The organism is Xanthomonas euroxanthea (genome assembly GCF_900476395.1).
GTDB classification, from domain to species: Bacteria; Pseudomonadota; Gammaproteobacteria; order Xanthomonadales; family Xanthomonadaceae; genus Xanthomonas; species Xanthomonas euroxanthea.
The window spans coordinates 514,991-712,812 of sequence record NZ_UIHB01000005.1 but is presented as its reverse complement, the minus strand read 5'-3'; the positions used below and the strand labels follow the sequence as shown (position 1 = coordinate 712,812).

Annotated in this window: 163 protein-coding genes, 1 pseudogene and 1 riboswitch (1 of these 165 cut by a window edge); of the genes and pseudogenes, 69 read left to right on the top strand and 95 right to left on the bottom strand. The window is 66.6% G+C overall.

Annotation, left to right across the window (positions count from 1 at the left end; genetic code table 11):
- Nucleotides 1-346: 346 nt before the first annotated feature.
- The gene (locus CPBF1521_RS21520) at nucleotides 347-1,861 is read left to right on the top strand and encodes a hypothetical protein (protein ID WP_164739173.1); all 1,515 of its coding nucleotides are present in this window, start codon (nucleotides 347-349) and stop codon (nucleotides 1,859-1,861) included.
- A gap of 60 nt (nucleotides 1,862-1,921) precedes the next feature.
- Here CPBF1521_RS21520 and CPBF1521_RS17260 read toward each other — a convergent pair whose 3' ends face one another.
- The gene (locus CPBF1521_RS17260) at nucleotides 1,922-4,024 is read right to left on the bottom strand and encodes a glycosyltransferase (RefSeq protein ID WP_181901269.1); all 2,103 of its coding nucleotides are present in this window, start codon (nucleotides 4,022-4,024) and stop codon (nucleotides 1,922-1,924) included.
- Between the two features lie 241 nt (nucleotides 4,025-4,265).
- Between CPBF1521_RS17260 and mrcB the strand changes: the two genes are divergently transcribed.
- From mrcB to CPBF1521_RS17235, 5 genes are all read left to right on the top strand, one after another.
- Nucleotides 4,266-6,710 carry a penicillin-binding protein 1B gene (mrcB, locus tag CPBF1521_RS17255; RefSeq protein ID WP_115677717.1) on the top strand — a complete coding sequence of 815 codons (2,445 nt, stop codon included), beginning with the start codon at nucleotides 4,266-4,268 and terminating at the stop codon, nucleotides 6,708-6,710.
- Nucleotides 6,711-6,723: 13 nt separating this feature from the next.
- A complete protein-coding gene (locus tag CPBF1521_RS17250; protein WP_104584642.1) occupies nucleotides 6,724-7,248 on the top strand; it encodes a hypothetical protein in 525 nt (174 codons plus the stop codon).
- A gap of 246 nt (nucleotides 7,249-7,494) precedes the next feature.
- Nucleotides 7,495-9,501, top strand: a complete 2,007-nt coding sequence (locus CPBF1521_RS17245) for a DNA repair helicase YoaA (protein ID WP_115677716.1) — start codon at nucleotides 7,495-7,497, stop codon at nucleotides 9,499-9,501.
- A gap of 28 nt (nucleotides 9,502-9,529) precedes the next feature.
- On the top strand, nucleotides 9,530-10,249 hold the full coding sequence (gene tsaB, locus CPBF1521_RS17240) for a tRNA (adenosine(37)-N6)-threonylcarbamoyltransferase complex dimerization subunit type 1 TsaB (RefSeq protein ID WP_115677715.1): 720 nt from the start codon (nucleotides 9,530-9,532) through the stop codon (nucleotides 10,247-10,249).
- Nucleotides 10,246-11,160: an ADP-ribosylglycohydrolase family protein gene (locus tag CPBF1521_RS17235; RefSeq protein ID WP_115677714.1), complete on the top strand. Its 915-nt coding sequence runs from the start codon at nucleotides 10,246-10,248 to the stop codon at nucleotides 11,158-11,160. Before tsaB ends, CPBF1521_RS17235 begins: the two co-directional genes overlap by 4 nt.
- 83 nt (nucleotides 11,161-11,243) lie before the next feature.
- On the opposite strand, the gene CPBF1521_RS17230 is transcribed toward CPBF1521_RS17235, so the two are convergent.
- Both CPBF1521_RS17230 and gshB read right to left on the bottom strand, forming a co-directional pair.
- Nucleotides 11,244-12,119: an energy transducer TonB family protein gene (locus CPBF1521_RS17230; RefSeq protein ID WP_115677713.1), complete on the bottom strand. Its 876-nt coding sequence runs from the start codon at nucleotides 12,117-12,119 to the stop codon at nucleotides 11,244-11,246.
- The gene (gshB, locus tag CPBF1521_RS17225; protein ID WP_115677712.1) at nucleotides 12,116-13,066 is read right to left on the bottom strand and encodes a glutathione synthase; all 951 of its coding nucleotides are present in this window, start codon (nucleotides 13,064-13,066) and stop codon (nucleotides 12,116-12,118) included. The genes CPBF1521_RS17230 and gshB overlap by 4 nt, the downstream gene beginning before the upstream one ends.
- 239 nt (nucleotides 13,067-13,305) lie before the next feature.
- On the opposite strand from gshB, the gene pilG reads away from it, so the two are divergent.
- The 10 genes from pilG (at nucleotide 13,306) to CPBF1521_RS17175 (ending at nucleotide 28,617) form a co-directional block, all read left to right on the top strand.
- Nucleotides 13,306-13,707: a twitching motility response regulator PilG gene (pilG, locus tag CPBF1521_RS17220; protein ID WP_104562659.1), complete on the top strand. Its 402-nt coding sequence runs from the start codon at nucleotides 13,306-13,308 to the stop codon at nucleotides 13,705-13,707.
- 17 nt (nucleotides 13,708-13,724) lie between these two features.
- Nucleotides 13,725-14,087 carry a response regulator gene (locus tag CPBF1521_RS17215; protein ID WP_024940328.1) on the top strand — a complete coding sequence of 121 codons (363 nt, stop codon included), beginning with the start codon at nucleotides 13,725-13,727 and terminating at the stop codon, nucleotides 14,085-14,087.
- Nucleotides 14,087-14,617, top strand: a complete 531-nt coding sequence (locus CPBF1521_RS17210) for a chemotaxis protein CheW (protein WP_014508568.1) — start codon at nucleotides 14,087-14,089, stop codon at nucleotides 14,615-14,617. Before CPBF1521_RS17215 ends, CPBF1521_RS17210 begins: the two co-directional genes overlap by 1 nt.
- Before the next feature lie 39 nt (nucleotides 14,618-14,656).
- A complete protein-coding gene (locus tag CPBF1521_RS17205; protein ID WP_104584630.1) occupies nucleotides 14,657-16,693 on the top strand; it encodes a methyl-accepting chemotaxis protein in 2,037 nt (678 codons plus the stop codon).
- A gap of 113 nt (nucleotides 16,694-16,806) precedes the next feature.
- Nucleotides 16,807-24,111, top strand: coding sequence for an Hpt domain-containing protein (locus CPBF1521_RS17200; RefSeq protein WP_115677711.1), 7,305 nt, complete (start codon nucleotides 16,807-16,809; stop codon nucleotides 24,109-24,111).
- Between the two features lie 7 nt (nucleotides 24,112-24,118).
- Nucleotides 24,119-25,306, top strand: coding sequence for a chemotaxis protein CheB (locus tag CPBF1521_RS17195; RefSeq protein WP_115677710.1), 1,188 nt, complete (start codon nucleotides 24,119-24,121; stop codon nucleotides 25,304-25,306).
- A 35-nt stretch (nucleotides 25,307-25,341) separates the two neighbouring features.
- The gene (locus CPBF1521_RS17190; protein ID WP_104584626.1) at nucleotides 25,342-25,818 is read left to right on the top strand and encodes a chemotaxis protein CheW; all 477 of its coding nucleotides are present in this window, start codon (nucleotides 25,342-25,344) and stop codon (nucleotides 25,816-25,818) included.
- 282 nt (nucleotides 25,819-26,100) lie between these two features.
- A complete protein-coding gene (locus tag CPBF1521_RS17185) occupies nucleotides 26,101-26,628 on the top strand; it encodes a GNAT family N-acetyltransferase (RefSeq protein ID WP_115677709.1) in 528 nt (175 codons plus the stop codon).
- Nucleotides 26,629-26,824: 196 nt separating this feature from the next.
- Nucleotides 26,825-27,889: a glycosylasparaginase gene (locus CPBF1521_RS17180; protein ID WP_115677769.1), complete on the top strand. Its 1,065-nt coding sequence runs from the start codon at nucleotides 26,825-26,827 to the stop codon at nucleotides 27,887-27,889.
- Nucleotides 27,886-28,617, top strand: coding sequence for a copper homeostasis protein CutC (locus CPBF1521_RS17175; RefSeq protein WP_104584622.1), 732 nt, complete (start codon nucleotides 27,886-27,888; stop codon nucleotides 28,615-28,617). The genes CPBF1521_RS17180 and CPBF1521_RS17175 overlap by 4 nt, the downstream gene beginning before the upstream one ends.
- A 900-nt stretch (nucleotides 28,618-29,517) precedes the next feature.
- Here the strand turns inward: CPBF1521_RS17175 and CPBF1521_RS17160 are convergent.
- Nucleotides 29,518-30,630 carry a sialidase family protein gene (locus tag CPBF1521_RS17160; RefSeq protein WP_115677708.1) on the bottom strand — a complete coding sequence of 371 codons (1,113 nt, stop codon included), beginning with the start codon at nucleotides 30,628-30,630 and terminating at the stop codon, nucleotides 29,518-29,520.
- 111 nt (nucleotides 30,631-30,741) lie between these two features.
- Between CPBF1521_RS17160 and CPBF1521_RS17155 the strand changes: the two genes are divergently transcribed.
- Nucleotides 30,742-32,121 (top strand): alpha-L-fucosidase, encoded by a 1,380-nt coding sequence (locus CPBF1521_RS17155; protein ID WP_115677707.1) that lies wholly within the window; start codon nucleotides 30,742-30,744, stop codon nucleotides 32,119-32,121.
- 300 nt (nucleotides 32,122-32,421) lie between these two features.
- Here CPBF1521_RS17155 and CPBF1521_RS17150 read toward each other — a convergent pair whose 3' ends face one another.
- From CPBF1521_RS17150 to CPBF1521_RS17105, 10 genes are all read right to left on the bottom strand, one after another.
- Nucleotides 32,422-32,637 carry a hypothetical protein gene (locus CPBF1521_RS17150; protein ID WP_104648211.1) on the bottom strand — a complete coding sequence of 72 codons (216 nt, stop codon included), beginning with the start codon at nucleotides 32,635-32,637 and terminating at the stop codon, nucleotides 32,422-32,424.
- Between the two features lie 320 nt (nucleotides 32,638-32,957).
- Nucleotides 32,958-34,805, bottom strand: coding sequence for a glycoside hydrolase family 35 protein (locus tag CPBF1521_RS17145; RefSeq protein ID WP_115677706.1), 1,848 nt, complete (start codon nucleotides 34,803-34,805; stop codon nucleotides 32,958-32,960).
- Nucleotides 34,806-35,062: 257 nt separating this feature from the next.
- Nucleotides 35,063-37,405 carry a GH92 family glycosyl hydrolase gene (locus tag CPBF1521_RS17140; protein WP_115677705.1) on the bottom strand — a complete coding sequence of 781 codons (2,343 nt, stop codon included), beginning with the start codon at nucleotides 37,403-37,405 and terminating at the stop codon, nucleotides 35,063-35,065.
- A 136-nt stretch (nucleotides 37,406-37,541) separates the two neighbouring features.
- The gene (locus tag CPBF1521_RS17135; protein WP_115677704.1) at nucleotides 37,542-38,993 is read right to left on the bottom strand and encodes a glycoside hydrolase family 125 protein; all 1,452 of its coding nucleotides are present in this window, start codon (nucleotides 38,991-38,993) and stop codon (nucleotides 37,542-37,544) included.
- Nucleotides 38,994-39,430: 437 nt separating this feature from the next.
- Complete coding sequence (locus tag CPBF1521_RS17130; protein ID WP_115677768.1) at nucleotides 39,431-42,097, bottom strand: glycoside hydrolase family 3 C-terminal domain-containing protein; 2,667 nt, start codon at nucleotides 42,095-42,097, stop codon at nucleotides 39,431-39,433.
- A gap of 689 nt (nucleotides 42,098-42,786) precedes the next feature.
- On the bottom strand, nucleotides 42,787-45,477 hold the full coding sequence (locus CPBF1521_RS17125; RefSeq protein WP_181901268.1) for a beta-mannosidase: 2,691 nt from the start codon (nucleotides 45,475-45,477) through the stop codon (nucleotides 42,787-42,789).
- A 21-nt stretch (nucleotides 45,478-45,498) separates the two neighbouring features.
- Entirely contained in the window at nucleotides 45,499-47,937 is a 2,439-nt protein-coding gene (locus CPBF1521_RS17120; RefSeq protein ID WP_181901280.1) for a family 20 glycosylhydrolase, read from the bottom strand.
- Between the two features lie 294 nt (nucleotides 47,938-48,231).
- Nucleotides 48,232-49,287, bottom strand: a complete 1,056-nt coding sequence (locus CPBF1521_RS17115) for a glycosyl hydrolase family 18 protein (RefSeq protein WP_115677703.1) — start codon at nucleotides 49,285-49,287, stop codon at nucleotides 48,232-48,234.
- Nucleotides 49,288-49,301: 14 nt separating this feature from the next.
- Nucleotides 49,302-50,987 (bottom strand): alpha-L-fucosidase, encoded by a 1,686-nt coding sequence (locus CPBF1521_RS17110; protein WP_115677702.1) that lies wholly within the window; start codon nucleotides 50,985-50,987, stop codon nucleotides 49,302-49,304.
- Nucleotides 50,988-51,196: 209 nt separating this feature from the next.
- Complete coding sequence (locus CPBF1521_RS17105) at nucleotides 51,197-53,875, bottom strand: TonB-dependent receptor (RefSeq protein WP_115677701.1); 2,679 nt, start codon at nucleotides 53,873-53,875, stop codon at nucleotides 51,197-51,199.
- Nucleotides 53,876-54,590: 715 nt separating this feature from the next.
- Between CPBF1521_RS17105 and CPBF1521_RS17100 the strand changes: the two genes are divergently transcribed.
- On the top strand, nucleotides 54,591-55,589 hold the full coding sequence (locus CPBF1521_RS17100) for a glucokinase family protein (protein WP_181116100.1): 999 nt from the start codon (nucleotides 54,591-54,593) through the stop codon (nucleotides 55,587-55,589).
- Nucleotides 55,590-56,034: 445 nt separating this feature from the next.
- Here CPBF1521_RS17100 and CPBF1521_RS17095 read toward each other — a convergent pair whose 3' ends face one another.
- Together CPBF1521_RS17095 and bioA are read right to left on the bottom strand one after the other, a co-directional pair.
- The gene (locus CPBF1521_RS17095) at nucleotides 56,035-56,769 is read right to left on the bottom strand and encodes a 16S rRNA (uracil(1498)-N(3))-methyltransferase (RefSeq protein WP_115677700.1); all 735 of its coding nucleotides are present in this window, start codon (nucleotides 56,767-56,769) and stop codon (nucleotides 56,035-56,037) included.
- Complete coding sequence (gene bioA / locus CPBF1521_RS17090; protein WP_104582983.1) at nucleotides 56,760-58,178, bottom strand: adenosylmethionine--8-amino-7-oxononanoate transaminase; 1,419 nt, start codon at nucleotides 58,176-58,178, stop codon at nucleotides 56,760-56,762. Before bioA ends, CPBF1521_RS17095 begins: the two co-directional genes overlap by 10 nt.
- Before the next feature lie 41 nt (nucleotides 58,179-58,219).
- Between bioA and nudE the strand changes: the two genes are divergently transcribed.
- The 7 genes from nudE to CPBF1521_RS17050 all read left to right on the top strand — a co-directional run bounded on the left by nudE (nucleotide 58,220) and on the right by CPBF1521_RS17050 (nucleotide 64,502).
- Nucleotides 58,220-58,768: an ADP compounds hydrolase NudE gene (gene nudE, locus CPBF1521_RS17085; protein WP_164739160.1), complete on the top strand. Its 549-nt coding sequence runs from the start codon at nucleotides 58,220-58,222 to the stop codon at nucleotides 58,766-58,768.
- Nucleotides 58,765-59,565 carry a 3'(2'),5'-bisphosphate nucleotidase CysQ gene (gene cysQ, locus CPBF1521_RS17080; RefSeq protein WP_104582985.1) on the top strand — a complete coding sequence of 267 codons (801 nt, stop codon included), beginning with the start codon at nucleotides 58,765-58,767 and terminating at the stop codon, nucleotides 59,563-59,565. Before nudE ends, cysQ begins: the two co-directional genes overlap by 4 nt.
- Nucleotides 59,566-59,739: 174 nt before the next feature.
- Complete coding sequence (gene mazG, locus CPBF1521_RS17075; RefSeq protein ID WP_328589317.1) at nucleotides 59,740-60,699, top strand: nucleoside triphosphate pyrophosphohydrolase; 960 nt, start codon at nucleotides 59,740-59,742, stop codon at nucleotides 60,697-60,699.
- Nucleotides 60,696-61,031, top strand: coding sequence for a YnfA family protein (locus tag CPBF1521_RS17070; RefSeq protein ID WP_115677699.1), 336 nt, complete (start codon nucleotides 60,696-60,698; stop codon nucleotides 61,029-61,031). Before mazG ends, CPBF1521_RS17070 begins: the two co-directional genes overlap by 4 nt.
- A 322-nt stretch (nucleotides 61,032-61,353) precedes the next feature.
- On the top strand, nucleotides 61,354-62,463 hold the full coding sequence (gene gcvT, locus CPBF1521_RS17065) for a glycine cleavage system aminomethyltransferase GcvT (protein WP_115677698.1): 1,110 nt from the start codon (nucleotides 61,354-61,356) through the stop codon (nucleotides 62,461-62,463).
- A 144-nt stretch (nucleotides 62,464-62,607) separates the two neighbouring features.
- Nucleotides 62,608-63,003 carry a glycine cleavage system protein GcvH gene (gene gcvH / locus CPBF1521_RS17060; RefSeq protein WP_104533961.1) on the top strand — a complete coding sequence of 132 codons (396 nt, stop codon included), beginning with the start codon at nucleotides 62,608-62,610 and terminating at the stop codon, nucleotides 63,001-63,003.
- Between the two features lie 1,019 nt (nucleotides 63,004-64,022).
- On the top strand, nucleotides 64,023-64,502 hold the full coding sequence (locus tag CPBF1521_RS17050; protein ID WP_115677696.1) for a histidine biosynthesis protein HisIE: 480 nt from the start codon (nucleotides 64,023-64,025) through the stop codon (nucleotides 64,500-64,502).
- A 77-nt stretch (nucleotides 64,503-64,579) separates the two neighbouring features.
- Here CPBF1521_RS17050 and CPBF1521_RS17045 read toward each other — a convergent pair.
- Nucleotides 64,580-64,729 (bottom strand): annotated as a pseudogene (locus CPBF1521_RS17045) (pyridoxine 5'-phosphate synthase); the annotation flags it as partial.
- 473 nt (nucleotides 64,730-65,202) lie between these two features.
- Nucleotides 65,203-66,582, bottom strand: coding sequence for a serine hydrolase domain-containing protein (locus CPBF1521_RS17040; RefSeq protein ID WP_104582989.1), 1,380 nt, complete (start codon nucleotides 66,580-66,582; stop codon nucleotides 65,203-65,205).
- A 334-nt stretch (nucleotides 66,583-66,916) separates the two neighbouring features.
- Here CPBF1521_RS17040 and CPBF1521_RS17035 point away from each other — a divergent pair, with 334 nt between their 5' ends.
- Nucleotides 66,917-68,278 carry an NTP/NDP exchange transporter gene (locus CPBF1521_RS17035; RefSeq protein ID WP_115677695.1) on the top strand — a complete coding sequence of 454 codons (1,362 nt, stop codon included), beginning with the start codon at nucleotides 66,917-66,919 and terminating at the stop codon, nucleotides 68,276-68,278.
- A 539-nt stretch (nucleotides 68,279-68,817) separates the two neighbouring features.
- Nucleotides 68,818-69,171, top strand: a complete 354-nt coding sequence (locus CPBF1521_RS17030) for a DUF1304 domain-containing protein (RefSeq protein WP_115677694.1) — start codon at nucleotides 68,818-68,820, stop codon at nucleotides 69,169-69,171.
- Nucleotides 69,172-69,418: 247 nt separating this feature from the next.
- Here CPBF1521_RS17030 and CPBF1521_RS17025 read toward each other — a convergent pair whose 3' ends face one another.
- Both CPBF1521_RS17025 and CPBF1521_RS17020 read right to left on the bottom strand, forming a co-directional pair.
- On the bottom strand, nucleotides 69,419-71,893 hold the full coding sequence (locus CPBF1521_RS17025) for an acyl-CoA dehydrogenase (protein WP_104582992.1): 2,475 nt from the start codon (nucleotides 71,891-71,893) through the stop codon (nucleotides 69,419-69,421).
- Complete coding sequence (locus CPBF1521_RS17020; protein ID WP_181901267.1) at nucleotides 71,890-72,813, bottom strand: alpha/beta fold hydrolase; 924 nt, start codon at nucleotides 72,811-72,813, stop codon at nucleotides 71,890-71,892. The genes CPBF1521_RS17025 and CPBF1521_RS17020 overlap by 4 nt, the downstream gene beginning before the upstream one ends.
- Nucleotides 72,814-72,950: 137 nt before the next feature.
- Here CPBF1521_RS17020 and CPBF1521_RS17015 point away from each other — a divergent pair, with 137 nt between their 5' ends.
- A complete protein-coding gene (locus tag CPBF1521_RS17015) occupies nucleotides 72,951-73,559 on the top strand; it encodes a TetR/AcrR family transcriptional regulator (RefSeq protein ID WP_104582993.1) in 609 nt (202 codons plus the stop codon).
- Between the two features lie 98 nt (nucleotides 73,560-73,657).
- On the opposite strand, the gene CPBF1521_RS17010 is transcribed toward CPBF1521_RS17015, so the two are convergent.
- The 3 genes from CPBF1521_RS17010 to hslO all read right to left on the bottom strand — a co-directional run bounded on the left by CPBF1521_RS17010 (nucleotide 73,658) and on the right by hslO (nucleotide 78,552).
- The gene (locus CPBF1521_RS17010) at nucleotides 73,658-76,432 is read right to left on the bottom strand and encodes a TonB-dependent receptor (protein ID WP_166767504.1); all 2,775 of its coding nucleotides are present in this window, start codon (nucleotides 76,430-76,432) and stop codon (nucleotides 73,658-73,660) included.
- Between the two features lie 240 nt (nucleotides 76,433-76,672).
- The gene (locus tag CPBF1521_RS17005; protein WP_180497030.1) at nucleotides 76,673-77,509 is read right to left on the bottom strand and encodes an XOO1806 family protein; all 837 of its coding nucleotides are present in this window, start codon (nucleotides 77,507-77,509) and stop codon (nucleotides 76,673-76,675) included.
- Nucleotides 77,510-77,661: 152 nt separating this feature from the next.
- Nucleotides 77,662-78,552, bottom strand: a complete 891-nt coding sequence (gene hslO, locus CPBF1521_RS17000) for an Hsp33 family molecular chaperone HslO (RefSeq protein ID WP_115677693.1) — start codon at nucleotides 78,550-78,552, stop codon at nucleotides 77,662-77,664.
- A 74-nt stretch (nucleotides 78,553-78,626) separates the two neighbouring features.
- On the opposite strand from hslO, the gene mtgA reads away from it, so the two are divergent.
- The 3 genes from mtgA to CPBF1521_RS16985 are packed head-to-tail and all read left to right on the top strand — an operon-like array spanning nucleotide 78,627 to nucleotide 80,804.
- Complete coding sequence (mtgA, locus tag CPBF1521_RS16995; RefSeq protein ID WP_115677692.1) at nucleotides 78,627-79,367, top strand: monofunctional biosynthetic peptidoglycan transglycosylase; 741 nt, start codon at nucleotides 78,627-78,629, stop codon at nucleotides 79,365-79,367.
- Nucleotides 79,368-79,369: 2 nt separating this feature from the next.
- A complete protein-coding gene (locus CPBF1521_RS16990; protein WP_104582998.1) occupies nucleotides 79,370-80,416 on the top strand; it encodes a glycosyltransferase family 2 protein in 1,047 nt (348 codons plus the stop codon).
- Nucleotides 80,376-80,804, top strand: a complete 429-nt coding sequence (locus CPBF1521_RS16985; protein WP_115677691.1) for a CBS domain-containing protein — start codon at nucleotides 80,376-80,378, stop codon at nucleotides 80,802-80,804. The genes CPBF1521_RS16990 and CPBF1521_RS16985 overlap by 41 nt, the downstream gene beginning before the upstream one ends.
- Before the next feature lie 645 nt (nucleotides 80,805-81,449).
- On the opposite strand, the gene CPBF1521_RS16970 is transcribed toward CPBF1521_RS16985, so the two are convergent.
- From CPBF1521_RS16970 to CPBF1521_RS16955, 4 genes are all read right to left on the bottom strand, one after another.
- Nucleotides 81,450-83,414 (bottom strand): AsmA family protein, encoded by a 1,965-nt coding sequence (locus CPBF1521_RS16970; protein ID WP_370659383.1) that lies wholly within the window; start codon nucleotides 83,412-83,414, stop codon nucleotides 81,450-81,452.
- A gap of 49 nt (nucleotides 83,415-83,463) precedes the next feature.
- Nucleotides 83,464-84,108: a PAQR family membrane homeostasis protein TrhA gene (gene trhA, locus CPBF1521_RS16965; RefSeq protein ID WP_115677689.1), complete on the bottom strand. Its 645-nt coding sequence runs from the start codon at nucleotides 84,106-84,108 to the stop codon at nucleotides 83,464-83,466.
- 75 nt (nucleotides 84,109-84,183) lie between these two features.
- Entirely contained in the window at nucleotides 84,184-85,788 is a 1,605-nt protein-coding gene (locus CPBF1521_RS16960) for a peptide chain release factor 3 (protein WP_115677688.1), read from the bottom strand.
- A 136-nt stretch (nucleotides 85,789-85,924) separates the two neighbouring features.
- Nucleotides 85,925-86,845, bottom strand: a complete 921-nt coding sequence (locus CPBF1521_RS16955; protein WP_115677687.1) for a M23 family metallopeptidase — start codon at nucleotides 86,843-86,845, stop codon at nucleotides 85,925-85,927.
- A 128-nt stretch (nucleotides 86,846-86,973) separates the two neighbouring features.
- Nucleotides 86,974-87,094, top strand: a riboswitch (SAM riboswitch).
- Nucleotides 87,095-87,165: 71 nt separating this feature from the next.
- Here CPBF1521_RS16955 and metX point away from each other — a divergent pair.
- The 3 genes from metX to CPBF1521_RS16940 are packed head-to-tail and all read left to right on the top strand — an operon-like array spanning nucleotide 87,166 to nucleotide 90,496.
- Nucleotides 87,166-88,197: a homoserine O-succinyltransferase MetX gene (metX, locus tag CPBF1521_RS16950; protein WP_115677686.1), complete on the top strand. Its 1,032-nt coding sequence runs from the start codon at nucleotides 87,166-87,168 to the stop codon at nucleotides 88,195-88,197.
- Entirely contained in the window at nucleotides 88,194-89,411 is a 1,218-nt protein-coding gene (locus CPBF1521_RS16945; RefSeq protein WP_115677685.1) for an O-succinylhomoserine (thiol)-lyase, read from the top strand. Before metX ends, CPBF1521_RS16945 begins: the two co-directional genes overlap by 4 nt.
- Nucleotides 89,408-90,496, top strand: coding sequence for a homoserine dehydrogenase family protein (locus CPBF1521_RS16940; RefSeq protein WP_164740202.1), 1,089 nt, complete (start codon nucleotides 89,408-89,410; stop codon nucleotides 90,494-90,496). The genes CPBF1521_RS16945 and CPBF1521_RS16940 overlap by 4 nt, the downstream gene beginning before the upstream one ends.
- 202 nt (nucleotides 90,497-90,698) lie before the next feature.
- On the opposite strand, the gene CPBF1521_RS16935 is transcribed toward CPBF1521_RS16940, so the two are convergent.
- A complete protein-coding gene (locus tag CPBF1521_RS16935) occupies nucleotides 90,699-91,694 on the bottom strand; it encodes an alpha/beta fold hydrolase (RefSeq protein WP_104583005.1) in 996 nt (331 codons plus the stop codon).
- 113 nt (nucleotides 91,695-91,807) lie between these two features.
- Nucleotides 91,808-93,190: an L-serine ammonia-lyase gene (locus tag CPBF1521_RS16930; protein WP_115677684.1), complete on the bottom strand. Its 1,383-nt coding sequence runs from the start codon at nucleotides 93,188-93,190 to the stop codon at nucleotides 91,808-91,810.
- Nucleotides 93,191-93,275: 85 nt separating this feature from the next.
- On the opposite strand from CPBF1521_RS16930, the gene CPBF1521_RS16925 reads away from it, so the two are divergent.
- On the top strand, nucleotides 93,276-93,509 hold the full coding sequence (locus CPBF1521_RS16925) for a glutaredoxin family protein (RefSeq protein ID WP_115677683.1): 234 nt from the start codon (nucleotides 93,276-93,278) through the stop codon (nucleotides 93,507-93,509).
- Between the two features lie 676 nt (nucleotides 93,510-94,185).
- Here the strand turns inward: CPBF1521_RS16925 and CPBF1521_RS16920 are convergent.
- Genes CPBF1521_RS16920 through CPBF1521_RS16910 form a run of 3 tightly spaced genes read right to left on the bottom strand, consistent with a single transcriptional unit; the run spans nucleotide 94,186 to nucleotide 95,992 of the window.
- Nucleotides 94,186-94,755, bottom strand: a complete 570-nt coding sequence (locus CPBF1521_RS16920) for a YceI family protein (RefSeq protein ID WP_115677682.1) — start codon at nucleotides 94,753-94,755, stop codon at nucleotides 94,186-94,188.
- A gap of 11 nt (nucleotides 94,756-94,766) precedes the next feature.
- Nucleotides 94,767-95,330 (bottom strand): cytochrome b, encoded by a 564-nt coding sequence (locus CPBF1521_RS16915; protein WP_115677681.1) that lies wholly within the window; start codon nucleotides 95,328-95,330, stop codon nucleotides 94,767-94,769.
- Nucleotides 95,331-95,332: 2 nt separating this feature from the next.
- A complete protein-coding gene (locus tag CPBF1521_RS16910; protein ID WP_115677680.1) occupies nucleotides 95,333-95,992 on the bottom strand; it encodes a YceI family protein in 660 nt (219 codons plus the stop codon).
- A 96-nt stretch (nucleotides 95,993-96,088) separates the two neighbouring features.
- Here CPBF1521_RS16910 and CPBF1521_RS16905 point away from each other — a divergent pair, with 96 nt between their 5' ends.
- Both CPBF1521_RS16905 and CPBF1521_RS16900 read left to right on the top strand, forming a co-directional pair.
- The gene (locus CPBF1521_RS16905) at nucleotides 96,089-99,652 is read left to right on the top strand and encodes a hybrid sensor histidine kinase/response regulator (protein ID WP_115677679.1); all 3,564 of its coding nucleotides are present in this window, start codon (nucleotides 96,089-96,091) and stop codon (nucleotides 99,650-99,652) included.
- Nucleotides 99,653-100,097: 445 nt separating this feature from the next.
- Nucleotides 100,098-103,670, top strand: coding sequence for a hybrid sensor histidine kinase/response regulator (locus CPBF1521_RS16900; protein WP_370659382.1), 3,573 nt, complete (start codon nucleotides 100,098-100,100; stop codon nucleotides 103,668-103,670).
- A gap of 72 nt (nucleotides 103,671-103,742) precedes the next feature.
- On the opposite strand, the gene mdtD is transcribed toward CPBF1521_RS16900, so the two are convergent.
- Nucleotides 103,743-105,164: a multidrug transporter subunit MdtD gene (mdtD, locus tag CPBF1521_RS16895; protein ID WP_104583133.1), complete on the bottom strand. Its 1,422-nt coding sequence runs from the start codon at nucleotides 105,162-105,164 to the stop codon at nucleotides 103,743-103,745.
- Nucleotides 105,165-105,609: 445 nt separating this feature from the next.
- Here mdtD and CPBF1521_RS16890 point away from each other — a divergent pair, with 445 nt between their 5' ends.
- Nucleotides 105,610-107,148, top strand: coding sequence for a helix-turn-helix domain-containing protein (locus CPBF1521_RS16890; RefSeq protein ID WP_115677677.1), 1,539 nt, complete (start codon nucleotides 105,610-105,612; stop codon nucleotides 107,146-107,148).
- Here the strand turns inward: CPBF1521_RS16890 and CPBF1521_RS16885 are convergent.
- From CPBF1521_RS16885 to CPBF1521_RS16805, 17 genes are all read right to left on the bottom strand, one after another.
- Nucleotides 107,145-108,929, bottom strand: a complete 1,785-nt coding sequence (locus CPBF1521_RS16885; protein ID WP_115677676.1) for a hypothetical protein — start codon at nucleotides 108,927-108,929, stop codon at nucleotides 107,145-107,147. The two genes, CPBF1521_RS16890 and CPBF1521_RS16885, sit on opposite strands and share 4 nt — an antisense overlap.
- A gap of 39 nt (nucleotides 108,930-108,968) precedes the next feature.
- Entirely contained in the window at nucleotides 108,969-109,655 is a 687-nt protein-coding gene (locus tag CPBF1521_RS16880; protein ID WP_115677675.1) for a glycoside hydrolase domain-containing protein, read from the bottom strand.
- A 41-nt stretch (nucleotides 109,656-109,696) separates the two neighbouring features.
- Nucleotides 109,697-110,743: an NUDIX hydrolase gene (locus CPBF1521_RS16875; protein ID WP_201798637.1), complete on the bottom strand. Its 1,047-nt coding sequence runs from the start codon at nucleotides 110,741-110,743 to the stop codon at nucleotides 109,697-109,699.
- A 4-nt stretch (nucleotides 110,744-110,747) separates the two neighbouring features.
- On the bottom strand, nucleotides 110,748-111,383 hold the full coding sequence (locus CPBF1521_RS16870) for a hypothetical protein (protein ID WP_104648181.1): 636 nt from the start codon (nucleotides 111,381-111,383) through the stop codon (nucleotides 110,748-110,750).
- Nucleotides 111,380-112,450 (bottom strand): hypothetical protein, encoded by a 1,071-nt coding sequence (locus CPBF1521_RS16865; protein ID WP_115677674.1) that lies wholly within the window; start codon nucleotides 112,448-112,450, stop codon nucleotides 111,380-111,382. Before CPBF1521_RS16865 ends, CPBF1521_RS16870 begins: the two co-directional genes overlap by 4 nt.
- A gap of 19 nt (nucleotides 112,451-112,469) precedes the next feature.
- Nucleotides 112,470-112,817, bottom strand: coding sequence for a hypothetical protein (locus CPBF1521_RS16860; protein WP_011051981.1), 348 nt, complete (start codon nucleotides 112,815-112,817; stop codon nucleotides 112,470-112,472).
- A gap of 79 nt (nucleotides 112,818-112,896) precedes the next feature.
- Nucleotides 112,897-113,559, bottom strand: a complete 663-nt coding sequence (locus tag CPBF1521_RS16855; protein ID WP_115677673.1) for a RebB family R body protein — start codon at nucleotides 113,557-113,559, stop codon at nucleotides 112,897-112,899.
- A complete protein-coding gene (locus CPBF1521_RS16850) occupies nucleotides 113,556-113,801 on the bottom strand; it encodes a RebB family R body protein (RefSeq protein ID WP_011051980.1) in 246 nt (81 codons plus the stop codon). Before CPBF1521_RS16850 ends, CPBF1521_RS16855 begins: the two co-directional genes overlap by 4 nt.
- 23 nt (nucleotides 113,802-113,824) lie before the next feature.
- The gene (locus CPBF1521_RS16845) at nucleotides 113,825-114,160 is read right to left on the bottom strand and encodes a hypothetical protein (RefSeq protein WP_011051979.1); all 336 of its coding nucleotides are present in this window, start codon (nucleotides 114,158-114,160) and stop codon (nucleotides 113,825-113,827) included.
- Between the two features lie 106 nt (nucleotides 114,161-114,266).
- Nucleotides 114,267-114,545, bottom strand: a complete 279-nt coding sequence (locus CPBF1521_RS16840; protein WP_011051978.1) for a RebB family R body protein — start codon at nucleotides 114,543-114,545, stop codon at nucleotides 114,267-114,269.
- Between the two features lie 52 nt (nucleotides 114,546-114,597).
- Complete coding sequence (locus tag CPBF1521_RS16835) at nucleotides 114,598-114,864, bottom strand: RebB family R body protein (RefSeq protein WP_011051977.1); 267 nt, start codon at nucleotides 114,862-114,864, stop codon at nucleotides 114,598-114,600.
- A gap of 30 nt (nucleotides 114,865-114,894) precedes the next feature.
- Complete coding sequence (locus tag CPBF1521_RS16830; protein WP_011051976.1) at nucleotides 114,895-115,164, bottom strand: RebB family R body protein; 270 nt, start codon at nucleotides 115,162-115,164, stop codon at nucleotides 114,895-114,897.
- 22 nt (nucleotides 115,165-115,186) lie between these two features.
- On the bottom strand, nucleotides 115,187-115,480 hold the full coding sequence (locus CPBF1521_RS16825) for a RebB family R body protein (protein ID WP_011051975.1): 294 nt from the start codon (nucleotides 115,478-115,480) through the stop codon (nucleotides 115,187-115,189).
- A gap of 795 nt (nucleotides 115,481-116,275) precedes the next feature.
- Complete coding sequence (gene hemE, locus CPBF1521_RS16820) at nucleotides 116,276-117,340, bottom strand: uroporphyrinogen decarboxylase (protein WP_104583020.1); 1,065 nt, start codon at nucleotides 117,338-117,340, stop codon at nucleotides 116,276-116,278.
- Between the two features lie 14 nt (nucleotides 117,341-117,354).
- On the bottom strand, nucleotides 117,355-117,606 hold the full coding sequence (locus CPBF1521_RS16815) for a WGR domain-containing protein (RefSeq protein WP_104533988.1): 252 nt from the start codon (nucleotides 117,604-117,606) through the stop codon (nucleotides 117,355-117,357).
- Nucleotides 117,607-118,132: 526 nt separating this feature from the next.
- Nucleotides 118,133-119,245, bottom strand: coding sequence for a 3-dehydroquinate synthase (aroB, locus tag CPBF1521_RS16810; RefSeq protein WP_115677762.1), 1,113 nt, complete (start codon nucleotides 119,243-119,245; stop codon nucleotides 118,133-118,135).
- Nucleotides 119,242-119,784 carry a shikimate kinase gene (locus tag CPBF1521_RS16805; RefSeq protein WP_047129095.1) on the bottom strand — a complete coding sequence of 181 codons (543 nt, stop codon included), beginning with the start codon at nucleotides 119,782-119,784 and terminating at the stop codon, nucleotides 119,242-119,244. Before CPBF1521_RS16805 ends, aroB begins: the two co-directional genes overlap by 4 nt.
- Nucleotides 119,785-120,126: 342 nt before the next feature.
- Between CPBF1521_RS16805 and pdxH the strand changes: the two genes are divergently transcribed.
- The 9 genes from pdxH (at nucleotide 120,127) to CPBF1521_RS16760 (ending at nucleotide 126,513) form a co-directional block, all read left to right on the top strand.
- Nucleotides 120,127-120,726, top strand: a complete 600-nt coding sequence (pdxH, locus tag CPBF1521_RS16800; RefSeq protein ID WP_104583021.1) for a pyridoxamine 5'-phosphate oxidase — start codon at nucleotides 120,127-120,129, stop codon at nucleotides 120,724-120,726.
- Nucleotides 120,723-121,193 carry an aminoglycoside 6'-N-acetyltransferase gene (gene aac(6') / locus CPBF1521_RS16795; RefSeq protein WP_115677672.1) on the top strand — a complete coding sequence of 157 codons (471 nt, stop codon included), beginning with the start codon at nucleotides 120,723-120,725 and terminating at the stop codon, nucleotides 121,191-121,193. The genes pdxH and aac(6') overlap by 4 nt, the downstream gene beginning before the upstream one ends.
- Before the next feature lie 140 nt (nucleotides 121,194-121,333).
- Complete coding sequence (locus CPBF1521_RS16790; RefSeq protein WP_005995044.1) at nucleotides 121,334-121,750, top strand: YjfI family protein; 417 nt, start codon at nucleotides 121,334-121,336, stop codon at nucleotides 121,748-121,750.
- A 12-nt stretch (nucleotides 121,751-121,762) separates the two neighbouring features.
- Entirely contained in the window at nucleotides 121,763-122,533 is a 771-nt protein-coding gene (locus tag CPBF1521_RS16785; RefSeq protein ID WP_104583023.1) for a PspA/IM30 family protein, read from the top strand.
- Between the two features lie 25 nt (nucleotides 122,534-122,558).
- Nucleotides 122,559-123,641, top strand: coding sequence for a potassium channel family protein (locus tag CPBF1521_RS16780; RefSeq protein WP_115677671.1), 1,083 nt, complete (start codon nucleotides 122,559-122,561; stop codon nucleotides 123,639-123,641).
- Nucleotides 123,638-124,315, top strand: coding sequence for a YjfK family protein (locus tag CPBF1521_RS16775; protein WP_164739157.1), 678 nt, complete (start codon nucleotides 123,638-123,640; stop codon nucleotides 124,313-124,315). The genes CPBF1521_RS16780 and CPBF1521_RS16775 overlap by 4 nt, the downstream gene beginning before the upstream one ends.
- Before the next feature lie 37 nt (nucleotides 124,316-124,352).
- Nucleotides 124,353-124,757, top strand: a complete 405-nt coding sequence (locus CPBF1521_RS16770; protein WP_047126964.1) for a DUF350 domain-containing protein — start codon at nucleotides 124,353-124,355, stop codon at nucleotides 124,755-124,757.
- A 12-nt stretch (nucleotides 124,758-124,769) separates the two neighbouring features.
- The gene (locus CPBF1521_RS16765) at nucleotides 124,770-125,345 is read left to right on the top strand and encodes a DUF1190 domain-containing protein (RefSeq protein WP_104583026.1); all 576 of its coding nucleotides are present in this window, start codon (nucleotides 124,770-124,772) and stop codon (nucleotides 125,343-125,345) included.
- 1 nt (nucleotide 125,346) lies between these two features.
- Nucleotides 125,347-126,513, top strand: coding sequence for a glutathionylspermidine synthase family protein (locus tag CPBF1521_RS16760; RefSeq protein WP_104583027.1), 1,167 nt, complete (start codon nucleotides 125,347-125,349; stop codon nucleotides 126,511-126,513).
- A gap of 562 nt (nucleotides 126,514-127,075) precedes the next feature.
- Here CPBF1521_RS16760 and CPBF1521_RS16750 read toward each other — a convergent pair.
- On the bottom strand, nucleotides 127,076-128,446 hold the full coding sequence (locus CPBF1521_RS16750; RefSeq protein ID WP_115677669.1) for an MFS transporter: 1,371 nt from the start codon (nucleotides 128,444-128,446) through the stop codon (nucleotides 127,076-127,078).
- A gap of 99 nt (nucleotides 128,447-128,545) precedes the next feature.
- Between CPBF1521_RS16750 and soxR the strand changes: the two genes are divergently transcribed.
- The 6 genes from soxR to CPBF1521_RS16720 all read left to right on the top strand — a co-directional run bounded on the left by soxR (nucleotide 128,546) and on the right by CPBF1521_RS16720 (nucleotide 138,832).
- Nucleotides 128,546-128,992 (top strand): redox-sensitive transcriptional activator SoxR, encoded by a 447-nt coding sequence (soxR, locus tag CPBF1521_RS16745; RefSeq protein WP_115677761.1) that lies wholly within the window; start codon nucleotides 128,546-128,548, stop codon nucleotides 128,990-128,992.
- Between the two features lie 197 nt (nucleotides 128,993-129,189).
- Nucleotides 129,190-131,181, top strand: a complete 1,992-nt coding sequence (locus CPBF1521_RS16740) for a M1 family metallopeptidase (protein ID WP_181901266.1) — start codon at nucleotides 129,190-129,192, stop codon at nucleotides 131,179-131,181.
- 787 nt (nucleotides 131,182-131,968) lie between these two features.
- On the top strand, nucleotides 131,969-135,127 hold the full coding sequence (locus tag CPBF1521_RS16735) for a TonB-dependent receptor (protein ID WP_181901265.1): 3,159 nt from the start codon (nucleotides 131,969-131,971) through the stop codon (nucleotides 135,125-135,127).
- Nucleotides 135,128-135,326: 199 nt separating this feature from the next.
- Nucleotides 135,327-136,088 (top strand): SapC family protein, encoded by a 762-nt coding sequence (locus CPBF1521_RS16730; RefSeq protein ID WP_115677667.1) that lies wholly within the window; start codon nucleotides 135,327-135,329, stop codon nucleotides 136,086-136,088.
- A gap of 4 nt (nucleotides 136,089-136,092) precedes the next feature.
- Complete coding sequence (locus CPBF1521_RS16725; RefSeq protein WP_115677666.1) at nucleotides 136,093-137,130, top strand: cupin-like domain-containing protein; 1,038 nt, start codon at nucleotides 136,093-136,095, stop codon at nucleotides 137,128-137,130.
- A 184-nt stretch (nucleotides 137,131-137,314) separates the two neighbouring features.
- Entirely contained in the window at nucleotides 137,315-138,832 is a 1,518-nt protein-coding gene (locus CPBF1521_RS16720; RefSeq protein ID WP_115677665.1) for a tryptophan halogenase family protein, read from the top strand.
- Between the two features lie 169 nt (nucleotides 138,833-139,001).
- Here the strand turns inward: CPBF1521_RS16720 and CPBF1521_RS16715 are convergent, their stop codons facing one another.
- From CPBF1521_RS16715 to CPBF1521_RS16700, 4 genes are all read right to left on the bottom strand, one after another.
- Nucleotides 139,002-140,009: an MBL fold metallo-hydrolase gene (locus CPBF1521_RS16715; protein ID WP_115677664.1), complete on the bottom strand. Its 1,008-nt coding sequence runs from the start codon at nucleotides 140,007-140,009 to the stop codon at nucleotides 139,002-139,004.
- A 235-nt stretch (nucleotides 140,010-140,244) separates the two neighbouring features.
- Nucleotides 140,245-140,649 carry a hypothetical protein gene (locus tag CPBF1521_RS16710; RefSeq protein WP_104583037.1) on the bottom strand — a complete coding sequence of 135 codons (405 nt, stop codon included), beginning with the start codon at nucleotides 140,647-140,649 and terminating at the stop codon, nucleotides 140,245-140,247.
- 244 nt (nucleotides 140,650-140,893) lie between these two features.
- Entirely contained in the window at nucleotides 140,894-142,291 is a 1,398-nt protein-coding gene (locus CPBF1521_RS16705) for a trypsin-like serine peptidase (RefSeq protein ID WP_115677663.1), read from the bottom strand.
- A 436-nt stretch (nucleotides 142,292-142,727) separates the two neighbouring features.
- The gene (locus tag CPBF1521_RS16700) at nucleotides 142,728-144,113 is read right to left on the bottom strand and encodes an APC family permease (protein WP_115677662.1); all 1,386 of its coding nucleotides are present in this window, start codon (nucleotides 144,111-144,113) and stop codon (nucleotides 142,728-142,730) included.
- A 194-nt stretch (nucleotides 144,114-144,307) separates the two neighbouring features.
- Here CPBF1521_RS16700 and CPBF1521_RS16695 point away from each other — a divergent pair, with 194 nt between their 5' ends.
- The 6 genes from CPBF1521_RS16695 (at nucleotide 144,308) to cydB (ending at nucleotide 152,433) form a co-directional block, all read left to right on the top strand.
- Nucleotides 144,308-145,072 (top strand): LuxR family transcriptional regulator, encoded by a 765-nt coding sequence (locus CPBF1521_RS16695; protein ID WP_115677661.1) that lies wholly within the window; start codon nucleotides 144,308-144,310, stop codon nucleotides 145,070-145,072.
- 270 nt (nucleotides 145,073-145,342) lie between these two features.
- Nucleotides 145,343-146,284, top strand: a complete 942-nt coding sequence (locus CPBF1521_RS16690; RefSeq protein ID WP_104583041.1) for a proline iminopeptidase-family hydrolase — start codon at nucleotides 145,343-145,345, stop codon at nucleotides 146,282-146,284.
- An 808-nt stretch (nucleotides 146,285-147,092) separates the two neighbouring features.
- Nucleotides 147,093-148,154, top strand: a complete 1,062-nt coding sequence (locus CPBF1521_RS16685) for a pectate lyase family protein (RefSeq protein WP_104648161.1) — start codon at nucleotides 147,093-147,095, stop codon at nucleotides 148,152-148,154.
- Nucleotides 148,155-148,417: 263 nt separating this feature from the next.
- Nucleotides 148,418-149,806: an amino acid permease gene (locus CPBF1521_RS16680; protein WP_115677660.1), complete on the top strand. Its 1,389-nt coding sequence runs from the start codon at nucleotides 148,418-148,420 to the stop codon at nucleotides 149,804-149,806.
- 213 nt (nucleotides 149,807-150,019) lie between these two features.
- Nucleotides 150,020-151,417, top strand: a complete 1,398-nt coding sequence (locus tag CPBF1521_RS16675; protein WP_115049343.1) for a cytochrome ubiquinol oxidase subunit I — start codon at nucleotides 150,020-150,022, stop codon at nucleotides 151,415-151,417.
- On the top strand, nucleotides 151,417-152,433 hold the full coding sequence (cydB, locus tag CPBF1521_RS16670; protein WP_115677659.1) for a cytochrome d ubiquinol oxidase subunit II: 1,017 nt from the start codon (nucleotides 151,417-151,419) through the stop codon (nucleotides 152,431-152,433). Before CPBF1521_RS16675 ends, cydB begins: the two co-directional genes overlap by 1 nt.
- A gap of 37 nt (nucleotides 152,434-152,470) precedes the next feature.
- Here cydB and CPBF1521_RS16665 read toward each other — a convergent pair whose 3' ends face one another.
- The 15 genes from CPBF1521_RS16665 to CPBF1521_RS16595 form a co-directional block, all read right to left on the bottom strand.
- On the bottom strand, nucleotides 152,471-153,310 hold the full coding sequence (locus CPBF1521_RS16665; RefSeq protein WP_181901264.1) for a carboxylesterase family protein: 840 nt from the start codon (nucleotides 153,308-153,310) through the stop codon (nucleotides 152,471-152,473).
- A 107-nt stretch (nucleotides 153,311-153,417) separates the two neighbouring features.
- Nucleotides 153,418-154,779: a magnesium transporter gene (gene mgtE / locus CPBF1521_RS16660; RefSeq protein ID WP_104583046.1), complete on the bottom strand. Its 1,362-nt coding sequence runs from the start codon at nucleotides 154,777-154,779 to the stop codon at nucleotides 153,418-153,420.
- A 142-nt stretch (nucleotides 154,780-154,921) separates the two neighbouring features.
- Nucleotides 154,922-156,652, bottom strand: a complete 1,731-nt coding sequence (ptsP, locus tag CPBF1521_RS16655) for a phosphoenolpyruvate--protein phosphotransferase (protein ID WP_115677658.1) — start codon at nucleotides 156,650-156,652, stop codon at nucleotides 154,922-154,924.
- Between the two features lie 58 nt (nucleotides 156,653-156,710).
- Nucleotides 156,711-156,980, bottom strand: coding sequence for an HPr family phosphocarrier protein (locus CPBF1521_RS16650; protein WP_016904613.1), 270 nt, complete (start codon nucleotides 156,978-156,980; stop codon nucleotides 156,711-156,713).
- Entirely contained in the window at nucleotides 156,973-157,365 is a 393-nt protein-coding gene (locus tag CPBF1521_RS16645; protein ID WP_016904612.1) for a PTS sugar transporter subunit IIA, read from the bottom strand. The genes CPBF1521_RS16650 and CPBF1521_RS16645 overlap by 8 nt, the downstream gene beginning before the upstream one ends.
- Before the next feature lie 314 nt (nucleotides 157,366-157,679).
- Nucleotides 157,680-158,552: an RNase adapter RapZ gene (rapZ, locus tag CPBF1521_RS16640; protein WP_164739153.1), complete on the bottom strand. Its 873-nt coding sequence runs from the start codon at nucleotides 158,550-158,552 to the stop codon at nucleotides 157,680-157,682.
- On the bottom strand, nucleotides 158,549-159,499 hold the full coding sequence (hprK, locus tag CPBF1521_RS16635) for an HPr(Ser) kinase/phosphatase (RefSeq protein WP_016904610.1): 951 nt from the start codon (nucleotides 159,497-159,499) through the stop codon (nucleotides 158,549-158,551). The genes rapZ and hprK overlap by 4 nt, the downstream gene beginning before the upstream one ends.
- On the bottom strand, nucleotides 159,496-159,954 hold the full coding sequence (locus CPBF1521_RS16630) for a PTS sugar transporter subunit IIA (protein WP_104648158.1): 459 nt from the start codon (nucleotides 159,952-159,954) through the stop codon (nucleotides 159,496-159,498). Before CPBF1521_RS16630 ends, hprK begins: the two co-directional genes overlap by 4 nt.
- A gap of 21 nt (nucleotides 159,955-159,975) precedes the next feature.
- The gene (gene hpf, locus CPBF1521_RS16625) at nucleotides 159,976-160,293 is read right to left on the bottom strand and encodes a ribosome hibernation-promoting factor, HPF/YfiA family (protein ID WP_005913379.1); all 318 of its coding nucleotides are present in this window, start codon (nucleotides 160,291-160,293) and stop codon (nucleotides 159,976-159,978) included.
- Between the two features lie 88 nt (nucleotides 160,294-160,381).
- Nucleotides 160,382-161,821, bottom strand: a complete 1,440-nt coding sequence (locus CPBF1521_RS16620) for an RNA polymerase factor sigma-54 (protein ID WP_115677657.1) — start codon at nucleotides 161,819-161,821, stop codon at nucleotides 160,382-160,384.
- Between the two features lie 40 nt (nucleotides 161,822-161,861).
- On the bottom strand, nucleotides 161,862-162,581 hold the full coding sequence (gene lptB / locus CPBF1521_RS16615; RefSeq protein WP_016904606.1) for an LPS export ABC transporter ATP-binding protein: 720 nt from the start codon (nucleotides 162,579-162,581) through the stop codon (nucleotides 161,862-161,864).
- The gene (gene lptA, locus CPBF1521_RS16610) at nucleotides 162,581-163,129 is read right to left on the bottom strand and encodes a lipopolysaccharide transport periplasmic protein LptA (protein ID WP_104583050.1); all 549 of its coding nucleotides are present in this window, start codon (nucleotides 163,127-163,129) and stop codon (nucleotides 162,581-162,583) included. Before lptA ends, lptB begins: the two co-directional genes overlap by 1 nt.
- Complete coding sequence (gene lptC, locus CPBF1521_RS16605; RefSeq protein WP_104583051.1) at nucleotides 163,107-163,682, bottom strand: LPS export ABC transporter periplasmic protein LptC; 576 nt, start codon at nucleotides 163,680-163,682, stop codon at nucleotides 163,107-163,109. The genes lptA and lptC overlap by 23 nt, the downstream gene beginning before the upstream one ends.
- Entirely contained in the window at nucleotides 163,679-164,227 is a 549-nt protein-coding gene (locus tag CPBF1521_RS16600) for a KdsC family phosphatase (RefSeq protein ID WP_104583052.1), read from the bottom strand. The genes lptC and CPBF1521_RS16600 overlap by 4 nt, the downstream gene beginning before the upstream one ends.
- A 49-nt stretch (nucleotides 164,228-164,276) precedes the next feature.
- Nucleotides 164,277-165,278 (bottom strand): KpsF/GutQ family sugar-phosphate isomerase, encoded by a 1,002-nt coding sequence (locus CPBF1521_RS16595; RefSeq protein ID WP_104648157.1) that lies wholly within the window; start codon nucleotides 165,276-165,278, stop codon nucleotides 164,277-164,279.
- A gap of 53 nt (nucleotides 165,279-165,331) precedes the next feature.
- Between CPBF1521_RS16595 and CPBF1521_RS16590 the strand changes: the two genes are divergently transcribed.
- From CPBF1521_RS16590 to CPBF1521_RS16580, 3 genes are all read left to right on the top strand, one after another.
- Nucleotides 165,332-165,559, top strand: a complete 228-nt coding sequence (locus CPBF1521_RS16590; RefSeq protein WP_104543115.1) for a BolA family protein — start codon at nucleotides 165,332-165,334, stop codon at nucleotides 165,557-165,559.
- A 117-nt stretch (nucleotides 165,560-165,676) separates the two neighbouring features.
- Nucleotides 165,677-166,951, top strand: a complete 1,275-nt coding sequence (gene murA, locus CPBF1521_RS16585) for a UDP-N-acetylglucosamine 1-carboxyvinyltransferase (RefSeq protein ID WP_104583054.1) — start codon at nucleotides 165,677-165,679, stop codon at nucleotides 166,949-166,951.
- Nucleotides 166,948-167,271 (top strand): hypothetical protein, encoded by a 324-nt coding sequence (locus tag CPBF1521_RS16580; RefSeq protein WP_104583055.1) that lies wholly within the window; start codon nucleotides 166,948-166,950, stop codon nucleotides 167,269-167,271. The genes murA and CPBF1521_RS16580 overlap by 4 nt, the downstream gene beginning before the upstream one ends.
- 210 nt (nucleotides 167,272-167,481) lie before the next feature.
- On the opposite strand, the gene CPBF1521_RS16575 is transcribed toward CPBF1521_RS16580, so the two are convergent.
- The 5 genes from CPBF1521_RS16575 to purM form a co-directional block, all read right to left on the bottom strand.
- A complete protein-coding gene (locus tag CPBF1521_RS16575) occupies nucleotides 167,482-168,165 on the bottom strand; it encodes a DUF3108 domain-containing protein (RefSeq protein ID WP_115677656.1) in 684 nt (227 codons plus the stop codon).
- A 3-nt stretch (nucleotides 168,166-168,168) separates the two neighbouring features.
- Nucleotides 168,169-168,996 (bottom strand): DUF3108 domain-containing protein, encoded by an 828-nt coding sequence (locus CPBF1521_RS16570; protein WP_104648155.1) that lies wholly within the window; start codon nucleotides 168,994-168,996, stop codon nucleotides 168,169-168,171.
- Between the two features lie 65 nt (nucleotides 168,997-169,061).
- Complete coding sequence (gene purN / locus CPBF1521_RS16565; RefSeq protein WP_115677655.1) at nucleotides 169,062-169,715, bottom strand: phosphoribosylglycinamide formyltransferase; 654 nt, start codon at nucleotides 169,713-169,715, stop codon at nucleotides 169,062-169,064.
- 36 nt (nucleotides 169,716-169,751) lie between these two features.
- Complete coding sequence (locus CPBF1521_RS16560) at nucleotides 169,752-170,210, bottom strand: hypothetical protein (protein ID WP_115677758.1); 459 nt, start codon at nucleotides 170,208-170,210, stop codon at nucleotides 169,752-169,754.
- Nucleotides 170,211-170,224: 14 nt separating this feature from the next.
- Nucleotides 170,225-171,358: a phosphoribosylformylglycinamidine cyclo-ligase gene (gene purM, locus CPBF1521_RS16555; protein ID WP_180496706.1), complete on the bottom strand. Its 1,134-nt coding sequence runs from the start codon at nucleotides 171,356-171,358 to the stop codon at nucleotides 170,225-170,227.
- 22 nt (nucleotides 171,359-171,380) lie between these two features.
- Here purM and CPBF1521_RS16550 point away from each other — a divergent pair, with 22 nt between their 5' ends.
- From CPBF1521_RS16550 to hda, 3 genes are read left to right on the top strand one after another with little or no spacing between them, the layout of a single operon-like run.
- Entirely contained in the window at nucleotides 171,381-172,493 is a 1,113-nt protein-coding gene (locus CPBF1521_RS16550) for a DUF2066 domain-containing protein (RefSeq protein WP_166767501.1), read from the top strand.
- Complete coding sequence (locus tag CPBF1521_RS16545) at nucleotides 172,490-173,656, top strand: AI-2E family transporter (RefSeq protein ID WP_104583061.1); 1,167 nt, start codon at nucleotides 172,490-172,492, stop codon at nucleotides 173,654-173,656. Before CPBF1521_RS16550 ends, CPBF1521_RS16545 begins: the two co-directional genes overlap by 4 nt.
- A complete protein-coding gene (gene hda, locus CPBF1521_RS16540; RefSeq protein ID WP_115677653.1) occupies nucleotides 173,653-174,354 on the top strand; it encodes a DnaA regulatory inactivator Hda in 702 nt (233 codons plus the stop codon). Before CPBF1521_RS16545 ends, hda begins: the two co-directional genes overlap by 4 nt.
- 597 nt (nucleotides 174,355-174,951) lie before the next feature.
- Here the strand turns inward: hda and murU are convergent.
- From murU to CPBF1521_RS16515, 4 genes are all read right to left on the bottom strand, one after another.
- On the bottom strand, nucleotides 174,952-175,662 hold the full coding sequence (gene murU, locus CPBF1521_RS16530) for an N-acetylmuramate alpha-1-phosphate uridylyltransferase MurU (protein ID WP_104583063.1): 711 nt from the start codon (nucleotides 175,660-175,662) through the stop codon (nucleotides 174,952-174,954).
- Entirely contained in the window at nucleotides 175,659-176,681 is a 1,023-nt protein-coding gene (locus tag CPBF1521_RS16525; RefSeq protein WP_115677651.1) for an aminoglycoside phosphotransferase family protein, read from the bottom strand. Before CPBF1521_RS16525 ends, murU begins: the two co-directional genes overlap by 4 nt.
- 58 nt (nucleotides 176,682-176,739) lie before the next feature.
- Nucleotides 176,740-177,012 carry a GlsB/YeaQ/YmgE family stress response membrane protein gene (locus CPBF1521_RS16520; protein ID WP_104583065.1) on the bottom strand — a complete coding sequence of 91 codons (273 nt, stop codon included), beginning with the start codon at nucleotides 177,010-177,012 and terminating at the stop codon, nucleotides 176,740-176,742.
- Nucleotides 177,013-177,180: 168 nt separating this feature from the next.
- Nucleotides 177,181-178,674, bottom strand: a complete 1,494-nt coding sequence (locus tag CPBF1521_RS16515; RefSeq protein WP_115677650.1) for a M20 family metallopeptidase — start codon at nucleotides 178,672-178,674, stop codon at nucleotides 177,181-177,183.
- A gap of 157 nt (nucleotides 178,675-178,831) precedes the next feature.
- Here CPBF1521_RS16515 and CPBF1521_RS16510 point away from each other — a divergent pair, with 157 nt between their 5' ends.
- Both CPBF1521_RS16510 and CPBF1521_RS16505 read left to right on the top strand, forming a co-directional pair.
- Nucleotides 178,832-179,206, top strand: coding sequence for a ComEA family DNA-binding protein (locus CPBF1521_RS16510; RefSeq protein WP_321186573.1), 375 nt, complete (start codon nucleotides 178,832-178,834; stop codon nucleotides 179,204-179,206).
- A gap of 477 nt (nucleotides 179,207-179,683) precedes the next feature.
- Nucleotides 179,684-180,451: a HutD/Ves family protein gene (locus CPBF1521_RS16505; RefSeq protein WP_115677649.1), complete on the top strand. Its 768-nt coding sequence runs from the start codon at nucleotides 179,684-179,686 to the stop codon at nucleotides 180,449-180,451.
- Between the two features lie 132 nt (nucleotides 180,452-180,583).
- On the opposite strand, the gene CPBF1521_RS16500 is transcribed toward CPBF1521_RS16505, so the two are convergent.
- The 15 genes from CPBF1521_RS16500 to CPBF1521_RS16430 form a co-directional block, all read right to left on the bottom strand.
- Nucleotides 180,584-182,320, bottom strand: a complete 1,737-nt coding sequence (locus tag CPBF1521_RS16500) for a flavodoxin domain-containing protein (protein WP_115677648.1) — start codon at nucleotides 182,318-182,320, stop codon at nucleotides 180,584-180,586.
- Nucleotides 182,317-183,291 (bottom strand): FAD:protein FMN transferase, encoded by a 975-nt coding sequence (locus tag CPBF1521_RS16495; protein ID WP_181901263.1) that lies wholly within the window; start codon nucleotides 183,289-183,291, stop codon nucleotides 182,317-182,319. The genes CPBF1521_RS16500 and CPBF1521_RS16495 overlap by 4 nt, the downstream gene beginning before the upstream one ends.
- 67 nt (nucleotides 183,292-183,358) lie before the next feature.
- Entirely contained in the window at nucleotides 183,359-184,162 is an 804-nt protein-coding gene (locus tag CPBF1521_RS16490; RefSeq protein ID WP_104648140.1) for a DUF4198 domain-containing protein, read from the bottom strand.
- Nucleotides 184,163-184,335: 173 nt separating this feature from the next.
- Entirely contained in the window at nucleotides 184,336-184,851 is a 516-nt protein-coding gene (locus CPBF1521_RS16485) for a DUF2271 domain-containing protein (protein WP_115677647.1), read from the bottom strand.
- 20 nt (nucleotides 184,852-184,871) lie between these two features.
- The gene (locus CPBF1521_RS16480; protein WP_115677646.1) at nucleotides 184,872-185,510 is read right to left on the bottom strand and encodes a PepSY-associated TM helix domain-containing protein; all 639 of its coding nucleotides are present in this window, start codon (nucleotides 185,508-185,510) and stop codon (nucleotides 184,872-184,874) included.
- Between the two features lie 5 nt (nucleotides 185,511-185,515).
- The gene (locus tag CPBF1521_RS16475; protein ID WP_115677645.1) at nucleotides 185,516-186,274 is read right to left on the bottom strand and encodes a tetratricopeptide repeat protein; all 759 of its coding nucleotides are present in this window, start codon (nucleotides 186,272-186,274) and stop codon (nucleotides 185,516-185,518) included.
- Nucleotides 186,267-186,953, bottom strand: coding sequence for a Fe2+-dependent dioxygenase (locus CPBF1521_RS16470; protein ID WP_115677644.1), 687 nt, complete (start codon nucleotides 186,951-186,953; stop codon nucleotides 186,267-186,269). Before CPBF1521_RS16470 ends, CPBF1521_RS16475 begins: the two co-directional genes overlap by 8 nt.
- A gap of 48 nt (nucleotides 186,954-187,001) precedes the next feature.
- Entirely contained in the window at nucleotides 187,002-189,320 is a 2,319-nt protein-coding gene (locus CPBF1521_RS16465) for a TonB-dependent receptor (protein ID WP_115677643.1), read from the bottom strand.
- 566 nt (nucleotides 189,321-189,886) lie between these two features.
- Nucleotides 189,887-190,216: a non-heme iron oxygenase ferredoxin subunit gene (locus CPBF1521_RS16460; RefSeq protein WP_104583076.1), complete on the bottom strand. Its 330-nt coding sequence runs from the start codon at nucleotides 190,214-190,216 to the stop codon at nucleotides 189,887-189,889.
- Nucleotides 190,213-190,752, bottom strand: a complete 540-nt coding sequence (locus CPBF1521_RS16455; RefSeq protein WP_115677642.1) for a GNAT family N-acetyltransferase — start codon at nucleotides 190,750-190,752, stop codon at nucleotides 190,213-190,215. The genes CPBF1521_RS16460 and CPBF1521_RS16455 overlap by 4 nt, the downstream gene beginning before the upstream one ends.
- Before the next feature lie 147 nt (nucleotides 190,753-190,899).
- Entirely contained in the window at nucleotides 190,900-192,144 is a 1,245-nt protein-coding gene (locus CPBF1521_RS16450; protein WP_115677641.1) for a cysteine desulfurase, read from the bottom strand.
- The gene (sufD, locus tag CPBF1521_RS16445; protein WP_104648132.1) at nucleotides 192,141-193,403 is read right to left on the bottom strand and encodes a Fe-S cluster assembly protein SufD; all 1,263 of its coding nucleotides are present in this window, start codon (nucleotides 193,401-193,403) and stop codon (nucleotides 192,141-192,143) included. Before sufD ends, CPBF1521_RS16450 begins: the two co-directional genes overlap by 4 nt.
- Nucleotides 193,403-194,167 (bottom strand): Fe-S cluster assembly ATPase SufC, encoded by a 765-nt coding sequence (gene sufC / locus CPBF1521_RS16440; RefSeq protein ID WP_054591439.1) that lies wholly within the window; start codon nucleotides 194,165-194,167, stop codon nucleotides 193,403-193,405. Before sufC ends, sufD begins: the two co-directional genes overlap by 1 nt.
- Before the next feature lie 112 nt (nucleotides 194,168-194,279).
- Complete coding sequence (sufB, locus tag CPBF1521_RS16435) at nucleotides 194,280-195,737, bottom strand: Fe-S cluster assembly protein SufB (RefSeq protein WP_104583080.1); 1,458 nt, start codon at nucleotides 195,735-195,737, stop codon at nucleotides 194,280-194,282.
- A 16-nt stretch (nucleotides 195,738-195,753) separates the two neighbouring features.
- Entirely contained in the window at nucleotides 195,754-196,212 is a 459-nt protein-coding gene (locus tag CPBF1521_RS16430) for an SUF system Fe-S cluster assembly regulator (RefSeq protein ID WP_115677640.1), read from the bottom strand.
- A gap of 172 nt (nucleotides 196,213-196,384) precedes the next feature.
- Here CPBF1521_RS16430 and CPBF1521_RS16425 point away from each other — a divergent pair, with 172 nt between their 5' ends.
- Nucleotides 196,385-196,852: an SET domain-containing protein gene (locus CPBF1521_RS16425; protein ID WP_016902346.1), complete on the top strand. Its 468-nt coding sequence runs from the start codon at nucleotides 196,385-196,387 to the stop codon at nucleotides 196,850-196,852.
- Nucleotides 196,853-196,958: 106 nt separating this feature from the next.
- A complete protein-coding gene (locus tag CPBF1521_RS16420; protein WP_115677639.1) occupies nucleotides 196,959-197,501 on the top strand; it encodes a type 1 glutamine amidotransferase domain-containing protein in 543 nt (180 codons plus the stop codon).
- A 146-nt stretch (nucleotides 197,502-197,647) separates the two neighbouring features.
- Here the strand turns inward: CPBF1521_RS16420 and CPBF1521_RS16415 are convergent, their stop codons facing one another.
- Nucleotides 197,648-197,822, bottom strand: the 3' portion of a protein-coding gene (locus CPBF1521_RS16415) for a YceB family lipoprotein (protein WP_115677638.1). It continues 422 nt past the right edge of the window; only the last 175 of its 597 coding nucleotides appear in the window; its start codon lies beyond the right edge, outside the window; its stop codon occupies nucleotides 197,648-197,650.

The following is a 197,822-nucleotide window of genomic DNA, read 5'->3' as shown; positions in this document are numbered from 1 at the left end:
ACTCCATGGCGGCTAGGTCGTTAAACTTTCGACGTACCCCGCCGCCTGCGCCTGAAGGTCAGCGATTACGGCCAGCTGTCCAGCCTGCTTGGCAAGCTGGACGCGCTGCCCGGCGTCAACGAGGTGCGGCGACTCGGTTGAGTGCGCCGCCGCTCGCCGGCGCCAATCGCTTTGGAACAGACCGCACCCACAGCAAGCGAGGGGTGCTCGCCTGACGATTCCCGATTCCCGATTCCCGAATCCCGAATCCCGAATCCCCCAAGCCCACATCGTCTTCGCAGCAGACAGCTACCATGACCCGGTGAACGCGTCCCCCTCAGGTCGCGCCAAGGACGGACGCCACCGCATGTTCCCGCTTCCGCGCTGGGCCCGATCGCCCCGCCTCTGGGCGCCATTGCGCAGCCGCGCGCTATGGCGCGTGGTGCTGGTGTTGTGCGCCTGCCTGTTGCTGGCCACGGTCGTGCTGCGCAAGCCGCTGGCCGATTGGCTATGGCCGGACACGCGCATCCAGCAACTGCTGCAACGCGGCGATGCGGCGCTGTCACGCGGCCACCTCAGTGCGGCCGACGGCAACGGCGCGCGTGAATTGTTCGCGGCCGCGCTTGCCCTGGACAGCGACCGTGGCGAGGCCCGCGCCGGCCTGGCGCGCACCGGTGCCGCCGCCGTGGTGCAGGCACGTGCGGCGGTCGCAGCCGGGGACGCCGCCGCTGCACAACGTGCGTTGACGCTGGCGAACGCGCTGGAGGTGCCGCAGGCGCAGACCGCCCCGGTCGCGCTGCGCCTGCGCGCGCTGCAGGCGCGTCGGGCCGGCCTGGATGCCTTGTTCGCCCAGGCGGTGTCCGCGCAACAGCAAGGGCGCCTGGATGGCAGCCCGGACAGCGCGCTGCCGTTGTACCAGCGCATCCTGACCCTGGCGCCGGACCGTACCGACGCGCTGGAAGGGCGCGAGGACGCATTGACCGATCTGCTGGCGCAGGCCCGCCACGCACTGGCGCGCGATGCGCTCGGCGATGCGGCGCTGTTGCTGGCCGCCGCCAAGCGCTATGACCCCGGGCATGCCGATGTCCCGCTGACCGAGGGCCACTACCACCGCGTGCTGGAACAGCGCCGTCAGCGCGCCGAGGGCCTGTTGCGGCGTGGTCGCCTGGCACCGGCCGCACGCGATTTCAACGCAGTGCTGGCGGCCGAGCCGGAGGATGCGGCTGCCCGGCGTGGGCTTGAGCGGGTGGCCGGCGAGTATGCCGCGCAAGCCGGCCGGCAGGCGGCGGACTTCCAGTTCGACGCCGCGCTGCAGTCGCTGCAGGAAGCGAAAGCCTTGCTGCCGGGCGCTGCGTCGATCGCCCAGGCCGAGCAGGCCATTGCGCGTGCACGCGATGCACAGCGCAGCCCGGAAACCGGGTTGTCGCGCGGTACCCGCGAGCGCCGCCTGCGCGCGCTGCTGCAGCGGGTCACGGATGCCGAAGCGCGACAGCAATGGATGACGCCTCCCGGCGCCAGTGCCTACGACGCGGTGCGTGCGGCGCAGGCGCTGGCACCGCGCGATCCACGCGTGCTGCAGGCCGCCGCACGTGTGGTGCCTGCCAGTCAGCGCTGCTTCGAGGACGAGCTGCGCAACAACCGCCTGCGTGCCGCGCGCGGCTGTCTGGATGCCTGGCAGGCGCTGATGCCCGGTGACGATGCGCTGGCCGGCGCGCGTCGCCGGCTAGCGCAGCGCTGGGTCGCGGTGGGCAGCGAACGCCTGGGACAGGAGGACGCTGCCTTCGCACGGCGCGCGCAGGACGAGGCGCACCAGCTGGATCCGGAGCTGCCGGAATTGGCCGAGTTCACACGCCGGGTCAAGGCGGTGGCGGAGCAGCGCTGACGCCGCGGCCGCCTGCGGCGGCGGCGCCCTGCACGCCCTGCCCGAACTCCCGGCGGCCACTCACCCTGCAATAAACAGCTCGCGCACCGTGCCGCGTGCCGCATCCAGCGAAAAATGCCGGGCCACGTTATGCAAGCCGTTGTCGGCCAGGCGCTGCCACAGCGCCGCATCGCGATACAGCCGCACGATTGCATTGGCGAATGCGTCGGCGTCGTCGGCCACGCAGACGTCCTGGCCGTCGCGCAGATGCATGCCTTCCACCGCGCAGGTGGTGCCGACCACCGGCTGCCCATGCGCCATGCTCAGATTGATCTTGCCCTTGACGCCTGCGCCGAAGCGCAACGGCGCCACCGCGATGCGTGCGGTCTCCATGAACGGCAGCAGATCCGGCACATGCCCGTGCAATTGCACGCCGGGGCATTCGTCGGCCAGCAGTCTCAATGCCTCGGGCATGTCCGCGCCGATGCAATGGAAGATCACCTCCGGCAGGTGCGCGCGCACCTGCGGAAAGATCGCGCTGAGGAACCACTGCACCGCATCCACGTTCGGGGAATGCCGGAAGCCGCCGACGAACACCAGGTCGCGGCGTTGCTCGAAGCGGTGACCGCTGCCGGCCACCTCATGCAGATTGGAGAGCAGGGCGGTGCGGATCTGCGGTGCGTCCGCCTGCAGCTGCGCCTGTTCGGCTGCCGAGACCAGCAGCGTGACGTCGGTGGCGGCCATGATCTCCAGTTCGCGCAGGCGGGTGCGTTCTGCCGCGCGCAACAGGTTGGCATCGCCGGCCAGCTCGGCGCCGCGGCGCTCGCGCAGGTAATGCAGGTCGACGGTGTCGAACAGCGTGCGCGCCTGCGGGGCGTAGCGTCTGAGCAGCGGCAGGCAGGCGTGCGCAACGTGGTGACGCACCAGCAGCACCACGGCAAACCGCGGGCCGTGCGTGCGCAGCCAGCTGCCGATGCCCTCAAGAAACGGCGCGTACCAGACTTCCACGCCCAGTTGTTGCAGTGCCTGCGTGTGCCGTCCGGCGTGTTCGCGGCGGGTCGGCACGAACACCACGTGCGCGCCTTCTTCGCACAGCAGGCGGATCAGGTTGAACTGCCGCAACGAGCCGGAGTCGCGATCCGGCTGCGGCACGCATTCGTCCAGGATCAGCACCTGGCGCTGGCCACGATGCAGCAGCGCAGGTCCGGGAACCGTGCCGACCGGCAACTGCGTTGCCAGTGCCTGCTGCCACTTGTCGGCGAACACGCCTTGATTGCGCACCTGATACGCCTTCACCCCGGTACGGGTGTCGGTGCCATTGCTGGTGCCCTCGTCATGCACCACCACGCTGGCCGGCTGCACCAGCACCCGGTGGCCGGCCGCACGCACCGCAAAGGCCAGGTCGGTGTCCTCGTAGTACGCCGGCATGTAGCGGCGATCCAGCCCGCCCAGCGTCTGCAACAACGCGCGTGGCAACGCGATCGCCGCACCGGAGCAATAGTCCATCGCACGCACATAGGCGTAGCGCGGGTCGTCGGCCGATTCGAAACGGCCATAACTCCACGCGCTGCCATCGGCGAATACCACGCCGCCGGATTCCTGCAGGCGTCCATCCGGGTACACCAGCTGCGCGCCGACCAGGCCGGCGGTGGGGTGCTGGGCAAAGGTGTCGATCAGCCGATCCAGCCAGCCGGGCTGCGGGATGGTGTCGTTGTTGAGCAGCACCACGTAGTCACCGCGTGCCAGTGCGATGCCGTCGTTGCAGGAGGCAATGAAACCGCCATTGCTGACGCGCCGGTGGTAATGCAGGCCTTGCACCTGCGGCAGCTGCGTCTGCGTGGCATCGCTGCTGCCGTCGTCCACGACGATGATCTCCACCTCCAGCAACGGCGGATGCGCCGCCAGTGCGCGCAGGCACGCCAGCGTGTGGGCGATGTGGTTGTAGACCGGGATCACCAGCGTCACGCGCGGGACCGCGCTGTGCGGAACGGCAAACGCGGCAAACGGCGCCGCCTCCGGCAACCACAACGGCGTGCCGAGCGCCGCCGGCGGCGCCTGCGTATGCACGCGAATGCGCTGCCAGGTGGCGCGCCAGCCGCGCGTGCGCATGCTTGCCACGCTGCGGTGGATCAGCCCGAGCACGCGATTGAACAGATAGCGTGCATCGGCCAGGGACATCGACATTCCGTTGGAACTCCAGACATGGCGTGACGAAGAAAACCCAGCGGGCAGTCGTCGGTGGGCAAGGACCGCGCAAGGCAGGCGCAGGGTACGAAGGGTACCCGCAGATGCAAAGCGCGGTCCGTGCCCGCCTGCCGGCAGGCGTCGCAGGTTTTGTTAGCCGCTCTTAAGTCAAAGGGTCCGGCTGACCACAACCACGACAGCGCTGCGCTAGACTCGCCGGACTCTACATTCTCGCATCCCTGTGCCCCGACGCCACGACAACGACGCTCCCGACGATTTCGAGGACGATTCCACCGAGCAAGGCTCCCGCTGGCAACGCAGGCTGATTGTCTGGGCCTTTGCGGCATTCGCGCTGGCGCTCGGTTTCCTGATTCCCTACACGGTGTATCTGAACAAGCAGGTCACCCAGCGTTTCGGCGAGCTGCGCTGGCAGATCCCGACCCGCGTGTACGGGCGGCCGTTGGTGCTGGCGCCGGGCAATGCGCTGGATGCGGCCACCCTGAAGACCGAGCTGGACGCAGCCTCCTACCGCGACGACGGGCAGGCCAAGCTGGCCGGCACCTACCAGCAGGACGGCAGCCGCTTCACCATCGCCAGCCGCGGCTATGTCGATGTGGACGGGCGCGTGCCTGCGCGGCGGGTTGAGGTCAGCCTCTCCGGTGGGCGCGTGGCCAGCCTGCGCGACGCCGGCGACCGCAAGGCGCTGAAGAGTGCGCGGCTGGATCCGGCGCGCATCGCCACGCTGTACGGGCAGAAACAGGAAGAACGCCGCCTGGTGCGCATGGAAGAAGTGCCCGAGCTGCTGGTCACCGGCCTGCAGGCGGTCGAGGACCGCGACTTCAACAGCCACCACGGCATCGACCTGAGCGGCATGGTGCGCGCGGCCTGGATCATGGCGCGCTCCGGCGGCCAGGTCCGCCAGGGCGCCAGCACCCTGACCCAGCAGCTGGCACGCAGCGGCCTGCTCGGCATCGGCAAGGAACAGACCCTCACCCGCAAGTTCAACGAGATCCTGTACGCGGTGATCATGGAGGCGCGTTACGACAAGCGCACCATCCTGGAGGCCTATCTCAACCAGGTCTACCTGGGCCAGCGCGGCGGGCAGGCGATCCACGGCGTGTCCTCGGGCGCGGAGCTGTGGTTCGGCCGCGAGCTCAATTCGATGACCACCGAGCAGATCGCCTTGCTGATCGGGCTGGTCAAGGGGCCGTCCTACTACGACCCGCGGCGTAACCCGGAGCGCGCGCTGGATCGGCGCAATTTCGTGCTGGGCAAGCTGCACGAAAACAACCTGATCGACGCGGCCGAATACAAGCGCGCACTGGCCGCGCCGCTGGGCGTGCCCACCGAACCCGGCCTGGTCGCGGCCAATCGCTTCCCGGCCTATGTGGACTTGGTGCGGCGCCAGCTGGCGCATGACTACCCGGAAGGCGTGCTGCAGGGCGCCGGCATGAGCGTGCTGACCGGCATGTCGCCGTCCGCGCAGGCGTATGCCGAAGGCGCGGTGACCGGCACCATCAAGCGGCTGGACAACAAGAAGCGCCCACCGCTGCAGGCCGGCCTGGTGCTGACCGATGTGCATAACGGCGATGTGCTGGCGGTGGTCGGCAGCCGCGATGTGGCCAAGCCGGGCTTCAACCGCGCGGTCGAAGCGCAGCGGCAGGTCGGCTCGTTGCTCAAGCCGTTCGTGTACCTGCTGGCGCTGGCCTCGCCGGACCGCTGGGCGCTGTCCAGCTGGGTCGACGATGCGCCGGTGACGGTGCAGCTCAGCCGCGGCAAGACCTGGTCGCCTGGCAACTCCGACAACCGCAGCCACGGCACGGTGCGGCTGATCGATGCGCTGGCGCATTCCTACAACCAGGCCACGGTGCGCGTGGGCATGCAGGTCGGCCCGGAGCGCATCGCCCAGCTGATCCAGGTCCTGGCCGGCATCAAGGCCGATACCAATCCGTCGTTGATCCTCGGCGCGACCGACCAGAGCCCGTACGGCATGGCGCAGCTGTATCAGTTCCTGGCTGCCGGCGGCGAGATCCAGCCCCTGCATGCGGTGCGCGGCGTGCTCGATCCGCAGGGCAAGCTGCTCAAGCGCTACGACAAGACCCCGGCGCCGGCGCAGGAGGGCGATTCGGTGGCTGCCAACCTGATCAGCATCGCGCTGCAGCAAGTGGTCAGCGGCGGCACCGCACGGCAGTTGCTGGGCGATGGCCTGGGGCGGCTGTCGCCGGCCGGCAAGACCGGTACCTCCAACGACGGCCGCGACAGCTGGTACGCCGGCTACACCGGCGACCACCTGGCGGTGATCTGGATGGGCAATGACCAGAACGAGCAGACCGGCCTGTACGGCGCCACCGGCGCGATGCGGGTGTGGTCGAGCATCTTCGCGCGGCTGCCGAGTGCGCCGTTGAAGGTCAGCGGCAAGGGCCTGGACTGGCAGTGGGTGGATGCGGCCGGCACCGGCGTCACCGATGCTGGCTGCCCGGGCGCGCGCCAGTTCCCGTTCGTGGTCGGCTTCACGCCGGCCTACGCCCCCTGTGCCGGCAATGCACCGTCGATCGAAGGCGTGCCCGGCGACGCAGCCGCGCCGGCCGAGCAATCCAGCGGTGGTGGCTGGCGTCGCTTCTTCGGTCTGGAAAAGAAGCCGGAAGACCCCGCGCCGGCGCCCGCCGCGGCTCCACCTGCACGTTGACTGGAGTGACCCGATGAACCGACTGCACCGTCTGCTTGCCCTTGCTGGCGTGTCTGCCGCACTGACCGCCTGCGTCAGCGCGCCGCCGCCGCCGCCGCCGACCCCGGTGGACCCGACCACGCCGACACAGCGGCTGTTGCTGATCGAACGCGAGGCCGGCGTCGACGACACCGAGCTGTCGGTGCAGCCATTGCGCGACCCGCAGGTGGACGATCTGCGCGAGACCGCCAAGAGCAAGCGTCAGTCCGGTGATCTGGCCGGGGCGGCGGCGGCGCTGGATCAGGCCGTGGGCCTGGTCTCCGGTGATCCGGCCATCCTGCAGGAGCGTGCCGAAGTGGCGGTGCTGCAGGCCGATTGGCCCGCCGCCGAGCGGTTTGCCAAGCAGGCCATCGAGCTGGGCTCCAAGACCGGGCCGCTGTGCCGTCGGCATTGGGCCACCATCGAACAGTCGCGGCTTGCGCGCGGCGAGAAGGAAAACGCCGCCTCGGCCAAGTCGCAGATTGCCGGCTGCACGGTGCCAGGCGTGAAGCGCTACTAAGCACGCAGCGATGCCGGTTGCGCTTGCCGCAAGGCGAGCGCGGCGGCGTGTGCTGCAGCCGGTGTCGCGCGCGCAGCCGTGCGACGCGCCATTGTCGCCCGCACCGCCGCCAGCGGCGCCGTGCAGTGCGGCGTGCGGCATATGCCAGCTGCGGGGGGCGGTTGCCGTCGCTGGCCCGCAGGCGCAACCCACCCGGCATCACCGCGCACGCGCTAGGCTGTCGCGCTTGCCCCAGCTTTTGGTCCCATGTCCCAACTTGCCACTGCCAGCATCGAGGCGCTTAGCGAGGGCGGGGCGCTTGCGCGTCAGCTCGATGCGTTCGCGCCGCGTGCTGCGCAATTACGCCTGACCGGCGCCATTGCAGAAGCGTTCGAAGCACGCGATGTGCTGTTGGCCGAGGCCGGCACCGGCACCGGCAAGACCTACGCCTATCTGGTGCCGGCGCTGCTGTCGGGGCTGAAGACCATCGTGTCGACCGGCACGCGCGCGCTGCAGGACCAGTTGTTCCATCGCGACCTGCCACGCGTGCGCGCCGCGCTCGGCATCGGCCTGCGCAGTGCGCTGCTGAAGGGCCGCGCGAACTACCTGTGCAAGTACCGCACCCAGCAGGCGCGCGGCGAACCGCGCTTTGCCACGCCCGAGCAGGTCTCGCAGTTCCAGCGCATCGTGGCCTGGAGCGGGCGCACCCAGTTCGGCGACATGGCCGAGCTGGAAGCCCTGCCGGACGACTCGCCGCTGCTGCCGCTGGTGACCTCCACCGTCGACAACTGCCTGGGCACCGAATGCCCGTTCTACGGCGAATGCTTCGTGGTGCAGGCGCGCCAGCGCGCGCAGGCGGCCGATCTGGTGGTGGTCAACCACCATCTGCTGCTGGCCGATCTGGCGCTCAAGCAGGAAGGCTTCGGCGAGATCCTGCCCGGCGCGCAGGCCTTCGTCATCGACGAGGCGCACCAGCTGCCGGAACTGGCGGCGAACTTCTTCGGCGAAAGTTTCGGCATGCGGCCGTGGCAGGAGCTGGCGCGCGATTGCATGGTCGAAGCGCGCCTGGTTGCCGGTGCGCAGGCCAGCCTGCAGGAACCGATCCTGGCCCTGGACGAGGCCTTGCGCGGCCTGCGTGCGGGCATGGAAGGCCTGCCCTCGCGCGGCACGCAATGGCGCGCGCTGGCCAGGCCGCAGGTGCGCGAAGGCTTCGATGCGGTGCTGTCGTCGCTGGCGCGCCTGGGCGAGGCCTTACTGCCGCTGCGCGAGGCCTCGCCCGGCTTCGATGGCTGTTCTGCGCGCGCGCAGGAAGCGCTGGCACGGCTGTCGCGTTGGCTGGGCGAAGACGCGCCGGTGCCGGATTTCGACCAGGAGCTGCCGGACACCGTCGACAACGACGTGCTGTGGTACGAGCTCAGCCCGCGCGGGTTCCGCTGCCAGCGCACGCCGCTGGACGTGTCCGGCCCGCTGCGCGAGCACCGCGAGAAATCCCATGCGGCCTGGGTATTCACCTCAGCCACGCTGGCGGTGGGCGGCGAGTTCGACCACATCGCGCAGCGCCTGGGCCTGAGCGATCCGGTGACCTTGTTGCAGCCCAGTCCCTTCGACTGGGCGCGCCAGGCGCTGTGCTATCTGCCGCCGAACCTGCCCGATCCTGCCGCACGTGGATTCGGCACCGCGCTGATCGCGGCGTTGACACCGGTGCTGGAGGCCTCCAACGGCCGCGCCTTCCTGTTGTTCGCCTCGCACCGCGCGCTGCGCGAAGCGGCCGAAGCCCTGCGCGGTGCGCCGTGGCCATTGTTCGTGCAGGGCGAAGCGCCGCGTGCCACCTTGCTGCAGCGTTTCCGCACGTCCGGCAACGGCGTGCTGCTGGGGTCGGCCAGCTTCCGCGAGGGCGTGGATGTGGTTGGCGATGCCCTGAGTGTGGTGGTGATCGACAAGCTGCCGTTTGCCGCGCCCGACGACCCGGTGTTCGAAGCGCGCCTGGATGCGATCCGCCGTGACGGCGGCAACCCGTTCCGCGACGAACAGCTGCCGCAGGCGGTGATCGCGCTCAAGCAGGGCGTGGGCCGGCTGATCCGCAGCGAGACCGATCGCGGCGTGCTGGTGCTGTGCGACCCACGGCTGGTGAACAAGGGCTACGGCCGCACCTTCATGACGTCGCTGCCGCCGTTTGCGCGCACCCGCGAGATCGGCGATGTGCGTGCGTTCTTTGGCGTCGCCGAGCCGGTGGGCGACAATGGCGTGCTCGCGCTGCCGTTCGGCGACGCCTGAGCGTCCCCTTCCTGCCTGCGGTCCTGCCATGAAAGTCCTCGCGTTCGAGACCTCCACCGAAGCCTGTTCCGTCGCGCTGCACATCGACGGCCGCGTGCTCGAACGCTTCGAACTGGCGCCGCGTCGGCATGCCGAACTGGCGCTGCCGTGGGCCGAACACCTGCTCGCCGAGGCCGGGATCACGCGCCGCCAGCTCGATGCGATCGCGGTCGGCCGTGGCCCGGGCGCGTTCACCGGCGTGCGCCTGGCCATCGGCATCGCGCAAGGCATCGCGCTGGGCCTGGACCTGCCGGTGCTGGCGGTGTCCACGCTGCAGGTGCTGGCCTTGCGCGCGCCCGCCGAGGCGAGGCAGGTGCTGGCCTGCATCGATGCGCGCATGGGCGAGGTGTATGCCGGCGTCTTCGCGCGCGATGGCGACACACTGCAGGAGCTGGCAGCGGAAGTGGTGTGCGCACCGCAGGCCTGCGTCGTGCCGGACACGCTGAACCGCTTTGCCGGTGTCGGCAGCGGGTTCGCCGCTGCCGATGCAGTGCTGCAACAGCGGTTCGCAATGCAGTTGACCAGCATCGATGCCGCCGCGTTGCCGCATGCGGCCGACCTGCTCACGCTGGCCGTGCCGGCGCTGCTGCGCGGCGAAGGCGTGGCGCCGGAGCGGGTAGAACCGGCGTACCTGCGCGACAACGTGGCGCTGACCCTGCTCGAGCAGCAGGCCGCCCGCGCAGCCAAGGCCGCTGGCGCCGCGCCATGACCGACGCGTTGCAGCGTGCACGTTTCCGCGGTTGCCTGCTGGGCCTGGCGGTGGGCGATGCGCTGGGCACCACACTGGAATTCTGCGCGCCCGGCAGCTTCACGCCGATCGACGACATGCGCGGCGGCGGCCCGTTCGCACTGCGCGCCGGGCAGTGGACCGACGACACCTCGATGGCCCTGTGCTTGGCGCACAGCCTGCTGTATCGGCAAGGCTTCGACGCCGCCGACCAGATGAACCGCTATTGCAACTGGTACCAGCACGGTTACCTCAGCAGTACCGGCGCCTGCTTTGATATCGGCGCGACCGTGCGGCAGGCGCTGGAGCGCTATCTCGATGGCGGGCCGGCCTTCAGCGGCAGCACCGATCCGCGCTCGGCCGGCAATGGCTCGCTGATGCGGCTGGCGCCGGTGGCGATGTATTACGCGCACCGCCCCGCCGAGTTGGGCGAGCGCGCCGCCGACAGCTCGCGCACCACGCATGCCGCTGACGAAGCGCTGGATGCCTGCCGGCTGTTCGCCTTCCAGTTGCGTGCCGCACTGCTCGGCAGCCAACGCCAGCAGGTGTTGCAGGCCCGCTGCGAAGGGCTGTCGACACCGGCGCTGCGTGCGTTGTCGGTGCGCGACCATCGGGCGGTTCCCGCCGCCGGGATCCGCGGCACCGGCTATGTGGTCGATGCGCTGTCGGCGGCGCTCTGGTGCTTCGCCACCACCGACACGTTCGCCGATGCGGTGCTGCGTGCGGCCAATCTGGGCGACGATGCCGACACCACCGCGGCCATCTGCGGTCAGCTGGCCGGTGCGTTCCATGGCATCGAGGCAATTCCCGCCGCCTGGCGCGCGCGCGTGCAGGATGCCGACGCCATCATCGACCTGGCCGATCAGCTCTACGCAGCGGCGCAGGTCACCTGAGGCCGCACGCACCGCACGCGCCAACGCCGTCTGCCGGGCAGGCATGCCGCAGAAGGACGCGTCCTGATCGGACGCGCGACAGCTCAACGATCGTCGTGCAGCTCGCCGCCAGGCAGGAACAGCCAGGTGCGGGTGACCTGCAGGATATCTACGTCGTCCTTGGTCCTGGGCAACGGCGGGAACGGCTGTGCCAGCTGCACCACCCGCAGCGCTGCCGCATCCAGGGTCGGGGTGCCGCTGGAGATCAGCACGCGGCTGCTTTCCACGCTGCCGTCGCGGCGCACGCCCACGCTGATCACCACCTTGCCGCCGAGCCGGCGCCGGCGCGCCTCGTCCGGGTAGTTGAGGTTGCCGACGCGCTCGGCGCGATCCACCCAGGCACGCAGGTAGTTGGCGTAGGCGTATTCGCGGGTACTGGCCGAGACGAACTTGCGGTTGGGGCGCTTGGCGTATTGCTCCGAGCGCAGATGCACCTCGGCGGCGAGCCGGGCCATTTCCGCGTCGCGTTGCACGCGTTGCGCATCGGTGGGCGAGAGCGGGTCGGTCTGCGGGTTCGGCTGCGCGGTGGGCACGGTCTGCTCGCCGCGGCGACTGGCGACCACGCGGGTCTGGGTCGGGTCCGGTGCCTGCACCGTGGTCGCACGCTGCGCCTGCGGTGCCAGCCCGCTGCGGTCCTGCGGCACCACGCCGGGCTGGCTGTCGCGCGGGCGTTGCGCGGTGGCGTGATCGCCGCCGCCCTGCTGGTTGGCCTGGGCCAGGAAATCGGCCTGCCTGGGCGTCAGCGGGGTGCTGGTCTGGCTGAAGATCACATCCAGCGTCGGCACCAATGGTGCGTCTTCGCTGACCGCAAACCCCACGCCCAGGATCAGCGCGCCGTGCAGCAGCAGCGAGATCACCAGCGTCGCGGTCAGCCGCCGACGCTCGTCCACGGCAGCCGGCTGTGCCGCGGCCGCGCTCATTGCGCCGCGCCGGCCTCGATCGCGTCGAACAGCAGCCCGGCGATGTTCAGGCCGAACTGCGCATCCAGCTCGCGCACGCAGGTGGGGCTGGTGACGTTGACTTCGGTCAGGTAATCGCCGATCACGTCCAGGCCGACGAAGCGCATGCCGCGGCGGCGCATTTCCGGACCCACCTGCGCGGCGATCCAGCGGTCGCGCTCGGACAGCGGCCGGCCTTCGCCGCGCCCGCCGGCGGCCAGGTTGCCGCGGAATTCGTCGCCTTGCGGAATGCGGGCCAGGCAGTAGTCCACCGGCTCGCCATCGACCAGCAGGATGCGCTTGTCGCCGGCGGTGATGTCGGGGATGAAGCGCTGCGCCAGGGTCAGCTTGCGATTGCCGTCGGTCAGCGTTTCCAGGATCACGTTGAGATTGGGGTCGCCGGTGCCGCTACGGAAGATCGAGCGCCCGCCCATGCCGTCCAGCGGCTTGAGCACGGCCTGGCCGTGTTCGAGCACGAAGGCCTTCAGTGCCGCCGCATCGCGGCTGACCAGGGTCGGCGGGCAGCACTGCGGAAACAGCAGCGCGGCCAGCTTCTCGTTGTAGTCGCGCAGGCCCTGCGGGTCGTTGACCACCTGCGCGCCGGCGCGCTGAGCCACGCTCAGGACCTGGGTGTCGTAGATGAACTCCGCATCCACCGGCGGGTCCTTGCGCATCAGCACCACCTGGCCGGCACCGAATGCCAGCTCGGCGAACTCGCCCAGGGTGAACCAGCCGGTCGTGTCCTCGCGCACGCTCAGCGGCGCGACCTGCGCCACCGCGCGTCCCTCGCGCAAGCTGAGTCCGCCGGGGCGCACATACTGCAGGCGGTGACCACGCCGCTGCGCTTCCAGCAACATGGCGAAGGTGGTGTCTTTGGCGATCTTGATGGAGGCGATGGGATCCATCACCACGACGACGTCGAGCGACATGGGCAGCTAAACCTTTAGAACAGGCTGCCGATGGTAACTTCAAGCGGTGGGCGATGGCGCGCCCGGCCGGTCGTGGATGCGCGACTTGCCGGCCGACCCGCAGCCGTCCACAGTCGGAACGTCCGCCTGGCGGGCCCCCGGCAACGCACCCTTGACAGTCAATGCGGGTCTTGGGATATACATGTCGTTTCGCAGCGACGCCGGAAGGGAAGAAGCGTCGCGCGTCCGGGGATATTTGCATGACTGAAAACATGGCTGCGGGTGGGGAACTCGCAGGACTGAAGGTGATGGTGATCGATGATTCGAAGACCATTCGCCGCACCGCCGAAACGCTGCTGAAGCGGGAAGGCTGTGAAGTAGTGACGGCGACCGATGGTTTCGAGGCACTGGCCAAGATTGCCGACCAGCAACCTCAGATCATTTTTGTCGACATCATGATGCCGCGCCTGGATGGGTACCAGACGTGCGCGTTGATCAAGGGCAACCAGCTCTTCAAGTCGACGCCGGTGATCATGCTGTCGTCCAAGGACGGCCTGTTCGACAAGGCACGCGGCCGCATCGTCGGCTCCGAGCAATATCTGACCAAGCCGTTCACACGTGAAGAACTACTGAGCGCGATTCGCACGTACGTCCACGCCTGACCAGGGGGAAAGGCAACATGGCTCGAATTATATTGATCGAGGACTCGCCCACCGACAGGGCAGTCTTCAGTCAATGGCTGGAAAAAGCAGGCCATACGGTCGTCGCCACCGACAATGCCGAGGAGGGACTTGCGCTGATTCGCAGCCAGGCGCCCGATCTGGTGCTGATGGACGTGGTGCTGCCCGGCATGAGTGGCTTCCAGGCAACGCGTGCATTGGCGCGCGACCAGGCCACCAAGGACATCCCGGTGCTGCTGGTCAGCACCAAGGGCATGGAAACCGACAAGGCCTGGGGGTTGCGACAAGGTGCCAGCGACTACATCGTCAAGCCGCCGCGCGAAGACGACCTGATCGCCCGCATCAAACAACTGGTGCGTTGATGCGTTCTCCATTCGACATTCTCGAAGACTACGAGCGTCGTAGCCTTGCGCACGCCACGCCGCTGCCGGAACGCCAGTTCTCGGCCGATATCTGGCGCGGCGTCGGTTATCGCGTCGGTACCCGGCGGCTGGTCTCGGATTTCCGCGAAGTGGCGGAAATCGTGCCGATGCCGCCGGTCACGCCGGTGCCGGGCGCCCAGCCCTGGCTGCTGGGCGTGGGCAACCTGCGCGGCAACCTGTTCCCGGTGATCGATCTGAAGCAGTTCCTGGAGGGCCGGCGGACGGTGCTGCAGGAAGGCCAGCGCGTGCTGATCATGCGCCAGAGCGGCGGCGACGTCGCGCTGACCATCGACGAGCTGTACGGCCAGCGCAGCTTCGAGCAGGCCCAGGCGGTCGAACCCGGCGAGCTGGCACAAGGCCGCTACGCCCACTTCATCGACCGTGCCTTCCGCAACGAGACGCAGGACTGGGGTGTGTTCTCCCTGGCGTTGCTGTCGCGCACCCCTGAATTCCGGCAGGCTGCGGCCTAAGCCGCGGCCCCGCCACGTCATACAGATCGAGGTCGAACCATGAGTACCGCCCCGGACGCCCGCAAGACCAACAAGCTCGGCAGCGTCAGCACCAGCTTCTGGCTTGGTTTGCTGGTGTTGTCGATGATCGTGTTCGGCGCCAATACCGGCGTCGCCACCTGGCAGGGCAGTCGCCTGGCCGGTGCCGGTACCGGTGCGGCCGATCTGCAGGTGCTGTCGCAGCAACTGGCCAACCAGGGCCGCGAAGCGGTGTCCGGCGACCCGAAGGCGTTTGCCGCGTTCAAGGAGACCAAGGGCCGCATCGACAGCACGGTCAGCGAACTGGATGGCCGCTACGGCAAGGAAGGCTCGGTTGCCAGCGCGATGGCCCAGCTCAAGGCGACCTGGGTGCCGCTGAGCAAGAACGCCGACCAGATCATCGCCAGCGAACCGGCGGTGCTCGGCCTGTCCGGCAACGCCGAACGCTTCTCCGGCAGCGTGCCGCAGTTGCAGGCGCAGTTGAACGAAGTGGTGCGCGCGATGACGGTCAGCGGCGCGCCCGCGGCACAGATCTACAACACGCTGCAGCAGGTCGTGGTCGCCGGCACCATGGCGCGCCGGGTGACCGAAATGCGCGCCGGTGGCGCCAATGCCGCCGCCTCCGGCGATGCGCTGGCGCGCGACGCGGTGGTGTTCACGCAGATGCTCGAAGGCCTGCGCGCAGGCAACGACGAGCTGGGCATCGCCGCGGTGCGCAACCCGGCCGCGCTGTCGGCGCTGGAGCAGTCGCAGGCGCAGTGGGCGACGATGAAGAAGGACGTCGACGCCATCCTGGCCAGCTCGCGCAACCTGTTTGCCGCGCAGTCCTCGGCCGCCGCGCTGACCGCCGGTTCGAACAGGATGCTGGACGACAGCAAGAAGCTGTTCGATGCGTTCTCGGCATTCGGCTCGGTGCGCGACACGCGCCTGTTTCCGAACTTCTGGCTGGGCGTGGTGTCCGGCCTGCTGGCGTTGCTGGCCATCATCGGTTTCGTCTGGAGCTCGGTGCGGGTGCGCTCGCGCGAGCAGGACGTGCGTTACCAGGCGCAGGTGGAATTCAACAGCCGCAACCAGCAGGCGATCATGCGGCTGCTGGACGAAATCAGCTCGCTCGGTGAGGGCGACCTGACGGTCAAGGCCTCGGTGACCGAGGACATGACCGGCGCGATTGCAGACGCCATCAACTACGCCGTGGACGAGTTGCGCCACCTGGTGACCACCATCAACGACACCTCGGCCAAGGTCGCCGTGTCGACCCAGGAAACCCAGGCCACGGCGATGCAGCTGGCCGACGCGGCGGGACAGCAGGCCAACCAGATCACCACCGCCTCCGAGCGCATCAGCGAAATCGCCGCCAGCATCGAACAGGTGTCGCGCAACTCCACCGAGTCGGCCGAAGTGGCGCAGCGCTCGGTGGTGATCGCCGCCGAGGGTGCCGGGGTGGTGCGCGAGACGATCCAGGGCATGGACCAGATCCGCGACCAGATCCAGGAAACCTCCAAGCGCATCAAGCGCCTGGGCGAATCCTCGCAGGAAATCGGCTCGATCGTGGAACTGATCAACGACATTTCCGAGCAGACCAACATCCTGGCGCTCAACGCCGCGGTGCAGGCCGCCTCGGCGGGCGAGGCCGGCCGCGGTTTCGCGGTGGTGGCCGACGAAGTGCAGCGCCTGGCCGAACGCACCTCCGGTGCGACCCGGCGGATCGAAGGCCTGGTGCAGACCATTCAGGCCGATACCAACGAAGCGGTCAGCTCGATGGAGCAGACCACCTCCGAAGTGGTATCCGGTGCACGCCTGGCCGAAGACGCCGGCACCGCGCTGACCGAAATCGAGCGCGTGTCCAATGCCTTGAACAACCTGATCAAGAACATCTCCATCGCCGCGCACCAGCAGTCGGCCGCAGCGACGGACATCACACAGACCATGGGCGTGATCCGTCAGATCACCAGCCAGACGTCGCAGGGTGCGGAGCAGACGGCCGAGTCGATCGGCAACCTGGCTCAGCTCGCTGCCGATCTGCGCCGTTCGGTCGCCGACTTCAAACTGCCGGCGTGAGCACGACGCCGAACGGGAAAGGATCAGCAGATGGCGCGTAGTCGCATGACGTCGATGCAGGAACAGACCGGTGGCCGCCTTGGCGGTACCCCGGCCGTAGGCAGGGGGCTGCAATGAGTGCGCTTCGCGATGCGATGAGTCACGCCGCGCTGGGCTGGGTCAAGCCGGAGCTGGACGAAACCTTGCGCCAGGCGCGCAACGAGATCGAGTACTTTGCCGAAGAACCGTCCGACACCAGTCGGATGCGCTTCTGCGCCGGCTATCTGCACCAGGTGCAGGGCACCTTGCGCATGGTCGAGTTGTACGCCCCGGCGATGGTGGCCGAAGAGCTGGAGCTGCTGGCCCAGGCCGTGCAGGTCGGCGAGGTGGTCGACCGCGACGAAGCCTGCGCCATGCTGATGCGCGGCACCGTGCTGCTGCCCGATTACCTGGAGCGCCTGCAGAACGGTCACCGCGATATCCCGATCGTGCTGCTGCCGCTGCTCAACGAGATCCGCGCCACCCGTGGCGAGCCGGGCCTCAGCGAGAGCGTGCTGTTTGCCTTCGATCCGCAGGCCGGCGTCGCTACCGAGGCCGAGCTGGACCATGCCCGCGGCAGTCTGAGCGGACGCAATCGCGAGTTGCTCGACACCGTCGGCAACGCGGTCAAGGAGGAATTGCTGCGCGTCAAGGATGCGCTGGACCTGCACCTGCGCACCGGCGGCGAGATCGCCGAACTGCAGACCCAGGTCAAGGATCTGGGCAGCGTCGCCGACACCCTGGGCATGATGGGCCTGGGCGTGGCGCGCAACGTGGTCGTGCAGCAGCGCGATGCGCTGGCGCGGGTGGTCGACGGCCAGGTGCAGATGGACGAAGGCGTGCTGCTGGACATCGCCGGCGCGCTGCTCTATGTCGATGCCTCGCTGGATGACCAGGTCGCCAGCCTCGGCGCCGATGTGGGCGACGGCAATGAAGCCAGCAACAGCGCCACGTCGTCGGAAGTGCGGCGCACGGTGGACGTGCTGGCGCAGGAGGCGATCGCCAATTTCGGTGCGGCGCGCGAGCATTTCGTCGCCTTCATCGAGACCAACTGGGATCACGCGCGCCTGACCGATGTGCCGCATCTGCTCGGCGAAGTCGGCGGTGCCCTGCGCATCCTCGAACTGCCACAGGCGGCCGACTATCTGGAAGGCGTGCGCCGCTACGTCGACCTGGAACTGATCGGCAAGCAGCGCGTGCCCAGCGGTCGCCAGCTGGACACCCTGGCCGACGCGATGGCCAGCCTGGAGTACTACCTGGAAGCCCTGCGCGAGCGCCGTCCCGGCCGCGAAGAGATCCTGGACATCACCCGCAACAGCCTGGAGACGCTGCGCTACTGGCCGCTGCCCTCGGGCCAGCCGTCCGACCTGCCGGTCGGTGCCGACCAGCCGGGCCACGTGGCCGAGCCGCAGCCACTGGCCGCATCGCTCGCACAGCAAGCCGGTGCCCCGGCGGCGGCCAACGACGCCGCACCGACGCCGTCGCTGGAATGGGCCAACGAAACCGTGGTCGAGGCGCCGTTTGCCGCCAGCGTGGTGCACGACACCGGCGCTGCCGCCACCGATACGGTGTTCTCGTTCGACCCGGTCGCCGCCGAGGAAACCGTCTCCGGCCAGGCGCACGTGCCGTTTACGGTGGCACCGCTGGACCTGTCCGACGATGGCGCGCAGGCGCCCGGCGACTGGCAGCTGGAAACCACCGAGCAGGCCGCACCGATCGCCACGTCCGTGTTCGACCCGGTCTCGGCCGAGCAGGACGGCAGCATGTCGGCCGATGCCGCGCAGGTCAGCTACACCGTGGACCTGAGTGCGCTGGAGCAGGACGACAGCGCCACGCCGGCGGTAGCCGAACCGGCGCCGCTGCAGATCGAGCAGATCGCGTTGCCGGGCGATGCCGACCAGACCGAGGCACCGCTGGATTTCATCGCGCAGGCCGGAAGCGGCCGCGTGCAGACCAGCATCGACGATGCGTTCTCGCCGCCACCGTTGCCACCCGTCGCGCCGCAGGAGCCGGCCGACCCGTTCGTCGAATCCGTGCCCGAACCGCAGCCGGCCCCGGCCGACGACGCCGCCGGGCAGGGCACTGCGCGCGTGCAGCAGGCGGTGGTCAGTGAGTTCGAACTGGACGCCGCATCGACGGCGTTCCTGGCCCAGCTCGACGCAGCCGCCGCGCAGTTCGAGGTGGAGCGTCCGCAGGCAGCGCAGGCAGCGCAGGCACCCGATGCCGATGCCCGGGCTGCGAAGGCAGCGCCCGGGCCGGCCGTGAGCGAACCGCTCCAGGCCGGTGCTGATGCCGATGCCGGCATCTTCGGTGGCTTTGGCGACAGCGATATCGACGACGATATCCGCGACGTGTTCCTGGAGGAATTCGACGAAGAACTGGTCAACCTTGGCCAGCTGCTGCCGGTATGGCGTGCCGCGCCGCACAGCCAGGACAACCTGCGCCCGATCCGCCGCGTCTTCCACACCTTGAAGGGCAGTGGCCGTCTGGTCGGTGCGCACGTGCTCGGCGAGTTCAGCTGGAAGATCGAGAGCATGCTCAATCGCGTGCTCGACAATTCGCGGCCGGCCAGCCCGGCGGTGGTGGCGATGGTCGAGCTGGCCTACGAGGTGCTGCCGCAGTTCAACGCCGCCTTGCGCGACCAGGGCCGCATCAGCGCCGACCTGCCGGCCATCCAGGCAGTTGCCGAGCGCGTGGCCGCAGGCGAAGAGGCCTATTACGTGGCCGCACCGGCGATGCCGGTGGCGGCGGAGCTCGCCTTCGTTCCGGCAGCGGCGGGCATGTTCGCTGCGAGCGGCGGCACACCGGCGTCGGTGGACAGCGTGCTGCGCGAGATCCTGGAAGCCGAAGTCGCCACCCATCTGGACACCGTCAACGCGTGGCTGCAGGCCAGCCAGGCCGAGCCGCAGTTGGCGAGCGAAGAATTGCTGCGCGCCGTGCACACCATGAGTGGCGCGTTTGCGATGACCGACGTGCCGGAAATCACGCTGGTGACCACGCCGGCCGAGAGCTACGTCAAGCGTCTGCTCGCCGCCTCGCTGATCCCGTCGCAGGAGGGCATCGACGCCATTGCCGCAACGGCGGCGGCAATCGCCACCACCGTGACCGCCCTGCGCGCCGATGCGCCGTTGATTCCGTCGTTTGCGCCGTTGACCGAGCGCCTGCGCGCGCTGGTGGAGACGCTGCCGGAAGCGCAGTGGCCACCGCAGGCATTCCTGGACGAACTGGAGGATCTGGAGGCGCCGGGCGAGATGGCCGTCGGCAGCGCGTCGGCGGTCGAGCTGACCGGTGCGCAGGACCTGTCGCCGTATCTGGACGCCAGTGCACTGCCGTCGGATGCGACCGATACCGGCGCGCCCGTGCATGCCGCCGATGACGCGGCGCAGGATGCCGCAGCGCCCGCCGACGCCGACGCAGCGATTGCGGTGGACGAACTGGCCGAGGCCGAGGCCGAAGACACCTCGGCGCTTGCGCTGGAAGCACCGGCACCACACGACGAGGCGCAAGCGGCTGACGTTGCTGCGCCGGAGCAGGAGCAGGGCGCCGATTCGCTCGAGGCCGCGCAGGCGGCGGCCGCGGATGCGCGCACATCCGAGGCGGTCACCGGGCAGGCCGTCGACGCGTTGCACGGCGATGCTGTCCAGCACCAGCACACAGACGACGCCGAAGCCGCGTCGCTTGGCACCGATGCGCACGACACGCCGGCCGATGAGCCGGTAGTCGACGCCTATGCCTGGGATGCGACCGGACTGCAGCAGGCCGGCAGTGTCGATACGGTGTCGCACGAGCCAGCAGGCGACGTGTCCGGAGCAAGCGAGCACGCGGCCGTGGACGAGTTGTCCGAAGCGGAAGCCGCGTTGGGTGAGACGCAGACGCTCGCCGCACCCGAAGCCGGGGAGATTGCTGCCGAGCGTGCAGAGGCCAAGCAGCAGTCGCCGGGCGAGCATGTTGCCGAGTACGAGCAGCACGACCAGCGCGAGGCTGACGCAAGCGCGCAGGATGCCGAAGCGGCATTGAGCGATGACGCGGCGTCCACGGACGAGGCGCCTGTCGAGACCATCGAAGCATTGGAAGCGGTGCATGCGCAGGCCCCGCTGGCCGACCACACGCAAGCGGCGACCACCGAAGACTGGACGCAGGACAGCGCGGCGCTGGATGGCGAGTCGACCGAGCAGCGCGACCACGTGTCCACCCCGCACGACGAGGCTATCGGTGCGCAGGCGCAGCCGCCCGCCGACGAGGCAGCGCAGCACGGCGATGCCGGGCTGCCGCAGGATGCCGACGCGCAGCTTGGCGACCAGTTGCAGGTGCAAGACACCGCACAGTTGGGCCAGCATCCGTCTTCCGAAGAACATGCTCTGTCGGGCGAGCAGGAGCACCTGCAGGAACCTGTGCATACGGACGAGGCTGCGCAATCGGAAGCGCATGTCGAGTCGGGCGAGCAGGAACATCTGGGCGCGTACGCGCATGCCGACGAAGTCGAGCACGTTGCGGAAGCCGAGCGCGCTGCAGAAGCAGAGCAGACTCCAGCAGCAGAGCAGGCCGAAGCAGAGCAGGCTACAGAGGCAGAACAGACTGCAGCGGCGGAATACGCCGCAGACGCAGACCACGCTGCAGACGCACAGCAGGCTGCCGAAGCGCTACCCGAACACACCATCGAGTCGGTGCAGGCCTTCGAGATGGCGCAGGTGGCCGATCAGGTCGAAGAGACCGGCGATCCGCAGTCGGAAATTGCGCCGGAGCTGCATTCGGACGTCGCTGCTGACGCCGAGGCGGACACCCATGCCGATGCCGAGGTCAACGCGCAGCATCCAGACGCAGACAAGACGCTCGAGGCTATCAACGCAACGGATGCTGTCGAGCATCCCGAGCAAGTCGAACGAACCAAACAAGTCGAGTATCCCGAATACTCCGAACGAGTCGGACACACCGAACACACCAAGCAAGCCGAACCCACCGACTCCCCAAGCGAACCCGAAGACGCCGCAGCCGTGGCCTTCAGCGCGCCGGTGGAAGACGCCGCGGCGGCCGAGACCACTGCCAACGCTGTGGGCGCAGCCTTCGATACCGGCCCGCTCAACTTCGACCAGCTCGATGGCGAACTGGTCGACATCTTCGTCGAGGAAGGCCGCGACCTGCTGGACCATTGCGATGGTCTGATCGCCCGCATGCGCGAAGTGCCGGAAGACCGCGAGGTCCTCAACGGACTGCAGCGCGACCTGCACACGCTCAAGGGCGGCGCGCGCATGGCCGGCATCAATGCCATCGGCGATCTCGGCCATGCGATCGAGTCGCTGCTCGAAGCAGTGGCGGCCAACCGGACCGATATCGACCGCGACGACGTGCGCCTGTTCGAGCGCGGCTTCGATCGCCTGCATCAGCTGTTGACCCGCACCGGCATGCACCGCGCCGTGGCGATGCCGACCGACCTGGTGGACGCCTTCGAAACCCGCACCCGTGGCCGCAATGCCGCAGAACCCAGCGACGCCGATGTGCGCGCGATCGCCAGGGCATCGGTGGAGCCGGCACCGCTGTCGGCGCCGGTGCCGGTCGAGGGCCAGAGCGAGGACGACTTCCTGCCGCGCGTGCAGCAGGAGCAGGTGCGCGTGCGTGCCGACCTGCTTGACCGCCTGGTCAACCACGCCGGCGAAGTGGCGATCTACCGTTCGCGGCTGGAACAGCAGATGGGCGCCTTCCGCGGCGCCATGGGCGAACTGGATCGCACCAACGCCCGTCTGCGCGACCAGCTGCGGCGTCTGGATCTGGAAACCGAAGCACAGATCGTGGCGCGCTATCAGCGTGAGCAGGACCAGGGCGACCGCACCTTCGATCCGCTGGAACTGGACCGCTTCTCCACCCTGCAGCAGCTCAGCCGCGCGCTGAACGAATCGGCGGCCGACCTGGGCGGCTTGCAGGGCGTTCTGGAAGACCTGTCGCGTCAATACGACGGCCTGCTGCAACAGCAGTCGCGCGTCAGCTCCGAGCTGCAGGACGGCCTGATGCGTGCGCGCATGGTGCCGTTCGACGGCCTGGTGCCGCGCCTGCGTCGCGTGGTCCGCCAGGCCGCGACCGATACCGGCAAGCAGGTGCATCTGCTGCTGGAAGGCACCCAGGGCGAACTGGATCGCAACGTGCTCGATCGCATGGTCGCGCCGCTGGAACACATGCTGCGCAATTCGGTGGCGCATGGCCTGGAAGCGCCGGAGCAACGGCGGGACGCGGGCAAGCCGGAAGAGGGCAGCATCGCGATCCGCCTGCGCCGCGAAGGCTCGGAAATCGTGCTGGAAGTGGCCGACGACGGCGCCGGGCTGGATCGCGAGGCGATCCGTCGCCGCGGCGAGCAGCGCGGCCTGATCGAACCCGGCCAGGAGCTCAGCGAGGCCGAGCTGGACGGGCTGATCTTCGCCTCCGGTTTCAGCACCTCCGAGCAGGTCAGCCAGCTGGCCGGCCGTGGCGTGGGCATGGACGTGGTGCGCAATGAAGTGCGTCAGCTCGGCGGCTCGGTGGACATCCACTCGGTACGCGGCCAGGGCGTGACCTTCACCTTGCGCCTGCCGCAGACGCTGGCGGTCACCCAGGCGGTGTTCGTGCGCATCGGCGACACCACCTTCGCGGTGCCGGTGGGGTCGGTCAGCGGTATCGGCCGCATCTCGCGCAGCCGCTACGAGTCGGGCGAGGGTGGCTACCACTACGCCGGCGAGGAGTACGTGCTGCACGATCTCGGCTCGCTGGTCGGCCAGGCCGCCGCGCGTGCCGATGGCCAGGCGCAGGTGCCGTTGCTGCTGGTGCGTGCGGGCGACCTGCGTGCGGCGGTGGCGATCGACCAGGTACTGGGCAACCGCGAAATCGTGGTCAAGCCGGTGGGCCTGCAGATCGCCTCGGTACCGGGCATCTACGGTGCCACCATCACCGGCGATGGCCGCGTGGTGGTGATCCTGGACGTGGCCCCGCTGGTGCGTCGCTATCTCAGCCAGCCGGCGCGTCCGGCGCCGGAAACCCCGGCCGAATCGCAGCGCCAGGTGCCGTTGGTGATGGTGGTGGACGATTCGCTGACCATGCGCAAGGTCACCAGCCGCGTGCTGGAACGCCACAATCTGGATGTGACCACCGCACGCGATGGTGTCGAGGCACTGGAACTGCTCCAGGAGCGCGTGCCCGACCTGATGCTGCTGGACATCGAAATGCCGCGCATGGACGGCTACGAGCTGGCGACCGCGATGCGGGCCGACCCGCGCTTCAAGGCGGTGCCGATCGTGATGATCACCTCGCGCAGCGGCGAGAAGCATCGCCAGCGCGCCTTCGAGATCGGCGTGCAGCGTTACCTGGGCAAGCCTTACCAGGAGTTGGATCTGATGCGAAACGTGTATGACCTGCTGGGGATCGCCCGTGTCCGAGACTAATGGCGCAATGGGAACTCCGGTCGCCCTGCTGGGCCGGCCCGGGCAGGCGCGCGAGCGCCTGCGTGAAGCGCTCGGCCTGGCCGGCGCCCACGTGGTGCTGGAAGACGAACCGGCGGCGGTGGACGTGCAGATGCTGCGCGATGCCGAGCCGGTGGCGGTGCTGGTCGCGCTGGAGCCGTCGATCGAAGACGCGCTCGAAGCCCTGGAGCCGGCCTTCAACATGCCCGGCGTTACGGTGATCTTCGACGAGGCCGAGCTGACCGTGCGCCGCGAGGGCTGGGAAGCGCAGCGCTGGGTGCGCCATCTGGCCGCCAAGCTGCATGGCCATGCCGATGTGTTGCCGCCAGGCACCGAGAGCGAGCCGTCGCTGCATCCGGAACCGGGCCTGGAACTGGCGCCGCGGCAGCACTCGGACCTGCAACTGGACCAGCATCTGCAGGCAGCCGCGCACGCGTTCGACAGCGTGCCCGGCGATGCCTTGTTCGCGCGTGGCACGGGCACGTCCGAGGCCGCAGCGGCGGCCGACAAACCGGCCCTGACGCTGGGCGATTCCAGCACCTGGGGCCTGGTCGACGAGGTCGCGGTGGTGGTGCGCCCGCGCGCCGAATTGAACATGGACGCGCTGTCGACCGGCGGGCTGTCGCTGGTGGAGCTGGATCAGGTCGGTACGACCACCGGTGCGGTGCTGGTGCTGGCCGGCATCGGCGGCCCGGATGCGATCCGTCGCCTGTTGTCTGCGCTGCCGCCGGAGTTTCCGCGCGCCGTGCTGGTGCGCATGACCCTGGATGGCGGCCAGTACGGCAACCTGGTGCGGCAGATGGGACGCGTGTCGGCGTTGCCGGTCGACCTGGGCGAAGCCGGCCAGGTGATTACGCCGGGCAGGGTCTATGTGCTGTCCGACGACATCGGCGTACAGCACCATGCCGGCGCGCTGGCATTCGTCGCGCAGACCGATCCGGCCGGGCTGGTGGCCGCGTTGCCGCCGGCCGACAGTGCGGTACTGATGCTCAGCGGCGCCAACGAGGCGCTGGTCGAGCCAGCGCTGGCGCTGGCCGAGCAGGGCGGCTGGCTGGCGGGTCAATCCGCCGACGGCTGCTACGACCCGGCCGCGGCGGCACGTCTGGCGCGCCAGGGCATTCTGACCGGCGACCCTGCGCAGTTGGCGCGGGCGTTGGCACAGCGCTGGCCGGCGTAAGCCGGGCGCTTCCTCTCAAGATCGGAACAGGTGCGATGAGCTACGCCAACAATGACGAAATCCGCGGCGTCCTGATCCAGGCCGGTAGCGAGCGCGTGCTGCTGCCCAACGCCACGGTGGCCGAGGTGATGTCGCGGGTGGCGGTCGAGCCGATGGCGGAGATGCCGCGCTGGGTGGTCGGGCGCATCGACTGGTATGGCTGGAAGGTGCCGCTGCTGTCGTTCGCGCGTCTGAGCGGCATGGGCGACGAGCCGACCGCGGTCAACAACAAGGTGATCGTGCTCAAGGCGCTGGGCGGCAATCCGGCGCTGCCGTACTTCGCCTTGCTCACCGCTTCGTTCCCGCAGCTGATCTCGGTGCCGCGCGATGGCCTGCTGGCCGATGCGTCCGAAGATGCGCTGCCCGACGGCGTGCACATGCGCGTGCTGCTGGGCGAGCAGAGCGCATTGCTGCCGAACCTGGACGCGATCGAAGCGCAGCTTGCGCAGGCGCTGGCGGCGATTGCCGCGTAACACGCCGCTACCGGACGACGACACTGCCGGCTTGCCGGCGATGTCGCGATGAAGGGCGGGATGGGCGCAGCAACGGCCAGGCGGGCATCGCCGTTGCTGGGTGCAGTGGGTGCCGGCATGGCCGATGCCTGAGATCTCTTGCTGCCTGTGGGCGGCCGTTAGCGGGGGCGTGATCTGTATGCATCAGCCTGATCCACACAGCACGCATGCCGCGCGCACGGCGCGACCGCGGCCGTGACGAGCCTTCCCGTCTTCGCACCCGTCCAGCACGCCGACGGTGTGATGCTGTGCGATCTGGCCGTCGTCGATCCAGCGGCGATGGCTGACTACCACAGCCGTAATCGCGCGCATCTGGCCGCTGCGATGCCGCTGCGGCCGCCGGCGTTCTACACCACCGACGGCTGGCGTCGGCTGAGCATCGCCTACCGCACTGCGGTGCCCGGCGAGCGCGAATTGCAACTGGTGTTGCTGCGCGAGGCGCAGGTGATCGGCACGGTCGGCCTCACCCAGATCCAGCGCGGTGCCTTCCAGGGCTGTCATCTGGGTTACGGCCTGGATGCGCAGCAGCAGGGGCGCGGCCTGATCCAGTGGGCGGCCACGCAGGGCATCGCGTTTGCGTTCGGCCCGCTTGGCCTGCACCGGGTGATGGCGCAATACGTCCCCGACAATCTGCGCAGTGCGCGCGTGCTGCAACGGCTGGGCTTTCAGATCGAAGGCTATGCGCGCCGTTATCTGCAATTGAACGGCGTCTGGCGCGACCATGTGTTGACCAGCAGGTTGCGCGATGACGCTGACGCCTGTGGCGGGTGAGTCTTTTCGCCCCTGATCGTGGGGGCGGCCCGGCTGCGGCGCGCATGCAGCAGGCCCGACGCAGCGCTGGTTGTGCGCGGATCCGCAGCCCACAGCGCCGCAAGGCGGTTTATCCGCGCGCAGCGCTGCCGCATGATGCAAGGCTGTCGCCGCGCAGTGCGGCTGCCTGTTTTCTTCCTGCATGGAGTTCGCCCGGATGATCCAACGTCGTCACTTCCTCAAGAGCGCCACGCTTGGTGCGATCGCTTCCGGCCTGGCCGGGTGGGGCGCGCGTGCGCAGGCGGCCGTCGGTGCCGGCACGGGCGGACGCGTTGCCGCGCTGCCGCGCGGCGCGGCGCGGGTGATTTCCACCTGGGATTTCGGCATTGCCGCCAACCAGGCAGCCTGGGGCATCCTCGGCAATGGCGGTATCGCACTGGATGCGGTGGAAGCGGGCGTGCGCGTGCCCGAAGCGGACCCGAGCAATCCCACGGTCGGCCTTGGCGGCTATCCGGACCGCGATGGGCGGGTGACGCTGGACGCCTGCATCATGGATCATCTGGGCAATTGCGGCGCGGTGGCATCGCTGGAAGACGTGGTGCACGCGATCTCGGTGGCACGCGCGGTGATGGAAAAGACCCCGCATGTGATGCTTGTTGGCGATGGCGCGCGGCAGTTCGCGCTGGAACAGGGCTTTCCGCAGACCAAGCTGCTCACGCCCAGCTCCGAAGCGGCGTGGAAAGAGTGGTTGAAGACCTCCAAGTATTCGCCGGAAGCCAATATCGAAAACCGCGCCTGGCGTGATGCCAAGCTTCCGGGCGGCAAGGACAACCACGACACCATCGGCATGCTGGCGCTGGATGCGCACGGCAACCTGTCCGGCGCGTGCACCACCAGCGGCATGGCGTGGAAGATGCACGGCCGAGTCGGCGACAGCCCGATCATCGGTGCAGGCCTGTACGTGGACAACGAGGTGGGCGGCGCGACCTCGACCGGCGTCGGCGAAGAGGTGATCCGCAATGTCGGCAGTTTCGCAGTGGTGGAAATGATGCGCCAGGGCAAGTCGCCGGCCGATGCCTGCCGCGAGGTGGTGATGCGGCTGATCCGGCGCAAGCCCGAACTCACCCGCACCTTGCAGGTCGGATTTCTGGCGATGAACAAGCGCGGCGAGGTGGGGGCGTTCGCGATCCAGAAGGGTTTCAGTTATGCGGTCTGCGATGCGCAGCGGCAGGATCTGCTGGTGCCCGGCGAAAGCCACTACACCACCGAGCCTGCGGCATGAGCGTGTCGGGGCTGGAGGTGGCCGCCGATTCGGTGGGTTCGGCATTGGCGGCGCAGGAAGGTGGTGCGATGCGGGTCGAGCTCTGCGGCGGCCTGGACGGCGGCGGGCTGACGCCCTCGTTCGGCACGCTGGCGGTGGTGCGTGAGCGGTTGCAGATTCCGCTGTATGTGTTGATCCGTCCGCGCGTGGGCGATTTCGTCTTCGATGCGGCGGAGGTCGAGGTGATGCGGCGCGATGTGGAGCAATGCGTGCGGCTGGGCTGCGATGGCGTGGTGTTGGGCGCGCTGGATCCGCATGGGCAGGTCGACATGGGCACGATGCGGGTGTTGATCGCCGCGGCCGGGTCGCTGGGTGTCACCTTCCACCGTGCGATCGACGTCAGTGCCGATCCGGCGCGTGCGCTGGAAGATGCGATCGCGCTGGGGTGCGAGCGCGTGCTGACCTCCGGTGCACGTGCGAGCGCGCTGGAAGGGATCGACACCATCGCAGCGCTGGTGCAGCAGGCGGGCGACCGCATCAGCATCATGCCGGGTGCGGGCGTGTCCGAAAGCAACGTGCTTGCGCTGCGTAACGGCACGGGGGCGCGCGAGTTCCATGCCTCCTCACGCGGGCCGGTTGCGGCGCAGGTGCATGCGCCGCATGCGTACATCTCCGACCTGGGGGGCGATTACCAGCGTACCGATGTGGCGCGTGTGCGGCGGATTGTGGGGTTGTTGCAGGAGCTGTGAGGCGCTGTGTCCCGATGGTGGAGCATGTGATCCGGGACCTCTCTGCACGCCGTGGCCGGCAATTCCAGGTGACGTGAAGACGTGGCATGGGATCTGTAGTTTGGCTGCCAGGTCCTCGACCAATCAGGCTTTGTTGCGTTGAAACGGCGGCAACGCTCAGGAGCATGTCGTGTTGAGCTCAGACGGGGCACTGTGGAAGAAACGAACGCAACGCGTTTGATCTGCTGCTTCGTTGCAGGGCCCTTGCCCGCCCACCATCGCGGGACACGCCGCAAGTACGTCCGTGTAGGCTCCGGCGCGGCATCCATGCCGCTCAGGGTCCCGCGACGGTGAGCGGGCAAGGACCAGTCGAGATGGTCGGTACGCGTGGAAAAGCGCAGGAGCGGCGGTCGGCGAGTTGCTTGTGCACTTCCATCAGTGCACGACCAACGTAGGAGGCGCGATGTCCTTGCCGGTTCCGGGACCCTTGGCGGCATGGATGCCGCCACGGAGCCTCCAGGGACGGATTCACGGCGTGTCCCGGAAGTGGTGAGGGCATCGCGCCCTCGACCAACCAGGCTTTGTTGCGTTGAAACGGCGGCAACGCTCAGGAGCATGTTGTGTTGAGCTCAGACGGGGCACTGTGGAAGAAGCGAACGCAACGCGTTTGATCTGCTGCTTCGTTGCAGGGCCCTTGCCCGCCCACCATCGCGGGACACGCCGCAAGTACGTCCTTGTAGGCTCTGGCGCGGCATCCATGCCGCTCAGGGTCCCGCAACGGTGGACGGGCAAGGACCAGTTGAAATGGTCGGTGTGCGTGTTTGCAAGCAGAGCATGAGGGATGCCGCCGAGAAGCCCCCACGGACGGATTCAAGGCGTGTCCCGTATGTGGTGAGGGCGCCGTGCCCTCGACCGTTCGATCTACTGCGCACTTTCCGGCAATGACTGCGGCGATCTCGTGTCATCTGCCTCGCTGCCAAGGCGTGTCGGATCCAGGACGACATGCTTGATGCGTTGGCGCTTCCAGGTGTAGCTGATATGGACCAGCCCATCGCGGGTCTGGATCACCGCCGGATAGGAGAACTCGTCCTTTGCGCTGTGTTCCAGCGTGAGGGCGCGTTGCCAGTGCACGCCATCGGTTGATAGCGCCACCGCAAGCGTGCCGCGACCGTCCCACCAGTGCTTGCCGGCGATGCCGGGGTTGTAGACCAGCAGGGCGCGGCCGTCGCGCAGCATCACCGCGTCGGTGCCGGCGTTGGGATTCTCCACGTCCAGCAGCTGCATCGGTTGCCAGTGCAGGCCGCCGTCGTTGGAGAACGTACTGAACACCTTGTCCTGCTGGCTGCGCCCGAGCACCTGCACGCGCCCGTCCGCATGCAGCAGGAGGCTGGGCTGGATCGCGCCGATCACCGCCGGATCATTGAGCGGCATGCCGCGTTGCCAATGCGCGCCGTCGTCGTCGCTCCATTCCAGATGCGCGCGCCAGCCACGGTCTTCGCTGCTGCTGGGCGAAAGGATGCGTCCGTTCGGCAATTGCACCGGCTTGTTCTTGATCGGGCCGAGGATGCCGTCGGGCAGGCGCTGCGGTGGCGACCAGTGCGCACCGTCATCATCCGAGGTAATGCGCAGGCCCCACCACTGCCGTGGATTGGGGCCGAGCTTGTAGTACAGCTGCACCGGGCCGGCGCTGGACTGGAACAGCACCGGATTCCAGGCCGGCAACGCAGTGCCATCCGCGCCGGCATGCGCGCCGTCGGCGATGCGTCGCGGCGGCTGCCATTGCCGCACGCCGCGCTGCGCGAGCCAGACACCGACATCGGCCGCTCCCTCGTGCGTGCCGCCGAACCAGGCGGCCAGCAGCGTGCCGGCGCGGGTTTCCAGAAGCGTGGAGGCGTGCGCCTGTGGCGTCGGTGCGGGGTCGGCGATGAACTCGCTGAGCACAATGGGCGAGGGCGGCGGCATGCGCGGTTCGGCGTGGACGGCGAAGGCGGCAAGGCTTGCGACCAGGCAGGTCGACAGACGTGACGGATGCATCGTGGTCCAGTCCTGTGCGGATTTTAAAGATACCTATTTATCATCTATTAAATACCATATGCTCTGGTCATCCCAGGCGGCCGCGGTCGCCGACCACTGCGAGGACCCGCGATGTCATCACACCCGCTCTCCCCGTTGCGCTGGCTGGCCGCCCTCGGCCTGACCGCGCTGACCCTGCCCACCGCCATCGCGCAAAACTTTGCCGAGGTCAAACCCTCGCCGCAGCAGGTAGCCTGGCAGGATCTGGAATTCGGCGTGATCGTGCACTTCAATCCCAACACCTGGCTGGACCAGGAGTGGGGTGACGGGACCGCCAGCGCCAAGACCTTCAACCCGACCAATGTGGATCCGGGCCAGTGGGCGCGCGCGGCCAAGTCGGCCGGTGCGAAGTACGTGATCCTGGTGGCCAAGCACCACGACGGGTTTGCGCTGTGGCCCACTGCCGAGAGCAATTATTCGGTCAAGAACAGTCCGTGGATGGGCGGCAAGGGCGACCTGGTCAAGCTCACCAGCGATGCGGTGCGCAAGGAAGGCATGGGCTTTGGCGTGTACCTGTCACCGTGGGATCGCCACGAGCCCAAATATGCCGATTCCAAGGCCTATGACAAGTTCTACGCTGCGCAGTTGGTGGAGCTGGCCTCGCATTACGGCCCGCTCACCGAATGGTGGCTGGACGGCGCCGGCAGCGCCGGTCATGTGTACAACTTCGACAAGTACATGGAAGAACTGCGCACCTACCAGGCCAACGCGATGGTGTTTGCCGACACCGCCTTGTTCGAGTACGGCGACGTGCGCTGGGTGGGCAACGAGGCCGGCTTCATCGAAGGCGAAAACTGGAACGTGATTGATCGCCACGGCTACCTGCGCTGGCGCCCGGTGGAAGTGGATACGCCGCTGCACAAGCTGCAGTGGTTCTGGCATCCCAACAGCGACCAGACGGTCAAGAGTGTCGACGAGCTGGTGGAGATCTGGGAAAAGAGCGTCGGCCTGGGCGGTCAGCTGGTGCTGGGTCTCGCGCCGGACAAGCGCGGCCTGTTGCCGGAAGCCGACGTCGCACGCCTGCAGGAACTTGGCCAGGCGCTGCAGGCGCGCTACGGCGCAGACAGGAATCTGGTGGCCGGCAGCATCAAGAAGACCGACGGCATCGACGCGGCGGTGGACGGCGATCGCGAGACGTTCTGGAGTGCGCCGGCCGGTTCGCATAGCGCGGTGCTGGAGCTGCAGTTCAAGCAGCCGGTGACCTTCGACAGTGCGCTGAGCATGGAGTGGATCAACGACGGCCAGCTGGTGCAGAAATACGCGGTGGAAGCCTGGCAGGACGGCAAGTGGGTGCCGCTGGCGAAGGCGCAGGCGATCGGGCGGATGAAGATCGATCACTTCGCGCCGGTGACCGCCTCGCGGGTGCGCCTGAATATCCAGTCCAGTGCGGATGCGGTGCATATCCGCGAGTTCCAGTTGTTCAATACCGGCAAGGGTGCGGCGACGCGCTGAGCGCGGTTGATCGGGTTGTAGGCGCTGGGCAAACGTGCCGATGGCCCGGACCGGCTCCCGACCGGGAGCCGGTTGGCGATGCGTTGACGGGTGGCATCGCACAGCGGTTGCGCGCGGCCACGGTGCGCCGGCGACGCAGATTGCGCACTGGTGTCGCAGGGACTCAGTCGTACGCGCGCAGGCCGTTATCGAGATGACACGCTGTGCAGTGTCTGCATGGGCGACGCGCAGCGCTCGATGCATTCACGTGATCCGGGCCGCTGGCAACGCAGACACGCTGTCGCCGGCGCGCGGCTGGGCTCAGGCGGCGCTGTCGTCGCGTTCCTGTGGCGGCAGCAGGATCTGCGGCTGCCTGGCCGAGTGGGTCTGGCTCAGGAAGGTCATCAGGTGCGCCGCTTCGGTGCTGCCGATCGGCTGGCCGGGGGCGGGCTTGCTGTGGACGTGTTCGGCAAAGGCGTGCTGGGTCTGCTCCGGAACCGCGGAGACAGGGTCTTGCGTAACGGTGGACGACGACATGAAACGCTCCTGGAACTCACGAACTGACCGTCGCCCGATGGAACGACGGGAATGCGCCACTGCCTTCCACAACGGCGTGAGCCGGTGATCTTGCCTGGAATGCGATCAGTCCGATACCGCACAGGTAGCAGACCCTATGCGGGCAGTTGACCTCCAGATAGCGGCGGGCGCGCGGTAGTCTGAAGGCCGGCCAGCCCCAGGAGCGCCAGGCGGGTTGCCTGGCGGTTGGTTTGGCCCATCGGCGGACACGCACAGGCGGCTTGCGGTTGCCAAGCCGGCGGGTGTGCGCGAGCGTCAGCCGCCGGCCATGCGTCTGCCCCCTACTCCTTCGGCGTGATCCACACCTGCTGCTGCAGGCCGCGCACGCCGGGCTTGGCGGTGCTGTCCAGGTCGAACACCACCACGGTGTTGTCGCCCTTGCGCTGGAACGGGGCCGGGAAATACAACGCCCGCTGCGGGCCGATGGCCCAGTGGCGGCCCAGGTTGACGCCGTTGGCCCAGGTCACGCCCTTGCCGAAGGCGCGCATGTCCAGGTAGGTGTCGGCCGGTGTGCCGATGCGCAGCGTGCCGCGATGGAAGGCGGGGCCTGCGATGGCGTTGCGGGTCCAGCCGCGGATGCTGTCGGGCGAGCGCATCGGCAACGGGAAGGCCTGCCAGCCGGTGAGCTGCCGGTTGTCCAGCAGCACCGGGTCGACCAGCCCGGCGCGGCCGTCGGCCATGCGTGGCCCGTAGTTGATGCGGCCGCTGTTTTCAACCAGGACATCCAGTGTGTGCTGGCCTGCAGGAATATCCACATCGGTGGAGACCTGCTGCAGCCGGCGTTCGACACTGCCGACCGGCTTCTGATCGACGTACACCCGCGCCACATCGCGCACCTCGCCCAGGTACAGCGGCCCCTTGCGCGGGCCGGTGACGGTGGTGCGGTAGAGGATGTAGCCGTAATCCTGGCCGAAGTGCTCCATCGGCTGCGGGGTGTCGATGGCGATCGGTGCGGGCAGGTTGTCCCACAGCGAGGCGGATTCGCGCAGCGGCGTTTCCGGCAGGGCCGCCGTGTCGATCGGTGCCGGCAGCGCCGGCGGCTGCTCGCCGGTGACCCGGGCGATGGCCTCGCGCATCAGCGCGAACTTGGGCGTGGGGCGGCCGGCTTCGTCCAGGATGGCGTCGTAGTCGTAGCTGGTGGTCTGCGGGGCGTAATGGTCGCTGGGGTTGCCCTGGAAATTGGCACCATTCATGAAGCCGAAACTGGTGCCGCCGATGAACATGTAGAGATTGGCCGAGTGGCCCTGGCGCAGGATCCACTCCAGCTCTTCGGTCTGTTGCTTGGCATCGGTGCTGGCGTGCGGCTTGCCCCAATGGTCGAACCAGCCGGCCCAGTATTCGCCGACCATGCGCGGTTGCCCGGGGCGGAACTTGATCAGTTTGTCGAACGCACTCTTGGCCTCGCCGGGGGCGAAGTTCACCACCGCCAGGGTGTCCGGCAAGGTGCCGTTGGCGAGCATGTCGGCGCCATCGGAGGTGAACAGCAAGGCGTCGTCGAAGCCGGCCTTGACGTACATGGCGCGGTTGTCGGCCATGTAGGCATGGTCGTCGTCGTAGGAGCCGTATTCGTTCTCGACCTGCACGGCGATGATCGGCCCGCCGTTGTGGTTGAGCAACGGATGCACCTGTTGGGACACCGCATCCAGGTAGGCCTGGCTGGCGGCCAGAAAACGCGGGTCGCGGCTGCGCACGCGGATGTTGTCCTTGCCGAACAACCAGGCCGGGTAGCCGCCGGCTTCCCACTCGGCACAGGTGTAGGGGCCGGGACGCAGGATCACGTTGAGGCCTTGCGCGGCGGCTTCGCGCACGAACGCGGCCACGTCGTTGTTGCCGGAAAAATCGAACCGGCCTTGCTGCGGTTCGACCAGGTTCCAGAACACGTAGGTCTCCACCGTGTTCAAGCCCAGTGCGCGCGCCTTCTGCAGGCGGTCCTTCCAGTAGGCGCGCGGGATGCGCTGGAAATGGATGGCGCCGGAGAGCAGTTGATACGGCTTGCCGTCGCGCACGAACTGCGTGCCTTGCGTGCCGAAGCTGGGCCAGGTGTCGGCGTGGGTGTCTGCGGCATTGGCGGCGGCGGGAAGTGCCAGCGCGAGGGCGAGGACGAGGGGGCTGAGGGTGCTACGCAACATGGGCAATTCCCGGCGGTGACGAGTGACTGGTGACGATGGGGGTGGATTGGTTTTTGCGTGAGGCCGCTTGCGTGTTGGCCCTCATCCGCCCTTCGGGCACCTTCTCCCGCTCGCGGGAGAAGGAAAAGCAAGCCTCCCGCTTGCGGGAGAAGGAAAAGCAAGCCTTCCGCTTGCGGGAGAAGGAAAGGCAAGCCTCCCGCTGCGGGAAAGGGAAGGGCGGCCTCCCATTGCGATTGGCGCGATGCCGGGCAAGTACGCTATGCGAACGACGGCGGTAGATCCTCCTTGTTCGCGCCGAAGGCCGGATTCGGCTTGGCGCCCATCGTGAATTCCAGCGTGCCGCCGGCGGCCAGATCGGCATGTCGCATCCAGCTGCGGTTGATCGGCTTGCCGTTCCAGGTCAGCGACTGCACATACACGTTCTGCGCGCTGTTGTTGTTGGCCACGATGCGCAGCGTGCGGCCGTTGCCGACATCCAGTTCTGCGCGCTTGAACAGCGGGCTGCCGAGAACGTAGTTGCCGCTGACCGGGTCCACTGCGTACAACCCGAGCGCGCTGAGCACGAACCAGGCGCTCATCTGCCCGCAATCCTCGTTGCCGGACAGGCCATTGCGCGCATCGTGGTACTGCTCGCGCAGCAGCCGGCGCACCATGGCCTGGGTCTTGTACGGCTGGCCCGCGTAGGCGAACAGGTAGGCTACGTGATGGCTGGGCTCGTTGCCGTGCGCGTACTGGCCGACCAGGCCGTCGATATCCGGTGGCGCATCGGCCGGCAGCTCGGAACTGGTGGAAAACAGTTCGTCGAGCTTGGCCACGAAGCCGTCGCGGCCGCCGTACAGGTCCATGTAACCGTACAGGTCGTGCTGGTTGAGGAAGGTGGCCTGCCAGGCGTTGGACTCGGTGAAGTCGCGCCATTTGCTGATGTGGCCCATGCCGCGCGGGTCGAACGGGGTGGCCCAGCGGCCGTCTTCCAGCCGCGCCTGCACGAAGCCGCTGTCGCGATTGAACACGTTGCGGTAGTTGCGCGAGCGCTCGCGCAGTGCGCGTGCATCGTCAATGGCACCGCCGGCCTGTGCCAGGTGCGCGCAGGCCCAGTCGTCATAGGCGTATTCCAGCGTGCGGCTGACCGCTTCGTCCACCTTGTCGGCGGGGATGTAACCGAGTTTGCGGTAGTCCGCCAGGCCGTGGGTGGTGTCGTCCATCGCGCGCTTGCGGTACGCCGGCCAGGCGGCTGTGTAGTCGATGCCGGTGAAGCCCTTGGCATGCGCTTCGGCCAGCACCACTGCGGAGTGGTAGCCGATCATGCAGCCGGTTTCCACGCCTTGCAGCGGCCAGATGCCCACGCCGTCCGGGCATTCGTTGGCGCCGCGCACCAGGCACTGCACCAGGTCCGGCACGCGCTCGGGTTGTACCAGGGTGAGCAGCGGATGCGCGGCGCGGTAGGTGTCCCACAACGAGTAGGTGCTGTAGTTGTTGTAGCCCTTGGGTGCGGTGTGGATCTGCAGGTCCATGCCACGGTAACGGCCATCCACGTCGCTGAAGAGGGTGGGCGCGAGCAGGCTGTGATACAGGCCGGTGTAGAAGATGCTGCGTTGCGCATCGTCATCGCTGTCGATGCGCACGCGTGCCAGTTCCTTCTCCCAGGCAGCCACGGCCTGCGCGTGCACGCGGGCGAAGTCGAAATCGGGCAGCTCGGCATCCAGGTTGGCCAGCGCATTGTCGGCGCTGACGGCGGAGATGCCGACCTTGATCAGCAGCGGTGCGTCGGATGCATCGGGAAAGTGCAACGCGGCCTTGAGGTGGCTACCGTCGCGGCTGCGCGTGCCGGCAGGCAGCGCTTGATCTTCGTCGTACAGCTGCACGCTGGCGAACGGCCGCGACAGCCGCAGGGCAAAGTAGATGTAGCGCCCCTTGGCCCACTGGTGGACGCGGCGCCCGCCTGTGATGGTCTGTGCATCGACCACGCGCAGCTGCGCATCGCTCACGCGGGTGGGGATGCCGGGCTTGTCCTGCATGCCGTGGCACAGGTCCAGCAGCACGTGCGCCGGCTTGCCCTTGGGGAAGTGGTAACGGTGCAGGCCGGCGCGCGTGGTGGCGGTGAGCTCGGCATGCACGCCGCTGTCCTTGAGCCGCACGCGGTAGTAGCCGGGCGAGGCGGCTTCATCGCCGTGGTCGTAGCGCGAGCGGTAGCCGCTGTCCGGCGCATCGAGTGCGCCCGGCACCAGCTTGACCTCGCCGGTGGCCGGCACCAGCAGGACGTCCAGCATGTCGCCGATGCCGGTGCCGGACAGATGCGTGTGCGAAAAGCCCATGATCGAGCCGTCGGACTCGTGGTAGCCGGAGCACGAATCCCAGACCGCGTTGTAGGTGTCCGGGCTCAGCTGCACCATGCCGAACGGCAGCGTCGCACCGGGAAAGGTGTGGCCATGGCCGCCGGTGCCGATGAACACATCGACATGGCGGGTGAGCTCGGCGCGGGCGCGCGCATCGGCAGGCAGTGCGTAGTTGCCGGCGCGCGCGCGGGCAAGCCCGGGCAGGCCGGTGCTGCCGAACAGGGCTGCTGCGATGGCGCCTTGGAGAAAACCGCGTCGTGTTGCCATGGTGTGGTCTCTGAATTTGCGGGCCGATGCCGGGGCACCCTCATCCGCCCGTCGGGCACCTTCTCCCGGCGGGAGAAGGGAACATCAAGCGCTGCGCCGTGTCTGCCCGGGATGGCAGATCGCGCGCTTCGAACCATCAGCTACTGCGCAGCAGCTGGGGTTTGCGTTGGTGCAGGTCGATGATCAGTTCGCCGAACAAGGTGTTGGCCCAGGCGAACCAGTCGCGGGTGAAGGTGCTCGGGTTGTCCTTGTCGAAGGCTTCGTGCATGAAGCCGGTGCCGGCATGGGTGGTCTTCAGCCACTGCAGGCATTGGCGCAACTGTGCATCGTCGTCGCTGACCAGCGCGTACTGGATGATCGACATCGGCCAGATCGTGCCCATGCCGCTGTGCGGGCTGCCGACGCCTTCGGCCGCACGGCCGCGCGAGAAGTACGGATTGCGTTCGCTCCAGGCCAGCTGGCGGGTGCGCAGGAACACCGGGTCGGCGCGGTCGCAGCAGCCCAGGTAGGCCAGGCTGAGCAGGCCGGGGGCGTTGGCGTCGTCGATGAACAACTGGTTGCCGTAACCGTCCACTTCGAACGCCCAGTACGCCTGGCCGTCGCTGTCGCGCAGTTGGCCGAACTGGCGCGTTGCCGTTTCCACCTCGTCGGCCAGCGCGGTGCAGTCGGCGGCGAACGCGGCATCGCGATGCAAGGCCGTGCTCATCGTCGCCAGCTGCCGCAGCGAGGCCACCGCGAACAGGTTGGCCGGCACGAACAGCGGATACACGCAGGCATCGTCGGAGGGGCGGAACATCGAGTGGATCATGCCGTTGGGCCGGGTCGGCTGGCCGTAGCCTTCCAGCACCAGCGTTTCGGTCGCCAGCGGCGAGGGCCGCTGGAACACGTAAGGGCCGCGGTTGTCCTTGCGCTGCTGCTCGCGGAAGGTCCTGACCACCACGTGCATTGCCGCGCGCCAGTCGTCGTCGAACGGGGCGGCATCGCCGGTGGCGCGCCAGTATTCGTGCGCGATGCGGATCGGGTAGCACAGCGAATCGATTTCCCACTTGCGCTCGCCCACGCCGGGCTTCATCTCGGTGATGTCGTTGAGCGACCACTTCAGGCGTTGGGTCTGGCCATCGGGCAGGAAGGCGTTGGCATACGGGTCGAGCCGGATGCAGGCGGCCTGGCGCTGGATCAGGCCATGGAACATGCGCCGCAACGCAGGGTCGCGCCTGGCCAGCGGCACGTAGGGATGCACCTGGGCGGAGGAGTCGCGCAGCCACATCGCGTGGATGTCGCCGGTGATGACGAAGGTGTCCGGCTTGCCGTTGCGGGTGCCGGTTTCCACCGTGGTGTCCAGTGTGTTGGGGTAGCAGTTCTCGAACAGCCAGGCCAGCTCGGGATCGGCGATGCGCGCCTTGATCTGCACGATCTGCTGCTCGACCGCCTTGCTGACGAAGCGGCGCTGCGGCTTGGGTGGGCGCTTGCTGACGAAGGTGCCGGCGGCCGTGGAGGTGCCGGCGGCGAAGGCGGGCAGTGCGCCGGCCAGCAAGCCGGCGCCCGCGCTGGCGCCGAGCAGCTGAAGGATGTCGCGGCGGGTGTGCATGAGCTGGAACTCCCTGGATTTCAGCAAGCGGTCGACGCAGCGGACATCGTTCCATCGGCGGCATCACGTGCCCGGCCGATGATGAGACCTATGCATGACCAATTCCCGATGACCATACAACGTGTGCGCCGAATGTGCATAGTGCGTCCGCACAATTCGGCGCCGTATGCGTGGCCTGCGGCAATGGTGGTGGTGGCTGGTCACGTCTATTGCGGTCGTACGACATCGCCTGCCTGCCGTGCAACCACGGTCATCGCGGTGGAAACGTGCGGCGGGATCGGCAGGCCGGCACGGCGCCGACCGGCCTGGTAGTGGAGCCGGGGCGTGCCGCCTCGCCTGATCTCGGCAATGTCGCTGACCGCAACGTCCTTCCGCTGCCCTATGCAACAGGCGCCAGCCCTCATAGCCGACGCCGTTGCCTGACGCACCCCCACCGCTCATTTCGGCAATGGCGAACGGCCCGAGATCGAAAACGCTGCCGCCTCGCCGACCGCGCCGGTACCGGGTTGGCCGCCGCCGACAAACAGCGTGTAATCGCCGGCTTCCACCGCACGCTGCCCGCTGCGATCCACATCGCTCAGGGCGCGCGCATCGAGGGTGAAGGTGAGCGTGCGCTGCTCGCCCGGCTGCAGGTGCACACGCTGGAAGCCGACCAGGCTGCGCAACGGCGACTGCGGGCGCTGCGGATATTGCAGATACACCTGCGCCACCTCATCGCCGGCGCGCGTGCCGGTGTTGCGCACGGTGGCGGTCACCTGCAACGCACTGCCAGCTTGCAGGGTTGCCGTGGACAGCTGCGGCGCGCTGTAGGCAAAGCTGGTGTAGCTCAAGCCATAGCCGAACGGAAACAGCGGCTCGCCCTTGAAGTAGCGGTAGGTGCGGCCCTTCATGTCGTAGCTGACGTAGGGCGGCAGGTCCTTGGTGGAGCGATAGAAGGTCACCGGCAGGCGCCCGCCGGGGGTGTCGTCGCCGGCCAGCATGCGCGCGATCGCGGTGCCGCCGGACTGGCCCGGGTACCACGCCGCCACGATCGCGTCGGCATGGGCCTTGGCCCAGTTCAATGCCACCGCGCTGCCGCTCATCAGCACCACCACCAGCGGCTTGCCGGAGGCCTTGGCGCGTTCGAGCAGCGCCTGCTGCGGAGCGGGCAGGGCGATGTCGTTGCGGTCGCCGCCATCGAAGCCGGGCACGTCGATGCGCAGTTCCTCGCCTTCCACATCCGGCGACAGGCCGACGAAGGCCACCACCGCATCGGCCTGCGCCACCGCCTGCTCGGCTTCGGCCAGTTGCGCCGCCGCCGGTGCCAGCCACTCCAGGCGCAGGCCCTGGTCCTGGCCGCGGTGCTCCATTTCCAGACGGATTCTGCGCGGGCGGGTGTCGTCGAAGTGCAGCACGGTTTCCACGCTGCGGCCATCGGCGTTGTGCATGCCGGCCGGCACGTGCTTGTCTTCGGCATTGCCGGCGACCACCAGCTTGTCGTCGATGTACAGCCGCACCGGATCGTGGCCGGCGCAATCGAAGCAGCGCGCCACCCGTACCGCCAGCGTGTAGTCGCCCGCGCTCGGCGGCAACAACTCGCCGCTCCAGCGCACCGCATAGCGATCGGCCGGCACGCCCTTGGCGGGTGCGACCTGGTCCCAGTTGAAACTCACCACACGGTCCTGCCGCACCACGCGCGCAGCACCGGTCATCTCGACGTTGTCGAAATATTCGCCACGCAATCCCGGCTTGCCGTCGCTGCGCAGCGCGGTTTCCGGAATCATGCCCGGCACGCCGGCGGCCAACGGTGCACCTTGCGCATAGCTCACCTGCTGGGTGCCGAAGCGCTGGCGCAGGCCGAGCAAGGGCGTCACCGGCTCGGACGAGGTGCCCTGATAGTTGGCTTCCAGCGCCGCCAGGGCATCGGCGTTCGGGCCGATCACCGCCAGCCGCGTGCCGGGTTTCAGCGGTAGCGTGCCGGCATCGTTCTTGAGCAATACGATCGATTCGGCGGCGGCCTTCAGCGCCAACGCGCGGTTGGTCGCGTTGTCGATGTCCTTGGCGCCGAGTCTGGCATACGGATCCTTGCGCGGGGCTTCCAGCTCACCCAGGCGATAGCGCGCCGCGAACAGGCGCACCAATGACTGGTCGAGCAGGGCTTCGTCCACTTCGCCACGTGCGATGGCCGTGCCCAGGGCGCGATACGCGTAGCCGCAGTTGAGATCGTGCCCGGCCTTGAGCGATGCGGCCGAGGAGCCGGCATTGTCCGGGCGGAAGTAATGGAACTGGGTCATGTCGTCCACCGCATCGCAGTCGGACACCACGAAGCCCCTGAAGCCCCAGTCACCACGTACGCGGCCGTTGAGCAGCCAGTCGGCGGCGCAGGCCGGCGTGCCGTGTAGCGAGTTGTATGCGCACATCACCGAGCCGGCCTGGCCGTCGATCAAGGCGGCGCGGAAGGCGGGCGTGTAGGTCGCCTCCACATCGCGCGGCGACACGTCCACGTCGAAGCTGTGCCGGCCCGGCTCCGGGCCGCTGTGCACGGCGATGTGCTTGGGCGTGGCGATGGTGCGCGGGTGATTGAGGTCCTCGCCCTGCAACCCGCGAATGAAGCCCACCGCCAGTTGCCCGGTGAGGAAGGGATCCTCGCCGTAGGTTTCCATGCCACGGCCCCAGCGCGGGTCGCGGAAGATGTTGATGTTGGGCGACCAGATGGTCAGGCCCGCGTAGCGCTTGTGGTCCTTTCCCGGGCCGCCGGCCTGGTTGAACTTGGCGCGCGCCTCGGTCGACACCACCGTGCCCACCTGCTGCATCAACGCGGTGTTCCAGCTGGCGGCCAGGCCGATCGCCTGCGGAAACACCGTGGCGTAGCCATTGCGGGCGATGCCGTGCAGGCCTTCGCTCCACCATTCGTAGGCGGGGATGCCCAGGCGCGGAATCGCCGGCGCGTCGTTCATCGCCTGCGCGACCTTTTCCTCGCGGCTCATCTGCGCCACCAGCGCGGCGGCGCGCTGCTCCGGCGTGCTGCTGCGGTCGGCGGGCGCGGCGTGCGCGATGCAGGGCAGGCCCAGGCTCAGGCTCAGCCCCAGTGCCATGGCAAGACGCGATACAAACACGGATGACATCGATTCACTCCTGCGCAGCGGCGAGATTCGCCCGGCGTCGTTCTGGTGTTGCCGCAGGGGCTGCGGCGGGTTGAGGATCTGGCGTGGCGGCGTCATGCGCGCCATCGCCCGTGGTGGATGTTGCTGTTACCGCGGCGGGCCCTCATCCGCCCCTGCGGGGCACCTTCTCCCGCCCGCGGGAGAAGGACACCCAACGCGGGACGAGGCCGGGCGAGGGAGGAGAGGGGCGCGCCTTGGGAGAGGGCACGCACGGCAGGAGATCACGTCGTTTTCCTAAGGTGGATGCGATGCAAGGGTGCGAAGAGTGCGTATGACAGGAAACCAAATCTGCGGGAGACGCCCTACGCGCGAAACGCAGACGCGGACCAAGCGCATGCATGGACGGAGATCGAGTCCTTCTCCCGCCTGGCGGGGAGACGCCCTACGCGCGAAACGCATACGCGACCAAGCGCATGCATGAGCGGACAGCAAGTGCTTCTCCCGCCGGGCGGGAGACGCCATACGCGCGAAACGCATCCGCGGAACAAGCGCATGCACGAGCGGACAGCGAGTCCTTCTTCCGCCGGGCGGGAGGCGCCCTACGCGTGAGATGCAGACGCGGACCAAGCGCATGCATGGACGGAGATTGAGTCCTTCTCCCGCCTGGCGGGAGAAGGTGCCCGAAGGGCGGATGAGGGCCAGCTCGCCGCTCATTTCGCCGCTGCTGCCTCCGGCGGTTCCGGCGGCGCGCCTGCCAGCGTCGATGCCAGGTCGCGCACCTGCAACGCAGACTGCACCTGCGCCATTGACAGCTTGCTGGACACGTGCAGCGTCAGCGGTTCGCCCGGCAGCAGGTCGAAGGCGTTATCGGCCACACTGACGTCCAGGTCGCCGAACGACAGCCACACCTCGCGCGCCAGCGTGTCGCTGGACAGCGTCAGCGCATAGCCATCGCCATCGGCGCGCCACTGGCTGTCGATCTTCGCGGTCGGCAAGGCCAGCTGTTTGGCCGGCGCGAAGAACACCACCTCGCGCGACAGTAGCTTGGCGCCATCGAACAATTCGAACACCGCGTAAGTGCGTTTCGGATCGGCACTGCCCAGCAATTGCTTGTCGCTGAAGTTGCCCACCTGCAGGCTGCTGAGCGGCTTGACGGTGGCCTTTTCCTCGCGCTTGCTCAGCAGCTTGCCGTCCATGCCCATCACCCGCATGCGCCAGCGGGCCGCCAGCGGAGTGGTGCGGTCGGACACCAGCGACACCTCGGTCTGGCCGTTGTCATTACGCAATGCGGCGATCAGCTCCGGCGCATAGAAGCGGCGGGCGTGGTACTGCAGCGCCTTCCAGCGGCCGTAGTAGTCCACGCTGGACCACGACGCACCCGGCCACACATCGTTGAGCTGCCAGTACAACGAGCCCATCGACTGCGGGCGCGCGGCGCGCAGATGCGAGGCGGCCAGGTTGATGCCCTCGGCCTGCATCAGCTGGCTCAGGTAGACGAAGCTCTCGAAATCCTTGGGCTCGCCGAATTCGCGACGGATGTACAGCATCAGCCGCTTGTTGCCGTTGCCCTTGTCGAACTTCTGATGCACGCGCATCACCGGCGATTCCGGGTCCATGTCGCCGGGTTCGGCGAAGGCACGCACGGTGCGCATGTCCGGGAACGACTGCAGGCCGTACTCGGACATGAAACGCGGGGTGACATTGAGATATTCGGTCACCGGCAGCGCGGGGCCGCCCCAGACCTTCCAGTAATGCATGTCGCCATCGGTGGCCTGGTCGGCGGCGCCATCGAAGTTGGTGCCCGGCGAGGTGGACCAGTACGGCACGTCGCTGTCGTAGGTGGCCACCACCTCGCGGAACACGGTGCCGAACAAGGTGGTCATGCCGCGCTCGATGCGGCTGCGTTCTTCCGGGTCCACCGACTGCTTGAACTTGACCCGGTCGCCCCAGTTTTCCCAGCCGGTCTGCACTTCGTTGTTGCCGCACCACAGCACGATGCTGGGATGGTCGCGCAGGCGCTTGACCTGTTCAATTGCTTCTTGCCGGGTGTTCTCGCGGAACTCCACGTCGTACGGCGGCACGGCGCCGCCGAACATGAAGTCCTGCCAGATCATGATGCCCAGCTCGTCGGCCACCTCGTAGAAACGGTCGTCCTGGTAATGCCCGCCGCCCCACATGCGCAGCATGTTCATGTTGGCATCGCGCGCATCCTGCAAGGTGCTGCGCATACGCTCGGCAGTAACGCGCGCGGGGAAGGCATCCAGCGGGATCAGGTTGGCGCCCTTGGCGAAGATCGGGATGCCGTTGATCACGATCTCCATGCTCTTGCCCCAGGTGTCCTTTTCGCGGCGCAGCTCCACCGAGCGCAGGCCGGTGACGCGCTTGATCTGCTGGCTGTCGCCATCGGCGTCGCGCACGCTGGCCACGAAGGTGTAGCGGTCCTGCGCGCCGTAGCCGGCCGGGAACCAGCGCTTGGGCTTGGCGATACGCACCGGCAGATCGATGCGGTTCTGGCCCGGGTCGACCACCGCCTGCTGGGTGAATTGCCCAACTTTCTGCCCATCCGGACCCAGCACGTCCAGCGTCACCTGCACCGGCCCGCTGCGGCCGGCCTGCAGTTCCAGCTGCGCCTGCAATTGCGCGCTGTCGGCGTCGACGCGTTGCTGGGCGATATGCAGCCCGTCCACGCGCACCGCATCCCAGGCTTCCACGCGCACATCCTTCCAGATGCCGGCGTTGACCATGCGCGGGCCCCAGTCCCAGCCATAGCTATACGGCGCCTTGCGCACGTAGGTGGAGCTGTGGCGCGATTCGGGCTCGTCGCCGAAGGCCGAATCGTAGGCGCCCGGCAGCGCGTACGGCTGCTTGGCCAGCCACGGCTGGATCTTCTTGATCGGCGAGAACAGCTTGACCTCGAGCACGTTGTCGCCGCGCTTGAGCAGCGGTTTGGCATCCACCCGCCACTGCCGGAACATGTTGTCGGCGCTCAGCAGCGGCTTGCCGTTGAGGGTGACTTCGGCAAAGGTGTCCAGGCCGTCGAACACCAGTTCGACATGCGCGCGCTTGAGCGTGGCCGCATCCACGTTGAAGCGGGTCTGGTATTGCCAGTCGCTCAGGCCCGCCCACTGGATCTTGCCTTCGTTGTCGCGATAGAACGGGTCCGGCACGATCTTGGCGGCGATCAGATCGGTCTGCACCGCGCCCGGCACCTGCGCCGGCAACCAGGCCGCCGCTTTCGGATACGTCCTGGCCTGTTCCTGGCCCGGCACCAACCGCACCTGCCAGCCGCTGTCCAGGGGCATTGCCGTGGGCGGAGCCGCCCAGGCCTGCGAGATGGCAAAGGCCAGGGCTAGCCCGAGGCGGGCGGGGGCAGGAATGCAACGATGGCGGGACAGGGGCATGGGTGACTCTCCTTGGATGGATCAGCGCGTGGCGGCGGGAGGCGCCTGCGCAGTGGTTTCAATCAACTGGACGGCGCCGATGGCATACAGCGGGCCGCGAATCGGCGCAGTGAAGCGCAGGCACAGATCGTGGATGCCGGTGCGTGCAGGCAGTGCGGTTTCCAGCGTGAACTGTTCGCCCAGCGTGGCGCTGTTGGGCAATTGCACGCTGGCGATCAGCTCGCCCTCGCAGCCCAGGCGCACTTCCAGCTCGCCGCGGCGCGTCTTGGCCGGGTACTGCACCACCTTGGATTGCTCGTGCGCCAGGCCGAAGTTGTTCGGCAGACGTGCGGCCTCGATGCGTATCGCGCCGATGCCATCCAGGCGCGCCTGCGGATAGAGACGGCAGGCATGGAACAGGTCGACGTTGTAGACCGGCGTGTCGGCGCCGGTCATCTCCGGCAACAACGGCAGGCGCAGGCCGAGCGCACCGGTCTGCACGCAATCGCGCAGGCCCTGGGTGTCCACGCGCAACAGACCGGCACGCTCGAACGTGCGGCTGCGCGTGGCCGCCAGCGCGGTGCCGCCGGCATCGAAGGCGGTGGCCTTGACCGTGGTCGGCAGCTGGATCGTGAACGGCGTCTCGTAGCGCGGCGATGCCGGCGTGGGATCGCTGCCGTCGGTGGTGTAGTGCAGCGTGCCCGCACCGGCCTGGGTGCCGAGTGCCACCTTGGCCGGGCCACCGGCCAGCACCGGGTTGGGGCCGCCTTCCAATGCGATATCGGCGGCGAAGGCGCCGTCGCTGTAGTCGATGCCCAACGCTTTATAGCGCTGCAGCTGGGCCGGCATGCGCGCCAGGAAATCCTTCCAGTTGCGCGCAGCCGCAGGCGACCAGGTGACTTCGGCCACCGCGGACAGCCGCGGGAACAGCGCATGGTCGATATGCCACCTGGATGGAATGTATTCGGACCACAATGCGCCCTGCGCGCCGAGGACATGCGTGGCCTGCTCGGCAGTCAGTGTGCTCGGCACCGGGTCGAAGGCGTAGACCTTGGACAACGGCAGCACGGTCAGGCGGCCGTTGGGCTCGTCGCTGCGGGTGGTTTGCAGGTTGTCCAGATACAGCCAGTCGCCCGGCGCCAGCACCACGTCGTGGCCTTGCTTGGCCGCAGTGACCGCACCCTCGATGCCACGCCACGACATCACCGACGCACTCGCCGGCACGCCGCCTTCCAGAATTTCATCCCAGCCGATCATGCGCCGGCCGTGACTGGTGAGGTAGGCCGCAAGCTGTTCGTTGAACCAGCCCTGCATCGCATGCGCGTCCTTGACCCCCAGCTTGCGCATCTGCGCGCGTACCGCAGGCGAGGCTTCCCATTGATCCTTGACCGCCTCGTCGCCACCGATGTGGATATACGCCGACGGGAACAGGGTCAGCACCTCGTCCAGCACGTTGGTGATGAAGCGCAGGCTGCGTTCGCTGGTGTTGAACAGGTACGGATTGACGCCCCAGTCCACGCCAACCTGGGTGCGCTGGCCGGGCACGCCGACGTCTTCCGGATACGCTGCCACCGCCGCCTGCGCGTGTCCTGGCATGTCCAGCTCCGGCAGCACGGTGATATGCAGGCGGGCCGCGTAGGCAACGATCTCGCTGATCTGCTGCTGCGTATAGAAACCGCCATAGCGCTCCGGCGTGCCGTGCCGGCCGGCGCCCGGCGGTGTGCGCCAGGCGCCCACCTCGGTGAGCTTGGGATAGCGCTTGATCTCGATGCGCCAGCCCTGGTCGTCGGTGAGGTGCCAGTGCAGCACATTGAGCTTGTGCGCGGCCATTGCATCGAGCACATGCTTGACCGTGGCCACGTCGTGGAAGTGGCGGGCCACATCCAGATGCTGGCCGCGCCAGCCGAAACGCGGCCAGTCGCGGATCGCCACCGCCGGCACGGCGACATCGCCCTTGCGCGCGTCCGGCGTCATCAGTTGCCAGGCGCTGATCGCGCCATAGAACAGGCCCGCGCCATCGCGCGCGGCGATGCGGATGCCGTTGCCATCCACGTCCAGGCTATAGCCTTCCTTGTGCGCCACCGGCGCCTGCGGTGTGCGCTCCAGGCGGATGCTGTGCGGCGACGCCGTGGTTTCGGTGCGCACTTCCAGGGTCAGGCCACGGGTGCGTTGCAACAGGCTGGCCAGTGACTCGGCGCTGCGGCGCACCTCGGCATTGCCGATGGGGATGGAGATCACCGTGCCGGTGCCGACGCGGAAGCTGCCATTGCCGCGCCTGGCTTCGGCCGGGGCGGGAATCAGCGGCAGCGGTGCGGTGGTCGCAGGCAATGTCGAGGTGGTGCGGGGGTGGTCCGCAGCCGGCGCGGTCGCCGTCTGGCGCTGGCCACACCCTGCCAACAGCATCGCCGCAAACGGCACTGCAAGCAGGCGCCAGGAACGTGGCCGCGCTGACAGCGGGCGCGACGACACGCTGCCCGGCAACGGCCGCTTGGAGAATGGTGAGCGCAGGTTCGGTGCGGAGTTCGACATCATGCAATCACATCCCGGTGTGGCGGGGGAGACACGGCAGCCACGCACAGTAGCAAAGCCATGCCGGATGACGCAGGGACTGGCGCACGCTTCGTCGGGGTGCGTGCGCTGTTTTGCAGGAACCACGCATCGGTGTGGTTCGCTGCAGGACGGGCGCGGGGAGTGTGCACATCGGCTTGCAGTGGACGCATTCCGATGCGGACACCGCCCGCGCCCGCCAGGCACTGCAGCGGTGCGATGGCGCGTTTAGCGCTGCGCAGTCGGCAATTCGTCCCACACCTTCGGGTCTTCGGCGCCCAGCACCCAGCAGCTGAAACCTTCCAGGCCGTACTGCTTGACCAGGTCGTAGCGTGCCTTGAAGCTGCGTGCGTCCGGGCGGAACACCCACTCGCGCATGTCGTCGCGGTAGAAGTAGAACCACGATTCCTGCTCGACCGGATCCCACTGCACGGTGGCGTTCTGTTCGATCGCCAGCGGGAAGGATTCGTCGGCATCGATATACGTGGCCGAAATATTCGACGCTTCGGTGCCGTCTTCCTTGACCGGATTACCGGTGTACCAGCGGTAGCCGTAGGTGGCGATGCCAAGCGAGAGCTTGTCCTTCGGCACCTGGGTGATGGCGTAGTCCAGATGCTTCTTCATCCACACCATGCCGTCGACCGGGCCCGGCGTGGTCCAGCGGGTGTGCTGGTCGTAGGTCATGATGCTGACCAGGTCCGCGGCCTGGCCCAGCGCCTTCAGGTCGTAGGCACCACGCCAGTATTCCCACATCCACTTGGAGAACTGGCCACCTTCGGCATGGCCCGGTGCATTGGGCACCACCGCCACCGACATCTTGAAGCCGGCCTTGTGCAGTGCATCGGCGGTCTGCTTGACCATCAGCGTATAGGCGTCGCGGTCGGTCCAGGCGATGTTCTCGAAATCGAACTGGAAGCCGTAGTACCTGTGCTGCTTGCCGTGGATCAGCAGCGATTCGATCATGCGCTTCTTGGCGGCTTCGTCGTGCATCAGCTTGTGGAAGCCGTCGCGGCCGGTAGTCATCGACAGGATCGGCATCACCCGCAGGTTCTTCTGCTTGGCGATGTCGTACAGGTACATGTTGGGCGTGCCGTTGACCAGGCCGTTCTGGTCAACGCCGTACCAGGTCGGCACCACCACGTCGATCTTGTCGACATTGGCCAGGAACGAGTTGGTCGATTTCTGCGTGTTCATCAGATAGAACAACGCGGTGGGGGTTTTGGCCAGGGCCGGCGCGCAGACCAGCGCCAGCGCCAGCAGGATCCAGGTCAATCGCTTGCTCATGAAAACAGCATCCGTCAGGGAGTGGAGGAAGAAGAAAGATCGATGCGGAACACGTACGCGCTCTCGCCGACCGGCTTGGCCGGCAATTTCAAGTGCAGGCCGTCGGCGCGTCGTTCGAACGGTATTTTTTTGCCGTTGGCCAGCAGCGTCACGCCGCGCACGCCATCGGCCGGCGTGAGCGAGCGGATCACCGCCTGACCACCGGCCGGCCAGCCGAGCTCGATCGCATACAGCGCGCCATCACGTGTGGTGAAGCGGAAATCTTCGGCGGTGTAGGGCTTGGTCTTGACGTCCTGGAAGGTGCCGCCAACCACTTCGGTCGGGCCTTCGCCGTACACGCGCCACGGCTTGCTGTCGTAGATCGCGCCGCCGTTGGTCTTGAGCCACTTGCCGATCGCCAGCAGGATGCCGCGCTCGGTATCGGGGATCGAGCCATCGGCCCGCGGGCCGATGTTGAGCATCAGGTTGCCGTTCTTGGCCACCACGTCGGCCAGCATGTGGATGATGAAGGTCGGCGACTTGTAGGTGTCGTTCTCGATGTAGCCCCACGACGCATTGCTGACCGAGGTATCGGTCTGCCAGTGGGTGGGATGGATGCCGGTGAGCTGGCCGCGCTCGATGTCCAGCGTGCCGGCGCCTTCCGGGAAGGCGCCGAGCTTGTAGTTCACCACCACGCCGCGATCGGCCTCGGTGCGTGCCGCGCCCTGGTTGTAGTAATACGCCAGCATGGTCGGCAGGCTGCTGCGGAAGGTGGGGTGGGCAATCCACCAGTCGAAATAGATCAGGTCCGGCTGATAGGTATCGATCAGCTCGGTGGTGCGCGCCAGCCAGTCATCCAGCCAGGCCTGCGACACCGGCGTCCAGTCGTTGGCCACATCGGCATCGTCCTTGCCCGGCAGGCGTACCTGCGCCGGGCCGTACAGCGCGGCATAGCGCGGGTCGTTGACGTCCGAGTCGAAGGTGCGCCCGCCGTCGAAGAACCAGTTGTGCTCGGCGCGGTGCGAGGACAGGCCGAAGTGCAGCCCCTGCGCGCGGATCGACCTGGACAACTCGCCCAGCAGATCGCGTTTTGGCCCCATCTTGACCGCGGTCCAGTCCGACAACTTGGAGTCGTACAGCGCAAAGCCGTCATGGTGCTCGGCCACCGGCACCACATAGCGGGCGCCGGAGTCACGGAACAGCTTGGCCCAGCCATTGGGGTCGAACTTGGGCGCGGTGAACTTTGGAATCAGATCCTTGTAGCCGGAGCTCGCCTGCGGCCCGTAGGTCGCCACGTGATGGGCGAACTCCTTGGAGCCTTGCAGATACATGTTGCGCGAATACCACTCGCTGCCGAACGCCGGCACCGAGAACACGCCCCAATGAATGAAGATGCCGAACTTGGCATTGTCGTACCACGCCGGCGATTGATAGGCCTTTAGTGCCGCCCAGTCGGGGCGGAACGGGCCTTTGCGCGCGCCCTGTTCGGCTTCGCGTACCAGCCGTTCGCGTTCGGGTGCGTACTTGGCGGTGGCATTGAGCCACTGCTGGTCGATCTGTTCCGGACTGAGCGTGGTGGCGGTCGGCGCGGTGGGCGATTGCGCGTGCAACGACAGCACCGGGCATGCCACCAGCAGAGCGAGCGCGAGCGCGCGACTCCTGGGTACAGCTCCGGCGTGGCGGCGGGATGGAGCCGCAAACACGCGGCTATCGGTCGTCATGGGAACTGCACTCCTGTTGAGCAAGACGCGCCGGCAATGCTGCAGCCGTGCGTGGATGGCAAAAGCGGGACTGGCCATGCTCCCTCAGCGGCGAAGGGGCGTGGCCAGTACCACTGTTTGGTGCATGCAACGACCTGCCGCCGCAGCGCGCAGGGCAAGTCCAAAAAAAGCGCGCCACCGTGGAGGGGCGGTGGCGCGCCGGTGCTACATCAGAACTTGAAGTTCAGCTGGGCCTGATAACCGCGGCCGTTCTTGTAGAACGCCGTGGGGGTATCGCGGGTGTTGCTGAAGACCCGGTAGGTGGAATCGAGCAGGTTGGTCGCGCCGAAGGTGATGCCCATGTAATCGGTGATCTGGTACGAGGCATTCAGATCCAGCTGCTTGTAGGCATCGGCGAAGTCACGCGATTCCAGCCGGCCGATCTGAGTGAAGTACTTGGAGCGATAGCTGTAGTTCACGCGTACCGTCCAGTCGCCATGTTCCCAGTACGGGATCACGTTGTAGGTGTCGCGCGACAGGTAGGGCAGGTTCAAGCCCGAGCTGGAATCGGATTCGGCGAACGTGTAGTTCGCCTGCAGGCCAAAGCCCAGACCGAAAGTCTGCTGGTAGTTGACCGACACGCCCTTGACCTTGGCATCGGACACATTGACCGGCGTGGTGACCTGATACAGACCGGCAATGGCCGGGGGGGCCGGATTCAGCTGCTGGGAAGTGGTGGTGCTGACGATGTAGGAGCTGATGTCGCGGTAGAACACTTCACCGGACAACATGCTGGACGGAGCGAAATACCACTCGGCTGCCAGATCGTAGTTGGTGGATTCGTACGGCTTCAGATCCGGGTTGCCGCCGTTGGCGGTCAGGTCACCGGTACCGCTGTTGATGGTGAAGGTGCCGGCCAGATCGGCGTAGCGCGGACGTGCGATGACCTTGGCCGCCGAGAAGCGCAGCACGGTGTCGTCGGTGATGTCGTAGGCGATGTTGAAGCTCGGCAGTGCCTTGCGATAGTCGTTGGTCTCAGCGACACGGTCGAAGTTAGTGCCGCCGTCGTTGCTCTGCCAGAACTCGGACTTGTCGGTGGTGTCGACCAGGCGCACGCCGACGTTACCGCGCCACTGGCCGGACTCGAAGTTCAACTGCGTATAGACGTTCTGGGTGATTTCCTTGACCTGGAACGAGGCACCGAAATCGGTGCGGTACGGACCCTGCGGCTGCGACAACAGATAGTTGCGCACGGCATTGAGGCTGGCGGTCGGCCAGGTGGTCAGGTCGCCGCTGGCGCCCAGGCCGTCGTACAGGCTGCTGGGCGTGCTGCCCGGGTTGAACTGTGTCAGCGAGACCGCGTCGGTGGAGTTGATGCGGTTGCCGCGCGCGTCCACGCCATTGTTGTGGTTGATGTACTTGTAGCCGAACTGCAGCTTGGTGAACGGGCCCCACTCAAGGTCGCGCGAGGCGTCCCACTGGAAGTACTTTTCCTCGTCCTTGCTCTTCTGGTACGCGATACCGCCGGCTTGCATGATGCCGGTGTTGGTGCCGGGGATGTTCCCTTGCTGGCCCGGTGCCAGGCCTGCGGGATTACCCGGCAACACCCAGTTCGAGGCGCCGCCGTTGTCGTAGTTCACCGCGGTGTTCTGGCCGTCGAAGGCGTAGTTGTAGCCGCCGTCCTGCATCAGGAACTTCATCAGGTATTCGGGGTTCTTGCCACCTGTGGCCTGCGTGCTGCCGACCTGGCTGGTGAACACCCACTTCTCGCCGGACCAGTCGTGACGCAGGTTCAGGCTCTTGGTGGTGACGGTGCTTTCGCGATAGTTCGCATCCAGCTGCGCGTACGGTTGCCCGGCGGCGCCATCGCTGACCGTGGCCGAGGTCACTACGCCGTTTTCCACGTTGGCGCTGGTGATCTTCTGGCGGTCGTCATTACATGCCGGGCACACATACCGCGCCTGGCTGAAGTTGTTGTACTTGCCCTTGATGTACAGGCCGGTCAGGTTGAACTCGTTCTGCTCATTGGGCTTCCACTGCAACGCACCCTGCAGGCCGCTGCGTTCGCGGGTCTGCTGGAAGAACGCGCTGCTGATGCCGGCCGGCACGCGGGCGGTGGCCACATCGCTGCCGTCGCCGGTGATGGTGGCGCTGGCCGGAATGCCTTCGCCGGTGGTGTAGCCGAAGTATTCGATACCGGCGCGCGCCAGGTCCTGCTTGTCATGCGTGGCGGAGATCAACGCGCCGAAGGTCTCGTCGTCGTTCTTCCAGCTCCACAGCGCCGAGCCGCGCGGATTGCCTTCTTCCGAACGGTCGTTGTAGTTGTAGCCGACCGAGCCGCGGATGGTGTTCTTGGGCAGGTCCAGCGGCTTGCGTGTGTGCACGATCACGGTGCCGCCGATCGAGCCTTCGTCGATGCGCGCTTCCGGGGTCTTGTAGACCTCCATCAGGCCGATGATTTCCGGCGACAGCAGGGTGTAGTTGAAGGTACGGCCGCTGGTGTCGGTCGGGTTGCCGCCCCAGTCGCCAGAGGCGATGGTCTGGCCATTGAGCAGCACGCGGTTCAAGGCCGGGTCGGTGCCGTTGATGCTGACCTTTTCGCCTTCGCCGAACTGGCGATCGACGCTGATGCCCGGCAGGTGCGACAGCGATTCGGCGGCGTTGATGTCCGGGAACTTGCCGATGTCTTCGGCGCTGATCGCATCGACGATCGAGTTGGCCGAGCGCTTGACCGACTGGCTCTTCTCCAGCGATGCGCGGTAGCCGGTGACGGTGATGGTGTCCAGCTCAGTGGTCGCCGACGGTGTGGCGGCAGGAGCCTGTTGGTCTTGTCCGGCAGCCATTGCAGAGCCGGAGCAGTACAGAGCGGCGGTGATACAGAGTGCTAACGTCGTGGTGCGGCTGTGCATGGCTAAACCTCGTTGGTTAGTGCTGTGAGCGCGCCGCCTCTGGAAGGCGTCACGCGCTCGGCGTGGCCGGCAAAACAACACGCCCTGACCGATCGCGGTGACCGCACTGGCGCGCGCCATGAGAGGCGGGTCCAGGTGATTCGCGTGGTAGAGGAGGTGTCCCCCGTGTGGTGAAGCGGTGGAGCGGATGCGACTTCAGCGAGCGAACATCGGGCGATGCCCACTCACGAATCTGGAATGCGCCGACGAGGGAGTCGCCCGTTCTTGAGTACCGAACAGTCCATGGCCCCTCCTGCCAGAACCCCGATTTGGATCGAGTCTCGCGTAGCGTTGACAGCGTTGTCAACACATCGTCACAGATCTCTGAAGCTGCTGCGATTGCGCTGCAATGCAGCATTTCCCGGCGATGCCGCGCAGGGTGCCGCCGCGACCGCGCAGCGCACCAATGCTGTGCCTGCGGTGCGATCGGCTGTTTCTATGGGGAATGGCGCACAGGCCGATACGGCGTCTCGATTTGTGCTGAAATCGTTGCCCGGGGTGCGGATTTTCAGTGGACGATGAAATTGGCGGCATCCTGTTCAAATCGTGATCGCCACGGTTGCGTTACAAGGCGATTACTGACAACGTTGTCTATCCGTGACCGTTCGTCGGATAACGGAAGATGACGCCAGCCCGCGACCACTTATCAGGAGAATGCGTGAGCGCAAGCAGTCCAATGGAAGCGGTGGCCTTTCCACGCCCCGAAACCTTCGTTGCCGCAGACGTTGGCGGGACGCATGTACGCCTGGCGCTGGTGTGCGAAGGCGTCGATCCACGCCAACCGGTCACGGTGCTGGACTATCGCAAGTACCGATGCGCCGATTATCCGGGTCTGGCCGAGATCATGGCCGCGTTCTTTGCGGAGCTGGGCTGCGCACCGGTGATGCGCGGCGTCATCGCCAGTGCCGGTTATGCGCTGGAAGACGGCAGCGTGATCACCGCCAATTTGCCGTGGGTACTGTCGCCGGAGCAGATCCGTCGCCAGCTCGGCATGCAGGCGTTGCATCTGGTCAACGATTTCGAAGCGGTGGCGCATGCGGCCAACTACATGGCCGGCAATCAGGTCATGCAGTTGTCCGGCCCGCCGCAGGGCGCGCCGGGTCCGGCGCTGATACTCGGCCCCGGCACCGGCCTGGGCGCGGCGTTGTGGATTCCCAATGGCGCCAACCCGGTGGTGTTGCCGACCGAGGCCGGCCACGCCGCGCTTGCGGCAGCCAGCGATCTGGAAGTGGCCCTGCTGCAGGAGCTGCGTCGCACGCGCACGCACGTGGCCACCGAGCATCTGCTGTCCGGCCCGGGCCTGTTGAATCTCTACACCGCCCTGGCCGCGCTGCGTGGCGTGCCGGTGGTGCACGCCAGCCCGGCCGACGTTACCGCCGCGGCACTGGCTGGCGAGGACATGCTGGCACGCGACGCGCTACAGGCGTTTTGCGGCTTCATGGGAAGCGTGGTCGGCGACATGATGTTGCTCTACGGCGTGCGCAGCGGCGTCTATCTGGCGGGTGGCTTTCTGCCGCAGATCGCCGCATTCGTGGCCGCAAGCGATTTCGTCGCACGTCTGCTCGACAAGGGCCCATTGCGTCCGGCGCTGGAGCAGGTGCCGGTCAGCATCGTCGAGCACGGCCAGCTCGGTGTAATCGGCGCGGCCAGCTGGTTCCTGCAGCACGGCCGCTGAGCGCCCGCGCAGCTCCAGGTGCAGCCGTCTGGCTGCACCAAACCGATCAACCCCGCATTCCCGTAGGAGCGCACCCGGGCGCGACGAAGCGTGCCCGATAACGCCCCGTCGCGCCCAGGTGCGCTCCTACGAGTCAACGGGGGTGCCGGACCGGCACGCGGTGGACGGGCCTTCAAGACAAGCACGCAGTGGAGGCGGCAATGTCGATAGACTCCGCATTCCCGTAGAAGCGCACCCGATAACGCCCGGTCGCGCCCGGGTGCGCTCCTACGAGTCAACGGGGTGACCGGACCGGCACGCGGTGGACGGGGCCTTCAAGACAAGCACGCAGTGGAGGCGGCAATGTCGATCGACTCCGCATTCCCGTAGGAGCGCACCCGGGCGCGACGAAGCGTGCCCGATAACGCCCGGTCGCGCCCGGGTGCGCTCCTACGACGACACCGCGCTATAGATCCCCGAACCGCGACTGCAGCGCCGCAATCGCCGCCAGCCCCGCCGTTTCGGTGCGCAAGATGCGCGGTCCCAGTTGCAGGCCGCTGAAACCGGCCTCGGCGAGGGTCGTGCGATCGCGCGGCGACCAGCCGCCTTCCGGGCCGATCGCCACGATCACATGCGGTTGCGCGCCCAGCGCCAGGCTGCCCAGGCGATGCTCGCCGTGCGGGTCCAGCGTCAGCCGTAGCGCCTGCGGGTCGCTGGCTCGGGCCGCCTCCTGCAGGCCGTGCGGCGCCGCGATCGTGGGAACGCGTGCACGCCCGGATTGTTCGCAGGCCGACACCACCACGCTGCGCCAATGCGCCAGGCGTTTTTCCATGCGCGCCGGGTCCAGCTTGACCTCGGTGCGCTCGGCGTTGACCGGTACCACCGCCGTCACCCCCAGCTCGGTGGCCTTCTGCAGGATCAGGTCCATCTTCTCGCCGCGCGCGATGCCCTGGATCAGGGTGATCGACAACGGCGATTCGTTGCACAGCGGCTCGACCCGGTCCACCACTGCGCGCGCCTCGCGTTTGCCGGCCAGGGTGATGCGTGCGTGGTAGTCGCTGCCGTCGCCGTTGAACAGGACGCAGGCATCGCCCTCGCGCAGCCGCAGCACGCGCAGCAGGTGATTGGCCGAGGCTTCCGGCAGCGTCAGCTCCTGGTCGCAGTGCAGCGGCAGTGCCACATGGGAACGGGTCAGGCGCATGCAACGGCCTCCTCGATGGCGTGGCGGGTGGTCGCCGCCAACAGCGCAAGTTGCGCGTCGTCCACGCAGTACGGCGGCATCCAGTACAGCACGTCGCCGAGTGGGCGCAGCACCACGCCCTTGTCCAGTGCGGCGCGATAGGCCTTCAGGCCTACCCGTGCCGCAGACGGGAACGGCGTGCGCTTGTCGCCGCCCTGCGTGAGTTCGAAGGCCACGATCATGCCGGCCTGGCGCACGTCCGCCACCGCGGGGTGTTCGCCGATCTGCGCCGCAAGCGCGCTCATGTGCGCGGCGGTGCGCTGGTTGCGTGCAATCACGTCGTCGTCTGCAAAGATCTGCAGGGTCGCCAACGCGGCCGCGCACGCCAGCGGATTGCCGGTGTAGCTATGCGAATGCAGGAACGCACGCTCGCGCGAGTCGTCCAGGAATGCGTCGTACAACTGCTGCGTGGCCAGTACCGCCGACAACGGCAGGAATCCGCCGGTCAGCCCCTTGGACAGGCACAACAGGTCGGGCATGATTCCGGCCTGTTCGCAGGCGAACAGGCTGCCGGTGCGGCCGAAGCCGGTGGCGATCTCGTCGGCGATCAGGAACGCGCCATGCGCATCGCACAGTTCGCGCGCACGGCGCAGGTAGGCCGGGTGATACATGCGCATGCCGCCTGCGCACTGCACGCGCGGCTCCAAGATCAGTGCGCAGATTTCCCCGGGCGATCGTTCGAACACCGCCTGCAGCGCGTCGGCCGCCTGCAGTGCGTAGTCCTCCGCGCTCTGTCCAGGCTCGGCCAGGTAGGCATCGGGCGAGGGCGCAAAGATCGACTCCAGCAGCAACGGCGCATACACGCGCCGATACAACGGAATGTCGCCGACCGACAGCGCGCCGATGGTCTCGCCGTGGTAGCCGTTTTCCAGCGCGACGAAACGCGTGCGGCGATGCTCGCCGCGGTTGTGGAAATAATGGAAGGCCATCTTCAAGGCCACTTCCACGCCGGCCGAGCCGTTGTCGGCATAGAACACCTTGGACAACGGCGCGCGGCCGGCCTGGCGCGGCGCGATCGCCAGCAGGCGCTCGGCCAGCTGCACGGCGGGCGCATGGGTGAAGCCGGCCAGCATCACCTGCTCCAGTTCGCCAGCCTGGCGCGCGATGGCCGCGCCGATGCGCGGCTCGCTATGGCCGAACAGGTTGGTCCACCAACTGCTGACCGCGTCCAGGTAGTGGCGACCGTCGTGGCCGATCAGCCACGCACCATCGCCACGCGCGATCGGCACCAGTGGCAGTGTGTGCGGGTGTTCGCGCATCTGCGTGCAGGGGTGCCACAGCACCTGAAGATCGCGTTGTCGCCAATGTTCGTCAGCTTGGGAGGCTGCCGGGTCTGCTAGGATTTCGGGTTCATGAACATGTCGATGCATACGCCTATTCTATCGGTCGGCTCCGCCGCTGCGTGCTGCGCATGAGCCCGCGCCTGCCGACCATCCACAAGATCACCGATCTGGGTGACGGGCCGTTCCGTCGCCAGCAGCTGGATCTGGAGTTTTCCAACGGCGAGCGTCGCCTCTACGAGCGTCAACTCAGCCAGGGCCATGGCGCGGTGGTGGTGGTGCCGATGCTGGATGCGCAGACCGTGTTGCTGGTGCGCGAGTACGCCGCCGGCGTGCATCGCTACGAGCTGGGCCTGGTCAAGGGCCGCATCGATGCCGGCGAAACGCCGGAGCAGGCCGCCGACCGCGAACTCAAGGAAGAAGCCGGCTACGGCGCGCGCCAGGTGCAGGTGTTGCGCGCAATGACGCTCGCTCCTACTTATATGAGTCACCAATCCTGGTTGGTGCTGGCGCGCGACCTCTATCCCGAGCGCCTGGTCGGCGACGAGCCGGAAGAGATGGAAGTGGTGCCCTGGCCGATCGCCCGTCTGGACGACTTGATGCTGCGCGACGATTTTTCCGAAGGCCGTTCGCTGGCCGCCTTGTTCATTGCGCGCGAGTGGCTGGAGCGCAATCCATGATCCGCATCCCGATGGAACTGCGCGAAACCGTGATCGCCATTGCCCGCGAGGCGGGGGCGGCGATCATGGATGTCTATGCGCAGGATTTCGCGGTGGAGCTCAAGGACGACGCCAGCCCGTTGACCCAGGCCGACCTGGCCGCCAATCGTGTCATCGTTGACGGCTTGCGCCGGGTCACCCCGGATGTGCCGGTGCTGTCGGAGGAATCCGCGCACGTGGCCTGGGAAGACCGGCAGTTCTGGACCAGCTACTGGCTGGTCGATCCGCTCGACGGTACCCGCGAGTTCGTCAAGCGCAACGGCGAGTTCAGCGTCAACATCGCACTGATCCACATGGGTGCGCCGGTGCTCGGCGTGGTGCAGGCGCCGGTCGATGGCCGGGTCTGGTATGCCGCCCGGGGCGAGAATGCCTACCGCCGCGATGGCGATCGCGACGAGATGCTGCATACGCGCACGCCGGCGGCCACGCCGCTGCGGGTCGCCGCCAGTCGCTCGCATCGCGACGCGCGCACCGCCGCCGCGCTGGAGCGCATGGGCCAGATCGACGTGGTCGCGCAAGGGTCGTCGTTGAAGTTCTGCCGCATCGCCGAGGGCGACCTGGACGTGTATCCGCGCTTCGGCCCCACCTCCGAGTGGGACACCGCGGCCGGCCAGTGCGTGCTGCATGCCGCCGGCGGTGTGCTGCTGGCCGGCGGCACCGGCAAACCGTTCCGTTACAACCGCCGCGACACCTTGCTCAATGGCGATTTCATCGCGCTGGGCGATCCCAATCTGCCGTGGCGCAGCTGGCTGGTGTGAGCAGCGCTGGCGGCCTGCGCGCTCGCCGGATGGCTCCGGTGGCGGCGCGTAGTGCCGACGCCGCCATGTCCGGCGCAGTGCTTCCCCATCGCCTGCCATCAGCTGCTACGGCACGTGCCGGCGGCATCGCCTTGGCACGCCACTCAGCTGCACCACACCTATCAGGAAGACACCATGTCTGAGTCCCCGCCGACCGGCGACATCCAGCGCTTGCTGCAACTGATGGCGCGTCTGCGCGATTCTGAGCATGGCTGCCCGTGGGATGTGGAGCAGACCTTCGCCAGCATCGCCCCGTACACCATCGAGGAAGCCTACGAAGTCGCCGACGCCATCGACCGTAACGACCTTGCGGGTCTGCGCGACGAGTTGGGCGACCTGCTGCTGCAAGTGGTCTTCCATTCGCAGATGGCCGCCGAGCAGGGCGCATTCGGATTCGCCGAGGTGGTCGCCACGCTCAGCGACAAGCTGGTGCGCCGCCATCCGCATGTCTTCGCCGAGCAGCGCGCCGACGACGCGCAGGCGGTGAGCGCCAACTGGGAGCAGATCAAGCGTGCCGAACGTCGCGCAGCGGGCCATCAGGACGACTCCGCACTCGCCGGCATCGCACGCGGCCTGCCGGAGTGGCAGCGCTCCACCAAGCTGCAATCGCGCGCGGCTCGGGTCGGCTTCGATTGGCCTGGCCCGGCGCCGGTGCTGGAAAAATTGCAGGAAGAAATCGAAGAGCTGCGCGTGGAGTTTGCCCGTGGTGCGGTCGCCGACAACCAGGCACGGCTGGAAGACGAACTCGGCGATGTGTTGTTCGTCTGCGCCAACCTGGCGCGCCATGCCAAGGTCGACGTGGGAGCGGCGCTGCGGCATGCCAATCTCAAGTTCGAGCGCCGCTTCCGCGCCATGGAGGCGCAGGCACAGGCGGATGGCACCGCGCTGGCCGCGCTATCGCTGCACGAGCAGGAGGCGCTGTGGCAACAGGTCAAGCGCGGCGAACGAGGCAGCGCTCCATCCATTCCCGACCAACCGGGCGCCGCGACGCCTGTCACTGCCACGCCGGTGCGCAGCGATCGGGCACCCGACCTCTCGGCGCAGCAACAGGCTGATGTCGACACGCAGGGCCTGGACAGGTCAGGCCGCGCGTGAATTTCGCACCGAGCACGCTGCTGCTGTTCGCCGCCACCGCGGTCGCCGAGCTGGTCGGTTGCTACCTTCCTTATCTGTGGCTGCGCAAAGGCGGCAGCATCTGGTTGTTGCTGCCGACGGCATTGAGCCTGGCCATCTTCGTCTGGTTGTTGAGCCTGCATCCCGATGCCAGCGGGCGGGTGTACGCCGCCTATGGCGGGGTCTATATCGCCAGCGCACTGCTGTGGCTGTGGTGGGTGGACGGAGTGGCGCCGACGCGTTGGGATCTGCTGGGCGCCGCCTGCTGCCTGCTTGGCATGGCGATCATCATGTTCTCGCCGCGCAGCGCCTGAGCGCGTACGCGCGCCGGCGTCTGCGCGGCGCAAACCACGGCTGCCTGCTCGGTGCGGTGGGACGCAATGAAGACCAGGTGCCCCGGGGTGGCGAGCCACCGCGGCACTTGCGTGGCCGCGATCGTAGACGCCGACGGTCGCGCGCGACGGACAGGCGGGCAGGCGGACAACTGCTTCATCGCACGCAATAGGTGGGGGCGTTCAAGGCGTTGGTCACCACGGCCAACCGACAGGGCGCGGCCGCGCACTGCCGCGTACTGCGCCGTTCCCCCAAGCGCGGCCGGGCGGCGATAATGGACCTCTTTCCCTTGGACCGGTGCGCATGACCCAGAAGACCATCCTCAACGACACCCATCGTGCGCTTGGCGCCAAGATGGTCGACTTCGGCGGTTGGGACATGCCGATCCACTACGGCTCGCAGCTGGACGAGCACCACCAGGTGCGTCGCGATGCCGGCATGTTCGACGTCAGCCACATGACCGTGGTCGACCTGCACGGTCCACGCGTGCGCGCGTTCCTGCGCTACCTGCTCGCCAATTCGGTGGACAAGCTCAAGGTCTCCGGCAAGGCGCTGTACACGTGCATGCTCAATCCGCAGGGCGGGGTGATCGACGATCTGATCGTCTACTTCCTGCGCGAGGACTTCTTCCGCCTGGTGGTCAACGCCGCCACCCGCGAAAAGGACATGCAGTGGATCGGCGAGCAGGCTGCCCGCTTCGAGGTGCGTGTGGAAGAGCGCGGCGACTTTGCGATGATCGCCGTGCAAGGCCCCAACGCACGCGCCAAGGTCATCGCGCTGGTGGACCCGGCCGATACCGCAGCGGCCAGCAAGCTCGGCCGTTTCGCAGCGCTGCAGACGCGCTCGCGCGAGGGCGTGGAGCTGTTCCTGGCGCGTACCGGCTACACCGGCGAAGACGGTTTCGAAATCGTGTTGCCGCAGGAGGCCGCGGTGGGGTTCTGGAACGCCCTGCTTGCACAGGGCGTCAAGCCGGCCGGCCTGGGCGCGCGCGATACCTTGCGCCTGGAAGCCGGCATGAATCTCTACGGCCAGGACATGGACGACACGGTCAGTCCATACGAGGCAGCGCTGGCCTGGACGATCGCCCTGGACGAAGGCCGCGACTTCGTCGGTCGCGCCGTGCTCGAGTCGCAAAAGGCGCAGGGCGCACCGCGTCAGCTGATCGGTGTGGTGATGGATGAGAAGGGCGTGCTGCGGCATGGCCAGACCGTGCTCAGTGCCAGCGGCGAAGGCGAGATCCTGTCCGGCACGTTCTCGCCCACCCTCGGCAAGGCGATCGCATTCGCGCGCGTGCCGGCCGGCAGCATCGACGACTTGCGCGTGGACATCCGTGGCAAGCAGGTGCCGTTGCGCGCGGTGAAGTTTCCGTTCGTGCGCGACGGCCAGGCGCAGCCCGGCGTCCTTGGCGAGTGAGTCAAACGCTGCCGGGCAGGTCAACGTCCGGCAGCGTGCAGCATCCATCGCCGCCAATCGGCCGGCACGCGCGTGCACCTGTGTTGTCGTGCGGTCTAAACTAGCCACCTGTCCCCAACCCATCAGTTTCCCCGGAGCACACCCATGAGCGAGATCCCTGGCGACCTCAAGTTCCTCAAATCCCACGAGTGGGCCCGCGTCGAAAGCAGCGGCCGCGTGACCGTCGGCATCTCCGACCATGCGCAGGGCTTGCTGGGCGACTTGGTCTACGTCGAACTGCCGGGCGTCGGCGACACCGTGCAGGTCGGCAATGGCGCAGCGGTGGTGGAGTCGGTCAAGGCCGCCTCGGACGTCTACAGCCCGGTCAGCGGTACCGTCGTCGAGGTCAACAGCGCACTCACCGACAAGCCGGAAACCATCAACGAGGACGCCTACGGCGATGGCTGGATCTTCGTGGTCGAACTCGACGACAAGGAAGAGCTCAACGATCTGCTGTCGCCGGACGACTACGCCGAGCTGCTGGAAGACGACGCGCACTGACCTCGCTTCGCACGTCGCACCAAAAAATCCGGATGGCCGCTCGTTGGAGCGGCCATTTTTTTTGCCTGCGCGGCGGTGGCAGCACGCCGTCCCCGCCTGGCGATGGCGTGCGCGTTGCCGATCGGCGTGCAACCGGCCAGCGACGGCCGTCGATCGCAGTCCAGGTGTTTGTCGATGTTCGACAGCGACGACCTCGCCGGGAACATGCGCACGCCACATCGTCGAGCACGACGCGACTGTCGCGGTGTCGGATTTCTGGCGTGAGCCAGTCGTGAGGAGAGGGCGTGCAGCCGGTGAAAAACGGTTGCCGCATCGCGTGCATCCAACCTCGGACACGGTGTGCAACGCATGCCGTTGGCAGCGCATGCCGATGCACATACGGGGCGAGAACTGCGCAAGAAGTTTGCGCATTTCTGCTTGTGCGACGCCTTGAGCAAGGTTGGCGGATAAAAAATTTTCAGCTGGCGGACAGGCGGCGCACGCTGCGGCGACCACGCCTGCGCCGCGACGTCGGTGCAGTGGGGAGCATCGCGCTTGTTTGCCTCGCAAAAAAAAAACAGCACAAAAGAAGTGCTTTTTTGAAAACGTCGTTGCACCACTGCATGCGAAGGGCAGCTGCGCGTGCCATCGCGCGGCGTCTTGGGACCACCTCGACAGGACACATCGCCACCAGCTGTCGAAAAAAAAATGCAAAAGAGTGTTGACAGTAAAAAAAAGCGTGATTAGGTTTCGCCCAGCAGACGTTGCTGCGAAAGAGAGTGAGCAGAATCGACACCAAGCCGACACGCTTGTTCCCGATGTCCACCAAAGCGTTATCCACGGTGGAGTTGGGTCCGCTTCTCTCCAAGAAAGCAGCAGTCGCTCCGATCACGCACCCGCGTCGCTGTCTGATGCGGGTGTTTCTGTATCCGTCCCGTCGCGCATTACCTGCGGACGGTTCCCGACGACGGCGTGCCGTTGCGGGGTTTGCTTCAACTGGGCGTTTCACCTCCATAGTTCACTGACGAGGAGCCAATTACATGGCCACTGCAAAAGCTGCGAAAAAGAAACCCACTGCCAAGAAGGCAGTGAAGAAGACTGCCGCCAAGAAGGCAGTCAAGAAGGTCGCCAAAAAGGCAACCGCCAAGAAGGCAGTGAAGAAGACTGCTGCCAAGAAGGCCGTCAAGAAGACTGCAAAGAAGGCAACCGCCAAGAAGGCAGTGAAGAAGACTGCAAAGAAGGCAACCAAGAAGACTGCCGCCAAGAAGGCAGTGAAGAAGACTGCAAAGAAGGCGATCAAGAAGACCGCCGCCAAGAAGGCCGTCAAGAAGACCGCCAAGAAGGCAGTGAAGAAGACCGCGAAGAAGGCAGTTGCCAAGAAGGCGACCAAGAAGTCCGCCACCAAGAAGACTGCCGCCAAGAAGCCTGCTGTGAAGAAGGTCGCCAAGAAGAAGCCGGCCGTTCGCAAGAAGAAGGCCGCTCCGGTCGCGCTGCCCGCAACCCCGGCGCCGCTGATCTGATCTGCATTACCCGATCGCCGTAGACATCGAGCTCTCTCCCCGACGCCCAGCGGGGAGGGAGCTTTTTTATTGGCTCGCCCACGGCGGCCATGATCCGGTGAATGCCGATCGCGCGCAGACAGTCGCAGTCCATCGCCATCCGGTACCAGGGTGACCTGCTCGGGCCGCGTGGCACGGCATAACGCCAGCAGACCTGGATAACCGTCGCGCGGTGGCGCAAACCGATTGCGATCACCCAACGCATCGCGCGCCGCTTGGCGGGATGTCAGGCCGGGTGACTGTGCCTATCGCCGCACTGGCGCCAATGGCCGTTCGCCACTCGCCACTCGCTTCCCGGGTCCAGTGCTGCTGGTGGACTCGGCTGCTGCGCCGCCCGCGCAACGGGCCATCGTCTGTCCCGACCGGTAGTGCCGCCATCGCTTGGTGTCGCGCTGATGTGTCGGTCAGTGCGAAGCGGGAGAGATGCACTCGGTCGCATCGCGCGGAAGGTGAGTTGTCCGCTCGCTTCTTGGCTAGCTCCTTTGCGCGCACGCGACAAGGTTGTCCAGGCATGCGTTGGCCATGATCGGTAGCCATGGCGATGGAGCGATGGTTAGCCTGCCGGCCACCGATGTCCAAACACTCGACCCGGTCCCGCTGCGGGCCAGAAACAACACAGGCGGCCGAAGCCGCCTGTGTGCGAGAGCGTAGCAAGCTCCGCTTAGCGCGGGGATGCCACCGACTTGCCGGACGAGGCACCCTTGCCGGCAGGATCGGGACGCTCGGCCAGCATGTTCTCGCTGCCGAAGTCGCCATCCACGTCGATGTCCAGCCAACGCTTGGCAGGCAGGCCCAGCGCACGATCCAGAATGGTCGGCAACATGCCGGAGGGCAGGCCGCTCTCGCCGTTCCACATGATCGCGATGCCGAGATCGCGCTCGGGCAGCAGCGCGACCAGGCCGCGATAGCCCTGCACCGCGCCGGCATGGAAGACGACCTGGTGGCCGGCGTAGTCGAACACGCGCCAGCCCAGCGCGTAGCTGGCAGCGTCCACACGCTCGTGGCGCCAACCCGAGCGCATCTCCCCTGGCGTGGAGATCAGCGGCGCGTGCAGCGTCGCCAGCAGCGGCGCAGGCAGCACGTCGGTGCGGTGGCCGGTGTGCGCGAGCAGCCACTGCGCCATATCGCTGGCGCTGGCATTGACGCCGGCAGCGGGAGCAAGACGGTAGTAGGTCGGCTTGGGCGTCAGCGACACCCAGCCGTTGCGGCTGCGCACGTGCGGGCGCGCCCAGCGCGGGCTGGCCTGGATACCGGCCAGTCCCATGCTCGCATCGTTCATGCCCAGCGGCTTGAAGATGCGGCGCTCCACCGACTGCTCGTAGAAGCTGCCCGATGCAGCGAACACCACATCCCCGACCAGGCTGAAGGCCACGTTCTGGTATGCATAGCAATCGCCCGGGGCGCAGCGCAGCGGCGCGGCGGCCAGCTTGTGGCTGAGCGAGTAGTAGTCGACGTTCGATTCGATATCGTTGTCGTAGGCATTGCGGGTCAGCCCGACGCGGTGGCTGAGCACCTCGGCGACGGTGAGTTGCCGGGTGGCGACGTTATTGCTGAGCTGGAAGCCGGGGACGTAGTCCACCACCTTGCTGTCCCAACGCAGCACGCCGTCGTTGACCAGCAACCCGGCCATGGTGCCGGCAAACGCCTTGGACAGCGATGCAAGACGGAACACGGTGTGGGCATCGACCGGCTGCGGGTGATTGACGTCGGTGACGCCGTAGCCGCGCGCGCTGAGCACCTTGCCGCCCTGCACGATGGCCATCGCCATGCCGGGCAGGCGATTGCCGTAGGTCAACTGGTTGGCCATCGATTCGAACGCGGCCACGTCGAAACCGGCCGCCGGGGCAAGCACCTGGCTGGCCGGGAGCGATGCACGGTATTGCAGCGGAGCGGTGGGCGACTGCACGATGGCGGCCGGCTGCAGCGCAGAGGCAGCGGGCGCGGGTGTCTGTGCGGTGGAAGAGAGGGCCAGAGGCAATAACGCCCCGAGCAGCCCGATGGCCAACGGTCGGAACCGTCGGCGCCTGCGCATTTGAGTCATGGTTGTCCCGCCTGTTCCGCTGCCTCCGATGATTCTAGCGCTGCGCTTCGCAATAGCACAAACTGCCGGAAGATGAATGGGCATCATATTGATCCTATTGACGATTTTAGGTTCATAAATCGGCCTGCGCGGCGCCTTTCCAGCGCCACTGGGAGCCCGTGCGGAAGCAAATGCAAGCAGCGTGCCTGCTCCAGCCGCGATCGATTTGCTGCGTCCTGCCCGCTGCCGCTGGTGATGCAGCGCGGCATCGGCTAACTTGCGCGCTTGTTTCGCGGGGTGCCGCCGCTGCCATGTCCTTGCTGTCGCGCCCGTTGATGCGAGCGAGCTTCACCCTATGACCAGCCCATCTTCGCCGCGCTCGGCGGCTGGCCGTTTGAACGCGGCGCTGCGCAGCTCGCCGCCGCTGGCATGGTCGTTCCTGTACTTCTTCTGCCTGCTCAGCGGCTACTACGTGCTGCGCCCGGTGCGCGAGGCGATGAGCGCGTCGGCGGATGTGGAAGCGATCTTCCCCACCGGCATGATCGCCTTCTTCGCCGCGCACGGTATGCCGCTCAAGGACTTCACCCTGCAGGTGCTGTTCACCTGCACCTTCCTGATCATGGTGCTGCTGCAGCCGGTCTACGGCGCGCTGGTCAGCCGCTATCCGCGCCGGGTGTTCCTGCCGGCGGTCTATGGCTTCTTCATCGCGACCCTGCTGCTGTTCTATGTGTTGTTCGACAGTGGCGTGCCCGGGCGCGGCATGGCGTTCTTCTTGTGGGTGACCGTCTTCAACCTGTTTGCGGTGGCGGTGTTCTGGAGCTTCATGGCCGACGTCTTCAGCAATGCCGAAGCGCGCAGCTACTACGGTTATATCGGTGCGGCCGGAACGCTGGGTGCGTTTCTCGGGCCGATCCTCACCCGCACCCTGGTCGAACGCATCGGCATCGCGCATCTGATGCTGGTGTCGGCCGGGTTTTTGGCGGTCTGCGTGGTCTGCGTGCTGCGCCTGCGCTTGTGGGCGGTTGCGCGCGAGCAGCAGCGACAGCTGAGCTCCGGCGAAGTGCCGATGGGCGGCGATGTGCTGGGCGGGCTCAAGTTGATCGTGCGCGAGCCGTTGCTGCGCTGGCTGGCCTTCATGGTGTTGTTCGGTGTGGGCGTCGGCACCTTGCTCTACAACGAGCAGGCGGCGCTGGTACGGCGGCTTTACAGCGACGCGGCGGCGGCCACCGCCTATTACGCGAGCATCGACTTGGCAATCAATGCGCTTACCCTGGTGCTGCAGCTGCTGGTGACGCGCGCGCTGTTGTCGCGTTTCGGCATCGCGCCGGCGCTGCTGATTCCGGGCGTGGCGATCACGCTGGGCTATGCCGTGCTGACGGCCTCGCCGTTGCCGATGATGCTTGCGATCGTGCAGGTGATCACCCGCTCCAGCGAGTTCGCCCTCGCCAAGCCGGCGCGCGAGACCTTGTACACGCGGGTGGATCGGCAGTGGCGCTACAAGGCCGGTGCGGCGATCGACACCGTGATCTACCGCGGTGGCGATCTCACCTTCGTCTGGGTGCACAAGCTGGTGTCGGCCTTCGGCTCCAGCGCAGTGTTCGGTGTCGGCCTGCTGGTGGCCTCGTGCATGACCCTGGGCGCGTTCGGCCTGCTGCGCGAGGCGCGCAAACTGCCCGCAGAGCGCGATGCGGAGACTGGCAATCAGGTCTCCGACTAGGAGCGGTCAACACGCGGCCTGGCTGCGGGGCCCTTGCCCGCCCACCCTCGCGGGACACGCCGCAAGTACGTCCTCGTAGGCTCTTACGCGGCATCCATGCCGCGTAAGGTCCCGCGACGGTGGGCGGGCAAGGACCGGTCGAGATGGTCGGTGCGCACAGGCAAGCAGGGCATGAACGGCGTGTCCCGCAACCGGAGAGGGCACTGCGTGCTCGGCTGACTGAGCTTTTGACCTTGGCGGTGGGCTGCACCTAAGCGATGCCGCTGTTTGAACTAGCCGCGTTTGCCTTTGGGCGAGCGTGGCGAGCAGATAGATCAGGTGTAGAGCGCTTGATCTGCAACTTGGCTGCAGCACTTGTGCCCGCGCAACAACCATCGCAGGACACGCCGCCGATGTCCGCAGCCGCGACGCCCGATCATGCATGCAGGTCCTACACATCCCCCGTCTCTTGCCGGCGCGCCGGGTTCCGCCGCCTGTTCCGAGTAGCAGGGCCGCAATCGCGGCTATGCTGGCCGCCACATCCACCATGCCGGTCTGCCATGTCCCTGTTCGCCATCGTCGCTGGTCTGTGTGTCGCTCTGCTGCACGTCTACATCATGGTGTTGGAGATGGTCCTGTGGACGCGGCCGCTGGGCCTGAAGACCTTTCGTAATACCTTCGAGAAGGCACAGGCCACGCGCGTGCTGGCAGCCAACCAGGGGCTGTACAACGGCTTCCTGGCTGCGGGACTGTTCTGGGGTGCTTTGCAGGCCCGGGCCGATGTGCTTGGCTTCTTTCTGGGATGTGTCGTCGTGGCAGGCTGTTACGGCGCCTGCAGCGTCAACCGTCGCATCTTCGTCGTGCAGGCGTTGCCCGCGCTGATTGCCCTGGCCTTGCTGTGGTTGCCGCGCTGAGGCGGCCTTCCCCGCCTTCTGTAGGAGCGAACCCGGCCGCGACGGGGCGTCACCGGTAATGCCTCATCGCGGCCAGGTCCGCTCCTACCTTGGCAGCACGCTGAGGCTGCAGGCGCGGTGAACTGGCCGAAGACCACGGCGACAGGCAGGCAGCCGCGAGATGGTCGGTCTCTACACCAGCCGGTCTCCACACACGACGACGGCGGGCCGAAGCCCGCCGTCGTCTGCTGTCACCTTGCCCTGCGCCTTACGCTGCTTCGCGCGGTTGCTGGGCCTGCGGCTTGTCGTAGTAGCTGGCCGCTCGCAACTCGTGCGGCTCGAAGTCGTCCACGGTAATGGTGTCCATCATCATCTCGCGCAACTCTTCCAGCTGCCTGCGCTCGTCGCCGGTGATCACGCCTTCGGCCACCGCCTCGTCCAGCTGTGCGGTGAAACCCAGCGCTTCGATGCCCTTGGTCTTGAGCGCCTTGAGGAACTTGCGCTCCACCGGCTCGGCCAGCACGGCCTTGGCCAGATAGCTGGCGATACGCCCGCCCGGATTGTTGGCACAGGGGGTCAGGAACACGCCCTGGGCCAGGCGGTCGCGCGCTTCGTTCGGCGTCATCAGGATCGATGCCACGCGGTGCCCCAGGCGGTCGCCCGGCGCTTCGGCACGACGGCCCAGCGGGAAGATCAGCAGCCACATCAACCAGCCCACCGGCCGGATCGGGAAGTTGCGCAGCGCCGCCGACAGCGCGGTTTCGATCTTGTGCACGCTGTCATGGAACGCCCATGCCAGCAGCGGCTGATCGGTCGCCGGCGCGCCTTCGTCGTGATAGCGCTTGAGCATCGCGCTGGTCAGGTAGATGTGGCTCAGCACATCACCCAGCCGGCCGGACAGCGACTCCTTGAACTTGAGCTTGCCGCCGAGCATCAGCATCGACACGTCGGCCATCAACGCCAGGTTGGCGGAATAACGATCCAGCTTGCGGAAGAAGCGACGCGTGTACGCATCGCCCGGCGCTGCACCGATGCGTGCGCCGGTCAGCCCGAACCAGAACGAACGCACCGCGTTGGAGATACCGAAGCGGATATGCCCGAACAGGCTCTGGTCGAACGCTTCCAGACCACGGCGCGTATCCGGATCCTGCGCCGCCTGCATTTCCTTCATCACCCACGGATGGCACAGGATCGCGCCCTGGCCGAAGATCAGCAGGCTGCGGGTCATGATGTTGGCGCCTTCCACGGTCACGCCGATCGGCGCCGCCTGCCAGGCACGGCCGGCGAAGTTGCGCGGCCCCAGGATGATGCCCTTGCCGCCGATCACATCCATCATGTCGCTGACCACTTCGCGGCCCATGGTGGTGCAGTGGTACTTGGCGATCGCCGACGGCACCGACGGCACGTCGCCACGGTCCACCGCCGCGGCGGTGGCCTGCGACAACGCACTGATCGCATACGCCTTGCCACCGATCCGTGCGAGCGCTTCTTCCACGCCTTCGAAGCGGCCGATCGACAGACCGAACTGCTTGCGAATGCGCGCATACGCACCGGTGACCACCGCGGCGTACTTGCCGCCACCGCTGGCCGTGGAGGGCAGGGTGATCGAGCGGCCCACTGCCAGGCACTCGTTGAGCATGTTCCAGCCCTTGCCGACCATTTCCACGCCGCCAATCAACTGGCTCAGCGGGATGAACACTTCCTCGCCATGGATCGGGCCGTTCTGGAACGGCGAATTGAGCGGGAAATGGCGACGGCCGATTTCCACGCCGGGAGTCTCGCGCGGCAGCAGCGCCAGGGTGATGCCGATGTCCTTCTTGTCGCCGATCAGGCCATCCGGATCGTAGGCGCGGAATGCCAGGCCGATCAGCGAGGCGACCGGCGCCAGGGTGATGTAGCGCTTGTCGAAGGTGAGCTTGACGCCGAGCACGTTGGCGCCGTTCCACTCGCCCTTGCAGACGATGCCGTAGTCGGGGATCGAGGTCGCATCGGAGCCGGCGAACGGGCCGGTCAGGCCGAAGCACGGCACCTCGGCACCCACTGCCAGGCGCGGCAGGTAATAGTCCTTCTGTTCCGGCGTGCCGTAATGCAGCAACAGCTCACCCGGCCCGAGCGAGTTGGGCACGCCGACGGTGGAGCTGACCACGCTGGAGATCGAGGACAGCTTCTGGATCACCTTGTGATGCGCCAGCGCACTGAAGCCCAGGCCGCCGTACTGCTTGGGAATGATCATGCCGAAGAACTTGTTCTTCTTGATGTACTCCCACAGCTCCGGCGGCAGATCGGCGTGGACATGGGTGATCTCCCAGTCGTTGACCATCTTGCACAGCTCTTCGACCGGGCCGTCCAGAAATGCCTGCTCTTCGGCGGTCAATTGCGGCTTGGGGTAGTTGAGCAGCTTCTGCCAATCCGGGTCGCCGGTGAACAGCTCGCCTTCAAAGCCCACCGAGCCGGTTTCCAGTGCGATGCGTTCGGTCTGCGACAACGGCGGCAGTACCTTGCGGAAGAAACCCATCAGCGGCGTGGTCAGCAGCGGCTTGCGCAGGAACGGCAACAGCACCGGCGCGGAGACCAGCACCACCAGCACGGCAGCGACGATGGTCGCGGTGAGATTGGCCCCCAGCAACCAGCAGGCCACAAGCACACAGGCGCTCAGCGCAACCCAGGTGGCAAGGCGCATGCGGTGATAGGCAGCGATGCCCGCCGCCAGGATGACGAAGAGAAACGGTGCAACGATGCTCATGGTCTTGCTCCAGTGACATGCTCGGTAATGTTGGACGCTGCGATGGTGCCAACCGGGGGCAGTGCGTCCAGATAATGCAACACGGTTGCGGTAAACGTGGTGTTGTCGTCGCCGGCCAACATGTGCGTGGCATCGGGCAGATGCACGTGCTGCGCATGCGGCGCGATCGACAGGAATTCGCTGATGGTGTCCGGCGTGACCAGATCGCTGCGCCCGCCGCTGATCAGCAGGAGCGGGCAACGCACCTGCGCGGCGGCGTCCAGCAAGGTCTGCTGCTGTGCATACGGGTCCTGACCTGCCAGCTCATCGACCAGCCGCGGATCCCAATGCCAGTGCCACCTGTTGTCCGCCCGCTGCCTCAGCAAGGCCTGCAGCTGCTCGGCCGTCTTGCGCGGGCGTTGCGGCAGATACGCGGCAATTGTGTCGGCAGCGGCATCCAGCGATGCGAAACCCTCCGGATGCGCGGTCATGAAACGCAGGATGCGCTCCACGCCTGCGGTATCCCAGCGCGGCGTGATGTCGACCAGGACGATCGCGCGAAACAGGCCGGGCCAGCGCGCCTCCGCAAGCAGGCCGAACAAGCCGCCCATCGATGCGGCGACCAGCACCGGTGGCGCGGCCTGCTCGCCCGCCAGCACAATCAAGTCATCGGTGAATTGCGTTGCCGAGTAGGGCAGGCCAACGTCGTTGAAGCCGGAGTCGCCATGACCGCGCGCGTCGTAGGCCAGCGCCCGGTAGCCAGCGTCGGCCAGTCGAGCCGCAGTGCTTTCCCAGGCGTACCGGGTCTGTCCAAACCCATGTGCCAGCAGCACCGTCGCTGCATTGCCCGCGCCTCGCTCCGACACCGCAAGCGAGGTATCGCCAGCAGTGATGCGAATGCTGGACGCACTGTGGGCAAGGCTAGAAGGAGAGGAAACCATACCTTATGGTATGGACCTGCCCAGGCCACTGTCAATACTGCCTGGTATGGACGGTTAAGCCATTGAATCGTGGCAGTTGTGTGTCCGTTGTGTGATGCATACTGCAACTGACGCAAGCGTATGGTTAAATCGCGTCAATGAACGATATCCCCGACCCGAGCCTCACCACGCCCCGCGCCACGTCCGGTCGCGGCAACCGCCTCAGTGCGGACGATTGGGCGCAGGCCGCACTGGACCTGATCGCCGAACAAGGCGTGGGCGCCGTCGCAGTGGAGCCACTGGCACGCCGTCTCGGCGTGACCAAGGGCAGCTTCTATTGGCACTTCCCCTCCCGCGATGCCTTGCTGCAGGCAGCGCTCGAACGCTGGGAGATCTTCGAACAGAAGGAAGTGTTCGGCAGCCTGGAAGACGTCCCGGATCCCAGCGCACGCTTGCGCGCGCTGTTCCAGCTGGTCGCGCACGAAGTCAAACCGCATGTCATCTACAGCGAACTGCTCAAGGCACTTGACCACCCGGCCGTGCGTCCGGTCATCGACCGCGTCTCGCAGCGCCGTCTCGACTACCTGATCGCCTCGTTCCGCCAAGCCGGTCTGAGCCGCACCGACGCCCAACACCGTGCGCGCCTGGCCTACGCCGCCTACGTCGGTTTCCTGCAACTCTCGCTGCAGTTGCAGCAGCCCAAGCAAGCCCGCGAAGACTTCGAAGCCTACGTCGAGCATGTGATCCAGACGTTGATTCCGGGATAACCAACACGCGTTGGGTGAGTCCAACCCTTCCTTTTTGAACTTCAAACACAACTACGGCCCCATTTGGGGCCGTAGTTGTGTTCATCCGGCAGGCTCTATCAGAAGCGCTGACGGTACTGCATGTACATGTAGCGGCCCGGCAGGTCGTACTGCGGGTCAAACATGTTGTACGCGGTGCTGTACGCGACCGGCGGATCCTTGTCGAAGGCGTTGTTCAAACCAACCGATACCGTCGCATTCCAAGGAGTGCTGTAACGCACCTGGATGTCGTGATACGTGGTCGCACCGATGTGGTTGCGCGGCGATGCGCCATCGGCAGTAACGCGGTCAGGCTCGGAGCAGTAAGCCTGCGCCAGTGTCGCCGACAACGGGCAGACTTCTTCCATGCCGGACTTGTAGCGCAGACCCCAATTGATGCCGAAATCGCCAAACGACCAGTCGACATAGAGGTTGGAACGAATGCGCCAGTACGGATCCTGATTCAGGTAACGACCCTGGAACTGTTCCAGCTCGGAGTCTGCAGTCGCCTTGGTTTCCCAGCTCGAAAGATAGGTCGAATCCCAGCTGATGGTGAACTGGCCGAAGGCCGTTTCCGGCAAGCGGTAGTTGATGCCCAGATCCCAGCCTTCAACCTTGTACGAGGCCAGATTCAACAGCGGCATGTTGATGTTGGTGACGGTATAGGCACCATCGCTGTAGTTGGGGTCACGCGTGATCAGACTGCAATATTCAGCCTGCTCGCCGGCGCTGCCGCCATAGCACTTGTCCAGAATGAACTGTGCTTCCGGACGCGTGATGGCGTTTTCGATTTCGATCTGCCACCAGTCCAGGGTGACATTCAGGCCCTGCACGAAGCTCGGGCTGAACACAAAACCGAGGGTGCGGCTGGTCGATGTTTCCGGCTGCAGTTGCTCGTTGGAGGTGTAGGTGAAAGGCTCCAGCGTCTGCTTGGCGCCGGTACCTGCACCGGGCTGCACGAAATTGGCGGGCACGCCGGCTGCAGCACAGTTCTGGGCCACGACCGGATTGCTTAGCTGACCTGCCTGGATCGAGCAGGGATCGGCGTAGGTTTCAAACGAGTCGGCGTTGCCGGCAAACAGGTTGTTAATGCTCGGAGCGCGGAAGCCTTCGCTGTAGTTACCGCGAATCATCAAGTCCTGGATAGGCTTCCAGCGGAAACCGAACTTGTTATTGACGGTATCGCCGAAGTTGCTGTAGTCCGAATAACGAGTCGCCAAGCTGAAGTCGAGCAGCTGGGCGCCCGGCAGATCTGCCAGAACCGGGACCGAGAGTTCCAGATAGAACTCGTCCAGGCTGTAGGAGCCTGCGGTCGGGCGCGCGCCGTTGCCGGTGCTGAGGCCTGCTGCGATAAACGCGTCCGGATCGAACTGGCCGCTCTCCTTGCGATACTCGTAGCCGGCAGCGAAGGCAAGCGGGCCAGCCGGGAGATCGACGATGTCGCCGCTGAGATTGGCTGTATAGCCCTTGGACTCGACGGAGGACGAATCGTGCGCGGTGAAGCTAGTGTAATCCAGCGCCGCCTGGCTGATCGAGCCACGCGGTCCCAGCGGATTGACCGGAACACATCCGGGAATCACATCACCGCCGGGCGCGGAAACGCATACCGGCACGCCGCCACGCAGCTCAGAGGGGCCGTAGGCGCTATTGAGGTTGGCGAGGTTGAACAGGCCGTAGGTCAGGTCGTTCTGATCGGACTTGTCGTAGCGATAGCCCACATCCCAGTCGAAGCTATGGTCGGCAAATTCGAAGAAACCTTCCAGGCCACCGTAGAAGTGCCAGTTCTTGACGTTCTGATTGAACGAGCGGCCACCGGTTTCGATGAAGCGGCGGTTGACACCGGTCAGGTTCTGATCGAACGGGTTGTAGAGGCTATCTGCGCTCAAGGTCAGGCCGGTGACCGGCATTGCTGCCAGCAGCTGCTCGGACTTACGCTCGTTGTACATCGCCTCGGTACGGAACGTCACGTTATCGGTGAAGTTGAAGCTACCTTGAGCGAACAGCGAGGTGCGTTCCTGCGGGGTCAGCAGGTAGTTGTCTGGCGCGGTGTTGTAACCGTGGACGTTGGCCACGTAAGGCGTTTCGACGCCATTGATCAGGATGCGACGCGCGCCATTGCGCACATACGAGCCCGGGAAGCCGGTACCGCTCTGACCACTGAAGAACGGAGGACCGCCAGCAGAGATCTGTCGATCGCCCGCCATGACCGACTCTTCCTGCACGTAGGAAGCGCCCAGCAACAAACTTGCGCGGTCAGTGGTGGTGCCGATCGTGAAATCGTACGCCTGGCGCTGGCCATCGCCATCGCTGTACTGGCCAACGTTGACACCGGCCTCGGCGCCGTCGAAGTTCTTGCGGGTGATGATATTCACCACACCGGCAATGGCATCGGAGCCGTAAATCGTGGAAGCGCCATCTTTCAGGATGTCGATGCGCTCAACCATTGCAGTGGGAATGGTGTTGAGGTCGACGCTGCCGTCCAGGCCTGTGGTCCAGCGGCGGCCATTGACCAACACCAGGGTGCGTGCACTGCCGAGGTTGCGAAGCGCAATGCCGGAGCTGCCGTCGCCACCGTTGTTGAAGGTGCGGTTCAGCGCCGCGCCGTTGGCTGCCACGCGCTGCAACACATCGGCAACAGAGGTGACGCCCTGCTTGTCGATATCCTGACGGGTCAGCGTCAGGACGGGCTGCGACGTTTCAACGTCTGCGCTCTTAATGCGCGAACCGGTCACCTCGATCTTGTCGAGATTGGTGGTGCCGCCGGCTTCCTGAGCGATGGCGGTACCGGTACCGCCGACGCCCACGACAAGCGCGAGGACGACTGCATCGCGCAGCTTGTTGGACTTGCAATTCATTAGCTCTCTCTCCAAGTGATCTTGGGTACTGCCAAGGGTTGTTTGCCTGTCGGGGGGTCCGAAGAAGCGGATCCAAAACGTCAGGGTGAACCGATGGTATATGCGTTATGCGAGAAATTAAAGTCCCGTTAACGAAAAAGAAGAAAGGCGTGAAAGGCGGCGTGGGGCACATGGCCAGAACGAAAAACGCCACCGGCTGCGGGCCGATGGCGTCACGTTAAATCACTTCAAATCAATGACTTAGAGATCTTGCTCGTACCGGACGTACGGAATCGTACCGTCGCTGTTGCTTTCGTTGCTCGGCGCAAACGGGTTCTTGCCACGGGAAATCACGTTCTCGGCGCCGACCGTCAACTGGCCGCTCCAGGGGGTACGCCAGGTCAGGCCCAGGCCCAGACCTTCCCACTTTTCCGGCTGGCCGGGAACATCGACGACGCGGCCGATGACGTTGGCGCTGAAGGCGCCGTAGCCGCCACCGACGCTCAGGGTCTTGCTGTCCCACTGGTCGGCGATCGCCGGCGAAACGTCGGCCAGCGGCACCAGGCGCGCGCGCGCATAGGTCCCGCCGATCGAGACGAAGCCTTCGCGGCCAATGTTCTTCTGCCCGAATACGGTCAGGTCGTTCTGTTCGACGCGGGTCAGCGGTGCCTTGCCGGCGCCGATCAACCAGGCCGGCAGAGTGTCGCGGCCAGTGCCGGCGGTGACGCCGGCGCGGGCGCCAGCGCGGTTGAAGCCCAGCGTGGCCGAGACGCGGCGCGATGCTGCGGCGCTGTCTTCCTCGTCGTCGCCGATGCCTGCAAGCAGACAGTGGCTGGCGAGTCCGTTGATGTTGGTGCCGCGGCTGCTGTTGCAGATCAGGCCCAGCGAATCGCCGGAGGTCAGGCCGAAGGCCGCGTCCAGCGAGTTGCGACCGAAGTGCCAGCGTGCGCCAGCCTTCTGCTCGCCAGTGGGCTCCAGGTACAGAAAGGCTTCGACCTTTCCGCTGCCCTTGTTCCACACCGGCAGGATGGTGCTCTCGCGCAACTGCTGGGATGCCGACTGCGCGTGCGCACCCGTGGCTGCCGCGAGGGCAACCAGCAAAGCGAGCGGAAGGCGAAGAAGGTGTCGCATACCAGAGTTCAGACCCAGGGGCAGTTGTTAAGTTCCCGAGAGCGGGCAATCAGAATGCTAGGGCGTTTATGATTATTTAACAAGTAGCCGCGTTCCCCGGAATGCAGCACCAACGCTATCTATTGCAACCTTTCCGGCGCGTCCAATGACGGCTGCGCCCCGCTGAAAAGTACGTCCAGCGCGGTCAACGGAAAGTGATACTCACGCCCGCAGAACTCGCAGCGGACCTCGACCTCGCCGGTCGCCTCGGCAGCGGCACGCGCCTCGTCTTCGCCCAGCGATTGCAGCATCGAAGCGACCCGCTCGCGCGAACAGGAGCAGCCGAAGCTGAGCGGCTTGCTACCCAGCAACTGGGTGTCTTCCTCGTGGAACAACCGGTGCAGCAGGTCCTCGCTGGCGACCGAGAGCAGTTCCGGTGCGCCCAGGGTGTCGAACAGGGCGCCGATGCGGGTCCAGCCATCGTTGTCGCCTTCGTCGCCAGGCAACTTTTGCAGCAACAGGCCGGCGGCCTGGTCCGGGCCCGCGGCCAGCAGCAGCCGGGTCGGCAGCTGCTCGGACTGATGGAAATAGGTTTCGAAGGCTTCGGCCAGGTCCGGCGCCTGCATGCCGACCAGGCTCTGGTAGCGCTGTGGTTCACGCGGGTCCAGGCCGGGGTTCTCGATGGTGATCGCCAGCAGCGCGGCCTCGCCCAGTTCGCGCAGGTCGGCGGGCGCATCGGCACCGTCGGCCAGCTGCACGATGCCGCGCAAGGTGCCGGCTGCGGTGCATTCGGCGAACAGGGTGCGCAGGGTCTGGTTGCCGCGTAGTTGCACCGACAGGCGCCCGTCGACCTTGGTGTGTCCGGTGAACAAGGCTGAGGCCACCGCTGCTTCGCCGAGCAACTGGCGGGCGGCGGGCGGGTAGTCGGCCGCCCCCTGGATGTCGTGCCAGGCCTGGGTCAGGCGCACATGGACGCCGCGCACGCCAGCGGCAGGCAGCAGGAAACGGGAAAGCTGATCGTGATCGGTCATGGGGACATCGGACGTAAGGGACGCCGGTTGCCGGATAATGCAACGAGCATCGGAATGAAAGGTCGTAGCGAACAATGGGGACGGATGCATTGGATGGCAAGCAGGTGGCGCCACCGCGGCGCGCGGGGCGTTGGCTGCGCTGGCTGTTGGCGGCCCCGCTGCTGTTCGCTGCCGCGAGCGTGCTGCAGGTGCTGGTGCTGCGGGTGATCGATCCGCCGGTCAGCAGCATGATGGTGGGGCGCTATCTGGAAGCCTGGGGCGAGGGCGACTGGCGTTTTTCGCTGCACCAGCAATGGCGCGACTACGACAGGATCGCCGCCAGCCTGCCGATTTCGGTGGTGGCTGCGGAGGATCAGCAGTTTCCGCTGCATCACGGCTTCGACCTGCAGGCGATCGAAAAGGCGCGCGACCACAATGCGCGCGGCGGACGCGTGCGCGGGGCCAGCACGATCAGCCAGCAGGTCGCCAAGAACGTGTTCCTGTGGCAGGGCCGCAGTTGGCTGCGCAAGGGCCTGGAGGCCTGGTACACGGTGCTGATCGAGTTGTTGTGGCCGAAGCAGCGCATTCTGGAGATGTATCTCAACGTTGCCGAGTTCGGCGACGGGGTGTACGGCGCGCAGGCCGCTGCCCGGCAGTTCTGGGGCAAGGATGCGGCGGGGCTGTCGCCGGGCGAATCGGCGCGTCTGGCAGCGGTACTGCCTTCGCCACGCCGCTATGACGCACGTCGTCCCGGCGCCTATGTGCAACGGCGGGCGGCATGGATCCAGCGGCAGGCGCGCCAGCTGGGTGGCCCCGCGTATCTGCAGGCACCATGAGCATGCAGACGTCCGGCCCCGCCCAGCTGCCGTTGGCAGCAGACCGCCTGACGGTGGTGATTGCGGCCTATAACGAGGAGACCAGCATTCCGCAGCTGCATCCGCGCCTGTGCGCAGTGCTGGCGGGCTTGCATGGCGTGCAGACGCATGTGCTGTATGTCGATGATGGCAGCAGCGACGGCACCTGGAGCGTGCTGCAGGCGCTTGCCGATGCCGACCCGCAGGTGAGCGCGGTGCGGCTGTCGCGTAATTTCGGCAAGGAAGTGGCCATTTCTGCCGGCCTGGACCATGTGTTGCCCGGTGCGGTGGTGCTGCTCGATGCCGATGGACAGGACCCGCCGGAGCTGATTCCCGAATTCGTCGCGCTGTGGCGCGCCGGTTACGACAACATCTTCGGCACGCGGATTTTTCGCGAGGGCGAGAGCTGGTTGAAGCGCAGCGCGGCGCATGCGTTCTATCGGGTGATCCGGCAGTTGTCGCGCACGCCGATTCCCGCCGATACCGGGGATTTCAGACTGCTGTCGCCGCGGGTGGTGGAGGCCTTACAGCAGCTGCGCGAGCGCCACCGTTTCATGAAGGGGCTGTTTGGCTGGGTCGGGTTTCGCCAGGTGGCGCTGCCGTATCGGCGTGCGCCGCGGCTGTCGGGGCGCAGCAAGTTCACGGTGTGGCGGCTGTGGAACTTCGCGCTGGATGGCATCACCAGTTTTTCCACCGTGCCGCTGCGCGCGGCAACCTATCTGGGCTTGCTTACCGCGCTGGTGGCATTCCTGTTCGGTGGCTGGGTGGTGATCAAGGCGGCGCTGATGGGCGACCCGGTGGCCGGCTGGCCGACCATGATGTCGGTGATCCTATTCCTTGGCGGCATCCAGCTGATTGCCCTGGGCCTGATCGGCGAATACCTGGGCCGGTTATATGACGAGGCCAAGCAGCGTCCGCTGTACCTGGTCGATACCCACCGCGGCGTGGTGGGAGTAGTCTGCGACCACCAGACCAAGCGCGGAGCGGGCCATGCAGACCGTACGACAGCTATTGGGGACCAAGCAGGTTGAGGTGTTCGCCGTGGCGGCAGACGCTGCAGTGATCGAGGCGATCCGGATGATGGCCGAGAAAGGCATCGGTGCGGTATTGGTGATGGACGGACCACGGCTGGTCGGCATCGTGTCCGAGCGCGATTACGCGCGCAAGGTGGTGCTGCGCGACCGCGCCTCATCGACCACCAGTGTTGCCGAGATCATGAGCACCCAGGTGGTGACGGTGTTGCCGTCGGACACGGTGGAGCGCTGCATGCAGTTGATGACCGACGGACGCTTCCGGCATCTGCCGGTGCTGGACAACGGGCGCGTACAGGGCGTGATTTCCATCGGCGATCTGGTCAAGGCGGTGATCGAGCGCCAGCAGCACGATATCGATCAATTGCAGCGTTACATCGCCAGCTAGAGCCGTGCCGGCTGGGTTCCCTGCGTTCTGCATTGAGCGGCGCTTCTGCCCGGGCTGGCTTGATGAGTGTGGCGGGCAGAGAGATGAGTGTCAGGGGGTTTGATCTGCAGCCTATTGCAGGGCCCTTGCCCGCCCACCATCGCAGGACACGCCGCAAGTACGTCCTTGTAGGCTCTTACGCGGCATCCATGCCGCGTAAGGTCCCGCGACGGTGAGCGGGCAAGGACCTATCGAGATGGTCGGTGCGCATGGGTAAGAGCAGTGCGGGATGGGCCCTGTTCGCTCATGACGGATCGGCTCCACGTCTGATGCACACCGCACTACAGACAGCTTTTCACAAGAGCGCCGGCCAACTGTCTGGTGCGGTGTCCTCGCCGATTGCAGGACCGAGTAGCGGAAGGGATGCCGCCACCGAGCTTCCAGGGACGAATTCACGTCGCGTCCTGCGAGCGGTGAGGTGCCGCGCACGACTCACCGAGGTTTGCCTGAGCATCCTGACTGCAAGAACCGATGACGCTGTTCGCCATCGCTGCGTGTGTCTGTTGAGAAGTGCACTCGTCAAAGACAATGCATACGCTCAACACGTTGCCACCATCGCTGCAGCGTTTGGCAGATTTGCTGGTCGCCTAAGGTCTTGCCGCGAGATTACTTCGCGAACTTGCCACCGCAGTCGCTATCCGTGCCCGGACCCGGTTCGAAGGTCGCGAGCAAGGCGGCGGGCGGGGCGATCATGCCCAGGCCGACTGCAAGCGCGCCACGCAGGCCCAACGCCTTGAAGTCGGGACGGAAGGTCGGGTCCTTGAAGCTGCCGCCGATCCGCAACGGCGAGCGCAGACTCAGGATGCTGCGGTCCTTCGGGCGCGGGCGCAGCAGCAGGTCCAGCGTCTCGTCCTTCAAGCTGATGCTGCCTTCGCCAACGATGATGGTGTCGGTGCTGTCGAAGGCCAGCGCACGCGATTGCATCAGGCCGTCCTGCACCCCGAAGTCGCCGAAGATGCAGCGCACCGGAATCTGACGGTCCTTGGTGACCAGATATTTCAGCGACTCGGCGATATCCAGCCCGGCCAGTTCCATGATCAGGTTGCCGACATGCCCACGGCCCATGCCGACGCCGATCGTGCCGTCGGCGGTACCGAGCATCGCGCCGATCGAATTGCCGCGGCCACGCAGATCGAACTCGCCGCCGATGGCACCCGAGGCCTGCTTGGCAAGCGTCGTGTCGGGGAACAGCTGATCCAGCCGGATGCCGCGAAGGCCGGCCTTGAGCTGCGTGTTGATCACCTCGTTGCGCGCATCCATGCGGATGGTGGAGCGGATGTCGCCGCCGGCAACGCCGAAGTTGAGCGGATCCAGCTGCAGCAGACCGTCCTTCAAGGTCAGTGAGGCGTCCATGTCGTCCAGCGGCCACGACGGCGCATTGATGCGCTGCGCGCGCCAGCGCACCTGCGCATCCATCGCACGCAGCTTAGACAGGTCATAAGGCGTGCTGGGCAGCACGCGGGCGCTGGCTGCGAGTTGTGCGGCCTGCTTTTTCTGTTCGGCGTTTGCCGACTCGTTCGCGCCGGTCTTCGGCGGTGCGCCGACGAAGCCTGCCAGGTCGTCGAAATCCAGGCGTTTGGACGCCAGATCCGCACGCAGGAACGGACGCTTGTTGCGCAGGTCCACTTCCGCGGTACCTGACAGATCGCTATCGCCGGCGGTGCCGGTGAACTTTTCGTAGCGCCAGAGCTGGCCGTTGCGGCGCAGATGACCATCGAGCTTGTACGGCGGCGTCGACGGCATGGCTACGCCGGTCAGCGGATACAGATCCTGCATGTCCTGACCGCTGAGTGCCATTTGCAGATCGAAGACCTGGAACTGGAACGGGTTGGTCAAGGTGCCGCGCACGTGCGTGCGGGTGGCGCCGGCGCTGCCGCGCAGATCGATACGGAACGGATGCTCGCTCTGACTCAGCTCCAGCGGCGAGGCGGTGTTGCCCTTGAGCGTGAAGGGATAGCCCTTCCAGCGGCCCTTGCCATCGATGCCGATGGGCGCCGCACGCTGGTCGCTGCTCGGCGGGGCGAGGCTGTTGATTGCCACATCCACATCCGAGCGATTGGCTGCATCGATGTATTGCAGGCGCCCGTTGTTCACCAGCAGGCGGCCAAGGCGCGGCATCGTGCCATCGCCATCGTCCTGATCGAAGACCCAGTTGCCGGGATGGGTGTCGTCGCCGGCTTCCAGAAGGACGGTCGGGTGATCCAGACGGATTTCCGGCAGACGCAGCTTGCCGCGCAGCAGCGGCCACAACTCGACATCGATCTCGGCCGAGTTGAGCTCGGCCATCGGCCCGCGCTTTGACCATGCTGCATTGGCCAGGCTAAGCCGATTGCCGCGCACCGTGGTCGTGCGTCCCAGCTTTACATCCAGATAGCCGAGGTGGAATTCGCGACCGGTCTTGGCACTGACCAGGCGCTCGACCGGGCCACGTAGCCAGTTCCACTGGAACAGCAGCACGAAGACCACCACGATGGCGGCGACGATGGCGAACCCGGCAAGCCAGCGTCGACGACGTGGCGTGGGGGAAGGAGATGCAGCTGAGGTGTCGGTCACGTTGTTCACGCGGGCCATGGTTGGCGATGGCTCGTGCACGGCGCGCGAACGCGCCGCAGATCGTGCCTCACATGACCTGCGCAATCACCGCAACGAAGTGGCAAGCGCTGCCGGCCAGCACGAACAGGTGCCAGATTGCATGGAAATAGCGCTGGGTGTCGCGCTGGTAGAAATACGTGCCCAGCGTATAGAAGAGTCCGCCGGCCAGCAGCCAGCACAGAGACCAGGTATCGACAGAGCGCAGTAAGGGCTGGATCGCCACGACGATCAGCCAGCCCATCGCCAGATACAGCACCGTCGACAACAGGCGGAAACGACCGGTGAAGAACAGCTTGAAGATCACCCCGGCGGCGGCAATCGTCCAGATCGCGGCAAACAATCCCCAGCCCCAGGAGTCGCGCAGATTGATCAGCGTGAACGGGGTATAGGTCCCGGCGATCAACAGATAGATCGCGCAGTGATCGAGCACCTGCAGGCGCGCCTTGGCGCCCGGATGCGGAATGGCATGAAACAGCGTGGAGGCGACGTACAGCAGTACCAGGGTGGCGCTGAAGACGATGGAGGTGGCCAGTTGCCAGCCATCGCCATAGATGGCGGCCAGCGTGATCAGCACCGAGCCGCCAGCCAATGCAGCAATGGCACCCAGGCCGTGGGTCACGGCGCTGGCTATCTCGTCGCGCAGGTCGGTCGAGGGGGAGGCGTCTGCGTTCATGCCAAAAAGGTACCGCAATTGCGAGCAATTCGCATCGCCGGCAGGTGCGGTTGCGCGCCTTGGTTCAAGCCGCGGTCAATCGATCGCCCTGGCATGCGCATGCTCGCGCGTGGCAGAGAAACGTACGTCCGGCGCGCGTTCCTGCGCCAGCTGCAGGTTCACCCGCGTCGGGGCGAGATAGACCAGCTGGCCGGCGGCGTCGATCCCCAGATTGCCGGCATTTTTCTCGCGGAACTCTTCCAGCTTCCTGGCGTTGTCGCAATGCACCCAGCGCGCGGTGGTGACGCTCACCGGTTCGAAGATCGCATCCACGCCGTATTCGTCCTTGAGCCGGTAGGCCACCACGTCGAACTGCAGCACACCCACCGCGCCCAGGATCAGGTCGTTGCTCATCAACGGGCGGAAGAACTGCGTGGCGCCTTCTTCGGACAGCTGCGCCAGGCCCTTTTGCAACTGCTTGAGCTTGAGCGGGTCGCGCAGGCGTGCACGCCGGAACAGTTCCGGTGCGAAGTTGGGAATGCCGGTGAACGACAGCGATTCGCCTTCGGTGAACGTGTCGCCGATGGAGATGGTGCCGTGGTTGTGGATGCCGATGACATCGCCCGGCCAGGCTTCGGCGGCGATCTCGCGGTCGGAGGCCATGAAGGTCAGCGCATTGGCCAGCTTGACGTCCTTGCCGCTGCGCACGTGCAATGCCTTCATGCCGGCGGTGAACTTGCCCGAGCACACGCGCATGAAGGCCACGCGGTCGCGATGCTGCGGGTCCATGTTGGCCTGGATCTTGAAGACGAAGCCGCTGAGCTTGGCCTCGGTCGCCTCGACCCGGCGGCCGGTGGTGTCGCGCGCCTGCGGTGGCGGTGCGTGCTCGATGAAGAAATCCAGCAGCGGTTGCACGCCGAAGTTGTTGACGCCCGAGCCGAAGAACACCGGCGTCTGCTGGCCGGCGCGGTACGCCTGCAGGTCGAACGGATTGCTGGCGCCTTGCACCAGTTCCAGTTCGTCGCGCAGTTCGGCCAGCATCTGTGCGCCGATCTTTTCGGCCAGGCCCGGGGCATCCAGCGACGGGAAGATGGTCGAATCCTGGCGGGTGAAGTTGCGGCCCTGTTCGTACAGGTGCACCTCGCCGGTGATCAGGTGCACCACGCCCTTCAGGCGCTGGCCCATGCCGATCGGCCAGGTGACCGGGGCGCACTGGATGCCAAGCACGGTTTCGACTTCATCCAGCAGATCGATCGGGTTCTTGCCCTCGCGATCGAGCTTGTTGATGAAGGTCATGATGGGGGTGTCGCGCAGGCGGCAGACTTCCATCAGCTTGATGGTGCGTTCTTCCACGCCCTTGGCGACGTCGATGACCATCAGCGCCGAGTCCACGGCGGTCAGCACCCGGTAGGTGTCCTCGCCGAAGTCGGCGTGGCCGGGGGTGTCGAGCAGATTGACGATCTTGCCCTCGTACGGGAACTGCATCACCGAGGAGGTGACCGAGATACCGCGCTCCTTTTCCAGCGCCATCCAGTCCGAGGTGGCGTGACGGGCGGCCTTGCGGCCCTTGACCGAGCCGGCCATCTGGATCGCACCCCCGAACAGCAGCAGCTTTTCGGTCAGCGTGGTCTTGCCCGCATCGGGGTGGGAAATGATGGCGAAGGTGCGGCGGCGCGCGGCTTCGTTGGAGACGTCGGACATGGGCTGAGCGCGCCCGGGCGGACGCCTGCGGAAACTGAGGAAGCCGGTGATTATAGCGGCTTCGCCGCGGCGGGCCTCTGTGGCCCTGGCCTGGCCTTCCCGGTCGGTAGCCCGGCGCTTGCCGGGCGGCCGTCACTCACGGTGCCGGCGAGGGGAACTGCAACTCGCCCTGGGGGCCCAGCATCCGGAACGGCAACGCGATCAGGCGCAGGTCCGCATTGCGCTGGAGCGCGAAATGCAGGTGGGGGGCGGTGCTGTAGCCGGTATTGCCAGAGGCGCCCAGGCGCTCGCCGGTGCGCACCACCTGGCCCGGGCGCACCGCCACGCCATCGGGCGCCAGATGGGCATAGATGGCCATGCTGCCGTCGGCATGCAGCACCCGCACCAGGTTGCCGCCGGCGGCGGCCTGGTCCTGCGGGCCGCCTTCGATGACATCCTGCCGCACTTCCATCACCACGCCCTCGCGCGCTGCCAGCACCGGCGTGCCCTGCGGCAAGGCGAAGTCCACCGCATACCAGTTGGGCGCATCGGCATGGCTGAAGGCCCCGCCGAAGCCCTGGTCCACGCGTATCGGCGCATCGCGGAACGGGAGCCGGTAGCGCACCTGCTGCTGCGGGCGGGCCTGCGGATCGCCGGGCACCAGATCGAGCGTGAGTCCCAGGCCGGCCAGGCTGCGCTGGTTGCTGGCTGGATACAGCCGGGCGAGCAGCCGGCGTTCGTGCGCCGCCAGTTGCACCGTCAGCGGCAATGCCGGCACGGCGCGATAGTCCTCGCTGGGCGGTGCGCTCAGCTGCACCTGTGCGGGTCCGGCCAGCGGGTTGCTGACCCAGGCCAGGTAAGCCGGGGCCTGCCACTCCAGTTGCAGTGACGGGCCGATGTCTGCCGATGCAGCCGCAGTCTGCGCAGCTGCGACCGCTGGCGAGCTCGCAGGCGTGTTCGCGGCACCGGGCCAATGCCAGCGCTGCTGCGCGTTGGCCGGCGCGATACACGCCAGGGCCGCAATGATGAAAGACCGGGCGAGGGCGGTCGGGGTGCTGCGAGACACGTGGTGGGGCACGTGGTCGGCTCAACTCAAGGGGCCTCAAGTATGCAGTCCATCACAGGCCGGAGTGGTATCGGATGAAAATATATCTTTCCATCCGCATGAAGAGATTGACATCGCAAAAAAGCGGTGGCATCTTGGCTCCACCATCGAGACCGGCGGAGGGACAGGCCCTTTGATGCCGGGGCAGCCAGCGGAGCGCGCAAGCGCCCGCGTTTGGTGCCAAATCCTGCGGGGACCACCGCGTCCGCCGAAAGATGGTTCGAATCGTGCCTTGCGCACGTCGAACGCGAGCTCCCGCGAAGCTCGATGGCCGATCCACCCCGGATATCGCCATGAGCCTCGTGAATACAGCATCGCCGTCCACACCCGATTACATCGATATACCCGCTGCCACTGATGACGGCGTGCTTGCCGTGCGCGGCGAACTGGTCATTGCCCTGCCGATGCGCCATGCCGGCATGCGCGAGCTGCGGCTGCGCTATGAACTGGTCGGCGCCGCCAGTGCGCCGGTGGTGTTCGTGGCCGGCGGGATTTCCGCGCATCGCCATCTGGCCGCCAGCGGCCTGTTCCCCGAGAAGGGCTGGGTGGATGGCCTGGTCGGTGCCGGCCGCGCGCTGGATCCGGCCTCGCGGCGCCTGTTGTCATTCGATTTTCTCGGCGCCGACGGCACGCTGGATGCGCCGATCGATACCGCCGACCAGGCCGATGCGATCGCCGCATTGCTGGATGCACTGGGTATCGCGCGGTTGCACGGCTTCGTCGGCTACTCGTATGGCGCGCTGGTCGGCCTGCAGTTCGCCAGCCGCCATGCCGCCCGCGTCGGCACCCTGGTTGCGGTCAGTGGTGCGCATCGCGCGCATCCGTATGCCGCCGCCTGGCGCGCACTGCAGCGCCGTGCGGTGGCGCTGGGCCAGCTGCAATGCGCCGAAAATCATGGGCTGGCACTGGCACGGCAGTTCGCCATGCTCAGCTACCGCACCCCGGAAGAATTCAGCGAGCGCTTCGACGCGCCGCCGGAAGTGATCAATGGCCGCGTGCGCGTGGCCGCCGAAGACTACTTGGATGCCGCCGGCGCGCAGTATGTCGCGCGCACACCGGTGACCGCCTACCTGCGGCTGTCCGAGTCCATCGACCTGCATCGCATCGACCCGGCGCAGGTGCGCGTGCCCACCGTCGTCGTTGCGGTGGAGGGCGACCGCCTGGTGCCGCTGGCCGACCTGGTCAGCCTGGTCGAAGGGCTGGGGCCGCGCGGCAGCCTGCGCGTATTGCGCTCGCCGTACGGCCACGACGCCTTCCTGAAAGAAATCGATCGCATCGACGCGATCCTCGCCACTGCCCTTCGCCTCACCGGAGAAACCGCATGAGCTTTCGTGACCCCGCCGACGCCCCCTGTACCGCTGCCACCGCTGCCGTCCGCGCCGGCATCGACCGCGACACTGCCTATGGCGCGGTGACGCCGCCGATCGTGCTGTCGTCGAACTTCTCCTTCGACGGGTTCGGCAACAAGCGCCAGTACGACTACACCCGCAGCGGCAACCCGACCCGTGACCTGCTCGGCGAAGCGCTGGCCGAGTTGGAAGGTGGCGCCGGCGGGGTGATCACCTCCACCGGCATGGGCGCGATCAACCTGGTGCTCAATGCGTTGCTGCAGCCGGGCGACACCCTGGTGGTGCCGCACGATGCCTACGGCGGCAGCTGGCGCCTGTTCAATGCGCTGGCCAAGAAGGGCCACTTCGCGTTGGTCACCGCCGACCTGACCGACCCGCGTTCGCTGGCCGATGCGCTGGCGCAGTCGCCCAGGCTGGTGCTGATCGAAACCCCGTCCAACCCGCTGTTGCGCATCACCGACCTGCGTTTTGTCATCGAGGCGGCAAAGAAGGTGGGCGCGCTGACCGTGGTGGACAACACCTTCCTGTCGCCGGCACTGCAGAAGCCGCTGGAGTTCGGCGCGGATCTGGTGCTGCATTCCACCACCAAGTACATCAACGGCCATAGCGACGTGGTGGGCGGTGCGGTGGTGGCGCGCGATGCCGAGCTTCACCAGCAACTGGTGTGGTGGGCCAATGCGCTGGGCCTGACCGGGTCGCCGTTCGATGCCTTCCTCACCTTGCGCGGCCTGCGCACGCTGGACGCGCGCCTGCGCGTGCACCAGGAAAACGCCAACGCGATCGCCGAGCTGCTGGACGGACATGCGGTGGTCAATCAGGTGTATTTCCCCGGCCTGGCTGCGCATCCGGGTCATGCGCTGGCCGCGCGCCAGCAGAAGGGCTTCGGCGCGATGATGAGTTTCGAGCTCGATGGTGGCGAAGCTGCGGTGCGCGCGTTCGTCGATGGCCTGCGCTACTTCACCCTGGCCGAGTCGCTGGGCGGTGTGGAAAGCCTGATCGCGCATCCGGCCTCGATGACGCATGCGGCGATGACTGCCGAAGCACGCGCTGCCGCCGGGATTTCCGATGGCCTGCTGCGGCTGTCGATCGGGATCGAATCGGCCGAGGATCTGTTGATCGACCTGCGCGCCGGCCTGGCGCGTGCCGAAGCAACGCTGACCACCGCAAGCCGCAAACAGGTCGACGCGTGAGCACCGTGCTGCCTGTTTCGCGCCGCGCTTCGGCGGCAGCGGTGACGCCGACGCCACGGCTGGCCCTGCTGGGCACCGGGACGGTGGGGCGCGCGTTCGTGGCGCGCTACACCGCGCTGCAGGAGCGCCAGCTGCAGTTGCCGCGCTTCGACTGGCTGGCCAATTCGCGGATTGCCCACGATTGCGGTACCAGCGCCGCGCAGGCCTTGCAACAGGCCAACGCCGCACCGCGTGGCCAGGCCGTGCTGCAACCCTGGGCAGAAACCACCGCCTTGCGTGCCGGCGATCTGCTGGTGGACGCGACCGCCAGCGACGTCGTTGCCGATTGGCACGTGGAATGGCTGCTGCGTGGCGTGCACGTGGTCACTGCCAACAAGCTGGGCCAGGGCACCGCGTTGTCGCGCGCGCAGGCCCTGCACGCGGCACGTCACGCCAGTGGTGCGCACTACGGCGACAGCGCCACCGTCGGGGCGGGGCTGCCGGTGTTGAGCAGCGTGCGCGCGCTGGTGGCGGGCGGCGACCATATCCATTCGATCGAAGGCGTGTTGTCCGGGTCGCTGGCCTGGCTGTTCCATCGCTACGACGGCAATGGTGCGTTTTCCGATTGCGTGCGTGAGGCGATGGCGGCCGGCTATACCGAGCCGGATCCGCGCATCGACCTGTCAGGCGAGGACGTGCGGCGCAAGTTGCTGATCCTGGCGCGCGCGGCGGGCTGGCAGCTGGAAGCCGACCAGGTGCATGTGGAATCGCTGGTGCCCACGCGCATTGCGCGGCTGCCGCTTGACGCATTGGATGCGCAGCTGGACGCGCTGGATGAGGTCGTCGGCGCGCGCTGGCAGCAGGCGCGCGCTGCAGGACGCTGCCTGCGCTTTGTCGGCCGCGTGGATGCGCATGGCGCCAGCGTTGGCTTGCGCGAGCTGGCGCTGGATCACCCGCTCGCCGGTGGCGCCGGCACCGATAACCGTGTGGCCATCAGCAGTGATCGCTATCGCCAGCAGCCCCTGCTGATCCAGGGGCCGGGCGCGGGCGCGGAGGTGACTGCGGCCGCGTTGCTGGATGACGTGTTGCGGATTGTGGCTGGGTAGTAGGGGAAGAACGCGGACAGGCGCTGCCTCCGCCTGAGGGCAGCTGCCCGTGCGCGTGCAGTCGATGGCATCATCGGCTGCACGGCTGGTCCGCTGTCCGTTCTATACGTTGCAAACGCATCGCAGCTGCAGCTCGCCCGTTCGCGCGCTGCAGCTTCCACAGATGCGTTGGTCATGCCGATCGCTTTGTCGTCGGCACTGCTTACTGCGCAATCGCCTTCAACAACGCGGCATTGAAACGTGTCGGGTCCTGCACCTGCGGCGAGTGGCCGAGGTCGGCGAACTCAACCAGCGTCGCGTTCGGGATCGCCTCCGCTGCCCGCTTGCCCAGCTTGGTGTAATCGCCGACCCGTGCCTTGACCTCGGGCGGCGCGGTGTCCTTGCCGATCGCGGTGCGGTCCTTGAGGCCGATGAACAAGGTGGTGGGCACGGCGAGCTTGGGCAGTTCATAGACAACTGGTTGGTTGAATACCATGTCGTAGGTCAGCGCCTGGTTCCAGGCGACCGCCTGCCTGCCGTTGCCCAGCGACATGCCGGCCTGCATGCGCGCCCAGCGTTCGAACTCGGGCTTCCATTGGCCGGCGTAATAGACCTCCATCTGATACTTCTTGATGCGTTCGAAACTGATCTTCAGTTCGTTGTCGTACCACGCATCGACGCTGCGCCACGGAATGCCTTCGGCCTTCCAGTCTTCCAGTCCGATCGGGTCGACCAATGCCAGGTGCTCGGTGGCCTGCGGATACATCAGTGCATAGCGGATGGCGAGCATGCCGCCCATTGAATGACCGACCACCACGGCACGTTCGATGCCCAGCTTCTTCAGCAGTGCCTGCGTGTTGTCGGCCAGCTGCGCGAAGGAAAACTGATAGGCGGCCGGTTTGCTGGATTTGCAGAAGCCGACCTGGTCCGGCGCGATGACGCGGTAGCCGGCCTTGCTCAGTGCGGCAATGCTCTGCTCCCAGGTGGCGGCGCAGAAGTTCTTGCCGTGCAGCAGTACGGCGGTACGTCCGTTGGGCTTGCCGGTGGGCGCGACATCCAGGTACGCCATTTCCAGCGGCTGCTGTTGCGAGGTGAACGCGAAGGTCTTGACCGGGTAGGGATAGTCGAAGCCCTCCAGGCGCGGGCCATAGCGGGTTTCCTGCGCCATCAGGGGGCCGCAGGCAAGGGCAAGGGCGAGAGTGCAGGCAAGCTGTCGCATCGCGATCTCCGTCGGAATCCAGCATCAGACGGTACACGGGGAAATGTCGTGGGGACGTACAGCGTCGCTGCGCCGGGTGGACAGGCATGGCGCGGCCCAGGGCCGCGCCCGGCTCAGCATTCGATGACGTTCACCGCCAGCCCGCCGCGGCTGGTTTCCTTGTACTTGTCCTGCATGTCGCGGCCGGTGTCGCGCATGGTCTTGATGACCTTGTCCAGCGACACCTTGTGCTTGCCGTCGCCGCGCATGGCCATGCGGCTGGCGTTGATCGCCTTCACCGCGCCCATCGCGTTGCGTTCGATGCACGGGATCTGCACCAGGCCGCCGATCGGGTCGCAGGTCAGGCCCAGGTTGTGTTCCATGCCGATCTCCGCGGCATTCTCGATCTGCCCGGGATTGCCGCCCAGCGCGGCGACCAGGCCACCGGCCGCCATCGAGCAGGCCACGCCCACTTCGCCCTGGCAGCCGACCTCGGCGCCGGAAATGGAGGCGTTCTCTTTGTAGAGAATGCCGATGGCCGCAGCGGTGAGCAGGAAGTCGAAGATGCGCTGCTCGGACGCGCCGGGGCAGAAACGGTCGAAGTAATGCAGCACCGCCGGGATGATGCCGGCCGCGCCGTTGGTGGGCGCGGTGACCACACGGCCGCCGGCCGCGTTTTCTTCGTTGACGGCCAGTGCGTACAGGTTGACCCAGTCCAGCGTGGTCAGCGGATCGCGCATCGCCGCTTCCGGTTTGGAGGAGAGCTCGCGATACAAGGCCGGCGCGCGCCGCGAGACGTTCAGGCCGCCGGGCAGTGTGCCTTCCTGGCGGATGCCGCGCTCCACGCAGGACTGCATTGCCGCCCACAGCTCGCGCAGGCCGGCGCGAATCTCGTCCTCGCTGCGCCAGCTCTTTTCGTTTTCGAACATCAGCGCGGCGATGCTCAGGCCACTGCGCGCGCATTGCGCGAGCAGTTCGTCGCCACTGAGGAAGGGGTAGGGCAGCGGCGTTTCGTCGGCCACGATGCGGTCGTCGGCGGCATCGTCCTGGTTGACCACAAAACCGCCACCGACCGAGTAGTAATCGCGCGTGGCGATCACCGCCTCATCGGCGTCGTAGGCGGTAAAGCGCATGCCGTTGGTGTGGTACGGCAGCTTCTGCCGCTTGTTCATCGGCAGGTCGCGCTTTTCGTCGAAGGCGATGGCGTGCTGGCCCATCAGGTTGATGCGCTTGCTCGCGCGGATGCGCTCCAGCGTGGCGGGGATGATGTCCGGATCGATCAGGTTGGGGCGGTGGCCCTCTAGGCCAAGCAGCACGGCCTTGTCGGTGCCATGGCCGCGGCCGGTCAGGGCCAGCGAGCCGAAGACTTCGGCGCGGATGCGCACCGCATCGGGCAGGCGGCCGGCGTCGAGCAGCCAGCGATGCACGAAGCGCTCGGCCGCGCGCATCGGCCCCACGGTGTGGGAGGAACTCGGACCGATGCCGATCTTGAACAGGTCGAACGTGCTGACAGCCATGCTTGCCGGAGAGGTGAGCGTAAAGGCGGCTATTCTAGTCGGTCGGCGATTGCGGCACGGCTGCAGCGCAGCATGAGACCTCCCGATGGCCTTGATCCTTTACCAGCGCGACGACTGCCACCTGTGCGACCAGGCCGTGGAAGTGCTGGCGCAGGCACGCGCTGGCGAGTTCAGCAGCGTCTTCATCGACGGCGATGCGGCGCTTGAGGCCGCTTACGGGGAGCGTGTGCCGGTGCTGCGCGATGCGGATGGGCGCGAGCTGGACTGGCCGTTCGACAGCCGGCGATTGCGCGAGTGGTTGGATGCCGGCACGCGATGATGTGGCTTGCGCGCACTCGGCACGCGCCAGATGTGGATTCTGAGCGGCTGAAAACGACGTCGCGCCGGTCTGGTGCGGAGCGGATGATCTGGGCCTTCGCTGCAAGGCGGCCGATCTGCTGCTTGGCTGCCGGGCCCTTGCCCGCCCACCATCGCGGGACACGCCGCAAGGACGTCCATGTAGGCTCTTACGCGACATCCATGCCGCGTAAGAGCCCGCGACGGTGGGCGGACAAGGACCAGTCGAGCTGGTCGGTGCGCATGGTTTTCAACAGAGCAATCGGCAAAGTTTCTGGTGCGGTGTCTTCGCCGGTTGCGGGATAGTGTGGCGGCATGGATGCCGCCACCGAGCCCCAGGGACGGGTTCACGGCGTGTCCCGCGAACGGTGAGGGCGCCGCGCCCTCGACCGATTTCGCCTGAACTTCGAGCTGTCGATGCTGTTCCGCGACCAGGCGGCCGCGGCTGAACTGGCCGGCTTCAGCGTTTGACCTTGGCTTTTGACTGCACCTAACAAGATGGGGCCAACAAACTCATTTTGTCGGCCGCCCGTTCAGCCGTACCCGGGGTGGATGCCTAGCTGTCGCGCGGTGTCATCCTCTTCCCAGGCATAAAAAAACGGCGGACCCGACGAGGTAGTCCGCCGTTCAATGGCCGCGTCCGGTTGCGGCCGGTGGCGTTACTTCGCCTTGAACACGACCTTGGTACTGATCGCGGTTTCATTGGGGATGGTCTTGGTATCGGCCCAGTCGCCGCCGCCCACGCCGAAGTCCAGGCGCTTGACCGTCGCCTTGCCGGCCAGCACCGGCTGCGCGCCCGGGGTCCAGGTGAAGGTCAGCGTGACCGGCTTGCTGACGCCGCGCAGCTCCAGGGTGCCGTCGGCGGCGTACTGGTTGCCGCCGAGTGCGCGGAACTTGTCGGCGCGGTAGCGCGCGGTGGCGAACTTGGCGACGTTGAAGAAATCCGGGCCCTGCAGGGTCGAATCACGGTCGTTGTTGCCGCTGACGGCGCTGGCCAGGGGGATGCGCACATCGAGCTTGGCGCCGGCCAGGTTGGCCGGGTCGAAATGCAGCGTGGTGGCGAAACCGGGGAACTTGCCGGTGAAGACTTCGCCGTCGTACTTGCTGGCAAACACCAGCGACGAGCCGGGCGCCTGCACGTAGTCGGCAGCGAGGACCGGGGCGGCGGCGAACGTGGCCACCAGGGACGCGGCGACCAGCAGGGGAGAGGCGAACAACCTGGACGACATTGGGGAATCCTTTAAGTTTTGGAAGAGAGCCAACCGCGCGGCAGCATCCGCACCAGGGTGGCGTCACGCTGGAACAGGTGGTGGTAGAGCGCGGCGCCGGCATGCGCCAGCACCACGGCAATCAACAACCAGAAGCCCCACTCGTGGATGAAGTGCGCAATCGCGCGCAATTGTTCGTCCGGCGGGCTGAGCTTGGGCACGGCAAACAGGCCGAACCAGCGGAACGGGCGCAGGCCGCTGGTGGAGTCGTACAACCAGCCCGACAGCGGCATTGCGAAGATCATCGCGTACAGCAGCCAGTGCGTCAGCCCGGCGATGCGTTCCTGCCAGCGCGGGGTGCCGGCCACCGGCGGCGGCGCGCCCGCGTAGAGGCGCCAGCCCAGCCGGACGATCACCAGTGCCAGCACGGTCAGGCCCACCGATTTGTGCGCGGTGTAGACCCAGAAGTATTTCGGCGTCTTGGGCAATTCGCCCATGGTGAGGCCGACGATGCCCAGCACCAGGATCAGCAGTGCGATCAGCCAGTGCAGGGTCTGGCTGACACCGCCCCAACGTTCGACGTTCTTCAGGGTCATGCTCAGGATTCCGGGCTGGTGGCAGTGTCGGCGGCGGGTGCGTTTTGTGGCTGCGGCTGCGGCGCGTCGTCGTCGGCGCGGCCTTCGCGCACGGCTTCGGCTTCGATGCGCAGTTCCACCGCATCGCCGATCATCGATTTCCACGCGTCGATGCCGAACTCCGCACGGCTCAGCGTGGCCGTGGCCGAGAACCCGGCGGTGCGCCGGAACGGCGGCAGCGGATGGCGCTTGAGCGCATTGAGGGTGACATCCAGGGTGACCGGGCGGGTGACCCCGTGCAGGGTCAGATTGCCGGTGACCCTGGCGTGGTTCTGCCCGCTGGCTTCCACCTGCGTGGAGACGAAATGCGCGTCGGGAAACCGCTCGGCGTCGAGTAGGTTGCGTGCCAGCGTGGCCTCGTTCCACTTGGCATCGCCCAGGTCGGCGCGGTGCAGGGGCACGGTGACGTCCAGGCGCGCCGCAGCCCAGTCGTCCGGGTCGAACACCAGCGAGCCGCTGCTTCCGGAAACGGTGCCCAGTGCCTTGGAAAAGCCGGCGTGTTCGACCGCGAACAGCACCCGTGTGTGCACCGGATCCAGCGCGTAACGCACCGGCGCGGCGGTTGCGGCAAGGCTGGTCACGGCCAGGGCGGGAAGCAGCAACAGGCGGGCGAGGGTTGTCATGGGCGGATTCTAGACATATCCCGCTGCAGCGCGCTTGGCTTGCGCTCGCAACGATCCGTTGCGAGCATGCGGGCTGGACGTGGAAAGGATGCCCACATGCGTTACCTGTTGTTCGCGCTGCTTGCCGCCCTGACCGCACTCCCGGCACTGGCAGGCGTGCCGGCGATTCCGCGCTTCCGCATCGTCGGCGCTGCCGAGGGGCTACCCTCGACCATGATCACCGCCATTGCGCAGGACCGCGCCGGCTATCTGTGGATGACCACCACCGACGGCTTGGTCCGGTACGACGGCGCAGAGTTCAAGGTCTGGCGAAACGACCCTGCCGATCGTTACTCGCTGCGAAGCAATATCTTGCAGGCGCTGTACATCGACAGTCAGGATCGGATCTGGCTGGCGTTGGGCGGCGCAGGCGTGGCGATGCTCAGTGCCGATCGGAGCAAGCTCACCGCGTATCTTCCCGACGACGTGCCTGAGCTGGCGCTGGGTGACGTCTACGCCATCGCCGGGCGCGGCGACGACGTCTGGTTTGGGTTGTCCACCGGCAACGTCTTGCGCCTGGATGCTGCGGGGCAATTCACCTCCTTCGACCTGTCGAAGATGGAGCAGCCGCTGCCGGCAAGTCCGGTGTATGCGCTTGCGCTGGACGATCGCGATCGGATGTGGATCGGCACGCTGGGAGGATTGGCGTATTACGACGGTCTCGCATTGCACCGGGTGCGGCCGGACGGTGACGACAGCGGCATCACTGCATTGCAATGGGTGGGTCAGCGGCTGTGGGCCTCCATGGATACCGGGCTGCGCTACATGGACGCGTCCGGTGCGTGGCACACGCCCTCCTGGGCACCGATGTTCGCCGCCGGCAACCGGGCTTGGGCGGTGGCCGATGCCGGCGATGGGGAATTCTGGCTGGGCACCGAGCAAGGCCTGTGGCATACCCGCCCGGATCACCCGCCGACGCCGGTCAACAATGGCGATGCGCCCCTGGTCTCCAATCGCCACGTGACGACGATCTGGCGTAGCCCGCACGGAGGGATCTGGGTACCTTTGCATGGGCGCGGGCTGGCCTACTTGCGCGAAGACTGGCGCCGAACTGCCGCCTTCAAACAGATCAACGACCAGGGCAAGGGCATCGCATGCAGCCTTGCGCCAGCCAATCGATCTGGCGGGCTTTGGCAGTTCGACAGCAGTGGGCGGTTGCTGCGTTACGACACGTCTAACGGAGCACTCGTACAGACTGGTGTCCAGCATCCCGACCTGCGCGATCTGCAGATTGCAACGACCCTGGAGGACAGTCGGGGAAAGCTCTGGCTGGGCAATGAGGAGCACCACTTGTCGCGTCTGGACCTCGAAACGGGCGCTCTTGAGCACTTCAGCGGTGACGGGCCACCCGAGGCAGTTATCTGGTTGGGCGAATCTGGCGACGGCACGCTGTGGACTGCTTACGAGCAGGTGATCCAGCGGCGAAGTCCGGTGACCGGGCGCGTGATGGAGACGATTTCCCAGGCCGACCCGCATGGCTTGAAAGAGGTTATTCCCGGTCAGCTGAGCGTGGCACCGGATGGAAACGTGTGGCTGAGTGCCGTCGGCGGCCTGTACGTCTGGCAGTCCGAGTCACATCGGTTTGTATCGGTGCCCGGCCTGCAGATCGATCCGATCCAGCGCTTTGTCTTCGAGGATCAAAGTCACCTGTGGCTTTATCGCGCCGGCAGCATGGAGCGTTGGCAGAAAGACGGTGCCGCGTGGAAGCGGGTGCGCCGGATTCCTGCTGCCGAAGGGTTTCCGGCAATGGATGCCTATGGTCTTGAACTCGATGAGCTCGGACGCGTATGGATGTCCGGTCCGCGTGGCTTGTGGCGCATCGATGCACGCACATCGCGCGCCAAGATCCGCAGTTTCAATGCGCGCGACGGATTGACCAGCCAGGAGTTCAGTCGCCGCTGTCTGCTGATGGCACGTGACGGGGTGCTGGTCGGAGGAACTGCAGACGGCTACACGCTGCTGATCGATACAAAAGCACCAGATGTACCGTCATTCACACCACAGATGCGCCTGGAGGCGGTCAGCATCCAGCGTGCCGACCGCCGTCAGGCATTGCCGATCCTCGGTGGCTTTTCGCTTGCGCCGAGTGATCGCCAGTTGCGGATCAATATGCGGCTGCTCTCGTTTGTCGACCCGATGGCCAATCGGTACCGTACGCGGCTGTCGGGGTTTGATACCGAGTGGGTGGAACATGGTGCTGCGGGAATGCGCGAGTTCTCCTCGCTACCGCCAGGTAACTATGTCCTGGAGATGCAGGGGATCGATCCACTGGGAAATGCATCGCAGGTGCAATCGCTGCGGTTCTCGGTCAATCCACCATGGTGGCGCAGTGACGCAGGCATCGCGCTCATTTTCCTGCTCGTGCTGCTGCTGGGCGCATTGCTTGCGGCCGCCTATCGCCGCCGTGTGCGCATGCGCGCGCAATGGCAGCTGGCCCAGCACAAACGCGAGCTCGCCGAACAGGCTTCGTTGGCCAAGACGCGCTTTCTGGCGACCCTTGGGCATGAGGTGCGCACGCCGATGACCGGTGTGCTGGGCATGAGCGAGTTGCTGTTGCAGACGCCATTGGATGGACGTCAGCAGGGCTATGCCAGCGCGATCCAGTCGGCAGGCAAGCATCTGCTGCGGCTGGTCAACGATGCGCTGGATCTGGCGCGGATCGAAGCCGGCAAGCTGCCGCTGGATTATCGCGACTTCGACCTGCGTCAGCTGATCAGGCAGGTGGCCGAGCTGGTGCGCCCGAGCGCCGAGCAGAAGCAGTTGGCCTTCGCGTGCGAGCTGGATGACGCGCTGCCGCCGGCATTGCACGGCGATGCCAGCCGGGTGCAGCAGATCCTGCTCAACCTGTTGTTCAACGCGGTCAAGTTCACCGAGCGTGGCAGCGTCAGCCTGCGTGTGGCGGTGGCGCCGCAACGCCCCGGGCAAGGCATCCGGATCGAGGTGTGCGATACCGGCCCGGGCATGAGCGCAGAACAGCGCGGACGCCTGTTCCAGCGCTTCGAGCAGGCCGAAGGCGCAGTGACGCTTGCCCGGCATGGCGGCAGCGGGCTGGGCCTGGCAATCTGCCGCGAACTGGCGGCGGCGATGGGCGGTGCGGTGACGGTCAGCAGTGAACTGGGGCAGGGCGCGTGCTTTGTGGTCGAGCTGCCGCTGCGCTGGGTGAGTGCGCTGCCCGCAGTGCCTGCGTCTGCCCGCGCAACCTCGCCGCAGGCCCAGGCGCCATTGCAGTTGCTGCTGATCGAAGACGACCCGACCGTGGCGCAGGTGATCGTTGGCCTGCTGCAGACCCGTGGCCACCAGGTCACCCATGTCCTGCATGGTCTGGCGGCGTTGGCCGAGCTGAGTACCCGCAGCTTCGACGCGGGCCTGTGCGACCTGGACCTGCCAGGTATCGACGGTGCGGCACTGGTGACGCAGTTGCGCGCGCGCGGCGTGCGCTTTCCGATCGTCGCGGTCACCGCGCGCGCCGATGCCGACGCAGAGCCGCAGGCGATGGCTGCCGGCTGCAATGGCTTCCTGCGCAAGCCGGTCACCGGCGAGTTGCTGGCACAGGCACTGGCAGGTGTGCTGGCAGATGCCGCCGATGCGCGCGCCGCCCGGCTGGCGACTCACGGCGGCTAACGAAACGTGGCAAGCGCGCGGCAACTGGATGCGGCCGGCGCGCCCAGCGCCGGAGCATACGCGTGGCACACGCGGGTTCCGAGCACCGCCGCGGCCCCCTGGCGGCGGCGCAGCGGTTTCGTCGGCCGCTCCGAGGTCATTCCGAGGCCACCTTCCGTGGAGCCGGAACGGTGCGGTCCCGTCAGGGAGTCCGCGCGGCCGCGCAGGCGGCGATGGGGAGGGCCGAGCATGGAGGACGTGCTGCTCTCGTCGCTTGCCCCGTCGCACCGTTGCTGCTTGGCGCGCATGCAGCAGCGGTAAACCAGATCGACCCCGTGCAGGTGCCGGTTCGGCCTTGGGGTGAAAACGGATGCGCGGCGTGGCAAGCTCGCTCGGGCTTGCTCGCACCGCGCGTGGCCCGCACTATGCGGCGACTTGTCGTGAAACCTGTCCAGTGCGCCTTTTTTTGTGTTTTTCCTATTGGTTGATCGCGGCAGCGTCGCTGTGTCTGTGCGCCACGCTGCAGCCTGCATGGGCGAGCTCGCGCGCGCTGCTGACGCCGGTCCCCAGCCAGATCACGGTTGCCGACGGGCTGCCCTCGGACACCGTCAGCGAGCTTGCCGAAGACCAGCAGGGCTATCTCTGGATCGCCAGCGATGACGGATTGGCCAGATTCGATGGACGCAACTACCGCATCTGGCGGATGGAAGAAGGGCTGACCAGCAACGCGATCTGGACCATCTGCGTCGATCGCGACAATCGGGTGTGGATGGGTTTCGAGAACGGCGGTGCCGGTTTTCTGGAGCCCAAGACACGCGCGTTCAGGCGGCTGGAGAGCCCGCAGTTTCCGGAGCTGCGCGAGATCACGGTGTGGGCGCTGGCCCACACGCCAAACGGCGATGTCTGGCTTGGCACGGCCGCCCACGGGCTGTATCGGCGGCGTCCCGACGGCAGCATGCAGCGATTTTCCAACGTGCCAGGCGACCCGACCAGCCTGCCGTCCGACAGCGTGATCGGGTTCGCGGTCGCGCCTGACGGAACGTTGTGGATCGGCACCCATGGCGGGCTGGCTCGCTGGGACGGCACGCACTTCCAGCGGGTGCCGCTGCCTGGAACCACGCAGGCGGTCAATCGGCTGTACATGGAACGCAACGGCGCCACCTTGTGGGTATCGGATGTCGTCGGCGATGCGTTTGGTGTGGACGCCAATGGCCAGGCGCGGCCCCAGCCGTGGCAGAAGGCGGTGAGCAAGCGGCGGGTCATGGGTGTGCTGCTGCATGATCGCAACGGGCGCTATTGGCTGGACACCGACGGCGGCCTGGGCCTGTCTACTGCAGGAACCGACATCAGCAGCGTGCCGGTCTACAGCCTGTCGGCGCACGGCCTGGTCCGGCGGAACTGGATTGCGGCCTACGAGGATCGGGAGGGCGGGCTGTGGTTTGCAGCGCTCGAAGGCGGCCTGTGGCACCTGCCGCCGCATTGGGACACTTTTGCGGTCGTGGCCTCCCACGGCGGCGATCCACAGTCGCTGATCAACCCGTCCGTGCTGGCGACGGCGCCGTCGGCTGCGGGCGGCGTCTGGCTGGCCGGCTCACGGCACGTGCTGGAATATCTCGATACGGTGACCGGCCAACTGCAGACCCACCTGGCCAACATCGACGCCCGTCCGCCCGACTCCATGCTCGAAAGCCGGCGCGGCTTGGTCTGGATCGCCGTCGAAGGAACATTGATTCGCTATGACCCGCAGACCCGGCAGGCCAGACGCTGGCAGTTGCGTGAGGATGTCGAGCCCGATCCCGACGGTGCCGCGGACCGACCGGGCTGGATGGCGGAGGACGCGCAGGGCCGGCTGTGGGTGACGGTGCTGGAATACGGCCTGCAGATCCGCAACCAGGAGGGGCAACTGCTGCGGACCATCGTCCATGGCAGCCATGGGCTGGAGCCATTGACCATCCTGGACATACGGCTTGGCCCCGATGGTCAGATATGGCTGAGCAATAACGCCGGTCTACGGCGCTGGGACCCCGCTGCCGACCGCTTCGTCCCCGTCGACGGCACGCCGTCCCTGCCGACGTACCTTTTCCGGCTTGGAGAGGGAGGCGTGGTCTGGACCGGCTTGGCTGGCGAGATCCGGCGCTATCTGTGGGACGGAAAGCGGCTCAAGCACCTGGATACGGTCGGAAAAGAGCAGGAGTTTCCGATGGTGGCGCCCAACGGGCTGGTGGTCGATGCCAGGGGCGTGGCCTGGGTGTCCAGCCAGCGCGGCCTGATCCGGATCGATCCCGGCAGCCGACTGGTGCGTGTGTATGGGGTGCACGACGGGCTCCCCAACCAGCAGCTGCAGATCAATACCCTGGTGCAGGCCGGCAGCGGGCGGGTCGTGGCTGCATCGCCCGACGGTGTGGTGGTGTTCGATCCGGCCACGATGCGCCCCAGCACACGCCGGCCGCCGTTGATCATCGAACGCGTGGGCTTGCGGCGCGGGGAGCGTGGCCTGGATATCACCGGGCAAGAGCCGCTGACGATGCAGGACGACGATCGCGACCTGCACATCGTCGCGCGCCTGCTCAGCCTGGCCGATTCGGAGTCCAACAGTTACCGCTTCCGGCTGAGTGGCTACGACCCGGACTGGATCGATGTCGGACCCAGTGGCGAACGGCTGTTTTCGCGACTGCCCGCAGGGCACTACACGCTGGAAGTGCAGGGCCGCACCGCCGATGGAATCTGGTCGGCCAGCCAGACGCTGCGCTTCCAGGTATTGCCGCCGTGGTGGCTGGCGCCGTGGGGGCTGGTCCTGCTGGGCGTGCTCGCCCTGTGCATCGTTGCCGCGGCGTTGCTGTTGTATCGCCGCCGCCTGCGGCGCTTGAATGCCTGGCAACTGGCGGTGCACAAGCAGGAACTGGCCGAGCAGGCGTCGTTGGCCAAGACGCGTTTCCTGGCCACGCTCGGCCATGAGGTGCGTACGCCGATGACCGGTGTGCTGGGCATGAGCGAGCTGTTGCTCAAGACCTCGCTGGACAACAAGCAGCGCAGCTATACCGAATCGATCCGCCGCGCCGGCGCGCATCTGCTGCGCCTGGTCAACGATGCGCTGGACCTGGCGCGGATCGAATCCGGGCGCCTGGAACTGGACCTGGAGCCCTTCTCGGTACGTCAGCTGGTGGCCGAGGTGGAGGGCTTGATGGCGCCGCTGGCGCAGGAACGCGGCCTGCGTTTCAGCCTGGAAGTGGGGCTGCTTGGCGACATCACCGCCAGCGGCGATGTCACCCGCATCCGCCAGATCCTGCTTAACCTGCTCAGCAATGCGATCAAGTTCACCGAGCGCGGGGTGGTGGGGCTCAAGCTGACCACGCTGGGGTCGTACCAGGGGCTGCGTTTCGAGGTGGCCGATACCGGGCCGGGCATCAACGCCGATCAGAAAGCACGCCTGTTCCAGCGCTTCGAACAAGGCGACGGCGCCAAGACCACCTCGCGCTACGGCGGCAGCGGTCTGGGCCTGGCCATCTGCCAGGAACTGGCGATGGCGATGGGCGGGCATATCGAGGTGATCAGCCGGTTGGGCGCCGGCACGCGCTTCGTGGTCGATCTGCCGCTGCGATGGGTTGCCTCCAACGCCACGCTCGGCGGCGAGGTGGCACGCACCGGAGGCGCGGTCGCCCCGCAGCGCATCCTGCTGGTCGAAGACGACCCCACCATCGCCGAGGTCATCGTCGGCCTGCTGCGTTCGCAGGGGCACTCGGTGGTGCATGCACCGCACGGGCTGGCCGCGCTGACCGAAGCGGCCGACAACCCCTTCGACCTGGCCTTGCTGGACCTGGATCTTCCCGGGCTGGACGGCTTTGCGCTGGCGCGGCAGCTGCGCGTGTTCGGTTACGACATGCCGTTGATTGCGGTGACCGCACGCTCGGACGAAGAGGCCGAGCCTACCGCGCAGGACGCCGGCTTCGACAGTTTCCTGCGCAAGCCGCTGACCGGCGACATGCTGGCCGACACCATCGCCGAGGCGCTGCAGCGCGAACGCCCGCGTGATCAGATATAGCGCCATGTACCGCGGCCAGGATCGCACACGCCATTGACCCGCGCCGCGCTAGGCGATGTCGCCCAGCCATCGCTATTCGGCAACTTCCTCCACCTGCCTGGGATGCGGCCGCGTCTCGGCCAGTTGCCAGAAGATCAGCGTCGAGGACAAGGTGATGCCACCGACGCACAGAAAGGTCGCATGCAGCGCCGCCGTGGCGCCGTGGCTGTCGCCCAGATGCGTGTTGAAGGCGGCCAGCAGACTGCCCGCTGCCGCCGCGCCGAAACCGGTGGCCAGCATCATCACCATCGACAACAAGCTGTTGCCGGGGCTGGCCTGCTCGCGATCCAGGTCGCGCAGGGTGACGGTGTTCATGACGGTGAACTGCAACGAGTTCACCGCGCCAAAGCAGGCCAGCTGCAGCAGCCGCAGCCATAGCGGCTGGCCGACATCGACCAAGGCGAAACTGGCCATCGCCAGGCCCACCAGCACGGTATTGAGCATCAACACGCGGCGGTAGCCGAAGCGGCCGACCAGCTTCACGGCGGCCCGCTTGGCGGCCATGCCGGCCAGCGCCACCGGCACCATCATCAGCCCGGCATTCATCGGGCTCATGCCCAGGCCGACCTGCAGCAGCAGCGGAATCAGGAACGGCATCGAGCCACTGCCCACCCGCGCGAACAGGTTGCCCAGGATGCCGATGCGATAGCTGGCCACCTTGAACAAGGCCAGCGGAAACAATGCCGCCGGCGTACTGGCCGCATGCAGCCAGTAACCGGCCAGCGCAGCAAGCCCGCCGATTGCCAGCAGCATGACGAAGGCGTGGCGCAGGCCGAGTTCGGAGATGCCGTCCAACGCCAACGACAGTGCCACCATGCCGAACGCCAGCATCAGATAGCCGATCAGATCGAAGCGCTGGCGCGCATCGCCGTAGTGGTCGGGCATGATCTTCAGCGCGGCAATGAAACCGATCACGCCAATCGGCAGGTTGATCAGGAACACCCAATGCCAGGAGGCGACTTCGACCAGGTAGCCACCCAAGGTGGGGCCAATCAGCGGTCCGATCAGCGCCGGGATCGCGATGAAGCTCATTGCGCGCAGGAAGTCGGCGCGCGCCACGGTCTTGAGCACTGCCAGCCGGCCCACCGGCAGCAGCATCGCCCCACCGATGCCTTGCACCACGCGCGCGGCCACCAGTTGCGGCAGCTGTTGCGCGGCCGCGCATAGCAGCGAGCCCAGCGTGAACACGATGATCGCCGCCAGGAAGGTGCGCCGCGTGCCGAAGCGGTCGGCAATCCAGCCCGAGGCGGGGATGAACATCGCCACCGCCAACGCATAGCTGAAGACCACCGACTGCATCTGCAGCGGGCTTTCGTGCAGGCTGCGCGCCATCGACGGCAACGCCGTATTGACGATGGTCGCATCCAGCATCTGCATGAAGATCGCCAATGACACCAGCCACAGCAGCGGCTTGATGGTGTCGTAGGCGCGCAAGGTGGGCACGGGCTGGGACATGAGCATCGCCATCGGGAAGACAGCGCATTATCCCTGCGCGCGCGTGCAGAACGTCGCAACACTATAGACGACGCCATTGCTTGAGCCCGTCGCAGCGTCGCATCGCCGCAGCGGCAACGAGTGAGACGCGCCGCACCCAATCCAATTGCGGACAAGCCCGATGCTACGAATCGTCGGGAACGGGCTGTGGCGGCGTGCTAATGCCAGATCTGGCTTGCACCAAGCGGTTGTTTTGCTGGCGAATCGTTTTGCGCCTGCCACCGTCCAGTCACCGCAAGCGAGCGTTGTCTCACATCAGGGTGGATCGACCGAGGGCGGGCGAGGGGAGCGTTCGTAGAAAAAGCGGAATGCACGCTTGGAGCTTTGCCGACGGTCTGGTCAGGGATGGCGCGACTTGGGTCTGGCCGCCTTCCGAGCGCGCCAGTAGATCAGGTCGAAAGCATCCATGGAAAAGCAAGTCTTTGATGTAGTGCAGTGCGCCTATTTCCCAGGCGATCCCTTGGAGAAAATGCTGGGAAAGATCGCTGCACAACTGTCGCAGAGCGCGATCACGAACGGCGCGGTATGTAAGTTTGTCGCGGTGGAGCATCACGGTCCACCGGGGCCGGTTCTGGCAGAAATCCAGCCCCCGCCCACGCAGTGTTTTCCCGTCCAGCACGGCCGGCAAGTGCTCGGCACACTGAATGTCACGCCGGCTCAAGAACGAATGACCCCGGAGGCGATGACGCTGTGCCAGCAGATCGCAAAGTATTGTGCGTACCTGATCAAGCGCGATGCCGCGCGGGCGTTCGCGCAAGACCGGTTTGGTCGCGCGCTGTCGATCGTGGGCGTGAGCGAAGAGGTCTTGACGATCGACGAATTTGTCGAGCACGCCGCATACAGTCGCTTGCCGGTCATCGTGCGCGGCGAGTTCGGAACCGAGAAGGAAAAGGTGGCCGTTTTGCTGCATGCAGCTGCACCCTGGCGGGAGGGGCCGTTCGTTGCGATCGACTGCGCCGCTCCCGGCGACGCACCGGCAGCATGGTTCAAGCGCGGGGCCGGGGGAACGCTGTTCCTGCAGGGCGTGGACGAGCTCGACGACGCGCTACAGCGCCAGTTGGCCTGGCAGCTTTGTGGCCTCGGCGGGCCATGGTCCGCCGTGGACGGCGAGGACTCGCCACGCGTGGTCGCCTCCACGACCGCTGATCTGTCGCGCCTCGTACGTGCCGGACGCTTCTCGCGGGCGCTGCTGTCGCAACTGGATGTCCTGTCGATCGAACTTACCCCGTTGCGCAAGCGGCGGGCAGATATCGGCTTTCACGTCGAGCACGTGCTGGATCGGCATGGCCTGGATCACGGTCAGGTGGTCACCGACGTGTTGATGGACGCCCTGACCCACTACCCATGGCCGGAAAACCTCCAGGAGCTGGAGCGGGTGGTGCTGCGTCTGGCGGTCATGACCGCCTGCAGGCCGGTCGGCAGCGCCGACATCCAGCGCCACGCACCGCGTCTGTTGGAAGGCCGGGTGCAGGGAGCGCAGCACGATGCATGCGCGACGATGTCGCAACCGGCCGATCTTCCGGCTGAGCCTACGCAGCCGGAAACGCCGGTCGACTGGATCGCCGGCCTTCCGCATCGCCCCGGCCAGCGTCTTGCCAGCCTGCACGACGCGCTGCGGCGCGCCCTGGTGCATCTGGGTGAGCACTATGCCGAGCCGCTGACCCTGGGCGATCTGGCCCGGCAGGCGCATGTCAGCCAGTCGCATCTGGGCTTTCTGTTCCGCGACGAACTCGGCACCCCGTTCAAACCGATGCTGCAGCAGCTACGGATCGAAAAGGCCAAGGAGCTTTTGCATCAGCAGCGCAGGCTGCGCATCACCGAAGTGGCGCTGAAGGTCGGTTTCGGCGACCTGAGCCATTTCGAAAAGAGCTTCCGACGGCTGGTTGGGGTGAGCCCGCGTGTGTTCCGTAACGCCGGTGCCCAAGTCGGTGCGTCACCGGTCTAGGCGTTAGGTAGCAGTGTCTTGATGGTTTCGTGCTGCTTGGACAGCAGATCACGCAGCACGAACTCTCCGATCAGCGCAGCAGCCGCCTTGCGCTGACCGTCGATGTCCAGCAGCGCCGCATATGCATTGCCCTGATCGGACGGGCTGGAATGGAAGGGTGCCTGCGCGGCAGTAGCCGTCGTGAGAGTCAGAAACGCGACAACCGTTTTTGCGAACGGCGGTTTCTTGTTTTTGACGAACACCACCAGCGTGCACTCGTAGCTAAGACCTCCCACCCGTGGCGTGTTGTGGGGTTGGGCCAGGACCTGGACATTCTCGCCGAGCCAGCGTCCGACTGCTTGCTCAAATACGGCAATGTCCAGCCCACGTAGCTGTTTGTGGGTCACCCGTGCCACCGCCGCCATGTCCACGCCGGAAAAACGCAGTCGGTCGATCGCCAGATAAGGGCTCTGGCCGAGGATGCTCATCAACCGCAGATCATCGCTGAAAGCTGCCGAAAGCACGACCGGCGAGGTGAAGGACGCCGACATCAGCGTGAGCAGGGTGCCGGTGCCGTAGCGTGCGGCAAGGATGCGCGTGCGCGTTGTATCGGTCGGTTGCCCGTTGACGTAGTCCGGTGCGGCTCCCAACGTGCGCGCACGTACTGATGCCATTAACGCGTTCACCAGCGCGGTGGCGTCGTCGCCAGCTTGCCCGACGTGTCTGCCCGCCATTACATCGAGGACGTCTTGAAAATGCTGCAGCTGCGCTCTGGACGCGTACCAGGCGTGGATTGCGGCCACACGTTCGCGTCGCTTGGCTTCCTTATGCGCGCCCAGTGCGAGCGGGTCGCTTGCGATCTCGCACAACATCAGCAGATTCTCGCGCAGATGATAATCCAGGTCCGGTAACGGCAATTGCCAACGCTCCTGCGTGCCACCAGCAGTTGCAATGGTCAGGTGTCCGTTTTCCATCTCCGACCAGATCGTGATCGCTTCGATCGTGTCGCGGCGCGGAAGGCTCACGTCGATCAATTCCATCAGTATGCCGCGTGGACTTGCCGGTTCCGTGACAATCCGGTCGACATAGGTTTCCATGAGGTTGGCGTGCCAGGTGTAACCCAGGCGATAGAGCACGAATGGCTTGATCCCGTCGTTCAGCACGATGCCTGGCGGGGATGGGGTATCGCGCTCCCCGATCTTGGCGATCTCCACACCGGTATAGGCGGACAGGCCGGTGCGGTCACGCTCGAAGACCCGGCGTAATGTCTGCGGCGCGTCACAGGTGACCAGACACCTCACGTCGACTGTGTTCGGACCCCATTGCGCACGTGGAATGGGGTAAAGCTGCTCCGACAGCGGAGATTCGGGGGCCGTCAGCAGACTGAGCTCGAAGGCGATGAGGACGCCGGCCTTCTTCATCTCATCGACGACGATGTCCTCAATTTCCGCATGCAGCGCATCCTGCACGGATGTGGGAAGCCAGGGGTCGATCGCGACCTGCGTGTCCCAATCCGAGCTTCCCGAATCGAACAGGTGCTGGTCCTGCCCTTGCAATAGGTCCATGCATGCTGTGAATGCATTGCCGCCCTTGATGTAGAAGCGTGCCAGCGGCTGGTCGTCGCGCAACATGAATCGCTCGCGCACCGCGATGCATAGACCCGCGATCCGATCCTGGATGGTGCCCAATGCCTGGATCACCGCAGAGCGCACGTTGGGATAGCGCGCCGCGTCGTTGATCCGTTTGGTCAACTCGCCGCTGATCGCACGGCGCAGTTGTTCTTGTTCGGGAGATTCCTTCATGGCGTGGTCTCGGCTCGCAAAGGGGAAGGGGGCGTTTGCTCAGGGAGCGCTTGGATCTGCGGCGTCGGAGTAAGTGAGGTCGATCTGCAGACCATCGCAGGGCGTTCCCGGCAGCGACAGCACCGCGTTCTGTTCGCACTGCCAGAGCGCGGCGTGCGCATAACCGCAGCCGGCCGGATCGGATGCGGTCACCGTCTGGATGTCGCCGGCGTAGGTGTGGGTGTTGGCGTTGGCGACGCGCCAGGCCCAGACCTGCAGCGTCGGCCCCGGCGCGAGTGCGGCAACCAGGCTGGCGGCCAGTGCGTGCGAGCAATATAGGCCCGGTGCATAGCCGGCAGCGACCAGTGCCGCGATCCAGGCGCGGATGTAGGCGACTCCAGCGTCACTGGGTTCCCCGCCGTCTTCCCAGTCAAGATAGACCGTCGCACCAACGGGAAAGCCCTCTTGATCGGCCAGGAAAGCCGCGTTTGCGCCGTCTACGCTGCCCTGGTCTGCGGTCACGGTATGCGAGTCCGGACCGGCGCTCTGTTGGCCAAGATAGATCGGCGCCAGCCCCCAGCCATTGGCGACCAACGTCGGTCGCCATCCCATCCATCCGGTATCCGCATGGCTGGGCGCAGGCGCCAGGTAATAGCCGCACCAGGCCAGCCCGGTCTGTGTCTTCAACCAGGCGAGCGCGGGCAGTCCCGGAAAGCGGTCGGTGTCAAAGCCGATGTGGAAGGTCATGGTGAAGCTCCGCGTATGGCGAGGGCTGGTGGAACGGGTAATCAAACAGTGACTTGCAGATGCATGGCGATCAGCGCGTACCAATCGATGGCATGGCGTCTGCTTGCCTGCCACCTTCTGTCATAACTGGTTGGGGTGGGCGAACCCGGATGGTCAATGCGTGCCTGGGCGTAAGCCGCGTTGCTTACAGCGGCCCGCGACAGGACTTGGTAGGTACCCAGATAGGCGCGCAGTTGCGATTTCTCGACGCGTTGCACGCCTTCGATTTCCCAATCGCAGACTGCGCTGCTGGTCGGTCGATTGCCGCTTGCGCGCGGAACAGTGGCCCGATTGATGGATGTCACAATGTCATCCAGAGAAAGCCTGGTCGAGAAACACGCCAGCCAGAACGATTTGCGTTTCGGGTCGGTCAGTTGCACGGGCGGATCGCTCGGGAAGTCGCTCGAGTTGTCGAGCGAAAAACCGGTCTCCTCGGCAAACTCGCGCCGCGCCGCAGTCTCGGGAGATTCGCCGTCGTGGATGCCGCCACCGGGTAATGCCCATTGGGCTGCCTGATTGACGATGCTTGGTGGTTGGGCGGCTGCCCAGTCATCGAGCGCGGCCGCGATCGCCTCGGCCTGCGCGCGCGGGGTGTTCCATTGCAGGGGATTGCCGCCGGCAGCGGCGATGCTGGATGCGAGCGTGGCGGTATCGGCCTTGATGCACGGAGAAAACGGAATGGCCGGGCGGCGTGCAATCGTCACATCGATGAGATTCTGGACTGCGAACAGCGCGTTGTTGGCGATCACTTTCCCGTCGGGAGTGGCGATGCATGCGTTTCTTGCACGATCGAGTGCGCTTGCTGCGTCGGGAAAGACGGGTATCCCGTCGCACAAGACCCCGTTTGCCGCCTGGTATGCGTTACCTAGCCGAACCCGGGCGGTGTTCCAATCCTGCGCTGGATCCGCATTGGTCTGACATACCAGCGCAAGCGCTTCCATCGCCAGTACCGGCGCCGCGTATTCCGCCCACCACTGATTGAGTAGGCGTTTGCGTGCAATCAGATAATTGCCGCCCCCATCCGACACCGCCGCATAGACCTGTGGCATGCCATCAGCTCCGGTCCGGCGTCGATGGGGGCGATCCTTCCGGCGGCGGCGAGTCGGGTATGCCGGCGCTCATTGCCTGCTCGGTCTGCTGCTGCGCGGCGGCCACCGCCGCAGCGGCGGCCTGTTCGGCCTGCTGCAGTGCCTGGTTTGCGCTATCGATCGCCTGGTCATTGCCAGCTGCGGCAGTCGCCGCGGTTGCGGCCTGCATCGCCGCCTGCACTGCCATATTGCTGGCCGCCATCGCCTGATCGATCTGGGCTTGCGCCGCTTTCAGCGCCGCTTCGATCTGCGAGGATCCTGACGATTGCGCAGTGGAGGCTGGTGTCTGGTTCGGGGGCGTGGGCTGGGTATCGTCGGACATGCTGGTATCTCCTGAAGTGGACGCGGAATGGAGCGGGGTGACGGCATCGGCACGCGATGGCCGCATCGGAGCGGCGAGTGGTGCGGTTTCGGTTGGACGCTGCGCTGCAAGCGCGCGCAGCCTCTCGCCCAGTGCGTGTTCGGCCTGCGCCATGCCCTGGCGTGCGGCCGCCAGGGCAGCGGCGCGACCTGCATGCACCGCTTCGCGCGCCGCGTCGGCGGCGCTGGCCGCAGGCGGGGCCTGGTCGCCGGCCGCAGCAGGCGGGGGCGGTGCGCTCACTGCGTGGCCTCCGCATCCGTGTCTTGCGAGGTGGTGGATGATGCAGGTGCGGCACCGAAGTCGCGGAGCGAGATGATGCCGCCGTTGACCTGCAGCAGTGCAGCCAGGGCGTCGTTCTGCATGGTGAACACGCAGCTGCTGCCATCCTGGCCCAGCACGCCACGGCTGGGCCGGTTGGCCGCCAGAAATGCCTGCGCAGACTGCAAATAGAGGCGGATCGCATCGCTGGCCGCCTGGTCGCCGCCGTCGCCTCGGTAACGGGTGTGCTGGACGATCTGCTGGGCCGCCAGCGATAGCCGCGCGAAGCCGATCTGGCGACCGCGTGCCAGCCATTCGGCAACGCTGCGTTCGACCTCGTTGGGCGAGGGCAGGCCCTGGACCTGCGGGCAATCCAGGGTGGTGAACAGCTGTGGCAACAGCGTCTGCAGTGCCGAGGCCGCCGCATGCGCACGTTCGTCCTCAGCGGCGATGGTGGCGGTGCAGGCCAGGTAGAAGCGGTAGTAATCGCAGAATTCCAGGGGCGTGCGCGCCTGCTCGATGGCGAATGCCGCCGCTTCCTGCTGCAGTGCCGGCGTCACGTTGGCCGGCGGCGCGTCGGCGGCCAGCTGGCGGAGTGCCAGGCTTTCTTCCAGGTCCAGCGACTGGAACACGCCGGCGCCATCGATCTTCAGCTGGGTCAGCAGGCTGCGGCCTGCGGCCAGGTCGCTTGCGGTGTACAGGGCGTTGTCGCGAAAGATCCGCTGCAGCTGCGCCTTGACCACCGAGCCAGTGTCTCCGGCTTCGGCCTGCGCCAGCGTGCCCAGGTCGGTCGGGCTCAAGGTCATCAGCTTGACCGGGCTGACCCTCAGCTCCAGCTGCGGCAACAAGGCCAGGCGCGAGCCATGCAGGCCTTGCTGCACTTCGTCGAGCAAGCTGCTCTCGTCGGGAAAGTCGTAGCGCACACCGGGCGACTGGATCGCCCATGCCAGCCACTGGGTGCCTCCATCGATGAAGGCCAGGCACTGCCTGCCCAGCGTCGAGAGCATCGTCGGCATCGAGATGAGGCGGCCTGCGATCGAAACGGACATTGCATGACTCCTTGTGGATTCAACCAGCGGGGAAATTCTTCAGCACCAGCCCGGCCGCCGAACCGATCCTGGCAAAGTCGTCGGTGGCGCCCTGCATCAGTGCCTGCGCCTGGTTGAGTGCAGTGACGTACTTGTCATCGCCGGTGGCCAGGTACTGCGCCATCGCCACGCCAACGGCCGTGGTGGCGATCGTGGAGACATTGCGTAGCGCGTCGGTGGCGTCCTGCACCGCAATGGCGGTGGACTGCGCCACCGATTGATAGGCTTTGCCGGCTCCGCTGGTCAGCACGACCTGCGGGCTCATGGTCGCCAGCTGCACCTGGTTGATGACATCGATGACCTGCGCATTGACCTTTGTCGGTTCCATCGTGGTTCCCATGGAATGATCGGCCGCCTTTCAATGAGGCCTGGTGGTAGGGGGAGCTGACCTCATCTCTGCGGACGGCCTATGACTGAGCAGGCGGCGCAGGTGCAGGTGCAGAGCTAGATGCAGATGCAGGTGCAACAGGAGCAGCAGGTGCAGATGCAGCAGCGACAGGGGGTGTGCCTGTAGCTGCAGCTGCGGGTGAAGTTGCGGCTGCAGCAGCAGGAGCATCAGAAGTGGCAGCATGATCGAGGCCGGCACCGGAAGCGGGGGGAGTGGCGGGCAGGGGCGGCGGGACGCTCAGCGCATGCACTTCCATGAGGTCGGCGGTTGCGGTCGCGGCATCTGCCGAGGCGCCTTGTGCTTGCGTCTTCAGCACGTCGACGGCCACCTTGGCTTCGGCCGCGGCGGCGGCGATGAGCGCTGCAGGCGGGGGCGGTACGGGGGGAGGACCTGGCAATGGCGCGACCGTCGGTGGTGGTCCGGGTGGTGCAGGCGGTGGTGGCGGCGGAACCGGGAACGGTGCCGAGATCATCTTGGCGCAGGCGGCGGTGATCGCTGCTGCATTGATCATGCCGGCGCCTTGCTGCCGATTGACGGCGTTGTGCATTGCCATGCCCAGCGTCTCCAGCATCACGGCATCGAGCATGCCGAGCGCCTGTGCCGGTGCCTGACCGGTGGTCAGCGTCACGATGCTGCTCACCGCATCGACGATCTGGCTGTTCACGCTACTGTCGTCGATCATGACGAAGTCGCTCCCTTCTGGATGATTAAGGCAAGGATTTGAGTGAGAGCTGCATCGGCGAGCACCTGTCCGCGCTGCTGGTTGGCGACCGCGTTTTCCATTGCGAGCGCGATGGAATCCGACAGCGCCAGATAGGTCGCCCCCATCGCGAAGGCCGGCGCCTGGCCGATCGCCATCGCTGCACCTGTAGCGGCGGTACCGATCAGGCTGGCGACGCTTGCGACCTGCGCGCTTGGCTCCATGACGGGGCACTGGCATCAGTGTCCTAGGCCAACGACGGCCTGCGCTGTTCAACGCCAGCCGACGCCGAGAACAGCACGGTGTTCTGTGGTTCGTGTCTGCACGCGTACTGCAAGGCCACGCCATCGGGCACGCGTTCCAGGAATGCAAAATTGCCCTGCGGCACGTCGATCATGTTGCCCAGCTTCTGGCGATAGACCAACGGCTGCGCTCCGGGAATCACAGGCAGGATGCCGTCGAACTCGACGTTGATCACTGCCTTTTGATGCGGCGCGAATGTCGCCACGATGGTGCGGCCCCGGATCAGTCTGACGACGACATCCAGGGTGTTGGACGTAGGGATATGACGTAGTTGCAGCATGAGGCGTCCTTTCTCGATTCGGCCAGCGAACTGCGTGGTGGTTGCAAAGGCTTCGCGTATCGAACCAGGCGCCGCTCGTGCGGCAGCAGCGACGCCTGGTGGCCGATTAAGTCAACCCGGCGCTGAGGATTTCCCGGGTGGCGACACCATCGGACGCGGTATCGATCGAATACAGCGTGGACACGCCCTGAGTCGTCGACGCCTGCATCGTCACGTAGGACTGCTGCTGATTGTTGGTGGCGTTGTGGGCGGCGTTGGACAGCGCCTGGCTGGTGGCAACGAACAGGTTGCCCATTGCAATCGCCGGCGCATCGCCGAGGACCTTGGTGTTGACCTGGGAAACGGAATCGGTGATCTGGCTGTTGACGGCGGTCGGAAAGGCCATGGTGATAGCTCCTTGAGGTAGGAAAAGAACGAAGACGCTGCGGCGTTAGCGGTTAGCCGAACATCTTCTTGGTGGCGGCACCCGTGGCGCCGGTATCGAGCGAATACAGCAGCGAAACGCCCATGGTGGTTGCTGCCTGTGCGGTGACATACATCTGTTGTTGCGCGAGTGTTGCGTTGTGTGCCGCGTTCGCCAGCGCCTGCGCGGTGGCCTGGTACAGATTGCCCATGGCTGCGGCAGGGGAGCTTCCCAGCACCTGCAGGTTGGCCTGGGTGACCGAGTCGGTGATCTGGTCGTTGACGGCGGTGGGAAATGCCATTGGCGAATGTCCTTGGCGTTAGCCGGGCCGTCAGACGCCCAGGATCTGCTTGGTGACCACGCCGGTACTGGCGGTGTCGATCGAGTACAGGGTGGCCACGCCCATGGTGGTGGCCGATTGCGCAGTGACGTAGCTCTGCTGCTGCGCGTTGGTCGCGTTGTGGGCGGCATTGGCCAGCGCCTGCGCGGTGGCCTGATACAGGTTGCCCATGGCGATGGCGGGAGCGTCGCCCAGCACCTTGGTATTGACCTGGGTAACGGAATCGGTGATCTGGTTATTGACGGCGGTCGGAAATGCCATTTTCTTCTCCTAAAGATGTGAGTTAGCGCGACACGAGTCCGGGCACGCCGGTGCTTAGAATCTGCTTGGTGGCTACGCCGGTGGTGGCGGTGTCGATGGAGTAGAGCGTGGCCACGCCCATGGTGGTGGCCGACTGCGCAGTGACATAACTCTGCTGCTGTGCGTTGGTCGCGTTGTGGGCGGCATTGGCCAGCGCCTGCGCGGTGGCCTGGTACAGATTGCCCATGGCGATAGCCGGGGCGTCGCCCAGTACCTTGGTGTTGGCTTGGGTGACGGAGTCGGTGATCTGGTCGTTGACGGCGGTTGGAAATGCCATGCTTTTCTCCCTGTTTCTCGAATGAGTGGAGCGCTTGAACGAATGTGACGATGTCGAGGTTCGGCAGGCGGCCTGCCTGTCCGGAGATGTGTTGCAGTGGCACCGCATCACCGTGGAGAAACAGTAAATCTCCTTGGTCCGGGAAAATTGGTTTAAACGACGGCAATGCCGGGCTTATCGACGTGAAACCCGATCCGCTTTAGAGCGTATGCGATGTAAAGACGCGTTTTGGAACGGCGTGCGGGGAATGTCGTGGTGAATCGCAAAGGCAGTTACAGAAGGACCATGCAGAACAGGCGAGCACAGGCTGCTCCTGACGCAAAGGCAGCAAAGCTCGCGTCCGCTTGGCGACTCTCTGCGGCAAGTTAATGGGCAGCCGGTACGCTGTCGGTGCCTTGCGAAACCGGAGCCCACGCGCGTGGATGATTGACCGCGTTGCGGTTGAGCTCGGCGCGCATCACGTCGCAGTGACGTCGGCAGGGCGCTCACTGCCGCACATCAGTGGAGTGGCGAGATCACGTTCAACGGAACGAGGCGGGAGGGCCGTGTTTGGAGTGGATGCAGGCTTGATGCGGGTGACGGCATGGAGGCTGGCCTTGCTATCGCTGAAGACTGCCTTCGTCACTGTGCCGCATGCCTGGGGCGGCCTGGCAGCATCCCATAAGTATCGGCGGTGCTGCCGATCTATTGCCGATGCAGCCACCGCCCGTCATCACGCTCAGCGCGCGCTGCTCGGGTGCGCGCGCTGAGCGGCGGTCGACAGCACACCGGTGCGCTGTCGACCCGTGCCTTGGATTACCGCTTGCTCAGCGTCTGCACCGCGTCCACCAGCACGCCCACGTGCTCCGGATTCATATCCGGCGACATGCCGTGGCCGAGGTTGAAGACATGGCCTTCGCGCGAGCCGCCATTGCCCTGGGCGTAGCTGTCCAGGGTCTTGCCGACTTCGGCGCGGATCGCCTCGGGCGAGCCGTACAGGGTGGCCGGGTCCAGGTTGCCCTGCAGCGCGACGCGGCCGCCGGCGCGCTGGGCGGCGTCGGCCAGCGCGATGGTCCAGTCCACGCCTACCGCTTCGGCGCCGCTGGCCGCCAGCTCGCTGACGTAGGCACCGTTGCCCTTGCCGAACAACACCAGCGGGGTGCGCTCGGCACCGTCGCCGCGTTCCAGCTCGCGCGCGATGCGGGTGAGATAGGGCAGCGAAAACTCGCGGTACATCGCCGGCGACAGCACGCCGCCCCAGGTGTCGAATACCTGCAGTGCCTGCGCGCCGGCCGCGCGTTGCGCCGACAGGTAGGCGATCACCGCATCGGTGACGGTACCGAGCAGGTGATGCAGCACGTCCGGCGCATTGAAGGCCATGGCCTTGATGCGCGCGTATTCCTTGCTGCCGCCGCCTTCGATCATGTAGCAGGCCAGCGTCCACGGGCTGCCGGAGAAGCCGATCAGCGGCACCGCGCCATCGAGCTCACGGCGGATCAGGCGCACCGCATCCATCACGTAACGCAGCTCGGTTTCCATGTCCGGTACGCCCAGCCGATGGATCGCGGCCGCATCGCGCACCGGGTGGCGGAACTTGGGGCCTTCGCCTTCGACGAAGTACAGCTCCAGGCCCATCGCATCGGGAATGGTCAGGATGTCGGAGAACAGGATCGCCGCGTCCAGCGGGAAGCGTTGCAGCGGTTGCAGCGTCACTTCGCAGGCGATCTCGGGGTTCTTGGCCATGCCCAGGAAACTGCCGGCGCGCGCGCGGGTGGCGCGGTATTCCGGCAGGTAGCGGCCGGCCTGGCGCATCAGCCAAACAGGGGTGCGGTCCACGGGCTGGCGGTTGAGGGCGCGCAGCAGGCGATCGTTCTTGAGCATGGGGAGAGATGTCCTCAAAGCGGCGCGTCGGCGCCGCCGGTGATGAGTTGGAAGCCGCGTTTGAGGTGGGTGTCGCGCGCCTTGTCGAAGGCCCGGTCCGCTTCGTCCTGCAGCAGGTATTGGTCGCGTCGCAACTGCGAGCGTCCACCGATCTCGCCGCTCTCGCGCAGCAGCTCCCAGCCGCCGAACAGATCCGGTTGCAGGGTCAGCTGGACGTAGCGAAGCGGCGCGTTGCCGCCAGGATCGTGTTGCAAGTGGATGCGCATGGCGCCGATTGTAGCCGGGCGGTGCTGAAGGCTGGGAGGCAGTGGGCGCGCCGGGTTGCTCCAGGTGCGAAGGTCCAGCGGGCAGCGGTGGCAATCGGTGCGGTGGCGGATGGGCGTTCCGCCTCGTCCACGCAGGCGATCGGCGGGCAGGTATTGCGTAGGAGCGCACCTGGGCGCGATGGGGATTTATCGGGAAGTCCCCATCGCGCCCAGGGGCGCTCCTACGAAGAGCTAAGGGTCGTGCGACCGACGGCAGCTGGGTGCGGCTGTCCAGCATTCCGTGTCTGGCCGGCCTCACCCGCCGGCAAGGGCCGCGCGTGCCACCAGGCTCCTGCGTGGGCGACGTCCCGCCTTATCTGCGCAGGCGATCGGCAGGCAGGCACTGCGTAGGAGCGCACCTGGGCGCGATGGGGATTTATCGGGAAGGCCCCATCGCGCCCGGGGGCGCTCCTACGAAGAGCTGAAGGTCGGGCGGTCGACGGCAGCGGGGCGCGGCCATTCAACGTTCCGTGCGTGCCGGCCGGCCTCAGCCCGCGAGGATCTCCAGCACTGCTGCCTCGTCGACGTCGGGCACCACCTCGGCCTTGCCGATGCCGCGCCACAACACCAGCCGCAGGCGGCCGGCGGTGTTCTTCTTGTCCAGCCGCATGCGCCCCAGCAGGGCCTGTGGCGACAGGCCGGGCGGAATGTCGGTTGGCAGGTCGAAGTCGCGCAGCAGGGCGCGCAGCGCCTCGGTGTCCTGTGCATCGCTCATGCCCAGCGCAGCCGACAGCCGCGCGGCCAGCACCATGCCCACCGCGACCGCTTCGCCATGGTTGAGGTTGTCGTTGCCGGGCGCGCCGTAACCTTGTTCGGTCTCGATCGCATGGCCGAAGGTGTGGCCCAGGTTGAGCAGCGCACGCTCGCCCTTTTCCAGCGGATCGCGCGCCACGATGTCGGCCTTGTGCTCGCAACTGCGTGCGATCGCCTGTGCGAGGGCGTCGGCATCGCCCTCCAGCAACGCCCGGCGTTCGGCATGCAGCCACTGGAAGAACAGCGGGTCGCGGATGGCGCCGTACTTGATCACCTCGGCCAGCCCGGCGCGCAGCTCGCGCGCGGGCAGGGTGTGCAAGGTGTCGGTATCGGCGATCACCGCGCGCGGCGGATGGAACGCGCCAACCAGGTTCTTGCCCTGCGGGATGTCCACCGCGGTCTTGCCGCCGACCGAGGAATCCACCATTGCCAGCAGGCTGGTGGGCAGTTGCACGCAGTCCACCCCACGCATCCAGCAGGCCGCCGCGAACCCGGCCAGGTCGCCGACCACGCCGCCGCCGAGCGCGAACACGCAGGCGTCGCGGGTGGCGCCCAGTTCGGCCAACGCCGCAATCGCGGCACCGAAATTGTCCAGTGTCTTGGAGGCTTCGCCGGCGGCGATCACCAGCTCGCCCAGCTGCAGGTCCGGGCGCGCCTGCAACAGGGCCTTGCGCACCCCGGCGGCGTAATGCGGGGCCACCTGCGAGTCGCTGAGCAGCAGCACGTGGCGGCCGCGCACATGGCTGGCCAGGCGTGCGCCGTCGGCCAGCAGGCCGGGCGCGATGGTGATGGTGTACGGCTGCGCGCCGTCGACATCGACGCTGCGCGAAGAACGGGGGAGTGTCATGCGGGGGTACTCGACATGCGCCATTGCGCGGCCAGGCGCAGCACCAGCTGCGCGGTGGCCTCGGCGGGGGAGAAGTGATCGGTTTCCAGGCTGAGGTCGGCGACCTCCTGGTACAGCGGGGTGCGCTGCGCGGCCATCGCGTGCAGCACCTGCTCGCGGTCGGCGCGTTGCAACAGCGGCCGGTTGCGGTCGCGTGCCAGCCGGGTGAGCTGTGCCGGCACGCTGACGTGCAGGTACACCACGAACCCACGCGCGCGGATGCGCTGGCGGTTGAGCGGGTCCAGTACCGCGCCACCGCCTGTGGAAATCAGCTTGTTGTCCTGCTCCAGCAGCGTCTGCAGGGTCTGGACCTCGTGCTGCCGGAATCGCGCTTCGCCGTGCTGTTCGAAAATGGCCGGGATGCTGCTGCCGACCTGCTCGACGATGGCCTGATCCACATCGACGAACTCCAGCCCGAAGCGCTCGGCTAGGCGGCGGCCGATGCAGCTTTTTCCGGCGCCCATCGGGCCGACCATCACGAGATTGGGAGCGGGGTTCATGCGCAGGGATCGTAGCATTCAGGCCCGTGCATCGGGCCGGTCGGCATGGACTGAAACCATTTCCGCGGGCGCGCGTCGGCTGCGCGCCGCAGCTTCGACACCCCGCTGGGGGGAGATCGACCGCAGCCATGGCTGGCGATGGATCGGCGGCGCGCACCGCGGGGCGAGCGCCTGGCGGCAGGCGTCTGTGGTGCGAAGACGCCGGGAAACACGCGCCCGACGTGCCTTGCCGGCGTCGGCCGCAGCCCTGGCGGCGGGCACGCCGCTGTCGGCCGCCGCGCATAGGCGAAGCAGGCGCGATGCGCCCACAATAGGCGCCAATCTTGCTGCCCTCGCACCGTCATGACCGATCTGTATGCAGAAGCCCTTGCCACCTTTACCGCGCTGTACGCAGAGGCGCACGCCGGCGCCGAGCTCGAAGCCAGCGCAATGACCGTGGCCACCGCCAGCGTCGACGGCCGGCCGAGCGCACGCACCGTGCTGCTCAAGGCCTTCGATGCGCGCGGGTTCGTGTTCTACACCCATCTGGACAGCGCCAAGGGCCGCGACCTGCAGACCCATCCGCAGGCCGCGCTGCTGTTCCTGTGGCGCAGCCTGCGCGAGGCCGGCATCCAGGTGCGCATCGAAGGCGGCGTGCAGCTGGTCGGTGCAGAGGAGGCCGATGCCTACTTCGCCTCGCGCCCGCGCATGAGCCAGATCGGTGCCTGGGCCTCGCTGCAGTCGCAGACGCTGGGCTCGCGCGAGGAGTTCGACGCGGCCATCGCCAAGGTCGAAGCCACCTTCGAAGGCCGCGAGGTGCCGCGCCCGGATGGCTGGGGCGGGTTCCGGGTGGTGCCGCAGGCGTTCGAGTTCTGGTACGGCGCCAGGTTCCGCCTGCACGAGCGCTGGCGGTACGAGGCCGATGCGGCCAGCCACTGGAGCAAGCGGATGCTGTATCCGTGAGCACGCCGGGCGGGTGGCGGGTGCGCGCGGCGGTCGGTGCCGATGCGCAGGCCTTGCTGGCCTTGCGCCTGGCCTTGTGGCCCGATGCCGATGACAGCGTTGCCGACGATGGCGTCGCCGAACTGCAGGCCGCGCTGGCGCGTGCAGACGCCAGCCATCTGCTGGTGGTGGACGAGGCGGATGCGGCGCTGGGGTTTGCCGAGGTGTCGGTGCGCCACGACTACGTCAATGGCACCGAAAGCACGCCGGTGGGTTTTCTGGAAGGCTGGTATGTGAGTCCGGCCTGGCGCGGTCGCGGGCTCGGTCGCGCGCTGGTGGCGGCGGCGGTCGCGTGGACGCGGGATCGGGGTTGCACGGAGCTGGCCTCCGATGCGCAGCTGGACGACGGCGGCGCCCAGGCGGCGCATGCGGCGTGCGGCTTCGAGCCAACTGAACGGGTGGTCTACTACCGCCTGCAGCTGGCCTGACCGGCTGACGTCCGGCCCTTTCTGCCGGTCGCGGACAGTCTGTAGTATGTCCGCCCATTGCACGCGTGTTGCTGCATCACCGCAGCGGCATCACCGCAGTTGCTTCACCACCGCCGCATGACCAAAGGACAGGACATCGTATGACGCAGTACACCACTGTCGAATTGCACGGCCTGCTGGCCGAGCGCTACCGCGACCAGCCGATCGAGGTCGAGCTGATCGACGGGCTGGAACCGGCCATCAACCTCACCCTGGCCGACCATGGCGACATGCAGATCCAGGTCGCCGCCTCCGGCTCGCAGGTGTTCGTTTCCACATTGCTGGCCAACGCCGACCAGGTCAGCGATCGCGCGGCGTTCAACGACGCCTGCCTGCGGCTCAACCCGCTCAATCCCTTGTCCAACCTGGGCCTGGTGCAGGTCGACGGCAAGGATAGCTACGTGGTCTTCGGCGAACTGTCGGCGTCGTCCACGCTGGACCAGATCGACGAGGAAATCCAGACCCTGGCGGCCAATACGCTGGATGCCGCCGAATCTCTCAAGCCGTTCTTTTCCTAAAGGCGTGTTGTCATGAGTATCTTTTCAAAGCTGATCACGCTGCTGCGTGGCACTGCACACGAAACCGGCCAGAAGGCGGTCGACGCCAACGCGCTGCGCATCCTGGACCAGGAAATGCGCGATGCCGGCGCCCAGCTCACGCGTTCGCGCGAAGAGCTGACCAAGCTGATGGCGCAGAGCAAGCTCGCCCAGCAGAAGATCGACGCGCGCGCCGGCAAGATGGCCGAATACACGCGCTATATCGAAGGTGCGCTGGCCAAGGGCGACGAATCGCTGGCCCACGATGTGGCGACCAAACTGGCCGCGCTGGAAAGCGAGGATGCCGGCGACAAGGCCTCCAAGACATCGCTGGACCAGTCGGTGGTGACGCTCAAGGCCACCATCCAGAAGACCGAAAACCAGCTGCGCGGCATGCGCCAGCAGATCGACACGGTCAAGGCCACCGACGCGGTGCAGAAGGCGCAGGCGGCGATTGCCGCGCGCCATTCCGGCGCCAGCAGCAAGATGGGCTCGGCACTGGAATCGCTGGAGCGGATCAAGGCGCGTCAGGCCGAAACCTCCGCACGCATCGAATCGGCCGAAGAGCTGGAGGCATCCAGCGGCGACGGCGATCTGAATCGGCGCCTCGCCGCGGCCGGCCTGATGGAGGGCGAATCCAACGCCGCCGCGGTGCTGGCACGTTTCAAGAAGCCGGCCCAGCTCGGCCACGACAGCGCCGGCGGCAGCGCGCCGCTGATCGGCCAGGTGCGCGACGTGCAGCAGGTTCCGCGCAGCGACAGCTGACCGGCCGCACGGCACAGGACGCGCCATGATCATCGTCGGAAAGCTGTTGCGGGTGGTGCGGCGCCACGTGCGCCGCGTCAGCTGGGGCATGGTGGCGCTGGCATTGCTGGCGCACATGGGGCTGAGCTGGGTATTGCTGCTGCTGGCCGGCGAGCACACGCTCGTCGGCCTGGACGCGTTCCCGTATTACTACATGACCACGGCCACCACCATCGGCTATGGCGACCTGTCGCCGGGCTCGGTGGCCGGGCGCTACATTGCCGCATTCGTGTTGATGCCGGGCGCAGTGGCATTGTTCGCCACGGTGCTGGCCAAGACCAGCGGCGTGCTCATCACCTTCTGGAGGCGCCACCACATGGGCAAGATGGCTTACGCCGATCTGCGCGGGCACACCATCCTGATCGGCTGGCAGGGCGCCGCGTCCACGCGCTTGCTGGAGCTGCTGCTGTCCGACACCGCCACCGACGACGAAGGCGTGGTGCTGATCGCCGAGGGCGTGGCCGAGAACCCGATGCCTGACCACATGCGCTTCATCGCCGCCGAGTCGTACACGCACACCGAGGTCTACCTGCGTGCGGGCATCGCGGGTGCGGCGCGGGTGATCGTCAACCCGCCCTCGGACGACCAGGCCCTGGCGGCGGTGTTCGCGCTGATGGCGCATGCGCCGCGTGCGCACATCGTGGCGCACTTCGCTTCGGCCAGCGCGGCGCGGCTGGTCGGTTGCCACTATCCGGCGATCGAATGCACACGGCCGATGACTGCCGAGATCCTGGCGCGCGCTGCGCAGGACCCGGGCAGCGCGGCGATCACCGCCGAGCTGCTGTCGGTGGACGATGGTCCGACCCAGTTCGGCCTGGCGGTTCCTGCGGATGTCGATCCGCTGGAGTACCGCGTGCTGGCCGCCGATTTCAGCCAGCGTGGCGCCCTGCTGCTGGGCCTGCGCGCGCCCGATGGCGCGCTGCGCTTGAACCCGCCAGCACACACCGCCGTGCCGGCCGGTGCCATGCTGTATTACCTGGCCGAGCAGCGCGTGCCCGTGTCTGCCATCGCATGGCAGGCCCTGCGCACCGCGGCCGTGTCCCGTTCCCCATCGCCACAAGGTGCATGACGATGAGTTTTTTCAGCAAGTTGTTCGGTCAACCACAACCGCCGCCGTTGCCCAGCTCCGGCACCGGCGCCATCGGTCACGCGCTGCCGCTGGGCTTGCGCGTGGGTGGGCAGCTGGAGATCGATACCACGTTGTACCGCATGGCACCGGAGGCCATGACCGCCGAGTTGCCGGGCGGGCATCAAGGCATTCCGTGCTACGGCCACGTCAATCTGGGCGATGGCTATTCCCTGCATCGGTTCTACCTGGACGATGACGCGTTCCTGCAGGTCACCACCGTGGGCGGCGATCTGGAGGCGATGAAGGCCTTCGTGTATTGCGAGACGGTCAATCCGCCCAGCAAGCAGGCGTTTCAGGAGTTCGTGATGCAGCATCCGCATCTGGGTGCGGCGCAGATCGACTACGCCGGCAAGCGCTGGCAACGCGCCACGCAGTCCACCGACGATGCTGCGCGGATTCCGCCGATTGCCTATGACGAAGTGCTGTACCGCTATCAGCCGCCGCGCCGCGATGGCGATCTGACCCATTACGCCATGCTCTACAGCCGCGATGTGCCGGAGCTGCAGCGTGAGGAATTCCTGCTGGTCACCGGCGAGGATTCCGGCCCCAATGAATTCTGCGTCACCTATGCGGTCGGCATCGATGTCACCGTTGCCGATCTGGATATCACCTGAGCGTGCGCGCTCGTCCTCCACTTACCCTGGTCCTGTCATGAACCCGATCAACCTGCAGAGTTTTCTCGCGTTTCTTTCCTACTTCGGCACCGGCCTGGGCGTGTTGATCGTGGCGGTGGTGCTGGTGACCCTGGTCACCCCGCACAAGGATTTCACCCTGCTGCGGCAGGGCAACGTGGCGGCGGCCACCGCCCTGGCCGGCAACCTGATCGGTGTGGCATTGCCGCTGCATTCGGCCATCACCCATTCGGTGAGCCTGGTCGATGCGCTGATCTGGGGCGCGGTCGCCTGCGGCATCCAGATCGTGGCGTACCTGCTGGCCAACCTGGTGGCCGGGCGCATCTCGCGGCAGATCACCGACAACGTCACCGCCGCCGGCATCTTCTCGGCCGGCGTGTCGATCGCGGTCGGGCTGATCAATGCCGCGGCGATCACGCCGTAACGGAGCGCAGGCATGAAGCGATCACGCAACCTCAAGCTCACCCTGATGGCCGCATTGCCGGCCGCCCTCGTCACCGGCTGCGGTTCCGAACCGGAGACCGGGGTGGTACTGCAGTCGGCCTCCGACTGCTACCAGATCAAGCAGGAACAGACCGACATCCAGCAATGCCTCAAGGCCTATGACGAGGCGGTGGCCAAGCATCAGCAGGCCGCGCCGCGCTTCAGTACGCGCTACGAGTGCGACGAGCAGTTCGGCAGTTGCACCGCGGTGCAGACGGCGCAGGGCCAGCAGAGCTGGATCCCGCCGATGGGCGGGTTCCTGCTGGGTTACGCGTTGGGCAACATGACCGGTGGTGGCGGTTACCGCTATGGCGGCGCGATGCCGCTGTACCGCGATTACCGCAGCGGCGGGTACTACAAGCCCAATGGCGATCTGGCCAGCAACCGCGTCGGCACCGTGCGCGGGCGCAGCGGCGCCATCGACATGCCGTCGCGGGCGATCACCGTGTCGCGCTCGGGTTTCGGCTCCAGTGCGGCCGCGCGCAGTTCGTTCGGCAGCGGCGGGCGCAGCTCCGGGTACGGCGGCTGACATGCAACGGATCGCAATCGCCGAGCGCCCGGACTGGCGCGAACAGGCCGAATCGCTCGGTTTCCACTTCCACACCATCGACGGCGAGCGGTACTGGGACGAAAGCGCGTACTACGCGTTTACGCTGCAGCAGATCGAGGACGACATCGAAGCGCCCACGCAGGAACTGCACGACATGGCGATGCAGTTGGTGGACGAGGTGGTGGGCTCGGAACAGCTGATGACACAGCTGGCGATTCCGCCGTTCTACTGGGACTGGATCGCCACCTCGTGGAAGGACCGCGACCCGCATCTGTACGGCCGCATGGACTTGGCCTATGCCGGCAACGGCCCGGCCAAGCTGTACGAACTCAACTACGACACGCCGACCTCGCTGTACGAATCGGCGTATTTCCAGTGGCTGTGGCTGGAACAGCAGATCGCCGCAGGTGCGCTTCCCAAGGGCACCGATCAGTACAACCTGATCCAGGATCTGCTGTGCGAAACCCTGGGCGCGTTGGCGGCCGATGGCGCGCTCGGCGCGCAGATGCATTTTTCCGCGGTGCGCGATTCGCTGGAAGACCGCGCCACGGTGCGCTACCTGCGCGACTGCGCGCATCAGGTTGGCATCAGCACCGAGGAAGTGGCCATCGAGGACATCGGCCTGAGCGCCGATGGCTGGTTCACCGATGAGCAGGACCGGGTGATCCACACGCTGTTCAAGCTCTACCCGCTGGAATTCATGATGGAAGAACGCTTCGGCCCGGCATTGATTGCCAACCGTGTGCGCCTGATCGAGCCGGCATGGAAATCGGTGCTGAGCAACAAGGGCATTCTGCCGCTGTTGTGGGAGCGGCATCAGGGCCATCCCAATCTGCTGCCGGCGCGCTTTGCGCAAACCGGCCAGGCACCGACGGCAGGCTGGGTGCGCAAGCCACTGCTGTCGCGTGAGGGCGCCAATATCTCCCTGGTCAGCGCACAGGGAGAGGCGGCGCACACAGACGGCCCGTATGTGGACGGGCCGGCGATCCTGCAGGCGCACCATCCGTTGCCGGTATTCGATGGCCGGCACGCCCTGGTCGGCAGCTGGGTGGTGGCCGATCGTCCTGCCGGGCTGGGCATGCGCGACGACGATGGCCCGATCACCCGCGACACCTCGCGCTTCGTACCGCACGTGATCGTGGACTGACGCAGCAAAGGGTGTGCGTCGCCACTGCGAGGTGGCGCTGCCGTGTGGCGTGATCGCCCTTGCATGTGGTCGTGAGTAAAGCGCTGCTTCCGCATAGCCGGGTGGTACGTAACGGCCCGCGCTGCATGAGACAGCTGTCGCCCAGTATCGCCTGACACACGCTGCAGTGGCACGCAAGCCCCGCGCGGCCTGCCGGGCAGCGCAGGTTTTCCACACCCCCTGTGGATGGAAGTTGCACAAGGCTGTGGACAAGTGGGCGCAGGCCCCGGCCTGCAACGCTGTCAAGATGGGTGGTGAAAAAATGACCAGTCGTTCGCGGGCGAGGTGGTTCCCTCGCGATCGCAGCGATCCCGGCAGGATCGGCAAAGCCGCGTGCGCCCCGATCGCTGCGATGCGCTGGCCTGCAGTGCGCCCTGCCAACGCGTGGTGCTGAGCATGCGAATCGTGCAGGGCGCACGTGCGGTGTAGGCAAGGCGCACGATACGCAGCGACCGACCGCGATGCGCCTGCGCTTGCGACCAGTGCTCGCCTGCGGCGACAGCTTGCGCACACCGCGCAGCCATCACACCCGCCGCGCCACGAAAAAGCCCGCAACGGCGAGCAGCCACGCCAGGGCGAACACGCTCAGGTACGCGGCCGAGGTCGCGGAGGCCAGCAGCGCGGCAAACAGCGCGCCGGCCAGCGCCAGCATGCCGGCCACCGCGATCGCCTCGCTCAACTGCAGCGCCGAACTGTTGGCGCCTTGCTGCGCCGGCGGCGACAGCGACAACGTCAACACCGACAGGCTCGGATACAGCAGGCCCATGCCCAGGCCGGTCAGCGCCCAGCCGGCAATCGCCACCGGCACCGGGATGACCGGCCACACCGCACCTGCGCTGATCACGATGCCCAGCGACATGAAGCACGCACCGGTCTTGAGCAGGCGTGGGCGCGACCAGCCGGCGCGGCTATGGCCCTGGTACCAGGAGCCACTGAACCAGCCCAGCGCACCGACGCTCAGCGCCACGCCGGCCAGCAGCGGCGACAGGCCACGTTCGCGCGACAGCAGCAACGGCAGGAACGCCTCGAACCCGAAGAAGGCCGCGGCTGCGATACCGCGCAGCGCGATCACGCTGGGCAGGCCACGCGCAAGCCGCAGCGTGCCGGTCGGCAACAGACGCCAGGCGCAGCACACGCTGAGCAGCAGTGCCGGCAGCATCGCCAGCAACGCGACCGGGCCGTGCAGCTGCCCGCCCAGATACACGCCGAGCACACCCAGGGCCGCACCGATCGCCCAGCGCAACGCGGAATGCGATGCGCCGGTGGTGTCGCTCGACCAGCTGCGCCCGCGGATCGCCGGCCACAGCATCAACCCGGCCGGGATCGCCAGCAGCGGCACCGACAGGAACACCCAGCGCCAGCCCACGTGCTGCACGATCAACCCGCTGATGCCCGGCCCGATCAACGAGGGCACCACCCAGCCGGCCGAAAACGCGGCAAACACGCGCGGCCGCAAGGCGTCCGGATACAGGCGCCCGACGATCACGTACAGCGCCACCGAATACGCGCCGGCGCCCAGGCCCTGCAGCAGGCGCCCGGCAATCAGCACGGGCATGCTCGGTGCCAGCCCCGCCACCAGCAGGCCGATCACGAAGCACAGCAGGCCGTAAGCCAGCGCGCCACCCGGGCCGCGACGGTCGCTCCAGCGCCCGGCGGCCGTCATGCCGACCACACTGGTCGCCAAGGTGCCGCCAAATGCCAGCGCGTATAGTGGCAGGCCGTTCAATGCGCGCGCAACGGTGGGCATGGCGGCGGCCACCGCCAGCGATTCGAAGGCGTTGAGCGACACCAGCGCCACCATGCCCAGCGTCGCCGCGCGATACGGAGCGGCCAGGATGGAGGTGGGGCGGGTGTCGCCAGGCGAGGCGGCGGATAGGGCGGTATCGGTAGTCATCGAACATCCAGGACGGCAGTGTGTAGAACCATGAGCACGGTGCTTGCACCGCTCGTGGCCGCGCAGCATCCTGCCTCAACCAAGGTTGAGGTCAAGGCAATGCAGCGTGAGTTGTCGGTGGGTGAGGTGGCCAGGCGTAGTGGCGTGGCGGTGTCGGCATTGCATTTTTACGAGCGCAAAGGCCTGATCCAAAGCCTGCGCACGGCAGGAAACCAGCGCCGCTATGCGCGCGATGTGCTGCGACGCATCGCCGTGATCCGCGTCGCGCAACGGCTCGGCGTGCCGTTGCAGCAGGTGCTGGACGCGTTCTCGGTGCTGCCGGACCAGCGCACGCCCACCCGTGCGGAATGGGCACGCATGTCGGCGCGTTGGCGTGGGCAGCTGGAGGCGCGTATCGCCGAGCTGCAGGCCTTGCGCGACCAGCTCACCGACTGCATCGGCTGCGGCTGTCTGTCGCTGCGCCGCTGCCGGTTGAGCAATCCGGGCGACACGCTGGCCGAAGGTGGGGATGGTGCCTTGCGATTGTCGCGGCTTGCTGCCGACTGAGATGGCGTGCGCGGGCTGCGCCGCGGGCGTGATCGGCATCTGCAGGCCGTGCGCGGGCCGCAGCTACTGCGCCGCTTGCATGCCCGGGGCGCGCCTGTCGCCGTCCCGGGTTACAGCCGCAACCGGGACCAATGGCAGTGCCGTGAGGGGCGAAGGCGACCGTAGGATGGGGATCCCTCCGCCGCAGGACCTTACGCATGTTCCCCACCTTGCGCCGATCGCTCGCCGTTGCGCTGTCGCTGGCGTGCATCACCGCCAACGCGCAGGCCGCGCCTGCAACCAACGCCACCGCGCCGGCAAGCGCGTTCGATCCGCTGGCCCTGTTCGCACCGCTGCAACTGCCCGACGCACCCAACGCCTACCGCAGCGGCAGCGGCGTGCCCGGGCCGTTGTTCTGGCAAAACCGCGCCGACTACAGCCTCGACGCCAGCATCGACCCGGCAACGCACACGCTCACGGGCGAGGCGGCGATCCACTACACCAACCGCAGCCCGGACACGCTGGACGTGCTGTGGCTGCAGCTGGACCAGAACATCTACCGCGCCGATGCGCGTGCTGCCGCCAGCCGGCCGTCGCGCCGGACCCAGTTCACCGACGGCATGCAGATCGCCAGTGTCGAGATCGACGACGGCGGGCGTCGCCAGCCTGCGCACTTCGTCGTCGACGACACCCGCATGCGGGTGGACCTGCCGCAGCCGTTGGCGGGGCAGGGCAAGGCGCTGACCGTGCATATCCGCTACCGCTACACGATCCCGGGCACCTGGGGCGGGCGTACCGCGGTCAGTGCCAGCAAGCAGGGCGAGATCTACGAGATTGCGCAGTGGTATCCGCGCATGGCCGTGTACGACGATCTGCGCGGCTGGGACACGCAGCCGTACCTGGGCTCGGAGTTCTATCTGGAGTACGGCGACTTCGACTATGCGGTGACCGTGCCGGAGGGCTTCCTGGTGGCCGGCTCCGGCGTACTGACCAATCCGGCCGAGGTGCTCAGCCGCACCGAACAACAACGCCTGCAACAGGCGCGTGGCAGCGATCGCACGGTGCTGATCCGCACGCCCGAGGAAGTGGGCGCGCGCGCTGCCAGGCCGGCGGGGAGCAGCACGCGCACCTGGCGCTTCCATATGGACAACACCCGCGATGTGGCGTTTGCCGCCTCGCCTGCGTTTGTATGGGATGCCGCACGCATCAAGTTGCCGGGCGGCAAGCAGTCGCTGGCGATGTCGGTGTACCCGCTGGAAGGCGTGGGCGCGGACAAGTGGAACCGTTCCACCGAATACGTCAAAGGCGCGATCGAACATTTCTCGCAGTGGTACCCGTATCCGTGGCCGGCCGCGATCAACCTGGGCGGCTACGGCGCGGGCATGGAGTATCCCGGCATCGTCTTCGATGGTTTCGAAGATGGCGGCAAGGAGCTGTTCTGGATCACCGCGCACGAGATCGGCCACACCTGGTTCCCGATGATCGTCGGCTCCAATGAGCGCCGGCATGCATTCATGGACGAAGGCTTCAATACCTTCATCGATGTCTATGCGTCCGATGCCTTCAACAAGGGCGAGTACGCACCCAAGCGCGACTCGGAATATGCGCCCAAGGGCGGCAACCCGGTCGATGAAATCCTGCCGTTGCTGGCCGATACCCGCGCGCCGACGTTGATGGACAATGCCGATTCCACCAGCGAGACCTACCGCCATCCACTGACCTATTTCAAGGGCGCATTGGGGCTGGTGCTGTTGCGCGAGCAGATCCTCGGGCCGGAACGCTTCGATCCGGCCTTTCGCAAATACATCGCAACCTGGGCCTACAAGCACCCCACGCCATCGGATTTCTTCCGGCTGATGGAAAGCGAGAGTGGCGAAAATCTGGCCTGGTGGTGGCGCGGTTGGTATCTCAACAACTGGCAGCTGGATATGGGTATCAGCGAGGCCCATTACATCGATCACGATCCTGCCAAGGGCCTGCAACTCACGCTGCGCAGCAGCCAGAAACTGGTGATGCCGGTGACCGTGCGGGTGGATCTGGCCGACGGCAGCCATCTGGACCGCCGCGTGCCGGTGGAAACCTGGCTGCAGACCACCGCGCCCAAGCTGACGCTGCCGACCACGCAGAAAGTGCTGCATGTGACGCTGGATCCGGACCATGTATTGCCCGATGCCCAGCGTGGCGACAACCAGGTAAACACGATCGGCTAGCGGCTGCCGATGCATGCATCGGCGCTGCAATGGCGCAGCTGTTGCAGGCTTGCGGCACACCGTCTCGCCGCCACCAACGACGCAATCGATTGCAGCGATTGCGCCGTTTTTCGTGGCGGCGTGCGGCCCGACGTCATGCGCAGACGCGCCGCAATGCATGCGCGTCGGCGCCAGCTGCCAGGTGCACGCATCGCCGAGCGCATCGGCACTGAAGGCTGCCGCGTTGCGATCACCGCGACGCTTTGCGCAACGGTTCCATGCCGTGTCCGCGCTGCGCGGCAATGAGATGCGGTAACGCCATTGCGGCGCAATTTTTGCGGTCGCCCGCTGGTAACGCTTACAGCCACGCTGCGTCTGCATCCGGGCTGCGGACTCAAGCGCGCGCGGTGTTTCGTGCCTGCGTGTGGCCTTGTGTGTTTGCTGCAACGCACGGTGACAAGCCCCGGCACGCGTGACTAGGCTGCGCCGCGTGTTAGCGCTATCAGTCCTGCATCGCGTGCTGGCACGGGGTTGCGTGCAGGGGCGCTCATGGCACGCGGGGCGCAGGCGTACCGATTGGGAAGGCAGTCGCAGGTGCTGTACAGGTCGAGGCGCAGGCCGCGTTCGTCAGGAACGTGGCACGCACGGCTGGCATCAAGGGGGATCTGCCGGCGTTCGAGGCGGCGGGTCGGATGAAGTGCTGCAGGCAGACAGGTCGTGTGCCGTCCAAGGTGCGTGGCCAGGCAAGCGCCGCGTCGCATTCCGCGACCACGGCCGTGGGTGTTGGACCAGACCCGAGGATAGATCGATGCGTCGTACGTTGAGCAATGTGAAGTCGAAGGCCATGTTCACCTTTGTCGGTGGCATCCTGGTGATCAATCCGGCCTTCGCGCAGGAGGCTCCTGCGCAGCAGGTGTCGCCGCCGCAGTCCAGCGCACAAACTGCCACCACCCTGGATGCGGTCAACGTGACCGGCATCCGCAGCAGCCTGGACCAGTCGATGGGCATCAAGCGCGACGCTGCCGGCGTGGTGGATGCAATCAGCGCCGAAGACATCGGCAAATTTCCCGACACCAATCTGGCCGAGTCGCTGCAACGCATCACCGGCATCTCGATCGAGCGCCGCGACGGCGAAGGCGCGCAGGTCACGGCACGCGGCTTTGGCCCGCAGTTCAATACGGTCACCCTCAACGGCCGCCTGATTCCCGGTGCCGATGCATTCGGCGCGCCTGGCCAGACCCCAATCGGGGGCGTGGATGTGGGCACGCGTGCGTTCAATTTCGCCCAGCTCGCCTCCGAGGCCATCACCGGGATCGAGGTCTACAAGACCAGCCGCGCCACCGCACCCAGCGGGGGGATCGGCGCCACCATCAACATCCAGACCGACAAGCCGTTCAACCATTCCGGTGTGGTGGCCAACGCCGGCGCCAAGATGGTGTCGGATCGTTCGCAGCCGTTCGGCGATTCGCTCACCCCCGAAGTCTCCGGCATCTTCAGCTACACCAATCCCGACAAGACCTTCGGTATCGGCTTGAGCGGCAGTTACCAGAAGCGCCACGGCGGCTCGGTGCAGGCCACCGAAAACACCTGGAACATCCAGCGCTGGACCGGCACCGATCCGGCCTTGCGTCCGGATGCGGTGGTGACCAACGCCCCGGCGAACGGCCAGTTGTACGGCATGCCCAACGACCTGCGCTATGCCTTCGCCGACTTCCAGCGCGAGCGCACCAACGGCCAGGCGGTGATGCAGTTCGCGCCCAGCGACAGCCTGACCCTGACCCTGGACTACACCTATTCGTCCAACGAGATCCGCGAAGAACGCGGCGAGCAGGGCATCTGGCTGCAGCGCGCCAACAGCTTCACCGATCTGACCTTCGACACCGGCCAGGCGGTGGCCACGCCGGTGTACCTGCGCGATGTGCCCAACGGTGCCAAGGACTTCGGCATGGAGCAGCAGCGCAACGAGCAGAAGTACACGCTCGGCTCGCTCGGCTTCAATGCCGATTGGCAGGTGAACGACCGCTTCCAGCTGTCCTTCGATGCGCACAACTCCAAGACCAAGAGCCTGCCCAACGACCCGGTCACCGGCGGCAGCGCCACGTATTTCAGTTTCGCCGGCACCAACAACTGCAGCAACGGCCCGTCCTGTGGCGGCCAGTGGGGGCAGGAGCTGCGCTTCAATGGCGGGCTGCCGATTGGCGCGCGCACCTGGTATCCCACCGCGGCCGATTCCGTGGCCGGCACCAACGGCGTGCTCAACCCGGACTTCACCCCCGCCGAACTCGGCTCGCAGGTCCTGCGCATCTTCTATCAATCGCAGGTCACCGAGATCAAGGAAGGCCGCATGGACGGCACCTTCGACTTCGAGGACGGGCGCTTCCAGTTCGGCGTGAGTACCGCCAATACCACCATGAACCGGCTTACCAGCGACACCAACTCCACGCTGGGCGACTGGGGCGTGGCCAACGCCGGCAACGAGCCCGGCATGCAGGCACTGCTGCGGCCGGTGAGCATCACCGGCATGTTCAAGGACTTCAACGCCAACGGCGCCGCGCCCAATGCATGGCGCGGCGATGCCGATCAGCTGGCGCTGTGGGGTGGCAGCCAGTACGGCGCCACGACCCGCTACAACCCGCAGTACAGCGCCGATAACCAGGTGGAAGAGAAGACCCGCGCCGCCTACGTGCAGCTGGAACTGAAGGGCGACATCTCCGGCATGACCACCAATACCCGGCTGGGCCTGCGCTACGAGCGTACCGATGTGGAATCCACCTCGCAGGTGGCCACGCCCACGGCGCTGCTGTGGCAGGCCAACAACGACTTCCAGCTGTTGCGTTCCACCGAGCAGCAGCCCTTCAGCGAAAAGACCAGCTACAACTACATCCTGCCCAATCTGGACTTCAGCATCGACATCTCCGATCAGCTGAAGGGGCGCGCCTCGTTCGGCCAGACCATCGCGCGTGCGCCCTACAACAACCTGATCGCCGGCCCGACGCCGAATACGCCCAATGGCTCGATCCTGATCAATCCCTCCAACCGGGCCGGCGGCAGCGCGCAGAATCCGCAGCTGGATCCGCTGGAATCGGACAACCTCGACCTGGCGCTGGAGTGGTACTTCGCCGATGCCAGCTACGTGTCGGCCACGTTCTGGAACAAGCGCGTCAGCAACTTCATCGGCAATACGGTCTCGCGCGAATCCCTGTACGGGCTGAGCGATCCCACCTCCGGCCCGGATGCACAGTCAGCGCTGGCGTTCCTGCAGAGCGGGGCCTGCGCAGCGCAAGTGGGGGCGTCGGGCAACGACGTCGCCGCCGCGTGCTCGGCCAACGACACCTCGCTGTTTGCGGCGATGGCCTTGCTGCGCAACGCCGCAGCCACCGGCGGGCTGGCCGCCTACAACGGCAGCTCCGCGCAGAGCCTGGCACTGGAGAACGCCTACGACATCGTCGGCAATGCCTCCGACCCGTTGTATCAGTTCGATGTGTCGCGTCCGGTCAACCAGAACAAGGCCAATATCCACGGCTGGGAACTGGGCGGGCAGTACTTCTTCGACACCACCGGTTTCGGCATCTATGCCAACTACACCATCGTCGAAGGCGATGTGGGCTTCGACAATACCGTCATCGATCGCGACCAGTTCGCGCTGCTCGGCCTGAGCGACACCGCCAATGTGATGCTGATGTACGAAAAATACGGCTGGAGCGCGCGTCTGGCCTGGAACTGGCGCGACGAATACCTGATCGCCGCCAACCAGGACAATGCCAACCGCAATCCGTACTACGTCGAGGCCTACCAGCAGTGGGATCTCAGCGTCAGCTACAGCTTCAGCAAGCAGCTTTCCGTGGGCTTTGAGGCGATCAACCTGACCGGCGAAGACGTGCGTTGGCATGGGCGCTCGGACAAGCAGATCATCCGCCTGATCGACCAGCAGCCGCGCTACACGCTGGGTGTGCGTTACGCGTTCTGACAGGCCGGCGGCGCTCAGCTCCCCTCCCAGTGGGCGCAGCGACGCGGCTTGCGGCAGGGCTGGCTCCCATGCTGCTGTGCCGCTTGCCGGCCTGTCGCTTTTTGGCAATGCTCGTCACGGCAGGCGCGGCACCGGGCGGCGCGATCGACGCATTCCTCGTAATGCGGTGCTCCATCGCGGAGCACCGTGGGAGTTTCAGATGACGCGGTACGCAGTGCTCAACAACGTGGCGCATCACGATCTGCGCGTCATCCTGCGCTTTGGTGCCGAGTTCGGCGACGCGCTCGGCCTGGTGCCGGCCTTTGTCACCGAGTACGCCGAGCTGCAGCGCGAGTACCCGTTGTTCTTTCGCAAGGATGCTGCCGCCGGCGGCTACCAGTCGGTCGCGCTGCTGGGCTTTGCGCAGGACGAGAACCTGTTCCTGCAGGAGGGGCGCTGGGCAGCGAGCTATCTGCCGGGCATCGTGGCCAAGGGGCCATTTTTGATCGGCTTCCAGGAGCAGCGCATCGATGGCGTGTTGGCACAGGCGCCGGTGATCCACGTCGATCTGGAGCATCCACGCGTCAGCCGCCATGAAGGCGAGGCGGTGTTTCTGCCGCAGGGTGGCCACAGCCCGTATCTGGAGCATGTCATCGATGTGCTGCGCGGCATCCGCGACGGTGTGGATGCCGGCCAGGCGATGGCGGCCGCCTTCGACACCTTGGGGCTGATCCAGCCGGTGCAGCTGGATGTCACGCTGGATGCCACCCACGCCACCACGCTGGAAGGCCTGTTCGTCATCGACCGCGAGCGGCTTGCCGCACTCGATGCGTCGTCGTTGCAGCAATTGCACCGGGCCGGCCATCTGGAAGCTGCGTTCCTGATGCTGGCCTCGCTGCACAACGTGCGCCGGCTGATGGCCGAAAAGCAGCGCCGCCTGCAGCAGGTGCACGCTGCATCTGCGACCGCCGCATTCGCCTGAGCGCATGACGACCGGCGCAGCCATTTCCTCCATCGCGCCCATCGCCGAGCGCCGCGATTGCCGTCCCGACGCGCCGCCGCTTGCTGCACTGTGCGAGGCGGCCGAGCCGGTGGTGCTGCGTGGCATCGCACGCGACTGGTCGCTGGTGCAGGCCGGGCTGCGCAGCGCCGACGAGGCGATGGCGCTGCTGCGCGCGCACGATGGCGGGCGCGCCTTGCAGTATTCCCATGGCGGCCCGGAGATCGCCAGCCGCCCGTTCTACAGCGACGATTGCAGCGCGCTGAATTTCGATGTGCAACGTGGCAGCCTGAGCAGCTTGCTGGAGGCGATCGTCACGCATCGCGATGACCCGCAGCCGCCCACCTACTACCTGGCGTCGTTGCCGATCGACGACAACCTGCCGGGCTTGCGCGCGGGCAATGATCTGGATGTGGTCGCCAGCGGCATCGCGGTGCAGCCGAGCATCTGGATCGGCAATCGCGTCATCGCCTCCTGCCATTACGATGTCCCCAACAACCTGGCGTGCTGCGCGGTGGGGCAACGTCGCTTCACGCTGTTTCCGCCCGCGCAGGTGGCCAACCTGTATCCCGGCCCGCTGGATCCCACGCCGGGCGGGCAGGTCGTCAGCATGGTGGATATCGCCAACCCGGATCTGCTGCGGTATCCACGCTTCGCCCAGGCGCTGGCGCAGGCGCGCACCACCGTGCTGGAGCCGGGCGATGCCCTGTTCATTCCCGGCATGTGGTGGCATCACGTGCACTCGCTGCAGCCATTCAACGTGCTGGTCAACTACTGGTGGAACAGCGTGCCTGCACACCTGCCGGCACCGATGCCGGCGCTGTATCACGCGCTATGGTCCATCCGCGACCGCCCGGCAGCGGAAAAAGCGGCATGGCGCGCCCTGTTCGACTACTACGTGTTCGGTCCGGCCGAGCGCGCGGGCGAACACCTGCCCGAGCAGGCGCGGCATGCGTTGGGCCCGATCGACCCGATCCTCGCGCGACAGCTCCGCGCGATGTTGATCGGCAAGCTCAACCGCTGATGTGCGCGATCGGCGTCCAGGCGACTGGCCGGACCACTGCGCAGCTGCGCCGTCCGGCGCAACCGGTGTGCGGCATCCGCGTGGGCCACCCAGGCGAGCGGTCACTGCGTGACTTCCGCGTCACCCACACGTTCGAGCACGATGCTGTGCCGGCCAACCGACATCCACCCCACAGGAGCGCGCAGTGAGCCAGGCCCCGATTCGCAAGGTCGTCATCGCCGGTGGCGGCACTGCCGGCTGGATCGCCGCCTGCGCGCTGTCGCACCAGTTCCGCGACCTGCTGGAGATCACCCTGGTCGAGTCCGAGCAGATCGGCACCGTGGGCGTGGGCGAATCCACGGTGCCGCCGATCCGCAGCTTCCATCGCTTCCTGCAGATCGACGAGCAGGAATTCCTGCGCGCGGTGGCCGGCACCTTCAAGCTGTCGATCTCCTTCGAGCATTGGCGCCGCCAGGGCGAGCGCTACATCCATCCGTTCGGCATCACCGGGCAGAGCACGCTGGTGTGCGCCTTCCATCATCTATGGCTGGAAAGCCAGCGCCGCGGCATGCCGGGCAGCTTTGGCGATTACTGCCTGGAAACCGTGGCATCGCGCCTGGATCGCTTCGCACTGCTGCGCGAGCCCGCGGTCAATTACGCCTATCACCTGGATGCCGCGCTGTATGCCAGGTTCCTGCGCACGCGCAGCGAGGCCTGCGGTGTCAGGCGCATCGAGGGCAGGATCCAGCAGGTGACGCTGCAACCGGACAGTGGCGATGTCGCCAGCCTGGTGCTGGAAGACGGGCAGGTGCTCGAGGGCGACCTGTTCATCGATTGCAGCGGCTTTCGCGGCCTGCTGATCGAACAGGCGCTGCACACCGGTTACGAAGACTGGAGCCATTGGTTGCCCTGCGATCGCGCCGTTGCGGTACAGACCCAGGCGCTTGGCCCGCCGGTGCCGTACACCCGCGCCATCGCGCACGAGGCCGGATGGCGTTGGCAGATTCCATTGCAGCATCGGGTGGGAAACGGCCTGGTGTTTTCCAGCAAGCACCTGTCCGACGACGAAGCGCATGCCAGGCTGCTGCGCGATGTGGCCGCGCCTGCGCTGAAGGATCCCTGGCTGGTGCCATTCCGCACCGGACGCCGGCGCAAGGCCTGGAACAGGAACGTGGTGTCGCTGGGCCTGGCCAGCGGCTTCATCGAACCGCTGGAATCCACCAGCATCCATCTCACCATCGCCGCGGTAGTGCGGCTGATCACCCTGTTCCCGGCAGACGGCATCGCGCCCTCGCAGGTGGAGCTGTTCAACGACATCAGCCGCGCCGAGATGGAGCACGTGCGCGACTTCATCATCCTGCACTACCACGCCACCCAGCGCGACGAGCCGCTGTGGCGCCAGTGCCGCGCGATGGAGCTGCCCGCATCGCTCGCGCTGCGCCTGCGCGCCTGGCGTGAGCGCGCACATGCCTGGCAAGCGGCCGATGAACTGTTCCGCGTGGACTCCTGGACCCACGTCTTGATGGGGCAGGGCATCGTGCCCGCGCAGCATCACCCACTGGCGCGCGCGATCTCCGATCACGATCTGCGTCGCCTGCTCGACGGCATCGCCCAGCCGATCCGGCACGCGGTGGAGCAGATGCCGTCGCAGCAGGCGTTTATCGACGCGTATTGCAAGGCCGGGGAACGCGTGTGGGGCTTGCGCAGCCCGGTCGTGGCATAGGCAGGCGACCAACCGCGATGCAGTGCCGCGTGGTGGTTCATATGCTGCCCGCACGACGTTTTCGATCTCGCATCGCTGATCGCGCCGCGAGGGAGTGCCGTCAGCCGCAGGTGGGCCACGCTGGCAACAGCACGCGGCCAGTCCATCACCACGGTGCCCAGCTGCTCGCCTACAACCGCATCAGATCCCTGCCGACCACAATCGGCCCGGCGTAGTGCTTGCGCGCGCCCGCGCTCCACATGGCATCGGTGATCGTCGGGTCGCCGCCGGGCACGAAGTGATTGAGCACGAGCATCTTTGCATTGGCTGCCGCTGCGATCCTGCCGACGTCCTCGCTGGTGGAGTGGCTCTTGAGCAGATGGTCGAGCAAGGTCGGCGCGTTGTCGTTGGTCTTGAGCATCCTTTCCAGTGCGGGCAGGTACATCACCTCATGCACCAGGATGTCGGTGTCCTTCGCGAACTCGGCCAGTGCGGGCAGGTAGCGCGTATCGCCGGAGAACACCACCGTGCGCTCGCGCGTGGCGAAGCGGTACGCGAATGCGGGCTTGAGGGTGTAGTGATCCACCAGCGTGGCGGTGACGGTGACCTGGTCGTTCTGCAGCACCATGCCGGGTTGGTCGAACTCGTGCACCTGAATCAGCTGCCTGAACGGCGGGCGGCCTTCTTCGCGGATGCGCGCATCGATGTCCATGGCATTCATGTCGACAAACGCATCCACCATGCTGGCGATGCCGGGCGGCCCATACAACCGCACCGGCGTCTGCAGCCCGCTCGCCCATGCCAGCCACACCACGTTGAGCAGGTCGGCGTTGTGGTCGGAGTGGTGGTGGGTGAGAAAGATGTCGCGCAGCGCGGGCAGGCGGATGCCGGCCCTGGCCAGCTGCTGTGCAACGCCGTTGCCGCAGTCGATCAGATAGGGCTGCCCGTCGATGACCAGCGCATTGGCGGCTGCGGCGCGCAGCGGTGAGGGCGTGGGGCCGCCCTTGGTGCCGAGCAGGACCAGCACGCTGCCGTTGGCCGGGAAGGGCGCTGGCGATGCCGGGTCCGCTGCCGCAATGGCGTCCTTCGGCTCGCGCCGGAGTGCGGCACCCAGCGGGCTCGCCACGCCCAGCGTGCCCGCAGCCAGCGCGAGGCGCAGCATCTGGCGGCGGGAAGTGCGTGGAGAAGATGCGGACATGACGGCTCCTGTCGAAGCATGGGGAGGATGTGCCAGGCGGCGCGCGGCGCTGCGTCAGATGATCGCGAGGTGGCCGGGCCTGCGACTGCGTCACGCAAATCCCGGCACGGATGTCTGCGCGCCCGAAGACCGGAGCGCGGCAGCCGCGCCGTACGCTGCGGGCGGGGGAGCTGCGCTGGATCGGTCGTGCCGATCCATCCGCCGCGCTCGAACGGTGAGCTTGCCGCAATGGCCGTCAGAGCTTGTGCGCGATGAACTCGTTCAACGCGGGCGAACGATAGAACGCCATGCATTGCGCAAAGATCCTGTTGAACGGCCCGCGGCGCGCTTCGTCCTTCATCGGCACCTCGGCGCGATGGAAGTCCGCCGTCTGCTCGGCCACGAAGCGATGCAGCCGCTCGGTGGCGCCGACCTTGGCATTGTCGAGCGCATAGGTCGTCAGCAGATACGAGCGGTCGCGTAGCTGGTCGGAAGTGTACTTGCCGCTGCGTTCGTAGTTGTTGTCCAGGCACAGCTGAAGCGCGTATGCCTTGACGTCGTCGCGATTGGCTGGTGCGCCGGCTGCGTTGGCGGTGACCTGTAGCGACAAGGCCAGCAGTGCAGCTGCGGCAACGAGGTGAGGAGTGCGTTGAACGGGCATGCCGATCCAGGTGAAGGAGGATCTGCCAAGTCTGCATCATCCGCACGCTGCAGATGAAGTGCTGCAGGCGGCTCGACGCGCGTGTTCGATAATGTTCCCAGGGCGACGCAGCACCATCGAAGCACAGAGAACGGGGCAACTGGACCGATCCTTCAGGCAGGCCAAACAATCGACCGCATTCGGCGCAGGCCAGGCGTCGTCGCACGTGGCAGGCGAGACCCCGCCTGCCACGTGCATCACCCGCTTACTGGCCGAAGTAGGTGGAAATGCTGGAATACACGTCCGAGAAGCGCGAGTAGTAATCCGGATCGGTCTGCGCGGTGCAGTACGAGTAGCCGCCGTACAGGCCGCCGCGCAGCTGGTACGCGCCACCGCTGGCGACGGTGAACAGGCCCGAGCCGGACGAGCCGCCCTCGGTGACGCCATCGTTCCACACCACCCGATACAGCGGGCTCTTGCCGTCGATGCTGGTGCTCAATCCATTGACTGAGCCCAGCGAATACTTCTTGACGTCGCCGGAGGGGTGGTGGATGCCGACGATCGACGTGCCGGTTGCGCCGATCGCCGCGCTGTTCCATGCCGCGTAGAACGCGCCGCTTGGCGGTGCGGTCTTCAGTTCCAGCAACGCGGTGTCACGCGTGGTGTTGGCGTGGCGCAGGAACGCACCGCCGGTCAAGGTGGTGGCCTGCGCGCTGGCGGTGTTGCCGTTGCAGCTGGCCGCATCGTAGAACCAGTACGTCTGCAGTGTGTTGGCGACGGTCTGCGTGCTGATGCAATGTGCCGCGGTCCAGAACAGGTTGCGCTTGGGCGAGTTGGTGTTGTTGAGCAGCGTGCCGGTGCACAGGAACGAGCCCTGGCTGGTGGTGAACACCATGCGCGCCACTGCCTTTGCGGCATTGGTGAAACCGGTGGTGGGATTGGCGCGGCAGACGACGTCGTTCTGGCAGGAATCGCTCTCGCCGATGGCAATGGTCATCATGTCGCGTGGGCTGGCGGTGGGGCTGATGTCCAGATGCGACAGCTGCGGGATGCTCAGGCTGAAGTTCTCCGGATACTGGCCGGCCGGTAGCGACAGTTCCACCAGCAGGTTCTCGCCGCTGACGGTGGGCGACCAGCCGATCGCATCGCCGCCGGCGGCGAAGCTGGCACCGGATTGTTCGAACACCCGGCCGTCGTCGCCGGCAAAGCGCAGCGTCACCTTGGACGGATCACCCGGGGTGGCGCCGGCGCCACGCAGGATCAGCGACGCACGCAGCGAGGCCGCCTGCGCGGAGCCGACCTTCAGGGTCGCCACGCGCGAGCCATCCTTGGCCATCTGCCAGTCAAGCGTGGCCAGGTTGACCAAGGGCTTGGCGACCGTGCGCGAAAAACCGATCTGCAAGGGCTGCCCATGTTTGACCTGTGCGATGCGGCGCTCACGCACGCGACTGATCTCGGTGCTGGTGGGCGCAGTGAGTTGCACCACACGCGTGGGCAGGATGCCGCCACGCAGACTTGCCGACTGCAATGTCGCCGCACCGAGTTTGGCCGCTTGCGGCGCGGTGCTCACCGGCGCTGCGTCCATTTCGGTCGGCGGCGCTGCCAGTGCGGAGCCGGAAAATGCGGAAAACAGCGCCAGGTACAACGCATTCTTGCGATTCATGGGTAGTCCTTCTCGTCAGGGAACGGCAGGCTGCGGCGGGGGCCACATCCTGCGGGCGCCATCGTTGGCGCCGAACGAGACTAGCGAATGTTTAAAGCTGAATATGTGCTGAAAATCTCGTTCAGAGATTGGCAGTCCACAAAAAGATAATCGCGTTCTGCGCAGCTCCACGCGTGCACGCGCAGCCATCTTGTCTTGCAAACGCGGGAGGCGCCGCAGCGCAGGCGCGCCTTAATCGTTTGCACCACGTACACCGCCATACAGGCAGCAACGCGATCGTGCACTGCATCTGCAGCGACGCCTGGATCGAGCCGTCAGGCGATACAGGCAGGCCGCATGTGGAAAGGCCTGCGGCCCTCACCCGCGCAGGCCTGAAGGTGGCGTGCGCTCCCCCGATGTCGGCACGGGTAGTGCCTGTAGGCGAAGGCGCTGCAGGTTATTCCAGCGCGTCGTTGGCGCGGAAGTCGGTCGAGCGGCCGCTGGCCTTCAAGAACGCCAGGACCGCAAGGCCGATCACCATCCAGGCGGTACCGCCAAGTTGCGCATGCCGGTCGGCATTGATCAGCACGTAGGCCAGGATGAGGATGCCGATCAACGGCGTCGCAACATGCAACAGCAGGCTGCGGCCCCGTCCGCGAAAATGCCACAGCACCGCCACGTGCAACAGGATGAAGGCGGTCAGTGCGCCGACGTTGCACAGCGAGGACAGCAGCGCGATCTGTCCGACGAAGACTTCGCCCAGCACCATGCTCAAGCCTGCCACCAGCAGGATGGCGCGCTGCGGTACGCCGGTGCGTGGATGGATGTAGCGCAGGAAGGCGGGCAGCTGGCGGTCGCGTGCCATGGCGAACAGCAGCCGCGAGGTGGCGGCCTGCGCCACCAGTGAATTGGCGATCGCCGCACTGATCGCCACCGTGAGCGCAATGACGACCTGCAACCACGGCCCGGCGATCAGGCGCCCGATCTCGAAGAAGGCATCGTTGGAGGCCTGCGCGCTGGGATAGCGTTGCAAGGTGGGTTGCAGCAGCGCGGCCAGCCAGGTCTGCAGCACGAACAGGCCGGCCACCAGCAACAGCGCCAGCAGGGTTGCCCGGCCGACCACGCGGTTGCCGCCACGGGCCTCTTCCGACAGCGTGGAGATCGCATCGAAGCCCAGGAACGACACCACTGCTACCGACAAGGCGCTGAAGATCAGCTGCGGCGAAAAGGCCTGCGGGTTATAGAAGGGGCGCAGGCTCCACTGCGCACCATTGACGCCATGCTGGATCGCCACGGTGGCCAGCACCACGAACACCGCCAGCACCACCAGCTGCGCGTAGAGGAAGACGCGATTGGCACGCGCGGTGGTTTCGATGCCGCGCAGGTTGACCAGCGTGTTGAGCACCACGAAGAAGGCGATCCAGGCCGGCTGCGGCACCGCCGGCAGCACGTTGTGCATGGCATTGGCGCCGACCACGTAGAGCAGCGTGGGCACCAGCAGATAATCCAGCAGGATCGCCCAGCCGGCCAGAAAGCCCATGCCGCTGCTCAGGCCGCGCCCCACATATGCATACACCGAGCCGGCCACCGGAAACGCCTGCGACATCTGCTGGTAGCTCAATGCGGTGAACAGCATCGCCACGAAGCCGAGCAGGTAGGTCAGCGGCACCATCCCGGCGCTGATGTCGAACACGCCGCCGAAAATGGAAAACGGCGCGGTCGGTACCATGGACACCAGACCGTAGATCAGCAGGTCCTTGAGCGTGAGCTGCCGCTTGAGTTCCTGGGTGTAGCCAAAGCGTTCCAGCGCAGCCGCGTCGTCGCGGCGGGGTGTGTCGGTCATGCAGGTGTCCGCTGAAAGGAGTGCCGGGTCGCGACGCAGACGCGGTGGAGCGTCTGAACGGCGATGCTGCAGTGCAACTGCCGGCCTGGCATTGTGACCATAATGTGGCCGCCAAGCCCATCCATTGGTAAAAATGCTAGGTTTTCCATGCTGGATGCGCTCCAGCGGCACACGTCGACACCGAAGGACCCACCATGTTCGACACTCTGGCCAGCCTGGGCCGCGATCTGCAGGTGCTGCACACGCTCAATGCCTGCCTGGATCGGGTGTTTGCCGATGTCTGCGGACTGGGCTTCCAGTCGTTGGTCTACGACTACGCACCGGTCCCGCTGAGTCTGGAAGGTGCCTTGATCACGCCGTCGGTCTTCATGCAGCGCAACGCGCCGGGCGATATGCAGCACGTCTGGTGCGAGCACGGGTATTACCAACATGACCCGGTTCAGCAGCGTGCGACCCGGCGTACCACGCCATTCGTGTGGTCCTATCGCAACGATGGCGACATGGAGGGCGTGGAATACGTCGGCAGCCAGCATCGGCAGGTCACGCGCTATCTGTGCGACAGCGGCATGGGAACCGGTGTCACCGTGCCGCTGCATCTGCCTGGAGGCGCGTTTGCAACATTCAGCGCCGCGGTGGACGCCGTCGCGGCCGAGGCGCCACGGCTGGCTGAAGCGCAGCTGTCGCCCTTCCTGCTGCTGGCGCATGCCTTCCAGGCACGTGCACAGGAGTTGCTCGATCCGCAGGAACGCCGCTGCCACCACATTGCATTGACCCGCCGCGAGCGCGAATGCCTGCAGTACTCGGCCAGGGGGCTGACAGCCAAGAGCATCGCCGCTGCGCTCAACCGTTCCACCGCCACGGTGAACCTGCATCTGAACTCGGCAGCACGCAAGCTGGGTGCGCGCAATCGCGTCGAGGCCGTGGTGCGTGGCATGCATTACCGGTTGCTGGAGCCGTAGGCGCGTCTGGTTCGGCGGCTGCGCCGACGCCTCAGCGATAGGCGACGGACGATAGCGAGTTCGCCCTGGCCAAGACCTGCGAGTGGCGCGTGCCATCGCAGTGCTGGTCGATGGCATCCGGGCCACCAACGGCATGCGCAGCTGGATCGCATCGCCTTGGTCGGGCGTCTGTCCCCGAAAGCAGCGCGAACCTGGGAGTTTTGCCAGTTAACGCGCGGCGGTTCGCCCGCTAGGCTCGGCGCTCATTCTTGCCGTCAGCAGGCGTAGGTCATGCAGTCCACCGAGGGTTACGTCCAATTCCATGGGTACCGCACCTGGTACCGCATCACCGGCGACCTGCGCAGCGACGCCTGCCCGCTGATCGTGCTGCACGGCGGCCCCGGCTGCACCCATGACTACGTGGACAGCTTCAAGGACCTGGCCGCCAACGGCCGCGCGGTGATCCATTACGACCAGCTCGGCAACGGCAAGTCCACCCATCTGCCCGATGCCGACCCCGGTTTCTGGACGGTAGGGCTGTTTCTGGACGAGTTGCAGGCCCTGATCACGCAGTTGGGGCTGTCGCAGTACGCGTTGCTGGGGCAGTCCTGGGGCGGGATGCTGGCGGCCGAGCATGCGGTGCGCCGGCCGGCCGGCCTGCGTGCGTTGGTGATTGCCAACTCGCCGGCGTCGATGGGCCTGTGGCGCGCTGCCGCGCTACGGCTGCGCGCGCGCCTGCCCGAGGACATCCAGGCGGTGCTGGATGCGCACGAAGCGGCCGGCACCCTGGACGCCCCGGCCTATCGCGCCGCAAGTCAGGTGTTCTACGCCCAGCACGTCTGCCGCGTGCTGCCGTGGCCTGCCGACGTGGCGCGCACCTTCGCCGCCATCGATGCCGACCCGACCGTGTACCACGCCATGAATGGTCCGACCGAATTCCACGTGGTCGGCAGCCTGCGCAACTGGAGCATCATCGAGCGCCTGCATCGCATCAGCGTGCCCACGCTGGTGCTGTCGGGCAAGTACGACGAAGCCACGCCGGAAACGGTGGAGCCGTACGCGCGCCTGATCCCGGACGCGCGGTGGCATGTGTTCGCCAATTCCAGCCATATGCCGCATGTGGAAGAGCGCCCGGCGTGCATGCGCCTGGTCGGCAATTTCCTCGACGACCACACGCCGTGGCCCGGTGCGGAACTGGCGCATGCGTCCACGCTGGCCAGCCGCGCGGTGTGAGCCGGTGGGGCGGGCGTGTGAGTCCGCGCGATCCCGAGCGTGCCCGGCCTGCCGGGCGCTGCTGCGGTGCGTCTCGATGCAGCCTGCGCTGCGGCCTGCGCATCGCAAGCGTCGGTGTGGCAACGTTTTAAGAGTCGTCGTCTTGGGACACGCAGATGCGCCGCAACGGCGTGTCGCTACCTCCACGCATCCACTGCTGATCGCCACGCTGCGGTCGGACATTCCCTCAGGCACCACGTGGTCGGGCTGAAGTGGCCTGACCTTGCCGATAGACTTGTCATGGCGCCAGCGCTCGCCCACTGTCGCGAGTGATCCAAAGCGCGATCACGCCTCGTCTTCAGCACAGCGCATGTAATGCCGCGCAAACCGCGTGCCGGTGCGATGGCACTGCTGCTACGCACCACTACCTCTGACGACTCACAGCACGCGGTCGTGTGCAGCTACCACCGCGTCGCGTCCGGTAAATGCATATGGATTCTTGGAGAGCGCAGTTGCCACTAGCAACTGCGGTCGAAAGCGCGCGTGAGCAAACCGCCATCAGTCTGCGTTTGCATGCATGGAAAACACATCTGCCTACATAAGAAAACAGCGCGCACGACACCGCGCTGTCCTGTCCCGCGTGTCTTCCGCTGTCTCTTTTGCATGTCCTGCCAGAAGAACACCGTGGTGCGTCAAAGTTTCAGTGATGGATAATTGTTTTATGTTTTAAATCGCGCGAAGAATGCGGCCCCCACGCACCGCTTTGCTGTTGTCGTCGCTACGGCGCAGGCAGCACGCATCGCTTTTCCACTTCTTTGGGAGAGGCTGCATGATGATCAAGACATTCCATGGCGCACTGGCGCTTGCACTGTCCGCTTGCGCTGCGGGCGCCATTGCCGGCCCGGTCGGGTACGGTGCCGCCACCACCGGCGGCGGCAACAAGACACCGGTCAACGTGGCCACCTTCGAGGCGATGCAGGCGGCCATCGACAGTTACTCCGGCAGCGGCGGGTTGGTGCTCAACTACACCGGCAAGTTCGACTTCAGCACCATCAAGGACGTCTGCGCCCAGTGGAAGTTGCCGGCCAAGACGGTGCAGATCAAGAACAAGAGCAACATCACCGTCAAGGGTGCCAACGGCTCGTCGGCCAACTTCGGGCTATGGGTGGTTGGCAATTCCAGCAACGTCATCATCCAGAACATGACCATCGGCCTGCTGCAGGGCGGCGAGGATGCCGACTCGATTTCACTGGAAGGCAATTCCAGCGGCTCGCCGTCCAATATCTGGGTGGACCACAACACCGTGTTCGCCTCGTTGACCAAGTGCTCGGGTGCCGGCGATGCGTCTTTCGACGGCGGCATCGACATGAAGAAGGGTACCCATCACGTCACCGTGTCCTACAACCACGTCTACAACTATCAAAAGGTCGCGCTCAACGGATACAGCGACAGCGACACCAAGAACTCGGCCGCACGCACCACCTATCACCACAACCGCTTCGAGAACGTCGAATCGCGCGTGCCGCTGCAACGTCGCGGGCTGAGCCACATCTACAACAACTACTTCAACAACGTCACCACCTCGGGCATCAACGTACGCATGGGCGGGGTGGCCAAGATCGAGTCCAACTACTTCGAGAACATCAAGAACCCGGTGACCTCGCGCGACAGCAGCGAGATCGGCTACTGGGACCTGATCAACAACTACGTCGGCAGCGGCATCACCTGGAGCACCCCGGACGGCAGCAAGCCTTACGCCAACGCCACCAACTGGATCACCACCAAGGTGTTCCCCGAACCGCTGGGCTACACCTACAGCATCACCCCGGCCGCACAGGTCAAGGCCAAGGTGATCGCCACCGCCGGTGCGGGCACCAACCTGGCCGAGTAAGCGGCAACGGCCTGCGCGCGCACCGATCCCCGGCATGTCCGGGGATTTTTGTCGGTGCGAGGCAGCAGGTTCGCGCATCGCCGGTTGCGGCCAGCCACGGTGGTCACTGGTGGTTGCGCACGGGGAGGCCGTGCTCCCGTGCGGTGGATGCGGGCAAGAGCGCTTCCGGGCTGATCGACTCCCGCTCCCGGGCCGGCGTCAAGAGGCGCGGCAGGCGCCGCGACGCGGTATCGTGTCGCGATCCCATCCATCCAAGCCCGTCCATGCCGCTTCCGACCGATCCCGTTGCTGAGCACGCTCCGTCCGCCACGCCCGCGTTGCGCCATGCGCTGAAACCGCGGCAGTTGATGATGATGGGCCTGGGGACGGCGATCGGCGCCGGGCTGTTTCTGGGCTCGGGCGTGGGGATCCATGCGGCGGGGCCGGCAGTGCTGGTGTCCTATCTGATCGCCGGAGCGCTGGTGATCATCGTGATGAACGCGCTGGGCGAAATGGCGGCCTCCAAGCCGGCCAGCGGGGCGTTCTCGGTGTACGCGGCCGATGCGATGGGCCCGACCGCCGGTGCGACGGTGGGCTGGTTGTGGTGGCTGCAGATCGTGGTGGTGATCGCCGCCGAAGCGGTCGGCGCGGCGGGCCTGCTCGCCTCGGTCTGGCCGGCGTTGTCGGTGCCGTTGCTGGCAGTGGTGTTCATGGCCACCTTCACCGCGATCAACCTGCTGGGCGTGCGCAATTTCGGCGAGTTCGAATTCTGGTTCGCCATCCTCAAGGTCGTGGCGATCGTGGTGTTCCTGCTGATCGGCGTGGCCCTGCTGGCCGGCTGGTTGCCCGGCGTGGTGTCGCCGGGGCTGTCCAACTTCACCCAGAACGGCGGGTTCGCGCCGAAGGGATTGGCCGGCATCGGCTCGGCGTTGCTGGTGGTGGTGTTCGCCTTCGGCGGCACCGAAATCGTGGCGGTGGCCGCTGCGGAAACCGCCGACCCGGGCCGCAGCCTGGCACGCACGATTCGCACCGTGGCCTGGCGCATCCTGGTGTTCTATATCGGCTCGATCAGCGTGATCGTGGCGGTGGTGCCGTGGACCAGCGCAGCGCTCAGCTCGCCGTTCGCTGCGGTGCTGGAGGTGGCGCGCATTCCCGGCGCGGCCACCGCCATCACCCTGGTCGCCGTGGTGGCCTTGCTGTCGGCGCTCAACGCCAACCTGTATGGGGCCTCGCGGATGATCTTCTCGCTGGCGCAGCGCGGCGAAGCGCCGCGGGTGCTTGGCAGGACCAGCGGCGAGCAGGTGCCGCTGGTGGCGGTGATCGCCAGCGTGCTGTTCGGGTTTGCCGCCGCCGCGCTGGAACTGCTGTACCCCAACAAGGTGTTGCCGATGCTGCTCAACATCGTCGGTGCCACCTGCCTGCTGGTGTGGACGATCTCGCTGCTGTCGCAGCTGATCCTGCGCGCACGCGCCGACCGCGCCGGCGTCGTATTGCCGTTCCGCATGCGGGGTTACCCGTTTCTGACCCTGCTGGCCCTGGCGATCCTGGCGGTGATCTTCGTGCTGCTGGCGTCGTCGGTGGACACCCGCGCGCAGTTCCTGTCGATGGTCGGTCTGACTGTCTTCATCGCCGTGGTCAGCGAGCTTGCCCGGCGGACGCGCGGCGCCGCCTAGCATGCCGCAGCGCCTTGAACGCGTACCATCTGGCAGCAGGACAGGCGCGACGGTTTGACGCAGATGCGACCCCGTGTCGCATCGGGAACCCGCTCGAGCGTCCCTATCATGATGCGGTAGCGTAGGAGGTCGCGATCGGCCACCGCAGCGAGTCTCGGCGATCGATCTGCACCCGGTGCGCTGCGGTTTCCCCATTCTCCTGGAGGACTCTCCATGGATGCCTTGCTGTTATCGCGGATCCAGTTCGGATTCGTCATCGCATTCCACGTGCTGTTTCCCGCATTCACCATCGGGCTGTCCAGCCTGCTGGCATTTCTCGAATGGCGCTGGCTGCGCACCCGGCTGCCGGTGTGGCGCGAGCTGTATTTCTTCTGGCAGAAGATCTTTGCCGTGTCCTTCGGCATGGGCGTGGTCAGCGGCATCGTGATGGCCTTCCAGTTCGGTGCGAACTGGCCGGAGCTGAGCCGGATCGCCGGCAGCGTGATCGGCCCGTTGCTGAGCTACGAAGTACTGACCGCGTTCTTCCTCGAGGCCAGTTTCCTGGGCGTGATGATGTTCGGCTGGGGGCGCATCTCCGAGCGCCTGCATTTCCTGGCGACCTGCATGGTGGCGCTGGGCACGCTGTTTTCCACGTTCTGGATCCTGTCGTCCAACAGCTGGCTGCAGACCCCGGCCGGCTATGAGGTGGTCGACGGCATCGTGCATCCGGTGGCGTGGCTGAAGATCATCTTCAACCCCTCGTTCCCGTACCGGCTTGCGCACATGGCGCTGGGCTCGTTCATCACCACCTGCTTCGTGGTCGGCGCGGTGGGGGCGTGGTATCTGCATCGCGGCGTGCATCGCGAGGCCGGGCTGCGCATGCTCAAGCTGGCGGTGGCCTTCGCGGCAATCACCGTGCCGCTGCAGATCTTCGTCGGCGACATGCATGGCCTGAACACGCTCAAGCACCAGCCGATGAAGATCGCGGCGATGGAAGCGCACTGGCATGACGAGGGCCAAGACAAGGGCTTCCCGCTGGTGCTGTTCGCCTTGCCCAACGCGCAGGCCGAGCGCAACGATTACGAGGTGGCGATCCCGCGCCTGGGCAGCCTGATCCTGACCCACAGTCTGGAAGGCAGCATCAAGCCGTTGACCTCGGTGCCGGCCGCCGATCGCCCGCCAGTGATGCCGGTGTTCTTCGCCTTCCGCATCATGGTCGGGCTGGGCTCGTTGATGCTGCTGGTTGCCTGGGTCTCGGCGTTCGCCTGGTGGCGCGGCAAGTTATTGCAGTGGCGCTGGCTGCTGGCGGCCTGGCGCTGGATGCTGCCGAGTGGCTTCATCGCGCTGGTCTCGGGCTGGTTCGTCACCGAGATGGGACGGCAGCCGTATGTGGTGTACGGGCTGTTGCGCACTGCCGATGCGGTGGGCCCGCAGTCGACGTTGATGACCGCGATCTCGCTGGCGGTCTACGTGCTCGGCTATGCCTTCGTGTTCGGCTGGGGCATCTGGTACCTGGTCAAGATCGGCAAGATCGGGCCGACCCCGCATGACGCGCCGCAGCTGGACCACGGCGAGCACACGCCGGCACGGCCGCTGTCGGCGGCCGATGAACCGATCGACGGAGCCGCATGATGGACATGAGCAGCGTATTGCCGGTGGCGTGGTTTGCGGTGATCGGCTTCGGGGTGCTGATGTACGTGGTGCTGGATGGCTTCGTGCTCGGCATCGGCATCCTGGCGCCGTTCCGCAAGGACGAGGCGCAGCTGGACCTGATGATGAACACCGCCGCGCCGATCTGGGACGGCAACGAGACCTGGCTGGTGCTGGGCGGGGCAGGGCTGCTGGCGGCGTTTCCCAAGGCGTATGCGGTGATCCTGTCGGCGCTGTACCTGCCGGTGTTGCTGATGGTGATGGCGCTGGTGTTCCGCGGCGTGGCGTTCGAGTTCCGCTTCAAGGCGCATCGCTCGCGGCGGCTGTGGAGCAATGCCTTCGCTGCCGGCTCGATCCTGGCGACATTTGCGCAGGGCGTGATCCTGGGCGCGCTGGTGCAGGGCCTGCCGATCGAAAACGACCGCTATGTCGGCGGCATCTGGGGCTGGTTCAGTCCCTTCGCGATGCTGACCGGCGCCGCGCTGGTGTTCGGCTACGCCCTGCTCGGCAGCACCTGGCTGATCCTCAAGACCGAAGGCCATGTGCAACAGCTCGCGCGCCAGCTGAGCCGGCCATTGACGATCAGCGTGTTGATCTTCATCGGCCTGGTCAGCGCGTGGCTGCCATCGCTGCAGTCGCATGTGATGGACCGCTGGTTCAGCGATGCCCATTACCTGTGGCTGATGCCGGTGCCGGTGCTGGTCGCCCTGGTGGGGTTCGCGCTCTGGCGTTCCACCGAAGCGGGGCGGCCGGATACGCCGCCGTTCCTGTTGGCGATGGGCCTGTTCGTGCTCGGCTTTCTCGGCCTGGTGCTGGGCATGTGGCCGTATCTGGTGCCGCCGGTCTACACGATCTGGCAGGCCGCCGCGCCGCCGTCTTCGCAGTTGTTCGCGTTGATCGGCCTGGTGGTGCTGCTGCCGCTGATCCTGGGGTATACGGTGTGGTCGTACCGCGTGTTCCGCGGCAAGATCACCGCCGATACCGGCTATCACCACTGAGCGGGTGCAGACCGCATCGGCGCGATGCGCCGCCCGCTCAGTGCAGGCGTTGCCTGAACATCCATTCCCACATCGCCGGGTCCGCGTAGGTCGCGTCCCAGGCGTTGTGGTTACCGTCTGGATATTCGCTGTAGCGCACATTGGCGCCGATGCCCTTTGCGGCCCGGTACAGCGCGCGGTCGTCGTGCGGTGGCACCGAGTCGTCCTTGGCGCCATGGAACATCCAGATCGGCACGTGCCTGAGCTGGGTGACCGCAGCGGTGTACGGATCGGCTTCCTTGGCCACCAGGCTGACGTACAGCGTACGACGCTCGTCGCGCGGCGCCTTGAGTGCGCCGCAGATCGGCACGATCGCGGCAAACCGCTGCGGCTGCATCAGCCCGATTTCCCAGGCGCCATAGCCGCCCATCGAGATGCCGGTGAGATAGGTGCGTTGCGGGTCGGCACCGAATTCGGCACTGGCCGCATCCAGCGCGGCGATCGCCATGCGTGCATTGATGCCCAGCCACTCCTCGTCGTCGGGCACCTGCGGCAGCACCACCAGGGCAGGGAACTCGGCGGTGTGTGCGCTCAGGTAGGGACCAACGCCGACCTCGGCCTGATCGCGTCCGTTGTCGCCGCGTTCGCCCGAGCCATGCAGGAACAGCACGATCGGGCGCGGTTGCGGCGCCGTGGAGGCCGGCACGAACACCTGATAGCGGTAGAGCCGTCCTTCCAGTTCCAGCGTGCGGGTGACGAAATGGCCGCGGCGCCCGTCGTGGTGGCGCTCAGCCATGCTGGAACAGCCGGCCAGCAGCAGCGCAAGAATCGCAAGAACAAGACAACGACGGATCACGCACACCCCCTGACCGATGACAGACCCGCAGTATCGCCGCATGCAGGTGTGCTGGCATGTCGCGCTGCGGCGATTTTTGCCGACTCTTCATCCGATCCTTGCCGCTGTATGCCCGGCACGACGTTCTGCGCAAGCACCGGATACGGCAGCTACGGCAGCAGGATCAGCGTCGCCAGGCCGAGGAAGCTCAGGAACCCCATCACGTCGGTCAGCGTGGTCAGGATCACGCCACCGGCCAATGCCGGGTCGAAGCCCAGTCGCTTCAGCGTCACCGGGACCAGCACGCCGCCGAAGGCGGCGGTGAGCATGTTCAAGGTCAGCGCGGTGCCGATCACCAGCGACAGCATCGGCTGGCGGAACCACGCCAGCACGATCAGTCCCAGCCCGATCCCCAGCACCATGCCGTTAATCAGCGCGACGGTGAGTTCCTTCTTCAGCAAGGTCATCACGTTGGAGGAGCCGATCTGGCCCAGCGCCAGGCCGCGGACCATCAGCGCCAGCACCTGGGTGCCGGCGTTGCCGCCCATGCCGGCAACGATCGGCATCAGCGCCGCCAGGGCCACCAGTTTGGCGATGGTGCCTTCGAATTCGCTGACGACGCTGGAGGCCAGGAACGCTGTGCACAGGTTGATGCCCAGCCAGATCAGGCGGCGCCGGAATGCGCGCCGCGCCGGGCTGAACATGTCCTCGTCCTCGTCCAGGCCGGCCGCGCTCATGGCCTGGTGTTCGGCCTGTTCGCGGATGATGTCGACCACGTCGTCGATGGTGATGCGGCCGAGCAGGATGTTGTTGTCGTCCACCACCGGCGCGGAGATCCAGTCATGGTCGGAGAAGCGCCGTGCGACCTCGTCGGAGCCATCGCCCACGTCGATCGCCGGTTGTTCGTCGTCGATCAGGCGATTGACCGGCGTGCTGTCCTCGTGCGTGACCAGCGCGGCCAGCGACACCCGGCCCAGATACTGATGGCGTCGGCTCACCACGTACAGGTGATCGGTGTGGTCGGGCAGCTCGCCGCGCAGGCGCAGATAACGCAGCACCACATCGACATTGACGTCGGCGCGCACCGTCACCACGTCCGGATTCATCAGGCGGCCGGCGGTGTCCTCCGGATACGACAGCACCTGCTCGAGCCGCTCGCGGTTCTCGCGGTCCATCGACTTGAGCACTTCGTCGATGACGGTGTCGGGCAGGTCTTCGACCAGGTTGGCCAGATCGTCGATGTCGAGGTCTTCGACCGCGGCGACGATCTCGTCGGTGTCCATGTCGGCCAGCAGGCTTTCGCGCACTTCATCGCCGACATGCAGCAGCACTTCGCCGTCGTCTTCCGGGTCGACCAGGCCCCACACCACTTCGCGCTTGCCGGGCGGCAGCGACTCCAGCAGGTTGCCGATCTCCGCCGGCGCCAGTGTATTGACCAGCCGGCGTACCGGGCCCAGGCGTCCGCTATCCAGCGCATCGGACAGCAATCGCAGCTGTCGCGCGGTCTTGTCGTGGCGGACGGCTTCGGCCATGCGCGGCTCCCTGCAAGAGTGGACACGTCCCGATGGAAGACGCGGTGCTGAGTCAGCACGGCATTATCGCTTGCGCATGGTGACGAAACATACAGTGCCGAGGCAACGCGCAGGAACATCCCCTGCGCGATGACGCAATCGCTCAGCGCATCAGGCCCTGCGCGACGTTGGCCAGCCATTTTTCGATCCCCTTGCGGTCGCGCGCGCGCAGCAGTTTTTCGCCATGCACGCGCAACTCGCCCAGGTGGATGTCGCGCACCGCACGGCGTACCTCCAGCAGCGTGGCCGGATGCAGGCTGAACTCGGTGAGCCCCAGGGCCAGCAACATCGGGACGAAGCGCGGGTCGCCGGCGATCTCGCCGCACACCGCCACCGGCTTGCCGAACGCGCGCCCGGTGGCGATCACCTGCGCGATCAGGCGCAGCACCGCCGGATGCAGCGGCGAGTACAACTCGCCCAATGCCTCGTTGTTGCGATCCACCGCCAGCAGGTACTGCACCAGATCGTTGGTGCCGATCGACAGGAAATCGATATCGTCGATAAAGCAGTCCAGCGCCAGCGCCGCAGCCGGCACTTCGATCATTGCGCCGAGCGGAATGTGCTCGGCGATCTCGTGGCCTTGCTCGCGCAATTGCGCGGCCAGCTTCTTGATCTGCCGGCGCAGCAGCTGGACTTCCTCGCGGCCGCTGACCATCGGCACCAGGATGCGCACCGGCCCGTAGCCGGAGGCGCGCAGGATCGCGCGCAACTGCGCTTGCGCCACCGCAGGCCGGGCCAGCGACAACCGCACCCCGCGCAGACCCAGCGCCGGGTTGTCTTCGTCGCTCAAGGTCAGGCCGGTGCGGTCGGCCTTGTCGGCGCCCAGGTCCAGGGTGCGGATGGTGACCGGTCGCCCGCTCATGCCCAGCACGGTGTCGCGGTAGGTGTGGAACTGTTCCTCTTCGTCCGGCAGCTCGTTGCGCTGCAGGAACAGGAATTCGGTGCGATACAGGCCAAGGCCACTGGCGCCGAGTGCGTGCGCCTTCGCCACGTCCTCCAGCGATTCGGCATTGGCCAGCAGCGTGATATCGACGTTGTCGCGCGTGCGCGTGGGCTTGGAGCGCAGCCGGCCCAGTTCGCGCTGTTCCTTGGCCAGCGCGCGCAGGCGCTCGCGGTAGTCGCGCAGGTGCTCGGGCTTGGGATCGACGATCACCTGGCCGGAACCGGCATCGACGATCAATACATCGCCATCGTCGATCCGCTGCACCGCATCGCTTACCCCCACCACCAGCGGCAGGTGCAGGCTGCGCGCCAGGATCGCGCTATGCGACAACGCGCTGCCGGCGGTGGTGACGATGCCGACCACCCCTTGCGCCTGCAACTGCGCCAGCTCCGAGGGTGCGACGTTGTCGCAGACCAGGACCTCGCCGGCCACGCCCTTGAGGTCGGGCGCGCGCTTGTGCAGGAACGCATGGATGCGGCCGATGACGTGATCCAGGTCGTCCATGCGGCTCTTGAGGTAGGCGTCCTCCATGCCGTCGAACACCGCTGCCAGCCGGTCGCGCTGCACGCGCAAGGCGTAGTCGGCGCTGTAGCGGTGGGTGCGGATCAACTCGTCCAGGCCCTGCAGCAGCTCCGGGTCGTCGAGCAGCAGCGCATGCAGTTCGAGGAATTCGCCGACTTCGCGCGCAAGCGCGCCATGCAGGCGGTCGCGCAGCTGCTGCATCTCGGTGCGTGCCGCCTCGATCGCCAGATGCAGGCGCTGCAGCTGCGTTTCCACCTGGCTGGCGGGCACGCGTTGTTCGGCCACTTCCAGCGTGTGGCTCTGGCGCACGCGCGCGCGTCCGAGTGCGTTGCCGCGCGAGGCGGCGTGTCCACGCAGACGCAGGCTCATGTGCGCCCCTGGCGCGGCCGCGCCCTGTCGGTCAGCCCCGCACCGACCCCGCGCATGCTCAGCTGTCCTCGTCGAAACGACGCTCGAACAGGTCCACCAGCGCCTGCAGGGCCTGCGCTTCGTCTTCGCCATCCAGCCGCACCACCACGCTGGTGCCTTGGCCTGCGGCCAGCAGCATCACTCCCATGATGCTCTTGGCGTTCACCTCGCGGCCCTTGGCCGCCAGGGTGGCGTTGCTGCGGTAGGACGACAGCGTCTGCACCAGCTTGGCGGTTGCCCGCGCATGCAGTCCGAGTCGGTTGGAAACTATGAGTTCGCGTTCAAGCATCGTCGATGATCGCTCCGTTGCGGGTGCCTGCCGCCGCGGTGGCGGGCAGCTCCTGCAATCCTTGTTCGGGGTAGTTCATCACCCGCAGCAGCATCGGCAGGCTGAGCGCGGACACCCGGCGAACCGGCGTGCCGAGCTTTGCCAACCGGCTGGCGAGATTGCTGGGGCTGGCGCCGTACAGGTCGGTCATGACCAGCACGCCGTCGCCGCTGTCGACCCGTCGCATCGCCGACGAGGCCTGGGGCAGCAAGGCGTCCAGGTCTGCATCGAGCGGCACGTCGAACGCTTCGGTCTTCAGCGGCAACTGCCGCAACAGCCCCGTCGCCACGTTCAACAACGCCGCGCCGATGCCGGGATGAGTAATGAGGAGAATGCCACAGGCCATGCCGAAACGTTAACAGGTCGGCATGACCGCGCGATAGCGTCTGCCGGCACCGATGTGTTGCGAAATGAATAGCCGTTTAGGACCGCCGCACCGTGACGCGCACGATGCCTGCAACACATGCGCTGCCGCCGGCACGGCAATGACCCGTGACCTCGCCAGTCTCCCGATGCGTCCCGCATCACAAGCGAGCGCTGCAGTTCGCAAGTGGCAGGCCGCGCATGATCAGAATGTGTGCGGACCTGCACCGATGACACGCATGCTTGCAGGCCGCACGGCACCGCTTTGCCGATTCCCGATTCCCGAATCCCGGCCCTTCAATCCTGCTCGCGATGAAACGTCGCCACTTCCGGCCAGCCCTGCTCGCGCGCATGCCGCGCCATGCGCTCGGCCAGATATACCGAGCGATGCTTGCCGCCGGTGCAGCCGAAGGCGATGGTGACGTAGCTGCGGGTGTCGTTGCGCAGCCGCGGCAGCCAGGTATCGAGCAGGTCCACGATCTGCGCGCTGTAGCGCACCACGTCCGGTTCCTTGTCCAGATAGTCGCGCACGCCGGCATCGCGGCCGGTCAGCGGGCGCAGCTCCGGGTCCCAATGCGGGTTGGGCAAGACGCGCGCATCGAACACGAAGTCGGCCTCGGCCGGCACGCCACGCTTGTAGGCGAACGATTCGAACAGCAGCGACAGCCGGTCGCTGGTGCCGAGCGCAAACTCGGTGACCACCCGGCGACGCAGCTGGTGCACGTTGAGCGCGCTGGTGTCGATGATGGCATCGGCCTGCGCGCGCAGCGGTTCGGTCAGCTGCCGCTCGCGGGTGATCGCTTCCGGCAAGGCCAGGCCGAGATGGCTGAGCGGATGGCGGCGGCGGGTATCGGCGTAGCGCTTGATCAGCGCCTCGTCGCTGGCCTCGAAAAACAGCAGCCGTGCCTCGATGCCGTATTCCTGCGCGGCCTGGCGCCATTGCGCCAGCTGGGTCAGGTCGCTGCGGCTGCGCACATCGATGCCCACCGCCAGGCGCTGGTCGCCGAGCGGGTTGCCACGCAGGCGGCTCTTGACGAAGTCCGGCAGCAGTTCGACCGGCAGATTGTCCGAGCAGTAGTAGTCCAGGTCCTCGAAGGTCTTCAACGCGACCGATTTGCCCGAGCCGGACAGCCCGCTCACGATCATCAACGTGGAGGGCGCGGTACTCATGGCGTGCGTCGCTCCAGCAGGTTGCTGTGGCGGGCGATGAACATCGCCGCCGGGTCGATGCCCTTGGTGCGCAGGATATGCAGCCGCGTGGCCGCCTCGGTCAGCACCGCCAGGTTGCGGCCGGGCATCACCGGCAGGGTGATCAGCGGCACGTCCAGGTCCAGCACATGCCGGCTGCCGGAATCGCCGGTCAGGCGTTCGTAGCCGGACGGGGTGGGCTCGGTCATCGGGCGGGTCAGGTGCACGATCAGGCGCAGGTACTTGTTCTTCTTCACCGCGGTGTCGCCGAACATGTCGCGCACGTTCAACACGCCCAGGCCGCGCACTTCCAGCAGGTCCTGCAGCAGTTCCGGACAGGTGCCGTCGAGCACGTCGGGCGCGATCTGGGTGAACTCCGGTGCGTCGTCGGCCACCAGGCGGTGACCGCGGCTGAGCAGTTCCAGCGCCAGTTCGCTCTTGCCCGAGCCGGCTTCGCCGGTGATCAGCACGCCGATCGAATAGATCTCCATGAACACGCCGTGCAGGGTGACCCGCGGCGCCAGCGTGCGCGCCAGGTGGTAGGAGAGGTGATTGAGCAGTTCGTGGCCGCGCTTGGGCGAGATCCACAGCGGCGTGTTGGATTCGTCGGCGGCCGCGCGCAGGTCTTCCGGGCAGGACTGGTTCTTGCTGATCGCCAGCGCCAGCGGCTGCACCTGGATGATCTTCTCGATGGTCTCCCAGCGCTGGCGCGCATCCAGCGAATCCAGCCAGGCCAGCTCTTCGGTACCCAGGATCTGCACCTTGTTGGGATAGATCACGTTGAGGTAGCCGGCCAGCGACGGGCGGCGCGCATTGTTGCTGCCGGCCTCGATCTCGCGGTGCTCGCCCTTCTGGCCGGCGACCCAGCGCAGCGCCAGCTTGTCGCGCTGCTGGTCGAACAGTTCGCGTGCGGTGATGCTGGTATTCATGCGGCGCTGGCCTGTGGTGGCGGTGCGTCGGTGAGCAGCGCCATCAAGGCGTCGGCGTTGGGGGCGGCACGCAACTGCTGACGAAACTCCGCATCGGAAAACCGTTCGGCCAGCTCCGACAGCAGCATCAGGTGCTGGTGGGTGTAGTGCGCAGGCACCGCCATCGCGAAGATCAGGTCCACCGGCTCATCGCTACCAAAGGCCACCGGCGTATCCAGCCGCAGCAGTGCGCCCCGTGGCTCGGTGAGATTGGGGCAGCGCCCATGCGGGATGGCGATGCCGTGGCCGATGGCAGTGCTGCCCAGGGCCTCGCGCTCGCACAGGTTGGCGTAGAGCTCGTCGGCGCCGGCCTGACGGCAGGACAGCAGGTCGGCGGCGGTATGCAGGACGGTGTCGCGATCGGCGGCCGGCGACACCACGGTGCGCACGGCCGCCATCAGATCGGTTAAAGGCATGAGGGCATCAAGCGGGAAGCGTCATGCGGGATTGTCGCGCACCTCGCGTGCATGGTGGTTACATTTCTTTTCCTTGTGCTTGAGCACCAGGCGGTCGAGCTTGTCGACCAGCAGGTCGATGGCCGCGTACATGGTGGAGCCGCTGGCATCTGCGTGCAGGGTACGACCGGGAAGGTTGACGGTGGCGACCACGTGATGGTCTGGCTTGCGAACGGCCAGCTGGGTCCGGACTTCACAGTGCTGGTCGAAATGGCGCTGCAGTCGCTGCAGCTTGCTTGCCACGTACTCCCGCAGCGCGGGGGTCACTTCAAGCTGGTGGCCATACGTCTCGATACGCATCGGATACCTCCATTGGTCGGGTGGGCCAATGAACCGTTCCGGTGATCCGACGAACCCGGCGCAGGCCGGCGTTGCGGTAGGTGCAACGTCAGACGATACGGACGCGTTCGTGGGAGGCGGAAATGTTCATGGCCTCACGATACTTCGCAACGGTGCGCCGCGCCACTGGTACGCCGGAGGTTTTCAGCAGGTCGGCCAACTTGGCGTCCGACAGCGGCTTGCGCGGGTTTTCCGCCTCGATCAGGCGCCGGATCATGGCCTGGATGGCGGTGCTGGAGGCCTCGCCGCCGCTGTCGGTGTCGATGCCGGAGGCGAAGAACGAGCGCAGCGCGATGGTCCCGCGCGGGGTGCGCACGTACTTGCGGGCGATCGCGCGGGAAATGGTGGATTCGTGCAGGCCGAGCTCGCCGGCGATCTCGCGCAGGGTCAACGGGCGCAAGGCCTGCGCGCCGAATTCCAGGAACCCGGCCTGGTGCTGCAGCAGGCAGCGCACCACCCGCAGCAGGGTCTCGCCGCGCGCTTCCAGGCTCTTGAGCAGCCAGCGCGCCTCCTGCAGCTGGCCGCGCAGATAGCCGGCGTCGGATTCGCCGCAGCTGCGGATCAGGTTCTCGTAGCCGCGGTGGATGGTGACCTTGGGCTGGGCGCGACCGGCCAGCGAGGCCCGCCACACGCCACGCTGGCGCCAGATCACGCAGTCCGGCACCACATAGGTGTCCTGCGACAGGTCGCCGATCTGCTTGCCCGGGCGCGGGTCCAGCGAGCGCACCAACTGGACCGCCTGGTCGACATCGGCGGTGGAGCGCTTGAGTTCGTGCGCCAGGCCGGCCACGCCGCTGCGCGGCAGGCGCTCCAGCGGGCCGGCGACGATCTGCAGCGCCAGTTCGCGCCCCGGGGTGGCCGGGTCGAGCACGGCCAGCTGCAGTGCCAGGCATTCGCCCAGGGTGCGCGCACCCACGCCGACCGGGTCGAAGCGCTGGATCTGGTGCAGCACGGTGAGCACGTCGGCCTCGTCCACCGCCGCGCCCAGCGCCAGCGTTTCCAGGATGGCCGACAGCGGTTCGCGCAGGTAGCCGTCTTCGTCCAGCGCATCGATCAGCATCGCGCCGATCTGGCGGTCGCGCGGCGACAGCGGCGACAGGTGCAGCTGCCACAGCAGATGGTCGGCCAGCGTTTCGGCTTCGGCCACGCGCTCGGCGGCATCGCCGGACTCGTCATCGTCGAAGCTGCCGCCGCTGCCCGAACCTGTCCACTGCAGCTCGTCCTGCGACCAGTCGTCGTCGCGCTCGGCCGGCGTCGGTTCTTCGCGCGGGGTGTCGTCGGTGGAGGCGGTCGACGATGCTTCCACCGGAAGCGCGTTGGCCGCATGCGCGGCTTCGTCGGCCCATTCTAGCAGCGGATTGGTCTCCACCGCTTCGGCGATTTCCAGTTCCAGCTCGGTGGTGGACATCTGCAATAGCTTGATCGCCTGACGCAACTGCGGCGTCATGACCAACTGCTGTCCTAGCGATGTCTGGAGCCGGGCTTTCATGCGGGCACTGACTGGGAAAATCGATGGCGCGGCGACGCGCTCAAAGGCGGAAAGTTTCCCCCAGATACACGCGACGGACGTCGGGATTGGCTAGCAGCGCATCTGGTGCCCCCTGCGCCAGTACGCCCCCCTCGGCGAGAATATACGCGCGATCGCAGATTCCCAAGGTTTCGCGCACGTTGTGATCGGTGATCAGCACGCCGATGCCACGTTCCTTGAGGTGGATGATGATGCGCTGGATCTCGCCGACCGAAATCGGGTCGACGCCGGCGAAGGGTTCGTCGAGCAGCATCATGCGCGGCTTGGCCGCCAGCGCGCGCGCGATCTCGCACCGCCGCCGCTCGCCGCCGGACAGGCTGGCGCCCAGCTGGTCGGCCACGTGGGTGATCTGCAGTTCTTCCAGCAGCGAGACCAGTTCCTTCTCGCGGCCGGCGCCATCCAGCTCTTCGCGCAGTTCCAGCACCAGGCGGATGTTGTCGGCCACGGTGAGCTTGCGGAAGATCGAGGGCTCCTGCGGCAGATAGCCGACGCCAAGCTTGGCGCGGGCATACATCGGCTCGGCGGTGAGGTCGCGGCCGTCCAGCTCGATCCGCCCGGCATCGGCCTCGACCAGGCCGACGATCATGTAGAAGCAGGTGGTCTTGCCGGCGCCGTTGGGGCCGAGCAGGCCGACCACTTCGCCGGCCTCGAGCGTGAGGCCGAATTCCTTGACCACTTCGCGCTGCTTGTACTTCTTGCGCAGACCGGTGGCGACCAGCATTACTTCTTCCCCTGCGGCTTGGCCGCGGGCTTGGCGGCCGGCGTTGCGGCCGCCGGCGCCGCGGTCTTCGGCTGGATGATGGTGCGCACGCGGCTGCCGTCGCCGCCGCTCTGCATGTTGCCGGTCTTGGTGTTGTAGACCATGCGCTGGCCGGCATTGGTGCCCTTGGGCGAGTCGACCTTGTAGTTGCCGGTCAGCACGATGACTTCGTTGGCGACCTGGTACTCGATATTGTCGGCCTGGCCGTTCATCATCGCGCCGTCGTCCATCTGCTGCTTGAGCGTGGCTTGCTTGCCGGTCAGCACGACGCGGTCGGTCTGACCATTCTTCTGGAAGATGTCGGCGGTGTCGGCGTGGATTTCCAGCGTGCCCTGGGTGATCACCACATTGCCGCTGAAGCGGCACTTGCCGCTGTCGTCGAGCATGTTGCAGTCGTTGGCATTGGAGTCGATCGCCATCGGCTGATTGCGGTCGCTGGTCTTGGCCATCGCAAGGGCAGGCAGCAGCAGCGCGGCAAACGCCAGCTTAGCGGGCAGCATTCGGTTCATAACGGGTCTTGACCTGGGAAAGGAGCTTGTACTGGCGTGATTTGAGATCGGCCTCGAAGCCGACCCCGCTCTGCATGATACCCGGCCGGCTCATGCTCACCGGGGCAGCGGTCTTGGCGAGATTCTGCTGCGGGAACACGTCCAGGCTCTGGGTGCGGAACGTGGTCGGCGGGGTTGCGCCGCCGGTGGGGCTGTCGCCCTCGACATCGCCGCGCAGGCGCAGCTCGTCGCCCTTGGGGCTGATCCAGCCGGTCTTGGAGCGCAGCGTCCACGGTTGATTGGTGTTGTCGGGCAACAGGAACACCGGGGTGGTGACCTCGGAGGTGCGATCGGCGCGGTTGCGATGCATCTCCGGCGCGCGCAGCGTCATCGATTCCTTGCCGGTTTCCTTGTCCAGCGCAATCAGTTCGAAATCGCGCAGCACGTAGTCGGCGCGCGAATCGTCCACCGCCGCCGCAACCGGCCGGGCGCGCTGCTGCCAGGCCGACCAGCCGGAGACCACCGCAGCGGCCAACAACACCACGCCCAGGGTGGTGCGCCAGTTCCAGCTCATGCGGAAAACCTTTCGATGATGCCCTCGATCTGACCTTGTGCGGCCAGCACCACGTCGCAGACCTCGCGCGCGGCACCTTCGCCGCCACGTGCCCGGGTATGCCACTGCACGCGCTCGGCGATCCACGGGTGCGCGTTGGCGGGTGCGACCGGCAGGCCGACCGCCAGCAGGGCCGGCAGGTCGGGCAGGTCGTCGCCCATGAACAGCACCTGGTCCAGCGACAGGCCGTGCTCCTGGCACAAGGCCAGCACGGCCAGGCGCTTGTTCTTGACCCCGATCTGCACGTGCAGGCCCAGATCCTGGCCGCGCTTTTCCGCCGACAGGCTGGCGCGCGCAGTGATCAGCGCGACATGGATGCCGGCATGGTCGAGCTGCTTGAGCCCCTGGCCGTCGAGCACATTGAAGGACTTGCTCTCGTTGCCGGCATGGTCGTAGTACAGGCGGCCATCGGTCAGGGTGCCGTCGACGTCGAAACAGGCCAGGCGGATACGCGCGGCGCGGTCGGTGATGTCGGCGGGCAGGTGCTGCAAAGGGGAATAGGGCATCGGCACGGATCGGTGAGAACGGGGTTCCAACGGTAGAAAACTGAACCTGTTAAACCACTTTGGCGCGCAACAGGTCGTGAATGTTCAATGCGCCGACCGCGCGCTGCTGCGCATCGACCACGATCAAACCGTTGATCTTGTAATCCTCCATCAGCCGCGCGGCTTCGGCGGCCAGCTGGTCGGCGCCGATGGTGCGCGGGTTGCGCGTCATCACCTGGGCAATGCCGGCGCTGCGCACGTCGATGTCGCTGTCCAGCGCGCGGCGCAGGTCGCCGTCGGTGAACAGGCCGATCAGGCGGTCCTGGCCATCGACCACCGCGGTCATGCCCAGGCGCTTGCGGCTCATTTCCATCAACGCCTCGCTCAGGCTGGCGTCCTCGCGCACGCGCGGCAGGTCATCACCGGCGTGCATCACGTCGGTGATGTGCAGCAGCAGGCGCCGGCCCAGGCTGCCGGCCGGATGCGAGCGCGCGAAGTCGTCGGCGGTGAAGCCGCGCGCGTCCAGCAGCGCCACCGCCAGCGCGTCACCCATCGCCAGCGAGGCGGTGGTGCTGGAAGTGGGCGCCAGATGCAGCGGGCAGGCTTCGGCGGACACGCTCACATCCAGGTGCACGTCGGCGGCCTGGGCCAGCGACGAGCTCGGGCGCCCGGTCATGGCAATGATCGGGTTGCCCTGGCGCTTGAGCACCGGCAGCAGCATGCGCACCTCGTCCGATTCGCCCGAATAGGACAGCGCCAGCACGATGTCGGCCTCGGTGATCATGCCCAGGTCGCCGTGCCCGGCCTCGCCCGGGTGGACAAAGAACGCCGGCGTGCCGGTGGAGGCCAGGGTGGCGGCGATCTTGCGCGCGATATGCCCGGACTTGCCCATGCCGGTGGCCACCACGCGCCCGCGCGAGGCCAGCACCAGCCGGCAGGCCGCGGCGAAGTCGCTGCCGATCCGCGCGCCCACGCCGGCCAGCGCCTCGCGCTCGATCTCCAGCACGCGCTGGCCGCTGGCGACCAGGCTGGCGTCGCTGACGGTGGCGGAGGGCAGGTGCGAGACGGCCATGCGGGACTCGGGTGAAGAGTAGAATGTGCGCTCATTTTATGAGGAAACGCCCTGTGGACGCCGAAACCATCCGTAAACTCATCGAATCCGGCTTGCCCGAAGCCCGCGTCGAGGTGCACGGCGACGACGGCGTGCACTTCGAGGCGACCGTGATCAGCCCCGCATTCGCCGGCAAGGCGCCGCTGGCCCGCCACCGCATGGTCTACGCGACCCTGGGCGAGCTGATGGGCGGGGCGATCCACGCGCTGCAGCTCAAGACGCTGACCCCCGACGAAGGCTGAGCGTCAGTCGATCCTGGCCGATCGGGCTGCGCCCCCGCCCGACTGCCAAGTGCCGGCCGACTCCTGGCGACCCCTTACATTTCCCCCGACGTCCCTTTTCGGATTCCCCAAGCTCCCATGGCAAAAATCGTAGTGACCGGCGGCCAAGCGCTGCATGGTGAAGTCAATATTTCCGGCGCCAAGAACGCGGTGCTGCCGATCCTGTGCGCGACCCTGCTGGCCGATGCGCCGGTGGAGATCAGCAACGTGCCGCACCTGCACGACGTGATCACCACGGTGAAGCTGCTCAGCGAGCTGGGCGCCGAGGTGACCATCGACGAAGGCACGCTGGCCAAGGGGCGCTCGATCCTGGTCGACCCGCGCTCGGTCACCCACCAGGTCGCGCCCTATGAGCTGGTCAAGACCATGCGCGCCTCGATCCTGGTGCTGGGCCCGCTGCTGGCGCGCTACGGCACTGCCGAAGTGTCGCTGCCCGGCGGCTGCGCGATCGGCTCACGCCCGGTCGACCAGCACATCAAGGGCCTGCAGGCGCTGGGTGCGGAGATCAGCGTGGAAAACGGCTACATCAAGGCCACCAGCAATGGGCGCCTGAAGGGTGGCCGCTACGTGTTCGACATGGTCAGCGTCACCGGCACCGAGAACGTGCTGATGGCGGCCGTGCTGGCCGACGGCACCACCGTGCTGGAAAACGCGGCGATGGAGCCGGAAGTCACCGACCTGGCCGACTGCCTGATCGCGCTCGGTGCGCAGATCGAGGGCGCCGGCACGCCGCGCATCGTGGTGCAGGGCGTCGAGCGCCTGGGCGGCGGGCACCATGCGGTGCTGCCGGATCGTATCGAGACCGGCACCTTCCTGGTCGCCGCGGCGATGACTGGCGGCAGCGTCACCGTGCGGCGTGCCCGTCCGGACACCCTTGACGCGGTGCTGGACAAGCTCACCGAAGCCGGCGCGACCATCACCACCACCGCCGACAGCATCACGCTGGACATGCACGGCAAGCGCCCGCGCGCGGTCAACCTGACCACCGCGCCGTACCCGGCGTTTCCCACCGACATGCAGGCGCAATTCATGGCGCTCAACTGCGTGGCCGATGGCGTGGGCGTGATTAACGAAACCATCTTCGAAAACCGCTTCATGCACGTCAACGAGCTGCTGCGCCTGGGCGCGGACATCCAGGTCGAAGGCCACACCGCGATCGTGCGCGGTGCCGAGCGCCTCAGCGGCGCGCCGGTGATGGCGACCGACCTGCGCGCCTCGGCGTCGTTGATCCTGGCCGGCCTGGTGGCCGACGGCGACACCAGCATCGACCGCATCTACCACCTGGACCGTGGCTACGAAAACATTGAGGAGAAGCTGGGGGCGCTGGGCGCGACCATCCGGCGCAGCGCATGATCCTGCGCGGGCGGTTCACCACCCGGCGCAAGATCCTGCTCGGCGTGATCGTGCTGATCCTGGCGTGGCTGGCCTATGCCTGGTCGGTCGGCATGGCGATCACCCAGGGCGTCGAGTTCAAGGACATGGACTGGAACAACGACGGTACTGCCAGCCGCGACGAGATCGCGCAGTCGTTCTATGCGGTGGCGGTGAAGAAGACTGTCGAAGGCAAGCGCCATTGCGACCTGTTCTACTGGCGCAAGAATGACCAGCAGATTCGCGTGGACTGCCGCACGGTGTTCAGCACCGGCGACGACAAGGCCGCGGCAAAGCCCTGAGGGGTGAGCGTGTCTCTGCCTGCTGCGGAGATTCCGCACCGCGCCTGATCGAAATGAAGAGCCCGGCTTTCAGCCGGGCTTTTTATTGCAGTCGGAGGGCGGCTGCCGAGCAGCTCCCACGACCTGGTAGGAGCGTGCCTGCGCGCGACGGCGCATGACCGATAACGCCCCGTCGCGCGCGGGCACGCTCCTACCAGGCGCGCCTGGCGCTCAGCGCAACGCCTTGATGGTCAGGTCCAGCGCGTCCTGGCCCTTTTCCTTCTGCAGCAGGCGCGCCGGCACCGGCAGGTCCTTGACTACCCAGGCAATCAATTCCTTGTCGCCGTCCACGCGCGACACCTTGGTCGCCTGTTCCTGCTTGCCGTTGACGGTGATGGTTTCCTTGCCGACCACCTTGTAGCTCATCGGCTTGATGCGGCCTTCGTCGACCATGCGGTAGTTCAGCGGCTTGCCGGCGGCCAGGTCGCGGGTGATGGCCAGGTTGATCAGCAGGGCATCCATGTCGCCGGGCTGCAACTTCACCGGCCCCCGGCGGTCCGGCTTGATGTCGCCGCCCCAGGTGGCCTGGCTGGTCTTCCAGTCGTAGTTGGCCGTGACGTTGCGGCGCTTGACCATCATCGACGAGGTGTCGTTGCTGCTGACCGGGCGCAGCTGGCCGTTGCTCTCTTCGAACACCGTGCTCTGGGTCAGGTTGGCCAGCTGGTTCTGGATGGTGAGCGTGTAGCGCCACTGGTTGGCGCCGGCGGCGGCCAGGGTCATGGTGCCGTTGGCCTGCATGCCCATGTAGTTGGCCGAATAATCGGCCTGGAACGGCTGCATGGCGAACGCGGGCAGGCTGGCTACGGCCAGTGCGGCAGCGGCGATCAGCGAACAGGTGCGGGAAACGGTGTGCATGGGTCAGGCTCCTTGATATTCGACCAGGCGTAGATCGACCTGATCCTCACCTTTGTCACGTTGCAGGATGCGCACCGGCGTGGGAACCCCGTTGGCGATCCAGAGGATGGTTTCGTTGTCGCCGCTGTTGACGCGGTACACGCGCAACGCGTCGTAGCTCAGGTCGCCGACCTGCACCACCTCGGTGGCATCGGCGACCTTGTAGTCGTATTTGCGCACCCGGCCGACATCCACGTAGCGATAGCTCAGGCTGCGTCCGGGTTGCGCGTCGCGCATCAGCGACAGGTTCAGCGACAGCGCGCTCTGGTCGCCGCGCTGCAGCGGAATCGGCTGCTGGCGCTCCTTCTTCAGATCGCCGTCCCACTGGGCGCTGGCGGTCTGCCAGTTGTAGACGCCGGTGACCTTCTTGCCGAAGAACATCGCCTTGCGCACGGTGCTCTGGCTCAATGGCACATAGGTGTCACCATCGACGCGGAACACCGTGCTCTGTTCCAGGTTCAGACCGAGAATGCTGGCAAAGCCCTTGCGGCCGCGTACCGACATGTCGATGCGCCACTGGCTGCCTTCGCCGTTGCTGACCTGCATGGTGGCATCGCCGGCTTCCTTGCCGCGGTAGAACGCCTGGTACGTGGCCACGAAGGGCTGCAGTGGCGGCGGCGTCCAGCTGCTGGCAGGCAGGGCGGCTGCAGATGCAGGCGCCGTCGGCGGCGCCGCGACCGGAGCGGCGGCAGCTGGCGCAGGCACGGCAGCGGCCTGTTGCGCACGGCCGGCACCGGCCGGAACAAGCAGGACGGCGGTCAACAGCGCGGTGGCGATCGGGAGGGGTTTCATGCGCTGAGAGCGAGGCACGGGGCCGCCAGGATGTCCGAGACAGGATGAGGAGGGCGTATCCGCATTCAGCCGAGTGCGGTGTCAGCGGACTCTAGTCGCAATGGCGTAAACAGGCACTGACCGTCGATGTGGACGCCATCGCCACGTACGTCCACGCGCCCGCTGGCAAGCAGGTCCAGCGTGGCCAGCAGCAGCGGGTGTTCGCGCGCCAGCACGCGCGCGGCCAGCTGTTCGGCGCTGTCGTCGGGCAGTACCGGTACGCGCGCCTGCGCGATCACCGTGCCGGCATCCAGTTCCGGCACCACCAGATGCACGCTGGCGCCATGTTCGGCGTCGCCGGCTTCCAGTGCGCGGGCATGGGTGTGCAGGCCGCGGTACTTGGGCAGCAGCGAGGGGTGGATATTGAGCATGCGCCCGGCAAAGCGACGCACCAGCGGCTCGCCGAGGATGCGCATGTAGCCGGCGCAGATCACCCAGTCCGGCCGCGCGGCGGCGATCGCATCGCCCAGCGCGGCGTCGAAGGCGGCACGGTCGGCGAAGTCGCGCGGCCTGGCGCTCCAGCGCAGTGCCTCATCGACCTTGTGCAGGGCCGGCGCCTGTGGGCGATCGGAAAACACGCCCACGACCTCGGCCGGCAGCCGGCCGCTGTCGATGGCATCGAGGATGGCCTGCAGGTTGCTGCCGCGGCCGGAGGCCAGCACGGCCAGGCGCAGGCTCATGCGGTGGGATTCGCTGATGTCATGGGGCAGTGCGCGTCACGCTGCAGGGGCGGGGGGAGCGAACAAGGCCTTGACCTGCGGGCGCAGCAGCACCACCAGCGTAAACACGCCGACGACGGTACCGAACGGCATGAAGGAGCAGGAAATGCCGGCCACGATCAGGCACAGCAGGTGCCGTCTGCGCTGGGCAATGCAGCGGCCGGCGTAGGCCATGAACGCTGCCAGCGTCAGGCCGCAGACAATGAACACACCTGCGAACACCACGAAGAACCAGCCGAACAATCGCGGATCCATCGGTGGTGCATCCGTGCTGGCCTGTGTCATGGGCAGGTGCCCGGTGACGATCGCAATGCCCATGAACAGGTGGATCAACGGGAAGAGCGAAAACAGGGCGGTGATGGCGGCCAGCACATAGTGAAAGATCGACAGCAGTTTTAGGTGCTGGAGATCGTCAGCGCTGGCCGGTGCCGGCAGTGCGTGTGGGGCAGCGTCCATGCAGGTCTCCTCGGTCAACCGATCCGCACGCGCTCATCGCCCTGCGCCGGCACCACCTGGCCGATGCGCCAGTGCGCCAGCGACTGCGCCTCCAGTGCCTGTTCCAGCGCGGCGGCCTGCTCGGGTGCGGCGACCAGCACGAAGCCGATGCCGCAGTTGAAGGTGCGCCACATTTCCGCATCGGCCACCGCGCCTTCGCGCTGCAGCCAGGCGAACACCGGCGGCAGCGCCCAGGCGGAGGCGTCGATGTCCAGGCCCAGGCCGTCGGGGATCACCCGGATGATGTTTTCGGTCAGCCCGCCGCCGGTGATGTGGGCCATGGCGTGGATGCTGTCGCCATGCGACTTGAGCAGCGCCAGGATCGGCTTGACGTACAGCGCGGTCGGCGCCATCAGCGCGTCGATCAGCTTGACGCCGTCGTCCAGCACCAACTCGGCCGGGGCGCCGGCACGCTCGTAGATCCTGCGGATCAGCGAGTAGCCATTGGAATGCGGGCCGGACGAGGCGATGCCGATCAGCACGTCGCCGGCGCGCACCTGCGCGCCGTCCAGCAGCTGCGATTTTTCCACCGCCCCGACGGTGAAGCCGGCCAGGTCGTATTCGCCCGGCGGATACATGTCGGGCATCTCGGCGGTTTCGCCGCCGATCAGGGCGCAGCCGGACAGCTCGCAGCCGCGCGCGATGCCGCCGACCACCGCCGCGGCGGTCTCCACGTCCAGCTTGCCGGTGGCGAAATAATCCAGGAAGAACAACGGCTCGGCGCCCTGCACCAGCACGTCGTTGACGCACATGCCGACCAGGTCGATGCCGATGGTGTCGTGCCGGCCCAGCTGCTGGGCCAGCTTGAGCTTGGTGCCGACGCCATCGGTGCCGGACACCAGCACCGGCTCCCGGTACTTGCCGGACAGGTCGAACAAGGCGCCAAAACCACCCAGGCCGCCCATCACCTCCGGCCGGAAGCTGCGCTTGACCAGCGGCTTGATGCGTTCGACCAACGCATTGCCGGCATCGATGTCGACACCTGCCTCACGGTAGGTCATGGGCGAGGGATTGGAAGGCGTTGGGCTGGTCACGGGCGGGGAGGGCTCGGCTGTAAAGGCGGCGATTTTAGCAGCCACGTTGGCGCTGGCGTCCCATTCGGGCAACAATTCACCCGGATACGCTTACGTCATGGAACCGTCGATGCGCCGCAGTCTCGCTTTCTTTCTCGCCCTCGTGGTCGCCATGCCCCTCGCGCCAGCCTTTGCGCAGGCCGATCTACGCACCGAAGGCGACGTCGCCAAGGCGCAAAGCGCCTATGAGGCCGAAGTGCCGGTCAACAGCCAGAGCGAGTCCGATCGCCCCGGCGCGCTGGCGCGCGCGCTCGGCGCGGTGCTGGGCAAGGTCTCCGGCGACCGCGGGGTGATGAGCCGCCCAGGCGTCCCGCAGGCACTGCGCGGCGCGCCGGGCTATGTCGAAAACTACGACTACCGTCAGGACCAGGGCACCTCGCGTACCGGTGCGCCGACCTTCCGCACCGTGCTGGTGGCGCGCTTCCGGCAGTCGGACGTGGATGGCCTGATCGCCGCACTGGGGCTGCCGGTGTGGCCGCTGCCGCGGCCCAAGCCGGTGCTGTGGCTGGCCATCGACGACGGGAGCGGCCCGCGCCTGGTCGGCGTGGCGCAGGCCAATGCCGCGCGCAGCGTGCTGGACCGGGCAATCGAGCGCGGCTACCGGCTCGGCCTGCCCGGCGGTGCCGCCGCCGAGCAGGTGCTGGCCGGCGCGATCTGGCGCAAGGACACCGCCGCGGTGGCGCGCGCATCGGCCAAGTACAGCCCGCCGATGCAGCTGATCGGCAAGCTCTACCGCAATGACGCCGGCTGGACCGCCGACTGGGTCTTCGTCGACAACGGCAACGTGCTGTCCAGCTGGACCAGCAGCGACGGCGATGCGCGTCGTGCGATGGCCGCCGGTGCCGATGGCGCGGCCGATGCCCTGGTCAAGCGTTACGCCAAGCGCGTGGATTCGGGTGTGCCCGGTGTCTACCGCGCGGTGATCACCGGGATCGGCAGCGCCGACGACTATCTGCGCGTCTCCGCCGCGCTGCAGGGCGTGTCGGTGGTGCGCAGCATCCGCCCGGTCAGCGCCAACGGCGACCGCATGGAAGTGGATCTGGAATTGCTCACGGGCATTTCCGGCCTCAACCGTATGCTCGGCGACAACAGCCCGTTGGTACCCGTGTCGGTCCCGACCGAGGGCCCGATCATTCTCGAAAACGAGCACGCCGAGTACCGCCTGAAATGACCTTGACTCCCGAAGCCGAAATCGCCCTGTTTCTGCGTCGCCTGAAATGGGTGGCGGTGACTGTCGGCGTGTTGTGGGTGGTCTCGCTGCTGTCGCCGATCCTGACGCCGTTCGTGCTGGCGTTGCTGCTGGCCTGGCTGGGCGATCCGCTGGTGGACCGCATCGAGCGCGCCGGCCGCTCGCGCAATATCGCGGTGGTGTTGGTGTTCGTGCTGGCCCTGCTGCTGTTCGTGCTGGCGCTGATGATTCTGGTGCCGATGATCGAGCGCCAGATCATGACCCTGATCGACGCGCTGCCGCAGATGCGGACCTGGGCGATCAGTACCGCCATTCCGTGGCTGGAAGCCAAGACCGGCGTGGAACTGATGGGCTGGCTGGACCCGGAGCGCCTGATCGACTGGATCCGCAGTCACTGGGAACAGGCCGGCGGCGCCGCCAAGACCTTCTTCGGCTACGTGCAGCGTTCGGGCTTTGCGATGGTGACCTGGGTGATCAACCTGGCGTTGCTGCCGATCCTGGCGTTCTACTTCCTGCGCGACTGGGATCGCCTGGTCGAGCGGGTGGCCGCGGTCATTCCGCGTGCCTACATCGGTACCGTGAGCCGGCTCGCACTTGAATCCAATGACGTGCTGGGCGGCTTCATCCGCGGCCAGTTCCTGGTGATGCTGGCGCTGGGGGCGATCTACGCCGCCGGCCTGTCCATCATCGGGCTCAATCTGGGCCTGTTGATCGGCATCATCGCCGGCTTCATCAGCTTCATTCCGTATCTGGGCGCCACCACCGGCATCGTGCTCGCCCTGCTGGCGGCCGTGGTGCAGGCGCAGGGCTTCGACCTGAAGTTGCTGATCGGCGTCGGCGTGGTGTTCACCGTCGGCCAGTTGCTGGAAAGCTATGTGCTGACGCCGCGCATCGTCGGCGACAAGATCGGCCTGCACCCGGTCGCGGTGATCTTTGCGGTGATGGCGGGCGGCCAGTTGTTCGGCTTTCTCGGCATGCTGCTGGCGCTGCCGGTGGCGGCGGTGGCCAATGTGCTGCTGCGCTATGCGCATGAGCAATACACGCGCAGCGATCTGTATGCGGGCGAGCGCGCCGGCATCGTGCTGCAGTCCACGCCCGAGCGCAGCGTGATCATCGACCCAAGCAAGGACACGGATCGCTCGTGAGTGTTCCGCAGTTGCCACTGGCGTTGCGCGCGCCGCCCGATCAGCGATTCGATAGTTACATCGCCGCGCCTGATGGCCTGCTGTCGCAGCTGCAGGCATTGGCGGCCGGGCAGGTGAACGACTGGCTGTATCTGTCCGGCCCCGCCGGCACCGGCAAGACGCATCTGGCGTTGTCGTTGTGCGCGGCCGCCGAACAGGCCGGGCGTGCCCCGGCGTACCTGCCCCTGCACGCGGCCACTGGCCGGTTGCGCGATGCGCTCGAGGCGCTGGAAGGGCGCAGCCTGGTCGCACTGGACGGTGTGGAAAGCATTGCCGGGCAGCGCGACGACGAAGTGGCGCTGTTCGATTTCCACAACCGCGCGCGCGCTGCCGGCACCACCTTGCTGTACACCGCGCGGCAGACGCCCGATGGCCTGGCGTTGGTATTGCCGGACCTGCGCTCGCGGCTGTCGCAGTGCATCCGCATCAGCCTGCCGGTGCTCGACGATGCCGGGCGCGCGGCCGTGTTGCGCGATCGTGCGCAACGGCGCGGGCTGGCGCTGGACGAGGCAGCAATCGACTGGCTGCTGACCCATAGCGAACGCGAACTGGCCGGACTGGTGGCATTGCTGGACCGGCTGGATCGCGAATCGCTGGCTGCCAAGCGCCGCATCACCGTGCCGTTCCTGCGGCGGGTGCTGGAGGATCGCGGCTCTTAGAGCGGCCTACAGAATTACGTTGCTCACTGCTACTCAGGTGCAGGCTGCTTTGCGTTTCCTATCAGCACATCCATCCGCAGTGTCCAGGCACTTGAAGCACGAGGCCCAGAGTTTGCAGAGCGGATGGTCTGTAGCTTTGCTGCAAGGCCCTTGCCCGCCCACCATCGCGGGACACGCCGCAAGTACGTCCATGTAGGCTCCGGCGCGGCATCCATGCCGCTCAGGGTCCCGCGACGGTGAGCGGGCAAGGACCCGTCGAGAGGGGCGATGTGCAGGGCTTCCAGTAAACAATCAGCGCACTGTCTGGTGCGGTGGGGGCGCCGCGCCCTCGGCGCTGCGAGTTTGCTGCAAGGCCCTTGCCCGCCCACCATCGCGGGACACGCCGCAAGTACGTCCATGTAGGCTCCGGCGCGGCATCCATGCCGCTCAGGGTCCCGCGACGGTGGCGGGCAAGGACCCGTCGAGAGGGTTGGTGCGCATGGATAACAGCAGGAGCGGCGCGCATCGGGTTGGATGCAAGGCCCGTCAGGATGGTTGGTGTGCGTAGTTCGAGCAACGCACGATGCGCGGCTGGCCGGTTGCAGCGCTTGGTTGCGGTCAGCCGCCGTCGCGCAGCAATTGGGCATCCAGCTCTGCCAATCGCTGCGGCGTGCCGACATCGGTCCAGCGTCCGGCATGGTGGATGCCATCGATCAGGCCTGCCGCCATCTGCGCGCGCAGGATTGGCGCCAGCGCAAACCGTGGTGCCGCGCCGCTGGGCTCCGGCAGCTGGCCGATGACCGATGGCCAGTCGCGCAGCAGTGCCGGTCGATACATGCCGATGCCGGAATAGGTGAGCGTCGCCGGCAGGTCCGCGCGCACCTTGCCATCGGCATCCAACGCAAAGTCTGCGCGCGCTGCATAGGCGGGGCGATCGACCAGCACCAACTGCGCCAGGCCCGCCGGCGCGGCCGACAGCCGCGCGAAATCGAAATCGGTCCAGATATCGCCGTTGACCAGCAGGAACGGCGCATCGCCCAGCAACGGCAATGCATGCAGCATTCCGCCGCCGGTTTCCAGCGGGGTGGCGCCCTCGAAGGAATACGTCAGCCGCAGCCCGAACGCGCTGCCATCGCCCAGTACCTGCGGAAATTGGTCGGCCAGCCACGAGGTATTGATCACCACCTCGTCCACGCCCAGTGCGGCCAGCTTGCGCAGATGCCAGACGATCAGCGGTGTGCCGCCGACCGACAGCAGCGGCTTGGGCGTGCGCTCGGTCAATGGACGCATGCGCTCGCCAAACCCGGCCGCAAAGATCAGCGCCTTCATGCGCCGGCCTGTGCGGAGCGTGCCGCCAGGGCAGGTTTGACCAGCTTTTCCAGCAGGCCGACCAGCGGCGCAAGGTCGGGATGACGCGGCAACACCTCGTCCAGATAGGCGATGAAACGCGGCACGTTATCCAGATACCAATGCTTGCCGTCGCGATGGCTCAGGCGCGAGAAGATGCCGAGATTCTTCAGGTGCCGCTGCACGCCCATCCAGTCCGCATCGCGCAGGAATTGCGCCAGCGGCGGCACCGGCAGCCCCGCCGCTGCCGCACGTGCGTGGTAGCGCTCCAGCCAGCCATCCACGCGCGCCAGCGGCCAGCTCACCGAGGTGTCCTTGAACAGGCTGATCGGGTCGTAGGCGATCGGGCCGATCACGCAATCCTGGAAATCCAGCACCGCCGGCCCGTCGCCGACCGGCATCAGATTGCGCGGCATGAAATCGCGATGGGTGAACACGCGCGGCTGCGCCAGTGCGTTGTCCATCAAACGGCGCTGCACCAACTGCAGTTGCTCGGCCTGGCCGCAGTCCAGCTGCAAGCCGAGGTGGCGGCCGAGGAACCATTCTTCGAACAGGCCGGCATCGCGTTGCAGCAGCGCCTCGCCGAACTCGCCGCTGTCGGCAGGTGGCGGAATGCGCTGCAGCAGCAATAACTGAGTGATCGCAGCATCCAGCAACGCGTCGGCATTGGCGTCGGTCAGTACCTGCGCCAGGGTCGGCACGCCCAGGTCTTCCAGCAGCAGGAAGCCGGTTTCAAGATCCTGTGCAAGCACCTGCGGCACCCGCACGCCGTGCTGGCCGAGCAGGGCGTGCATGCGCAACCAGGGCGCCACATTTTCCAGTGCAGGTGGCGCATCCATCAGGATGCGGTCCACGCCGCATCCTTGGGTACGCCAGTAACTGCGGAATCCCGCATCGACCGAGGCACGTTGCAGCGTGACCTCAGGGGCGTTCAACGCACGCTGCGCCCATTGCAGGCGGAGCGCAGCGCGCGCGGTATCTGGAGTCAACGATGACGTCATGGGTGAATGCTGTGTCGTGAAGTGAGGCGCAGCCTGGTCGAAAACGACGCAGGTTCGATCAACGCTTGCTGCCGCTGAACAGCCGCAGCAGTGCCAGGATCGCGATCGCACCCAGCAACGCACCGAGGAAACCGGCCGGTTCGCCGGCGTGGTACCAGCCCATGTAGCGGCCGAACCAGCTGGCGACCAGTGCACCGGCGATGCCCAGCACAATGGTCAGCAGGCAGCCCAGGCGCTGCGTGCCAGGGGTGATGAAACGGGCCAGCAGCCCGACCACGAAGCCGACCAGAATGATGTAAAGCCAGCTGTCGCTACCGAAGAGAGTGTTCATCGCAGGCACTGAGGGGAGGGGGATCGGCAGACTAGCATTCGCCGCCGCCGCGACCACGTGTGCCGCGCTGGCTGTCGCCATGGCGTTGGGGCTGCATCCATGCGCGCGCCGCAGCGCATGGCGAGGCGCTGGGCCGCCCCGACATGCGCGGGGCGGCCCAGGCATCAATCAGCAGCAGCCATGCCCGCCATGACGGGTGCCGCTGTCGGCCGCCACCGGCGAGCCGCTGGTCTCGCCGCGCAGGCAGGCGGCGTGATGCTCGGCAATCACCTTGGACACGCAGGCCGTCACCCGCTTGCCCATCGGGATGTGCAGGAACTCGTTCGGCCCATGCGCATTGGAATGCGGGCCGAGCACGCCGGTGATCATGAACTGCGCGCCGGGGAACTTCTCGCCCAGCATGCCCATGAACGGGATCGAGCCGCCTTCGCCCATGTACATCGCCGGCTTGTCGAAGAACGCCAGGCTGGCGTCGTCGATGGCCTTTTCCAGCCACGGCGCCATCGCCGGCGCATTCCAGCCGGACGAGGCCTTTTCCAGCTCCAGCGTTACCTGGGCGCCATTGGGCGGATCGCGCAGCAGCGCTTCCTTGAGCAGTTCGCCGCAGGCCTTGCCGTCGGCGGTCGGCGGCAGCCGCAGCGACAGCTTCACTGCGGTCTGCGGACGCAGCACGTTGCCGGCCGACGCCAGCGGCGGCATGCCGTCCACACCGGTGATCGACAGCGCCGGGCGCCAGGTGCGGTTCAACACCAGCTCGGTGAGGTCGTCATGCATCGGCACCAGGCCCTCGACCATCGGGAACTTGTCGAAGATGGCGGTATCCAGCGTCGCCGCCGCGGCCTTGGCCTGCGCCAGCCGTTCGGCCGGCACGTCCACGTGCAGTCCGTCCAGCAGGATGCGGCCGCTGGCTTCGTCCTCGATCCGCGACAGCAACTGGCGCAGCAGGCGGAAGCTGGACGGCACCACGCCGGAGGCATCGCCCGAATGCACGCCTTCCTCCAGTACCTTCACGCTCAGGTTGCCGCCGGTCAGCCCGCGCAGCGAGGTGGTGCACCACAGTTGCTCATAGTTGCCGCAGCCCGAATCCAGGCACACCACCAGCGACGGCTTGCCGATGCGTGCGGCCAGATGATCGACATAGGCCGGCAGGTCGTAGCTGCCGGATTCCTCGCAGGCTTCGATCAGCACCACGCAGCGCGCATGCGGCAGGCCCTGGGTACGCAGCGCCAGCACCGCCGCCAGCGAACCGAAGATCGCATAGCCATCGTCGGCGCCGCCGCGCCCGTACAGCTTGTCGTCGCGCAGCACCGGCTCCCACGGACCGAGGTCGGCATCCCAGCCGGTCATTTCCGGCTGCTTGTCCAGGTGGCCGTACAGCAGCACGGTGTCGTCGCCCGATTCGGTGCCGGTGGCCGGAATCTCGATGAAGATCAGCGGCGTGCGGCCTTCCAGGCGCACCACCTCGACCTGCATGCCGTCGATCGCCTGCGCGCGCGCCCAGGTTTCCATCAGGGTGACGGCCTGCTCCATGTAGCCGTGCGCGACCCAGTCGGCGTCGAACATCGGCGATTTATTGGGAATGCGGATGTAATCGACCAATTGCGGGACGATCTCGCGGTCCCAGGTGTCGCTGATGAATTGGTCGATCTTGGCGCTGTCCATGGAGGCTCCGAATACGTGGCGTAACGGCACATTCTACGCCCGTGCCTGGGGGTAGGTATTTCCCTACAAGCCGGCGCGCAGTTCACCGGCTGTGTGAAAAGTTCGTTGGCGATAGGATTGCTGCATGTGGCGCGGGACACTGGCTCCGCCGGCAGGAATGCTGGCTAGGACCATCACCCAAGCCACAAGGAGCGTTGCAATGAGGTCATTTACCGTAGTCCTGAAGTCCCTGCTACTGGCGTTGCTGTTGTCCTCGAATGCGTATGCACTCGACAAGGTCGATATCAACACCGCGTCTGCTGAGGAATTGGACAAGGTGCTGACGAATGTCGGGCGATCAAAAGCTGAGGCAATCGTCGAGCACCGTCAGGCAAACGGTCCCTTCAAAAGTGCCGAGGAACTGGCACTGGTCAAGGGCATCGGACTCAAGACGGTCGAACGGAATCGCGACCTGATCGAAGTAGGAGCCACGATGGCTCCCGCCAAGAAGGCTGCCAAGGGGGCGGCGGTGAAACCGGTGGGACGGCGTTAAGGGGAAAGGATCCGAGATACGGTTCGACGCGAGGATGCGTGGCCGCAACCTAACTGGACAGGATGTCCGGGGGATGGCTGGAAGCCGACAAGGACGTGGAATCGCCCGGTGTTGCACTTGGACGTGCAGCCGGGCGTTTTTCGTTTTGGGGACTCGGCGCGGATTGGCTGGTGCGCGTGGCCATTCCGGGGACGCCGGTGGTGCGGCGGAAATGAGTGATGCAGTGGGCCACTCGTAGCGCTCTGCTCCTGGCGGTAAGCCCACTCCGCTGGTCAATCGTCAGCCTATGGGCATACGTTTCAACTGCAGGCCTCTGTCTGCTCAGCGGCATCTCGCAGGTGATTGCTGGTTGCCAGCACGTGCCCAGCATTATTGGCTGATGGTATTGCCCGCATCTGTCGTGGAGCCCGGTCGATACGCTGGCGCGCCGAGCCGGGGGAAGACGGACCACCGCAGCGCTTCAGGCACAATGCACCGATGCAGCCCACAGACCTGAGCAGCCGGGTGATTCCGGCCACTGACTACCGCCGCGAGCGGTGGCGCAATCAATTGGGCTGGACGCGCGAGATCCTGTGCCTCGGCGATGCCGACGCGTGGGCGCTACGCCTGTCGATCGCCGAGATCGAACAGGATGCGGTGTTTTCCGCATTCCCAGGCATCGATCGCGAGCTGGTGCTGTTGCATGGCAATGGCATGCGGCTGCAGTTTGGTGATGCTGGCTGCGACATAAGTGCAGGTGTAGGTGCAGGCATTGGTACTGCTACTCCTACTGCGACTGGCGGCGGCACTGGCGGCAAAAACGATAGCGGCAGCGACAATGAGGGCGGTGGCGCTGGGCGTGGCGGCCATGATGCTGGAGGCGATGGTGGCATCGGTGCTGCTGGCGGCAATCATCGCAGCTGCACATTGCTGCCGCCGTACCAGCGCGTCCGATTCGCAGGCGAAGAAAGGGTGCATGCGATGCTACTCGACGGACCGACCCAGGATTTCAATCTGATGTGGCGGCGCGATCTGCTGCAGACCCAACTGCTGCATCGGCCGCTGGTCGGCACCATGCTGTTTTTCGCCGATCCGGGCAGCGCCTGGGCGATCCATCTGCTCGCAGGCCAGGCCAGCTTTGGACGCGACAGCGGTTTGCCACCGTTGGCTGCCGGCGATACCGCATGGCTGAGTGCCTCCACGCGCACCCGCTATGTGCTCGATGGTGGCGGCGAGTTGCTGGCGATCCGGGTGAGTCCGGTCTAGGGCGTTTCACTTATGCCGTGAGCACACAGCCACCGCAGGCATCGATGATGCGGATTGCAGCAACGGGCGCGCTGGCCTGGCTGCCAGGTCGTCGCTGCGTTGATCGCTGTTGGCAGCGCTGCACCCGAGGGTTCAATACACGTCGCGGCGATAGCGGCCGTTGCGTAGCAGTTCCTGTCTGACCTCGGCACCGAGAATGGCATCCAGGGTCCGGTCAAGCTCCGGTGCCATGCCGCGCAGGCTGCCGCAGACGTAGATGCAGGCGCCTTGATCAACCCAATGACGCAAGCGGTCGGCAGCGGCGGCCAGTGCGTGTTGGACGTAATGTGGTGGCTGTTGCTGATCGCGCGAGTAGACAAGCTCCAGGCGCTCGATCCAGCCATCCTGCTGCCACTGCTGCAGCTCGTCGGCGTACAGCGCGTCGTGCGCGGCATTGCGTTCGCCGAACAGCAGCCAGTTACGACGCGCGCCGGTCGCGATGCGTGCACGCAGATGCGCGCGCAGACCGGCGATGCCGGTGCCGTTGCCGATCAGCAGCATCGGCTGCTCGGGTGCGGGCGGGTGGAAGCCGGGGTTGCTGCGCAGGCGCAGCGCGATGGCTGCGCCGATCGGTGCATGGACGCAGAGCCAGCCGCTACCCAGGCCCAGGCTGCCGTCGGCGTGCCGGTGCTCGCGCACCAGCAGTTCGGCATGGCCTTCCTCGGGAATGGAGGCAAGCGAGTAGTCGCGATGGGGCAGGGCGGCCAGGCGGCGCACCATTGCTTCTGCGTCCATTGCTGAGCTCAGGCCTGTCCTTGTAGCTATGCCTGCAGCCGCCTCTGTATTCGTACCCACACCTGGGCCACTTTCGCCTCCGGCTTCTGCTTCTGCATCGGGACTGGCACCGGCACCCACATCGATACCGAGAGCGGCATCGGCATCGACGGGAAGTTGCGCGCCGCCGAGCCAGTCGCGCAGGGGGCGGCCGTCGATGTACTGCGCGCCATCGCGTTGGTTGCGCTGCAGCCAGGACTCCACCGCGTCCGGCGTGTTACGCGGTGCAATCTCCGCGATATCGCCTGCGCTCCAGTGCGGCAACGCGCCATCGCATGGCACCAGGCGCAGCCGGTAAATCGGTGCGCCCGCGCTGCCGGGATTGACGTGGATGCGCTCGCGTAGCTGCCAGGCGATGTAGGTCGGCAGGCTCCAGTCCGACTGCGTCGCGAGTGCGGGCGCCAGTTCCGCCAGACGGCGTTGCCAGTGCTGCAGTGCGTTCGGGTCGGCGTTATCGACCTCGATGCGCTCGAACAGGCGCGTGGCGCCGCGCGCCTGCAGGCGATCGTCGAGGCGCCGGCCGAACGCGCAGAAGTGCGCGTAACCACGGTCGCCCAGGGCCAGCACCGCGTACTGCACGGCAGTCAGATCCTGCGCGTCGTCGGCAACCCAACTGCGCTCGGCCGACTGCGCGTGGTCGGGTGCATCGCCTTCGCCGGTGGTGCTGACGATGCACAACAGCCGCGGCACGCGTAAGAGTTGATCGCGATCGACGGCCTCGATCGGCAGCGCATGCGCGCCGACGCCTGCCGATTGCAGCGCGGCAACGCTGCGTTGCGCCAGTTCGCGCGCAAATCCGGTCTGGCTTGCCCAGACGATCAACACGCCGCTGGCGTCTGCGCGTTGTGCGCCAACACGCGTGCGCGCACGCAGCAGCACGGCCGTGCACAGGCCCAGATACAGCGCCAGGCCGAGAGCCGCCAGTTGCCAGCGCTGCGGCGTGGGTGCACTCCACCATGTGCCGTCATGCAAGCCGCCCAGCCAGCCGACGACGCCGGCAAGCGCCAGCAGAACCAGCCCATTGCCCAGCCATACGCGTGAGGTGGCGCTGCTCATGACGCGGACAGGTGGCGTTCGAACGCCGGGCTCATGGATTCGAGCAGAATGCCGTCCTTGCGCACCAGAAATCGCACGGCCAGGTCCGCCTTGCGTGCACGGGCAAGACCGGCATCGACGCCGAGCACGGTCATCGCGGTGGCCCAGGCATCGGCCTGCATCGCATCGGGAGCCAGTACGGTGACCGCCGCGGGGGCATGCGGAACGGGCGTGCCGCTGCGTGGGTCGAAGGTATGCGTATAGCGCGTGCCATCGGCATCGAAGCGGTGCCAGCGATCGCCGGAGGTGGCCACTGCCAGCCCCTCCAGTGCCAGCACGCGTGCCGGCAGCGCGGTGCCGGCATCTTCGTCGGGGGCCGATTCGACCAGCACGCGCCATACGCTGCCATCGGGCTTGCGCCCGTAGCCGAACAATTCGCCGCCGACCTCGATCAAGGCACTGTCGATCCCCGACTGCAGCAAGGCACGATGCACGCAGTCCACACCAAACCCTTTGGCGATGCCGGACAGATCAAGTGCCGCTGCGCCCGGCTGCAGCACGCGCCTGCCATCCAGCTGCAGGCGCTGCCAGCCGCAGCGCAGGCTGGCCAATGCGATCGCCTCCGCTGTCGGCACCCGCTGACGCCCGCCGGCAGCGCCGAAACCCCATAGCTCGACCATCGGGCCGATGGTGGGATCGAAGGCGCTATCGCTGGCCTGTGCAATCTCGAGTGCGGCGCTCAGCACCGCGTGGAATTCGTCGGGCAGGCGGTGCCAGCTGCCTGGCGGTGCGCGGTTGTAACGGCTGATATCCGAATCGGCTTCCCAGGTACTCATCTGCGCAACCACGCGGTCCAGTGCGGCCTGGATGCACGCATGCAAGGGGTGCAGATCGCGTCCGCGCGGCGCCACCAGCTTCACGCTCCAGGTGGTGCCCATGCTGCGGCCGCCGAGCGTGGCAATGGCGTGGTCGGAGGAAGACGGTACGGGCATGGACGGATCGTATGAAGATGGCGCGGCAGGATGCACGCTGTGCGCGCTCCTGCCGCGTGCCGGCAGATTACTGCGGCAGCACTTCCAGCGTGGCGACATAGCCCAGGCGGCGCTGCTTGGCCTGCGGCAGCGAGGTCTTGGTGTCTTCGGTGGTGGTTTCCAGCCAGTACATGCCGGCCTCCGGCCAGGTCACGCTGAAGCCGCCCTTGGCATCGGTGGTGAGCTTGATCTCGTTCTGCGCATCGCGATAGCGGGTACCGCCGCGCACGATCTCGATCTCCAGCCCGGCCGCCGGCTTGCCGTCCAGTTGCAGCGTGAACTGCGCCGCCTCGCCGGCGACCAGATCGTTGGGATGGGTCACCGGCACCAGCTCGATGCCCTTGCCGCTGGGCTTGAACACGGTGGTGGTCGGCGCGCCGCGGGTGACGAAGGTTTCCACGCGATTGAAGGACTGCGAGACCTGCAGGTCCTGCGCGTTCTTCGGCACCTCGGTGGCGAAGCGGGCTTCGTCGCCGCGCCAGCGCTTGGGCTTGCCGTCTTCCTTCCAGCTGGCGAACAGGCCGGCGTTGACGATGCTCAGCTTGTAGGTGCCGGGTTGGGTGAGCTGCAGGTCGAACACGCTGCGGTACTTGCCGGTGGCCGGATTTTCCGGCGTGAGCGCGCTGCCATCGGGTGCGGTGATGCTCAGCTTGTCCAGGCGCAGCGGCACGTGATTGAAGTAGAACAGGTCGTTGGAGACCGCCGCATCCACGGTGATCCACGGGGCCTCGCCGGCGATGACGGTCTGCGACGGCAGCAACCAGGCCTTGTGGGCGAGTGCGCTGACCGGCAGTGCGGCGAGCAGGGCGACCAGGACGAGCGAACGTTGCATGACAACTCCTTGAAGGACGATAAGGGCGGTGGGCACGTGTCTGATCAGCGCGCGTCGCTGCGCTGGCTGGATGCGTGGGACAAAAAAGCGGGAGACGATCTGCTGAAGCGGCTGCAGCGGGCGCCAGCGGGGCAGGGACGCAAGCGGCCCGCGCCACCGGCCGACGCCAGGTGTCACGGTTTGGCGACCAGGCTGACGGCGCCCAGTTCGCTGCTGCCGCTGGCCTTGGCGCTCTGCGGCGTCTTAGCCGGCCAGGTGAAAGGCACCTTGACCAGCTCGCGGCCGCCGACCTCGCGCGCGGCTTCCACCACCAGCGTGTACTGGCCGGCCGGCAGCGACGTCAATGCGCCCTTGGTGTCGGAGAACGACAGCGCATGCGCGCCGGCCGGACGGGTGGGACCGGTGACGCCGTCGACCGGCACCTCCAGGGTGCGCCCGCTCTTGCGCCACCACTGGCGCAGGTCCGGCAGCCACTTGGTGCCATGGCCTTCGGCGGTGTCCTTGGATTGATACCAGACCGCCAGGTTGGCGGCGACCTTCTGGTCCGCACCTTCCAGCCAGATCGCCACATAGGGGCGGTGGTACTCGGCGACGTTGAGCTTGGGGATCTCGACGTTGATGTCGAGCGTGGCGGCGTATGCCGGCATGGAGAGCAGGCCGCTCAGGGCGATGGTCAGGGTGGCGCGCATGATCGTCTCCGGTAGAAAGGTCAGTGGATCAACAGCAGGGCAAGCAGCAACGGAATCAGCAGGCCCAGGCCGACCAGCGGCCAGGTCATGCGGCGCTGGCGCGCATGCAGATGCAGCAGGAACAGCCCGGTGATGCAGAACACCAGGCAGGCGATGGCGAACACGTCGATGAACCAGCCCCAGGCTGGCCCTGCGTTACGGCCCTTGTGCAGGTCGTTGAGATAGGCGATGGCGCCGCGCCCGGTACGCTCGTATTCGATCGCGCCGGTGTTGCGATCCAGGCTCAGCCACGCATCGCCGCCGGGGCGCGGCAGCGCCAGATACACCTCGTCGGCCGACCATTCGCCGTTGCGCGTGCCGATGCTGATCTCCAGCTCGCGCCCCAGCCACTGCGCCACGCGCGGTGGCAGCGGGGCGTCGCCATCTTCGCGGGTGCCCAGAGACTTGAGCAGTGCCGGCGGCAGCGTGAGCGTGCGGTGTTCGGTCGAGGGGCTGGCTTCAATGCGCGCGGCGTGATTCAAGGTCAGCCCGGTGATGGTGAACAGCAGCATGCCGATCAGGCACAGCGCCGAACTGATCCAGTGCCATTGATGCAGCATGCGCAGCCAGAAGCCGCGGCGTTGCTGCGTGGTGGCCAGGGTGTCATTGGAAGTGGCCATGCCGCTCAGGCCACGTCCGCTGCCGGCGACGGCTGCAACTGCGATTGCCGCGCGGTCACTTCGCTCAGCAACGCGCGCAGACGTGGGTGCGTTGCACCCGCCAGCAACGGCGTGAGCTGTTGCAGGAAGCCGGCATGCCCGCCGGCGATCGCACGGCGCATCCAGCGCTCGGCCTGATCGAGGTCGCCGGCATCCGCGAGCAAGGTGGCGTAACTGGCCTGGCCGCGAAAATCGCCTGCTTCTGCAGAGCGGCGATACCAGTGGCGCGCAGCGATCGGATCCGCGGTGCAGGCCAGGCCCTGGTCGAGATAGCGCGCCACAAAGTTCATCGACTTGGCGTGCCCGCGTTCGGCGGCCGTGCGGTACAGCGCCAGCGCCTGGGCGTGGTCCTGTGGCACGCCACGCCCGGAGCCGTACAGATGCGCAAGGTTGTACATGCCCCAATCCAGGCCATGTTCGGCGGCGCGGCGATACCACAGCGCCGCCAGCACCGCGTTGCACGCGGTGCCGAAGCCCAGTTCATGGCAACGCCCCAACTGGTTCATCGCTTCCGCATGCCCGGCATTGGCGGCCACCTCGTACCACAGCATGGCCATGGCCGGATCGGCGGGGATGCCGCGGCCCTCGGCGTAGAGCTGCGCGAGCAGCAGTTGCGCCGCCAGATCCTGGCGCTCGGCGGCCTTGCGCAGACATGCGATCGCGCGATCGGGGTGGGTGCGCAGCAGGTCGATCAACTGCGTGGGGTCCAGTGTGGGCTCAGACATCGGCCCATTGCCGCAACAGGTTGTGGTACACGCCGGTGAGCTGGATCAGCGACGGATGGCCGGGGGTGTCCTGGGTCAGCCGCCGGATGGACACATCCAGTTCGAACAGCAGGCGCCGCTGCGCATCGTCGCGCAACATGCTTTGCGTCCAGAAGAAACACGCCACACGGGCGCCGCCGGTCACCGGCATTACCCGATGCAGGCTGGTGCCGGGATAGATCACCAGGTGCCCGGCCGGCAGCTTCACCGACTGCGTGCCGTAGGTGTCTTCGATCACCAGCTCGCCGCCGTCGTAGCTGTCCGGGTCGCTGAGGAACAAGGTGGCGGAGACATCGGTGCGGATGGGATCTGCGCCGCCGCGACTGCGGTCGTAACGGATCGCGTTGTCGACGTGATACCCGAACGACTGCCCGCCGCTGTAGCGGTTGAACAGCGGCGGATAGATGCGCCGCGGCAACACCGCCGAAAAGAACGTGCTGTTGCGCGCGAGCGCCTCGAGCACCAGCGCGCCGGCCTCGCGTGCAATGGCGCTGTCTTCGGGCAGTTGTGCGTTGTCCTTGGCCTGCGCGGACTGATGGCCGGCAGTGATGCGGCCGTCCGCCCAGTCGGCTGCGTCCAGCCGTGCCCGCAACTCGCCGAGTTGTGCGGGGGTGAGGACATCGGGAATGGGCAGCAACATGGGCAGATCTCCACGCCGCCCGCACTGTGCGGGCGGCGTGCCGGAGGCTTAGAAACTAAACGTTGCGCTCAACACCGCCGAGCGGCCTTCGCCAGGAATTGCCCAGCCATTGCCCGCCGTGACAGTCCCTGCGGCGTTGACGGTGAGGTTGTTGCGCACGCTGGTGTAGTACTCCTCGTCGAACAGGTTGTTGACGTTCAACTGCAGGCTGAGCCAGTCGTTGACGCGCAGGCCGACCATCGCGCGGTGCACCCAGTAGTCATCGGTCTTGATGTAGGCGGCCGCCGAGGAATTATTCGGATAGAAGCCGCCCTGGTAGGTGACGCCGTAGCCGAAGGTCCACTGGTTGAGCGTGTAGGTGGTCCAGATGTTGCCGGCATTGCGCGGGGTCTGCACCAGCTCGCGTCCGGCCACCGGGTCGCCGGTGAGGCTCTCGGTGCGGTTGGACACGCTCTGCAGCACTTCGCTGTCCAGGAAGGTGTAGTTGGCGAAGATCGACCAGCGCTCGGTCAGGTAACCGGCGGCGCCAAGCGCGATGCCGTCCACGCGCGCCTTGCCGTCCAGCACCTGCTCGGGAATCAGCGGGTCGCCGCTGTTGACCTTGTAGTTTTCGCGCTCGTTGCGGAACAGCGCGGCGGTCAGTGCCAGGCGCTGGTCCAGCACGTCCCACTTGCCGCCCAGTTCGATGTTGACCGCCGTCTCCGGCTCGACATTGCAGTTGGCGCCGGCGGTGGCAGTGGCGATCGGCGTGCACGAGCCGTTGACCGAGGCCTTGGAGGGCGTCTTGCTGTTGGCGTAGGACAGGTACAGGCTGGCGTTCTCGGCCGGCTTGAAGACCAGGCCGGCGCGATACGAGAACAGGTCCTCTTCGCTGCCGGCCGGGAAGCCCGGGCTCACACCGGTGACGTTGCCGGCGGCGTTGACGGTATAGGTGGTGCTGTCGCCTTCGTTGTGCTCGTAGCGGCCGCCCAGGTTGAGCATCCATTGCTCGTTGAACTGCAAGGTATCGAACAGGTACACCGCCTGGTTGGTCAGGCTGCCCTTGCTGCGCCCGGTGCGGAAATAGTTCTGCGGGCCGGTCCAGACGTTGTAGGGATTGTCGAAGGACTGCAGCGGATAGGTGATGCCGGTGGTGGAGCCATCGGCATTGCGGAAGGTGGTGCCGCTATCGAGTTCGAAGTCTTCCTTGCTGAAGGCCACGCCAGCGACCACGCGGTGCTCGATGGCGCCGGTGTGCAAGGTGGCGGTCAGGTCGGTCTGGCTGTGCGCGATGAAGTTCTCCGTCTCGCGCACCAGGCCGCGCGGGCCGCTGTTCGGATTCCAGCTGGCCGCCGGCTGGCCGGCGCAGGCGCGGCCGGTGTACGGATCGGTGCCGTCGGGCAGGCACCAGGTGCCCTGCAGCGCGGTGGCGTTGGTGGTCTGGTCGACCCGCTGCACGCGCGCCAGGCTGCGCAGCTTGACGGTGTCGTCGAAGTCCATTTCCAGCACGCCGGTCAGCATGTCCACGTCGATGTCCTGACGCGAGGTGTTGCGGTAGCCGAAGAAGGTTTCCGGGTCCACGCCCGGCAGCGGACCGTCGTTGAACGGGCTGAGCGCGAACGGCACGCCGTACTGCGGCAGGTTGTTGTCGTGCTGGTGCAGGTAGCTCAGGGTGAAGCGGGTATCCGAGCCCAGGCCGAAGGCCACCGACGGCGCAAACCCCCAGCGATGCCGGAATTCCTCATCGCGCCCCGGCACGTCCTGGGTGTGGCCCATCGCGTTCAGGCGCACGGCGGTGCCGTTGTCGAAATCGTAATTGCTGTCGGCGGTCAGCCGGCCATAGCGGTCGCTGCCGCCTCCGACCACGACGTTGGTGAAGTCGCCCTGGCCGGCGGTCTTGGTCACCAGATTGATGTTGCCACCGACCGAACCGGCGCCGGACATGGCCGAGTTGGCGCCGTTGATCAGCTCCACCGCTTCCAGGTTGAAGGTGTCGCTGCGGCTGTACTGCGCGCTGTCGCGCACGCCATCGGTGGTGATGTCGCTGCTGGCGGTGAAGCCGCGCAGGTTGATGCTGTCGCCATAGCCGCCGCCGCCTTCGCCCGCGCCGAAGGTGATGCCGGGCAGGGTGCTCAGCACGTCGCGCAGCGACAGCAGGTTTTGCTGGTCCATGGTCTGCTTGGTGACCACGGTGATCGTCTGCGGCGTGTCGCGCAGCACCTCGGTGTACTTGGGCGAGGACGGCTTTTGCGCACGTTCCTGCTGCACCCGGATGGCGTCCAGATCGACCGCGCCCGGAGGCGCCGGCGCATCGCCGGGCTGGGCGAAGGCAGGAGCGGACAGCGTCAGCAGCACGGCCGAGGTGAGCGGGGAAATCCTGGGAGTCATGAGGCGTCTCGAAGAGGAAAGCGAGGCTCCGGCCTGGCGATGGCTCGGCGGATGCGGGATGGGAAGGCAGGTCGGGGAGCGCGCCCGCTAGCCCGAGGCGGCCAGTCGGCCCGACCAGTGTCCGGACACACGCATGCGCTGCGCAGCCAGGCGCATGCGGGGCAAGGTCAGGAAAAACGTGTCGAGCAGGGCTAGGCGCATGGGATCGCAGGGCAGGCCAGTTGTTAAGAAGGCCTGAAGGGCTGGGATCTTAAATGCAAATCATTCTTCTTTGCAATCTTTCTTGGTGCCTGCCAGGCCAAGGGGCAAACCGCGCCGCCTGAGGCATCAGGCAGCTGCAGTCCCAAGGCAGAGATGCGTGAGAGATGCGCGTATCTGCGCCTGCTCGCCGGCCCAACAGCCGCGTTCCAAGCCGGCCGCGCTCGCTGACATGGCAGGGGGATTCCCATGCAGGGCGCGGAGCTGCGGACTCCGGGGTGTGCATGCAGGACAGCGACCCACTGCAGATCAGCGCCGTGCGTGGCCTCCACTCACGGCTGCCGTAACGCGCGCGGATGCGGCCGTTGTCAGCGGTCGTCGCGGGTCCAGATGCCGCCGTGTTCGCGCTTGACCGGGAATTTGGGCACCGCGGTGTAGGCCGGTGCGCACAGCGGGCGGCCGTCGCGGATGTCGAAGCGGGCGCTGTGCAGCAGGCACTCGATGCTGCCTTCTACGGGGTCGAACGTGCCCGGCGACAATTCATAGTCTTCATGGCTGCAGCGGTCTTCCAGCGCGTACAGCTCGCCGTCGAGGTTGAAGATCACGATCGGGGCATCGGTTACCTCGTCCCAGACGGTCTGCAGCTCGCCGGGCAGCAGCGCTTCGCTGGCGCAGACAAAGGTCCAGGTGTCGCTCACAGCGCTGCGCCGCCGAGCGGTTTTTCCAGCACCTCGAAGCGCAGGTCCTGGCGCAGCGGCACGCCGAAACGCGCGTCGCCATACGGGAACGGTTTGGTGATGCCGGTGCGGCGGTAGCCGCGTCGCTCATAGAACGCGATCAGCTCGGCGCGAATGTCGATCACCGTCATGCGCATTACCGGCAGCTGCCACTCGCTGTGGGCGATACGCTCGGCCTCGGCCAGCAGCGTCTTGCCCAGCCCGCTGCCCTGCAGCGCGGGGTCGACCGCAAACATGCCGAAGTAGCCGGCACCCTGGTCGTCGGCGATATGCGCACAGGCCAGCAGGCGCCTGTCCTGTTCGACCAGCAGCACCAGGCTGCGATCGCGCAGCAGGTCCTCGCGCAGGACTGCAGGATCGATCCGCGCGCCGTCGAGAAAGTCGGCCTCGGTGGTCCAGCCCACCCGGCTGACATCACCGCGATAGGCCGAGGTCACCAGTGACACGAGGGCGTCGATATCGTCGACGGTGGCGGTACGGAAGGTGGTGGTCTGCATGGGAGCAGTTTAATCGGGAATCGGGAATCGGGAATCGGGAATCGGGAAAAGCGTTGCGCCGCTCGATGAGCTATTCCACGTGTCGAACCGCATCAGTCTGCGGGAGAGCCGTATTGTCGATTCTCCATTCCCGATTCCCGATTCCAATCAACCCAGCAGGCGACGCACCTTCACCAGCGCAGCAACGAAGCGCTCGATCTCGTCATGCGTGTTGTAGAACGCCAGCGAGGCGCGGCAGGTGGCGGCGACGCCGTAGTACTGCAGCAGCGGGTGCGCGCAGTGCTGGCCCGAGCGCACCGCGACGCCTTCCAGGTCGAGCAGGGTGGCCAGGTCGTGGGCATGCGCGCCTTCGATCAGGAACGACACCACCGCGGCCTTGTCCGGCGTGGTGCCGAAGATGCGCAGGCCGTCGATGCGCTGCAGCTCCTCGGTGAAGTGCGCCAGCAGCTCGGCCTCGCGCGCTTCCACATGCGCCAGGCCGACCGACTCCAGGTAATCGACCGCGGAGCCCAGGCCGATGAATCCGGCGATGTTGGGCGTGCCGGCTTCGAACTTGTGCGGGGCATCATTGAACACCGTGCCCTCGAAACTCACTTCCTTGATCATCTCGCCGCCGCCCAGGAACGGCGGCATCGCCTGCAGGTGTTCGCGACGCGCCCACAGTGCGCCGGTGCCGGTGGGCCCGCACATCTTGTGGCCGGTGATGGCGTAGAAATCGCAGCCGATGCCGGCCACGTCGATACGCCGATGCGGCGCCGCCTGCGAGCCATCCACCACGGTGACGATGCCGCGCTTGCGCGCCTCGCGGCAGATCTCGCGCACCGGATTGACCGTGCCCAGCACATTGGACACATGCGTGATCGCCAGCAGCTTGACCTGCGGCGTCATCGCCTTGCGCAAGGCATCCAGATCCAGCGCGCCGTCCGGGGTGATCTCGGCCACGCGAATGGTGGCGCCGGTGCGTTGCGCCACCAGCTGCCACGGCACGATGTTGGCGTGGTGCTCCATGCGCGAGATCAGGATCACATCGCCGGCGCCCAGGCGCGGCAGCGCCCAGGAATAAGCGACCAGATTGATCGCAAAGGTCGTGCCGCTGCACAGCACCAGTTCGTCGGCGCGTACGTTGAGAAAGCGTGCCAGCTTGCTGCGCGCGCCTTCGAAGGCATCGGTGGCCTCGGTGCCCAGCGCATGCACTGCGCGGCTCACGTTGGCGTTCTGGCGACGATAGAACTCGTCGGTCGCGGCGATGACCTGCAGCGGCTTCTGCCCGGTGTTGGCGTTGTCGAAATAGATCAGCGGCTTGCCATGCACCTGCCGCATCAGCAACGGGAAATCCGAGCGCACGCGCTCCCAGTCCGGCGCGGCGAGGTGCGTGGTGGCGGGCGCGTTCATGCCACGCCTGCCGAGGTCAGTGCGCGATCCAGCTGCAGCGCCAGCACCGCGCCCAGCGCGCTGGGCAGCATGCGCAGCGGCTCGTGGCAGAACGCGGCGCTCAGCAAACGCTGCGCCTCGGCCTGCGGCAGGCCGCGCGAGCGCAGATAGAACAGGGCATTGTCGTCGAGCTGGCCGACGGTGGCGCCATGCGCGGCCTGCACTTCCTCGGCATCGATCACCAGCACCGGCTGGGTATCGATCTCGGCATTGGCCGACAGCAGCAGGTTCTTGTTCGACAGCCGCGCGTCGGTGCCGTCGGCGCCGGGACGGATGTTAATGCCGCCGTGGAAGACCACCCGGCTGCGATCGGCGCCCACGCCGCGCCAGACCAGCTCGCAGCTGGTGTCGCGGGCGATGTGCGCGATACCCAGGCGTGTATCGACATGGCGGCGGCCGTTGCCGAGCAGCACGCCATTGGCGGTGAGCTGGGCGTTATTGCCTTCCAGGCGCACGTTGAGCTCGTGGCGCGACAGGTTGGCACCCAGTTCCAGGTCCACGCGCTGGTAGCGCGCATTGCGCGCCAGCACCGCGTCAGTGCGCAGCAGCGACGTTGCGTGCGCACTGTCGGCCTGCACGCGCGCATGCGACAGCACCGCATCCTGGGCCAGATGGACATGCATCAGGCTGTTGTGCAGATGCGCGGCATCGCCGACATGCAGGTGATGCTCGACCACGTTCAGCGCCGCGCCGGCGCGCAGTTCGATCAGGTGACGGTGGTGCCAGGACAGGTCGTGCTCGCCGGCCACGCCGATGAAGACCAGGTGCAGCGGCGCCTCGATCTGCGCGCCGTCCTGCACGCGCACCAGCACGCCTTCGTCGGCAAGCGCGGCATTGAGGCGCGCGAAGATTTCGTCGCGTCCTTCGAAACGGCGGCCAAGCAACTGCTGCGCGTCGTCGCCTGCGGCCAGCGACGCGGACAAGGTGTCCAGCTGTACGCCGTCCGGCAGCATCGACAGGTCGCTCAGTGCGTCGGACGGGCGGCCGTTGACGAATACCAGCCGCGGCGACGGGATCTCGTCCAGCAACGCGGCGTCGATCAACGTCGGCACCAGAGGCGCGGGCTGGAAGCTGCGCCGCTCCAGCTGCCGCAGCGAGGTGTATTTCCAGGCTTCGGCGCGCGGGCCGGGCAGGCCGGTCTGCAGCGCGGCATCGAGCTCGGCGCGGCGCGAATCGTTGCCGCTGAAGCCACGGGCGAGGGATTCCAGCAGGGCGCTCATCAGGCAGCCGCCTCGGGCACCACGCGGTCCTTGAGGAAGTGGTAGCCGTGCTTTTCCAGCTCCAGCGCCAGTTCCGGGCCGCCGCTCTGCACGATGCGGCCTTCGGCCAGGACATGCACCACGTCCGGGGTGATGTAGTCGAGCAGGCGCTGATAGTGGGTGATCACCAGGAACGAACGCTCCGGCGAGCGCAGCGCGTTGACGCCATCGGCCACGCTCTTGAGCGCGTCGATGTCCAGGCCCGAATCGGTCTCGTCCAGGATGGCGAGCTTGGGTTCGAGCACGGCCAGCTGGAAGATTTCGTTGCGCTTCTTCTCGCCACCGGAGAACCCTTCGTTGACACCACGGTGCAGCAACTCGTCCTTCAGATGCAGCACGGCCAGTTTCTGCCGCACCAGCTTGAGGAACTGCATCGAGTCCAGCTCGTCCTCGCCACGCGCCTTGCGCTGTGCATTGAGTGCCGCGCGCAGGAAGTAGGTGTTGTTGACGCCGGGGATTTCCACCGGGTACTGGAAGGCCAGGAACAGACCGGCCGCCGCGCGTTCTTCCGGCGGCAGCTCGAGCAGGTCCTTGCCTTCGAACTGCACGCTGCCGGCGCTGACCTCATAGCCGTCGCGCCCGGCCAGCACATTGCCCAGCGTGGACTTGCCGGCGCCGTTGGGCCCCATGATGGCGTGCACCTGGCCCGGCTGGATGTCCAGCGACAGGCCCTTGAGGATGTCTTTGCCGGCGATGCTGGCGTGGAGGTTGTTGATCGTAAGCATGGGAATAGGGAATCGAGAATAGGGAATGGGTAATGCGAGACGTTGGCGCGGCAAGGAGCAGGAAAGAGAACCAATACCGATTCTCCATTCCCCACTCCCGATTCCGTCGGCGTCAGCCGACGCTGCCTTCCAGCGAGACTTCCAGCAGCTTCTTGGCTTCCACTGCGAACTCCATCGGCAGCTCGCGGAACACCTGCTTGCAGAAGCCGTCGACGATCAGCGACACCGCGTCTTCCTGGCTGATGCCGCGCGCGCGGCAATAGAACAGCTGGTCGTCGCTGATCTTGGAGGTGGTGGCCTCGTGCTCGACGGTGGCGCCCGGGTTCTTCACCTCGATGTAGGGGAAGGTATGCGCGCCGCACTGCTTGCCGATCAACAACGAATCGCACTGGGTGTAGTTACGCGCGCCATCGGCATTGCGGTCCACCTTGACCAGGCCGCGATAGGTGTTCTGCCCGCGCCCGGCGCTGATGCCCTTGCTGACGATCTTGCTCTTGGTGCGCTTGCCGATGTGGATCATCTTGGTGCCGGTATCGGCCTGCTGACGGTGATGGGTCAGCGCCACCGAATGGAACTCGCCGACCGAATCGTCGCCGAGCAGCACGCAGGAGGGATACTTCCAGGTGATCGCCGAACCGGTTTCGACCTGGGTCCAGGTGACCTTGCTGCGCGCGCCGCGGCACTCGGCACGCTTGGTGACGAAGTTGTAGATGCCGCCACGGCCTTCCTCGTCGCCCGGATACCAGTTCTGCACGGTCGAATACTTGATTTCGGCATCTTCCAGCGTCACCAGCTCGACCACCGCCGCGTGCAACTGGTTCTCATCGCGCATCGGCGCGGTGCAGCCTTCCAGATACGACACATAGGCCTTGTCCTCGCACACGATCAAGGTGCGTTCGAACTGCCCGGTGTGGCCGGCGTTGATGCGGAAATAGGTGCTCAGTTCCATCGGGCAACGCACGCCCTTCGGGATGAACACGAAGCTGCCATCGGAGAACACCGCCGAGTTGAGCGCGGCGAAATAGTTGTCGCCGACCGGCACCACGCTGCCCAGATATTGCTTGACGATCTCCGGGTGTTCCTTGATGGCCTCGGACATCGAGCAGAAGATCACGCCCTTTTCGGCCAGTTCCTTACGGAAGGTAGTGCCGACCGAGACCGAGTCGAACACCGCATCCACTGCCACGCCGGCCAGCCGGGCGCGCTCGTGCAACGGCACGCCGAGCTTGTCGTAGGTATCGAGCAGCTCCTTGGGCACGTCGTCCAGCGAGGCGTACTTCGGGCCCTTGGGCGCGGAGTAATAGCTCAATGCCTGGAAATCGATCGGCGAAACCTTCAATTTCGCCCATTCCGGCATCGGCATCTTCAGCCAGTGCCGATACGCCTCGAGACGCCAGTCGGTCATCCATTGCGGCTCGTCTTTCTTGGCCGACAACGCACGGATGACGTCCTCGTCCAGGCCGGGCGGGAGCGAGTCCGATTCGATCTCGGTGATGAAGCCGGCGTCATAGCGTCGGCCCAACCGTTCGATAATTTCGGCATTCTGCGGGGGTGCAAGTTCGGTGGCCATCGGGCTGCCTACAGGGTCAGGTGGTCGCGACGCGTGCGGCGATGGAACGCCGACGGCCGTCGCCAGGGAGAGAGAGGGGCTGCAACATCTGGGCGAGCGTGACGCGACGCAATGCATCGCCGACCACGTCGTTGATCAGGCGCCAGTTGGAGCGCACCCCGCATGTCTGCGCGATGCCGCACTGGCTGTGGTCCTGGCTGCATTCGGTGATCGCCAGCGGGCCTTCCATCGCCTCGACGATCTCCACCAGCGTGATCTCGCTGGCCGCGCGCGCCAGGCGGTAGCCGCCATGCACGCCGCGCAGCCCTTCGACCAGGCCCGCTTGCGACAGCGGCTTGAGGATCTTGCTCACGGTCGGCGGTTCCAGGCCGGCCTGCTCGGCCAGTTCGCTGGCGCTGAGCACCTGCCCGCAGCGCGCTGCCAGGACGGTCAACACGACGGTGGCATAATCGGTGAGTTTGGTGACGCGCAACATGAGAAGGCGATAACCTTAAAGCGGACCGAAATTGTACTCTTTCCGGCCGGGCAGGGCCAACCGCCCGGTTCAGCCGCCGGCAAGCGTGCGCCGTTGCGAGCGATGGTGCGCTTGTGCTTGGCGCATCGTCGCACTGCAGTCACAATGAGCGGCCCCATCACTGGACCCCTTCATGTCGCGCAAAGTTGCCGCCCGCAAGTCACGTATCCACGGCAATGGCATGTTCGCCCTCGCCGCGCTCCGCAAAGGCGAGCGCATCATCCAGTACAAGGGGCGTTTGCGCACGCACGCGGAAGTGGATGCCGATGACACCGGCGATGTCGAAAGCGGGCATACCTTCCTGTTCACGCTCAGCGACGACTACGTGCTGGATGCCAACTACGAGGGCAATGTCGCGCGCTGGATCAACCACAGCTGCAATCCCAATTGCGAAGCGGTGATTGAAGAGGCCGAAGGCGACGACCGTAGCAAGGACAAGATCTTCATCGAGGCCAAACGCGCGATCAAGGCCGGCGAAGAGCTCACCTACAATTACGGCATCACGCTGGCCGAGCGGCATACGCCGCGTCTGAAGAAGATCTGGGCATGCCGCTGCGGGTCCAAGAACTGCACCGGCACGATGCTTCAGCCCAAGCGCTGAGCACGCGCGTGCGGCTGCCCGCACTGACGCGGCGCACACATCGGTTCACCCACGTGCAACAGCTGCACGACTAGCGTGCGGGCTTCTTTTCAGCAAGGAGTCCCCCATGTCTTATTCGCTCTCCGGCAAGACCATCGCCGTGCTGGCCACCGACGGCTTCGAACAGTCCGAACTGACTGAGCCCAAACGCCTGCTGGAATCCTGGGGTGCCAAGGTCGATGTGATCGCGCCCGGTGACGCCGCGCAGATTCGCGCCTGGGACAAGACCGACTGGGGCGATTCGGTGCCGGTGGACCAGCGGCTGGACCAGGCCAAGGTCGACACCTACGATGCGCTGGTGCTGCCGGGCGGTGTGCTCAACCCCGATACCTTGCGCGGCGACGCCAAGGCGATCGCATTCATCCAGGCCTTTGCCAGCGCAGACAAGCCGGTTGCCGCGATCTGCCACGGCCCGTGGCTGCTGGTGGAAAGCGATCTGGTGCGCGATCGCGACGTCACCTCGTGGTCGTCGGTCAAGACCGACCTGCGCAATGCCGGCGCACGCTGGCAGGATGCAGAAGTCGTTGTCGACGGGACGCTGATCACCAGCCGCAAGCCAGACGATATCCCGGCCTTCACCGCCGCGGTGGCCAAGGCCCTGGCGTCCTGATCGCATCGTTGCAATGGTGACGGCATGAAAGCAAAGGCCCGGCGTGGTGGCGCCGGGCCTTTGTCTTGATCCAATCATGGTTCGCGTGAGTTGGCGCAACGGCATGACGGCGTACGTCCATGCTGCGTCGCGACCGGTGCGAGGGCCTATTTCCCGGACAGTGCGGCTGCCGGCACCAGTTGCTCGATGTTCTGGTTGAAATTGACCGCGACGCGGCCGTTCTGGATGCCGACCGACTCCACCTGCACATTGCCCATCACCGCCGCGATGGCCGGGTCGATGCGATAGATCGGCTCCTTGCGCGCGTAATCGGCCAGCCAG

Excerpts from the sequence above, each read along its gene's own strand:
- murA (WP_104583054.1), top strand. The coding sequence starts at position 165,677 with ATGGCAAAAATCGTAGTGACCGGCGGCCAAGCGCTGCATGGTGAAGTC.
- CPBF1521_RS17125 (WP_181901268.1), bottom strand. The coding sequence starts at position 45,477 with ATGCCCCTGTCCCGCCATCGTTGCATTCCTGCCCCCGCCCGCCTCGGG.
- gshB (WP_115677712.1), bottom strand. The coding sequence starts at position 13,066 with ATGTCGCTCGACGTCGTCGTGGTGATGGATCCCATCGCCTCCATCAAG.
- CPBF1521_RS16930 (WP_115677684.1), bottom strand. The coding sequence starts at position 93,190 with ATGGCTGTCAGCACGTTCGACCTGTTCAAGATCGGCATCGGTCCGAGT.
- CPBF1521_RS16705 (WP_115677663.1), bottom strand. The coding sequence starts at position 142,291 with ATGAATCGCAAGAATGCGTTGTACCTGGCGCTGTTTTCCGCATTTTCC.
- CPBF1521_RS16475 (WP_115677645.1), bottom strand. The coding sequence starts at position 186,274 with ATGTCTGAGCCCACACTGGACCCCACGCAGTTGATCGACCTGCTGCGC.
- CPBF1521_RS16675 (WP_115049343.1), top strand. The coding sequence starts at position 150,020 with ATGGATGCCTTGCTGTTATCGCGGATCCAGTTCGGATTCGTCATCGCA.
- CPBF1521_RS17140 (WP_115677705.1), bottom strand. The coding sequence starts at position 37,405 with ATGGCAACACGACGCGGTTTTCTCCAAGGCGCCATCGCAGCAGCCCTG.
- CPBF1521_RS17160 (WP_115677708.1), bottom strand. The coding sequence starts at position 30,630 with ATGCATCCGTCACGTCTGTCGACCTGCCTGGTCGCAAGCCTTGCCGCC.
- sufC (WP_054591439.1), bottom strand. The coding sequence starts at position 194,167 with ATGCTTACGATCAACAACCTCCACGCCAGCATCGCCGGCAAAGACATC.
- CPBF1521_RS16790 (WP_005995044.1), top strand. The coding sequence starts at position 121,334 with ATGACGCAGTACACCACTGTCGAATTGCACGGCCTGCTGGCCGAGCGC.
- CPBF1521_RS16700 (WP_115677662.1), bottom strand. The coding sequence starts at position 144,113 with ATGACCGACACACCCCGCCGCGACGACGCGGCTGCGCTGGAACGCTTT.
- CPBF1521_RS16735 (WP_181901265.1), top strand. The coding sequence starts at position 131,969 with ATGCGTCGTACGTTGAGCAATGTGAAGTCGAAGGCCATGTTCACCTTT.
- CPBF1521_RS17155 (WP_115677707.1), top strand. The coding sequence starts at position 30,742 with ATGTCATCACACCCGCTCTCCCCGTTGCGCTGGCTGGCCGCCCTCGGC.
- CPBF1521_RS17175 (WP_104584622.1), top strand. The coding sequence starts at position 27,886 with ATGAGCGTGTCGGGGCTGGAGGTGGCCGCCGATTCGGTGGGTTCGGCA.
- CPBF1521_RS16865 (WP_115677674.1), bottom strand. The coding sequence starts at position 112,450 with ATGTCCGTTTCGATCGCAGGCCGCCTCATCTCGATGCCGACGATGCTC.
- CPBF1521_RS17100 (WP_181116100.1), top strand. The coding sequence starts at position 54,591 with ATGGAAGCGGTGGCCTTTCCACGCCCCGAAACCTTCGTTGCCGCAGAC.
- CPBF1521_RS16580 (WP_104583055.1), top strand. The coding sequence starts at position 166,948 with ATGATCCTGCGCGGGCGGTTCACCACCCGGCGCAAGATCCTGCTCGGC.
- CPBF1521_RS17200 (WP_115677711.1), top strand. The coding sequence starts at position 16,807 with ATGAGTGCGCTTCGCGATGCGATGAGTCACGCCGCGCTGGGCTGGGTC.
- CPBF1521_RS16455 (WP_115677642.1), bottom strand. The coding sequence starts at position 190,752 with ATGCAGACCACCACCTTCCGTACCGCCACCGTCGACGATATCGACGCC.
- CPBF1521_RS16485 (WP_115677647.1), bottom strand. The coding sequence starts at position 184,851 with ATGCGCGCCACCCTGACCATCGCCCTGAGCGGCCTGCTCTCCATGCCG.
- CPBF1521_RS17205 (WP_104584630.1), top strand. The coding sequence starts at position 14,657 with ATGAGTACCGCCCCGGACGCCCGCAAGACCAACAAGCTCGGCAGCGTC.
- CPBF1521_RS16685 (WP_104648161.1), top strand. The coding sequence starts at position 147,093 with ATGATGATCAAGACATTCCATGGCGCACTGGCGCTTGCACTGTCCGCT.
- CPBF1521_RS16920 (WP_115677682.1), bottom strand. The coding sequence starts at position 94,755 with ATGTCGTCCAGGTTGTTCGCCTCTCCCCTGCTGGTCGCCGCGTCCCTG.
- CPBF1521_RS16905 (WP_115677679.1), top strand. The coding sequence starts at position 96,089 with ATGCGTTACCTGTTGTTCGCGCTGCTTGCCGCCCTGACCGCACTCCCG.
- CPBF1521_RS16960 (WP_115677688.1), bottom strand. The coding sequence starts at position 85,788 with ATGTCCGACGTCTCCAACGAAGCCGCGCGCCGCCGCACCTTCGCCATC.
- CPBF1521_RS16470 (WP_115677644.1), bottom strand. The coding sequence starts at position 186,953 with ATGTTGCTGCCCATTCCCGATGTCCTCACCCCCGCACAACTCGGCGAG.
- CPBF1521_RS16425 (WP_016902346.1), top strand. The coding sequence starts at position 196,385 with ATGTCGCGCAAAGTTGCCGCCCGCAAGTCACGTATCCACGGCAATGGC.
- CPBF1521_RS16805 (WP_047129095.1), bottom strand. The coding sequence starts at position 119,784 with ATGAACCCCGCTCCCAATCTCGTGATGGTCGGCCCGATGGGCGCCGGA.
- gcvH (WP_104533961.1), top strand. The coding sequence starts at position 62,608 with ATGAGCGAGATCCCTGGCGACCTCAAGTTCCTCAAATCCCACGAGTGG.
- CPBF1521_RS16925 (WP_115677683.1), top strand. The coding sequence starts at position 93,276 with ATGGCCTTGATCCTTTACCAGCGCGACGACTGCCACCTGTGCGACCAG.
- CPBF1521_RS17260 (WP_181901269.1), bottom strand. The coding sequence starts at position 4,024 with ATGTCGATGTCCCTGGCCGATGCACGCTATCTGTTCAATCGCGTGCTC.
- CPBF1521_RS17030 (WP_115677694.1), top strand. The coding sequence starts at position 68,818 with ATGTCCCTGTTCGCCATCGTCGCTGGTCTGTGTGTCGCTCTGCTGCAC.
- CPBF1521_RS16740 (WP_181901266.1), top strand. The coding sequence starts at position 129,190 with ATGTTCCCCACCTTGCGCCGATCGCTCGCCGTTGCGCTGTCGCTGGCG.
- CPBF1521_RS17130 (WP_115677768.1), bottom strand. The coding sequence starts at position 42,097 with ATGTCATCCGTGTTTGTATCGCGTCTTGCCATGGCACTGGGGCTGAGC.
- CPBF1521_RS16770 (WP_047126964.1), top strand. The coding sequence starts at position 124,353 with ATGAACCCGATCAACCTGCAGAGTTTTCTCGCGTTTCTTTCCTACTTC.
- pilG (WP_104562659.1), top strand. The coding sequence starts at position 13,306 with ATGACTGAAAACATGGCTGCGGGTGGGGAACTCGCAGGACTGAAGGTG.
- murU (WP_104583063.1), bottom strand. The coding sequence starts at position 175,662 with ATGAAGGCGCTGATCTTTGCGGCCGGGTTTGGCGAGCGCATGCGTCCA.
- CPBF1521_RS16430 (WP_115677640.1), bottom strand. The coding sequence starts at position 196,212 with ATGTTGCGCGTCACCAAACTCACCGATTATGCCACCGTCGTGTTGACC.
- metX (WP_115677686.1), top strand. The coding sequence starts at position 87,166 with ATGAGCCTCGTGAATACAGCATCGCCGTCCACACCCGATTACATCGAT.
- CPBF1521_RS16465 (WP_115677643.1), bottom strand. The coding sequence starts at position 189,320 with ATGACTCCCAGGATTTCCCCGCTCACCTCGGCCGTGCTGCTGACGCTG.
- CPBF1521_RS17010 (WP_166767504.1), bottom strand. The coding sequence starts at position 76,432 with ATGAATTGCAAGTCCAACAAGCTGCGCGATGCAGTCGTCCTCGCGCTT.
- CPBF1521_RS16840 (WP_011051978.1), bottom strand. The coding sequence starts at position 114,545 with ATGGCCTTTCCGACCGCCGTCAACAGCCAGATCACCGATTCCGTTTCC.
- cysQ (WP_104582985.1), top strand. The coding sequence starts at position 58,765 with ATGATCCGCATCCCGATGGAACTGCGCGAAACCGTGATCGCCATTGCC.
- CPBF1521_RS17050 (WP_115677696.1), top strand. The coding sequence starts at position 64,023 with ATGGCCACTGCAAAAGCTGCGAAAAAGAAACCCACTGCCAAGAAGGCA.
- CPBF1521_RS16945 (WP_115677685.1), top strand. The coding sequence starts at position 88,194 with ATGAGCTTTCGTGACCCCGCCGACGCCCCCTGTACCGCTGCCACCGCT.
- CPBF1521_RS16550 (WP_166767501.1), top strand. The coding sequence starts at position 171,381 with ATGGAACCGTCGATGCGCCGCAGTCTCGCTTTCTTTCTCGCCCTCGTG.
- CPBF1521_RS16780 (WP_115677671.1), top strand. The coding sequence starts at position 122,559 with ATGATCATCGTCGGAAAGCTGTTGCGGGTGGTGCGGCGCCACGTGCGC.
- purN (WP_115677655.1), bottom strand. The coding sequence starts at position 169,715 with ATGAGCCTGCGCCTGGCCGTGCTGGCCTCCGGCCGCGGCAGCAACCTG.
- gcvT (WP_115677698.1), top strand. The coding sequence starts at position 61,354 with ATGACCCAGAAGACCATCCTCAACGACACCCATCGTGCGCTTGGCGCC.
- mazG (WP_328589317.1), top strand. The coding sequence starts at position 59,740 with ATGTCTGAGTCCCCGCCGACCGGCGACATCCAGCGCTTGCTGCAACTG.
- CPBF1521_RS16680 (WP_115677660.1), top strand. The coding sequence starts at position 148,418 with ATGCCGCTTCCGACCGATCCCGTTGCTGAGCACGCTCCGTCCGCCACG.
- mdtD (WP_104583133.1), bottom strand. The coding sequence starts at position 105,164 with ATGTCCCAGCCCGTGCCCACCTTGCGCGCCTACGACACCATCAAGCCG.
- CPBF1521_RS16760 (WP_104583027.1), top strand. The coding sequence starts at position 125,347 with ATGCAACGGATCGCAATCGCCGAGCGCCCGGACTGGCGCGAACAGGCC.
- CPBF1521_RS16490 (WP_104648140.1), bottom strand. The coding sequence starts at position 184,162 with ATGCAACGTTCGCTCGTCCTGGTCGCCCTGCTCGCCGCACTGCCGGTC.
- CPBF1521_RS16620 (WP_115677657.1), bottom strand. The coding sequence starts at position 161,821 with ATGAAAGCCCGGCTCCAGACATCGCTAGGACAGCAGTTGGTCATGACG.
- CPBF1521_RS17110 (WP_115677702.1), bottom strand. The coding sequence starts at position 50,987 with ATGACGACCGATAGCCGCGTGTTTGCGGCTCCATCCCGCCGCCACGCC.
- tsaB (WP_115677715.1), top strand. The coding sequence starts at position 9,530 with ATGAAAGTCCTCGCGTTCGAGACCTCCACCGAAGCCTGTTCCGTCGCG.
- CPBF1521_RS16765 (WP_104583026.1), top strand. The coding sequence starts at position 124,770 with ATGAAGCGATCACGCAACCTCAAGCTCACCCTGATGGCCGCATTGCCG.
- CPBF1521_RS17245 (WP_115677716.1), top strand. The coding sequence starts at position 7,495 with ATGTCCCAACTTGCCACTGCCAGCATCGAGGCGCTTAGCGAGGGCGGG.
- CPBF1521_RS16600 (WP_104583052.1), bottom strand. The coding sequence starts at position 164,227 with ATGCCCTATTCCCCTTTGCAGCACCTGCCCGCCGACATCACCGACCGC.
- CPBF1521_RS17190 (WP_104584626.1), top strand. The coding sequence starts at position 25,342 with ATGAGCTACGCCAACAATGACGAAATCCGCGGCGTCCTGATCCAGGCC.
- CPBF1521_RS16560 (WP_115677758.1), bottom strand. The coding sequence starts at position 170,210 with ATGGACGCTGCCCCACACGCACTGCCGGCACCGGCCAGCGCTGACGAT.
- CPBF1521_RS16750 (WP_115677669.1), bottom strand. The coding sequence starts at position 128,446 with ATGACTACCGATACCGCCCTATCCGCCGCCTCGCCTGGCGACACCCGC.
- mtgA (WP_115677692.1), top strand. The coding sequence starts at position 78,627 with ATGGGGACGGATGCATTGGATGGCAAGCAGGTGGCGCCACCGCGGCGC.
- CPBF1521_RS16985 (WP_115677691.1), top strand. The coding sequence starts at position 80,376 with ATGCAGACCGTACGACAGCTATTGGGGACCAAGCAGGTTGAGGTGTTC.
- hprK (WP_016904610.1), bottom strand. The coding sequence starts at position 159,499 with ATGAATACCAGCATCACCGCACGCGAACTGTTCGACCAGCAGCGCGAC.
- CPBF1521_RS16970 (WP_370659383.1), bottom strand. The coding sequence starts at position 83,414 with ATGGCCCGCGTGAACAACGTGACCGACACCTCAGCTGCATCTCCTTCC.
- CPBF1521_RS16715 (WP_115677664.1), bottom strand. The coding sequence starts at position 140,009 with ATGTCCGCATCTTCTCCACGCACTTCCCGCCGCCAGATGCTGCGCCTC.
- CPBF1521_RS16710 (WP_104583037.1), bottom strand. The coding sequence starts at position 140,649 with ATGCCCGTTCAACGCACTCCTCACCTCGTTGCCGCAGCTGCACTGCTG.
- lptA (WP_104583050.1), bottom strand. The coding sequence starts at position 163,129 with ATGAACCGAATGCTGCCCGCTAAGCTGGCGTTTGCCGCGCTGCTGCTG.
- CPBF1521_RS16450 (WP_115677641.1), bottom strand. The coding sequence starts at position 192,144 with ATGAACGCGCCCGCCACCACGCACCTCGCCGCGCCGGACTGGGAGCGC.
- CPBF1521_RS16935 (WP_104583005.1), bottom strand. The coding sequence starts at position 91,694 with ATGCGACAGCTTGCCTGCACTCTCGCCCTTGCCCTTGCCTGCGGCCCC.
- CPBF1521_RS16495 (WP_181901263.1), bottom strand. The coding sequence starts at position 183,291 with ATGCCCGTACCGTCTTCCTCCGACCACGCCATTGCCACGCTCGGCGGC.
- lptB (WP_016904606.1), bottom strand. The coding sequence starts at position 162,581 with ATGCTGGTCGCCACCGGTCTGCGCAAGAAGTACAAGCAGCGCGAAGTG.
- CPBF1521_RS16850 (WP_011051980.1), bottom strand. The coding sequence starts at position 113,801 with ATGGAGCCAAGCGCGCAGGTCGCAAGCGTCGCCAGCCTGATCGGTACC.
- CPBF1521_RS17195 (WP_115677710.1), top strand. The coding sequence starts at position 24,119 with ATGGGAACTCCGGTCGCCCTGCTGGGCCGGCCCGGGCAGGCGCGCGAG.
- CPBF1521_RS16915 (WP_115677681.1), bottom strand. The coding sequence starts at position 95,330 with ATGACCCTGAAGAACGTCGAACGTTGGGGCGGTGTCAGCCAGACCCTG.
- CPBF1521_RS16825 (WP_011051975.1), bottom strand. The coding sequence starts at position 115,480 with ATGGCATTTCCAACCGCCGTCAACGACCAGATCACCGACTCCGTCACC.
- CPBF1521_RS17210 (WP_014508568.1), top strand. The coding sequence starts at position 14,087 with ATGCGTTCTCCATTCGACATTCTCGAAGACTACGAGCGTCGTAGCCTT.
- CPBF1521_RS16510 (WP_321186573.1), top strand. The coding sequence starts at position 178,832 with ATGCTGGCTAGGACCATCACCCAAGCCACAAGGAGCGTTGCAATGAGG.
- CPBF1521_RS16595 (WP_104648157.1), bottom strand. The coding sequence starts at position 165,278 with ATGGCCGTCTCGCACCTGCCCTCCGCCACCGTCAGCGACGCCAGCCTG.
- CPBF1521_RS17215 (WP_024940328.1), top strand. The coding sequence starts at position 13,725 with ATGGCTCGAATTATATTGATCGAGGACTCGCCCACCGACAGGGCAGTC.
- CPBF1521_RS17250 (WP_104584642.1), top strand. The coding sequence starts at position 6,724 with ATGAACCGACTGCACCGTCTGCTTGCCCTTGCTGGCGTGTCTGCCGCA.
- CPBF1521_RS16690 (WP_104583041.1), top strand. The coding sequence starts at position 145,343 with ATGCAGTCCACCGAGGGTTACGTCCAATTCCATGGGTACCGCACCTGG.
- CPBF1521_RS16520 (WP_104583065.1), bottom strand. The coding sequence starts at position 177,012 with ATGAACACTCTCTTCGGTAGCGACAGCTGGCTTTACATCATTCTGGTC.
- CPBF1521_RS16695 (WP_115677661.1), top strand. The coding sequence starts at position 144,308 with ATGTTCGACACTCTGGCCAGCCTGGGCCGCGATCTGCAGGTGCTGCAC.
- CPBF1521_RS16785 (WP_104583023.1), top strand. The coding sequence starts at position 121,763 with ATGAGTATCTTTTCAAAGCTGATCACGCTGCTGCGTGGCACTGCACAC.
- CPBF1521_RS16730 (WP_115677667.1), top strand. The coding sequence starts at position 135,327 with ATGACGCGGTACGCAGTGCTCAACAACGTGGCGCATCACGATCTGCGC.
- sufD (WP_104648132.1), bottom strand. The coding sequence starts at position 193,403 with ATGAGCGCCCTGCTGGAATCCCTCGCCCGTGGCTTCAGCGGCAACGAT.
- CPBF1521_RS16890 (WP_115677677.1), top strand. The coding sequence starts at position 105,610 with ATGGAAAAGCAAGTCTTTGATGTAGTGCAGTGCGCCTATTTCCCAGGC.
- CPBF1521_RS16575 (WP_115677656.1), bottom strand. The coding sequence starts at position 168,165 with ATGCACACCGTTTCCCGCACCTGTTCGCTGATCGCCGCTGCCGCACTG.
- CPBF1521_RS16525 (WP_115677651.1), bottom strand. The coding sequence starts at position 176,681 with ATGACGTCATCGTTGACTCCAGATACCGCGCGCGCTGCGCTCCGCCTG.
- aroB (WP_115677762.1), bottom strand. The coding sequence starts at position 119,245 with ATGACACTCCCCCGTTCTTCGCGCAGCGTCGATGTCGACGGCGCGCAG.
- CPBF1521_RS16860 (WP_011051981.1), bottom strand. The coding sequence starts at position 112,817 with ATGGAACCGACAAAGGTCAATGCGCAGGTCATCGATGTCATCAACCAG.
- CPBF1521_RS17150 (WP_104648211.1), bottom strand. The coding sequence starts at position 32,637 with ATGTCGTCGTCCACCGTTACGCAAGACCCTGTCTCCGCGGTTCCGGAG.
- CPBF1521_RS16885 (WP_115677676.1), bottom strand. The coding sequence starts at position 108,929 with ATGAAGGAATCTCCCGAACAAGAACAACTGCGCCGTGCGATCAGCGGC.
- hpf (WP_005913379.1), bottom strand. The coding sequence starts at position 160,293 with ATGCGTATCGAGACGTATGGCCACCAGCTTGAAGTGACCCCCGCGCTG.
- CPBF1521_RS16650 (WP_016904613.1), bottom strand. The coding sequence starts at position 156,980 with ATGCTTGAACGCGAACTCATAGTTTCCAACCGACTCGGACTGCATGCG.
- CPBF1521_RS16725 (WP_115677666.1), top strand. The coding sequence starts at position 136,093 with ATGACGACCGGCGCAGCCATTTCCTCCATCGCGCCCATCGCCGAGCGC.
- CPBF1521_RS17115 (WP_115677703.1), bottom strand. The coding sequence starts at position 49,287 with ATGAGCAAGCGATTGACCTGGATCCTGCTGGCGCTGGCGCTGGTCTGC.
- CPBF1521_RS17135 (WP_115677704.1), bottom strand. The coding sequence starts at position 38,993 with ATGCACACCCGCCGCGACATCCTTCAGCTGCTCGGCGCCAGCGCGGGC.
- CPBF1521_RS16830 (WP_011051976.1), bottom strand. The coding sequence starts at position 115,164 with ATGGCATTTCCGACCGCCGTCAATAACCAGATCACCGATTCCGTTACC.
- soxR (WP_115677761.1), top strand. The coding sequence starts at position 128,546 with ATGCAGCGTGAGTTGTCGGTGGGTGAGGTGGCCAGGCGTAGTGGCGTG.
- CPBF1521_RS16500 (WP_115677648.1), bottom strand. The coding sequence starts at position 182,320 with ATGAGCAGCGCCACCTCACGCGTATGGCTGGGCAATGGGCTGGTTCTG.
- CPBF1521_RS16815 (WP_104533988.1), bottom strand. The coding sequence starts at position 117,606 with ATGCGCATCCACTTGCAACACGATCCTGGCGGCAACGCGCCGCTTCGC.
- CPBF1521_RS17185 (WP_115677709.1), top strand. The coding sequence starts at position 26,101 with ATGCTGTGCGATCTGGCCGTCGTCGATCCAGCGGCGATGGCTGACTAC.
- CPBF1521_RS17035 (WP_115677695.1), top strand. The coding sequence starts at position 66,917 with ATGACCAGCCCATCTTCGCCGCGCTCGGCGGCTGGCCGTTTGAACGCG.
- CPBF1521_RS16990 (WP_104582998.1), top strand. The coding sequence starts at position 79,370 with ATGCAGACGTCCGGCCCCGCCCAGCTGCCGTTGGCAGCAGACCGCCTG.
- CPBF1521_RS16420 (WP_115677639.1), top strand. The coding sequence starts at position 196,959 with ATGTCTTATTCGCTCTCCGGCAAGACCATCGCCGTGCTGGCCACCGAC.
- ptsP (WP_115677658.1), bottom strand. The coding sequence starts at position 156,652 with ATGAGCCTGCGTCTGCGTGGACACGCCGCCTCGCGCGGCAACGCACTC.
- CPBF1521_RS16630 (WP_104648158.1), bottom strand. The coding sequence starts at position 159,954 with ATGCCTTTAACCGATCTGATGGCGGCCGTGCGCACCGTGGTGTCGCCG.
- CPBF1521_RS16910 (WP_115677680.1), bottom strand. The coding sequence starts at position 95,992 with ATGACAACCCTCGCCCGCCTGTTGCTGCTTCCCGCCCTGGCCGTGACC.
- CPBF1521_RS17095 (WP_115677700.1), bottom strand. The coding sequence starts at position 56,769 with ATGCGCCTGACCCGTTCCCATGTGGCACTGCCGCTGCACTGCGACCAG.
- CPBF1521_RS16545 (WP_104583061.1), top strand. The coding sequence starts at position 172,490 with ATGACCTTGACTCCCGAAGCCGAAATCGCCCTGTTTCTGCGTCGCCTG.
- CPBF1521_RS16665 (WP_181901264.1), bottom strand. The coding sequence starts at position 153,310 with ATGCGGCGATACTGCGGGTCTGTCATCGGTCAGGGGGTGTGCGTGATC.
- CPBF1521_RS17230 (WP_115677713.1), bottom strand. The coding sequence starts at position 12,119 with ATGAGCGCGGCCGCGGCACAGCCGGCTGCCGTGGACGAGCGTCGGCGG.
- hslO (WP_115677693.1), bottom strand. The coding sequence starts at position 78,552 with ATGACCGATCACGATCAGCTTTCCCGTTTCCTGCTGCCTGCCGCTGGC.
- pdxH (WP_104583021.1), top strand. The coding sequence starts at position 120,127 with ATGACCGATCTGTATGCAGAAGCCCTTGCCACCTTTACCGCGCTGTAC.
- CPBF1521_RS16570 (WP_104648155.1), bottom strand. The coding sequence starts at position 168,996 with ATGAAACCCCTCCCGATCGCCACCGCGCTGTTGACCGCCGTCCTGCTT.
- CPBF1521_RS16505 (WP_115677649.1), top strand. The coding sequence starts at position 179,684 with ATGCAGCCCACAGACCTGAGCAGCCGGGTGATTCCGGCCACTGACTAC.
- sufB (WP_104583080.1), bottom strand. The coding sequence starts at position 195,737 with ATGGCCACCGAACTTGCACCCCCGCAGAATGCCGAAATTATCGAACGG.
- CPBF1521_RS17235 (WP_115677714.1), top strand. The coding sequence starts at position 10,246 with ATGACCGACGCGTTGCAGCGTGCACGTTTCCGCGGTTGCCTGCTGGGC.
- CPBF1521_RS16880 (WP_115677675.1), bottom strand. The coding sequence starts at position 109,655 with ATGACCTTCCACATCGGCTTTGACACCGACCGCTTTCCGGGACTGCCC.
- CPBF1521_RS16875 (WP_201798637.1), bottom strand. The coding sequence starts at position 110,743 with ATGCCACAGGTCTATGCGGCGGTGTCGGATGGGGGCGGCAATTATCTG.
- CPBF1521_RS17015 (WP_104582993.1), top strand. The coding sequence starts at position 72,951 with ATGAACGATATCCCCGACCCGAGCCTCACCACGCCCCGCGCCACGTCC.
- CPBF1521_RS16775 (WP_164739157.1), top strand. The coding sequence starts at position 123,638 with ATGACGATGAGTTTTTTCAGCAAGTTGTTCGGTCAACCACAACCGCCG.
- mgtE (WP_104583046.1), bottom strand. The coding sequence starts at position 154,779 with ATGGCCGAAGCCGTCCGCCACGACAAGACCGCGCGACAGCTGCGATTG.
- trhA (WP_115677689.1), bottom strand. The coding sequence starts at position 84,108 with ATGAACGCAGACGCCTCCCCCTCGACCGACCTGCGCGACGAGATAGCC.
- cydB (WP_115677659.1), top strand. The coding sequence starts at position 151,417 with ATGGACATGAGCAGCGTATTGCCGGTGGCGTGGTTTGCGGTGATCGGC.
- CPBF1521_RS16645 (WP_016904612.1), bottom strand. The coding sequence starts at position 157,365 with ATGGCCTGTGGCATTCTCCTCATTACTCATCCCGGCATCGGCGCGGCG.
- CPBF1521_RS17025 (WP_104582992.1), bottom strand. The coding sequence starts at position 71,893 with ATGAGCATCGTTGCACCGTTTCTCTTCGTCATCCTGGCGGCGGGCATC.
- CPBF1521_RS16835 (WP_011051977.1), bottom strand. The coding sequence starts at position 114,864 with ATGGCATTTCCCACCGCCGTCAACGACCAGATCACCGACTCGGTCACC.
- CPBF1521_RS17180 (WP_115677769.1), top strand. The coding sequence starts at position 26,825 with ATGATCCAACGTCGTCACTTCCTCAAGAGCGCCACGCTTGGTGCGATC.
- CPBF1521_RS21520 (WP_164739173.1), top strand. The coding sequence starts at position 347 with ATGTTCCCGCTTCCGCGCTGGGCCCGATCGCCCCGCCTCTGGGCGCCA.
- CPBF1521_RS17105 (WP_115677701.1), bottom strand. The coding sequence starts at position 53,875 with ATGCACAGCCGCACCACGACGTTAGCACTCTGTATCACCGCCGCTCTG.
- lptC (WP_104583051.1), bottom strand. The coding sequence starts at position 163,682 with ATGAGCTGGAACTGGCGCACCACCCTGGGCGTGGTGTTGTTGGCCGCT.
- CPBF1521_RS17145 (WP_115677706.1), bottom strand. The coding sequence starts at position 34,805 with ATGTTGCGTAGCACCCTCAGCCCCCTCGTCCTCGCCCTCGCGCTGGCA.
- CPBF1521_RS16515 (WP_115677650.1), bottom strand. The coding sequence starts at position 178,674 with ATGGACAGCGCCAAGATCGACCAATTCATCAGCGACACCTGGGACCGC.
- CPBF1521_RS17040 (WP_104582989.1), bottom strand. The coding sequence starts at position 66,582 with ATGACTCAAATGCGCAGGCGCCGACGGTTCCGACCGTTGGCCATCGGG.
- nudE (WP_164739160.1), top strand. The coding sequence starts at position 58,220 with ATGAGCCCGCGCCTGCCGACCATCCACAAGATCACCGATCTGGGTGAC.
- CPBF1521_RS16845 (WP_011051979.1), bottom strand. The coding sequence starts at position 114,160 with ATGCTGCAACTACGTCATATCCCTACGTCCAACACCCTGGATGTCGTC.
- hemE (WP_104583020.1), bottom strand. The coding sequence starts at position 117,340 with ATGCTCAAGAACGATCGCCTGCTGCGCGCCCTCAACCGCCAGCCCGTG.
- bioA (WP_104582983.1), bottom strand. The coding sequence starts at position 58,178 with ATGCATCGACATGTTCATGAACCCGAAATCCTAGCAGACCCGGCAGCC.
- CPBF1521_RS16480 (WP_115677646.1), bottom strand. The coding sequence starts at position 185,510 with ATGGCCACTTCCAATGACACCCTGGCCACCACGCAGCAACGCCGCGGC.
- rapZ (WP_164739153.1), bottom strand. The coding sequence starts at position 158,552 with ATGAGTACCGCGCCCTCCACGTTGATGATCGTGAGCGGGCTGTCCGGC.
- CPBF1521_RS17020 (WP_181901267.1), bottom strand. The coding sequence starts at position 72,813 with ATGGTTTCCTCTCCTTCTAGCCTTGCCCACAGTGCGTCCAGCATTCGC.
- CPBF1521_RS16855 (WP_115677673.1), bottom strand. The coding sequence starts at position 113,559 with ATGATCGACGACAGTAGCGTGAACAGCCAGATCGTCGATGCGGTGAGC.